At 70.7% G+C, this 230,686-nt stretch carries 119 protein-coding genes and 7 pseudogenes (2 of these 126 only partly in view); 87 read left to right on the top strand and 39 right to left on the bottom strand.

The genetic code is table 11. The features are described from left to right. The 3 genes from SK854_RS04655 to SK854_RS04645 all read left to right on the top strand — a co-directional run. Positions 1-7,788, top strand: partial view of a hypothetical protein gene (locus SK854_RS04655; RefSeq protein WP_319973691.1) — the 3' portion only. Its footprint begins 174 nt before the window's first position; the window shows 7,788 of its 7,962 coding nt (coding positions 175-7,962); the start codon falls outside the window, past its left edge; the stop codon is at positions 7,786-7,788. Positions 7,789-7,934: 146 nt separating this feature from the next. Then, positions 7,935-8,147: a hypothetical protein gene (locus tag SK854_RS04650; protein ID WP_319973690.1), complete on the top strand. Its 213-nt coding sequence runs from the start codon at positions 7,935-7,937 to the stop codon at positions 8,145-8,147. A 293-nt stretch (positions 8,148-8,440) separates the two neighbouring features. Continuing rightward, a complete protein-coding gene (locus SK854_RS04645; RefSeq protein WP_319973689.1) occupies positions 8,441-8,881 on the top strand; it encodes a response regulator transcription factor in 441 nt (146 codons plus the stop codon). 7 nt (positions 8,882-8,888) lie between these two features. Here SK854_RS04645 and SK854_RS04640 read toward each other — a convergent pair whose 3' ends face one another. Next, on the bottom strand, positions 8,889-9,575 hold the full coding sequence (locus tag SK854_RS04640; protein WP_319973688.1) for a response regulator transcription factor: 687 nt from the start codon (positions 9,573-9,575) through the stop codon (positions 8,889-8,891). 182 nt (positions 9,576-9,757) lie between these two features. Here SK854_RS04640 and SK854_RS04635 point away from each other — a divergent pair, with 182 nt between their 5' ends. Then, a complete protein-coding gene (locus SK854_RS04635) occupies positions 9,758-10,354 on the top strand; it encodes a helix-turn-helix transcriptional regulator (RefSeq protein ID WP_319973687.1) in 597 nt (198 codons plus the stop codon). A 42-nt stretch (positions 10,355-10,396) separates the two neighbouring features. On the opposite strand, the gene otsB is transcribed toward SK854_RS04635, so the two are convergent. Beyond that, complete coding sequence (gene otsB, locus SK854_RS04630) at positions 10,397-12,910, bottom strand: trehalose-phosphatase (protein ID WP_319973686.1); 2,514 nt, start codon at positions 12,908-12,910, stop codon at positions 10,397-10,399. A gap of 408 nt (positions 12,911-13,318) precedes the next feature. Next, the gene (locus SK854_RS04625) at positions 13,319-14,602 is read right to left on the bottom strand and encodes a sensor histidine kinase (RefSeq protein ID WP_319973685.1); all 1,284 of its coding nucleotides are present in this window, start codon (positions 14,600-14,602) and stop codon (positions 13,319-13,321) included. 214 nt (positions 14,603-14,816) lie between these two features. Between SK854_RS04625 and SK854_RS04620 the strand changes: the two genes are divergently transcribed. From SK854_RS04620 to SK854_RS04605, 4 genes are read left to right on the top strand one after another with little or no spacing between them, the layout of a single operon-like run. Then, complete coding sequence (locus tag SK854_RS04620; RefSeq protein WP_319973684.1) at positions 14,817-16,025, top strand: ABC transporter ATP-binding protein; 1,209 nt, start codon at positions 14,817-14,819, stop codon at positions 16,023-16,025. Further along, positions 16,022-17,308, top strand: a complete 1,287-nt coding sequence (locus SK854_RS04615) for an ABC transporter substrate-binding protein (RefSeq protein WP_319973683.1) — start codon at positions 16,022-16,024, stop codon at positions 17,306-17,308. Before SK854_RS04620 ends, SK854_RS04615 begins: the two co-directional genes overlap by 4 nt. After that, positions 17,305-18,639 carry an ABC transporter permease gene (locus tag SK854_RS04610; protein WP_319973682.1) on the top strand — a complete coding sequence of 445 codons (1,335 nt, stop codon included), beginning with the start codon at positions 17,305-17,307 and terminating at the stop codon, positions 18,637-18,639. The genes SK854_RS04615 and SK854_RS04610 overlap by 4 nt, the downstream gene beginning before the upstream one ends. Continuing rightward, positions 18,636-19,547 carry a carbohydrate ABC transporter permease gene (locus tag SK854_RS04605; RefSeq protein WP_319973681.1) on the top strand — a complete coding sequence of 304 codons (912 nt, stop codon included), beginning with the start codon at positions 18,636-18,638 and terminating at the stop codon, positions 19,545-19,547. The genes SK854_RS04610 and SK854_RS04605 overlap by 4 nt, the downstream gene beginning before the upstream one ends. 44 nt (positions 19,548-19,591) lie before the next feature. On the opposite strand, the gene SK854_RS04600 is transcribed toward SK854_RS04605, so the two are convergent. Both SK854_RS04600 and SK854_RS04595 read right to left on the bottom strand, forming a co-directional pair. After that, the gene (locus SK854_RS04600) at positions 19,592-22,624 is read right to left on the bottom strand and encodes an AfsR/SARP family transcriptional regulator (RefSeq protein WP_319973680.1); all 3,033 of its coding nucleotides are present in this window, start codon (positions 22,622-22,624) and stop codon (positions 19,592-19,594) included. A gap of 174 nt (positions 22,625-22,798) precedes the next feature. After that, positions 22,799-23,500 (bottom strand): helix-turn-helix transcriptional regulator, encoded by a 702-nt coding sequence (locus tag SK854_RS04595; RefSeq protein WP_319973679.1) that lies wholly within the window; start codon positions 23,498-23,500, stop codon positions 22,799-22,801. Positions 23,501-23,847: 347 nt separating this feature from the next. Here SK854_RS04595 and SK854_RS04590 point away from each other — a divergent pair, with 347 nt between their 5' ends. The 4 genes from SK854_RS04590 to SK854_RS04575 all read left to right on the top strand — a co-directional run bounded on the left by SK854_RS04590 (position 23,848) and on the right by SK854_RS04575 (position 26,812). Beyond that, complete coding sequence (locus tag SK854_RS04590) at positions 23,848-24,465, top strand: helix-turn-helix transcriptional regulator (protein ID WP_319973678.1); 618 nt, start codon at positions 23,848-23,850, stop codon at positions 24,463-24,465. A 121-nt stretch (positions 24,466-24,586) separates the two neighbouring features. Further along, positions 24,587-24,745, top strand: a complete 159-nt coding sequence (locus SK854_RS04585; protein ID WP_319973677.1) for a hypothetical protein — start codon at positions 24,587-24,589, stop codon at positions 24,743-24,745. 136 nt (positions 24,746-24,881) lie between these two features. Continuing rightward, positions 24,882-26,042: an ABC transporter substrate-binding protein gene (locus tag SK854_RS04580; protein ID WP_319973676.1), complete on the top strand. Its 1,161-nt coding sequence runs from the start codon at positions 24,882-24,884 to the stop codon at positions 26,040-26,042. A 41-nt stretch (positions 26,043-26,083) separates the two neighbouring features. Further along, positions 26,084-26,812, top strand: coding sequence for a DUF2625 family protein (locus SK854_RS04575; RefSeq protein WP_319973675.1), 729 nt, complete (start codon positions 26,084-26,086; stop codon positions 26,810-26,812). A 238-nt stretch (positions 26,813-27,050) separates the two neighbouring features. On the opposite strand, the gene SK854_RS04570 is transcribed toward SK854_RS04575, so the two are convergent. After that, positions 27,051-28,118 carry an amidohydrolase family protein gene (locus SK854_RS04570; RefSeq protein WP_319973674.1) on the bottom strand — a complete coding sequence of 356 codons (1,068 nt, stop codon included), beginning with the start codon at positions 28,116-28,118 and terminating at the stop codon, positions 27,051-27,053. Between the two features lie 221 nt (positions 28,119-28,339). On the opposite strand from SK854_RS04570, the gene asnB reads away from it, so the two are divergent. The 12 genes from asnB to SK854_RS04510 all read left to right on the top strand — a co-directional run bounded on the left by asnB (position 28,340) and on the right by SK854_RS04510 (position 42,406). Then, complete coding sequence (gene asnB / locus SK854_RS04565) at positions 28,340-30,169, top strand: asparagine synthase (glutamine-hydrolyzing) (RefSeq protein ID WP_319973673.1); 1,830 nt, start codon at positions 28,340-28,342, stop codon at positions 30,167-30,169. A gap of 171 nt (positions 30,170-30,340) precedes the next feature. Beyond that, a complete protein-coding gene (locus SK854_RS04560; protein WP_319973672.1) occupies positions 30,341-31,423 on the top strand; it encodes a polyprenyl synthetase family protein in 1,083 nt (360 codons plus the stop codon). 56 nt (positions 31,424-31,479) lie between these two features. Continuing rightward, positions 31,480-32,541 carry a hypothetical protein gene (locus tag SK854_RS04555; RefSeq protein ID WP_319973671.1) on the top strand — a complete coding sequence of 354 codons (1,062 nt, stop codon included), beginning with the start codon at positions 31,480-31,482 and terminating at the stop codon, positions 32,539-32,541. Between the two features lie 36 nt (positions 32,542-32,577). Then, positions 32,578-33,897 (top strand): cytochrome P450, encoded by a 1,320-nt coding sequence (locus SK854_RS04550; protein WP_319973670.1) that lies wholly within the window; start codon positions 32,578-32,580, stop codon positions 33,895-33,897. Next, positions 33,894-35,267: a cytochrome P450 gene (locus SK854_RS04545; RefSeq protein ID WP_319973669.1), complete on the top strand. Its 1,374-nt coding sequence runs from the start codon at positions 33,894-33,896 to the stop codon at positions 35,265-35,267. The genes SK854_RS04550 and SK854_RS04545 overlap by 4 nt, the downstream gene beginning before the upstream one ends. Next, a complete protein-coding gene (locus SK854_RS04540) occupies positions 35,264-36,298 on the top strand; it encodes a hypothetical protein (protein ID WP_319973668.1) in 1,035 nt (344 codons plus the stop codon). Before SK854_RS04545 ends, SK854_RS04540 begins: the two co-directional genes overlap by 4 nt. Continuing rightward, on the top strand, positions 36,295-37,389 hold the full coding sequence (locus SK854_RS04535) for a TIGR03857 family LLM class F420-dependent oxidoreductase (protein ID WP_319973667.1): 1,095 nt from the start codon (positions 36,295-36,297) through the stop codon (positions 37,387-37,389). Before SK854_RS04540 ends, SK854_RS04535 begins: the two co-directional genes overlap by 4 nt. Beyond that, positions 37,386-38,735 (top strand): cytochrome P450, encoded by a 1,350-nt coding sequence (locus SK854_RS04530; protein ID WP_319973666.1) that lies wholly within the window; start codon positions 37,386-37,388, stop codon positions 38,733-38,735. The genes SK854_RS04535 and SK854_RS04530 overlap by 4 nt, the downstream gene beginning before the upstream one ends. Before the next feature lie 29 nt (positions 38,736-38,764). Further along, positions 38,765-38,968: a ferredoxin gene (locus tag SK854_RS04525; RefSeq protein ID WP_319973665.1), complete on the top strand. Its 204-nt coding sequence runs from the start codon at positions 38,765-38,767 to the stop codon at positions 38,966-38,968. Between the two features lie 465 nt (positions 38,969-39,433). Beyond that, complete coding sequence (locus tag SK854_RS04520; RefSeq protein ID WP_319973664.1) at positions 39,434-40,639, top strand: MFS transporter; 1,206 nt, start codon at positions 39,434-39,436, stop codon at positions 40,637-40,639. 103 nt (positions 40,640-40,742) lie between these two features. Beyond that, positions 40,743-41,249, top strand: a complete 507-nt coding sequence (locus tag SK854_RS04515) for a DUF6924 domain-containing protein (RefSeq protein ID WP_319973663.1) — start codon at positions 40,743-40,745, stop codon at positions 41,247-41,249. Positions 41,250-41,452: 203 nt separating this feature from the next. Further along, a complete protein-coding gene (locus SK854_RS04510) occupies positions 41,453-42,406 on the top strand; it encodes a TauD/TfdA dioxygenase family protein (protein WP_319973662.1) in 954 nt (317 codons plus the stop codon). 334 nt (positions 42,407-42,740) lie between these two features. On the opposite strand, the gene SK854_RS04505 is transcribed toward SK854_RS04510, so the two are convergent. Further along, positions 42,741-44,357, bottom strand: a complete 1,617-nt coding sequence (locus SK854_RS04505) for an FAD-binding oxidoreductase (protein WP_319973661.1) — start codon at positions 44,355-44,357, stop codon at positions 42,741-42,743. A gap of 309 nt (positions 44,358-44,666) precedes the next feature. Then, on the bottom strand, positions 44,667-45,548 hold the full coding sequence (locus SK854_RS04500) for a helix-turn-helix domain-containing protein (protein WP_319973660.1): 882 nt from the start codon (positions 45,546-45,548) through the stop codon (positions 44,667-44,669). A 127-nt stretch (positions 45,549-45,675) separates the two neighbouring features. On the opposite strand from SK854_RS04500, the gene SK854_RS04495 reads away from it, so the two are divergent. From SK854_RS04495 to SK854_RS04475, 5 genes are all read left to right on the top strand, one after another. Beyond that, positions 45,676-46,527 carry an SDR family oxidoreductase gene (locus tag SK854_RS04495; RefSeq protein ID WP_319973659.1) on the top strand — a complete coding sequence of 284 codons (852 nt, stop codon included), beginning with the start codon at positions 45,676-45,678 and terminating at the stop codon, positions 46,525-46,527. Between the two features lie 25 nt (positions 46,528-46,552). Further along, the gene (locus SK854_RS04490; RefSeq protein WP_319973658.1) at positions 46,553-47,254 is read left to right on the top strand and encodes a type 1 glutamine amidotransferase domain-containing protein; all 702 of its coding nucleotides are present in this window, start codon (positions 46,553-46,555) and stop codon (positions 47,252-47,254) included. Between the two features lies 1 nt (position 47,255). Continuing rightward, a complete protein-coding gene (locus tag SK854_RS04485) occupies positions 47,256-48,707 on the top strand; it encodes an NAD-dependent succinate-semialdehyde dehydrogenase (protein ID WP_319973657.1) in 1,452 nt (483 codons plus the stop codon). Then, positions 48,707-50,071 (top strand): 3-carboxy-cis,cis-muconate cycloisomerase, encoded by a 1,365-nt coding sequence (gene pcaB / locus SK854_RS04480; protein ID WP_319973656.1) that lies wholly within the window; start codon positions 48,707-48,709, stop codon positions 50,069-50,071. The genes SK854_RS04485 and pcaB overlap by 1 nt, the downstream gene beginning before the upstream one ends. Positions 50,072-50,517: 446 nt before the next feature. After that, the gene (locus tag SK854_RS04475) at positions 50,518-50,973 is read left to right on the top strand and encodes a DUF6346 domain-containing protein (RefSeq protein ID WP_319973655.1); all 456 of its coding nucleotides are present in this window, start codon (positions 50,518-50,520) and stop codon (positions 50,971-50,973) included. Between the two features lie 283 nt (positions 50,974-51,256). On the opposite strand, the gene SK854_RS04470 is transcribed toward SK854_RS04475, so the two are convergent. Continuing rightward, positions 51,257-52,072: a CHAP domain-containing protein gene (locus SK854_RS04470; protein ID WP_319973654.1), complete on the bottom strand. Its 816-nt coding sequence runs from the start codon at positions 52,070-52,072 to the stop codon at positions 51,257-51,259. Positions 52,073-52,123: 51 nt separating this feature from the next. After that, the gene (locus SK854_RS04465; RefSeq protein ID WP_319973653.1) at positions 52,124-53,008 is read right to left on the bottom strand and encodes a peptidoglycan-binding domain-containing protein; all 885 of its coding nucleotides are present in this window, start codon (positions 53,006-53,008) and stop codon (positions 52,124-52,126) included. A gap of 548 nt (positions 53,009-53,556) precedes the next feature. Here SK854_RS04465 and SK854_RS04460 point away from each other — a divergent pair. Continuing rightward, a complete protein-coding gene (locus SK854_RS04460; protein ID WP_319973652.1) occupies positions 53,557-54,240 on the top strand; it encodes a response regulator transcription factor in 684 nt (227 codons plus the stop codon). After that, the gene (locus SK854_RS04455; RefSeq protein ID WP_319973651.1) at positions 54,237-55,649 is read left to right on the top strand and encodes a HAMP domain-containing sensor histidine kinase; all 1,413 of its coding nucleotides are present in this window, start codon (positions 54,237-54,239) and stop codon (positions 55,647-55,649) included. Before SK854_RS04460 ends, SK854_RS04455 begins: the two co-directional genes overlap by 4 nt. Positions 55,650-55,704: 55 nt before the next feature. On the opposite strand, the gene SK854_RS04450 is transcribed toward SK854_RS04455, so the two are convergent. Continuing rightward, positions 55,705-57,852 (bottom strand): MMPL family transporter, encoded by a 2,148-nt coding sequence (locus SK854_RS04450; RefSeq protein ID WP_319973650.1) that lies wholly within the window; start codon positions 57,850-57,852, stop codon positions 55,705-55,707. Positions 57,853-58,094: 242 nt separating this feature from the next. On the opposite strand from SK854_RS04450, the gene SK854_RS04445 reads away from it, so the two are divergent. Together SK854_RS04445 and SK854_RS04440 are read left to right on the top strand one after the other, a co-directional pair. Beyond that, complete coding sequence (locus SK854_RS04445; RefSeq protein ID WP_319973649.1) at positions 58,095-58,589, top strand: hypothetical protein; 495 nt, start codon at positions 58,095-58,097, stop codon at positions 58,587-58,589. 94 nt (positions 58,590-58,683) lie between these two features. Beyond that, positions 58,684-59,094, top strand: coding sequence for a hypothetical protein (locus tag SK854_RS04440; protein WP_319973648.1), 411 nt, complete (start codon positions 58,684-58,686; stop codon positions 59,092-59,094). A gap of 9 nt (positions 59,095-59,103) precedes the next feature. Here the strand turns inward: SK854_RS04440 and SK854_RS04435 are convergent, their stop codons facing one another. Beyond that, complete coding sequence (locus tag SK854_RS04435; protein ID WP_319973647.1) at positions 59,104-59,769, bottom strand: response regulator transcription factor; 666 nt, start codon at positions 59,767-59,769, stop codon at positions 59,104-59,106. Positions 59,770-60,210: 441 nt separating this feature from the next. Between SK854_RS04435 and SK854_RS04430 the strand changes: the two genes are divergently transcribed. The 22 genes and pseudogenes from SK854_RS04430 to SK854_RS04355 all read left to right on the top strand — a co-directional run bounded on the left by SK854_RS04430 (position 60,211) and on the right by SK854_RS04355 (position 156,654). Beyond that, on the top strand, positions 60,211-60,384 hold the full coding sequence (locus SK854_RS04430; RefSeq protein ID WP_319973646.1) for a hypothetical protein: 174 nt from the start codon (positions 60,211-60,213) through the stop codon (positions 60,382-60,384). A gap of 7 nt (positions 60,385-60,391) precedes the next feature. Beyond that, the gene (locus SK854_RS04425) at positions 60,392-63,622 is read left to right on the top strand and encodes an AfsR/SARP family transcriptional regulator (protein WP_319973645.1); all 3,231 of its coding nucleotides are present in this window, start codon (positions 60,392-60,394) and stop codon (positions 63,620-63,622) included. A 187-nt stretch (positions 63,623-63,809) separates the two neighbouring features. Next, complete coding sequence (locus tag SK854_RS04420) at positions 63,810-76,658, top strand: type I polyketide synthase (protein ID WP_319973644.1); 12,849 nt, start codon at positions 63,810-63,812, stop codon at positions 76,656-76,658. Continuing rightward, a complete protein-coding gene (locus tag SK854_RS04415) occupies positions 76,651-79,827 on the top strand; it encodes a type I polyketide synthase (RefSeq protein WP_319973643.1) in 3,177 nt (1,058 codons plus the stop codon). Before SK854_RS04420 ends, SK854_RS04415 begins: the two co-directional genes overlap by 8 nt. Next, entirely contained in the window at positions 79,824-87,317 is a 7,494-nt protein-coding gene (locus SK854_RS04410; protein WP_319973642.1) for a type I polyketide synthase, read from the top strand. The genes SK854_RS04415 and SK854_RS04410 overlap by 4 nt, the downstream gene beginning before the upstream one ends. A gap of 51 nt (positions 87,318-87,368) precedes the next feature. After that, a pseudogene (locus tag SK854_RS48390) lies at positions 87,369-87,431 on the top strand (polyketide synthase docking domain-containing protein); the annotation flags it as partial. A 42-nt stretch (positions 87,432-87,473) separates the two neighbouring features. After that, positions 87,474-88,142 (top strand): annotated as a pseudogene (locus tag SK854_RS48385) (beta-ketoacyl synthase N-terminal-like domain-containing protein); the annotation flags it as partial. Positions 88,143-88,166: 24 nt separating this feature from the next. Then, positions 88,167-88,559 (top strand): annotated as a pseudogene (locus SK854_RS48380) (hypothetical protein); the annotation flags it as partial. Beyond that, a pseudogene (locus SK854_RS48375) lies at positions 88,536-88,829 on the top strand (ketoacyl-synthetase C-terminal extension domain-containing protein); the annotation flags it as partial. The pseudogenes SK854_RS48380 and SK854_RS48375, both read left to right, overlap by 24 nt. A gap of 51 nt (positions 88,830-88,880) precedes the next feature. Continuing rightward, positions 88,881-89,888 (top strand): annotated as a pseudogene (locus SK854_RS48370) (acyltransferase domain-containing protein); the annotation flags it as partial. 165 nt (positions 89,889-90,053) lie between these two features. Beyond that, positions 90,054-91,118: pseudogene (locus tag SK854_RS48365) on the top strand (beta-ketoacyl reductase); the annotation flags it as partial. 63 nt (positions 91,119-91,181) lie between these two features. Beyond that, positions 91,182-97,613, top strand: coding sequence for an SDR family NAD(P)-dependent oxidoreductase (locus SK854_RS48360; protein WP_455032259.1), 6,432 nt, complete (start codon positions 91,182-91,184; stop codon positions 97,611-97,613). 2 nt (positions 97,614-97,615) lie between these two features. Continuing rightward, positions 97,616-112,552, top strand: a pseudogene (locus SK854_RS04400) (SDR family NAD(P)-dependent oxidoreductase); the annotation flags it as partial. A 42-nt stretch (positions 112,553-112,594) separates the two neighbouring features. Further along, entirely contained in the window at positions 112,595-126,730 is a 14,136-nt protein-coding gene (locus SK854_RS04395) for a type I polyketide synthase (RefSeq protein WP_455032258.1), read from the top strand. A 27-nt stretch (positions 126,731-126,757) separates the two neighbouring features. Next, positions 126,758-132,004 carry a type I polyketide synthase gene (locus tag SK854_RS04390; RefSeq protein ID WP_319973638.1) on the top strand — a complete coding sequence of 1,749 codons (5,247 nt, stop codon included), beginning with the start codon at positions 126,758-126,760 and terminating at the stop codon, positions 132,002-132,004. Further along, positions 132,001-140,292 (top strand): type I polyketide synthase, encoded by an 8,292-nt coding sequence (locus SK854_RS04385; RefSeq protein ID WP_406601722.1) that lies wholly within the window; start codon positions 132,001-132,003, stop codon positions 140,290-140,292. Before SK854_RS04390 ends, SK854_RS04385 begins: the two co-directional genes overlap by 4 nt. Positions 140,293-140,338: 46 nt before the next feature. Then, complete coding sequence (locus SK854_RS04380; RefSeq protein ID WP_319973636.1) at positions 140,339-151,246, top strand: type I polyketide synthase; 10,908 nt, start codon at positions 140,339-140,341, stop codon at positions 151,244-151,246. A gap of 20 nt (positions 151,247-151,266) precedes the next feature. Continuing rightward, positions 151,267-152,487 carry a cytochrome P450 gene (locus SK854_RS04375; RefSeq protein WP_319973635.1) on the top strand — a complete coding sequence of 407 codons (1,221 nt, stop codon included), beginning with the start codon at positions 151,267-151,269 and terminating at the stop codon, positions 152,485-152,487. Continuing rightward, a complete protein-coding gene (locus tag SK854_RS04370; RefSeq protein ID WP_319973634.1) occupies positions 152,484-153,710 on the top strand; it encodes a cytochrome P450 in 1,227 nt (408 codons plus the stop codon). The genes SK854_RS04375 and SK854_RS04370 overlap by 4 nt, the downstream gene beginning before the upstream one ends. Next, positions 153,707-154,936 (top strand): cytochrome P450, encoded by a 1,230-nt coding sequence (locus SK854_RS04365; protein WP_319973633.1) that lies wholly within the window; start codon positions 153,707-153,709, stop codon positions 154,934-154,936. Before SK854_RS04370 ends, SK854_RS04365 begins: the two co-directional genes overlap by 4 nt. Continuing rightward, positions 154,936-155,676, top strand: a complete 741-nt coding sequence (locus SK854_RS04360; protein WP_319973632.1) for a thioesterase II family protein — start codon at positions 154,936-154,938, stop codon at positions 155,674-155,676. Before SK854_RS04365 ends, SK854_RS04360 begins: the two co-directional genes overlap by 1 nt. Before the next feature lie 39 nt (positions 155,677-155,715). Further along, on the top strand, positions 155,716-156,654 hold the full coding sequence (locus SK854_RS04355) for a hypothetical protein (protein ID WP_319973631.1): 939 nt from the start codon (positions 155,716-155,718) through the stop codon (positions 156,652-156,654). A 30-nt stretch (positions 156,655-156,684) separates the two neighbouring features. On the opposite strand, the gene SK854_RS04350 is transcribed toward SK854_RS04355, so the two are convergent. Beyond that, positions 156,685-157,302 carry a TetR/AcrR family transcriptional regulator gene (locus SK854_RS04350; protein WP_319973630.1) on the bottom strand — a complete coding sequence of 206 codons (618 nt, stop codon included), beginning with the start codon at positions 157,300-157,302 and terminating at the stop codon, positions 156,685-156,687. 66 nt (positions 157,303-157,368) lie between these two features. Between SK854_RS04350 and SK854_RS04345 the strand changes: the two genes are divergently transcribed. Then, the gene (locus SK854_RS04345; protein WP_319973629.1) at positions 157,369-159,435 is read left to right on the top strand and encodes a 2Fe-2S iron-sulfur cluster-binding protein; all 2,067 of its coding nucleotides are present in this window, start codon (positions 157,369-157,371) and stop codon (positions 159,433-159,435) included. On the opposite strand, the gene SK854_RS04340 is transcribed toward SK854_RS04345, so the two are convergent. Then, a complete protein-coding gene (locus SK854_RS04340) occupies positions 159,425-160,396 on the bottom strand; it encodes a helix-turn-helix transcriptional regulator (RefSeq protein ID WP_319973628.1) in 972 nt (323 codons plus the stop codon). The genes SK854_RS04345 and SK854_RS04340 overlap by 11 nt on opposite strands. 62 nt (positions 160,397-160,458) lie before the next feature. Between SK854_RS04340 and SK854_RS04335 the strand changes: the two genes are divergently transcribed. The 9 genes from SK854_RS04335 (at position 160,459) to SK854_RS04295 (ending at position 176,350) form a co-directional block, all read left to right on the top strand. After that, the gene (locus SK854_RS04335) at positions 160,459-160,920 is read left to right on the top strand and encodes a VOC family protein (protein WP_319973627.1); all 462 of its coding nucleotides are present in this window, start codon (positions 160,459-160,461) and stop codon (positions 160,918-160,920) included. Between the two features lie 174 nt (positions 160,921-161,094). After that, complete coding sequence (locus SK854_RS04330; RefSeq protein WP_319973626.1) at positions 161,095-162,105, top strand: beta-ketoacyl-ACP synthase III; 1,011 nt, start codon at positions 161,095-161,097, stop codon at positions 162,103-162,105. A 139-nt stretch (positions 162,106-162,244) separates the two neighbouring features. After that, the gene (locus SK854_RS04325) at positions 162,245-162,994 is read left to right on the top strand and encodes a PP2C family protein-serine/threonine phosphatase (RefSeq protein ID WP_319973625.1); all 750 of its coding nucleotides are present in this window, start codon (positions 162,245-162,247) and stop codon (positions 162,992-162,994) included. Then, positions 162,991-164,244, top strand: coding sequence for an FHA domain-containing protein (locus tag SK854_RS04320; protein WP_319973624.1), 1,254 nt, complete (start codon positions 162,991-162,993; stop codon positions 164,242-164,244). The genes SK854_RS04325 and SK854_RS04320 overlap by 4 nt, the downstream gene beginning before the upstream one ends. Continuing rightward, complete coding sequence (locus tag SK854_RS04315; protein ID WP_319973623.1) at positions 164,241-165,713, top strand: serine/threonine-protein kinase; 1,473 nt, start codon at positions 164,241-164,243, stop codon at positions 165,711-165,713. The genes SK854_RS04320 and SK854_RS04315 overlap by 4 nt, the downstream gene beginning before the upstream one ends. A gap of 105 nt (positions 165,714-165,818) precedes the next feature. Next, positions 165,819-171,977, top strand: a complete 6,159-nt coding sequence (locus SK854_RS04310) for an Ig-like domain-containing protein (RefSeq protein WP_319973622.1) — start codon at positions 165,819-165,821, stop codon at positions 171,975-171,977. A 26-nt stretch (positions 171,978-172,003) separates the two neighbouring features. Further along, complete coding sequence (locus tag SK854_RS04305) at positions 172,004-172,972, top strand: AAA family ATPase (RefSeq protein ID WP_093588429.1); 969 nt, start codon at positions 172,004-172,006, stop codon at positions 172,970-172,972. Between the two features lies 1 nt (position 172,973). Further along, entirely contained in the window at positions 172,974-174,122 is a 1,149-nt protein-coding gene (locus tag SK854_RS04300; RefSeq protein ID WP_319973621.1) for a DUF58 domain-containing protein, read from the top strand. Beyond that, positions 174,119-176,350, top strand: coding sequence for a transglutaminase-like domain-containing protein (locus SK854_RS04295; protein WP_319973620.1), 2,232 nt, complete (start codon positions 174,119-174,121; stop codon positions 176,348-176,350). The genes SK854_RS04300 and SK854_RS04295 overlap by 4 nt, the downstream gene beginning before the upstream one ends. A 10-nt stretch (positions 176,351-176,360) precedes the next feature. Here SK854_RS04295 and SK854_RS04290 read toward each other — a convergent pair whose 3' ends face one another. The 4 genes from SK854_RS04290 to SK854_RS04275 form a co-directional block, all read right to left on the bottom strand. Further along, positions 176,361-177,326: a hypothetical protein gene (locus SK854_RS04290; RefSeq protein ID WP_319973619.1), complete on the bottom strand. Its 966-nt coding sequence runs from the start codon at positions 177,324-177,326 to the stop codon at positions 176,361-176,363. Further along, positions 177,323-177,817 carry a SigE family RNA polymerase sigma factor gene (locus tag SK854_RS04285; protein WP_319973618.1) on the bottom strand — a complete coding sequence of 165 codons (495 nt, stop codon included), beginning with the start codon at positions 177,815-177,817 and terminating at the stop codon, positions 177,323-177,325. Before SK854_RS04285 ends, SK854_RS04290 begins: the two co-directional genes overlap by 4 nt. A gap of 113 nt (positions 177,818-177,930) precedes the next feature. Then, a complete protein-coding gene (locus tag SK854_RS04280) occupies positions 177,931-178,773 on the bottom strand; it encodes a hypothetical protein (RefSeq protein WP_319973617.1) in 843 nt (280 codons plus the stop codon). Between the two features lie 36 nt (positions 178,774-178,809). Continuing rightward, on the bottom strand, positions 178,810-179,997 hold the full coding sequence (locus SK854_RS04275; RefSeq protein WP_319973616.1) for an OmpA family protein: 1,188 nt from the start codon (positions 179,995-179,997) through the stop codon (positions 178,810-178,812). Between the two features lie 240 nt (positions 179,998-180,237). Here SK854_RS04275 and SK854_RS04270 point away from each other — a divergent pair, with 240 nt between their 5' ends. From SK854_RS04270 to SK854_RS04245, 6 genes are all read left to right on the top strand, one after another. Beyond that, the gene (locus SK854_RS04270) at positions 180,238-181,686 is read left to right on the top strand and encodes a PfkB family carbohydrate kinase (protein ID WP_319973615.1); all 1,449 of its coding nucleotides are present in this window, start codon (positions 180,238-180,240) and stop codon (positions 181,684-181,686) included. Further along, positions 181,686-182,285: a GTP cyclohydrolase II gene (locus SK854_RS04265; RefSeq protein ID WP_319973614.1), complete on the top strand. Its 600-nt coding sequence runs from the start codon at positions 181,686-181,688 to the stop codon at positions 182,283-182,285. The genes SK854_RS04270 and SK854_RS04265 overlap by 1 nt, the downstream gene beginning before the upstream one ends. A 146-nt stretch (positions 182,286-182,431) precedes the next feature. Next, positions 182,432-185,155, top strand: coding sequence for a BTAD domain-containing putative transcriptional regulator (locus SK854_RS04260; RefSeq protein WP_319973613.1), 2,724 nt, complete (start codon positions 182,432-182,434; stop codon positions 185,153-185,155). A gap of 503 nt (positions 185,156-185,658) precedes the next feature. After that, positions 185,659-186,102, top strand: a complete 444-nt coding sequence (locus SK854_RS04255; protein ID WP_319973612.1) for a hypothetical protein — start codon at positions 185,659-185,661, stop codon at positions 186,100-186,102. Next, positions 186,099-186,587 carry a hypothetical protein gene (locus SK854_RS04250; RefSeq protein ID WP_319973611.1) on the top strand — a complete coding sequence of 163 codons (489 nt, stop codon included), beginning with the start codon at positions 186,099-186,101 and terminating at the stop codon, positions 186,585-186,587. Before SK854_RS04255 ends, SK854_RS04250 begins: the two co-directional genes overlap by 4 nt. Beyond that, positions 186,584-187,321 (top strand): hypothetical protein, encoded by a 738-nt coding sequence (locus SK854_RS04245; protein WP_319973610.1) that lies wholly within the window; start codon positions 186,584-186,586, stop codon positions 187,319-187,321. Before SK854_RS04250 ends, SK854_RS04245 begins: the two co-directional genes overlap by 4 nt. A 254-nt stretch (positions 187,322-187,575) precedes the next feature. Here SK854_RS04245 and SK854_RS04240 read toward each other — a convergent pair whose 3' ends face one another. After that, positions 187,576-188,442 carry an SAM-dependent methyltransferase gene (locus tag SK854_RS04240; RefSeq protein WP_319973609.1) on the bottom strand — a complete coding sequence of 289 codons (867 nt, stop codon included), beginning with the start codon at positions 188,440-188,442 and terminating at the stop codon, positions 187,576-187,578. 16 nt (positions 188,443-188,458) lie between these two features. Next, a complete protein-coding gene (locus SK854_RS04235; RefSeq protein ID WP_319973608.1) occupies positions 188,459-189,382 on the bottom strand; it encodes a DUF6461 domain-containing protein in 924 nt (307 codons plus the stop codon). A 192-nt stretch (positions 189,383-189,574) separates the two neighbouring features. Between SK854_RS04235 and SK854_RS04230 the strand changes: the two genes are divergently transcribed. The 5 genes from SK854_RS04230 to SK854_RS04210 all read left to right on the top strand — a co-directional run bounded on the left by SK854_RS04230 (position 189,575) and on the right by SK854_RS04210 (position 195,726). Beyond that, complete coding sequence (locus tag SK854_RS04230; protein WP_319973607.1) at positions 189,575-192,358, top strand: AIR synthase-related protein; 2,784 nt, start codon at positions 189,575-189,577, stop codon at positions 192,356-192,358. Beyond that, positions 192,355-193,023, top strand: coding sequence for a phosphoribosylformylglycinamidine synthase subunit PurQ (locus SK854_RS04225; protein ID WP_319973606.1), 669 nt, complete (start codon positions 192,355-192,357; stop codon positions 193,021-193,023). Before SK854_RS04230 ends, SK854_RS04225 begins: the two co-directional genes overlap by 4 nt. Before the next feature lie 87 nt (positions 193,024-193,110). Beyond that, positions 193,111-194,202, top strand: coding sequence for a serine hydrolase domain-containing protein (locus tag SK854_RS04220; protein ID WP_319973605.1), 1,092 nt, complete (start codon positions 193,111-193,113; stop codon positions 194,200-194,202). A 52-nt stretch (positions 194,203-194,254) separates the two neighbouring features. Further along, the gene (locus SK854_RS04215; protein WP_319973604.1) at positions 194,255-194,749 is read left to right on the top strand and encodes a hypothetical protein; all 495 of its coding nucleotides are present in this window, start codon (positions 194,255-194,257) and stop codon (positions 194,747-194,749) included. Then, positions 194,746-195,726, top strand: coding sequence for a hypothetical protein (locus SK854_RS04210; RefSeq protein ID WP_319973603.1), 981 nt, complete (start codon positions 194,746-194,748; stop codon positions 195,724-195,726). The genes SK854_RS04215 and SK854_RS04210 overlap by 4 nt, the downstream gene beginning before the upstream one ends. Positions 195,727-195,819: 93 nt before the next feature. On the opposite strand, the gene SK854_RS04205 is transcribed toward SK854_RS04210, so the two are convergent. Together SK854_RS04205 and SK854_RS04200 are read right to left on the bottom strand one after the other, a co-directional pair. After that, the gene (locus SK854_RS04205; RefSeq protein WP_319973602.1) at positions 195,820-196,140 is read right to left on the bottom strand and encodes a hypothetical protein; all 321 of its coding nucleotides are present in this window, start codon (positions 196,138-196,140) and stop codon (positions 195,820-195,822) included. A 67-nt stretch (positions 196,141-196,207) separates the two neighbouring features. Continuing rightward, complete coding sequence (locus SK854_RS04200) at positions 196,208-196,834, bottom strand: Crp/Fnr family transcriptional regulator (protein WP_319973718.1); 627 nt, start codon at positions 196,832-196,834, stop codon at positions 196,208-196,210. A 152-nt stretch (positions 196,835-196,986) separates the two neighbouring features. Between SK854_RS04200 and SK854_RS04195 the strand changes: the two genes are divergently transcribed. From SK854_RS04195 to fxsT, 3 genes are read left to right on the top strand one after another with little or no spacing between them, the layout of a single operon-like run. After that, the gene (locus tag SK854_RS04195) at positions 196,987-199,104 is read left to right on the top strand and encodes a VMAP-C domain-containing protein (RefSeq protein ID WP_319973601.1); all 2,118 of its coding nucleotides are present in this window, start codon (positions 196,987-196,989) and stop codon (positions 199,102-199,104) included. Then, on the top strand, positions 199,101-200,135 hold the full coding sequence (locus tag SK854_RS04190; protein ID WP_319973600.1) for an AAA family ATPase: 1,035 nt from the start codon (positions 199,101-199,103) through the stop codon (positions 200,133-200,135). Before SK854_RS04195 ends, SK854_RS04190 begins: the two co-directional genes overlap by 4 nt. After that, complete coding sequence (fxsT, locus tag SK854_RS04185; RefSeq protein WP_319973599.1) at positions 200,132-204,364, top strand: FxSxx-COOH system tetratricopeptide repeat protein; 4,233 nt, start codon at positions 200,132-200,134, stop codon at positions 204,362-204,364. The genes SK854_RS04190 and fxsT overlap by 4 nt, the downstream gene beginning before the upstream one ends. Here the strand turns inward: fxsT and SK854_RS04180 are convergent. The 4 genes from SK854_RS04180 to SK854_RS04165 form a co-directional block, all read right to left on the bottom strand. Next, positions 204,350-206,077, bottom strand: coding sequence for an HEXXH motif domain-containing protein (locus tag SK854_RS04180; RefSeq protein ID WP_319973598.1), 1,728 nt, complete (start codon positions 206,075-206,077; stop codon positions 204,350-204,352). The two genes, fxsT and SK854_RS04180, sit on opposite strands and share 15 nt — an antisense overlap. Then, positions 206,071-206,316 (bottom strand): hypothetical protein, encoded by a 246-nt coding sequence (locus tag SK854_RS04175; RefSeq protein WP_319973597.1) that lies wholly within the window; start codon positions 206,314-206,316, stop codon positions 206,071-206,073. Before SK854_RS04175 ends, SK854_RS04180 begins: the two co-directional genes overlap by 7 nt. A 222-nt stretch (positions 206,317-206,538) precedes the next feature. Beyond that, positions 206,539-207,186 carry a response regulator transcription factor gene (locus SK854_RS04170; protein ID WP_319973717.1) on the bottom strand — a complete coding sequence of 216 codons (648 nt, stop codon included), beginning with the start codon at positions 207,184-207,186 and terminating at the stop codon, positions 206,539-206,541. Then, positions 207,186-208,331, bottom strand: coding sequence for a sensor histidine kinase (locus tag SK854_RS04165; RefSeq protein WP_319973596.1), 1,146 nt, complete (start codon positions 208,329-208,331; stop codon positions 207,186-207,188). The genes SK854_RS04170 and SK854_RS04165 overlap by 1 nt, the downstream gene beginning before the upstream one ends. A 93-nt stretch (positions 208,332-208,424) precedes the next feature. On the opposite strand from SK854_RS04165, the gene SK854_RS04160 reads away from it, so the two are divergent. The 6 genes from SK854_RS04160 (at position 208,425) to SK854_RS04135 (ending at position 215,321) form a co-directional block, all read left to right on the top strand. Continuing rightward, complete coding sequence (locus SK854_RS04160; RefSeq protein ID WP_319973595.1) at positions 208,425-209,153, top strand: ABC transporter ATP-binding protein; 729 nt, start codon at positions 208,425-208,427, stop codon at positions 209,151-209,153. Next, positions 209,154-211,061 (top strand): FtsX-like permease family protein, encoded by a 1,908-nt coding sequence (locus SK854_RS04155; RefSeq protein WP_319973594.1) that lies wholly within the window; start codon positions 209,154-209,156, stop codon positions 211,059-211,061. A gap of 452 nt (positions 211,062-211,513) precedes the next feature. Continuing rightward, the gene (locus SK854_RS04150) at positions 211,514-213,910 is read left to right on the top strand and encodes a sensor histidine kinase (RefSeq protein WP_319973593.1); all 2,397 of its coding nucleotides are present in this window, start codon (positions 211,514-211,516) and stop codon (positions 213,908-213,910) included. Between the two features lie 25 nt (positions 213,911-213,935). Then, positions 213,936-214,373 (top strand): roadblock/LC7 domain-containing protein, encoded by a 438-nt coding sequence (locus SK854_RS04145; RefSeq protein ID WP_030475700.1) that lies wholly within the window; start codon positions 213,936-213,938, stop codon positions 214,371-214,373. Further along, positions 214,370-214,747, top strand: a complete 378-nt coding sequence (locus SK854_RS04140) for a DUF742 domain-containing protein (protein ID WP_319973592.1) — start codon at positions 214,370-214,372, stop codon at positions 214,745-214,747. The genes SK854_RS04145 and SK854_RS04140 overlap by 4 nt, the downstream gene beginning before the upstream one ends. Next, positions 214,728-215,321, top strand: a complete 594-nt coding sequence (locus SK854_RS04135; protein WP_319973591.1) for a GTP-binding protein — start codon at positions 214,728-214,730, stop codon at positions 215,319-215,321. Before SK854_RS04140 ends, SK854_RS04135 begins: the two co-directional genes overlap by 20 nt. A gap of 52 nt (positions 215,322-215,373) precedes the next feature. Here the strand turns inward: SK854_RS04135 and SK854_RS04130 are convergent, their stop codons facing one another. The 5 genes from SK854_RS04130 to SK854_RS04110 all read right to left on the bottom strand — a co-directional run bounded on the left by SK854_RS04130 (position 215,374) and on the right by SK854_RS04110 (position 221,376). Then, positions 215,374-216,735: a tryptophanase gene (locus SK854_RS04130; RefSeq protein ID WP_319973590.1), complete on the bottom strand. Its 1,362-nt coding sequence runs from the start codon at positions 216,733-216,735 to the stop codon at positions 215,374-215,376. A gap of 77 nt (positions 216,736-216,812) precedes the next feature. Continuing rightward, positions 216,813-217,997, bottom strand: a complete 1,185-nt coding sequence (locus SK854_RS04125) for a tryptophan dimethylallyltransferase family protein (protein WP_319973716.1) — start codon at positions 217,995-217,997, stop codon at positions 216,813-216,815. A 288-nt stretch (positions 217,998-218,285) separates the two neighbouring features. Then, positions 218,286-219,242 (bottom strand): lysyl oxidase family protein, encoded by a 957-nt coding sequence (locus tag SK854_RS04120; RefSeq protein ID WP_319973589.1) that lies wholly within the window; start codon positions 219,240-219,242, stop codon positions 218,286-218,288. Continuing rightward, positions 219,218-220,552 carry an NAD(P)/FAD-dependent oxidoreductase gene (locus SK854_RS04115; protein ID WP_319973588.1) on the bottom strand — a complete coding sequence of 445 codons (1,335 nt, stop codon included), beginning with the start codon at positions 220,550-220,552 and terminating at the stop codon, positions 219,218-219,220. The genes SK854_RS04120 and SK854_RS04115 overlap by 25 nt, the downstream gene beginning before the upstream one ends. Then, positions 220,552-221,376 carry a glycosyltransferase gene (locus tag SK854_RS04110; RefSeq protein ID WP_319973587.1) on the bottom strand — a complete coding sequence of 275 codons (825 nt, stop codon included), beginning with the start codon at positions 221,374-221,376 and terminating at the stop codon, positions 220,552-220,554. The genes SK854_RS04115 and SK854_RS04110 overlap by 1 nt, the downstream gene beginning before the upstream one ends. Before the next feature lie 361 nt (positions 221,377-221,737). On the opposite strand from SK854_RS04110, the gene SK854_RS04105 reads away from it, so the two are divergent. Beyond that, positions 221,738-223,057, top strand: a complete 1,320-nt coding sequence (locus SK854_RS04105; protein WP_319973586.1) for a sugar transferase — start codon at positions 221,738-221,740, stop codon at positions 223,055-223,057. Beyond that, the gene (locus SK854_RS04100; protein ID WP_406601720.1) at positions 223,036-224,274 is read left to right on the top strand and encodes a putative glycoside hydrolase family 15 protein; all 1,239 of its coding nucleotides are present in this window, start codon (positions 223,036-223,038) and stop codon (positions 224,272-224,274) included. The genes SK854_RS04105 and SK854_RS04100 overlap by 22 nt, the downstream gene beginning before the upstream one ends. Here SK854_RS04100 and SK854_RS04095 read toward each other — a convergent pair. From SK854_RS04095 to SK854_RS04060, 8 genes are all read right to left on the bottom strand, one after another. Beyond that, positions 224,255-225,352: a glycosyltransferase family 4 protein gene (locus SK854_RS04095; RefSeq protein ID WP_319973584.1), complete on the bottom strand. Its 1,098-nt coding sequence runs from the start codon at positions 225,350-225,352 to the stop codon at positions 224,255-224,257. The genes SK854_RS04100 and SK854_RS04095 overlap by 20 nt on opposite strands. Next, positions 225,349-226,413, bottom strand: a complete 1,065-nt coding sequence (locus SK854_RS04090; protein ID WP_319973583.1) for a glycosyltransferase — start codon at positions 226,411-226,413, stop codon at positions 225,349-225,351. Before SK854_RS04090 ends, SK854_RS04095 begins: the two co-directional genes overlap by 4 nt. After that, positions 226,410-227,810, bottom strand: a complete 1,401-nt coding sequence (locus SK854_RS04085) for an oligosaccharide flippase family protein (protein ID WP_319973582.1) — start codon at positions 227,808-227,810, stop codon at positions 226,410-226,412. The genes SK854_RS04090 and SK854_RS04085 overlap by 4 nt, the downstream gene beginning before the upstream one ends. Continuing rightward, positions 227,807-229,057 (bottom strand): glycosyltransferase family 87 protein, encoded by a 1,251-nt coding sequence (locus tag SK854_RS04080; RefSeq protein WP_319973581.1) that lies wholly within the window; start codon positions 229,055-229,057, stop codon positions 227,807-227,809. Before SK854_RS04080 ends, SK854_RS04085 begins: the two co-directional genes overlap by 4 nt. Beyond that, complete coding sequence (locus SK854_RS04075) at positions 229,054-229,194, bottom strand: hypothetical protein (RefSeq protein WP_319973580.1); 141 nt, start codon at positions 229,192-229,194, stop codon at positions 229,054-229,056. The genes SK854_RS04080 and SK854_RS04075 overlap by 4 nt, the downstream gene beginning before the upstream one ends. 70 nt (positions 229,195-229,264) lie before the next feature. Next, complete coding sequence (locus SK854_RS04070) at positions 229,265-229,507, bottom strand: hypothetical protein (protein WP_319973579.1); 243 nt, start codon at positions 229,505-229,507, stop codon at positions 229,265-229,267. Continuing rightward, positions 229,504-230,358, bottom strand: coding sequence for a YveK family protein (locus SK854_RS04065; RefSeq protein ID WP_319973578.1), 855 nt, complete (start codon positions 230,356-230,358; stop codon positions 229,504-229,506). The genes SK854_RS04070 and SK854_RS04065 overlap by 4 nt, the downstream gene beginning before the upstream one ends. Beyond that, positions 230,355-230,686, bottom strand: the final stretch of a protein-coding gene (locus tag SK854_RS04060) for a glycosyltransferase (RefSeq protein ID WP_319973577.1). Its footprint extends 697 nt past the window's final position; the window shows 332 of its 1,029 coding nt (coding positions 698-1,029); its start codon lies off the right edge, out of view; the stop codon is at positions 230,355-230,357. The genes SK854_RS04065 and SK854_RS04060 overlap by 4 nt, the downstream gene beginning before the upstream one ends.

Here is a 230,686-nt window from a genome sequence, read left to right as displayed (position 1 = left end):
GGGCGGGTTGCGGTCACCATCCGGACCTCCGTCGTCTTCGAACCCACGTGGGAGATACTCCCGCAGGTTCAGCGGGAAGACACCGGGAGTCGAGCCGCGGCGCCCGCTGAACCCTCCACAGTGGGCACGGAGAACGCGGAACCGGTTTCACTGGCGGGTTTGACCGTCGAGCGGCGGGGTGAGAACTGGGAGGTGTTGCTGCCACGCGACACCCGGCTCGTCGACGGAGTGGTGCCGCAACAGTTGCAGCCTTTGGTGAGTTCCGTCCTGGAGCTGCCCGTTGCGGACCAGGCGGGGCCGATGCGCTGGTACATCACAGCGACCGGCTTCGGCACCGGTGGCCAACAGCGCGGGACGGACATGGCCGGTTGGCTGAGCCGCGCGCTGCCGCGGGCCGTTGCGGCACAACGGGGAGAGTTCGCAACCGGGATGCCGCGCCATCTCGACGTGCGTGGGCGCGGCGTGGCAAGCGGGATGGCCCTGGATCTCGGCGCGGGCAGCATCGCGGCCGGTGACCGGGACGAGGTCACGTCCAGGCTGGTGAGAATCACCATCGGCGGACAACCGGCGGATCCGGCGGGAATGGTGGTCTTCCCGCCCGAACCTCAGGTGAGATGGCTGGAGGCAGGGGATCTGCCTCGTGGTCCCGTCGTCACGAGCGACTTCGACGGACAGACGTGGTACGTGCTGGTGCCGCAGGACGGCGAGATCGGTGACCACGAGGTACCGGAGTCCTTGCGAGTCGCGTTGGAGCAGTTCGCACAGCAGGCAGCCACGTCACCTGACGACGGTGCGGAACAGGAGGACCGGCTCTGGCGTGTCGATTTGACCGGTTTCGCCGGCGGTGGCAGTGGGCGGGCCAGAGAGGTCGGCGCCTGGCTGTTCGGCATTGATCAGAATTCGCTGACTCGGCGTCCGATGCGGATCGAGGGGGAGCCGCAACGCTTCGTCGTCCAGCTGCACAGTTCTGTACCGCAGCGAATCTCTGTCAGGAACGGGTCTCTGCACGCTGAGGGCAGCGCCTATCAGGCGGTGATGACGCGACTGGTCAGGATCAGCCTGTCCGAGCGCACGACGGATCGGCCCGCCGCACCGATGAAAATCGCGGCTCGCAGGTCTGAGAACGTACGGCGGATCCTTCCCGTTGCGGAGGTTCCCGCCGTTCAACGGGATCTCGCTGTGCCACCGGGTCGCGACGACGCGATGAACACTGATTCGCCAGTGCTTGCCGGGAACACCGGTCTCGAATCCGTGGAGAACGAGTTCGACTTCGACTTCGGGTTGGTGGAGTCGGCCTACGGAGTTCTTGCGGAGACTCAAGCGACCAGAGCGATCCGCTTCGGTGTAGCCGTCGACAGCGCCCAGCAGGAGGATTTGATCGCGCGATCCGCTCTGTTGGTGAGCCAGTTCCTCGCTGTGAACGATCATCCGCTTGCCACGCAATGGGCCGCCTTCATCGCAGAGACGGCCTGGGCGGGCGACGTCGAGACGCTGAACACCGTTCTCCCACCCGTTTTCGTTCCGGCGGTGGAGGTTCCGGCCACCGATCCCGGACCCGAGATCGTCGTGCCCGAAGGCGATCGACCGGGTTCGCCGCCTTTTGTTCCAGCGGACAACCAGTTGCCAGAGGGCATGGTCGCCCAACGGAAGAACGACGACTGGCAGGTGTTGCTGCCGCGCGCCGGCCAGCCCGACCGAGGTGTTGTGCCGGAACGGATGCACGACTTCGTGCGATTCCTCGCAGGGCTGCCCGACAGGGATGCCGAGGGGCCAGTGCGTTGGCATGTCACGGCAAGTGGCTACGGCATCGGAGGTGAACTGCGTGGGCACGACTTGGCCGAGTGGCTCAGGGGAGTGTTGCCGGGCGCGGTGAGCTCGCACCGGGGCGAGCTGGTGATCGGCATGCCGGATCACCTGGTCGTTCAGTCGAACCGTCTGTGGAGCGGTCGGATCCAGTTCTTCGGCGGGACCCGGTTCGTGGGAGGGGCGTCGCACGAGCTGTCGAGCAGGCTGGTCCGCGTCACCGTGGCCAGAGAGCTGTTGCCCGTGGGCGAGCCCATGGTCGTGCAGGACGAGTTCTCCTCTGGTCATCCGGCTTCTGCTTCGCGGAACGCGGAGGCTCCGGGGTCCCTGACGAGCGATGTCGGCAGGGCGGAGCCGGGGCACGGCTCCCGTCGCGGGCAACAGGCGCGGCAGGCCGCACACCCCTACGTCCGGCCGAACCGCGGACCCCAGGCCGTCGATCTTCAAGATTCCGTCGCCGGGAACGCCGGGTCGCGACCGGGTGCGGAGGGGATCACCGAGGTCGATCCGCAGACGCGGGAGGAGCCGGGAATCTGGGCTTTGCCGGCCGAGCTGACCTTGCTACCGCGCAAGGGGGCTCAGGGTTGGCATGTGTTGTTGCCCCGTCACGGTGGACTCACCGACGGTGCGGTGCCGAAGGCGTTGCGGCGCGTTGTGGAACAGATTTCGGCGGAGCCGGATCGACGCCACGGGCTTCCGGTCCGTTGGCGCGTTGTGGTGACCGGCTATGGACACGGTGGTGACCAGCGCGGAGAGGACGTGGCGCGCTGGCTGAGCGGAGTCGTGCCGGCCCACTTGGAAACCCGTGGGCAAGGTGTGGGCTCGCAACGTGCGGGCCGGCATTACGGTCACCTCCTCATCGCGGACGAGGTGCTGGACGAGTTCGCGTCCAGATTGGTCAGGATCACCCTCTCGGCGAATCCGGTGGTGCTGAACGAACCTGTGCCCGGCGAGCCGGTGCCACAAGCGCCGATGGGACCGCCCGAAGCGATGGTGGTGCCGAGCAGGGAAGGGCAGTGGAACGACCGCGCGGACCTGCCTCAGGGCGTGGTCGTGACCGCCGGCGCGGGGGAGGACACCTGGCTGGTCATGGTGCCGGGCCAAGGCGATCTCACCGACTACCAGGTGCCGCCGGGGTTGCGGGCGGAGGTGGTTCGGTTCGTCGAGGAGGCGAGGACGGCACGGCCCGGTCAGGATGTGCGGTGGGTCGCCTCGACGACCGCTTTCGCCGGGGGTAGGAAGCGCGCGCGTGCGGTGCTCGAATGGTTGCTCGGTCTTGCACCGGGGGCTCTGGCACCACAGGCTTCCCCCGCCCTGCGGGAAAGTCTCCCGCTTCGCTTGGAGACCACGGCGGTTGGTCAGTCAGAGCAGAACGGGCCTACCAAGTTCGGCTTGACCCTCCTCGGACCTGAAGCACTGACGGAGGTGAGGGGCAGGGTCGTCCGGTTCACCCTGTCTGCTCCACGCGATGTTCAACCGTCCGCGAACACAGTGGCCGAACCGGTGCGGGACGCGCCGCCGCCGATCCGGCAGGCAGGGGTCGAGGATCGAGCGGTGGTGCCGTCCGCAACCACCGTGTCGCGGCGGGAAGGGCGATCCGCGCGGCTGGAAGGTTCGCAGCCGGCCGTGCCGGTTGATCAACAGGATCCCGCTGAGTGGCGGATCCCCTCGGACGTGCCAGGGGACCTGGTCGTGATGCCCGGTGCGACGGCTGGGACCTGGCTCGTGCTGTTGCCGCGTGATGCGTCCCTCGCGGGCCTTGAGGTGCCGAGTGCGCTGAGGGCCGAGGTCGATCTTTTCGCCGCGGGTGCGAGCGATCACGTCGCACAGGGGCGGCCTGGGCAGTGGACCTTCGCCGCTACCGGCTTCAACGATGCGATGCTGCGGTCGCGTGCGGTCGTGGGATGGCTGCTCGGCATCGACCCGCGGACCGTGCCGACACGCCTCACATGGCGGCAGCGGACACTGCAGCGTTCGCCGCTGCCCCACCTCAATCTCTCGTTGCACACCTCCGCGGTGGTCGACGTCGGCAACGAGTTCGGCTCCACCACGGTCGCGGCCGGTGCTCGCGCCGAGGTGGCGTCCAGGTTGGTCCGAATAACGATGAGCAGACCGGATTCGTCCGTTGTGCCTCAACACCCTGAGGCGGCGCCGACGGCGCCTGCCACCGTCCCGCGAAGCCCGGAACCACTCTTGGCGCCGGTGAGCTTGGGAGCGTCGGACGTGCTGCCGGAGAGTTGGGGAGCCTCGGACGTGCCGCCGGGCCTGGTCGTCACGCCCGGCTCGAAGAGAGGGACATGGCGTGTGTTGTTGCCGCGGGACGGGCGGCTCGACGCCTACAGCGTGCCGGCTGAACTGCGGAACCAGCTCGACCGGTTCCTGGCGGTCGCACGCCTGGCTGGAGACGGGCAGCCGGGACGGTGGCGTCTACGGGCCACTGGCTTCGTGAACGGCACACGACGGGCGAAGGCGGTCATGGGCTGGCTGCTCGGTGTCGATCCGAACATCCTGAAGTTGAACCCTTCGCAGCAGTTGATCGAGAGATACCTGCGGCATCTCCCTCCACGCCTGCAAGTCTTGATCAACGAACAGAACGAGTTGCTGGCGCGCGAGAACTTCGGCCGGATCCGCATCGAGCCGGACGCATTCCAGGAGGTGGTGTCCAGGACGGTCCGGTTCACCATGACCGGGCCGACCGGTTGGCAGGAGCGTGCCGTGAACGCGGAGATCGACGCTCCGCCGGCCGACGTCGACCTGCCCGGGCCGGCTCTCGACGAGTTCTCGTTCGACGACCTCGAACCGGACTTCGACACCTTCGACGCACCGGCCTTCCCGGCGAACGACGCTGCCTCCGGGCTGCTGGAATCGGCACATGAAATTCTCCGGAACACCGGTGCGCTCGACGCGATCCTCGGCGGCTCGACCGGCAGGGACGTGAGCCAGGAGGACTTGATCAGGAGTTCCGCTCAGCTGGTGAGCCGGTCGCTCGCCGAAGACGGTTGCCCGGCCGCTCAGCAGCAGGCCCGGCTCATCGCCAGCTCAGCCCGGGCAGGCGACCTTGCGGGCCTGATCGCAGTCCTGCTGCCCACTCCGTTGCAGGACGGCGGCGCTCCACCCGTCGACGGCGGCCGGGAGATCGCCGGGGACCGGATGAGCGTGGACACCCGCCCGATCGTGCCCGTGTCGCAGCTGCCTGCCGGGCCGGTCGCGGTGCCTGGTGGCCACGACTCGGCCTACCGAGTTCTGGCGGAGGCTGAGGCGATCAACGCCATTCGCTTCGGCGTCGACGTCGGCAGTCCCCAGCAGGAGGATTTGATCGCGCGGTCTGCTCTGCTGGTGAGCCAGTTCATCGCGGTCGACGATCTACCACTTGCCAGGCAATGGGCCCGGTTCGTCGCCGAGACGGCCTGGACGGGTGACGTCGAGACGCTGAACACCGTTCTCCCGCGCATTGACGATCGGGCTGTGGACGTTCGAGTCGCCGACCCTGTACCCGAGATCGTCGAACAGGACGACGCTCGACAAGTTCCGCCGCCTTCCGCACCAACGGACGGCCAGTTGCCGGAGGGCATGGCCGCCGAGCGGAGGAACGAGGAGTGGCAGGTGTTGCTGCCGCGCACAGGTCGGCCCGACCGAGGTGTTGTGCCGGAGCGGATGCGGGACTTCGTGCGCTTCCTTGCAGGGCTGCCCGACCGGGTCTTCGAGGGGCCGGTGCGGTGGCATGTCACGGCGGGCGGTTACGGCATGGACGGTGAGGAGCGCGGGCAGGAGCTGGTCGGGTGGCTCAAGGGAGTGTTGCCGGGCGCGGTGGCGGCGCTCCGCGGCGAGCCGGTGGCCGGCATGCCAGATCACCTGGTCGTTCAAGTGATCGGTCTGCACGCCAGGAGGATTGCGAAGTTCGGCGAGATCGATGTCCAGGAAGGGCAGCGGGAGGAACTGAAGAGCAGACTGGTCCGCGTCGCCGTGGTCAAAGAGCGGGTGCCCGTGGGGCAGCCCACGGTGGTGGAGGAGGAGTTCCCCTCCGGTCATCCGGCTTCTGCTCCGCCGAACCCGGAGACGTCGGGGTTCCTGACGAGCGATGTCGACATGGCGGAGCCGGCACACGGCCGGCCGGACGCGACGGCGCAGGAGGTCGGCGTCGTGAGCGTGGCCGGCCCGGAGTTGGCTGCGGCGCTGGCCGAACTCGACGGTGACACCTCGGAGGTCGAGCGGTTCGTCCTGGACTCGGCACGCGCGACGCCGGCCGGAAGCGGCGAGGTGGAGGCGCGCCGGTGGGCCGGCGCGTTGGCCGACGCCTCGGGCTTGATGGCGGACACCGGCCTGTGGACGTCGTTGCGCGATCGTCCCGCGGGGCCGCAGGCGTTCTTCGAACTGATGACGCTGGTGGCGAACGACGTGTACCGGCACGGCAGGAACGCCGCCATGGCGACGGCGGACAGGGTTGCGACGGCGGTCAGGATGCTCGACGACCGGCATGTCACCGAGTACTTGTTGCGTGAGCTTTCGCCTGAGCGTGTGGGGCAGTCGCGTTGGCGAGGGCTCGTGAACGACATGCAGCTGCACCTGCCGAGGAACGTGGACCACGCGGAAACGTTGGCGGACAACGAGGCGCGACGCCGGGGAGGCACGCATGCCCCTGACCGCCCGATGTGGATGGCCGAGCGGCTGGAGTCCGGAGTGGACGGTGAAGACCTGGTGTGGTTCACCGCGGCCGATGTCGACTGGACGCCTCTGCCGGACTCGGCAGGGGCGGTGGTGGGCTCCTTGACGTCGGCCGAGGCCGATGAGTCGGTCGACTTCGTCCACGAACGGTACAACGGGGTGACCTTCGTGCACACCACGGATCTTCCGGATGAGGAAGGTCCGGAACGGTTCGCGGCCCAGCGTGCGGCGATCGACGACGGTGAATACACGCCGTCGTGGTCTCCGTGGGTGGGGGAGCGGGCCGGTACGTACATCGTAGTGGCCCACGGCATGGCCGGGTTGGTGGAGATCCGGCTGGGGGACGGCCGGCTGGTGCACGTGTCGGGTGAGGTGCTGGGCCGGCTCGTGATGAGGTTGGCGCCGTTCGCTCAGTCGCGCGGACGCCGGTTCGACTCGATCACTTTGATCATTTGCGATTCTGCGCTTGCCGGGCCCGATGGAAGTTCTGTGGGAGAAGGAGTTCTCCGGGTTTCGCGCGCAGCGGAAGGACCCAGGCGACTGCACGCTCTCACGGGCGAGGCCACCGCGTTCGTGCACGCGTCCGGGACCGAGCTGAACGAGAACCCCGTGGCGCTTGGCGTGGTCGCCCTCAACAGGGGCGCGGACTGGGTCACCTACGACGCCGGCGGTGGGCGGCAACAGGCGAGCGTGGAGCGCGCGCTGCGCGGCCGGTTGCCGGATGATGTCGCGACCGTGGTCCGGCAGGGCCTGCATTCACACGTCACCCGCGCCCACGGGGACGCGGGTCCGGAATCGGCGGCCGAGTTCGTGCGGACGATCGGGCCGGTGGCCGATCAGCTCGACGCGCTGGGGGTGTTCGAGCGGATCACGGCGACGCGGCTGCCCGCGGAACTGCGCGGGGCGGTGCTGACCGACATCGTCGAAGCGGTGACCAGGGAATCGATGACCCGCGGGGCGGAATCGGCGTTCCGGCTGGCGAGCAGACTGGCGACCGCGTTGACGCTGGTGGCCGGCACGGGAGTGTTGGAGCAGTTGCTGCGGGAATCCGTTCGCAGTCGGGAGGCCATGGCGTTCTGGTGGCGGACGGTGGACGGCCTCATTCGCGATGTCGCCACCGAGACCGAGGGCGACGACATGACGGTGGGTGCCGGTCCGGCTGGGGCCGAGGTCCTGGCCATCGCCGTTCGCAGCGGCCTGGTGAGCAGGGCGATCGACTCGGGTGACTTCGCCGGGTTGGAACAAATGATGGAAATTCTGCGTCAGGTGTACTTCGAGCACGGATATGAGGTGGCGATCGGATTGGCGGCCGGGGTTCGGTGACTGGGGAATCCGTGACTCGATCGGCGGACGGGCTGTTGGTCGAGGCCTGGCTTCCACGTCAATTCGGGCAGAGGCGTGATCGGGTGCTGGCCATCCGGTGTTCGTTTCTCCAATGTCATGGTCACTCTGTCGAAAGGACGGCTTCGATGACAGTTCCCGGACCTCGGTCCTTCGAGGACGTGCTGTTGCTGGAGGTGCATCGCGAACTCGTGCGGCAGCACGACTACGAGGGCGCAGAAGAGGTCATGGGCCTGTTGACGTCGGTTGTCGCCGTCGAAGAGCTGATAGCCGCTGTGGATCGCGGTGACGGTGAGGCGATGGCTTTTCACGCACGCCTGGTTCTGCGGAACCTGGAGTAGTCCCGGTATGTGGGTGGCTACCCGACAGTCGTGAATTTCCCTTAAGGAGGAGTTAAGGGTCGATCCCTCATCATCGTCTCAGACGCTAATGGTGGCGAGGAGGACGTCGAGTGGATCCGATTCCGGTGGCCGTGCACGCCCGTACTCCCATTCTGCGTGCCGGCGTGATGGCTCTTCTGCGAGGACAGGTCGCTGTCGAACCCGTTCCGGCCGAGCGATTGCAAGACGCTGACGTTCTCGTAGTGGCGCACGAACACCTGGTGATCGCTGATCTGCGTGCTTTTCGGGAAAGAATGCCCGAATTCACCAAGCCGATCGTGCTCGTGGTTCAGGATCTGCGCGAATCCCAGTTGCTGGGAGCAGTCGAATGCGGGGTGCGGGCTGTTGTCCCCCTGGCTCAGGCGACCTGCGACAGGCTCGTCCAGACCATCACGGCCGTCGCGGCGGGCGCGGGGGAGATCCCGTCGAAACTGGTCGGCCCGCTGCTCGACCAGGTGCACCTGCTGCACGACAAGGTGTTGCGGCCCAACGGGCTGACGAGCTCCGGCCTGACCCCGCGGGAGATCAACGTGCTGACGTTGCTGGCGGACGGCAAGGACACGGGCGAGGTGGCGGAGGCCCTGTGGTACTCCGAGCGCACGGTGAAGAACATCATCCAGGGCATGATCAGCCGGCTCGACCTCCGCAACCGCGCGCACGCCGTCGCCTACGCGGCGCGGGCGGGAGTGATCTGAGCGGTGGTCAGGAAGATACGACGAGCTTCACACCGACGCCGCGGACCGTGTGCAGGTAACGCGGGTTCGCGGCGGTCTCACCCAGCTTGCGGCGCAACCAGGACAGGTGAACGTCGATAGTCTGGTCGCTCGCCCTCTCAGAGCTTCCCCACACCCGGTCGCACAGTTCCCGCCTGGTCACCACGCGGTTCGGCCGCTCCGCGAGGTAGACCAGGAGGTCGAACTCGCGGCGGGTCAGGTCGAGGTGCTTGCCCTGGAACGACGCGCTGCGCTCGAGCAGATCGAGGTGGAGTCCTCCTGCCGCGACAACGCGTTGTTCCGACGTCGCGGCGCTGGACGTGCGGCGCAGCAACGCCCGCATGCGCGCGACGAGATGGTCGGCGGAGAACGGCTTGACCACGTAGTCGTCCGCGCCGGCGTCGAGCAGCTGCACGACGGAGGTCTCCCCGCGGCGAGCGGTCACGATGATCACCGGCACCGAGCTGATGCCGCGAATCATGCGCAGCGCGGCGGTTCCGTCCAGATCGGGAAGGCCGAGGTCCAGCAACACGATGTCGAGCGGGCCGGCAGCGGTTTCCCTCAGCGCCTCCGCTGCGGTGGCCACCGCCACGACGGAGAAATGCCGCTCAGTCAATGCGTTGTGCAGAGCGGCTCTGATGCTGTCGTCGTCTTCGACGAGCAGAACGGAATGCATGCTACCTCGAGTACGTGTGTGGACACCGGACGTGGCATCCGAGTTAACGGGCTGTTGCGAGATACTGCCTTCAGTCAAGGCTCCGGAGACGACGTGACGGGTCTTGCGGGCTGGAAGGGCACGAATTGATATCCGCTCAGGCAACGACATGACAACGGAGGTACCCGAAAGGTGGAATCCGAGTGATCCGGGTGCGGTTGCCGGAGGCCGAGCCGGCCGTCATCGCCGGCGTGGCGGGCTGGCTGACATCGCATCCAGACATCACCGTGGCCGCCGACTTCGGTGATTGCCCCGCGGACGTGTACGTGGCCGTGGCGGGCTTCGTCGATCGGCCCTTTCTCGACCGGCTCGGAGAAACCGCGCGCCGAATCGGCGCGGTCGTCGTGCTGGCACTCGACAACATGGCGGACGACGCGCTGACGGTGGCGGAGCAGACCCGCGTGGTGAGCCTCGTGCCGCGCGCGACGGTGGATCGCGATCGGCTGGTGGCCGAGGTGGTCACCGCCGCACAGGGCAGGCCCTCGGCCAGGGAGGTTCTGGCCGAGGCGCTGGCCGAGGTGCGTGCGACGGCGCACCACCGCCCGATGTCCGTGGTGAGAGGCCGGGATCTCGAGCTGCTGAAGCTGCTCGCGTGCGGCTGGGGCACCGACGAGATCGCGGCGGAGCTGTCCCTGTCCCACCGCACCGTGGTGAACCGGGTGCAGTTGGTCGTCAAGAAGTGCGGCGCGCAGAACCGTTGTGAAGCGGTCGCCCAGGCCGCACGAGCAGGGCTGGTGTGACGACCCGGCTGCCGGGTGGTCCTCGGCAGCCGGGTCCTCAGATCATCGGGACAACAGCTGGGCGCAGCGGATCAGGCCCAGGTGCGAGTACGCCTGCGGGTGGTTGCCCAGCGAGCGCTCGGCGATCGGGTCGTACTCCTCGGGCAGCAGGCCGGTGGGGCCCGCGGCCGCGACGATCTGGCCGAACAGTTCCTCGGCCTCGGTACGACGACCAGTCAAAAGATAAGACTCGATCATCCAGGCGGCGCACAGGTGGAAGCCGCCCTCGTCGCCCGGCAGGCCGTCGTCGCGGCGGTAGCGGTACACGGTCGAACCGGACCGCAGTTCCGCCTCGATGGCCGTGACGGTGGACTGGAAGCGCTCGTCGGTCGGGTCGATGAGGCCCGACAGGCCCACGAACAGGGAGGCGGCGTCGAGGTCGTCGCCGTCGTAGGCCGTGGTGAAGGACTGGACCTCGTCGTTCCAGCCGTTCTTCAGCACGTCTGTGGCGATCGTGTCGCGCAGCGGCACCCACGACGGGTCGAGCTCACGGCCGAACCGTTCGCCGAGCTTGATCGTCCGGTCGATCGTCAGCCAGCACATGACCTTCGAGTACACGTGGTGGCGCGGCGCGTGCCGTTCCTCCCAGATGCCGTGGTCGGGTTCGTGCCAGCGCCGGGAGACGGCCTCGGCCATCGCTCCGGCCATCGTCCAGTCGGCGTCCGACAGGGAGCCGCGTGCGGTGGCCAGTTGCACGACCAGGTCGACGACCGGGCCGAACACGTCGAGTTGCACCTGCTGGTTCGCGAGGTTGCCCACGCGGACCGGCCGGGAGCCGGCGTAGCCGGGCAGCGACTCGATGACGGCCTCGGCGCCGAGCTGGGTGCCGTGCAGCGTGTACAGCGGGTGCAGCCGCTCCGGACCCGGCACCGTGGCGAGAACGCCGTGCAGCCAGGTGAGGTAGCCCTCGGCCTCGGCGAACGAACCGAGCGAGACCAGCGCGGACGCCGTCATGGCCGCGTCGCGCAGCCAGCAGTAGCGGTAGTCCCAGTTGCGGACGCCGCCGAGTTCCTCCGGCAGTGACGTGGTGGCCGCCGCCATGATCGAGCCGGAGTCCTTGTGCACCAGGCCGCGCAGCGTCAACGCCGACCGCAGCACCAGATCGGGTTCGACGGCGGGAACCACGAGGCCGTCCGCCCACTCGGACCAGTAGCCGGCGGCGCGGTCACAACGCACGGACTCGGCCACCGCGGACTCGGTGATGTCGTCGGTGCCGCAGCGCAGCTCCAGCAACACCGGCGCACCCTCGCGTGGGCGGACCACGGCGCGTGCGGTCTCCTGCACGCCGTCCGAGGTGATCTCCCAGTCGACGCCCGGCGACCGCAGCACCATCGGGTCCGACGTGCCGACGACGCGCAGGCCGTCGCGCTCGCGCAGCAGCCGCACCGGCACCTGCCCGAACTCGGGACGCGGCGCGAACGTGATCACCGCGTTGGTCGAGCCGGAGATCCGCCGGACGAGGTCCGTGCGGTGCGAGGCGAGGTCGTGCTCCAGGTAGTCCGTCACCAGGAGCCGCGACCAGCGGGTCTCCACGATCATCGTGCCCGGCAGGTAGCGCTGGCCCAGCGGCAGCGACCCGTGCTCCGGCTTGATCGAGAAGTGGCCCGCGGCGGGGCCGCCGAGCAGGTCCGCGAAGATCGCCGCGGAGTCCGGCTCGGGGTGGCACAGCCAGTTGACCTTGGCGTCCGGCGTCACCAAAGCCACCGAACGCTCGTTCGCGAGCATGGTCAGGCGCTCGATCGGCACGGCCTGGTCGCCGTGCAGCCACGCGCGGCGCTCCTCCAGCAGGAACGCAAGAATGGCCGCGACATCCGCGGGGTCGTTCACCGCGTGCCCGGCCAGCGACTCGCCGGCACCCACGCGGATGCCGACGTCCGGACCGGACAGCCGGGCGAACGCCTTCTCGTCCGTCACGTCGTCGCCCAGGAAGATCGCCGCGCTGGCGCCGACCTGATGCCGAAGCACGTCCAAGGCGTGGCCCTTGTCGGTCTCGACGACCGAGAACTCGATCACGGCCTTGCCCGACGTGACCACCACGCCGTCCCAGGTGCTCGGGCCGGCCTCCACCACCTTCAACATCCGCTGCGCCACCGGCTCCGAGCACCTGCGGTGGTGCAGCGCCACCGCGGCCGGCTTCACCTCGAGCACAGCGCCCGGCGTGACCTTCACCAGCGCCTCGAGCTCTCGGTACAGGTTCGCCAGCACGTCACGGGCGCTTTCGGGCAGCACGTGGACGAAGCCGACATCGAACTCCGAGCCGTGTGACCCGACGAGGTGCACCTCGCCGGGCAAGCGGGACAACGCGGCCAGGTCGCGCAGAGCCCGTCCGGAGATGACCGCGCAGGTCGTCTCGTGCAGACCGGCGAGCGAGCGCAGCGCGGCGACTGAACGCAGGTCCGGAAAAGCCTCGTCCGGCGATCCAGCGATCGGCGCCAGCGTGCCGTCGTAATCACACGCCACGAGCAGGTGCGGTGTCCGGGCCAGCCTGACCAGATCTTGCCGAAGTTCGACCGGCAATGCCTGTACCGGCGTCCCAGCGGTGCCGTGATAATTCGTCGCCACAGCGGTCACAATTTTTCCCTCCACTTTGGAGGCAGGTGCGCCGGCCTCCGCGAGCTCTCGCGCAGAGAAGCACACGAACATCCCTTTTTGAAGGCGGATGCCCGCGGAAACACTTTTGTTTGCCCGTGCGCTCTGCGTTCTGGCATTGTTGTTGCCCGGGCTCTAAAGTCGGTGGCGGAAGTTGTCAGCGAATAATTTCCGGACGAATCGGCCGAAGGGTGATCCTCGTCGGCCGGCGAATGAGGTGCGAGCAGCACCGACCGGATATCTCGCACGTGAGACACCCCCGGCCACGTGTGGGATGAGTGCCCGCCGTCCACGAACCCCCCTCCCCGGTGGGCGGCGGGCACACTCCGGTTGTGCTCAGTGAGCGCCCCGCCAGAGCCGCCACGCTCTCGGTCCCGAGTCGTGGCGCGTCCGGCCCGCCTCGCCGAACCGCATCCTGATCCGCGCTCCGCCGAGCTTGCCGCGTTCCACGTGCAGCGACCCGCCGGTCGACTCCGCCGCGCCCCGCGCGATGGCGAGTCCCAGTCCGGTCGAGCCACCGCCGCTGCGTCCCCGCCGCACCGCCTCGGCCGGCGCGGACACACCCCGCCCGCCGTCCTCCACCGCCAGCGTGATCCACCCGGCGTGCGCCACCACCTCGACCGCGATCGGCGACCCCTCCGGGGTGTGCTGGAAGACGTTGTCCAGCACCGTGTCCACGGCCGCGGCGAGGACGGCAGCGGCGACCTCGACCGGCATCGGCCGATCGGGAACATCCACCTCGCACCACCGGTTCTGGTCGGCGGCACGCACGCTCCAGAACGCCATCCGTCCCCGCACCACCGCCGCCAGGTCGCACTCGGCGGGATCCGCCGGTCCCGCCGGGCGCAGCGACTCGATGATCAGGTCCACGTCCTGGTCCAATGTGGACACCGCGCAGCGGATCCGGTTCGCGACCACGCTGTCGTCGAGGACGTCGACGTCGAGCCGCAGCGCGGTCAGCGGAGTTCGCAGCCGGTGGGACACGTCGGCGATCATCTCCCGTTCGCTGGCGAGCAACCGGTCCGCGCGGTTCGCGACCTCGTTCACCGCCGCGGCGAGCTCGGCGAGCTCACCGGGCCCCGTCGCGCGCACCCGCGTGCCACCGGCCCGCGCCGCGTTGGCGAGCGTCCGCACGTCCCCGAGCACGGGAGCGAACCGTCTGCGGCCCACGTGCACGGCGGCGAAACTCACCAGCGCGCCCGCGACCGCCAGCACGACGAGTTCGATCACTGTCTCGGTGTCGGGCACGGCCGCGGGCTCCGTCAGTTCGACGATCGCCCGTCCGGGGAGCATCCGCCACGACGGCGGCACCGGTGCGCCGCCGGCCACCGCGGCCACCTCCGCACGAGATGCTCGGGCGGAACCGATCGTCTCGCCGTTCGCGAGGTGTACGGCGATCCGGCCCTCGCCTCCCGCGGTCGTCCGCGCCACGGCGGAACGGACGTGGTCGGCATCCATGATCGCCGCCACGACCGCGCTCACCGCCGCGACGTCCTGACGGTCGGCGACGGCGGCGCCGCGGGCGTTGCCCCACAGCAGGAGCGAGGCCGCGGCGCAGAAGAGCACCGTCGCGACGAGGCTCGTCGCGACGACCAGCGACCGGGTCATCTCCCGCTTCATCACGGCACCGGTCGAGCGGGTCTGGTGAGCCTGGTCAGCGCATGTGACATGACCGGAGGGTAAATCTCCGTTGCGGCGCAGTCATCCCCGTGTTGCGAACCGGTTGAACCGTGTTCCGCCTTTAAGGGGCAGTTAAGGAAACCCCCACTACTTTCCTCGCACCGGCCGCTCTGGACCGCAGAAGGCAAGGCAGGCAAGAGAGCGAGGAGAAGGTGTGGCTGAAGTAGTCCTCACCGGGCTCGGCAAAGCGTACGCAGACGGCACCCGTGCGGTGGAAGATCTGAACCTCGACATCCGCGACGGCGAGTTCCTCGTGCTCGTGGGACCGTCCGGGTGCGGCAAGACCACGGCGCTGCGGATGATCGCGGGACTTGAGCACATCAGCGAAGGCAGCATCCGGATCGGCGAACAGGTCGTCAACGACGTCCCGTCCAGAGATCGGGACGTGGCAATGGTTTTCCAGTCCTACGCCCTCTACCCGCACTTGAACGTCTTCGACAACATCGCGTTCGGTCTGACGTTGCGCAAGCTGCCGAAGCAGAAGATCGACGAACGGGTCCGCGAGGTCGCGGAGGCGCTGGAGCTCGCCGAGCACCTGGACCGCAAGCCGCGCAACCTCTCCGGAGGTCAGCGGCAGCGGGTCGCGATGGGACGGGCGATCGTGCGCGCCCCGCAGGTGTTCCTCATGGACGAACCACTGTCCAACCTGGACGCGAAGCTGCGGGTGCAGATGCGCGCGCAGATCGCCCGCGTGCAGCGCGATCTGGGCGTCACCACGGTCTACGTGACCCACGACCAGACCGAGGCGATGACGCTCGGCGACCGGGTCGCCGTGATGAAACGCGGTGTGCTGCAACAGGTCGGTCCGCCCCAGGAGCTCTACGACCGTCCGGTGAACCTGTTCGTCGCCGGCTTCATCGGCTCACCGGGCATGAACCTGGTGACCGCGCGGCTCTACCACATCGACGGCCGTTATTGGGTCTCCCTCAACTCGGACACCCTGCTGCTGCCCGACTCGGTGCTGCACGCCCGTCCCGCGCTCACGGACCACGTCGGCAAGGAGGTGGTCGTCGGGATCCGGCCGGAGGACATGGAGGACGCCTCCCTCGCCGACGCGGAGGAAGGCCAGCTCCTGCACTCCGTTGCGGATCTCGTCGAGGCGATGGGGTCGGACGTGCTCGTGCACTTCCCGATCGACGCACAACCGGTGAACACCGAGGACACCCGGCTGCTGGCGGAGGACGCGGGCACCGCGGACCTGCCGGCGCCGGACAAGGGAACGGTACTGGTCGGACGCTTCTCACCGCGCACTCGTGTGTACGAGGGCCAGCAGATCGCCATTTGGGTCGACACCTCCCGCCTGCACTTCTTCGACCCGGTCACCGGGTCCTCGATCTGGACGACATCAGGAGAACAGCGATGAGACCCTTCACGATCACAGCGATCACCACCGCCGCGCTGCTGGTGGCCGGATGTGCCGGAGGCACGTCCGGCGACGGACTGCGCGGGCAGACCGTCGAGGTCGTCGGCACCTGGTCCGGCGACGAGCAGGCGCGCTTCGAGCAGGTGATCCAGGGGTTCGAGGACAAGACCGGTGTCAAGGTGACCTACACGGCGGCGGGCGACGAGCTGCCGACGGTGCTGGAGACCCGCCTGCAGGGCGGTACCGCGCCGAACGTCGCGCTGGTCGCGCAGCCGGGCCTCGTCGCGCGGTACGCGACCGACGGCAAGCTGAAGCCGGTCGGACCGAGCGTCGCCGCGGCGGTGGATGGCAACTTCGCCGGTGTGTGGAAGCAGCTCGGCAGCGTCAACGGCCGGCTGTACGGCGTGTACTTCAAGGCGGCCAACAAGTCGACGGTCTGGTACAGCAACAACACGCTCGCGCTGGCCGGCGTCAGCGTGCCGAAGACCTGGGAGGAGTTCATCCAGGCGGCTCGCACGCTCTCGGACGCGGGAACACCGGCGGTGTCGGTGGCGGGCGCTGACGGCTGGACCCTCACCGACTGGTTCGAGAACGTCTACCTGCGCACCGCCGGGCCGCAGAACTACGACCGGCTGAGCAAGCACGAGCTGCCGTGGACCGACCCCACTGTGCGGACCGCCCTGCAGACCCTGGCTCAGCTCTTCGGCACGCCCCAGTTCATCGAAGGCGGGTCCGCCGGTGCTCTGCAGACGGAGTTCCCGAAGTCGGTGACGAACGTCTTCGGCAACCCGCAGAAGGCCGCGATGGTGTTCGAAGGCGACTTCGTGTCCGGTGTCATCACCTCCAGCACCTCGGCGAAGGTGGGCGCCGACGCCAGGTTCTTCCCGTTCCCCTCGGTGGCGGGCAGCAAGGAGGCCGTGGTCGCGGGCGGTGACATGGCCGTGCAGTTCCAGGACGACGCGGCCACCACGGCGCTGATGGAGTACCTGGCCTCCGCGGAGGCGGCCGAGGTGTGGGCGAAGCTCGGCGGTTTCTTGTCTCCCAACAAGAACGTGCCGGCGGGGAGCTACCCCGACGACGTCACGCGCGAACTCGCCCAGCAGCTCGTGAAGGCGGGCGACAACGTGCGCTTCGACATGTCCGACCTCGCTCCGGCGGCGTTCGGCGGCACGAAGGGCGCGGGGGAGTGGAAGGCACTGCAGGACTTCCTGGCCGATCCCAGCTCGATCGACGCGACGATGCAGCGGCTCGAAGCCGAGGCGGCGAAGGCGTTCGCCGCATGACCACAACGGCGAAACACGCGTCGAGGCGGGTCCGGCGGGTTCGGCCGGACCCGACGCCCGGCCGCTCGCCGCGCCACGCCATCCCGTTCCTGCTGCCGGGGCTGCTCCTGCTCGGAGCGCTCGTCGTCTACCCGTTGCTGTACTCGCTCGTGCGCAGCTTCTTCGACCGCTCCGGCGATGAGTTCGTGGGTCTCGGCAACTACGTCGACCTGTTCACCGACCAGCGGACGCTGACCGCGTTCAAGAACAACGTCATCTGGGTGGTGGTGGCACCGGCTGCAGTCACCGGTCTCGGTCTGGTGCTGGCGGTGCTCACCGAGCGGATCCGCTGGGCGACGGCGTTCCGGCTGGTGCTCTTCATGCCCATGGCCATCTCGTTGTTCGCCTCCGGCATCATCTTCCGGCTCGTCTACGAGGAGGACCCGGACCAGGGCATCGTGAACGCCGTCGCCGTGGGTGTGCACGACGTGTTCGCGTCGGCCTCGCAGTATCCGGGTGCACGACCGCGTGAGAGCGCTCCGATCACCGCGACAGCGGACGGCTTCGCCACCACGGCGTCGTCCTACCGGCCCGGTGACGTCCTCGCCATCCCCATGGTGGGCTTTGCACCGCAAGAGGTTCCTGGCAACGCGGCCGGCGTGATGTCCCCCGCCCCGGAGGCCGGGGAACTGCGCGGGGTGGTGTGGCTGGACGTGTCGGCTGGAGGTCTTGCGGCGAGGACCGACGCGGGGGAACGCGGGCTGCCCGGCATCACCGTCGAAGCGGTGGCGGATGGCAAGGTCGTCGCGCACACCACAACCGGTGCCGACGGCGTGTTCACCTTCCCCGACCTCGCCGACCGCGACTACGTGGTGCGGCTGTCGCCCGAGGACTTCGCGTTGCCGTTTCGCGGGCTGACCTGGCTGGGACCGTCGCTGATCACCCCGGTGATCATCTCGTCCTGGATCTGGATCATGACCGGGTTCGCGATCACCTTCATCGCCGCGGGGCTGTCCGCGATCCCCAGGGACACGCTCGAAGCGGCACGGGTCGACGGCGCGACGGAGTGGCAGGTCTTCAAGAAGGTGACGGTGCCGCTGCTGACACCGGTGTTGCTGGTGGTGTTCGTGACGTTGGTGATCAACGTGTTGAAGATCTTCGAGCTGGTGTTCGTCATCGCACCGGGTTCGGTCCAGGAGGAGGCGAACGTGCTGGCGCTGCAGATGTGGCAGGTCTCCTTCGGGTCCGGCGGCGACCAGGGAGCGGGCAGCGCGCTGGCCGTGGTGCTGTTCCTGCTCGTGGCACCCGCGATGTTGTTCAACATCCGCCGATTCCGACGGGAGCAGACGTGACCACCCTTGTTGACGACAAGTCTCGCGTCGTCGAGCTGAGCGTGTCCGGGTCGCCGCGGCGAAGTGCGTTGTCACGTGCTGTGTCCGGCCTGGGCAACGGCACGGTGCAGGTCGTGCTCGCCCTGGTCGCGGTGTTCTGGATGATGCCGGTGTTCGGGTTGTTCGTCGCGTCGCTGCGCAGCGAGCAGGCGAACAGCGAGTCGGGCTGGTGGACCATCTTCACCAGGCCCGCCGAGCTGACTCTGAACAACTACGTCGACCTCGTCGGCAACACGACGGTGCTGCACTCGTTCCTCAACACCGTCTACATCGCGGTGCCGTCCACGATCCTGGTCGTGGTGCTGGCGGCGCTCGCGGCGTACGCGCTGTCGTGGATCGAGTTCCCCGGACGGATCTGGCTCACCGTCGTGGTCGTGGGTCTGCTGGTGATGCCGGTGCAGGTCGCGCTGATCCCCGTGGCGAAGCTGTTCGGGGCGCTGGACCTGTTCGGCACCATCACCGGTGTGGTGGCGTTCCACGTCGCCTTCGGACTGCCGTTCGCGATCTTCTTGCTGCGCAACTTCTTCACCGGGATCCCCCGGGACCTCGTCGAGGCGGCGAGGATGGACGGCGCGACCGAGTGGGTGATCTTCCGCAAGGTCATCATCCCGGTCGCGAAGCCCGCGCTCGCGTCGCTGGCGATCTTCCAGTTCCTGTGGGTGTGGAACGACCTGTTGGTGGCACTGGTGTTCGCCGACCAGGACTCGGCCCCGATCACAGTCGCTCTGCGGGGTCAGCTGCGGCAGTTCGGCACCAACATCGACCTGCTGGCCAGCGGCGCGTTCCTGTCGATGGTCGTGCCGTTGGGGGTCTTCCTCTTGTTCCAGCGGTACTTCGTGCAGGGAGTGCTCGCCGGATCGACCAAATAGGACCGTGGTGCCCGGTCGTGATCACCCCGGCCGGGCACTGCTCTTCACCCTCGTTCGTTCCACGGTGCGTCCTGCAACCAGTGGACCGGGCCGACGGAGTTGGTCACCTGGTCCACCCGGAGGAGGATCGCCTCGCACGCGTCGTACCAGCCGTCGCCGGGGTGGTCCGTTCTGATCAGCGCGTCCAGGTCGGCCAGCACCGCCTGACCGCCGCCGGTGAGGCCGGACGTCGACGCCGTGCCCGCTAGCTCGTTGCGAAGGCGCCGCAGCGCTTCGTGTTGCACCTCTTCGGCTCGGTCGGGCCGGCCCGCGATGAAGAGCAGACGGGCCAGTTGGACCAGCTCCGTGGTCAGCTGCCCGTGGAGGCTGACCGAGTAGTTCGGGCCGGTGAGGCCGTCGTTGTCGCGGAGGTTCGCGATGAACCGCTCCATGTAGCCGATGGCCGCCGGGTAGTCCTTCAGGGCGGCGTGCGCATAGGCGAGCGTGGTCAGATCGGCACGCAGGTCAGCCGAGTCTCCGCGCTGTTCGTTCTGCTCCAGGGCGACGTGCGCGGCCTTGATGGCCTCTTCGTACCTCTTCTCGTTGAGAAGGCACCAGGCGGTGCAACTGAGCAAGGTGCCCTCGATGTCGACCTCGTTCCCGGTGCCGAGGAGCTCCCGCGCCTGGTCGATCCTCTTCAGCGCGGCCGCGGTCTGCATGCCGGCCGTCAGCGCGCCGATCGCCTGACGATGGGTGTAGGCCTCCGCGTTGGTGTCGCCGGCCGCGGCGAACGCTGCCACGGCCGCGTCGAGATGGCGGTGGCACTGATCGATCTCGTTGTGCCACCACGCGACCCGGGCAAGCCCTCGGTGCGCGTATCCGACACCTCGATGGTCCTGGGTTCGCCGTGCCGCGTGCAACGCGATCTCGCTGCACGCGGCGAGATCCTCGATGCGACCCGCCCAGTCCAGATAACGGCGCAGGTACCACGCCAGGTGCCAGGCGTGTTGCTCGAACCCGATGTCGGCCGCGCGGCGGATCAGGGCCAGCACGGTCTCGCAGGCGGCGTTGAACATGGTCACCGCGGTCTCGCCGTCGAACTCCCGGCTCAGCAGCACTCCGGCCGCCGTCTCGAGCGGCGGCGGCAGGTCCGCGGAGTGGGGATCCATCCCGCGGCTGCCGGCCGCGGTCAGCAGCAGGTAGTGGTCGAGGAGTCGGCGATGAGCCGCGTGGATCTCGGATTGGCTCTCGGTTTCGTGGAGCAGTTCGTGGGCGTAGTCGCGCAGGAGGTCGTGCCAGCTGAAGCGGCCTCGCTGAGGCGCGAGCAGGCACGCTCTGGTCAGCTCCTGCATGAACGCGGTGGCCTGACGCAGCGGCAGCGAGATGAGGCTGGCGGCCGCGTGCGGGGTGAACTCCGCTCCCGGCAACAGGGAGAGCAGCCGGAAGAGCTTGGCGGCCTGCGGGGTGAGAGCGTGGTACGACCAGGACAGCAGGGAACGCAGATCGGTGCTCGGGTCGGCGGCGCCGAGCACGTCCAGTCGGCTCTCGGCGTGCTGGGTGAGCTGGTGCAGGGCATCGGAGAGCGGCAGCTTCGGATTGCTGGCGATGCGGGCGCAGACCACGGCCAGCGCGAGTGGGAGCCGGGCGCAGGTGTCGGCGATCTCCCGGACGGCATCGGGTTCGGCGGCGACCCGGGTCGCACCGAGGCGCGCGGCCATGAGCTCGGCGGACTCCTGGTCGTCCATGAGATCCAGGGTCAGCGCGTGCGCGCCGGTGGTGGCGACGAGGCCGGTGAGCTCGATGCGGCTGGTGATCAGCGCGAGGCAGTCCCTGCCGCCGGGCAGCAGCGGCAGCACCTGTGCGCTGGTGCGCGCGTTGTCGAGCAGGACGAGGACCCGGCGGCTGGCCAGCGCGCTGCGGTAGAGAGCGGTGAGGGCGTCGAGGCTGGCGGGCCGGTTCAGCTTGGGCACACCGAGCGCGTCGAGCAGTTCGGTGAGCACGTCCTCCGGCTGTTTGGCGACGCCGCCCGCCTCGAAGCCCCGCAGGTTGACGTAGAGCTGTCCGTCCGGATAGGACGGTGAGGCGTGGTTGGCCCAGTACACGGCGAAGGTCGTCTTCCCGACACCCGCGGTGCCGTGCACGACGACGACACCGGGCGCGGGGGTCATGGCCAGCCTGGTGTTCAGCTCGTCGAGCTCGGTTCGCCGGCCGGTGAACATGGGCAGTGCCGCGGGCAGCTGAGCCGGCCGGATCACCGGCGGTATCGGTGCCGATTCGGCCGGTGCCGCCAGCAGCAGGCCGGTGTCGGAGTGCAGGATGCGTTCGTGCAGGGTCCGCAGCGACGGCCCGGGGTCCACCCCGAGCTCGTCGCGCAACGTCACACGTAGCCGCTCGAACACGGTGAGTGCCTCGGCTGGGCGGCTGGCCCGGTACAGGGCCAGCATCAGCAGCTCGTGCACGCGTTCCCGGAGCGGTTCGGCCTCCGCCAGCGCGCCGAGTCGTTCCACGACGTCCGTGCTCTGGCCGAGATCGAGCTCGAGTTCGGCGAGCGTCTCGATCGTCTGGATGCCCAGTCGCCTCAGGCGTTGCCGCTCGGTGTCCGCCCACTCGCCGGGCAGCCCGGCCATCGCGTCGTCGTGCCACTCGCCGATGGCCTCGCGCAGCAAGCCCACGGCGCGGAGCGGATCGTCGTGCGACCGCGCCTCGGCCGCGGCCTGTCGCGCGGAGAGGAACCGGCCCAGGTCGAAAGCCTGATCGTCGATCTTGAGCTGGTAGCCGTTTCCGGACGATCGCAACGGGTTCAGCGCTTCGCCGTCGTCATCGAGCACGCGGCGCAGCCGGTGCACGTAGGTGCGCACCGTGCCGCGCGCCGACTGGGGTTCCCGGTCCCCCCACAGCGCCGCGATGATCTCCGAGACCTGCACGACCCTGCCGCGGGCGAGCGACAGCACGGCGAGGGTCAGCCGCTGCTGCGGCGAACCCACGTCCAGCTCGACCCCGTCGCGCCACGCCCGCACCGATCCGAGCACCGCGAGCGCAAGGCCGCTACCGGTCTGCGAACGCTCCTCGGTGATGTTGGACTGGTTGAACGCGACCATGGGCGCATGGTACGTCGTGATACCCCATTCGGCCGAGTGTCAAGAGGGCAGTAATCATTGCGCCATCTACCCTTCTCGGCGGCGTGGCAGGTCCATGTGGAGGTGGGCGCGTTCCTCCGACGTGGGTGGCTGGTTCGAACAGACGACCGATGCGGCCGTCCCGCACACGATGGCTCAGATGGCGCCGACCCGCATCGCGTACGAGACCGCGTGTGCGCGGTTCTGCAGCCGCAGCCGGGTCAGCAGGTCCTGCAGGATCTTCTTGATCGTCCGTTCCGAGTAGCTCAGCTTCGCGGCGACCTCTGCCGTCTCGTCGCCCTGGGCGACGTACCGGAGCACTTCGACCTCACGGGTGGTCAGCCCGCCGGGCGCGAGGTCCTGCGAGACCAGCAGGTCCCGCTGCACGAACCGGATCTCGTCCAGCAGCCACCGCGTCAGCTGTCCCGGGAGGACGGCTTGACCGTTGCGGCAGGCGAAGATCGCCCGGGCGATCCGCCGCGGAGTGGCGTCGCGGTACGCCAGGGCACAGACGACGCCGGCGCCGAACACGCGGGGCAGATGGCGACGTTGCAGCGGACCGCTCATCAACACGATTCGCTGCTCGGGGTTCGTGGCCTCCTCCGGGATCGCGGCCAGCGCGTCGACGAACAGGTCGTCGACCACGTCCGCGACGGCGAGCACCACGTCCGCGATGGGTCTGTCCATCTCGGCCAGGAGCTTCAGCTCCGGTGACGCCCGCAGCGCGTGCTGCAGCGCCGCGGCCGGGTCGGGGCCGGTGGACAGCCAGGCAACCGAGACGCGATCCGCGCTCTCCCCGTGCGCGCCGCCGGTCGATGCTCCGCAGCTCGTGGTGTCGACGATCCTGGGAACGTTCATGCTGCCGCACCTCCGTTTCAGCTGCCGCCAGTAGAGCAGCAGGTTGTCAACGACGTGTCGACGTGGCGTCGACAGGCCCGCGGCCGATCGTTCACCGGGGCCGTGAACCGCGGGTTGCTCGTCCCAGGCCGAGGTGTGCGGGTGTCATCGCCGTGCGTCGTGTCCCAGCGGACAGTCCAGTCGGTTGCGGCCGGTTGTCGCGGGTCTGTCGACAGTGTGTCGACGGAGTGTTGACAGAAGCGTGTTGTGCTCTCACCTGGAATGTGCGGCGTCGGGCGGAGAGGAATGGCGTGATGACTTCGCGTGCGATGAAAGGGACTTCGCCGGCCGGACCGGGCCGGGCCGCCGTGGCGGTGCTCGCGGGCGACGTGCGGTTGGCGGGCGACCTGATGGTCGCGATGGCGGCGAGCGGGGAGGTGGAGGTTCTCGCGGCCAGTGAGCGCGGTGACGCGGATGTGGTGGTGGTACTGGCGGAACTGGTCACCGATGCGGTCGTGGACGAACTGGCGACGTGGGGGCAGGCGGCGGCGAATCCCGGGCAGCGCGTCGTACTGGTGGTAGGCCCGTTGCGGGAGTGCTACCTGCCGCGGCTGTTCGGTGCCGGGGTGGTGAGCGTGCTCCCGTACCGGGACGTGACGGCCGGTCAGGTGCTGCGTGCGGTGCTGGCCACCTGTGCGGGGCGCGCGGTTGTGCCGGACATGCTGGTGAGATGGCTCGTCGACGAGGTGCGTTCGGCGCAGAGCAGCCTGCTGGCGTCGCACGGCGTGGTCACGGGCGGATTGACGGTGCGCGAGGTCGAGGTGCTCCGGAGATTGGCAGACGGGCTCGACACCTGTCGCATCGCCGCTGAGCTGAACTATTCCGAACGCACGATCAAAAAGATCATTCAGGACGTGATGAGCCGGTTGCAGCTGCGCAATCGTGCGCACGCCGTGTCGTACGCGATGCGCGTCGGCGCCATTTGAGATGCCGATGTGCGCGGGGGAAGCGTTCTGGGGGGATCAGGGCACTTTCTGCCGCTGATTCCGGTGCTCGGCCGATTTGTGGGCATTGTTGAGTTTGAATGAGGCAGACAAGGAGAAGCAGATGCGTGCGACCGCGTCAACGGTGACGCCGTCCGGGTTCGAGGATTCTCTGGACGAGTCCGTTCCGCAGGTGTGCCTGAGTTCTTATGAAATGAGTGACAACGGTGTTCTTCTCGGGCTCGCCCCAGAACCGGAGGACGACGAGTCCACGTCCGTCTGACGTCCGCCGCCGGGTGGCCGGCGCCCTCGCCTTCGTGTTCGCCTTGGCCGCTTGTGTGCCTGGACCCGCGGGGGGCGAGCGGGCGCTGAGCGGACACACGATCGACGTCATCGGACCCTGGGTGGGCGAGGAAGAGGTGCGTTTCGAGGACGTGCTGGCCGTGTTCACCGCGAAGACCGGTGTCAAGGTGCGGTACATGGCTGCGGGTGACGACCTTCCCGCCGTCGTGCAGACGAGGATCGCCGGCGGGATCCCGCCGAACATCGCGCTCGTGGCGCAACCCGGATTCGCATCCCAGTTGGCGAGGTCTGGTGCGATCAAACCCGCCGGCGCGGCGGTGGAGCAGGCGGTGGCGGAGAACTACGCGCCGGTGTGGCGAGATCTGGGGAGTTTCGACGGCAAGCTCTACGGCGTCTATTTCAAAGTTTCCAACAAGTCAACCGTGTGGTACGACAGGCAGGCTTTCGAGGCGGTCTCGCCGATGATGGAGATGCCGAGAACGTGGGAGGAGATGCTGTCCGTGTGCCGCGCGTTCGCGGCGGCGGGAAAGCCGGCGATGTCCATCGCCGGTGCGGACGGCTGGACGCTCACCGACTGGTTCGAGAACGTTTATCTGCGCACCGCGGGACCTGAGAACTACGACAAGCTGGCGCGCCACGAAATCTCGTGGACAGATCCCACCGTGCGGATCGCGCTGGAGGAGCTGGCGAAGCTCTTCGGCGACGAGGAACTGATCGCGGGTGGCACGGCAGGAGCGCTGAAGACCGACTTCCGGACCTCCGTCACCTCTGTGTTCGGCGATCCGGCCAGGGCCGCGATGGTGTTCGAAGGAGACTTCGTCGCGGGCGTCGTCGGCGCCACCACCAACGCGATCGTGGGAGGGGACGCCGCCTTCTTCCCGTTCCCCTCAGTCCGTGGGAGCGCTCCCGCCGTCGTCGCGGGAGGAGACATGGCCGTGCGGTTCAAGGACGACGAAGCCTCCGCCGAGCTCATGGAGTTCCTCGCCTCACCCGAGTCCGGTGTCGTCTGGGCGGCGGAGGGCGGCTTCATGTCCGCGAACCGGAACATCCAGTCCTGGGCGTACGCGGACGACGTCACCCGCGAGCTGGTCAGACAGATCATCGACATCGGCGACCGCGCGCGGTTCGACCTGTCCGATCTCGCGCCCACCACGTTCGGTGGAACGAAGGAAGCCGGCATGTGGAGGGAGATGCAGGACTTCCTCGCGGATCCCTCGCGGATCGAAGAGACCATGCAACGGCTGGAATCCGGCGCCCGCAAGGCTCGCTCGCGCTGAGGCGCGCCGAGTCGGCCCGAACCGAGTAGAAGGATCGTCTGATGAGGAACGTTGCCGAACTGGTCGAGGTGCCGACTCCGGCGTGGCCGTGGCTGGTCGCCGATCTTGATCGCAGCTTCGCGCAGTACACGGTGCTCCCGCCGGATCCGGCCCAGTGCCGGGCGTCGCTGCACCAGATCCAGGTGACCGCGAGGTCACCGCTGGGCGCGATCGTCCTGAACACCGGTGGTGTGCTCGCACATGACGGCTGGCTGCGGATCTACGGCGGCTCGGGTGGCCCGAACGGATCCGTCGGAATGGCCGAGGTGAACGGATTCCCGGCAACGGCGCAGCCGGGTTGGCTGCCGCCCGCGGGCCTGATCGTCGCCCACGACGTGCTCGGTGGTGTCTTCGCGATCAACGGAGCCGACCCGCAGCGGTACGGGCGGCCCGGTGGCCCTGGAGGCGTCGTCCACTTCTCCGCCGTCACGCTCACGTGGCAGGACCTGGAGATGGGGCACAGCGAGTGGCTGGCATGGGTGGTGGACGGCGGTGCGGCGAGCCTCTACCGCGATCTGTTGTGGCCGACGTGGCGCATCGACGTCAGCGGGCTGAGCATGCGGCAAGGAGTCTCCGTCTACCCGTTCCCGTGGTCCGAGGAAGCACAGCGGGACATGGCCGCCACCGCTCGCGAGCCGGTGCCGCTCGCGCAACTTCTCGGCCTGCACGGCGAGTTCTGCACGCAGTTCGGGCTGCCGGACCCCGGCGAGCTCGGTTCAGTGGCGGCGTGATCTCGTCGGCCGGCACGAGAGCGAGGCACGGGAACATGCTTGGAAGCGCGGTGGCGCGTCACATCTTCCAAGCGATCGTCGCATGCCCCTAGGACCAGGTTGGAGGTTCACTCGCCGCGAATTCCGCTCATCCTGAATCGAAAGCCTCCCGTGCATCGAAACCGCCATGTCGCAGCGATTCCGGCGCTGGTCTCCGTGACTTCCGCGTCGCCGGACCGTTGCTGGCGCGGCCTCCTGGTCATCTGGCCACGCTTTCGGCCAGGCGCGGGAGCAGCGAGGCGATGTTCGCGTCGATCGCCCGGCGTTCCCAGGTGTCGAAGAGACCCGACTGCTCGATGCCGGTGACGTGCTCCGCCGCCGTGAGGTAGGGAAAGTCGGTGCCGAACAACATGCGCGAGGCCGGAGCGATCTCGCGCAGTGCGGCGAGCGCGGGCCTGCTCGGGATCTGGGCGACGTCGAAGTAGAAGCGGTTCAGCTCCGGCATGAAACCGCCTGGGAGCAGGGTTGCCAGGGCCGGGTTGCCGGCGGCCTCCCGGATGAACCGCCGAACGAGGAACGGGATCGTCCCGCCGCCGTGGGAGAAGATCATCTTCACGTCGGGGTACCGCTGCGAGGCACCGGCGAAGATCATGCTGGCGATCGCGCGGGTGGTGTCGGTGCCGTACTCGATCAGTGCGATGTTCACCTGGGGGATCGCGCTGCCCCAAGGGGGAGCGACGGGGTGGGTGTAGACGACCGCCTTGCGCCGGTTCAGCTCGGCGAACACGGGATCGAACGCGGCGTTGCCGAGCCATTGGTTGCCGTAGCTGGTGAAGAGACCGATCCCGTCCGCCTTCAGGGTGTCGAACGCGTACTCGATCTCCCGCAGGCTTCCCTCGACGTCGGTCAGCGGGATCGCCGCGAACAGGCCGAAGCGTCCCGGGTGGTCGGCCACGAGCTGGGCGCCGAAGTCGTTGCAGCGGCGGATCAGCTGCCGCGACATCATGTTGCCGTCCTCGGCCAGCACCTGCAGCACCGGCGTCGTGACGGACAGCACCGACGCGTCGACCTCGGCGCGGTCCATGTCCTCCAGGGATCTTTGCACCGACCAGGTTCTGAAGACCGGGAGCGGGCCGCCACGCTCCACGTAGCCCGGCGGTACGAAGTGGTGGTGCGCGTCGATTCGAAGACCCTTGGCGGGCTTCTGGTGACGCCTCGTGCTGCTGGCGTCGGCCGCCGCCGGAGTCGCGGCGGCGACACCCAGTGCGGCCGTCGCCGCCATGAACGCACGTCGGGTGGTGCCGCCGTTCTTCGAGCTGTCGTGCACGATTCCTCCTCGGTAGGCGGAGTTCCGGTCGCAACGGATCGAACCGCCACCTCCACGGCGCGCCAATCACCTCGGACCTCCGCAGGCCCGGAGACCATCGTTTAGTGCCTCTTCGTGCACGCGACGGCCCATCCGGTTGCTTCTGACGGCTCGGTGTTGCGCCATGCGTTGAGACGTCCGGGACGGTCCACTGTGGCCGCTCAGGTCCGGTTGGAGGATCGATGTGCGGCATCGCGGGATGGGTCTCGTTCGATTCCGATGTGCGCACGGCCGAGGAGACCGCCGAGGCCATGACGGCCACCATGAGTCGCCGCGGCCCCGACGACAGCGGTCTCTGGCTGCGAAAGGAGGTCGCGCTGGGGCATCACAGGCTGGCGGTCGTCGACCCCGAGGGCGGCGCGCAGCCGATGAACGTGCGGACGGCGGCGGGTGACGTCTGCCTGGTCTACAGCGGCGAGATCTACAACACCGCCGAACTCCGACGGCGGCTTTCCGGGCTCGGCCACGTCTGGCGGACTCAGTGCGACACCGAAGTGGTGCTGCACGGTTATCTGCAGTGGGGTGACGCGGTGGTGGACCACCTCAACGGCATGTTCGCCTTCGCGATCTGGGATGAGCGGACGAGGTCCCTTCTGCTGGCACGCGACCGCCTCGGGATCAAGCCGCTTTACTACTACCCGACTCGGGACGGCGTGCTGTTCGGTTCGGAACCACAGGCGATCCTCGCCAACCCGCTGGCACAACGCGTTGTCGACGCGGATGGTCTCCGGGAGTTGTTCGCCTACACCAAACAGCCGGGCTGGGCGTTGTGGAAGGGGATGCGTGAGCTTTTGCCGGGCGAGATCGCGCGGGTGTCGCCCGCCGGTCTGACGACCAGGACCTACTGGAAGCTCTCGGCCGCACCGCACACCGACGACCGGCTCACGACCGTCGATCGCGTCCGCGACCTGCTGTCCGACGTCGTGCGGCGGCAGATGGTCGCCGACGTGCCGCAGTGCATGCTGCTCTCCGGCGGCCTCGACTCCGGTGTCCTGGTCGGTCTCGCCGCCCGCGAGACCGACCGCGTGAACACGTTCTCAGTGGACTTCGTGGGCCAGGAGGAGAACTTCGAGGACGACGGGGTGCGCGGAACCCCGGACGCGCCCTACATCCGCGACATGGCCGATCTTGTGGGAGCCGACCACCGCGGCGTGCTGTTGTCCCCGGCGGACGTCAGCGATCCGGTGATCCGCCGAGCGCTGCTGACCGCGCGTGGCATCCCGCAGGGCCAGGGCGACATGGACACCTCGCTCTACCGCCTGTTCCAGGCCGTGCGGGAGGAGTTCACGGTGGCGTTGTCGGGGGAGGCGGCCGACGAGGTCTTCGGCGGCTACCGCTGGATGCACGACGAGCAGACCGTGAACTCCGGCACCTTCCCGTGGCTGGCGTTCCGCAACCCGATCATGAGCGGCGGCGACGCCCACCTGACCCGGGAGCTCAGGGCCGAGCTCGACGTCGCCACGTACGTCGCGGATCAGTACCGCACGGCGGTGGCGGCCGTGGAACACCTCGACGACGAAACCGAGGCCGAGGCGAAGATGCGCACGGTCGGGCATCTGCACCTGACCCGGTTTCTGCAGCTGCTGCTGGACCGCAAGGACCGTGCGTCGATGGCGGTGGGACTGGAGGTCCGCGTCCCGTTCTGCGACCACCGGCTCGTCGAGTACCTCTACAACACACCCTGGGCGCTGAAGACCTTCGACGGCAGGGAGAAGAGCATCCTGCGCCGAGCCGGCCGCCACGTTCTGCCGGCCTCCGTGCGCGACCGCGTCAAGAGCCCGTATCCATCCACACAGGACTCCGCTTACGTCGTCGCGGTGCACCAGCAGGCCAGGGAAGTGCTGGCGCAGCGGGACAGTCGGCTGTTCGCGGTCGTGGAGGAGGCGTGGCTGCGGGACGTGTGCGCCCGCGACCCGCTGCACCTCGACGTGCTGGGGCGCATGGCGCTGGAGCGGGTGCTCGACCTCTACCACTGGATCGACCTGTACTCGCCGACGATCGACGTCGGCTGAACATTCCGGACCTGAACGGCCGAACTGTGGCCCGGCGGGCACTTTTACGGGCACCCGCGCCCAGTCGGGGCGGATTTCCCGGCAGAGGCCGACACCACCGCCCTACGTTCTCCCTCGCCCAGCCGAACGTCCATTCGGGACGTCGTCCCTCACCGAAGCGGATGGAGCCGAATGATCACGCAGAAGCTCACCGCGACCGCCTCCGCTGACGACGCCCGCGTGCGAGAAGCGGTGGACGGCGAACTCCGGCGCTTCCTGGCGAGGAAGAAGCAGGGCTCGCGATGTTCTGAAACAGCCTTCTTCGCCGAGATGATCCAGCAGTTCCTCGAAGGCGGCAAACGCCTCAGGCCGTTGTTCTGCTCGATCGGGTGGAGCCTGGGGTCACCAGAAGCAGCGCCGCAGGCCGTCCACCGGCTGGGGGCGGCGCTGGAGTTGTTCCACGCCTTCGCCCTCATTCACGACGACATCATGGACGAGTCGCCCATGCGGCGCGGCCGGCCCACCGTGCACCGCCTGCTCACCGCCGACGCTCCGGCAGCTCTCCCGGAGGCAAGACGGCAGCGCTACGGGACCAACTCCGCCATCCTCGTCGGCGACCTCGCCCTGGTCTGGTCGGGCGAACTGCTCCTGGACTCGCTCGCCGGACACGTCCACGCCCCCGCGGTCCTGGACCTGGTCTCGACGATGCGGGAGGAGCTGGTGGCCGGTCAGTTCCGCGATCTCCGGGCCACCGGCTCGGCCGGCGAGAACGTCGAATCGGTGTTGGAGACCATTCGCTTCAAGACCGCCACGTACACGATCGACTACCCCCTGCGGCTCGGCGCGACCCTGGCGAACGCCCCCGCGTCCACCGTCGCCGCGTGCAGTGACTACGCGGTGCCCCTGGGAGAGGCGTTCCAACTGCGGGACGACCTGCTCGGTCTGTTCGGTGACCCCCGCCGCACGGGCAAATCGGCCACCGACGACCTGCGCGAGGGCAAGGCGACCGTGCTCATGTCCTGCGCCCTGAGTTCGGCGACACCACGACAGCGCCGTCAACTGTGTGCGTTGGTGGGCAACGAAACCGTTGACGACGAGGGTGTCGCCACCGTTCGTCGAATCGTCAGGGAGACCGGCGCGGTGGCCGCGGTGGAACAGATGATCCTGGACCGCCGCGACCAGGCGCTCGCCGTTCTGGAGTGCGGCGCGTTCCCGGCGCAACCGCGTGGGGCGTTGCGGGAACTGGTCTTCCAGGTGACCGACAGGTTCATGTGAACGACGCCTCGAAGCGAAAGGAAAGCAGTCTGATGGAACCCGTTGAGCGTTGCAGAGTGGCTGTCTGGGGTCCGGGACGCCTCGGTTGCGAGGTGATCCGCGCGATGGTGGGCCTGGAGTCTGTCGAGCTCGTGTCGGTGCTCGCCTACAGCGAGGACAAGGCCGGTCGCGACGCCGGCGAGCTGGCCGGCGTCGGGCCGCTGGGTGTCAGGGTCACCACGGACCGGGCGGAGATGCTCGCCGCACGCCCCGACCTGGTGATCCACACCAACATGGACATGGGTGCGGGCAAGGCGGACGACGACCTGCTGCAGCTGCTGGACGTGGGGTGCAACGTGATCACCGCGCACGCCTACGGCGGCCTCCACCTGCGTGAGGACGGTGCGATCGAACGCTTCCAGAGCCACGCGGTGGCCGGGGACGCCACGCTCTACTGCACCGGCGTGAACCCCTCGTTCAACGTCGAGCAGCTCGTGCAGACGCTCAGCGGTGCCTGCTCGCACATCGAGAACATCCTGGTGCGCGACGTCATGGCGATCGACGAAGCGGGCGAGATGGCGCTCGAGCTGATGGGGTACGGGAAGCCGCTCGACACGAAGCTGAGCGATCACCTGCGGTCGTGGGTGGGGCAGTACCTCGAACCGTCCATGCGGGTCACCGCGGACCTGCTCGGAAAGCCGCTCGACCGGATCGAGTTCAGCAGCCACCTCGGCCCGGCCGTGCGCCCGGTGAAGCTGGCGTCGATGACGGTCGAGGAGGGCACCTGCGCCAGCGTCGCGTTGCGCTACGACGGTTACAGCGGCGACGAGGTGTTCATCTCCGTGGAGGGGCTCTACTACGTCGGGGCCGAGCAGCGGCCCGCCGACGCGGTCGCCGCCGAGTACATCGAGGTGAAGATCGAAGGCCGGCCGTCTCTGCACGTGACGGTGGACCTGAAGGCGTCGGTGCACGACGGGCTGGACCGGTACCCGGACAGCCCGGACACCCCGATCGTCTACGCCGCGGCGGCGGGGCCGATCGTCCAGGCCATCCCCCTGGTGATGGCGGCTCCTCCCGGCGTGATGCGGACTCCACCGCCCACCGCCCACTACGACGCCCGTTTCCTCCGGCGCGGATAGCCGCGTCGCCGTGCACGTGAGAACGGTGAGACAACGATGAGCAGGACAGCCGAATCACACATCGCCGCGCCGGCCACCGCCGACGGGGACTTGCCGGCGGCGCTGGCTTCGTCGGACGTGTTCGCCATGTTGGCCGACCCGGTGGTGCTGGCGAATCCGTTGCCCCTGGCCACCTGGCTGCGGGAGAACGCCCCGGTGTACCGGACGGCGGACGGCAGATGCCTGGTCAGCCGTTACGAGGACGTCTCCCGGCTCCTCCGGGCGTCCACCGAGGACATCCAGGTGCTGGCGGCAGGCATCCAGCCCGGGGCTCTCGAACTGCACGCGAGCGTGCGCCGGCTCGCGGACACCATCGGCCTGCGGAACCCGCCCGAGCACACCCGGCTCAACCAGATCTACCTGCGCTACTTCACGCCCGCGCGAGTGGACGCCCTGCGGGAGCGGACGCGGGCGATCGTGACGGGCATCGTCGGGGAACTCGCAGAAGAGCTCTCCACCGGGCAGGTGGTCGACCTGCACCGCCGACTGGCGAACGCCCTGCCGACGCACATGATGAGCCTGCTGCTGGACCTCTCCCAGGAAGACGTCTCCTGGCTGAACTCGTGCGTGTGGAACATCGAGCAGGCGTTCGATCCGACGATCACCGCGGAACGACTGTCCCAAGCGGACCAGAGCAGCGCGGAGCTCGACGCCTTCGTGATCGACCTGGTGGCCCGCCGGCGCGGCGGCGGTGGCACCGACCTGATCACGGCGCTGGCCGACGTGGAGGACGACGAGGGCGGCCTCTCGCAGAACGACGTCATCGCCATGGTGTTCACCCTGCTGGCCGGTGGCGTGACCACCATGGCCTCCGTCATCGCGCTGGCGTTGTGGCGCACGCTGGTTCACCGCGACGACGCGGAACGCCTCGCCGGATCTCCCGCCGCGGTGGCGGCGTACGTAGAGGAGCTGCTGCGGTTCGAGTCGCCGGCGATGTACAGCCCGATCCCGCGGGTGGCCGTGCGCGACGTCGAGTTCGGGGGAGAGGTCCTGCCCGCGGGAACCCGCGTCTACGGGCTGATCATCGGTGCCAACCACGATCCACGGGCGTTCCGGGATCCGGGGACGTTCGACCCGTCGCGTTTCGACCCGTCGTCCGGCCGGCGTGACTCCGCCGCTCTCGCCTACGGCACGGGAATCCACCGTTGCGTCGGCGCCCATCTGGCCTCGATGGAGATCGAGGTGGTGCTCGGCCTGCTCCGTGAGCGCCTGCCCGGGCTCCAGGTGGACGGTCCGGTGACGTGGGGACGCACGTCGTTCATCCGCAGTGTCACCGGGCTCCCCGTCCGGCTGGAGAAGGGGAGCTCGTCGCGATGACAGCACCGCACCGCGTGCCGCGGGCCATGCGCTCGCGTGTTCCCCTGATCGGCAGCGCGATTCACCTCCGCCGCGATCCGCTGGGGTTCGTCCAGGAGATCCGCCGCAGTGGTGACGTGGCCACGTTCAAGCTCGGCCCGCGCACGGTGTACGTCGTGAACCACCCGGAGCTGATCCGGCAGATGCTGGTGACGGAGGCCGACAAGTTCCACAAAGGAGTGATGTTCGAGAAGGCGCGGATCCTGGCGCGCAACGGCCTCTTCACGTCGGAGGGCGACTTCCACACCCGGCAGCGCCGGCTCATCCAGCCGGCCGTGCGGGCCTCCGAGATCGCCGGCTACACGCGGACGATGAGGGAGCAGGTCGACGAACTGGTGACCGCGTGGGCGGACGGGGACGTGGTCCGGATGGACCAGGCCACCTTCCCGCTTGCCCTCGGCATCGTCACGCGAGTCCTGTTCTCCACGGACCTCGACCCGGCCACCGCGGCCGAGGTCCACGAGACGCTGCCCGTGCTGCTGCGGGGTCTCGGTCAGCGCGCCCTCGCGCCGTTCGACTTCCTGGACCGGTTGCCGACCCCGACCAACCGGGCGTTCGACCGCGCGCTGCCGCGGTTCCGGTCCGTGATCCACCGGTTGATCCGCGAACACCGCCTCGACCTCGGGCAGCACCCGGACCTGCTGACGTCCTTGCTGCAGGCCGCAGACCCGGACACCGGCGAGACCATGTCGGACGAGCAGGTCTACGACGAGGTCACCAGCATGATCATCGCCGGTAGCGAGACCACGTCGGCCGCGATGGCCTGGGCCGCCTATCTCCTCGCCACGCACCCGGACGTGCAGCGCGCGGTGCAGGCCGAGGTCGACGAGGTGCTGCAGGGGCGTCCGGTGCGGTACGAAGACCTGGGGCGGCTGCAGTTCACCCACCGCGTCGTCAAGGAGACCCTGCGCCTCTACCCGACGACGTGGATGCTGATGCGCCGCCCGCTCGAGGACGTCGACCTCGGCGGGTACCGGATTCCGGCCGATGCGATGGTGCTGTTCTCGATCTTCGCGCTGCACCGCGACCCCGCGCTGTTCCCCGATCCGGAGCGCTTCGACCCCGACCGCTGGCTGCCGGACCGCGCGAGGACGATGCCACCACACGCCTACTTGCCTTTCGGCGCCGGTCCGCGCGGGTGCATCGGCGGAGCGTTCTCGCACACCGAGGCGGCCGTCTTCCTCGCCACCCTGGCCCAGCGGCACACCCTGGTCTCCGTGTCGGACGAGCCGGTCCGGATCGTCACGACGCTCATCCCGATGCCGGGGCCCATCTCGCTGGGCGTGCGTTCCCGCGCGGGGTCGCGTTCGCCGGAAGCCGTGATCCGATGAGCTCCTCCGCTGTGGACGTGACCGTCAAGCGGGCGCTGGAGTACCTGGCCGGACAGCACGAGCTGTCCTATCCGGACGCCGCGCACGTCATGGGTTCCTACTCCACCAAGAAGTTCACCGAGCTCTACGGGCGATCCAGGTCCGACGACAACGCCGGGACGTTCGCCGAGTTCCGTTGTGTGGGCGCGGTGTACCACGTCGCCACCATCACCGAGGCGCTACTCGACGCCGCGGACGCCGGCCATCACGAGTGCGGGCGGCTCGCCGACGACAACGCCGCCTGGCTGCTCTCCCAGCGCGACGGCGTGTCCTGGCGGTACTTCCCCGGCTTCGAACCACTGCCGCACGACGCCGACACCCTGGCCCAGGTGCTGCGCGTCCTCCTCCGAACGGGTCGCGCTGACAACGCCGACGTGCGGACCGCCACCGCCTTCGCGGCGCGCAACGCTTGGGACGACGGCGTGGTCAACACCTGGTTGCTCGACGTCCCGGACGACCGCGCGGCGGCCAACCGCGTCTGGGGCCGGGGCAGGGACGACACCGGCCGCGATCCCGACGTGGTCGCGAACCTCGCTCACGCCACCCTCCTGCACGAGCGGAAGCTGGGAGTCTCGGCACTGAGCCCACTCGTCGGCCCGGCCACCCGCTGGTTGCTCGAGCAGCAGCAGCCCATGGGTTTCTGGCGAGCGTCGTGGTACGTCGGAACCTGCTACAGCACCTACGCCGCCGTACGTCACCTCGTCGCCGTGGGCGGGCACGAGGACGAGATCGCGCGGGCCACCCGGTTCCTCGCACAGGCACCCGCGCCGGATCCCCTGAACCGGGCCCTGGCGATGCTGGCGCTGACGACCGCCGGCCGTGCGGTGTCCACTGAGGACTGCGACCTGCTGGCCGGCAGCCAGTTCCCCGACGGGTCGTGGGAAGCCGTGCCCTGGCTGGACAACCACGCCAGGGTGTGGGGAAGCCGCGCGGTCACCACCGCGCTCTGCCTCAAGGCCCTGCTCGCGGTGCAGAGTGGTGGGATGCCGTGAACGACACCCGGTTGCCCTTGGGGGCCTACGTCCTGTCGGGCCGTGTGCCTGATGCGCGCGCGGGAATCGCACAGGCACAGGCCGCCGAAGCGCTCGGGCTCAGCACGCTGTGGATCTCCGAGAAGTTCGGCACGAAGGATCTCGGCGCGCTCGGGGGCGCACTGGCCGCCAGCACCACGACTCCCGGTGTCGCCGCGGGCGTCGTCCCGTTCCAGACCCGGCACCCCCTGCAACTGGCGTCCCTCGCGGCCACGCTGCAGTCGTTGACCGCGGGCCGGTTCGTGCTCGGGCTCGGCCGCGGCGGCAGCTGGCTGTCCGGGCTCGGTGTGCCGCCCACCGCCACGGCGCGGATGGTCGTCGACACCGTGACCATGTTGCGCCGCCTGTGGAACGGCGAAGAGGTGTCCTACCGCGGCCCGGCGGGCGACTTCCCGAGCCTGCGGTTGCGGGAACTCCCCGCCACGCCGCCACCTCCCGTCGTCCTGGGCGGAATCGGAGAGCAGTCCCTGCGGCTGGCCGGAGAGCACTTCGACGGCGTGCTGCTGCCCGCGTTCACGACCCCGCAAGCGATTGCCCGGATCTCGGACCAGGTCCGCCGGACCGCGAGGGCGTGCGGTCGCAACCCTGACGCCGTGCGCGTCTACGCCACCGTCCTCACCGCGGCCGACCCCACACCCGAGGCCAGAGCCGTCCTCGCGGGCAGGGCGGCCACGTACCTCCAGGCCCCGGTCGGGGGAGAGCGGCTGGTCCGCATCAACGGCTGGGACCTGGAGGCGTTGTGGCGGTTGCGCGAACACCCGAACATCAGCCGGCTCGGCGACACCTACGCCGACGCCGTTCTCGATCCCGCCGACCTCGCCGAGGCCGCCGGACTGATCCCGGAGACCTGGCTCGCCGACTCCACAGCGATCGGCAGCCCGCAGGCCTGCGCCGCCCGGCTGCGGGACTACCTCGACGCCGGCGCGGACGAACTGGTCCTGCACGGCACCACACCCGACCGGCTCGCCCCGGTCGTCCACGCCTTCACGGCACTCCACCCACGATCGCGGCCACGACCCGCCGCGACAGACACCCAGGACCGTCCGCGATGAGAAACACGACACTCGACCAGTTGCCCAGCCCGGCGGCACTGCCGCTGCTCGGCCACGCCCTCTCGCTGTTGCGCGATCCGTTCGGCTTCCTCACCACCCTGCCGCCGCACGGAGACCTGGTGCGCATCCGCCTCGGCCCCTTCTCCGCCGTGGTGGTCTGCGATCCGGACCTGACCCGGCAGGTCACCCTCGACGACCGCACCTACGACAAAGGCGGTGCCCTGGTCGACCGGGCGAGGGAGATGGTCGGTGACGGCCTGATCGTGTGCCCGCGCAGTCAGCACCGCAGGCTCCGGCGCCTGACCCAGCCCGCGTTCCACCACAGCAAGGTTCCCGGCTACGCCAACACCACCGCCGCCCACGTCGCCGCGGCCAGTGGTCGCTGGAAGGACGGCGAGGTCCTCGACGTCACGGCGCAGATGCTCGCGGCCCTGCTGGACTCCGTCGTGGAGATGCTGTTCTCCGACACGCTGCCGCGCGAAACCGTGCAGGAGCTGATCGAGGACTTCACGGTCATGGTGCGCGGCATGTTCCGGCGCACTGTCCTGCCTCCCGCGCTCACCCGCCTGCGCACCTCGGGAAACCGGCGCTACGAAAGGCACATCGCCAGGCTGCACCGGACGGTCGACACCATCATCGCCCAGCGCAGAACCGGTCCCGACCACGACGACCTGCTGTCCGTCATCCTCAGCACCCTCGACACCGAGCAACCGGGCGAGGCGCCTACCGCCGGGCTGTCCGACGGCGAGGTCCGCGACCAGATCCTGTCCTTCCTCTTCGCGGGCTCGGAGACGACCGCGGCCACAGTGGCCTGGGCGCTGCACCTCCTGGCCGAGCACCCCGAGATCGAGCGGCAGGTCCAGGCCGAGGTCGACGCCGTCCTCGCCGGCGGCCCCGCGGACTTCTCCCACCTGCCGGACCTGGACCTCACCGGCCGGGTCGTCAGCGAAACCGTGCGGCTCTACCCGTCCGCCTGGTTCATGACGCGTCACGCCACCACCGACACCACGCTTGGCGGACACGCGATCCCCGCCGGGACGACCGTCGCGATCAGCCCGTACCTCATCCACCACCGCGCCGACCTCTACCCGGCCCCGGACGCCTTCGACCCCGGCCGGTGGAAGACCACCGATCCGACGGACCGCAAGAACACGGCCTACATCCCCTTCTCCGCCGGGCCGCGCATGTGCATCGGTGACGGACTGGGTCCCGCTCAAGTCACCCTCGCCGTCGCCACCGTCGTCGCTCGGTGGCGCCTGAGCTCCGTCCCCGGCGGGACCGTGCGGCCGGACACGGCCGCCACGCTGCGTCCCCGCAAGCTCCTGATGACCGCCACCCGCCGCTGACCGACCGCGCGGCTTCCGAGGAGAGCTCCATGCACATCGAGATCGACCAGGACCGGTGCTGTGCCTCAGGCCAGTGCGTCCTCACCGCCGAGGACGTGTTCACCCAGCGGGACGAGGACGGCGTGGTCGCTCTCGTCGACCCGGTGCCCTCGTCCGCCGCCGCACAGGAGCGGGCCGTCGAGGCGGCCGTTCTGTGCCCGGCGGGCGCGATCAGCGTCCACCTCCGGGAGTGACCCTGGCATCGTCCACATCGGACGGCCTCGGCCAGGACCTGGCGCGGCCGGAACGCCGGCTCACCTTCCCGGCGGGCACGAGTTCACTGTCACCTGGTAGCGGTTCGGGGATTCATCGCACGGATTCGTGGCGACGGTGCACATCGGCCTGCCCTATCGCACCTTGACACAGCGGATCGCCTTGATCGGCTCACGAGCCTGGATAACATGCGATCAAGACGAAATCCTGGGGGAGGTGAACTGTGCGCAACTACCCGCCGTCCTGGTGAATCACTCTCACCGGAATTGAATCCTGATCTGCCGAACGGGATCTCCCAGCGCTCACAGCGACGCATCCCGATTCGGACAATCATCAGGCAGATCGAGTGAATTCACGACCCGTGCGTTGGGACGCGGTTTCGCCGGATGACGGCGACCGCGTCCCAACCCACGTCGAACCGCCGATTCGGAGTCAGCGCGCCCGTGATGCCAGCCCTGCTCAAGGTCATCGATTTCCGGCGCTTCTGGGTCGCGACCGGTGTGTCCACCGCCGGCAACGGTGTCTCCTTCGTCGCCATCCCCCTGGCGGCCACGCTCACGTTGAACGCGAGCGCGCTGGAGATGGGTCTCCTGTCCGCCGCGATGTGGCTGCCGAGCCTGCTCCTCTCCGCGCACATGGGCGCGCTGGCCGACCGCACCGGGCGCGGGAAGGCTGCGATGATCACGGCCGACGTCGTGCGCGCCGCGTTGCTCGTGGGAGTCTGGGCTGCCTGGTACTTCGACGCCCTCACCCTGGTCCAGCTGCTCGCCACGGTGTTCCTCCTCGGCGTCTTCTCGACCCTGTACGCGGTGCACGAGAACACCCTCTTCGCGGACCTGGTCAGCCCGGACCAGTACGTCGCCGGGCAGTCGCTGATCCACGGCGCCGGTTCGACAGCCTCCGTCGCGGGGTCCACCGCCGGCGGACTTCTCGTCTCGCTCGTGTCCGCGCCCGTGACCCTGCTCCTCGACGCCATCTCGTTCATCACGTCGGCCGGGCTCCTGAGCCGGACACGGGTGCGGCGGCGGCCCGTCCGCGAGGATCGGCGCGGTGACGGCGGTGTCGCCGAAGGCCTGCGGTTCATCGCCCACCACTCGCAGATCCGCACACTGGTGGCGGTCACCGCGACGACCAACACCTTCGAGATGATGTTCAGCGCCCTGGTCGTGCTGTTCCTGACCGAGCAGTTGCACCTGAGCCCGGCGATGATCGGCCTCGCCAGCGGCCTGGCCGCGGTCGGAGGCGTGCTCGGCTCGGTGGCCACCTCTCCCGTCGCGGCCAGGATCGGGCTGGGCGGCGCGCTGTGCGCCGGCGTCCTGCTGTCCACGGTGCCGCTCGCCGCGACACCGTTGATCGGCACCCTGACGGCGGTGCTCGTTGCGTCGCTGGTCGCGGGCTTCGGCGGCGTCGTCCAGGACATCAGCGTCGGCACGATGTTCACCGCGATGGTGCCGGACGACGTGCGGGCCAGGGTGCGCGGAGCGTTCATGACGGTCAGCTTCGGAGCCCGCCCGGCCGGTGCCCTGCTGGGCGGCGTGGTGGCGACCCTGACCAGTCTGACCACCGCTCTCACCATTGCCGCGGTGGGCGGAGCCTGTGCGGTGGTGTGGCTCGTGAGGTCGCCGGTGCGGGCCTTCCGCGTGCCTCGCTGAAATCCCTCACCACAGTGAAGAAATACCCTGCAGAGCAGAGTTGGCTGCCCTCGTTGTCATTCTTCCGTCCTGCGATCCCAGGTCTCGGATAACGTCCTCGGTCATGAGTGTTCGAGGGATGGAATCCTTTTCCGGGTCAGCGCGGGAGCGCGACGAGTTCGACAAGCTCCTCGTCCGCACGCACTTCGGCGACGACACCGCGTGGCAGGCCGTTCTCGCGGAGTCGCTGAAGCCGTGGGGTGACGAAGAGGACGACGAGGACTTCCAGTCGACCACGTTCGCCGTGGACGACCCGCGACTGCGGGGAATGTCGGCCGACGACGTGCGAGAAGCGCTGTCTGCGAGCGATGAACACGCGCCGGTCGTGTTCATCGCGGACGAGGAGACCATGCGATCGCCGCATCTCCCTCTGCTCGCACTGAATCTGGTAGCTGATGATCAAGACGACGAACCCTCTCACCACTCCGACGCGATCAGGCGGCAGTGCAGAATCGTGCCGCGCGAGGCATCCGGCCTGCACTGCAACGTGGTGCTGGGGAACATGGACTTCGAGGACTGGTCGGCGACCGCCCACTCCAGCCCGGACGGGATCTTCCACAGCTTCCCGTGAGCTGTCGAACGGCCTCGGCTGACCTGACGGGCACAAGAACAACGCATGTTCGTGCACGATGCTCCGTGAGGCCTTCTGCGGCCCGCCTTCTTCGCAGTGCGATGTACCTCGCGAACTTCCCTGCCTCCCAGGAAGTTCGGCGAGTCCCGTGTCACCGCGATCACCCGTCGCGGTGACCGATCACCGTTCGAGCGGAGAACGCCATGTCCATCACCACCGCACCACTTTCACCGCACATCGGTCTGGAAGTCGGCAACCTCGACCACGAGCGAGATTTCGACGAGTCGACGCGCCAGGCGCTGCTGGAGGCCTGGATCCGAGGCGGCATCCTGCTGTTCCGCGGCTGCCGGTCGGCGGAGGCGCACCTGCGACTCAGCCGCTGCTTCGGCCAGCTCGAGTCCTCGGCGACGCCCGATCTCAACGTCGACGGCAATCCCTACCTGATGGAGCTGAAGTACGACCCCGAGAACGGCAAAGGGCCCGGCGGAATGGTGCGCGTCAACGGCGTCGACCGCGCCGGCTGGCTGGGCTGGCACTGGGACCAGTCCTTCATGCCGGTCATCGCGCGCGGCGCCGCACTGCGCATGATCGAGCCGGCGGCGACGGCCGGCGAAACGGGCTTCATCGACGGCATCGCTGCGTGGGAACGGCTGCCGGTGCAGCTGCAGGAGCGCATCGAGCACCTCGAGGTGGTCTACGACTTCTCGCCGGAGATGGACAAGAACCCCTACGGCTTCCCGACCGACCTGGTGAACCTCAAGAACGATCCGGAGAGCATCGCGGAACTCCACAAGTACAACTTCCCACCGGTGGTGCACCCGCTGGTCATCACCCACCCGGAGACGGGACGCAAGGTGCTCAAGCTGTCACCCCTGCACGCCAACCGCGTGCTCGGCCTCGGCGCGGCGCAAAGCGACGCCCTGCTTCACCAGCTGGCAGACCATCTGGTGGACGAGCGCTACGCCTACTTCCACAAGTGGAGCGAGGACGACGTCCTCGTGTGGGACAACTGGCGCGTGATCCACTGTGCGGCTGGTGTGCCGCTGGACGTGCGCCGCCGTGCGCAACGCACCACCCTGCTCGGCGACTACGGGCACGGCCGCTACCTCGACCCCGCACTGGGCCGGAAATTGCGAACGGCGACCATCGCAGACTGAGGGGCGAGCGTCTGTCGTCCTGGGGTTCGCGGGTGCCGGTCGGGCTGGTGAGCGGAGGTACCCGGCGAGATCGAGGTTCGCGGGTCACCTCCGCTCAACGTTGTGACCAGACCTGGTTCGGCTGTGCCTTGACGACCTCGGCCGGGGTACCCATGCGCTGCATGGGAGTGGCGGCGATGAACTGCGCCCTTCGTCCACGAGCGACTGCGCGGCGGCCAACCCGATCCCGCTGCTGCAGCCAGTGATCACGACCTCTTGTTTTCGTACCTGCCCATGCCGGACATCTCCTGCTTCTGGAGGCGAAGTACTGGGTTCTCGTTGCAGAGCCGAACGTTCACAGTTCCGGCGGTTCCACCGACAGGGCGTGCCGGAAGACGCCACGCGGGTCCCAGCGGGCCTTGACCCGCTGGAGCCGGGGGTAGTTGCCCTTGTAGTAGAGCGTGCGCGCCGGCACGCCGGAGGTGTTCCACGCCGGGTCGGCCAGGTCCGTGTCGGGGTAGTTGATGTAGGAGCCGTCGTTGACGTCGTCGGGCACCGGAACGCCGCCGGTATCGGCGTACACGTCGCGGTAGAAGGTGCGGATCCAGGAGAGGTTGGCCGCGTCGTCGGCCTCGTCGGCCCACACCGTCTGGTAGACCACCTTCATCACCGAGTCGCGTTGGGGTACTGCGGTGGCGTCCGGCGACACCGTGTTCACCCGGCCGCCGTAGCCGAGGAGCATCATGCCGGACCCCTCACCACCGGTGGAGTTCGTCAGGTTGCGGTAGACCGCGGCGATCTGCTTGTCGGTCATCGACCGGCGCAGGTACCCGGCCTTGTTCTTGTACCGGCGGGTGTCCCCGTTGCCCGACTCACCCGAGCCCGGCCAGGACGCCTTGTGCACCCACGGAGCCGTCCGCCGCGAGTTGACGATCGGCTGGACGCTGGTGCCGGCGGTCACCGCGGCCACGAAATCGGTCACGACGGCGTCCACGCCGGGCGTGTCCGCGTCGATCTGCGCGACCACCATGAAGGACCCGGCGTTGCGGTGCTGCGCCAGGAAAAGTCCGAACAGATCGGCGGACCGCGAGCCCGGCGCGCTGTTGCGCTCGTGCCAGACGCCGAAGTTGCGCAGGAGCGTGGTGAACACCTGCTCGGTCATACCCGCCCACGGCCAGACGAGCACGCACTCCAGCATCCGCTGCGGCGAGGCCGGCAACAGCCGGGACGGATCGCCGGTGGCACCGGGCGAGCGCAGCCAGTACCGGGTGACCACCCCGAAGTTGCCACCACCCCCACCTGTGTGCGCCCACCACAGGTCGCGGTGCGGGTCGTTCGGCTCACGAGTGGCGATCACCGCGCGGGCGGTGCCGTCCCGGTCGACCACCACGACCTCCACGCCGTACAGGTGGTCCACCACCGAGCCGTACCGGCGCGACAGGGCCCCGTACCCGCCGCCCACGATGTGCCCGCCGGCGCCCACCGCCGGGCAGGTACCGGCGGGGATCGTCACACCCCAGCCCTTGTGCAGCGTTCGGTACACCTGCCCGAGCGTGGCTCCCGGTTGCACCGCGAACGCGCGCTTGTCGGCGTCGTAGCCGATCTCGTCCATGGACGAGAGGTCGAGCAGCACCCGCACCGCCGGGTCGGTCGTGAAGTTCTCGAAGCAGTGGCCGCCACTGCGCACCGCGACCCGTCGCCCGGCCCGCACCGCTTCGGTCACCGCACGCACCACCTGGTCGGTCGAGCCGACCACGCGGATCTCGTCCGGCCTCCCCACGTGCCGGAAGTTGTTGCCACGCAACAGGCCTTCGTAGCGCGGATCGCCCTGCCGGATCTTCACCGGCCCGAACGCCGACGGTTCGGTGGCCGCCCGCACGGGCGCTCCGGCTGTGAACGTGGCGCCTGCCGCGGCACCCGCACTGGCAAGCAACACACGACGACTGATCTGGTTGCGTTCCGATCGACTCATCCGCGATCCCTTCCGGCTCCGGTTCACTGGGCACGCACACCGTCTCAGCGCCGGCACCGGGCACACATCGACCGAATCGAAGGTCAGCGGCTGAAACCCGGTCCACCGGACAGCCAGGCCGCATCCTCCGATCGGATGATCACCGAGGGTGTTGAGCCGGTCATGACGGCCGCCCGCCGAACTGCCAGTCGTGGACCTCGGTGTCGGCGTACCGGCCGGCAGCAGAATCGCGCGGGTCATTCCGGATCCGCGCGGCCAGGCCGACGCCGCCGTACCCAGCCGGCTGGCTCCGTCGGACAGGCCTCTGGTTCAGGCCTCTGGTTCGGACCGGCTCAGCCGCGTGCCGGGACCGGACGCCGTCCAACTGGCGAGGATGTCCATGGCCTGCCTCGACGGCGTGCCGGGCGCGGTGGTGTAGACGTACAGCATCGTGTCCGGATCGCCTGGCAGCACCAAGGACTCGTACTCGACGGTGAGGTCGCCGACCAGCGGGTGGCGCAGCCGCTTGGAGCCGTAGGTGCGCTGGTGCACGCGGTGCTGCTCCCACCACTGGTCGAAGTCGGGGCTGCGTTCGCGGAGCTCGGCGACGAGGGCGGTCGTGGCGGCGTCGGCGGGGTCCCTGCCGATCTCGAACCGCAGGCTCTCCACGGCGGCGCGGGCCTGGTCGTGCCAGTCGACGAACAACGAACGCGCGTCCTCGTCGAGGAAGATCCAGCGTGCGTAGTTGCGCTCCTTCGGCGGGATCTTGTCGAAGTCCGCGAACAGCACCTTCGCCATCCGGTTCGCCGCGAGCACGTCGGTGCGGCGGCCGAGCACCAGCGCCGGTTCTCCGTCGAGCGTGTCGATGAGCTGGTGGAGACCGGGACGTACGCGCTGCACGCTGCGCGACCGGCGGGGTGCCGAGCCGGAGGGCAGCCCGATCAGGTCCCGCAGGTGGGTGCGCCCCGCCTCGTCGAGTTCGAGGGCGCGGCCGATGGCGTCGACGACGGCCGCGGAGGGGTTGATGCGCCTGCCTTGCTCGAGCCGGGCGTAGTAGTCCGTGGACACGCCGGCGAGCAGGGCGACCTCTTCGCGGCGCAGACCCTTCACCCGGCGGACCCTGCCGTCCGAGGGCAGGCCCGCCCGGGACGGGTCGACCTGGCCGCGTGCGCGGCGCAGGAAGTCGGCGAGTTCACGGTTGAGACCGGTCATGACATCCCATTGTCGTCGAGGATCCGGATTTGCGAGTGGATCTCTCAGTCCTAGGTTCGCGAGTCCGAGGTCGCACAGGGCCCGAGATGCGTCCCAAAAGGACCTTTCGCTGCCCCAGTCTTGAGCCATGACATTCCCCGCTGATCGTCCCGCCACCTGGTTCGTCACCGGCACTTCCCGCGGCCTCGGCCTTGAGCTCGTCGAGCAGCTCCTCGAGCGAGGAGACAACGTCGCCGCGACGACCCGCTCGACAGAGCGCCTCCTCCAGGCGTTGAAAGCCGACACCACCCGGCTGCTCGCACTCGCCGTCGATCTCCGCGACGAAGAGGCCGTCGCCCAGGCCGTCCGGAAGACGACCGAGCGCTTCGGCGGCATCGACGTCGTCGTCAACAACGCCGGCTACGGCTACCTCGCCGCCGTGGAGGAGACCACTGACCGCGACGTGCGCGACATGCTCGACGTGCAGGTCGTCGGCGTGTGGAACGTGCTGCGCGCAGCCCTGCCGATCCTGCGCGAGCAGCGCGGCGGCCACGTCGTCAACGTGTCCTCGGTGCTCGGCCTCACCTCGGTTCCGGGCTGGGGGCTCTACTGCGCCGGCAAGTACGCGCTGGAGGGCCTGACCGAGGCGCTCGCGGGTGAGGTCGCCGAGTTCGGCGTGAAGGTCACCATCGTCGAGCCCGGTTACTTCCGCACCGACTTCCTCACCACGGACTCGCTCGCGTTGCCCGACGACACCACCGCCGCCTACCCGGCGATCCGCGAGATGGTCGAGAACCACCTGGCGCTGCAGGGCAACCAGCTCGGCGACCCGGTCAGGGGCGCCCGGCTGATGATCGAGCGCGTCGTGTCCGGCGAGGGCCCGTTGCGCCAGATCCTCGGCTCGGACTCCCACGCCTACGCCACGGCCAAGGTCCAGGCGCTGCAGGCGAACCTCGACGCTGCCGCCGCGACCGCGTCCGCGAGCGACTTCCCCGCCTGACCCGTCTCCGAGGAGGAACCAGCAGATGAGCAAGATCCTGATCGTCATGTCCGCCGCCGACGTCTGGGAGCGCACCGACGGCTCCGCCTACCCGACGGGGTACTGGGCGGAGGAGCTGGCCGCGCCGCACGAGAAGTTCACCGAGGCGGGCTTCACCGTCGACTTCGCCTCTCCCGGCGGCGTGCTCCAGCCGCTCGACGCGCACAGCGCCGACCCCGAGGTCGCAGGTCCGGACTGCGCGCACCACGTCCAGCACGCCGAGCGCGCGCTGCGCGAGTTCGGCCCGCTGCTCAAGCTCGACGAGGTCGACGTCGCCGACTACGTCGCCGTCGTACTCCCCGGCGGCCACGGCCCCGTGGTGGATCTGTACCAGGACGCCGACCTGGGCAGGCTGCTCGTGGAGGCGGACGCGGCCGGGAAGATCATCGGGGCGGTCTGCCACGGACCCGCCGGGCTGCTCTCCGCGGTCGGCGAGGACGGCTCCTGGGTGTTCGCCGGTCGGAGGATGGCGGCCTTCACCGACGAGGAGGAACAGCTGTTCGGCACCGCCGAGAACGCTCCGTGGCTGCTGGCCGGCGCGTTGAGGAACAAGGGCGCGCTGCACTCCGGCGGACCGGCCTACCAGGCCCACACCGTCCGGGACCGCAATCTCTTCACCGGCCAGAACCCCGCGTCGAGCGCCCCGATGGCCGAGGAGATCGTCGCGGCCCTGACCGGGGAGAAGTGACGTGATCGACCGAGTCGAGAGGGAACTGCTCATCGCCGGGCGGTGGCGCCCGGCCGCGGGTGGCGGGACCTTCGTGGTCGAGAACCCCGCCACCGGCCAGGCGCTGTGCGAGGTGGCCGACGCGACGCCGGCTGACGCCCTGGCCGCACTCGACGCCGCCGACGCCGCACAGCGTCGTTGGGCCGCAGTGCCCCCGCGCGGCCGTGGCGAGATCCTCCGCAGGGCCCACGACCTGTTGATCGAGCGCATCGACGAGTTCGCGCGGCTCATCACCCTGGAGATGGGCAAGTCGCTGGCCGAGTCCAGGGCCGAGGTCACCTACGGAGCCCACTACCTGCGTTGGTTCGGCGAGGAAGCCGTCCGGATCGACGGCACCTGGAAGGTCAGCGAGGACGGGACCGCCCGTGTGCTGGTCACCCGTCAACCGGTCGGGCCCTGCCTGCTGATCACGCCTTGGAACGCCCCGCTGGCGATGCCCGCGCGCAAGATCGGCCCGGCCGTCGCGGCGGGCTGCACGATGGTCGTGAAGCCCGCCGCGCAGACACCGCTGACGACAGCGGCGCTCGCGGAGGTGCTGAGGGAGGCCGGGCTTCCCGACGGCGTCCTCAACATCATCCCCACCACGCAGGCGGCCGCGGTCACCGAACCGCTGTTGCGCGACGGACGCCTGCGCAAACTGTCGTTCACCGGATCCACGCCGGTGGGGCGGCTGCTGATGGCCCAGGCGGCCGGCACCGTCCTGCGCACCTCGATGGAGCTGGGCGGCAACGCGCCGTTCATCGTCTGCCAGGACGCCGGCGTCGACGCCGCCGTGGACGGCGCGATGACCGCCAAGCTCCGCAACGTGGGCGAGGCGTGCATCGCGGCCAACCGCTTCCACGTCCACGCCGACGTCGCTGAGGAGTTCACCGAGAAGCTCGTGGCACGGATGGGGTCGATCGTGGTGGGAGCGGGCACGGACCCCGGAACCCACATGGGCCCGATGATCGACGACCGCCAGCGGTCCCGCGTCGCCGATCTGGTCAGCGAGACCGTCGGCGCCGGCGCACGACTGCGGGCAGGGGGAGAGGTGCCGGACGGTCCGGGCTACTTCTACCCGCCGACGGTGCTCACCGATGTTCCCGAGGGTGCGCGGATCAGCCGTGAGGAGATCTTCGGCCCGGTCGCGGCGATCCAGACCTTCACCTCCGAGGCCGAGGTGTTGCGGGCGGCCAACGACACCGAGTTCGGCCTCGTCAGCTACCTCTACACGCGGGACCTGGGCCGTGCGCTGCGCATGGTCGAGCAGCTCGAGACCGGCATGATCGGCCTCAACCGCGGCTACGTGTCCGATCCCAGCGCTCCGTTCGGCGGGATGAAGCAGTCCGGTGTCGGCCGCGAAGGCGGCGCCACGGGCATCGACGAGTACCTGGAACAGAAGTACGTCGCCGTCGACGCGGGGGAGCGGGTGTGATGGCGAGCAGCACGGTGTTCGACTCGTTCCTGTTCCGCGACATGTTCGGCACACCGGCGATGCGCGAGGTGTTCAACGACGAGTCCTTTGTGGATGCGGTCGTGCGCACCGAGGTAGCGCTGGCGGCGGCACAGGCACGGGTCGGGGTCATCCCGCGAGAGGCCACCGAGAAGATCGCGGCATCGTGCGATTCCGCGCTGCTGGACCACGAACGGCTCCGCGTGGACACCGAGAACGTCGGCTATCCCGTGCTACCGATCGTCACCCAGCTCGCCGGCCAGTGCGGTGACGCGGGCGGGTTCCTGCACTGGGGAGCCACCACGCAGGACGTCATGGACACCGCGCTGATGCTGCAGTGCGCCAACGCTTTGAGCCTGGTCGAAACTCAGCTGGGCCGGCTCCGTGCGTGTCTGCGCGACCTCGCGGAGGCGAACATCGAGACCATCACCGCCGGACGCACGCACCTGCAGCACGCCCTGCCCATCACCTTCGGCTACCGCGTGGCGGTGTGGCTCTCGGCGCTCGACCGCCACGCCGAGCGCCTCGCCGCCGTGCGGGAACGCGACCTGATGGTCCAGTTCGGCGGCGCCGCGGGCACCCTGGCCTCGCTCGGCTCACAGGGCCTGCGGGTGCGCGCGGAACTGGCCGCGGAACTCGGCCTGCGCGACCCGGAGATCACCTGGCACGTCGCCCGCGACGGGCTGGTCGAGATCGTCGGCCTCCTCGCCGCGATCGGCGGATCGGTGGGCAAGATCGGAACCGACGTGGCGCTGCTCTGCTCGACCGAGTTCGGGGAGCTGGCCGAGCCCTTCACACCGGGCAGAGGCGCGAGCTCCACCATGCCGCAGAAGCGCAACCCGATCTCCAGCGAACTGGTGGTGGCCGCGGCCAAGCTGTTGCGGGACAAGGCATCGGCGATGCTCGACGCGATGGTGCAGGACTTCGAACGCGCCACCGGCCCGTGGCACGTCGAGTGGGCCGTCATCCCCGAGGCGTTCCTGCTGCTCTCGTCCTCACTGACCCAGGCCACGCGCCTGATCGCCGGCTTGAGGGTGAACGAGGACCGGATGCGCGCGAACCTCGGCCTCACCGGCGGTCTGATCATGGCGGAGTCGGTGATGATGGCGCTCGCACCGACCCTCGGCCGCCAGCAGGCCCACGAGCTCGTCTACGCCGCCTGCGGCCGGGTGATCGACACCGGCAGCGACCTCGCCACCGAGCTCCGGAGGCACCCGGTCGTCGTGGAAAGTCTTGGCGCACAACGAGTAGACCAGCTCTGCGACCCTGCCACGTACCTCGGCAGCGCGCAGGCCATGACCAGGTCCGTCGTGGACGGTTGGAGCTGCTCCTCCGCATCCCCGTGATCGAGCCGGGGCAGCCACCAGGTCAGCACCTCGGGCATGACGGCTGGGACGCGCTCACGCAGTTCGCCGAACCTCATCCGGCTGTGGTGGTCGAGTGGGCGCAGGACGTGCGACGGCCAGCGCCCGGACACGGCTCCACACGGCTGACACGGGCCACAGGTCCCGCGTCCGGTGTTGAACCTCCTCGAACCCGCACTGCGGTCCTATTGGATCGGCGCGGTCGCGAGCCGGTTGGTGATCGCCGTGCAACTGGTGATCGCCGTGCTCGTCTGGGGCGGGCCGCGCGCCAGGCGATGCGCCCTGGTGCTCGGCGTGGGCCTGCACGTGACAGCCGCTGTGCCGTTCGGGTGGTGTCGGAAGCTCACCAGGGCGTTCGGCAAGGCGGGCGGTCTGTTCAGGAAGCTCGACGACGTCCTCGCCAACGGCCGAAGAGTTCCGCGAGGAAGGTGCGAAGATTGCTGGGCTACCTGCTCGGCGCCACGATCTTCAACCACTTCTGGAACCAGGTCGAACCAGGCGACCTGGCGGAAGCCGATCTGGTGGCTACGGCGCAGTCCTGCGAACGCCGCGGCCCGGTGGCATTGCGGGGTTTCGGCTTCTACTACGAGTGCCAGGCCGAGGTCCGGGTCAGGTCCGGCGGAGAGACGTACACGTCGACCGTGACGGGGTGGCTCACGCCCGAGGACATCGGCAAGCAGTACGCCGTCCACACCGTGCGGCACGGCAGGCCGTTGCAGCCGGACGTGCGATCGCAGGGTCAGGTTTTCCTGGGCTGGTTGTGCACCTTCGTCTTCGCGATCGCGTTCCTCTTCCTGAACGTCTGGATCGCACGTCACGTGTTGCCCGACGCTCCGCGACGCAAGCGCCGCATGCCGATCAGATACGAGCCACCTCAGCCGTGAGCACTCAGGTCGGATCGACGCGGGCGGCGGCGCTGGAGCGTTTGCTCGTCCACAGGACCCCATGAACTGTCATTCGCGGGCTGATCACGCGAACGTGTCGGCTGTGACGTGTCGGTCTGACATCCAAAGACGAAGCTGTGGCGCATCTCCCGATGCGTCCAGTCCTTCGCGACGAGCCCGGCCGGATCGCGCCCGCTGTCGTCAGGGCAGGACGGCGTGGTAGCCGGCGAACTCGATGTGCCGGTAGGGGACTACCGGCACATCGAGGGTGATCACTGGCCGGTCAGAAGTGGAGCATCCACTGGAAGTCGGCCTGGGCGTTGCTCACGTGGACGTTTTTGCGGGTGCCGTAGGCGAGCGGGTTGTTCCAGTTGTATTCCTCGACGTCGAACGAGCCGTCGGAGTGGACCGCGTTGACGTAGGCGACGTGGCCGACCCTGTGCACGTCGTTGACGGCGATGGCGCCGACCTTCGGGGTTTTGTTGACCGTGACGCCGACGCGGCGGGCGGCGTCGTCCCAGGTGCCGGCGTTGCCCCAGGTGGTTCCGCCGTAGGAGTTGCTGAAGCTGGGGACGCCGAGCCTGCTGGCGACCCGGTAGGCCGCGAAGGCGGTGCAGTTGTTCTGGGCGAACCCGCGGGGACGGCCGTCGTAGTCGTTGGTGGGGCTTTGTGAACCGCCGCCGCCCCCGGTGAGGAACTTGTGGCTGGCGTTGTTGTTCTTCAGCGTGGCGTTGAGATTGCCGGCCGCGCCGGGTGCGAAGTCCTGGCTCGCTCCGCCGTAGCCGCTGTTGAAGTAGACCCGCACCGTGCGGCTGGTGCGGTTGCGCACTGATGCCGCGTTGTTCTTCACGCACACGCCTTGGCCGGCGCCGGCGCCCTTGAACTCGTAGCAGGACGGCTGAGTGGCGCCGAGATCGCTGATCGAGCCGGTGAAGTCGGAGACCGAGCCGGCCTGGTTGCTGTTGTAGTAGTAGCAGAACTCTCCGCTGTCGCAGTTCCCGTCCCGGCTCGCGGCGAACGCGGGCGAGGCGGCCATCAGGGGCGCGACCAGGGCCAGTGCGGCCCCGGCGACGGTGAGCATCGTGCGTGCGATTTTCACGGGTTTCCCTTTCGTGAAGCGTCAAAGGTCGGGTGGCGTCCGGGCTCCTGGTCAGCGCGTGCGCTGGTATTCCTCCCACGTCCGGATCGTGATTCGGGGGCCGTCGTCGGGGCGGTGGTTGGCGAGGCCGTTGAAGCCGAGGTAGTAGTCGCCGACCTGGTTCTGGGCCTGGGTGGCCTGGTCGGTGTCGTTGATCGCCACGGCGTGGATGTGCCACGGCCAGTTGCCCTGGGACGGGCTGCGGACCCAGGCGGCGAAGCCGACCTGGCGCAACGCACGGGCGACGGCGGTGCGTGTGGCGGCGGACATGCCGTCGACGTTGATGTCCACGACGCCGCCGCCGTCGTGGGTGCCGGCGGAGGTCGGGTCGCCGCCGGGGTTGTAGGAGCCCTGGTCCAGCACGAGGCGACGCCCCAGCAGACGTTCGGTCTCGGCGAGCATCGCCTGGGTGCGGGTGTTGACGACGTACCCGTCACGCTGAACCTTCGAGCCTGGCTTGATCACGTGCGAGACGGTGAACCGGCTCTGCCCGAGCGTGGCCAGCGAACTCGCGCCGGGCAGCCCGTTCGCGGCCAGTCCGGTGTATCCGAGCGAACGCTGGAAGGCCGCGTACGCCGTGATGGTCGTGGTTCCGAAGTAGCCGTCGACCCAGCGGGCGTCCAGCAAGTTGCGTGCCTGGAGTGCCCGCTCGACGGCCAGCACGGAATCCTTGGCGCCCGGAGTCAGCGTGCTGTCGGCGCGCCGGGGATCGATCTGGGCGGCCAGGACGGTGGCCTCCATGTTGACGACGGGCAGCGCGGCGGCGGATTCGGCCGGGGACGGCAGCGCCCGTGGGGCCACGGCTGAAGCCTGCGTCGCGCTCAACGTCAGGGAGCCCAGGACAGCGAAGGTCGCCAGCGCCGTAATGGCGCCCTGGGTCTTCGTCTTCGTCTTCATGCGGTGTTTCGTTCCGTTCGTCAAAGGCTGGCCACGGCCTCGGTTCAGAGCCGGGAATCGTGTGCGTGCGGCTTGTCGTGGAAATGCGTTTCCCATGGCGAGCGGGTCAGCGTTGGTCTGTGGCGTCCTAGGAGGCGGACGGGGTGGAGGCCTGCGCGGTTCCTGCGGCGCCTACGGGGACGAGCAGGGCGAGAGCCACGGCAGTGACCATTTCGGACATCGTTGTTCCCTTTGTTCTGGCAGTGGGGACAGCGCGAGCGCAGTGCCTTTGGGCAAGGCTCCGACATGGCGCTGACAAAGCTCTGACACGGCGATGAGCAGAGGCTGTTCGTTCTGCGAGCAAGAGGTGACGGGTCCCTGCATCCCGTGCCGTTGCGCTACATCCATGTCCGCCATGAGCCGCACTGGGGCTTCGCGATCTACCTGGTCGGCCGCGGCGGATGCCCGGACGCGGTCCGCGGGCACCACAGCGGCGACGTTCTAATCCTGGCCTCAGGTTGGTCGGGGACGATGAGCGGCAAAAGCATCGACTGGAGAGGCGGGCCGGCGTGCGGATCATGATCGCGGATGACGAGGCGGCCATCCGTGAGTCGCTGGAGCGGGTTCTCCAGGTCGAGGGTTACGACACCAGCACCGTCGCCAACGGTCTCGCCGTGCTCGACGGGGTCGACGGCGACGAGCCGGATCTGCTGATCCTCGACGTGATGATGCCCCGCCTCGGCGGGGTGGAGACCTGCCGGCGGTTGCGGGCGGCGGGTCGGGATCTGCCGGTGCTGATGCTGACCGCCCGGGATCAGGTCTCCGACCGGGTCGCGGGGCTGGACGCGGGCGCCGACGACTATCTGCCCAAGCCGTTCGCGACCGAGGAGTTGCTGGCACGGGTCCGGGCCCTGCTGCGCCGCCGCGCGCCGGGCGACGACGAGTCGCAGATCCTGACGTTCGCCGACGTCCGGGTCGATCCCGACAGGTTCGAGGCGTGGCGGGGCGGGCGGCCGCTCCGCCTGACCCGGACCGAGTTCTCCCTGTTGCAGGTCCTCGTGTGCAACGCGACCCGGGTGTTGACCCGCGGCGTGCTGTTCGAGGCGATCTGGGGATACGACATGAGCGTCACCTCCAACAATCTCCAGGTGTACGTGAGCTACCTGCGCCGCAAGATGGAGGCCGAGGGTGAGCCGCGATTGATCTACACGCTGCGCGGCTTGGGGTACACGTTGCGGGAGACTCCTCCGTGAGCGGGCCCGCCGGCCGGGGCTCGCGCCGGTTGACCCGTTGGTGGCGTCGGCGGTCCCTGCGGACCAGGCTGACGGTGATCGCGGCGACGGCCATCGCGGTCAGCGTGTTCGCGGCCTTCCAGGTGGCCAGCGAGTTGCTGGACTGGGAGTTGCGGGACACCGCGGAGGAGCAGCTGCGCGCCGACTCCCGCGTCCTGGCGACCAACGCGGAGCGGGCCGGTCTGGCACAGGTCGAGCTACCGCCGTATCCCGGATCCGGTCGGCTGGTGCGGGTCGTCCTGCCCGACGGCTCGATCCGGACGCCGGACGGTCAACCCGCGCTGCCCCCGATCAGCGAGCAGGCGTGGCGCGTGGCGCAGGGCGCGTCGGCCGACCTGATGGAGTCGGGCGACAGCGACGACGACGGCTACCTCGTCTACACGCTGCGGGCGGGCGGCGGCGCGGTCCAGGTGGCCCGCGTCGCCGACGACAGCCCGGTCAACCAGTTCGGGTTGGGCATGCTGCTGATCGGGCTGTTCTGCGTGGTCAGCGGCGCCCTTGTCGGGCGGGCCGTGGCGCGGACCGGGCTGGCCCCGATCGACCGGCTGGCCGCCGCTGCGGTCCGTGTCGCGCACACCAGGGATCTCGACGCCGACATCCCGGACGAGGGCGGTGGGGAGATCCGGCGGCTGATCCAGTCGATCAACGACATGCTCGCCGCGCTCCGGGACTCCCGGCGGGCCCAGCGGCTGCTCGCCGAGGACGCCGCCCACGAGCTCAAGACCCCGCTCACCAGCCTGCGCCTCAACATCGAGCTGCTGGTCCGGCTGGATCGGCGCGGCACCCTGGACAGCGCACTGCCGGCGGAGAGCCGGACCCGGCTGCTCAACGATCTCGGCGCCCAGGTGGCCGAGTTGAGCACCCTTGCCGCCGAGTTGACCGACCTGGCGCGCGGTGACGTCAGCGACGAGAGCACCGAGGTGCTCGACCTCGCCGACGTGGTGGTGGCCGCCGCGGCCCGCGCGCGTTCCCGCGTGCCCGACGTCGAGGTCGCGCTCGACGTGACCTCCGTGTGGGTGAGCGGGCGTCCCGCTGCGCTCCAACGGGCGGTGCTCAACCTGATCGACAACGCCGGCAAGTGGTCCCCCGCGGACCAGCCGGTCCAGATCCGGCTCCGTGCTCAGGGCGCGTCGGCGGTGCTCGAGGTCGACGACGCCGGGCCGGGCATCGACGCCGCCGACGTACCGCGGGTGTTCGACCGGTTCTACCGCGCCGACAGCGCACGGGCGTTGCCGGGATCCGGTCTGGGGCTGTCGATCGTGCAGCGGGTCGTCGACGCCCACGGCGGCCGGGCCACCGTCGCCCGCTCCCCACGCGGTGGCGCGCTGCTTCGGGTCGACCTTCCGGCCGCGGCCCCGTCGGGCCCGTGAAAAGATCCGGGACGGGGCAGGTTCCCCGTCCCGGATCTCGTCCGTGCCGCGGCGCTCACCGTTGCAGCGCGGGCTCCTCATCGTTCACGAGCGGTCGTTGACCGTCCGGCAGCTCCACCGGCCGGGACAGCCGGCTCGGCCACCACATCCGCCGGCCGATCAGCAGGGTCAGGGCGGGCACCAGGATCGACCGCACCAGCAGGGCGTCGAGCAGCACGCCGAAGGCGACCAGGAACCCGACCTCGATCAGCATCACCAGCGGAAGCGAGACGAGGACACCGAACGTGGCCGCCAGGACCAGGCCTGCCGAGGTGATGACGCCACCGGTGGCGGACAGGGCTTTGAGCATGCCCTCTCGGGTGCCCAGAAGCATTGCCTCCTCCCGTGCCCGGCTGGCCAGGAAGATGTTGTAGTCGACGCCGAGCGCCACCAGGAACAGGAACGCCAGCAACGGCACCGAGTAGTCGATGCCCTTGAACCCGAGGATCGTGTCGAAGACGAACACGCTGCCGCCGAAGGCCGCCGCGAACGAGACGACCACGGTGGCCATCAGGACCAGCGGGGCCACCACCGCTCGCAGCAGCAGCCCGAGAACGATCAGGACGACGAGGAGCACCAACGGGATCACCAGCTTCTCGTCGCGGCTGGTGGTCACCTCGGTGTCGAGGTGCTCCGCACTCGGCCCGCCGACGATCGCCTCCGCCCCGCTCACCGCGTGCACGGCGGTGCGCACCCGCTTGATCGTGTCGTACTCCGCGACGGTGTCCGGCGCGTCGTTCGGGAACACCGAGATGTCGGCCCAGCCACCACTGGTCTCCCCCGGGACTGCCACCGCCACACCGGGAACGCCCTTGACGACGTCGAGCACCCGCTCCTGGTGCGCCGGCCGCGTGAAGATCGTCATCGGCTGGCCGCCGAGCTCCGGGAAGTGCTGGCGCAGAACGGTGAAGCCGGTGACCGACTCCGGCGCGGACACGAACTGGTCCTGCTCCCGCAGGGCGCCGGTGTTGCCCGTCAGCCCGAGAGCGAGAACGCCCAGGACTCCGAGCGAGCCGAGCGTGGCCACCCACCGGCGGCGGCTGATGGCGGCGCCGAGCCGCACCCACAGCCCCGGCTTCTCCTCCACGGCCGTGCTGAACCGCGGGATGGCCGGCCAGAAGATCCGCCTGCCGAGGATCACCAGCATCGCCGGGAACAGCGTCAGCATGGCCACCAGTGCGCACAGGATGCCTGCCGCGCCGATCGGGCCCAACCCGCTGGTGCTGTTCAGGTCCGCGACGAGCAGGCAGAGCAGGCCGGCGATCACGGTGGCCGCGGACGCGATGATGGCCGGCGCCGCACCGCGCAGCGCGTGGATCATCGCGACCCGGACGTTCTCGTGGTGGTGCAACGCTTCCCGGTATCGGGCGATGAGCAACAGCGCGTAGTCCGTGCCGACGCCGAACACCAGGATCGTCAGCAGCGCCGAGTTCTGGTCGTTGACCACGATGCCGAAGCCCTTGACCAGCAGGTAAACGGTCGCCATCGAGGTCAGGGCGGCCGCGCCCACGGCCACGAGCGGGATGAGCCACAACACCGGGCTGCGGTAGGTGATGATGAGCAGGAGCGTGACGACGACGATGGTGGTGAGGAGGACCTGCAGGTCGATGCCGTCGAAGACGGCGTCCATGTCGCCATCGACCGCGGCCGGGCCGGTCACGTCGAGTTCCAGGCCGCCGGGGCGGTCCTTCGCGGCGTCACGCAACGGGCCGATGATGGCCTCCGGTGCGCCGTAGGTCGTGCTCACGTCGAGGGTGAACATCATCGCCTTGCCATTGGTGGAAGGTCTCGTCTGCGGGCCGTCGTCGTCCTCGCCGGCCGGAGTCACCACCTTGGGCGGGTACCGCTTGGCAAGGCCGTTGTAGTGGCGCTCGACCGTCGCGTGGTCGGCGTCGGTCATGCCGCTGTCACGGTGGTACACGAAGACGAACGTGTTGTCGTTCCCGCCGGGGAGACTGTCCTCCAGCACGGCGACCTTCGTGGACTCGGCGCCGGCCGGCAGGGTGTCCGCGGCTTTGTCGGTGGTGACCGAACTCAGCTTTCCGCTCAACGGCCCCATGATCACCGTCAGCACCAACCACAAGCCGATCACCAACCACGGCACCCATCGGCCTGCCAGCCGACCGGCCGGCGTTTTCCCGGACGGCGCTGCGTTGACTGCCATTCACGAGCCTCCTACCTACGTGTCACTTCGCCTGTCTGGCGACGACTTCCTACCGAGCGAATCTGAGAGGACCGTTAATGCGGTGCTCAGGACCGTCGGTAGTCCTAAGAGGACTCAGCGGAGTAGTACCGTGGTACCGCCTCCCTCCCGAAGATGACGACCGCGGTACGACGAAACGGGAAGGATTTCGGCGTAGCGTTCAGGACACGACGAAATCTGCTGGTCCACTGTGGAGGTTCGGGGTGGCCACTGTGGCGCTGGCGACGGCGTTCACCGTCGTCGCCTGCGGGTCGAACACCGGCAACGGTGCGGCGCCCGTCCCGCCCGGCTCGCACAACGGGCACGCGGGCCGGCCGCCGGCTCCGACGCAACCGCTGCGCGCGGGCGAGCGGTTCGTCGACCTGAAGATGGTCGAGGCCTACACGCCCGCGCCGCCGGAGGGCGGCGGCACGGACGAGTACCGGTGCCAGGTGATCGACCCGGGCCTGACCAAGGCGGCGTTCCTGACCGGGACCCAGGCCACTCCGGAGAACGTCGCCCTCGCGCACCACGCCATCGTGTGCGCGGTGCTGCCGCCGTGCACGAGCAGGACGCGAAGACCCCCGGCCTCGGCTGGGAGTGTTTCGGCGGGACCGGCGTGCCCGGCGCCGAAGTGGAAGAAGGGGAGGCGGCGTGGGTGGACACCTGGGCGCTCGGCGGTGCGGCTGCGGCTGACCGACGGCACGCCGCAGACCTGAACTCGACACGTTCCCGCTCGACGCGCCGACCGACCTGCCCTGCGCCGCCGGAGAGTCGGGTCCGCTCTGTGACCGGGCGGCCTCGATCGCGGACGTGACGAAGCGGTTCGGGCCGGAAGCCGGCGGCACCGCGGACGAGCAGCTGGAGGAGTGCGGCCAGAGCGCGCCGAAGCCCGGTGACACCCAGACCTGCGACCACGAGGTGTCGGCGCCGATGACGCTGTTCGCTGGTTTCGGCCACATGCACCTGCTCGGACGGGCCATCAAGGTCGAAGCTGCCGTCGCCGGTGGAGATCGGTCCGGGGACACGCCGCGGGTGACGTGCGTGCACGACGCGGGGTTGCGCAAACTGCTGCCCCAGCTGAGCAAGCTGCCGCCGCGCTACGTGGTGTGCGGCGTCGTGGGGGGCGGTGATGTGGGCGGCTTCGGGCGGATCCGCCAGCGGAGCGGATCGCCCGAAGCGGTGCGGTTGGGCACTGCGGTCGCGCCCTCTGCGGACGCGTGAGAGGAAGCGTTAGATCGGCCGGGTGAGTCTCAGGTCGTAGGCGAGGATGACGGCCTGGATCCGGTCCCGTGCGCCGATCTTGGCGAGGACCCGCCCGACGTGGGTCTTCACCGTCGACTCCGACAGCGTGAACCGTTGCGCGATCTCGCCGTTGGTGAGGCCGTGGCCGATGGCGACGAGGATCTCGCGCTCGCGGCGGGTCAGGAAGTCCAGCCGGGGATCCTCCCGCACGGGCTCGCGGAGGTCGTCGCCGAGTTGGTCGGTGAACGCGTCGAGCAGCCGCCGAGTCAGCGCCGGCGCGATCACCGCGTCCCCGGCGGCGACGGCCCGGATGCCGGCGAGCAGCTCCTCCGGGTGGATGTCCTTCAGCAGGAAACCGCTCGCCCCGGCCCGCAGCACGGCGAGCGCGTACCGGTCCACGTCGAACGTCGTCAGCACCAGGATCCGCGAACGCCCACCGGCGGCGGCGATGCGCCGGGTGGCCTCGATCCCGTCGACGCCCGGCACGCGGAGGTCCATCAGCACCACGTCGGGATGCAGCTCGGTGGTCCACCTAACGGCCTCGGCGCCGTTCTCGGCCTCGCCGACGATCTCGGTGTCGGGGGCGCTCTCCAGCAGCATGCGGAACCCGAAGCGCTGTAGCGGCTGGGCGTCCACCACGAGCACAGAGATCATGAATGGCTGCCTTTCAGGGGCGCGTGGACGGTCCAGCCGCCGTCCGATGCGGGCCGACGATGCCCAACTTCATACCGAGCGAACCTGAGACGACTGTTAGAACGGCGCTCAGGCGGACGTGCTTGAGGACGTTGGTCAGGGCCTCCTGCGTGATGCGGAAGGCGCGCGCCCGAAGACGTCGGCGAGCAGCCGTGAAGTGGCGGTCCACGCCTCGGGTCTGTCCAATGAGGACACCCCGGCGCATTGGATGTCTATGGACTGTCCGTCCGGGCCTGGGTGGAGCGACTTGCGTCACAGTCCGGCGCTGTTGTTGAAGTTTTGCACAGCCTTGGTGGTTCGGCGAATTCGCTGATCGAGGCGGTGGAGTCCGCAGGCTTTCGTGCGGTCGTCGTGGGCACGTCCGTCTCGTGCTGACTAGCGGGCGGGGGTGGTGTCAGCGGCGTGTCAGCGGGGCTGGTGAGGATCGCCGCCATGATGAGCTCCGCCGCCGTCGTCGTCATGGCCATATCCCTTGTGTTCCTGGTCAATCTGCTGATCATGTGGAACACCGAGACCGTTCCCGCTGTGGAAGCGGCGTTGCCCGAGGCTGACGACCGCGCGTTCGGCTCGGACTGAGTCGCCGATGACAGTCGACCACGACATCGCCCCCAGATCGCTCGCCGCGCACGTGCGGAGCCGGTCGGACGGGCGTGCGCCCGTGCTGGCCATTCCGGCGTTCGCGGATTTGAAGTACCGGCTGCTTGGGCCGGTCACCGTTGTCGGCGCTGAGGGGCCGGCTCGGCTTGGCGGGCCCAAGCAGCGGACTGTGCTGGCTGCCTTGTTGCTCAACGCCAACCAGGTGGTGTCCGAGGATCAGCTCATCGACCTGCTTTGGGAGGATCGGCCGCCGGCCAGTGCGCGTGGGCAGTTGCAGGTTCGTGTGTGGGAGCTGCGGAAGCTGCTTGGGCGTGAGGTGATCGTGCGCCGTGAGCCCGGGTACCTGATCGAGGTCGGGGCCGGTGAGCTGGACGTCGAGGTTTTCGACGACATCACCAAGGACGCTCGTCGGCTCATCGACTGTGGTGAGCCGCGTCGTGGTGTCGACCGGCTGCGTGCCGTGCTTGAGCTGTGGCAGGGGCCGCCGTTGGGTGGTACCACTGACATGTTGGTGCGGCGTAGCGGGCAGGTGCTGGCCGAGCAGCGGATGGCCGCGCTGGAGACGCTTTTCGACGCCGAGCTCGCGATCGGGCGGCACGCGCATGTGCTGCAGGAGTTGCGCCGGTTCGTGAACGAGTACCCCTTTGGCGAACGCTTGCAGGAGCAGCTGATGCTCGCTCTGCAACGGTCCGGGCGGACGCCCGAAGCGCTGGAGGTCTACAACGAGACGCGCGAACGGCTTGACGCCGAACTCGGGGTCGAGCCCGGGAAACGGTTGCGCGCCATGCACGTGCAGGTGCTTCAGGGGGAAGAGGACGAGCCCGAGCAACCTCAAGCCGCCGCGGTGGAGGTCGTGTCGCCGGCGCGGCCTGCGGAGTTGCCGCGTGACGTGCGCGGATTCGCCGGGCGGGCCGAGCAGCTGGCGCGGCTGGACCGGCAGCTCGGCGCGCGGGCCGGGGACTCGGACGTCTGGATCGTCCACGGCATTCCCGGGGTCGGGAAGACGGCGCTGGCGTTGCACTGGTCTCATCGCGTGCGCGACCAGTTCCCCGACGGGCAGCTTTATGTGAATCTGCGCGGCTTTGACGCCGACCGCGAGCCCATGGAGCCCGCGGTGGCGCTGGCTCAGTTGTTGCGGGGGCTGGGTGTTGAGCCGCAACGGATTCCCGAGGAGGTCGACGCGCAGGCCGGGCTTTACCGGTCGTTGCTCGCCGATCGGCGGGTGTTGCTGGTGCTCGACAACGCGCGGGATGCCGAGCAGGTGTTGCCGTTGTTGCCGCCCACCGGGACCGTGCTGGTGACCAGTCGCAACCGGCTCGGCCGGTTGGTCGCCGAGCTCGGTGCCTTCTCGCTCGGCCTCGGCCCGCTCACCGGTGAGGACTCGCGGGCGCTGCTCGACGGGCTGCTCGGGCAGGACCGGATGGTGGCCGAGGCGGAGGCGGCGGGAGAGCTCGCGCGGTTGTGCGGGCATCTGCCGCTGGCGTTGCGCATTGCCGCGGCGAACATCGTGACCTGCCCGGACAGCAGCGTCGCCGCGATGGCGGCGGGGCTCGCCAAGGGCGACCGGCTGGGGCAGCTGATCCTCGACGACGCCGACGAAAGCGCTGTGACGCGGGCATTCACCGTTTCCTACGAGGCGCTCGCTCCTGAGCTGCGGCGGCTGTTCCGCCTGCTGGGCCTGGCCTCCTGCGTCGACTTCACCGCCTGCGGTGCGGCGACGCTCACCGGGGACGCGGTGCCCACGGTGGAGCGTCAGCTGCGGCAGCTCGCCGCCGCACACCTGGTCGAGCAGCACGTGGCCGGGCGCTACCGGCTGCACGACCTGCTGCGCGCCTATGCGTTGCGGCAGGCTCTCGCGGACGAACCGGCGCAAGCGCGGACCCAGTCCTGGCAGCGGTTCCTCGCGCGGTACCTGTCCGGTGCCGACGCGGCCGAGCGCACGTTCGGGCGCCGGCACGACCAGCGGCTGCCGCGGGAACCCGTTGTCGTGCCGGAGAACCCGATCTCCTTCGCGGACGCGGCGGAGGCGGCGGCCTGGCTGGACGCCGAGCACGAGAACCTGTCCGCCGTCGTCACGCAGGCGGTGACCGAAGGGCCGTACCCGATCGCCTGGTATCTCGCGGACGCCGTGCGCACGTCGTTCTACCACCGCGGCCGGCGGGTCGAGTGGGTCGAGCTCGCGACCACCGTCCTCGCCGCGGCGCGCCGGCAGCACGTGCCCGCTGTGGAAGCGGTCACCGCGCAGAGCATCGGGCTCGCGTTCGTCCACAGGGAACGGCACGAGCAGGCGGTCGAGTGGATGACCGAGGCACTGCGCGTGTTCGAGAAGGTGAACTGGCCGGAGGGGAAGGCTTCCGCGCTCAACGCGTCGGCGATCGCGCTGCGGGTGGCGGGCCGCTTCGACAGGGCCGCCGAGCAGTTCGAGGGTGCGCTGGAGCTGCACCGGGAGCACGGTCACCGGCTCGGCCAGATGATCGCGCTCAACAACCTCGCCTCGGTGCACCGGCAGCGCAGCGCGCTCGACGCGGCCCGCGCGTGCCTGGACGAGGCGCTGGAGCTCGCCGCCGCGGAGAGGTACCAGCTCGGCACCGCCGCCGTGCTCGTCGGGATCGGTCTCGTGCAACGGTTGCAGGACGACCTCGCCGGCTCACGGCGTTCGCTGACCAGGGCGTTCGAGCTGCACAAGGCGCTTTCCCATCCGTACGGCCAAGCTTCGGCGTTGTGCGGGCTGAGTCTCGTGTCGATCGACCTCGGCGACTACGAGCAGGGCCGCGCGCAGGCGTTGCAGGGACTGGAGATCGCGCGGCACGAGCAGAACCGCGAAACGGAGGTCGGCGCCCTCAACGCGCTGGCCTGCGCGGAGGCGGTGCTCGGTGAGTCCGCGTCGGCGGTGCGCCACCAGGAGGAGGCCGTAGCGGTGGCACGGCACTGGGGTTCGCCCTGGCACGTGGCGGAAGCGCTGTGCGGGATGGCGACGGTTCTCGGCACCTGTGGCGACCACGACGAGGCGTTGCTGGTCGGCACGGAAGCCCTGCAACTGGCCAGGAAGGACCAGCTGCGGCAGATCGAGGTGCACTGCTTGCTGGCATTGGCGCAGGCACAGGTGGGCCTGGGCCACCGCGAGGCCGCGCGGAACCTGTGCGCGGAGGGCCTGACACTCGCCGCGGGGCTGCCGGCGCTGGAACGGCGTGCCAGGGAGGCACTCGCCCAGTTCTGAGGCGGCACAAGGCATCGAGGGGCGGTCCGTGAGGGCCGCCCCTCTTTCGTCTGTCCGGCACGTCACGGATCGCAGCGCTTTCGTTGCGATCCGTGACTTTCAGGGGTGGGGAAGTCGGTGGAAGTGAGCGGCAAGCCGTTCTTTCTAGTTTTTGCGGGCAATGCGGGCAACACGGCGAGGAGGGCTCATGCCGCAGGGGATTGCGATCATCGGCCTGTCCTGCCGACTGCCCGCGGCGGACGACCCGGCCGGGTTCTGGGCACTCCTGCGCGACGGCCGATGTGCGATCGGTGCGCCGCCCGCCGGCCGGGTCACCGACCCCGCCGCACCGCCTGCCGCCTACCTCGACCGGGTCGCGGACTTCGACCCCGCGTTCTTCGGCATCTCGCCGCGTGAAGCCGCCGCGATCGACCCGCAGCAGCGGCTGATGCTCGAACTCGCCTGGGAGGCCGTGGAGAACGCCGGCACGGTGCCGGGCGCGCGGACCGGCGTGTTCGTCGGCGCCGCTTCCGACGACTACGCCACCCTGCTCGACCGTGCGGGCGCCGATGCCGTCACCCGGCACTCCATGGCGGGCGTCCGCCGCGGTCTCATCGCCAACCGCGTCTCCTACGCGCTCGGCCTGCGCGGGCCCAGCTTCGTCGTCGACTCCGGCCAGTCGTCCTCGCTGGTCGCCGTGCACCAGGCCGTGGAAAGCCTGCGCCGCGGGGAATGCGCGGTCGCCATCGCCGGTGGTGTGCACCTCAACCTCGTGCCGGAAAGCGCTGTCCTCGCCGAACGCTTCGGCGGTCTGTCGCCGGACGGGACCGCTCGGGTCTTCGACCTGCGCGCCAACGGATTCGTGCGTGGCGAAGGCGGCGCGGCCGTCGTACTCAAGCCCCTCGACCAGGCTCTCGCCGACGGCGACCTCGTGCACGCGGTGATCGCCGGCAGCGCGGTCGGCAACGACGGCGGCGGGGCCGGGCTCACCGCTCCGGACGCCGACGCCCAGGCCGAAGTGCTGCGGCTGGCGTACGACCGCGCCGGGATCGCGCCGCGTGCCGTGCAGTACGTCGAACTCCACGGCACGGGCACCAAGGCCGGTGACCCGGTCGAGGCTTCCGCTCTCGGCCAGGTGTTCGGGCGCGGACTGGCCGTCGGTTCCGTGAAGACGAACATCGGTCACACCGAGGCGGCCGCCGGAGTCACCGGGCTGGTCAAGGTCGTTCTCGCGCTGCGCAAAAAGAAGCTGCCGCCGAGCCTCGGGTTCGAAGCACCCAATCCGGTGGTGCGGGAACTCGGCCTGCGGGTGCAGACCGCGTTGACGGACTGGCCCGAACCCGGCGCGCCGCTCGTCGCGGGCGTCTCGTCGTTCGGCATGGGCGGCACGAACTGTCACGTCGTCGTGCGGGAAGCGCCTGCGCGGGAACAAACCGCTCCCGGCGCGCCGTCCGCGCTTCCCTGGCTGCTGTCGGCCCGCACGCCGGACGCCCTGCGGGAGCAGGCAGCCCGGATGCGCAGCGCATTGTCCTCAATGGACGCGGTTGACGCCGGACTTTCTCTTGCCACCACCCGAAAGCGCCACGAGCACCGCGCGGTCGTCGTCGGTCGTGACCAGGAGGCGTTGCTGCGCGGCCTGGACACCCTGGCCGGTGGTGGTCGTGCGCACGAGATCGTCCGCGGCCGGGTCGCCTCGCGCGGGTCGCTCGCGTTCCTGTTCAGCGGTCAGGGCAGCCAGCGCGCCGGGATGGGCGTGGAACTGGCGTCGGCGTTCCCGGTGTTCGCCGAGGCGTTCGAGACCGCCTGTGCCGCGTTCGACGGCCTGCTCGACCGGCCGCTCGCCGACGTCGTGCGCGAGGACGGTGACGACCTCCACCGCACCGAGTACACCCAGCCCGGTCTGTTCGCCTTCGAGCTGGCGCTCTTCGAGTTGTTCGCCAGTGCGGGGATCCGGCCGGACTTCGTCGCCGGGCACTCGGTCGGCGAGCTCGTCGCGGCGCACGTCGCCGGGGTGTTCTCCCTCGCGGACGCCGCCAGGCTGGTCGCCGCCCGAGGCGCGCTCATGCAGGCGCTGCCCGTCGGCGGCGCGATGGTCGCGGTGGAGGCCACGGAGGACGACGTCCGCCCGCTCCTGAACGACCAGGTCTGCCTTGCCGCGGTGAACGGGCCCGCGGCGGTGGTGTTGTCCGGTGACGAGGACGCGGTTCTCGCTGCCGCGGAGGTGCTGGCGGCAAGCGGGCACCGGACCAAGCAGCTCACCGTCAGCCACGCCTTCCACTCCGCCCGGATCGAACCGATGCTGGCGGAGTTCGGCCGGATCGCGGCGCAAGTGTCCTATTCGGACCCCCGAATGGCCGTGGTGTCAACGGTGACCGGGCTGCTCGCGACCGAACTGAACACCCCTGGGTACTGGGTACGCCAGGCCCGTGACGCCGTCCGCTTCGCCGACGCCGTCCAGACTCTTGAAGCTGCCGGAGTAACGGACTTCGTGGAGATCGGGCCGGCCGGGGTGCTCACCGAGCAGGCCCGTGCGACCGTCACCGGCGCCGAGATCGTCGCGGCACAACGTGGTGCCCGGTCGGAGACAGCCGCTCTGCTGCGGGCACTGGCCGCGCTGCACGTGACCGGTCGTGACGTCGAGTGGAGTGCGGTCTTCGCCGCGTGGCAGGGCAACCGGATCGAGCTGCCGACCTATCCGTTCCAGCGCGAGACCTACTGGCTGTCGGCGGAGCCGCAGGAACGACGAGAACAGCCACTTGCGCTCGACACCACCAATCCTGTCGATCCGCTGGAACTCGTCCGCGCAGAAGTCGCGGCCGTCCTGGAACACCGGTCCGCAGAGGACGTGGACGTCTCCCGGACCTTCCGCGACCTGGGTGTCGACTCGCTGACCGGTCTCGAACTGCGCGACCGGCTGGCGGAGGCGACCGGCCGCACACTGCCGGCGACGTTGCTGTTCGACCACCCCACGCCCGCGGCCGTGGCCGCGCACCTCGCCGGCGAGACCGAGGCCGAGGCTCCCGAAACGTCCGGGCTCTCGGACGAACCCATCGCGATCGTCGCCATGGCCTGCCGGTTCCCCGGTGACGTCCGCAGCCCCGAGGACCTCTGGCGGCTCGTCGCCGAGGGCCGGGACGCGGTCGGCCCGCCACCCGCTGACCGGGGCTGGGACAGCACCGCGGTGCGCGACGGCGGGTTCCTCGCCGGTGCGGCCGAGTTCGACCCGGTGTTCTTCGGCATCAGTCCGCGCGAGGCCCTCGCGATGGACCCGCAGCAACGCCTTGTCCTGCAGGCCGTCTGGGAGGCGTACGAACGCGCCGGCATCCGGCCGGAGACCGTGCGCGGCCACCGCGACGGCGTCTTCCTCGGTGCCACCTCGCACGAGTACGGACCGCGGCTGCACGAGGCCGCCGAGGTGTCCGAGGGGCACCTGCTCACCGGCACGACGACCAGCCTGATCTCCGGCCGCGTCGCGCACGTCTTCGGGCTCGAAGGCCCGGCGGTCACCGTCGACACCGCATGCTCGTCTTCGCTGGTGGCGCTGCACATGGCCGTGCGTGCGCTCCGTGCTGGGGAGTGCGGGCTCGCGTTCGCCGGCGGTGTTGCCGTGATGTCCGGGCCGGGCATGTTCGTCGAGTTCGCCAAGCAGGGCGGGCTGTCGGACGACGGCCGCTGCCGCGCTTTCTCCGCCGACGCGTCCGGCACCGGCTGGGCCGAGGGCGTGGGCGTCGTCCTGCTGGAACGGCTGTCCGACGCACGCCGCCACGGGCATCCCGTGCTCGCGCTGGTCCGCGGCTCGGCGGTGAACTCCGACGGCGCGTCCAACGGTCTCACCGCGCCGAGCGGCCCCGCCCAGGGCAAGGTGATCCGCCAGGCCCTCGCCGACGCCGGTCTGTCCACTTCAGACGTCGACGTGGTCGAGGCGCACGGCACCGGCACCGTGCTGGGCGACCCGATCGAGGCGCACGCGCTGCTGGCCACCTACGGCCAGGACCGGGAGACTCCGTTGTGGCTGGGGTCGCTGAAGTCGAACATCGGGCACGCCCAGGCCGCGGCCGGGATCGGTGGCCTGATGAAGCTCGTGCTCGCTCTTCAGCACGGTGTCGTGCCGAAGACGCTGCACGCCGAGGTGCCTTCCCCGCACGTGGACTGGTCCGCGGGCGAGATCCGGCTGCTGACCGAACCCGTCGCGTGGCCGGCGGGGGACCGTGTCCGCCGGGCCGCCGTGTCGTCGTTCGGGATCAGCGGCACCAACGCGCACGCGGTGCTGGAGGAGGCGCCCGCCACCGTTCAGGGCCAGGCGAGTGACTCCCCGGCGCCGTGGCTGATCAGTGCGAAGTCGCGGGACGCGCTCGTCGGTCAGGCCAAGCGGTTGCGGGAACACTTGATCGCCCACCCGGACCTGCCGCTCGCCGGAGTGGCCACCACGCTGGCCGCTCGCACCCGGTTCGAGCACAGGACCGGTCTCGTCGCCGCCGACCGCGACGGCTACCTGGCCGCGCTGGACGCCCTGGAGGGCAGGGAAATCGGCCGGGCGTCGCAGGGCGCGCTCGCGTTCCTCTGCACAGGCCAGGGTTCGCAGCGAGCCCGGATGGCGCAGGACCTGTACGAGTCCTGCCCGCCGTTCGCCCAAGCGCTCGACGACGTGTTCGCCGCGCTCGACCCGCACCTGGACCGTCCACTGCGGACTGTCGTGTTCACGTCCGGCTCGGAGCTGCTCGACCAGACCTCCTACACCCAGCCCGCGCTCTTCGCCGTCGAGGTGGCGCTGTTCCGGCTGTTCGAGCACTGGGACGTCCGGCCGGGGTTCCTCGCCGGCCACTCGATCGGTGAGCTCGCCGCAGCCCATCTCGCCGGGATCCTCGATCTCGCCGACGCGGCCCGGCTCGTCGCGGCCAGGGGCGCGCTGATGGCGGCGCTGCCGTCCGGCGGCGCGATGGTCGCGGTGGAGGCGGCCGAGGGCGAGGTCCTCCCGCTGTGCGGCGACGAGGTGTCGCTCGCCGCGGTGAACGGACCGGCCGCTGTCGTTGTCGCAGGCGAGGAGAACGCGGTCACGGCGGTCGCGCGGCACTTCGCGGAACTCGGTCGCCGGACCCGGCGGCTCACCGTCAGCCACGCCTTCCACTCCCCGTTGATGGACGGGATGCTCGACGCGTTCCGCGAGGTCGCCGAGTCGGTCACGTACCACCCGCCGCGGATTCCGCTGGTGGTCGGCGGGGACGGCGACCCCGGCACCGCCGCCTACTGGGTCCGGCACGTCCGTGACACCGTCCGCTTCGCCGCCACGATCGGCCGCCTGGCCGACGCCGGAGTCACCACCTTCGCCGAGCTCGGGCCGGACGCCGTGCTGAGCACGATGACCAGAGATTGCCTGCCGGAGGGCGACTTCGCGGTCCTGCCGACGCTGAGGGCTGAACGGAACGATCTTCAGTCCGTGCTCACCGCGCTGGCCGGGATGGTCGTGCGCGGCGCGGAGGCCGACTGGTCCGCCGTCACGTCCGGCGCCTCTCCCGTGGACCTGCCGACCTACGCGTTCGAGCGGCACCGGTTCTGGCTGCCACCGCGCTCGCTGCCCGCCGACGCCGCTGCCGCCGGGCTCACCCCGACCGGGCACCCGCTGCTCGGCGGTGGCGCCGAGATCGCGGGCACCGACGGCGTCCTGTTCACCGGCGTGCTGTCCACGCGCACACAGCCGTGGCTGGCCGATCACGTCGTGCTGGCCGCAAACCTGTTGCCCGGCAGCGCTTTCGTGGAACTGGCGCTGCTCGCGGCCGGGCAGGCCGGCTGCGATCGCCTCGACGAGCTCGTCCAGGAGACACCGCTGGTCCTGCCCTCCGACGGCCGCGTCCAGGTCCAGGTCGCCCTCGGCGCACCCGAGCAGAGCGGCCGGCGCACGATCGTCGTCTCCTCGCGGCCCGACCAGCCCTCGATGACCGCGGGCTGGGTTCGCCACGCCGCCGGGTTCGTCTCGACCGGAGGCGACGTGCCGCCGTCCGAACCGGTGTGGCCGCCGGCGGACGCCGAGCCGGTCGACCTCGACGGCCGGTACACGAGGCTCGCCGAGGCCGGGTTCGGTTACGGGCCTGAGTTCCAGTGCCTCCGCGCGGTGTGGCGGCGCGGCGAAGAGCTGTTCGCCGAAGTCGCTCTGCCTGAGCATCGCGTGGCGGAAGCGGCGGCGTACGGACTGCACCCGGCGTTGCTCGACGGTGCGTTGCACGCCGTCGCGTTCGGCGACCCGGCCGGGGTCGTCGCGGGCCGGATCCCGTTCTCCTGGCACGACGTCCGCCTGCACGCCACCGGCGCGAGCGCGATCCGCGTCCGGTACACCCCCGCAGGCGACGACGTCGAGATGTCCATTGTGGATACCAGTGGCGCGCCGGTCGCCTCGGTCGGCGCGCTGGTGCTGCGACCGGTCACCGCGGACCAGCTGACGGCCACCGTCGCGCACGACGACCTGTACCGGATCACCTGGACCCCGGTGCCCGCGCCGGAGACCACGTCGGCGTGCGTGATCACCGTCGGCCTAGACACACTCGTCGAGGTTCCTGACTTCGTCGCGGTGCGGCCGGAAACCGGCACCGGTTCGGTGCCGGAGCAGGCGCACACCGCCGCGGCACACGCACTCGGACTCGTCCGCACCTGGCTGGCCGACCCCAGGTTCGACGGTGCCCGGCTCGTCTTCGTGCTCAGCGGCCTCGCGCACGCCACCGTGCGCGGTCTGGTCCGCTCGGCTCAGGCCGAACACCCCGGCCGGTTCGTGCTGCTCGACAGCGACCGCGAGCTGAGCCCGGCCGAGATCGCGGCCGCGGCGGCCACCGGTGAACCAGAGATCGCGCACCGCGACGGCGCCGTCCTCGCGCCGCGGCTCGCCAGGGCCACCGTGCCGGACGTCGCGTCGGCCGCGAACCCGGACGGCACGGTGCTCCTCACCGGAGCGACCGGCGGGCTCGGCCGTGCGCTCGCCCTGCATCTGGCGGGGCAGGGCTTCCGGCACCTGCTGCTCGTCAGCCGTCGAGGCAGGGCCGCGGACGGAGCCGAGGAACTGATCGCGGAACTGGAGGCGCTGGGAGCGAACGTCACCCTCGCCGGCTGCGACGTCGCCGACCGCGACGCGCTCGCGGCACTGCTGGCCGAGGTCCCCGAGGCTCACCCACTGACCGCGGTCGTGCACGTCGCCGGCGTCCTCGCCGACGGCCCGGTGGAGACGCTCACCGCGGAACAGCTCGACGACGTCCTGCGGGCCAAGGTGGACGCCGCCTGGCACCTGCACGAGCTGACGTCCGGCCTTGCCGAGTTCGTGCTGTTCTCCTCGGTCGCGGGCACCTTGGGCACGGCGGGGCAGGCGAACTACGCCGCCGCCAACACGTTCCTCGACGCGCTGGCCGCACACCGCAGGGACGTCGGCCTGCCCGCCACCGCGCTGGCCTGGGGCCTGTGGGAGACGGCGGACGGCATGGGTGGCGGGCTCGCCGCCCAGGACCGGATCCGGATGTCCCGCGCCGGCGTCGGCACACTGTCCACTTCGGACGCTCTCGCGCTGCTCGACCGGTGCCGCGGTGCCGAGGACGCGATGTTGGTGCCACTGCGGCTCGACGAGGCCGGGCTGCGGGCCGCTGGAGCGGTGCCCTCACTGCTGCGGGGTCTCGTCCGTCTGCGCGCGGGCCGGAGCACGAACGTCCGTTCCGACGCGACGATGACCATGGAGTCGCTGACCGCGCTGGTGCACGGCGAGATCGCGGCCGTGCTCGGGCTGGCGAACCAGGCCGCGGCGCCGGACCGCGCGTTCAAGGAGATCGGCTTCGACTCGCTCACCTCGGTCGAGTTCCGCAACCGCCTCGCCACCGCCACCGGACTCCGGCTGCCCGTCACGCTGCTGTTCGACCACCCGACTCCGGCCGCGGTGATCGACCGCCTGCACGCCGAACTCGCCGGACCCGACGGCAGTCAGGCGATCACAGCGCGAACCGAGATCTCGGGCGACCCGATCGCGATCGTCGCCATGGCCTGCCGCTTCCCCGGCGGGGTGACGAGCCCGGACGAGCTGTGGCGGCTGGTCGCCGACGGCCGTGACGCCATCACCGGCTTCCCCGACGACCGCGGCTGGGACGTCGAGGCGCTCTACGACGCCGACCCCGACCGCCCTGGCCGCACCTACACGACGCGTGGCGGGTTCCTGCACGACGCCGGCCTGTTCGACGCGGAGTTCTTCGGCATCAGCCCTCGTGAGGCGACCGCCATGGACCCGCAGCAGCGCCTGCTCCTCGAAACCTCGTGGGAGGCGGTCGAGAACGCGGGCATCGACCCGGTGTCCCTGCGCGGTAGCCGGACCGGTGTGTTCGCGGGCGCCATGTACCACGACTACACCGCGCGGCTCGCCCCGTTGCCGGAGGAGGCCGAGGGGTACTCGTTCACCGGCGGTTCCGGCAGCGTCGTCTCCGGCCGCGTGGCCTACACCTTCGGCTTCGAGGGCCCCGCCGTCACCGTCGACACCGCGTGCTCGTCGTCGCTGGTGGCGCTGCACCTGGCCGCCCAGGCGCTGCGGCAGGGCGAGTGCGGGCTCGCACTGGCGGGCGGCGTCGCCGTGATGGCCACGCCGGGTTCGTTCGTCGAGTTCAGCCGCCAGCGCGCGCTGGCACCGGACGGCCGGTGCAAGCCGTTCGCGGCGGCGGCCGACGGCACCGCCTGGGCCGAGGGCGCCGGAATGATCCTGCTGGAACGCCTGTCCGACGCGCGCCGCAACGGACACCCGGTGCTCGCGGTACTCCGCGGGTCCGCGATCAACTCCGACGGCGCCTCCAACGGCCTCACCGCCCCCAACGGGCCTTCCCAGCAACGCGTGATCAGCCAGGCGCTCGCCGCCGCCGGACTGTCCACTTCGGACGTGGATGCGGTCGAGGCGCACGGAACGGGCACCCCGCTCGGCGACCCGATCGAAGCGCAGGCCCTGCTGGCGACCTACGGCCAGGACCGGGAAGTGCCTTTGTGGCTGGGGTCGCTCAAGTCGAACATCGGGCACGCCCAGGCTGCCGCCGGTGTCGGCGCGGTCATCAAGATGGTGCAGGCCATGCGGCACGGCGTGCTGCCGAAGACGCTGCACGTCGACGAGCCCTCACCGCACGTCGACTGGGAGTCCGGCGCGGTCGAGCTGCTGACCGAGGCCCGCGACTGGCCCTCGGTCGCGCGGCCCCGGCGTGCGGCGGTCTCGTCGTTCGGGATCAGCGGCACCAACGCTCACGTCGTCCTGGAAGGTGTTCCGGCGCCGAAGGCCACTGTCTCCACCGAACCGGTGCCGTGGGTGCTGTCGGCACGAACTGAACTCGCTCTGCGGGAACGGGCTCGTCAGCTTCTTCCGCTGGTCGGAGGTGACGAAGCCGGTGTTGCGCGTGCACTTGCGGCACGGTCGCGGTTCGAGCACCGCGCTGTCATCGCGGGTGATCTGCAGGCCGGGCTCGGCGCGTTGGCCGAGCACGGCACTGGCGCGGGTGTGGCTCGTGCGGCTCGCCGGATCGTGTTCGTGTTCCCCGGCCAAGGCGCGCAATGGACGGGCATGGGGCGTGAGCTTCTCCAAGCCTCACCGGTGTTCGCCCAGCGGATGTCCGAGTGCGCTGCGGCGCTGTCGTCCTTTGTGGACTGGGAGCTGCTGGAGGTGCTGGACGACGCCGAGGCGCTGACCCGCGTGGACGTGGTGCAGCCCGCGCTGTGGGCGATGATGGTGTCGCTCGCCGCGGTCTGGCAGGCGCACGGCGTCGAGCCCGCTGCCGTCGTCGGGCACTCCCAGGGCGAGATCGCCGCTGCCGTCGTCGCCGGTGGACTGTCCGTCGAGGACGGTGCTCGGGTGGTCGCGTTGCGCAGCAAGGCGTTGCTCGCGCTCTCCGGTCGTGGCGGAATGGTGTCCGTTGGCGCCCCGGTGGAGCGGGCGCGGGAACTGATCGGCCCGTGGGGTGGGCGGCTCTCGGTCGCCGCGGCGAACGGTGCGGCTTCCACGGTGGTGTCCGGCGATGCCGACGCCGTCGAGGAGCTGTTGGCCACTGCTCAAGACATCCGGGTGCGCCGGATCGCCGTCGACTACGCGTCGCACTCGGCGCACGTGGAGTTGATCGAGGACGAACTGGCTCGCGTGCTGGCGCCGGTGCGGCCGGAGCCGGGGCGGATCCCGTTCTACTCCACGGTGACCGCGGCGCTCACGGACACCGCGGACCTGGAAGCCGGTTACTGGTACCGGAACCTGCGTCAGCCGGTCGAGTTCGCCCGCACCACCGAGACTTTGCTGGCGACCGGTCACGACGTCTTCGTCGAGTGCAGCCCGCATCCCGTGCTCGTCACCGCGCTCGCCGAGTCGTTCGACGACGTGAGCGACACCGCCGTCGCGATCGGCACGTTGAAGCGCAACGACGGCTCTCTCGTTCGGGTTCTGAACGCACTCGGCGAGGCGCATGTCCACGGCGTGCCGGTGGACTGGACGTTGCCCGCGGGGACGCATGCCGCGCTGCCCGCGTACCCGTTCCAGCGCGAGCGGTTCTGGCTCGACGCCCCGCAGGCGCTGCCCGGCGTCACCGGACTGGGCCTCGACGCCGCCGGGCACCCGTTGCTGACCGCGTCGACCCGGCTCGCCGAGCAGGACATCCGGCTGTTCACCGGCAGGGTGTCGCTGCGGACGCAGCCGTGGCTCGCCGACCACGCCGTGCTCGACACGCCACTGCTGCCCGGCACCGCGTTCCTCGACCTGGCCCTGCACGCGGCCCGGGAGACGGGCGCCGCGGTCGAGGACCTGACCGTCGAGGCGCCGCTCGTGCTGCCCCGCCAGGGCGCGGTGCTCGTCCAGGTCACCGTCTCCGAAGGCCGTGAGCTGCGGATCCACGCCCGGCTTGAGGACGGCGACCTGCCGTGGACCCGGCACGCGTCGGGCACGCTCGCGGCTCCCGCGGACACCCGGCCCGCGCTGTCCTGGCCGCCGGTGGGTGCGGTCGAGGTGGACGTCGAGAAGTTCTACGTCGCCGCGGCCGAGGACGGCTTCGACTACGGGCCGGCGTTCCAGGGCCTGACGCGTGCGTGGAGGTCGGGGGACGAGGTCTTCGCGGAGGTCGCGATCGACGCCGAGCCCGGCACGTTCGTCGTACACCCGGCGCTGCTCGACGCCGCTGCCCAGGCCGTGCGGCTCGGTGACTTCTTCGCTGACGACGTCCCGCGACTGCCGTTCACGTGGTCCGGCGTCACCTCCCATGCTTCGGGCGCTCAGCGTTTGCGCGTCAGGCTTTCGTCCGCAGGCCTCGACACGGTGTCGCTCGCGGTCGACGACGACAACGGTCGTCCGGTGCTCACCGCGGACGCGCTGACCCTGCGACCGTTCTCGCCTGCGCAACTCGCGGCCGGTTCGAACTCGCTGTACCGGCTCGCGTGGCAGCCGATCGAGGTCACCGCGCCCGCGGGGACCGACGTGATCTCGCCCGTGGGCACCGGCGACGTACGCGAGGTGCTCGTCCGGCAGCTTGATCTCGTGCGCGAGTGGCTGGACCGGCCGGGCGACGAACGGCTGGTCGTGCTGACCCGGTCGGCCACCGGGGACGACGTCACCGACCTCGCGGGCGCGGCGGTGTGGGGCCTGCTGCGGTCGGCGCAGGCCGAGCACCCCGGCCGGATCGTGCTGGCGGATATCGACGACGACCCGCGGTCGTTGAGTGCGTTGCCCGCCGCACTTGGTACCGGTGAAGGACAACTCGCGTTGCGCGCCGGCATCGCCCACGTCCCGGCGTTGGCACGTGCGGAAGTTCGTGCCGCCACCGAACCGTTGCTCGACCCGGACGGCACCGTGCTGGTCACCGGGGCGCTCGGCACCCTCGGCCGACTCGTCGCGAAGCACCTCGTGCTCGTCCACGGCGCGCGGCACCTGCTGTTGCTGAGCCGGCGCGGAATGGCCACCGACGGCGCGGCCGAGTTCGTCGCCGAGCTCGCGGAACTGGGCGCGGCCGCCGAGATCGTCGCCGCGGACGCCGCCGACCGTTCCCGGCTCGCGGAGGTGCTCGCCGCGATCCCGGCCGAGCACCCGCTGACCTCGGTCGTGCACGCCGCCGGTGTCCTCGACGACGCGACGTTCACCGCGCTGACGCCCGAGCGGCTCGACACCGTGCTGCGACCCAAGATCGACGCGGCCCGGCACCTGCACGAACTCACCGCGGACCTGCGCAGCTTCGTCTTGTTCTCGTCGGTGGCGGGCACCCTCGGCACGGCGGGCCAGGCCAACTACGCGGCCGCGAACGCCTACCTCGACGCGCTCGCCAGTCAGCGCCGGGCGCAAGGACTGCCCGCGCTCTCGCTGGGCTGGGGGCTGTGGGCCGAGGCGAGCACGATGACGAGCGGAGCCGATGTCGGACGGCTGAGCCGCACGGGCGTGCTGCCGCTGTCGAGCCGTCAGGGCCTCGACCTGTTCGACGCGGCCTGGGCGGCCGGGGACGCGGTGCTGTTCCCGGTGCGGCTGGAGACGTCGGCGGCGCGGCTCGGCGAGATTCCGCCGCTGCTGCGCGGGCTCGTGCGCACTCCTGTCACCCCGCGGAAGAGTCAGATCCGGCTGAGCGACGTGCCCGCGGCCGAGCGGCAGCAGGTGCTGCTCGACCTGGTGCGCGGCGAGGTCGCGGCGGTGCTCGGGCACCGGGGAACGGCCGCGGTCGACCCCGCGCAGCCGTTCGCCGAGATCGGGTTCGACTCGCTGACCGCGGTCGAGCTGCGCAACCGGCTCACCGCCGCGACCGGCGTCCGGCTGCCGGCGACGCTGATCTTCGACCACCCGACCCCGGCCGCCGTCGCCGCGCACCTCGAACGCGGGCTGGTCACCGAACCGGCACGGCCGATCGTGCTCGACCACGTGGACCGGCTGGAGGCGGTACTGGCGGAGTCCACAGTGGACTCGTCCGTGCTGGCCGCTGTCGCCGCCCGGCTCGACGCGCTGGGGGCCCGGCTGCGGCGGCCGGAGCTCGCGCCGGACGACCCGGCACAGCGGCTGCGCACCGCCTCGGCCGACGAAATCCTCGACTTCATCTCCAAGGAGCTGGGCAACCATGGCTGAGCACGACGACCGGGTGCTGCTCGAGAACCTGCGCTGGGTCACCGTCGAACTGCACCAGGCGCGCGAGCGCCTGCGGGCGGCCGAGGAGCCGATCGCCATCGTCGGCGCCGGCTGCCGCTATCCCGGCGGTATCACGACGCCGGAGGACCTGTGGCGGCTGCTCGCCGACGGCACCGACGCGATCACGGAGTTCCCCGGCGACCGCGGCTGGGACGTCGACGACCTGCACCAGCCGGACGAGCCGGGGCACTCCAGCACCCGGCACGGCGGCTTCCTCACCGAACCGGGTGCGTTCGACGCGGGGTTCTTCGGCATCTCGCCCGCCGCGGCCGAGGTCACCGACCCCCAGCACCGCCTGCTGCTCGAAGTCTCCTGGGAGGCGGTCGAACGCGCGGGAATCGACCCGATGTCGTTGCGCGGCAGCAAGACGGGCGTGTTCACCGGAACCATGTACCAGGACTACGGGACCGGCGCGTCCGACGCCGACCTCGCCGGCCGGGTGCTGATGGGGACGTCCGGGTCGCTCGCCTCGGGCCGGGTCGCCTACGCCTTCGGCTTCGAGGGCCCGGCGCTGACCCTCGACACGGCCTGCTCGTCGTCGCTGGTCGCCGTGCACCTCGCTGTGCAGTCGTTGCGCCGGGGCGAGTGCACGCTCGCGCTCGCGGGCGGCTCGACGGTGCTGGCCACGCCGTCGGTGTTCGTCGAGTTCTCGCGCCAGGGCGGGCTCTCCGCCGACGGGCGCTGCAAGGCGTTCGGGGCGGGGGCGGACGGGACCGGCTTCGCCGAGGGCGCGGGAGTCCTGCTGCTGGAACGGCTTTCGGACGCGGTCCGGCTCGGGCACCCCGTGCTGGCCGTGGTGCGCGGCTCGGCGGTGAACTCGGACGGCGCGTCCAACGGGCTCACCGCACCCAACGGTCCTGCGCAGCAGCGGGTCATCGCCGCGGCACTGGCCGACGCGCGGTTGTCCGCGTCCGATGTGGACGCCGTCGAGGCGCACGGCACCGGCACTGCGCTGGGGGATCCGATCGAGGCTCAGGCGTTGCTCGCGGCCTACGGGCAGGACCGGCCGAAACCGCTCTGGCTCGGTTCGGTCAAGTCGAACCTCGGCCACACCCAGGCCGCCGCAGGGGTGGCCGGGTTGTTGAAGATGATCCTCGCGTTGCGCCACGGCGTTCTGCCGAAGACGTTGCACGCGGACTCGCCGTCACCGCACGTCGACTGGACGTCGGGAGAGGTCTCGCTGCTGACCGAGGCACGGCCGTGGCCCGCTGGGGAGCGGCCGCGCCGGGCCGGGGTGTCCTCGTTCGGTGTCAGCGGCACCAACGCCCACGTGATCCTCGAAGAGGCGCCGGTTGTGGCGGCGGAGCCGTCCGGGCTGGACGACCCTTCGGTGCCGTGGGTGTTCTCCGCACGCAGTGCCGCCGCGTTGCGAGGTCAGGCCGCCCGATTGATGTCCTGTGCGGACGATCGCGCGGTCGATGTCGCGCACTCGTTGCTGACCTCGCGCAGCTCGTTCGAGCATCGCGCGGTCGTGTTCGGCCCGGATGTGGAGACGCGTCGCCGCGGACTCGCCGCGCTCGCCGCCGGTGAGGAGACCTCCACCGCGGTCACCGGGCTCGCTGACGCGGATTCGGCAGCGGTGTTCGTCTTCCCGGGGCAGGGATCGCAGTGGGCCGGCATGGGCAGGGAACTGCTCGACACGTCGCCGGTGTTCGGCGCGCGGCTGGTCGAGTGCGCCGCTGCGCTGGCGCCGTTCACCGACTTCGACCTGCTGCGCGTGCTCCGGCGCGGTGACGAGCTCGACCGCGTCGACGTGGTCCAGCCCGCGCTGTGGGCCGTGATGGTGTCGCTGGCCGCGTTGTGGCAGTCCCACGGTGTCCGTCCGGCGGCCGTGCTCGGGCACAGCCAGGGCGAGATCGCCGCCGCGTGCGTGGCGGGTGCACTGTCTCTTTCGGACGGTGCGCGAGTCGTGGCGCTGCGCAGCAGGGCGTTGGCCGAGCTGTCCGGCCGCGGCGGCATGGTGTCGTTGCGGGTGCCGGTCGCGGAGGTCGAAACCCTGCTGGCTCAACGATCAGGGCTTTCGATCGCCGCGGTCAACGGAGCCGAGTCCGTCGTCGTCTCCGGCACGCCCGAGGCGCTGGACGAGCTGGTCGAACACTGCGGCGACCGCGCGAAGCGGATCCCGGTGGACTACGCGTCGCACTCCGCACAGGTCGACTCGCTGCGGGAGCGGCTGCTGGCCGACCTCGCCCCGATCCGGCCGCGTCAGGCGGAGATCCCGTTCGTGTCGGCGGTGACCGCCTCGTTCTTCGACACCACGGGCCTGGACGCGCGGTACTGGTTCACCAACCTGCGCGAGCCGGTGCTGTTCGACCCGGCGATGCGACTGTTGATGGCCGAGGGCCGGACCGCGTTCGTCGAGCTGAGCCCGCATCCCGTGCTGACGATGGGCATGCAGCAGACCGCACCGGGCGCTGTCGTGGCCGGGGCATTGCGCCGAGGCGATGGCGGCCTCGCGCGGGTCCGGCTGTCGCTGGCCGAACTGGCTGTGCGCGGCGTTGGCGTCGACTGGCTGCTTCCCGCAGGACGGCGGGTCGACCTGCCCACGTACGCGTTCGACCACCGCGACTACTGGCTGACCACGACCGGTCCGGCGGCGGGAGCGGCACCGGTGGCGGGCGCCGCCGAGAGGTGGTCCGGCTACCTGGCGGGGCAGACCGGCCAGGAACGGCGGCGGACGCTGGTGAAGCTGGTCCGTTCCGCCGCGGCCGCCGTGCTCGGGCACGCGACGCCGGAGGAGGTCGAGCTCACCGGGTCGTTCCGCGAACTGGGCCTCGACTCCGCGGCGGGTGTCCAGCTGCGCAACCGGCTCGCCTCCGCGACCGGGCTGGACCTGCCGGTGACGGTCGTGTTCGACCACCCGACGGTGTCCTCGCTCGCCGCACACCTGGAGGCCGAGGTGTCGGGTTCGGGCACCGGCGGTCTGGACCGCCACCTCGACGCCGTCGAGTCGGGTCTGCGCGACCTCGACGGCGCGGCCCGAGCGCGGGTGCTGACCAGGTTGCGCGCGTTGATCGCGCCGGGACCCGACGCCACGGCGGACCTGGACGAAGCCAGTGCCGACGAGATGTTCGCCTTGCTGGATCAGGAACTGGGTGCCGCGTCGTGACCAACGAAGAAAAACTCCTGGACTACCTCAAGCGCGCCACCGGTGATCTGCGCGAGGCGCGGGGCCGGGTCCGCGAGCTGGAGGAGCAGGCGCACGAGCCCGTCGCCGTCGTCGGCATGAGCTGCCGGTACCCCGGCGGGGTGCGGACGCCGGAGGACCTCTGGACGCTGGTCGCCGAGGGACGGGACGCCGTCACCGGGTTCCCCGCCGACCGGGGCTGGGACCTCGACAGGCTGCACGACCCGAGCGAGGCGCCCGGCTCCAGCTACGTCCGGCACGGCGGGTTCCTGGACGACGTCGCGGGGTTCGACGCCGAGCTGTTCGGCCTGAGCCCGCGCGAGGCCCTCGCGATGGACCCGCAGCAGCGTCTGCTGCTCGAAGCCGCGTGGGAGGGGTTCGAACGGGCCGGTATCGCCCCGGATTCCGTGCGCGGCAACAGGATCGGCGTCTTCGTCGGCACCAACGGCCAGGACTACGGGCCGCGCCTGCACGAGGCACCCGCCGAGGTCGAGGGCCACCTGCTCACCGGACTGGCCGCCAGTGTCCTTTCCGGACGGATCGCGTACGCGTTCGGCCTGGAGGGACCGGCGCTCACCGTCGACACCGCGTGTTCGGCGTCGCTCGTCGCGGTGCACCTGGCGATCCGGTCGCTGCGCGCGGGGGAGAGCACCCTGGCCCTCGCCGCCGGTGTGTCGGTGATGAGCACGCCCGGTGGGTTCGTCGAGTTCAGCCGTCAGCGCGGCCTCGCCCCGGACGGGCGTTGCAAGTCCTTCGGCGCCGGTGCGGACGGCACCGGCTGGGCGGAGGGCGTCGGCGTCCTGGTGCTGGAACGCCTGTCCGACGCACAACGCAACGGTCACCGCGTGCTCGCCGTGCTGGCCGGGTCGGCGGTCAACTCCGACGGCGCGTCCAACGGTCTCACCGCGCCCAGCGGTCTCGCGCAGCAGCGGGTGATCCGGGCGGCGCTGGCCGACGCCCGGATCGTTCCGTCCGATGTGGACGCTGTGGAGGCGCATGGCACCGGCACGGTCCTCGGTGACCCGATCGAGGCGGAGGCGATCCTCGCCACCTACGGTCAGGACCGGGAGACCCCGCTGTGGCTGGGGTCGCTCAAGTCCAACCTCGGGCACGCCCAGGCCGCGGCCGGTGTCGGCGGGATCATCAAGACGGTTCTCGCCCTGCGTGCCGGGACGTTGCCGCGCACGCTGCACGCGGACGAGCCCTCGCCCCACGTCGACTGGTCCGCCGGAGCGGTCGAGCTGCTGACCGAGCCGCGGCCTTGGCCTGCCGGGGAACGTCCGCGTCGCGCCGGGGTCTCGTCGTTCGGTGTCAGCGGTACCAACGCGCACGTGATCGTCGAGGAAGCTCCCGCCGGGCCCGAACCAGTGCCGGTCGCGACGGAGGCTGTTCTGCCGTTCCTGCTGTCGGCGAAGTCTCCGGAGGCGCTGCGGGCGCAGGCGGCCAGGCTGGCCGAGGCGGGCGTTGACTCTCTGGACTCTGCCTACTCGCTGGCGACGACCCGTGCGTTGCTGGACCATCGGGCGGTTGTTGTGGGCCGGGACGGGCTGCAGGCCGGGTTGACGGCGCTGGCCGCCGGTCTTCCCGCCGCCGATCTCGTGCAGGGCAGGGCTTCTGGAGACACCAAGCTCGCGTTTCTGTTCACCGGTCAGGGTTCTCAGCGGGCCGGGATGGGGCGGGAGCTGCACGCGGCGTTCCCGGTGTTCGCTGCCGCGTTCGACGAGGTGTGCGCGGAGATCGACGCGCACCGGCAGGGGCCGTCGCTCAAGGACGTCGTGTTCGCCGACGCCGACGGGCTGCTCGACCGGACCGACTACGCGCAGGCAGGCCTGTTCGCGGTCGAGGTGGCGCTCGCCCGGCTCGTCGAGTCGTGGGGTGTCCGGGCCGATGTCGTCGCGGGGCACTCGCTCGGCGAGATCACCGCCGCCCACCTGGCGGGAGTGCTCAGCCTGGCCGACGCGGCGGCACTGGTGGCCGCTCGAGGTCGGTTGATGGCCGCGTTGCCCGCAGGTGGTGCCATGGCCGCGATCGAGGCCGGCGAGGAAGAACTCGTTGCCACATTGCCGGTCGGTGTGGACCTCGCCGCCGTGAACGGGCCGTCTTCGGTCGTCGTCTCCGGGCCCCAGGACGCCGTCGCGGAGGTCGTTTCCCACTGGGCTGCACAGGGGCGCCGCACCCGGCGCCTGGCGACGAGTCACGCGTTCCACTCCGCCGCGATGGACCCTGTGCTCGCGCCATTGGCGGAAGTCGTGCGGGAGCTGGACTTCCGGTCGCCGAGCGTGCCGTTCGTGTCGACTCGCACCGGGCGGACCGAGGCTGATCTGTCCACTGTGGAGTATTGGACCGGTCAGGCCAGGGACGCGGTGCGCTTCGCGGAGGCCGTCGCGTCACTGGAGGAGCAGGGCGTCACGGCCTATCTGGAACTGGGACCCGACGGCGTGCTCACCGCGCTGGCCCGCGGGCTCTCCGACGCCGTGACGGCTGTCGCGCTGCGCCCGGACCGGGACGAGGTGGCCACACTGCTGACCGCCATCGGGACCCTGCACGTCCACGGTGTTCCCGTTGATTGGTCCGCCTACTTCGCCGGGACCGGCGCGCGGCCGACCGACCTGCCCACGTACGCCTTCCAGCACGAGCGTTACTGGCTCACTACGGCGAGCGGTGCCCCGGTTTCAGAGCGTCCTGCTGTTCCCTCACCGGGGGACCGGATCGAGCTGATCGACCTGGTGCGCGCGCAGGCCGCCGCCGTGCTCGGGTATCCGGAGGCCCTCGACGGCGACCGCGCGTTCGCCGACCTGGGGTTCGACTCGCTCACCGCGGTGGAGCTGAGCTCCCGGCTGAGCAGGGCGACCGGGCTGACGTTGCCGCCGACGCTCGTCTTCGACTACCCGACGCCTGACGCGCTGGCCGCGTGGCTGGTGGGAGAGACCGGGACCGGAGCCGCGCTCGTCGCGCACGCGGGTTCGGACGACCCGATCGTCGTCGTGGGCATGGGGTGCCGCTATCCGGGCGATGTCACGTCCCCGGCGCGGTTGTGGGACGTCGTGCTCGCCGGCACCGACGCGATCACGCCGTTCCCGGCGGACCGCGGCTGGAATCTGGACGAGGTGCACGACCCTGAACCGGGCCGGCCGGGGAAGACCTACGTCGCCCACGGTGGCTTTCTGGCGGACGCGGCCGGGTTCGACGCCGCCTTCTTCGGCATCAGCCCGCGCGAGGCGCTGGCGATGGATCCCCAGCAGCGGCTGCTGCTGGAGGTCACCTGGGAGACCTTCGAACACGCGGGCATCGACCCGCGGGCGGTGCGCGGGGATGTCGTCGGCGTGTTCGCCGGTGTCGCCTCGCAGGACTACGGCCCGCCGTTGCACGAGGCGCCCGAGCACGTCGGCGGAAACCTCGGCACCGGCACCGCGGCCAGCGTGCTGTCCGGCCGGATCGCGTACACCTTCGGGTTCGAGGGGCCGGCGTTGACCGTCGACACCGCGTGCTCGTCGTCGTTGGTCGCGCTCCACCTCGCCGCGCAGGCGTTGCGTGCCGGTGAGTGCACGCTGGCGCTCGCGGGCGGGGTGACGGTGATGTCGAGTCCCGGCGCGTTCGTCGAGTTCAGCCGTCAGCGCGGGCTCGCACCGGACGGGCGGATCAAGTCGTTCTCCGACGACGCCGACGGCACGGCGTGGGCGGAAGGCGCGGGAATGCTGCTGCTGGAAAGGCTTTCGGACGCCCGCAGGCACGGCCACCCGGTGCTCGCCGTGGTCGCCGGATCGGCGGTGAACTCCGACGGTGCGTCGAACGGGCTCACCGCCCCGAACGGACCGTCCCAGCAGCGGGTGATCCGGCAGGCGCTGGCCAACGCCGGTCTGTCCACTTCGGACGTCGACGTGGTCGAGGCGCACGGGACCGGCACCGTGCTGGGCGACCCGATCGAGGCACAGGCCGTGCTCGCGACCTATGGACAGGATCGGGAGGTCCCGCTGTGGCTGGGTTCGCTGAAGTCGAACATCGGGCACGCCCAGGCCGCGTCGGGCGTCGGCGGGGTCATCAAGATGATCGAGGCGATGCGGCACGGCGTGCTGCCCAGGACGCTGCACCTCGACACGCCGTCGGCCAAGGTGGACTGGACGGCGGGCGCGGTCTCGTTGCTGACCGAGACCACTCCGTGGCCGGAGACCGATGTTCGCCGGGCCGCTGTGTCGTCCTTCGGCGTCAGTGGCACCAATGCACACGTCATCCTTGAGCAAGCAGCGGAAGTCGTTGCGGCGGAACGGGATTTTGTCGGACCTGTGCCGTGGCTGTTGTCGGCTCGCACCGAGACGGCGCTGCGGGCGCAGGCCGAGCGGTTGCTCGCGGTCGACGCCGATGCGGTGGACGTCGCGCGGGCGCTCGCGGCCGGACGTGCCGCGTTCGAGCACCGGGCCGTGGTCGTCGCCACTGATCCAGAGGACCGCGCGGCAGGACTGGCCGCGATCCGGGACGGCCGTGGCGCGATCACCGGAGTCGCCCGGCCCGGCCGGACGGCGTTCCTGTTCACAGGTCAGGGTTCTCAGCGTGCCGGGATGGGGCGTGAACTGCACGAGACGTACCCGGACTTCGCGGACGCGTTCGACTCCGTGTGTGCCTGCCTCGACCCGCGCGTGCGGGAGGTCGTGCTCGACGGCGGACCGGAGCTCGACGGCACCGAGTTCGCGCAGCAGGGCATCTTCGCGATCGAGGTCGCGCTCGTGCGGCTGCTGGAGAGATGGGGAGTGCGCCCGGACGTCGTTCTCGGGCACTCCGTCGGCGAGATCGCCGCGGCGCACGTCGCCGGGATCCTGAGTCTGGAGGACGCGGCCGCGCTGGTGGCTGCCCGTGGCCGCTTGATGCAGGCCTTGCCGCCTGGTGGCGTGATGATCGCCGTGCAGGCTTCGGAGGACGAGGTTCTGCCGCTTGCTGAAGGGGTGTCGCTGGCGGCGGTGAACGGTTCTTCGGCCGTGGTGTTGTCCGGAGAGGTGGACGCGGTCACCGCGGTGGCGTCGAGGTTCGCCAAGACCAAGCGACTCAACACGAGTCACGCGTTCCACTCGCCGTTGATGGCGCCGATGCTGCCGGACTTCCGTACCGTGCTCGACGGCCTGGCGTTCGGCCCGGCCGCGCTGCCGATGGTGCCCACCGGCGGGACGGCCGATCCGGCGACGGCGGAGTACTGGGCCGGTCAGATCGAGGCGACGGTCCGGTTCGCGGACGGCGTCGAGGCGCTGCGCGCCGACGGCGTCACCACGTTCGTCGAGATCGGTCCGGACGCGGTGCTGTCCGCGCTGGTCGATGGCGCCGTGCCGGTGCTGCGCGCGGACAGGTCCGAGCCGGAGACGCTGCTCACCGCGCTGAGCCGGTTGCACGTTGCCGGATTCGGTCCACAGTGGACTGAGCTGCTCGGTTCGGCGGACGTTCCGGTCGAGCTGCCTACATACCCGTTCGAACGGGAGAGGTACTGGCTCGCGCCCGGCTCACCCGCGGCCGCCGACCCGGCGGGCGAGCGGTTCTGGGCTGCTGTCCGCGACGGTGATGTCGTGGGTCTGGCGGACACCCTCGCGGTTGACGAGTCCACTGTGGATTCGCTGTTGCCCGCGCTGGCCCGGTGGCGTGCCGAGGCTGACGGGGGAGCAGAGCACTGGCGTTACCGCGTGGTCTGGAAGCCGGTCGACGTCTCGGCCTCTTCGGGTACGTGGCTGGTCGTCGTGCCGGAAGGCGTTGCGGCGGAACAGGTCGTCGAGGGGCTCGACGCCACGGTGCTGAAGCTGCCTGCCGGGATCGGCCGGGCGGACCTCGCCGCGTTGCTGCCGGAGACCGACGGTGTGCTGTCGCTGCTCACCGACGTCCGCGAGGTGCTCGTGCTCGTGCAGGCGCTCGGCGACGCGGGTCGTGAGGCGCCGCTGTGGTGCGTGACGCGCAATGCCGTGCAGGTCGAGCCGGGTGAGGCGGTGGATCCCGCTGCCGCCGAGATCTGGGGACTGGGCCGCGTGGTCGGCCTGGAGCATCCGCGCCGGTGGGGTGGGTGCGTCGACCTGAGTGGCGACGTGGACCCCGCGGCCGTACTGGGTAGCGGTGTGGACCCGGCAGCCGGCCTCGGCCTCGCCGACATCCTCGGCGGCACCGAGGACCAGGTCGCCGTGCGGCCGTCCGGGGTGTTCGGGCGGCGTCTCGTGCGGGCGCCCGGCGGCCGGAAGGTCCGGGAGTGGCGGCCTCGCGGCACGGTGCTGATCACCGGCGGCACCGGTGCGCTCGGCGGGCAGGTGGCCCGGAGGCTGGCGGCGGACGGTGCCGAGCACCTGGTGCTGACCAGTCGTCGCGGTCAGGCCGATTCCGGGCTCGTCGACGACCTCACAGCTCTTGGCGCGCGCGTCACGGTGCGCGCGTGTGATGTCGCCGATCGGGATGCGCTCGCTGTGCTGCTGGCGGAGTTCCCGCCGTCGGCCGTCGTGCACGCGGCCGGTCTCGGCGACCCCGACTACCTGGTGGACACGGATCTTGCCGAGTTCGCGCGCGTCCGGTCGGCCAAGGTTCTGGGAGCGCTCCACCTCGACGCGCTGCTCGGGGACACCCCGCTCGACGCGTTCGTGCTGTTCTCGTCCATCGCGGCCACCTGGGGCAGTGGCGGCCAGGGTGCCTATTCGGCGGCCAACGCGGCGCTCGACGCACTTGCCGAGTCCCGCCGGGCCCGTGGCCTGACCGCCACGTCGATCGCCTGGGGGCCGTGGGCCGGCCCCGGGATGGCCGAGGGTGAGGCCGGGGTTCAGATGGCACGGCGCGGTGTCGCCGGGCTGCCGCCGCACCGAGCGGTCGCCGAACTGGTTGCGGCCGTGGAACGGGACGAGCCGGCGGTCGTCGTCGCGGACGTCGACTGGACGAGGTTCGTGCCCGCGTTCACGGCGCAGCGCCAGAGTCCGTTGCTCGGCGACCTGCCCGAGGTGCGTGAGGTGCTGGCCACCGAGGTGACGTCCGGCGGGGCGGTCGCCGAGATCCTGAGCACTGCCAAGGGATCCGAGCTCGACCAGTTGCTGCTCGACATCGTGCGCGGCGAGATCGCCGTGGTGCTCGGGCATTCCGCGTCCGAGGCGGTCGACGTTCACCAGCCGTTGCGCGACCTCGGCCTCGACTCGCTGGCCTCGGTCGAACTGCGCAACGGGCTGTCCAGGGCGACCGGACTCGCTCTGCCCAGCACTCTCGTCTTCGACCACCCGACGGCCGCCGCCGTCGCCGTGCACCTGAAGTCCCTGGTGGAGCCCGCGACCGACCTGCTCGCCGACGACCTGGACCGGCTCGAAGCCGGGCTGGCGGCGTCCGGCGCGCAGGACCGCGGTCGCGTCCTGGCCCGCCTCGAAGTCCTGCTCGCCCAGTGGCGCGACGGAGGAGAGGACGAGTCGATCACCGACCGGCTCGACTCCGCCACCGACGACGAGATGTTCCGGCTGCTCGACACCGAGTTCGGCATCTCCTGATGCGCCCACCGACCCAAAGTTCTCCGAGGACCTCCCATGTCGAGTGAAGACAAGCTCCGCTACTTCCTCAAGCGCGTCACGGCCGACCTGCACGACGTTCGTGCCCGGCTGCGCGACGCCGAGGACAAGGCGGGCGAGCCGATCGCGATCGTCGGCATGGCCTGCCGGTATCCCGGAGGCGCGAACACGCCCGAACGCCTGTGGGACCTGGTTGCGGGGGAGACCGACGCGATCTCCGACTTCCCCGCCGACCGCGGCTGGGACGTCGCCCGGCTCTACCGCCCCGGCGCACCACAGCCGGGGCACAGCTACGTTCGCCAGGGCGGTTTCCTGCACGAGGCAGCGGACTTCGACCCCGAGTTCTTCGGGATCTCACCGCGCGAGGCCGTCGCCATGGACCCGCAGCAACGCCTGCTCCTGGAGGTCGCGCACGAGGCGTTCGAACGCGCCGGCCTGCCGGTCGACGGTCTGCGCGGCAGCCGCACCGGCGTGTTCGTCGGCGGGATGGCCCAGATCTCCGGCCCGTCGGAGGAACAGATCGAGGCCCTGTCGGGATATCTGCTCACCGGCAGCGCGGCCAGCGTGTTCTCCGGCCGGATCGCCTACACCTTCGGGCTGGAGGGCCCGGCACTGACCGTCGACACGGCCTGCTCGTCGTCGCTGGTGGCGATGCACCTCGCCGCGCAGGCGCTGCGGGCGGAGGAGTGCACGCTCGCGCTGGCGGGCGGGGTCACCGTCATGACGACGCCGGAGGGGTTCGTCGAGTTCAGCCAGCAGGGCGGACTCGCCGCCGACGGCCGTGCCAAGGCCTTCTCCGACAACGCCGACGGCACCGCCTGGGGTGAGGGCGTGGGCCTGCTCGTCCTGGAACGGCTGTCCGATGCCCGGCGGCTCGGCCATCCGGTGCTGGCTGTGTTGCGCGGTTCAGCGGTCAACCAGGACGGCGCTTCCAACGGCCTCACCGCGCCGAACGGCCTGGCGCAGCAACGGGTGATCCGCGCTGCGCTGGCCAGCGCGCGTCTCGCACCGTCCGATGTGGACGTCGTGGAGGCGCACGGCACCGGCACGACGCTCGGCGACCCGATCGAAGCCGAGGCCTTGCTGGCCACGTACGGCAAGGATCGGGACCGGCCGCTGTGGCTGGGGTCGTTGAAGTCGAACATCGGGCACACGCAGGCCGCGGCCGGTGTCGGTGGCGTGATCAAGATGGTCGAGGCGATGCGCCACGGCGTGCTGCCGAAGACGCTGCACTCCGACGTTCCATCGTCCCATGTGGACTGGACTTCCGGTCAGGTCCGGCTTCTCTCCGAAGCTGTGCAATGGTCCGAGACCGAGGCGCCTCGACGAGCCGGTGTGTCGTCGTTCGGCGTCAGCGGGACGAACGCGCACGTGATCATCGAGTCTGTTCCCGCCGAGGAGCACGAGCCGTCCGCGGAACTGCCCGTGGTGCCGTGGGTGCTCTCGGCCCGGACCGGGCCCGCCCTGCGCGATCTCGCCCAAGCGCTTGGCGGCTTGGACGACGATCCGGTCGACATCGGGCGCGCGCTGGTCACCACGCGGTCGGTGCGCGAACACCGGGCCGTGGTGCTGGATGCCGCTGGGCTTGACGCTGTCGCGAGCGAGCCGGCGAATCCCGGTGACGTCGTGTTCGTGTTCCCCGGCCAAGGTTCGCAGTGGGCGGGGATGGGGCGTGCGCTCCTCGGTACCTCTCCAGTGTTCGCCTCGCGGATGTCCGAGTGCGCTTCGGCTCTCTCGTCGTTCGTCGACTGGAACCTGCTGGACGTCCTCGACGACGAGGAGGCGTTGAGCCGGGTCGACGTCGTGCAGCCCGTGCTGTGGGCGGTGATGGTGTCACTCGCCGAGGTCTGGCGTGCGTACGGTGTCGAACCCGCCGCCGTGGTGGGCCACTCCCAGGGTGAGATCGCCGCGGCGGTCGTCGCGGGCGGCTTGTCCCTTGAGGACGGTGCTCGCGTGGTCGCGCTGCGGAGCAAGGCCATTCTGCGACTGTCCGGGCTGGGCGGCATGGTCTCGCTGGCCGCTTCGGTCGATCACGCACGCGAGCTGATCGCGCCGTGGGACGGCAGGATCTCGGTGGCGGCGGTCAACGGGCCTTCATCGGTCGTGGTCTCGGGTGAAGCTGAGGCGCTGGACGAGCTGCTCGCGTCAGTCGAGGTGCGGGCGCGGCAGATCGCCGTCGACTACGCCTCGCACTCGGCACAGGTCGAGTTGCTGGCCGGTGAGCTGGCCGAGGTGCTGGCACCGGTGCGGCCTCTGCCCGGCCGGATCCCGTTCGTCTCGGCGGTGACCGGGGAGGTCCTGGACACCACCGGGCTGGACGGCGCCTACTGGTACCGCAACCTCCGCGAACCCGTCCGGTTCGACCAGGCCGTCACGACACTTCTCGCGAACCGTGCCACCGTCTTCGTCGAGTGCAGCCCTCACCCCGTGCTCGCCGTCGGCATCGAGGAGACGATCGAGCACGCCGGTGCGAGCGCCGCCGCCGTCGGCACACTACGTCGCGACGATGGCGACCTGTCCCGACTCGTCACGTCGCTCGGTGAGGCGTTCGCCCGCGGCGCCGAGGTCGACTGGGCCGGCGTCTTCGCGGGCACCGGCACCCGCCGCGTCAGCCTGCCGACCTATCCGTTCCAGCGCGAGCGCTACTGGTCCGAGCCCGGCGCACCGCGTCGCCGCACGACCGTCGACGACCTGCGGCACGAGACGACCTGGCGGCTCGTGGCCGCAGGAAGCCCGGCCGTCACGGGCACCTGGGTCGTGCTCGGCGCAGACGATCTCGCCGGCCGCGTCGCGCAGGGGCTCACCCGCCACGGCGCCGAGGTGATCCGCTCTGCCGAACTGGGCGATCTCACGGACGTCCGCGGTGTGCTGGCCGTCGCTCCTACCGGCCGCGTGCCGGGACATCCGGACGTTCCGGCGGGGTTCGCCGCGACTCTTTCCGCGGTGCAAGCGCTTGCGGAGCAAGAAGTTCCTTTGTGGACGATCACCCGCGGCGCGGTCTCCACCTCGGCCGCGGACCCGGTCACCGACCCGGAGCAGACCCTCGTCTGGGGCCTCGGTCAGGTGGTGCGCCAGGAGCACCCGGCTCGCTGGGGCGGCGTCGCCGATCTGCCCGCCGACGCGGACGACACCGCCGTCGACCTGCTCCTGGGTGCCCTGAACGGTGCGGAGGACGAACTGGCCGTGCGGCAGGAGGGCGTGTTCGCGCGGCGGCTCGTCCGGTCCACGGGAGCGTCCGCCCGGCGCGACTGGCGTCCGGAAGGCACGGTCCTGATCACCGGCGGCACGGGCGCGCTCGGTGCCCACGTCGCGCGGCGGATGGCCACCCTGGGCGCGCCGCACCTGCTGCTCGTCAGCCGCAGCGGCCCGGACGCTCTCGGCGCCACCGACCTGACCGCCGAACTCACCGCACTCGGCTCGCGGGTCACCATTGCCGCCTGCGACGCCGCCGACCGTGACGCGCTCGGCGAGCTGATCGACGCCCTGCCGCAGGACGTCCCGCTGCGCTCGGTGATCCACACCGCCGCCGTCCTCGACGACGCCGTGCTCGACGAACTGAGCCTCGACCAGGTGGGCCGGGTGCTGCGGGTGAAGGCCGAGGCGGCGGTGACGCTGCACGAGCTGACCCGTGACCTCGACCTCGACGCGTTCGTGCTCTTCTCGTCGCTCGCAGGGACGTATGGCGGGGCCGGGCAGGGGAACTACGCGCCGGGCAACGCCTTCCTGGACGCCTTCGCGCGGTACCGCCGTGGCCTGGGTCTGCCCGCGACGTCGATCGGCTGGGGACACTGGGCGGGCGGCGGCATGGCCGACGGTGGCCTGGAAACCCGGCTGCTGCAACGCGGTGTGCCGCCGATGGCGCCGGAACTGGCGCTCGACGGTCTTCAGCGGGTCCTCGACCTCGACGACACGGCTGTCGTCGTCGCCGACGTCGACTGGACCGCGGCCGTGGCGCCGAGTCCGCTGCTCGCCGACCTTCCCGAGATGCGGCTCGTCCGCACCGATGCCGAACCCGGTCTCGCCGACCTGGCACCGGAGGAGCGGGACCGCCGGCTGCTCCAGATCGTGCGCACGCAGATCGCCGCCGTGCTCGGGTTCTCCGAGCCCGGCCGCATCGATCCCGCCCGAGCCCTGCGCGATCTGGGTTTCGACTCGCTGACGGCGGTCGAGCTGCGGAACCGGCTGGGTGCCGCGGTGGGCCTGAAACTGCCCGCGACCCTGGTCTTCGACCACCCCAGTCCTGGCGCGCTGGTCCGCCATCTCGCGGAGCGGCTCACCGGTACCGGTGGTGCTGTCAGCGAGGTGTCCGAGCGGGCGGCCGCCGACGAACCGATCGCGATCGTCGCGATGAGCTGCCGGTTCCCCGGTGGAGTCAGCTCGCCGGAGGACCTGTGGGAGCTGCTCGCCGACGGCCGGGACACCGCCACCGAGTTCCCCGGCGACCGCGGCTGGGACGTCGAGGCCGTGTACGACCCCGATCCCGAGGTGCCCGGCCGTTCCTACGTCCGGCACGGATCCTTTGTGGACGACGTGACCGGCTTCGACGCGGCGTTCTTCGGGATCAGCCCGCGGGAGGCGCTGGCGATGGACCCTCAGCAGCGGTTGCTGCTGGAGACGTCGTGGGAGGTGTTCGAACGCGCGGGGCTCGACCCGGTGGCGTTGCGCGGCAGCCGGGTCGGCGTGTTCGTCGGAACGAACGGCCAGGACTACAGCACTCTGCTGATGAACGCCCGTGAGCAGGTCGAGGGCTATCTGGGCACCGGCAGTTCGGCGAGCGTGTTCTCCGGCCGGGTCGCGTACGCGTTCGGTCTGGAAGGCCCCGCGGTCACGGTGGACACGGCGTGTTCGTCGTCGCTGGTGGCACTGCATCTTGCCGCGCAGGCACTGCGGGCGGGGGAGTGCACGCTCGCGCTCGCGGGCGGAGTGACCGTGATGTCCACGCCGATCGGGTTCGTCGAGTTCTCTCGTCAGCGTGGTCTGGCCGTGGACGGTCGGTGCAAGCCGTTCGGGGACACCGCCGACGGCACGGCCTGGGGCGAGGGCGCCGGGCTGCTGCTGGTCGAACGGCTGTCGGACGCCCGCCGTCTCGGCCACCCCGTGCTCGCGGTGCTGCGCGGTTCGGCGGTCAACCAGGACGGTGCTTCCAACGGTTTGACGGCACCCAACGGTCCGTCGCAGCAACGGGTGATCCGGCAGGCACTCGACGCCGCCGGTCTGCGTCCGTCCGATGTGGACGCCGTCGAGGCGCACGGCACCGGGACTCGCCTCGGCGACCCGATCGAGGCGCAGGCGTTGCTGGCCACCTACGGGCAGGACCGGGACGCGCCGGTGTGGCTGGGTTCGGTGAAGTCGAACCTCGGGCACACCCAGGCGGCCGCGGGCGTCGCCGGCGTGATCAAGATGGTGCAGGCGTTGCGGCACGAGGTGCTGCCGAAGACGCTGCGCGCGGACATTTCTTCGTCCCAGGTGGACTGGTCGGCCGGCGCGGTCTCGTTGCTGACCGAATCAGTGCCGTGGCCGGCTGGTGGTCGCGTGCGCAGGGCCGGGGTGTCGTCGTTCGGGATCAGCGGGACCAACTCCCACGTCGTTCTGGAGGAGGCGCCCGCTCCTGAGCCTATGCCGGTGGAGACGTACTCCGGCGGCGTTGTGCCGTGGCTGGTCTCGGCGAGGTCCGAGGCCGGGCTGCGGGCGCAGGCTTTGCGGCTGCTGGCGTTCCTCGGCACGGAACCCGACCTGGTCGCGACCGCGAGGACCCTCGCCACGGCCAGGGCGTCGCACGACCACCAGGCCGTGGTGCTCGCCGCCGACCTCGACGGCTTCCGCCGCGGGCTCACCGGGCTCGCCGAGGGCCGGTCGGTCGCCGAGGTGGTCCGTGGTTCGGCCGACGGGAAGATCGCGTTCCTGTTCTCCGGTCAGGGTTCTCAGCGCGTGGGCATGGGCCGGGAGCTGTACGAGGCGTTTCCTGTCTATGCGTCGGCGTTCGACGCGGTGTGTGCGCTGCTGGATCCGCGGCTCGGGGAGGTTCTCGGCTCGCCCGAACTCGATCAGACGGAGTTCGCGCAGCAGGCGATCTTCGCGGTCGAGGTCGCGTTGTTCCGGTTGCTGGAGTCGTGGGGTGTGCGGCCGGACTTCGTCGCCGGCCATTCGGTCGGGGAGATCGCGGCGGCCCACGTCGCCGGGATCCTGACCCTGGAGGACGCGGCGAAGCTGGTGACCGCGCGTGGACGCCTGATGCAGGCTTTGCCGCCTGGTGGCGTGATGATCGCGGTGCAGGCTTCCGAGGACGAGGTTCTTCCGCTGCCGGAAGGGGTTTCGCTGGCGGCGGTGAACGGTCCTGCCTCGGTGGTGTTGTCCGGAGAGGTGGACGCGGTCACCGCGGTGGCGTCGAAGTTCGTCAAGACCAAGCGACTCAACACGAGCCACGCGTTCCACTCCGCGCTGATGGAGCCGATGCTCGCCGAGTTCCGCGCTGTTGTCGATAGCCTTCCCCACGCGGAACCGTCCATCCCGTTTGTGTCCACTGTGGATGATGAGCTGGAATTCGCGCCGGAGTACTGGGTTCGGCAGGTGCGTGAACCCGTCCGGTTCGCCGATGCCGTCGCGCGGCTGCGTTCCGTCGGTGTCACCGAGTTCGTCGAACTCGGTCCCGACGCGGTGCTCACCCCGATGGTCGAGGAGGCCGTGCCCACTCTGGTGGCGGGCCGTTCCGACTGCCTCGGCGTGCTGACCGCGCTCGCGCACTTCGCCGAGACCGTTTCGTGGGCGCAGGTGTTCGGACCTGGTCCGGTTCGTGCGGACCTGCCGACGTACGCCTTCCAGCACGAGCGGTTCTGGCTGGACGGCGCCGCGGCGGGGGAGGCCAACGCGCTCGGCCACCCGTTGCTCAGCGCGGCCGTGGAGCTGCCCGAGTCCGGTGGCCGGGTGCTGACCGGTGCGCTCTCGACCCGGACCTCGCCGTGGCTTTCCGGGCACGCCGTGCACGGCGCGGTCATCCTGCCCGGCACGGCGTTCGTGGAGCTCGCTCTGCGCGCGGGTGCCGAGGTCGGCTGTGCGGTGCTGGAGGAACTGACGATCGCCGCACCGCTCGTGCTGCCGCCGACCGGCACGGTCCGGATCCAGGTGGCGATCGTGCCGGTCGACGGCCGGTACGAGGTCACCGTGCACTCCCGCGGCGCCGAGGCCGAGGACTGGACGCGGCACGCCACCGGTGTGCTGACCGATGAACCGGCGTCCGCCGAGGATCTCGGCGAATGGCCACCTGCCGGAGCGTCCGAAGTGGACGTCACGGACCTGTACACCGGTTTCGAGGACAGGGGTTTCACGTACGGGCGGACGTTCCAGGGGCTGAGTACGGCGTGGCTGCGGGACGGCGAGGTGTTCGCCGAGGTGGCGTTGCCCGCCGCCGACCGCGACACCGCGGCGCGGTTCGGCCTGCACCCCGCGCTGCTCGACGCCGCGCTGCACGGTCTGGGGCTCGGCGACCTGCTGCCCGACGACGGCCAGGGACGCTTGCCGTTCACGTGGTCCGGGGTGGCACGGCACAGTGAGGGCGCCGCGACCCTGCGGGTCCGTCTCACGCCGATCGCGCCCGACACCGTCGCTCTGACGGTGGCCGACGGATCGGGCAGGCCGGTGCTGTCCGTGGCATCGCTTGTGCTGCGGCCGGTCGCAGCAGACCAGTTCGGGCAGGTCCGGGACGCGCTGTTCCGCGTCGAATGGGTTGAGGCTCAAGGAGAGCCCGCTGCCGACGCCAAGACCGTCCTGATCGCTCCGGCCGATGTCCACACCACGACCGCGACGGTGCTGGCCGAGATCCAGTCCTGGCTCGCCGCCGAAGGGGACGCCGAGTTGGTGTTCCTCACTCGGGGAGCGGTCGCCGCCGCCGACGGTGACGCGGTTCCCGACCTCGGAGCGGCCGCGGCCTGGGGGCTCGTCCGCTCCGCGCGCGCCGAGCACCCCGGCCGGTTCCGGCTGGTCGACCTCGACGACGAGACAGTTCCCGCGCTTCCGGCGGGAGAGCCCGAGTTGGCGGTGCGGGCGGGCCGGATCTTGGTCCCTCGCGTCGTCCGGGGGACGGCGAGCGGCCTGGAGCTTCCGGCAGGTGACTGGCGGCTCGCGGTCACCGCGCCCGGCACGGTGGACGGTGTCACGGCGGTGCCGGAACCGGCGCAATCGCTTGCCGCGGGTGAGGTGCGGATCGCGGTCCGCGCCGCCGGCGTGAACTTCCGCGACGTCCTCAACGCTCTCGGTCAGTACCCCGGCGGGCCCGTTCCGCTGGGACAGGAGGCGGCGGGTGTGGTCGCCGAGGTCGGCTCGGGCGTCACCGGGCTGACGGTGGGGGACCGGGTCTTCGGCCTGTTCCCCGGCACGTTCGCCACCCACGCCGTCACCGATCACCGCCTGGTGGCACCGGTTCCGGACGGCTGGACGTTCGCGCAGGCCGCGACCACGCCGGTCGCGTTCCTGACCGCCTACTACGGCCTCGTCGAGCTCGCCGAGCTGAAGCCGGGCGAGTCCGTGCTGGTGCACGCGGCCGCGGGTGGCGTCGGCATGGCCGCTGTTCAGCTCGCACACCACCTCGGTGCCGAGGTGTACGCGACCGCGAGTCCCGGCAAGCACGCCGTGGTACGCGGCCTCGGTGTTGAGCACGTGGCCTCGTCGCGCACCCTCGAGTTCGCCGAGCGCTTCGGGCAGATGGACGTCGTGCTGAACTCGCTCGCGGGCGAGTTCGTGGACGCGTCGCTGTCACTGCTGGCGGACGGCGGCCGGTTCCTGGAGATGGGCAAGGCCGACATCCGTTCGGTGCCCGGCACCGACTACCGGGCGTTCGACCTCGCCGAGGCCGGAGCCGAGCGGCTCGGGCGCATGCTCACGGAGGTATTGGGCCTGTTCGCCGCGGGGCACCTGCGGCCGCTGCCCGTCACCGCGTGGGACGTGCGGCAGACGCCGGGCGCGCTGCGGTACCTGAGTCAGGCCAGGCACGTCGGGAAGCTCGCGCTCACCGTCCCGCACGGGATCGACCCCGAGGGCACCGTGCTGATCACCGGCGGTACGGGAGCGCTCGGTGCCGCGCTGGCCCGGCACCTCGTCGCCGGTGGCGCCAAACATCTCGTGCTCACCGGGCGCCGCGGCCTGGACGCTCCGGGTGCGGCCGAACTGGCCGCGCTGGGAGTGACGATCGCGGCCTGCGACGTCGGCGACCGGGCCGCGGTGGCCGAGTTGCTGGCCGGGCTGAACCGGCCGCTCACCGCCGTGGTGCACGCCGCGGGTGTGCTGGCGGACGCCACCGTCGACCGGCTCACCGGCGACGACCTCGCGGCCGTGCTGCGGCCGAAGGCGGACGGCGCTCGCCACCTGCACGAGCTGACCCGCGACGCCGACCTCGCCGCGTTCGTGCTGTTCTCGTCGGTGTCCGGACTCTCCGGCACGCCAGGGCAAGGCGGCTATGCGGCCGCCAACTCCTACCTCGACGGACTTGCTCACCACCGCCGGGCAGCAGGGCTGCCGGCCGTCTCGCTCGCGTGGGGCGCGTGGGACACGGGCATGGCCGGCGAACTCGGCGAGACCGACCGCCGCCGCATGAGCCGGTCCGGACTGCTGCCTCTGTCCACAGAGGATGGCGTCGCGTTGTTCGACGCGGCCGTCGCGGAGGCGGCGAGCCTGCTCGTGCCGATGCGCCTCGACCCGGCGGCACTGCGTGGTGAGGACGTGCCGGCGTTGCTGCGCGGTCTGGTCAGGGCGAAGCCGCGGCGCGCGGTCGCGCCGTCCGACGTGGCCGAGCTGACCCGGCGGCTGGCCGGGCGCACCACGGCCGAGCAGGACGCGATCGTGCTGGACCTGGTCCGCGAGGCGATGGCCGCGGTGCTCGGGCACGCCGACGCCACGGCTGTCGAGACGAACCGCGGGTTCCTGGAGGTCGGGTTCGACTCGCTGACCGCCGTCGAACTGCGCAACCGGCTCGCCGCGGCGACCGGGTTGCGGCTGCCGTCGACGCTGGTGTTCGACCACGCCTCACCCGCGGTTCTCGCGGCGCACCTGCGCGGCGAGCTGTCCGGCACCGCGCCGGACGCCGACCGACTTCTGTCCGAAGTGGACGGTCTGGAGACGCGGCTGCTGGCCGCCGAACTCGACGACGCCGGTCGCGCCGCGCTGCACGGGCGGCTCCAGACGTTGCTGGCCAAGTGGTCCGGCACCGCCGGGGCCGACGTCGCGGACAGCCTGGCCACGGCGTCCGCGGACGACCTCTTCGACTTCATCGACAACACATTGGGGAACTGACGGTGTCCAACGAGGAACGGCTGGTCGAGTACCTGCGCCGGGTGACCGCCGACCTGCAGAGGACGCGCACGCGCCTGCAGGAGATCGAGTCCGGCGAACCGGAGCCGATCGCCGTCGTCGGCATGAGCTGCCGCTATCCCGGCGGCGTGACGTCGCCGGACGACCTGTGGGAACTGGTGCGCGAAGGCCGTGACGCCATCACGCCGTTCCCGGACGACCGGGGCTGGGACATCGCCGCCCTGACCGGTCAGGACCCCGACCAGCGCGGCGCGAGCCACACGGGGGCGGGCGGGTTCCTCGACGACGTCGCGGGCTTCGACGCCGAGTTCTTCGGCATCTCGCCGCGGGCCGCGCTGGCGATGGACCCGCAGCAACGGCTGTTGCTGGAGTCGTCGTGGGCGCTGTTCGAGGACGCCGGCATCGACCCGGCGAGCCTGCGCGGCGGACGGACCGGCGTGTTCGTCGGCGCGTCCTCGTCCGGCTACGCCAGCGGCTTCCCGGCGGCTCCGGAAGGCCTCGAAGGCCACATCCTGACCGGCAACGCGGGCAGTGTGATCTCCGGACGGCTCGCGTACCAGTTCGGGCTGGAGGGGCCCGCGGTCACGGTGGACACGGCGTGTTCGTCATCGTTGGTGGCGCTGCACCTCGCCGCACAGGCGCTGCGTGCGGGGGAGTGCTCGCTCGCGCTCGCCGGTGGCGTCATGGTCCTCGCGTCGCCGACGTTGTTCGTCGAGTTCTCGCGCCAGCGCGGGCTCGCGGCGGACGGGCGCTGCAAGTCCTTCGCCGCGGCGGCGGACGGGACCGGTTGGGCTGAGGGCGTCGGGCTGGTCCTGCTGGAGAAGCTGTCCGACGCACGGCGCAACGGCCACGAGATCCTCGCCGTGGTGCGGGGTTCCGCGGTCAACCAGGACGGTGCGAGCAGCGGGCTGACCGCACCGAACGGGCCGTCGCAGCAGCGCGTGATCCGGGACGCGTTGGCAGGTGCCCGCCTCTCTCCGTCCGATGTGGACGCTGTCGAGGCGCACGGCACCGGCACCCGGCTCGGCGACCCGATCGAGGCGCAGGCCGTGCTCGCGACCTACGGCGGCGATCGGCCCGAACCGTTGTGGCTCGGCTCGCTGAAGTCGAACATCGGGCACGCCCAGTCCGCCGCCGGAGTCGGTGGCGTGATCAAGATGATCCAGGCCATGCGGCACGGCGTGCTGCCGAAGACGCTGCACGTGGACGAGCCGACGCCGCACGTCGACTGGGCGGCGGGCAACGTCCGGCTGCTCACCGACACGACGCCGTGGCCCGAGACCGGAAGGCCGCGCCGCGCGGGCGTGTCGTCGTTCGGGATGAGCGGTACCAACGCGCACGTGATCCTGGAGCAGGCCCCGGCCGTCGAGCCCGTGGAGGTGCCTGCGCTGCCGGTGACGCCGGTGCTTCTGTCCGCCCGCACGGCGACCGCGCTGCAGGAACAGGCTCACCTGCTGTCCACTGTGGATTTTGAGCTGTCCGGACTGGCCGCCGCGATGGCGACCAGGGGTGGTCTGGAACACCGCGCCGTCGTGGTCGCTTCGGATCGGGGCGCGCTTCGCGCCGCTCTGCGCGAGTTCGACGTCGTTCAGGGACAGCCGGGTGGGAAGACCGCGTTCCTGTTCTCGGGTCAGGGTTCGCAGCGTGCGGGCATGGGCCGTGAGCTGTACGAGGCGTTCCCGGCCTACGCGTCGGCGTTCGACGCGGTGTGCGCGCTGTTGGACCCGCGGCTTCGCGAGGTGCTGGATTCCGAGGAGCTGGATCGCACGGAGTTCGCGCAGCAGGGGATCTTCGCGCTGGAAGTGGCGTTGTTCCGGCTGCTGGAGTCCTGGGGTGTCCGGCCGGACTTCGTGCTCGGACACTCGGTGGGGGAGATCGCGGCGGCGCACGTCGCCGGGATTCTGTCGTTGGAGGACGCGGCCGCACTCGTTCTGGCGCGTGGGCGGTTGATGCAGGCGTTGCCCGAGGGCGGCGCGATGATCGCCGTGCAGGCCTCGGAGGACGAGGTTCTGCCGCTGCCGGACGGGGTTTCGCTGGCCGCGGTGAACGGGCCGTCCTCGGTCGTGCTGTCCGGGGCCGAGGACGCGGTTGTCGCTGTTGCCTCTCGGTTCGCGAAGAGCAAGCGGCTCAACACGAGCCACGCCTTCCACTCGGCGCTGATGGAACCGATGCTCGCCGAGTTCCGCACGGCTCTCGCCGGGCTCACCTTCTCCGCGCCGACGATTCCCCTCGTGTCCACAGTGGAAGAATCAGCGGCGTGGGACGCGGACTACTGGGTCCGCCAGGTGCGGCAGCCGGTCCGGTTCCACGACGGCGTCGAACGCCTGCGCGCTCAAGGCGTCACGGTGCTCGCCGAGATCGGTCCGGCCGCGGTGCTCACCCCGCTCGCCGACGGCGCGGTTCCGTTGCTGCGCGGGGACAAGCCCGAGCCGGAGACGCTGATCCGCGGTCTTAGCACGCTGCACGTCCGCGGCACGGCCGTCGACTGGCCGAAGTTCTTCGGCGGCACCCGGCGGCTCCCGTTGCCGCACTACCCGTTCGAGCACGAGCGGTTCTGGCTGGCCGCACCCGCCATCACCGGTGACGTCAGCGCCGCCGGACTCACCCGCCTCGACCACTCGCTGCTGGGTGCCGCGCTGGCTCTCGCCGACGGTGACGGGTTCCTCTGCACGGGCGTCCTCTCGCCGCGATCGCACCCGTGGCTCGCCGACCACGTCGTGCTCGGCACGACGCTGGTACCCGGCACCGCGTTCGTCGAACTGGCCCTGCGCGCCGCCGAACAGGCCGGGTGCGACCGGATCGACGAGCTCACCATCGAGGCGCCGCTGACCCTGACCGACAGCGGAGCCGAGATCCAGATCGCCGTCGGCGCTCCCGGACCGGACGGTGCCCGCGGCCTGCGCATCCACGCACGCCCAGCGGGTTCGGCGTTCGACGAGCCCTGGACCCGGCACGCCACCGGCACCCTGTCCACGGCAGGCCGGTCCGCCACGGGATCCGCCGAGTGGCCGCCCGCCGGAGCCGAAGTCCTCGACGTCGACGACCTCTACGCGCGGTTCGCCGACCGCGGTTTCGACTACGGCCCGGCGTTCCAGGGCCTGCGTGCTGCCTGGCGGCGTGGCGACGACGTCTTCGCCGAGGTCGAGCTGCCGGAGTCGGCGCAGGCCGCAGGGCAGTTCGCGCTGCACCCCGCACTGCTCGACAGCGCGCTGCACGGGCTGGCGTTCGGCGTTCTACCGGACACCGGCGCGGGCAGGGTGCCGTTCTCCTGGACCGGCGTCACAGTGCCGGCCCGCGGCCGGTCGGCGCTGCGGATCCGGTTGTCCGCCACCGGATCGGACACCGTCGCGCTCGTGGCCACCGACGAGACCGGCCAGCCGGTCGCCGCCGTCGAGGGGCTGACCGTGCGACCGGTTGCCGTGCCCCGGCAGTCGCTGTTCGCGGTGGACTGGCCGCTGCTGCCGCCCGGTGGGATGTCCGAGTACGTCAGGCCGACGTTCCTGACGGTCGACGGTGGTACGGACGCCGCTGCCACGCATGCCGCGACGACTCACGTGTTGAGGGAGTTGCAGAGCTGGCTCGCCGCCGAGCACGCGCCCGACGAACGCCTGGTGGTCGTCACGCGCGGTGCGGTCGCCGTGGAGGACGAGGCCGTCACCGATCTCGCCGGCGCGGCCGTGCGGGGACTGGTGGTGGCGGCACAGGCCGAGCATCCCGACCGTTTCGTGCTGGTGGACACCGACCTGGCTGACGTCACGCGGTTCCCGGCAGGAGAGCCGCAGTTCGCCGTCCGCGGCAGCCGCGTGTTCGTGCCGCGGCTGGTCAGGGCCGTCGCGCCCGCCGGCGATCCCCTGAACTGGGACACGGTCCTGATCACCGGAGGCACCGGCTCGCTCGGGTCGGCGCTCGCCCGGCACCTGCTCGACAGCGGCACCCGGCGGGTCGTCGTCGCCACTCGCCGAGGTCAGGAGGCGCCCGGTGCGGCCGCACTGACCGAGTTCGGTGTCGAGGTCGTGGCCTGCGACGTCACCGACCGGGCCGCGGTCTCCGCGCTGCTCGGCTCGTTGCCCGGCCTCGACGCCGTGGTGCACGCGGCCGGTGTGCTCGACGACGGCGTGCTGGACTCGCTGACGCCGGAGCGGCTCGCGGTGGTGCTGCGTCCCAAGGTCGACGCGGCCTGGTTGTTGCACGAGCTGACTCTCGACGCCGGTCTGTCGGCGTTCGTCGTGTTCTCGTCGGTCGCCGGTGCCTTCGGTGCGGCCGGGCAGGCGAACTACGCCGCCGCCAACGCCTATCTCGACGCACTGGTGGCGCACCGCAGGGCCGCCGGACTGCCCGGCACCTCGATGGCCTGGGGTGCCTGGGAGACCGGCATGGCCGCCGACGCACCGCTGGGTGGTCTGATTCCTCTGTCCACAAAGGATGGACTGGCGCTGTTCGACGCCGCACTGGCGGCAGGCCGGGCCGTCACGCTGCCGGTGAAGCTGGACCTGGCCACGTTCCGCGCCGGTCAGGTGCCGGCGCTGCTGCGCGGCCTGGTTCGGCCGTCGGCTCGGCGCGCGGTGCCCGGTTCGGCGTTCGGTGAGCGGCTGGCGTCCGTCACCGCCGCCGAGCGCGAGACGCTGCTGCTGGAGCTGGTCCGGACCGAGGCCGCGACGGTGCTGGGGCACGAGCCCGGTGTCAGGGTCGACGTGAGCAAGGCGTTCAGCGACATCGGGTTCGACTCGCTCACCGCGGTCGAGTTGCGGAACCGGCTCGCGGAGGCGACCGGGCTGCGGCTGTCGTCGACGCTCGTGTTCGACCATCCCGGCGCGGCCGCGCTCGCCGCGCACCTCGGCGCGGAACTGCTGGGCACCTCGATCTCTGCCGCGCCGGCCGTGGTCGTCGCGGCCGACGAGCCCATCGCGATCGTCGGGATGAGCTGCCGGTATCCCGGTGGCGTCACGTCGCCGGACGACCTGTGGCGGCTGGTGGCGGAGGGCAGGGACGGCGTCGGGGAGTTCCCGGACGACCGCGGCTGGGACGTTGAGTACGACCAGGATCCCGGGCGGGCCGGTACCACCTACACCCGTGAGGGCGGGTTCCTCTACGACGCGGCGGAGTTCGACGCGGCGTTCTTCGGGATCAGCCCGCGTGAGGCCGTCGCGATGGACCCGCAGCAGCGGTTGCTGCTGGAGTCCTCGTGGGAGGCGTTCGAGAACGCGGGCATCGCTCCCGACTCGGTGCGGGGCAGCCGCACCGGTGTCTTCGCGGGCCTGATGTACCACGACTACGGCGCCCGGATCACGACCGCGCCGGCGGATCTCGAAGGGTTCCTCGGGATCGGCAACTCCGGCAGCGTCCTTTCCGGACGGATCGCCTACTCGTTCGGGCTGGAGGGACCGGCGGTCACCGTCGACACGGCGTGTTCATCGTCGTTGGTGGCGCTGCACCTAGCTGCTCAGGCACTGCGTTCGGGCGAGTGCTCGCTGGCGCTCGCCGGTGGTGTGACGGTGATGGCGACCCCGGCGACGTTCCTGGAGTTCTCGCGCCAGCGCGGGCTCGCGGCTGATGGGCGCTGCAAGTCCTTCGCCGCGGCCGCCGACGGCACCGGCTGGGGCGAGGGCGTCGGCGTTCTCGTGCTGGAACGGCTTTCCGACGCCCGGCGCAACGGGCACCGCGTGCTTGCCGTCGTGCGTGGATCGGCGGTCAACTCGGACGGCGCGTCCAATGGTCTGACGGCGCCGAACGGGCCGTCCCAGCAACGTGTCATCCGGGCCGCGCTGGCGACCGCGGGCCTTACTCCGTCCGATGTGGACGCTGTCGAGGCGCACGGCACCGGCACGCGGCTCGGCGATCCGATCGAGGCTCAGGCGTTGCTGGCGACCTACGGTCAGGAACGTGCGGAGGGCCCGTTGTGGCTGGGTTCGATCAAGTCGAACCTCGGGCACACGCAGGCCGCGGCGGGCGTCGCGGGTGTGATCAAGATGGTGCAGGCGTTGCGGCACGGGCTGTTGCCCAGGACGTTGCACGTGGACGAGCCGACGCCGCAGGTCGACTGGACCGCGGGTGAGGTCCGGTTGCTGACCGAGCCCGTCGCGTGGCCCGCGGGTGACCGCGTTCGTCGTGCCGCGGTGTCGTCGTTCGGGATCAGCGGCACCAACGCTCACGTGCTGCTGGAGGAAGCGCCCGACGCGCCCGTTGCAGCCGCCTCCCGCGAGCTGCCGGTGGTGCCGTGGGTGCTCTCGGCCAAGTCCCCGGACGCTCTGCGGGAGCAGGCGCGACGGATGCTCGGTGCGGCCCCGGACCTGCCGGTGGCCGTGGTGGCCCAGGCGCTGGCCGGTGGTCGCGCGGCGCTGGACCACCGTGCGGCCGTCGTCGGCGCCGACCGTGCCGAACTGCTGCGCGGGCTTGAGGCCGTCGCTTCGGGCTCATCTGTTTCGGGCGTCCACATCGGACGCGCTGGCGCCGGCAAGGTCGCGTTCTTGTTCACCGGTCAGGGTTCGCAGCGTGCGGGCATGGGGCGCGAACTGTACGAGGCTTTCCCGGCTTACGCGTCGGCGTTCGACGAGGTGTGTGCGCTGCTGGACCCGCGGCTTCGCGAGGTGCTGGATTCTGCGGAGTTGGATCGCACGGAGTTCGCGCAGCAGGGGATCTTCGCGCTGGAAGTGGCGTTGTTCCGGCTGCTGGAGTCGTGGGGCATCCGGCCTGGGCTCGTCGCCGGGCATTCCGTCGGCGAGATCGCCGCCGCCCACGTCGCCGGGATCCTGTCGTTGCAGGACGCCGCCGCGCTGGTTCTGGCGCGTGGGCGGTTGATGCAGGCGTTGCCCGAGGGTGGCGTGATGATCGCGGTGCAGGCGTCCGAGGAGGACGTGCTGGCGCTGCCCGAGGGAGTTTCGCTCGCCGCGGTCAACGGGCCTTCCTCGGTCGTGCTCTCCGGGGTCGAGGACGCGGTTGTCGCGGTGGCCTCGCGGTTCGCGAAGACCAAGCGGCTCAACACGAGCCACGCGTTCCACTCGGCGCTGATGGAGCCGATGCTGGCCGAGTTCGGCGCCGCGATCGACGGTCTTGAGTGCTTGCCGCCGTCGATTCCCTTCGTGTCCAGTGTGGATGTTTCGGCCGAGCTGTCGGCGGAGTACTGGGTGCAGCAGGTCCGTGAACCCGTCCGGTTCGACGACGCCGTCGCGCGGCTGCGGGAACAGGGCGTCACGGAGTTCGTCGAGATCGGGCCCGACGCCGTTCTCGCCGCGATGGTCGACGACGCCGTCCCGCTGCTTCGTGCCGGACGCGCGGAGGCCTCCTCGGTGCTCTCGGCGGTTGCCCGGCTGCACGTCCGGGGCGTCGAGCCGGAGTGGTCCGAGGTGTTCGCGGGCACCGGCTCCGCGCCGGTCGACCTGCCGTCCTACGCCTTCGAACGCGAGCGGTACTGGCTCGACGCGGCTCCGATCGCCGATGTGGCCGCACTCGGTCAGTCCGCGCCCGGCCACCCGCTGCTGAGCGCCGCCGTCGACCTGCCGGACGGCGGGACGGTGTTCACCGGCACGCTGTCGGTCCGGACCGCGCCGTGGCTCGCCGAGCACGAGGTGCTGGGTGAGCCGCTGCTTCCCGGTGCGGCGTTCGCGGACCTCGCGTTGTGCGCCGGGGCCGAGCTGGGATGCCCGGTCGTCGATGAGCTCACCCTCGGCACGCCACTGGTGCTGCGAGGTCAGGTTTCCCTGCGAGTGACCGTCGGAGCGCTTGCCGACGGGCGACGACCGCTGACCATCCACTCACGACAGTCCGATGAGGACTCCTGGGTGTTGCACGCCACCGGTGCGGTGAGTGCTTCCGACGTGCAGGTCGACGACCTCACTGACTGGCCGCCCGCAGGGGCGGTCGAGGTGCCGGTCGGCGATCTCTACGACCGGGCCGCGGAGCAGGGCTTCGGCTACGGCCCGGCGTTCCAGGGGGTGCGGGCGGCCTGGCGGCACGACGACACGGTGTTCGCGGAGGTCGAGCTGCCGCAGGACCGAGTGGCGGAGGCCGGGGAGTACGGCCTGCATCCGGCTCTGCTCGACGCGGCCCTGCACGGCGTTGGCCTCGGGGCGTTCGTGGCCGATGGTGGGTTCCTGCCCTTCTCCTGGACGGGTTTGTCCCTGTCCGCGACGGGTGCGGCGGCGCTGCGGGTGCGGATCCGCCCGGCCGGTCAGGACGCGATCAGCCTGACCCTCGCCGACGCGACCGGACGGGGAGTGGCGAGCGTGCGCTCGCTGGCGTTGCGTCCGGTGTCGGCGAACCAGGTGACGACGAGGGTGGAGGCGTTGCACCGGCTGGAGTGGGTGCGCGCGGCGGAGGTCGGTGTTCGACCGGTGATCGTGGCCGGTCTGGTGGACGCCGGCTCGGCTCACCCGCTGGCCGTGGCCGGTCTGGCGGACGCCGACCCGGCCCGCCTGGGGATCGCGGCCGGTCTCGCCGCTCTCGCTGACCCGGTGCCCTCCGTCGTCGCGATCGAGTGGGCACCGTGCGACCTGGCCGACGCCGTCACGCGCGCCCTCGATCTCGTGCACACCTGGGTCGCGGACGAGCGGTTCACCCGGTCCCGCCTGGTCCTCGTGACCCGCGGGGCCGTGGCCACCCGCCCCGGCGAGGACGTCACCGATCTCGCCGCCGCGGCCGCACGAGGCCTGCTGCGCACCGCCGCGCAGGAGTACCCCGGCCGGTTCGGCCTGGCCGACCTGGGGCCGGACGACGAGCTCCCCGCGCTGCCCGACGAGCAGGAGGCGGCCGTCCGCGACGGCCAGGTGCTCGTGCCGCGGCTGGCCAAGGTCACCGGGCACGGCGAGGCCACGACCATCGCCGACCCGCACGGGACCGTGCTGATCACCGGCGGCACCGGTTCCCTCGGTGCTGCCGTCGCCCGGCACCTCGCCGCGCAGGGGGCCGGGCACCTGCTGCTCACCTCACGCCGAGGCCTGGAAGCTGAAGGTGCGAAGGCTCTCGTCGCGGAACTGGAGGCGGCCGGATCCCGAGTCACGATCGAGGCGTGCGACGTCGCCGATCGCGGGGAGCTCGCCGCGTTGCTCGAGTCCGTTCCGCAGGACCGCCCGCTCACGGCGGTCGTGCACGCGGCCGGGGTGCTCGACGACGGCCTGCTCAGCGCGCAGGATCCCGCCCGGCTCGCCGCGGTACTCGGCCCGAAGGCCGACGCCGCAAGGCATCTGCACGAACTGACGTCAGGTCAGGTCGAACTCGTGCTGTTCTCCTCGGTCGCCGGCGCCTTCGGCAGTGCGGGCCAGGCCGGGTACGCGGCCGCGAACGCCTACCTCGACGCCCTCGCCTCCCACCGGGTCGCGCAGGGGTTGCCGGCGCGGTCGCTGGCCTGGGGGCCGTGGCTGGACGGCATGGCAGCGGGGCTCGCGGAGGGCGAGCGGCGCCGGATCGAACGCAGCGGCCTGCGCCCGATCGACACCGCCACCGGACTGGCGCTCTTCGACGCTGCTCTACGGCACGACGAACCGGTGCTGTGGCCGGTGAAACTGGACCACGCGGTCCTGCGCGGCCAGGGCGAGCGCCTCCCGGCGATCCTGCGCGGGCTCGTGCGCGTCCCCGTCCGCAAGGCGGCGGCGAAGCGCGCCGGCAAGGACCGCAAGGCGTTGCTCGACCTCGTGCGCGCGGAGTCCGCGGCGGTGCTCGGCCACGGTTCGGCCGCCGCGATCGAGCCGGACCAGGCCTTCTCGGAACTGGGGTTCGACTCGCTGACCGCGGTCGAGCTGCGCAACCGGCTCGACGCCGCCACCGGGCTCCGCCTCGCCGTGACCGTCGTGTTCGACCACGCGACACCTGCCGTGCTCGCGGACCACCTCGAAGCCGAGCTGACCGGCGAACGTGCCGACGTGGCCGCGCCGGTGGCCGTTGCTGTGAACGAGCCCATCGCGATCGTCGGGATGAGCTGCCGGTACCCCGGCGGTGTCACCTCGCCGGACGAGCTCTGGCGGCTGGTCCTCGACGGGCGTGACGCCATCGGGGAGTTCCCGGCCGACCGCGGCTGGGACGTCGAGTACGACCCCGACCCCGAACGGTCCGGCACCACCTACACCCGTGAGGGCGGCTTCCTCTACGACGCGGCGGAGTTCGACGCGGCGTTCTTCGGGATCAGTCCGCGCGAGGCACTTGCGATGGATCCCCAGCAGCGGTTGCTGCTGGAAGCGTCGTGGGAGGCGTTTGAAAGTGCGGGCATCGACCCTGGTGCCATGCGCGGTAGCCGCACCGGTGTGTTCGCCGGTCAGATGTACCACGACTACGGTGCCCGGCTGACCGACGTGCCGGAGGGTGTGGAGGGGTTCGTCGGCATCGGCAACTCCGGCAGCGTCCTGTCCGGACGCGTCGCCTACTCGTTCGGGCTGGAGGGCCCGGCGGTCACCGTCGACACGGCGTGCTCGTCGTCTCTGGTGACCCTGCACCTCGCCGCACAGGCGTTGCGGCAGGGCGAGTGCACGCTCGCACTCGCCGGTGGTGTCACCGTGATGGCGACCCCGGCGACGTTCGTCGAGTTCAGCCGTCAGCGAGGGCTGGCACCCGACGGGCGCTGCAAGCCGTTCGCGGCGGCCGCCGACGGCACCGGCTGGTCCGAGGGCGTGGGCGTGCTGGTCCTGGAACGGCTGTCCGACGCGCGACGCAACGGCCACCGCGTGCTGGCGGTGGTGCGGGGCTCCGCGATCAACTCCGACGGCGCCTCGAACGGCCTGACCGCGCCGAACGGGCCCTCGCAGCAGCGGGTGATCCGGCAGGCGCTCGCCGCGGCCGGTCTCGGACCGTCCGATGTGGACGCTGTCGAGGCGCACGGCACCGGCACCCGTCTCGGCGACCCGATCGAGGCCCAGGCGGTTCTCGCCACCTACGGTCAGGACCGGGAAACGCCGCTGTGGCTGGGTTCGGTCAAGTCGAACCTCGGGCACACGCAGGCCGCGGCGGGCGTCGCGGGCGTGATCAAGATGGTGCAGGCGTTGCGGCACGGTGTGTTGCCGCAGTCGCTTCACGTCGACGAGCCGACTCCGCACGTCGACTGGAGTGCTGGTGAGGTCCGGTTGCTGACCGAGCCCGTCGCGTGGCCCGCGGGTGACCGCGTTCGTCGTGCCGCGGTGTCGTCGTTCGGCATCAGCGGTACCAACGCGCACGTCATCCTCGAAGCGGTTCCGGAGCCGGAAGCCCTTGTGGCAACGCATCCGTGCCCGCCCTTCGTTCTCTCGGCCAAGTCGCCGGCCGCGCTGCGAGCGCAGGCGACCCGGTTGCGGGAACACCTCACCGCTCATCCCGAGCAGGCACCGGCGGCTGTGGCGAAGGCACTGGTCGGCCGGTCTCGGCACGCCCACCGCGCGGTCGTCGTCGGTGATGTGCAGGCCGGACTGGCGGAGCTCGGCAACGGGTCCGGTGCCGTGACCGGAGCGGTCGTGGCGGACGGGCGGACCGCGTTCCTCTTCACCGGCCAGGGTTCGCAGCGGCCGGGCATGGGCCAGGAACTGCACGAGTGCTTCCCCGTCTACGCCGCGGCTTTCGACGCGGTCTGCGCGCACCTCGACCCGAGGCTGCGTGACGTCGTCTTCGGCGGCGGCCCGGAGTTGGACACGACCGAGTTCGCGCAGCAGGCGATCTTCGCGCTGGAGGTCGCGCTGTTCCGGCTGCTGGCGTCGTGGGGCGTCGAGCCGGAGGTCGTGCTGGGGCACTCGGTCGGCGAGATCGCGGCCGCGCACGTGGCCGGGATTCTGTCTTTGGAGGACGCCGCCAAGCTGGTCGCCGCACGTGGCCGGCTCATGCAGGCGCTGCCCTCGGGTGGCGCGATGATCGCCGTCCAAGCCTCGGTCGAAGACGTTCAGCCGTTGCCGGACGGTGTCTCGCTGGCCGCGGTCAACGGGCCGGACTCAGTGGTGCTGTCCGGTAATGCCGACGCCGTCACCGAGTTCGCGGCGAACTGGACGACGACCAAGCGGCTCAACACGAGCCACGCCTTCCACTCCGCGTTGATGGAACCGATGCTGGAGGAGTTCCGTGCGGTCGTCGAGGGGTTGACCTTCGTCGAACCGAGCATCCCCATCGTGTCCACAGTGGAGGGAAGCGACCCGGCCACCGCGGAACACTGGGTGCGCCAGGTGCGTGAACCGGTGCGGTTCCACGACGGGGTGGTGGCACTGCGCGAAGTCCACGGCGTCACGGACTTCCTGGAACTGGGACCGGACGGCGTGCTGAGCGCGATGGTCGACGGTGAGGCCGTCCCGGTGCTGCGGGCGGGCCGTCCGGAGGCGGAGACCCTGATCACCGCGCTGGCCCGGTTGCACGTGCGGGGACGCCAGGTCGACTGGGCCGCGGGCTTCGGCCCCGGCGGTCACGTCGACCTGCCGGCCTACGCCTTCCAGCGGGAGCGGTTCTGGCTCGCCGCCACGCCGTCCGGGGACGTCACCTCGGCCGGCCTGGTCGCGACCGGACACCCGCTGCTCGCCGCGGTGGTCCCGCTGGCAGGCGAGGACGGTGTCCTCGGCACAGCACGGCTTTCGCCGCGCACCCATCCGTGGCTCGCCGACCACACCGTCGGCGGCACCACGGTGCTACCGGGCACCGCGCTGCTCGAACTGGTGCTGCGGACCGCGGCCGAGACCGGTTGCGGTGTCGTCACCGAACTGACCCTCGAAGTTCCTCTCGTGGTGCCGGACCAGGGCGTTCAGCTCCAGGTCACGGTCGGCACCGCCGAGGACGGGGAACGTCCGGTGCGCGTGCACGCCCGCCGGGATGACACCGAGCCGTGGACCAGGCACGCCGCGGGCACGGTCGCCGAAGGCACCAAACCGTTGGTGGCCTTGACCGAGTGGCCGCCCGCGGGTGCCGAACCGGTGGCGATCGACGACGTGTACGCGGGGTTCGCCGAAGCGGGGCTGGGCTACGGACCGGTGTTCCAGGGGCTGCGGGCCGCCTGGTCGCGCGGTGAGGAGCTGTTCGCGGAAGTCGCTCTTCCCGAGGCCACACCGGGATTCCTGCTGCACCCGGCGCTGTTCGACTCCGCGCTGCACACAGCCGCGCTGAAGGGCGACGGCACGGCGCAACTGCCGTTCTCCTGGAGCGGCGTCCACCTCTCGGCCGTCGGCGCGACCAGCCTGCGGGTCCGGCTCACCCCGGCACCGGAAGGCTTCGCGCTCGCACTGGCCGACGGGACGGGAGCGCCGGTCGGCGTCGTGGACTCGTTGACGCTGCGGCCTTTCTCCGCCGACGTGCTCGGGGTGCGGGACGCGCTCTTCCGCGTCGACTGGGTCCCGGCGCCGATCACCACGCCACCGTTCGCCCGGTGCGAGGTGCTCGGTGACGACACCGATCTGGTCGCCGCACTGAAGCAGGCGGGCGTCGAGGTGTCCGGGGAGAACCCGGAAGTCGTCTTCCTGCCGGTACCGCGGCTCACCGGCACGGTCCCCGCAGTGGTGCGCGAGACCGTCCTGTCGGTGCTCGGCACCGTCCGGGAGTGGCTCGCGGGCTCCGGGGCACGGCTCGTCGTCGTGACTCGCGGCGCCGTCGCGGCCTCGCCCGGCGAGGACGTGCCGGATCTGGCGGCCGCGGCCGTGTGGGGCCTGCTGCGCTCGGCTCAGGCCGAGCACCCGGACCGGTTCGCGATCCTCGATCTCGACGACTCGGTTCCCGTGCTGACCGAGGAACCACAGGCGGCTGTCCGGTCCGGGCGACTGTTCGTGCCGCGGCTGGCCCGTGTCCGCGTCGGTGAGAGCGAGGTGCCGGCGACGTCCGGAACCGTGCTCGTCACCGGCGGGACCGGCGCGCTGGGTGCGGCCGTCGCCCGTCACCTGGCGGAGCGGGGAGCACAGCACCTCGTGCTCGCCAGCCGCCGCGGCTCCACGGCGCCAGGTGCGTCCGAACTCGCCGCGGAACTGCGTGAGCTCGGCGCGGACGTGACGCTCGTGGCGTGCGACCTCGCCGACCGGGACGCGGTGGCCGATCTGCTCGCCACCCACCCGGTCACGACGGTCGTGCACACCGCGGGCGTGCTCGCCGACGGTGTCGTGGAAACCCTGGCACCGCAGCAGGTCGAGGCCGTGCTGCGGGCCAAGGCCGACGCGGCCTGGCACCTGCACGAACTGGCGGGCGACCTCGACGAGTTCGTCCTGTTCTCCTCGGCCGCCGGCACGCTCGGCACGCCGGGACAGGCGAACTACGCGGCAGCCAACGCGTTCCTCGACGCACTGGCCGCCCATCGCCGCGCTGCCGGCCTGCCGGCGCAGTCCCTCGCCTGGGGCCTGTGGGCCGGCGGCATGGGAGACGCGGCACGCCGGGGTGCGGTCACCGCACTGTCCACTGAGGACGGGCTGGCGTTGTACGACGCGTCCCGTGCCGACGGTGGCGCGGCACTCGTCCCGATGCGGCTCGACCTCACGGCACGGGGCGAGGTGCCCGCGTTGCTGCGGGGACTCGTCCGGACTCCGGCACGGGCAGCCGCGCCGGACCAGTTGGCACAGCGTCTGGCCGCGGTGCCGGAAGCCGACCGTCACGAACTGCTCGTCGGGTTCGTCCGCACCCAGGTGGCCGCCGTGCTCGGGCATTCCGACGCGGACGCCGTCCCGGCCAGGCAGTCGTTCCGCGACCTGGGCTTCGACTCGCTCACCGCGGTCGAGCTGCGCAACCGGATCGGTGCCGCGACCGGCCTGCGGCTGCCCGCGACGCTGGTGTTCAGCTACCCGGACGCGACCGCGCTCGCCACTCACCTGGAGTCCGAGCTGCACGTCGAACCGGTCGAGCCGGACCTGACCGCGGTGCTCGCCGCGATCGGGATCGACCGGCTGCGCGCGGCCGGGCTGCTCGAACCCCTGCTGCGGCTCGCCGACCCCGCGGCCGTCATCACCGCCCCCATCGAAGCCTCGATCGACGCCATGGACGTGGACGACCTCGTCGCCCTGGCCCTCGACGGCGACCCCTCCTGACCTGATCGCGGAGACCCCACCATGGCCACCACCCCGGACAAGATCGTCGAAGCCCTGCGCGCGTCGCTCAAGGAGAGCGACCGGCTGCGGGAGGTCAACCGGCAGCTCGAGGCCGCGGCGGGGGAACCCGTCGCGATCATCGGGATGAGCTGCCGCTATCCCGGTGGCGCCGGTTCGCCGGAACAGCTGTGGGACCTCGTGTCCCGCGGCGGCGACGCCATCAGCGGCTTCCCGACGCGTCGTGGCTGGGACCTCGACGGCCTCTACGACGCGGACGCCGACGAGCCGGGCAAGGTCTACACGCGTGAGGGCGGGTTCCTGCACGACGCCGACCAGTTCGACCCGGCGTTCTTCGGCATCAGCCCGCGGGACGCGCTCGCCATCGACCCTCAGCAGCGGCTGCTGCTGGAGGTGTCGTACGAGGCGTTCGAACGGGCCGGGCTGACCCTGGACGTGGTGCGGGGCAGCAGGACCGGCGTGTTCTCCGGCGTGATGTACAACGACTACGCGGGCCGCATGTACCGGGTGCCGGAGGGCTTCGAGGGGCTGCTCGGCAACGGCAGCGCGGGCAGCGTGGCGTCCGGCCGGGTGGCCTACACGTTCGGGCTGGAGGGGCCCGCGGTCACGATCGACACGGCCTGTTCGTCGTCGCTGGTCGCCCTGCACCTCGCCGCACAGGCACTGCGCCAGGGCGACTGCACCCTCGCTCTCGCCGGGGGTGTGTCGGTGATGGCGACGCCGTCCGCGCTGGTCGAGTTCAGCCGGCAGCGGGCGCTGGCACCGGACGGGCGCTGCAAGGCGTTCGCGGCCGCCGCCGACGGTACGAGCTGGGCCGAGGGCGTCGGTGTCCTGCTCCTGGAACGGCTTTCCGACGCCGAACGCCTCGGCCACCCGATCCTGGCCGTGGTCCGCGGCACGGCGGTCAACCAGGACGGCGCCTCCAACGGCATGACCGCGCCGAACGGCCTGGCACAGCAGCGGGTGATCCGGGCGGCGCTGGCCAACGCCGGCCTGGCACCGTCCGATGTGGACGTCGTCGAGGCGCACGGCACCGGCACGTCGCTGGGTGACCCGATCGAGGCCGAGGCCCTGCTGGCGGCCTACGGGCAGGGCCGGGAACGGCCGCTGCTGCTGGGATCGTTGAAGTCGAACATCGGTCACACGCAGGCTGCGGCCGGTGTGGGTGGCGTGATCAAGATGGTCGAGGCGATGCGGCACGGCGTGCTGCCGAAGACCCTGCACGTCGACGCGCCCTCACCGCACGTCGACTGGTCGGCGGGGTCGGTGGAGCTGCTGACCGACGCCGTCGCGTGGCCGGAGACCGGTGCTGCCCGCCGGGCGGGTGTGTCGTCGTTCGGTGTCAGCGGGACCAACGCCCACGTGATCCTGGAAGCGCGGCCGCGGCCGGAGATCGCCGTTTCCGAGGCGGATTCGGTCGTGCCGTGGGTGCTCTCGGCCCGTTCCGAACCGGCGTTGCGGGCTCAGGCGCGCAACCTGCTGTCCCTGGTGGATGTTCCCGCGGCCGGGGCCGCGCTGCTCAAGTCCCGTCAGCTGTTCGAGCACCGGGCCGTCGTGGCCGGCGATCTGCGGGCAGGACTGACCGCGCTGGCCGAGCAGGGCACCGGTGCCGCCGTCGCCCGCGGTGTGCGCCGGGCCGTGTTCGTGTTCCCCGGTCAGGGTTCGCAGTGGGCCGGGATGGGCCGGGAACTCCTGGAGTCGTCTCCGGTGTTCGCGGCCAGGATGCGCGAGTGCTCGGGCGCCTTGAAGTCCTTTGTGGACTGGGACCTGTTCGACGCGCTGTCCGACGAGATCGCGTTGCGGCGGGTCGACGTCGTGCAGCCCGTGCTGTGGGCGGTGATGGTGTCGCTGGCCGAGGTCTGGCGCTCGTACGGGGTCGAGCCCGCCGCCGTGATCGGCCACTCCCAGGGCGAGATCGCCGCCGCTGTCGTCGCGGGTGGGCTGTCCCTTGAGGACGGTGCTCGCGTGATCGCGTTGCGCAGCAAGGCGTTGCTCGCGTTGTCCGGCCAGGGTGGCATGGTGTCGCTCACGACGTCCGTCGAACGCGCCGAGGAGTTGATCGCGCCGTGGGGTGAGAGTCTCTCGATCGCCGCGGTCAACGGCCCGTCCTCCGTCGTGGTCTCCGGTGACGCCGCCGCGCTCGACGAGCTGCTGGCGCAGGACCTTCCGGCCAGGCGGATCGCCGTCGACTACGCCTCGCACTCCCGGCACGTCGAAGCCGTTGAGGAGCAGTTGCTCGCCGCGCTCGCGCCGATCCGCCCGCGTACCGGTGCCGTGCCGTTCCACTCGGCGGTGACCGGTGACCCGCTCGACACCGCCGGGCTGGACGCCGGCTACTGGTACCGGAACCTGCGCGAGACCGTGCGGTTCGACGAGGTCGTGCGGCAGTTGCTGCCGGACCGTCCGGTGTTCGTGGAATGCAGTCCGCATCCGGTCCTCACGACCGGCCTCGACGAGACCGCGGACACCGTCGGCACCCTTCGTCGCGGCGAAGGTGGCCGGGCCCGGCTGCTCACGTCGATCGGCGCGGCCTTCAGCCTCGGCGTGGCCGTGGACTTCTCCGCCGAGTTCGAAGGCGTCGACCCGGCAGGCGTGGAACTGCCGACCTATCCGTTCCAGCGCGAGACTTTCTGGCTCGACGCGCCCGCGGTCAGCGCCGAAGCCGGCCTCGGGTCGGCCGGGCATCCGATGCTCGACCAGGTCGTCGCCCTTGCCGACGGCGACGGCCACCTCTTCACCGGACGGTTGTCCACGAGGTCACACCCGTGGCTCGCCGACCACGTCGTGCGCGGCACCGTCGTGCTGCCCGGCACGGCGTTGCTGGAACTCGCGGTGCGGGCGGTGCGCGAGACCGGCGGCCGGGTCGTGGAGGACCTGGTGCTGGAAGCGCCGCTGGTGCTGCCGGAGGACGGCACCGTCGAGGTCCAGGTGTCGGTCGGCGCTGCCGACGGCACCGGCCGGCGCGCGGTCGCCGTGCACAGCCGTGCCGCGGACGACAGCTGGACCCGGCACGCGAGCGGCGTGCTCGGCGGCACCGAGCCCGCGGCGGCGGATCTGCTGATCTGGCCGCCCGCCGGTGCCGAACCCGTCGACGTCGACGGTCTGCACGACCGGTTCGCGGCACAGGGTTTCGCTTATGGGCCGGCGTTTCGCGGCCTGCGCGCGGCCTGGCGGCTCGGCGAGGAGATCTACGCCGAGGTCGCGCTTCCTGCGGACCTCGCCCCGGAGGCCGCGCGGTTCGGCCTGCACCCGGCGTTGCTCGACGCGGCACTGCAGGCCGCGGCACTCGGAGGCGGAGATCGCGCGCTGATGCCGTTCGCGTGGTCCGGCGCGGTCCTTCGGGCGAGCGGCACCGCTGTGGCGCGCGTGCGGATCCGGCCGGCCGGGGAGGACGCGGTGGCGCTCGACGTCGCGGACGGGTCCGGGGCCGCGGTGGCCACCGTCTCGTCGCTGGTGCTCAGGCCGTTGGTGGCACAGCAACTCGTCGCCGACTCGCTGTTCAGTCTGGAGTGGACACCCGTCGAGGTGCCTTCGGCCGCGGTGACCGTGGACCTCGATGACGACCTGGTGCTCGCGCCCATCGCGGGCGATCCGGCCGATGTCGGCGGCAGCGTCCGCACGGTGCTGGCTCGCGCGCTCGACCTCGTCCGCGAGCATCTCGCGAAGGACGAGGGCCGTTTGGCGTTCGTCACCTCGGGAGCAACGACGGGGGAGGACCCGGCCGCGGCCGCTGTCTGGGGGCTGATCCGGTCGGTCCGCGCCGAGCACCCCGACCGGTTCCTGCTCGCCGACACCGACACCGCTGACGTTTCACCGCTGATCGCCGTCCTGGCCGAGGAGCCTGAGGTCGCGCTGCGCGGTGGCGAGGTTCTCGTGCCGCGACTGGTGCGCGTCCAGCCGACCGACGCGGCACCCGCGTTCGACGTCAGCGGCACCGTCCTGATCACCGGGGGCACCGGCGCGCTCGGTTCGTTGCTGGCGCGGCACCTTGTTGCCACGTATGGCGCCCGCAACCTGCTGCTGACCAGCCGCACCGGTGCCGGGCACCCCGACCTGGAGGGACTCGACGCCGACATCCGCGTCGCCCGTTGCGACGTCGCCGACCGCGACCAGGTCACCGCACTCCTGGCGGGCGAACACATCAGCGCCGTCGTGCACGCCGCTGGCGCCCTCGCGGATGGACTCGTGGAATCCCTGACCGCCGACGACTTCGAGAAGGTCCTGCGGGTCAAGGTCGACGCCGCACTCGCCCTGGACGAGCTGACGGACGCCGCGACGTTCGTGCTGTTCTCGTCGGCGACCGGCACGTTCGGCAGCGCGGGCCAGAGCGCTTACGCGGCCACCAACGCGGTGCTCGACGCCCTCGCGATCCGGCGGCGTGCCCGTGGTCTCGACGCGCAGTCGCTCGCGTGGGGGCTCTGGGCCCGCAGCGGCGGGATGACCGGCGCCATGACGGACCTCGACGTGCGGCGGATGACCCGCGCGGGGTTCCCGCCGCTGTCCGACGAGCAGGGGCTCGCGCTGTTCGACACCGCTCGCGCGCTGGACGGCGCGACCTTCGTGCCGGTGAAGCTGAACGTCGCCGCCCTGCGCGACCAGCAGGTGCCGCCGATGCTGCGCAAGATCGTCCCGGCGCGTGCCGTGGCGGCGACGGACGACGGCCTGCGGGCGCGGCTGGCGGGACTCGACGACGCCGGGCGCGACCGCCTGCTCACCGAGATCGTGCGCACCCACGTCGCGACGGTGCTCGGCCACGCGGATGTGTCCGTTGTGGACACTTCGGTGGCGTTCCGCGACCTGGGATTCGACTCGCTGACCGCGGTCGACCTCCGCAACCGCCTCCAGGCCGCGACCGGGCTGCGCCTGCCCGCCGCGCTGGTGTTCGACCACCCGACACCGGCGGCACTCGTCGCTTTCCTGAGCGCCGAACTCGGAGGTGACGCGGCGCTCCAGCAGGTCGTCACCGCGGCGGCCTCGACCGAACCGATCGCCATCGTCGGGATGAGCTGCCGGTTCCCCGGCGGGGTCGCCTCGCCGGAGGACCTCTGGCGGCTGCTCGCCGACGGCGGCGACGCGATCAGCGAGTTCCCCGCCGATCGCGGCTGGGACGTGGACGCGCTCTTCGACCCGCAGCCGCGGCCCGGCAAGACCTACGTGCGCGCGGGCGGGTTCCTCGACGGCGCGGCCGACTTCGACCCGGCCTTCTTCGGCATCTCGCCGCGCGAGGCACTGGCCATGGACCCGCAGCACCGCCTGCTGCTCGAAGCGGCGTGGGAGGCGTTCGAACGCGCCGGAATCGACCCGGCCAGCGTGCGCGGCAGCCGCACCGGGGTGTTCGCCGGCCTGATGTACCACGACTACGGCGCACGGCTGTCCGGCGGACCTGACGACGTCGAAGGTTTCCTCGGCGTCGGCAACTCCGGCAGCGTCGCCTCCGGCCGGATCGCCTACACGCTCGGACTGGAAGGCCCGGCCGTCACGGTCGACACGGCCTGCTCTTCGTCGCTGGTCTCGCTGCACCTCGCCGTGCAGTCGCTGCGGTCGGGCGAGTGCACGATGGCGCTGGCGGGCGGCGCGACCGTGATGGCCACGCCCGGCACGTTCGTCGAGTTCTCCCAGCAGCGCGGGCTCGCGCGAGACGGCCGCTGCAAGGCGTTCTCCGCCGACGCCGACGGTGCCGGCTGGTCCGAGGGCGTCGGCATGCTGCTGGTGGAGCGCCTGTCCGACGCGCGGCGGCTCGGCCACCCGGTGCTCGCGGTCGTCCGCGGCACGGCGGTGAACCAGGACGGCGCGTCCAACGGCCTCACCGCCCCGAACGGCCCGTCGCAGCAGCGCGTCATCCATGCCGCACTGGCGAACGCCGGCCTGGCACCGTCCGATGTGGACGTCGTGGAGGCGCACGGCACCGGCACGTCCCTGGGTGACCCCATTGAGGCGGACGCGCTGCTCGCCACCTACGGGCAGGGCAGGGAACGGCCGCTGCTGCTCGGTTCGGTGAAGTCCAACATCGGGCACGCCCAGGCCGCGGCCGGGGTCGCTGGCGTCGTGAAGATGGTCCTGGCGCTCGGCAACGAGACCGTGCCGCGCACCCTGCACGCTGCTACGCGGACACCGCACGTCGACTGGTCGTCCGGTGCGATCGAGCTGCTGGCCGACGCTGTCGCGTGGCCCGAAACGGGGCGGCCGCGGCGTGCGGCGGTGTCGTCGTTCGGCATCAGCGGCACCAACGCCCACGTGATCCTCGAAGCCGCTCCCGTCACCGCGGCGGTCTCCGCGGAACGGACCGCGCCCGCGGTGGTGCCGTGGGTGCTCTCCGCACGGACCGAGGACGCACTGCGGGCCCAGGCGGCCCGGCTGCCGTTCGGTGAGCCGGTGGACGTCGGGTTCTCGCTGGTCAGCACTCGTGCGCTGTTCGAGCACCGCGCGGTCGTCCTCGGCGACCACTCGGAGGCCTTGCGGGCGTTCGCCGACGGTGGCGCTCCCGCCGACGTGGTCACCGGGATCGCCCGGCCCGGACGGCGGGTGGCGTTCGTGTTCCCCGGTCAGGGTTCGCAGTGGGTCGGAATGGGCCGGGAACTGCTGGGGTCGTCTCCGGTGTTCGCGGCGCGGATGGCGGAGTGTGCCGACGCTCTCTCGTCCTTTGTGGACTGGGAGCTGCTGGACGTTCTCGATGACGCCGACGCGTTGCTGCGGGTCGACGTCGTGCAGCCGGTGCTGTGGGCCGTGATGGTCTCGCTCGCCGAGGTGTGGCGTTCCTTCGGTGTCGAGCCTGCTGCGGTGGTGGGTCATTCCCAGGGCGAGATCGCCGCCGCCGTGGTGGCCGGAGGACTGTCCCTGGAGGATGGTGCTCGGGTCGTCGCGCTGCGGAGCAAGGCGATTCTCCGGCTGTCGGGTTCCGGCGGCATGGTGTCGCTGGCCGTCACGCCGGACCGCGCGCGTGAGCTGATCGCGCCCTGGGGTGACCGGATCTCGGTGGCGGCGGTCAACGGGCCGTCGTCGGTCGTCGTCTCCGGCGAGTCCGGCGCTCTCGACGAACTCGTGGCCGCCGCACAGGACGCCCGCGCGCGACGGATCGCCGTCGACTACGCCTCCCACTCGGCTCAGGTGGAACTGCTGGCCGGCGAACTGGCCGAGGTGCTGGCCGGTGTCGAGCCCCTGGCCGGGCGGATCCCGTTCGTGTCCGCGGTGACCGGTGACGTGCTGGACACGAAGGAACTGGACGCGGGCTACTGGTACCGCAACCTGCGCGAGCCGGTGCGCTTCGATCTCGCCGTCGCCGGTCTGGTGGCGGGCGGGCACACGGCGTTCGTCGAGTGCAGCGCCCACCCCGTGCTCGCCGCGGGCGTCGAGGAGACCGCCGACGCGGCGGACCGCGCGGTCGTGGTGACCGGCACCCTGCGCCGCGACGACGGCGGTGCCGATCGGCTCACCCGGTCGCTGGCGGAGGCCTTCGTGGCCGGTGTGCCGGTCGACTGGACCGCGGCCTTCCGCGGCACCGGCGCCGTTCGGGTCGAGCTGCCGACCTATCCGTTCCGTCACCGCCGGTTCTGGCCCAGCGAACCCCTTGCGCCGCAGCTGGGTTCGGCCGATCCGGTCGGCGCGCGGTTCTGGACGGCGGTGGAGCGCGACGACCTGGCCGCGCTGGCGGACGACCTGGGTGCCGACCGCACGCAGTCCGAAGCGCTGGGCACGGTGCTGCCGGTGCTCTCGTCCTGGCGTCGGCGGCAGCGGGAGAAGTCCACTGTGGATGGCTGGCGGTACCGGGTCACGTGGCGTGCGCACACCCCCGAGCCGGCGGCGTTGACCGGTCGCTGGCTGCTGGTGATTCCGCCGGGCCACACTGACTCGGCCGATGTGCTCGGTGCGTCCTCGGCCGGCGCGGACTGGGCCGATGTCCTTGAACAGTCGTTGTCCACCAACGGCGCCGAAGTCGTGCGCCTGACCGTCGACCCGTCCGCCGACCGCGCCGCCCTCGCCGCCCACCTGGCATCCCAGGACGAAGCGGCAGGTGTCCTGTCGCTGCTCGCCTGCGCCCGCGGCCGGCACCCCCGGTTCCCGGCGGTGCCGCTGGCCCACGCGGCGACCATCACGCTCGTCCAGGCCCTCGGTGACGCCGGGATCGACGCGCCCCTCTGGGTGGCCACCCGCGGTGCGCTGAGCACCGGACCGTCCGACCCCGTCGACGATCCGGAACAGTCGCTGGTCTGGGGCCTGGGCCCGGTGGTGGGGCAGGAACACCCCGACCGCTGGGGCGGGTTGATCGATCTCGCGCCCATCCCGGATGCCGTCGCGGCCGACCGGGTGAGCGCTGTGCTGGCCGGGTCCGGTGCGGAGGACCAACTCGCCGTCCGCGCCACCGGTGTGCTGGCCAGGAGGCTGGCCCACGCGGCCGAGGACGATGCTCCCAGCACCTGGCGGCCTACCGGAACCGTGCTGGTCACCGGAGGCACCGGGGCACTCGGCGCGCACGTCGCCCGGTGGCTCGCCCGCGGTGGTGCCGAGCACGTCGTCCTCACCGGACGGCGCGGGCTCGACGCGCCCGGCGCGGCTGATCTCGTCGCCGAGCTGGAGGAGCTGGGCAGCAAGGTCACCGTGTCCACAGTGGACCTGGCGGAGCGGGAAGCGCTCGCCGCGCTGCTCGACGACATCGCGGCCGAGTGGCCGTTGACCGCTGTCGTGCACACCGCGGCGGCACTCGACGACGCCCTCCTCGGCGACCTGACGCTCGACCAGGTCGAGCACGTGTTGCGGGTCAAGGCCGAAGCCGCGGTCAACCTGCACGAGCTGACGCGTGGCCTCGACCTGTCCGCATTCGTGCTGTTCTCGTCGTTCGGTGGCATGTTCGGCGCGGCGGGCCAGGGCAACTACGCCCCCGGCAACGCTTTCGTGGACGCGCTCGCACGCCGGCGCCGGGACGAGGGCCTGCCCGCGACCGCCGTCGTGTGGGGGCACTGGGCCGCGGGCGGAATGGCGACCGGCGCCGTCGAGGAGCGGATGTTCTCCCGCGGCGTCCCGGCGATGGACCCGGACCTGGCGATCTCGGCGTTGCAGCGCGTGCTCGACCGCGGTGAGACCAGCGCGGTGGTCGTCGACATCGACTGGGCCCGCGTCGTCGCCGTGTCCGGCACGCCGAGCCCGTTGTTCCGCGAGATTCCCGAGGTGCGCAGGCTCGTCGCGGAGCAGGCTCCGGCTCCCGAACGGGCGAAGGATCTGCTGGGCGTTGTGCGCGCCCAGGTCGCGGCGGTGCTCGGTTACGACTCCGGTGCGGAGGTCGACGCCGAACGCGCGTTCCGGGACCTCGGCTTCGACTCGGTCACGGCGATCGAGCTGCGCAACCGCCTCCAGGCGGCCACCGGGCTGCGGCTGCCCGCGACCCTGGTGTTCGACTACCCCAGTCCCGAGGGGCTGGCCCGTCATCTCACCGCCGAACTCGGTGGCGAGGTGGCGCAGTCGGAGACCGTCACCGTCGCGAACTCGGACGAGCCGATCGCGATCGTCGGGATGAGCTGCCGGCTCCCCGGAGGTGTCCGCTCGCCGGAGGACCTGTGGCGGATGCTGGAATCGGGCGGCGAGGGGATCAGCCGGTTCCCGGGCGACCGCGGCTGGGAGCTCGACGGGCTCTTCGACCCCGATCCGGACGCACCCGGCAAGACCTACGTCCGCGAAGGCGGTTTCCTCGACGGCGTCGGCGACTTCGACGCGGCGTTCTTCGGGATCAGCCCGCGGGAGGCGCTGGCGATGGACCCCCAGCAGCGACTGCTGCTGGAGACGTCCTGGGAGGCGTTCGAGGCGGCCGGCATCACCCCGGCGGTGTTGCGTGGCAGCCGCACCGGCGTGTTCGTCGGCGCGAGCACGTCGTCCTACGGTGCTGGGCTGGCCGAGCCGCCGGAGGGCACCGAGGGGCACCTGCTCACCGGCACGTCGATGAGCGTCACCGCCGGACGGCTGGCGTACGTCTACGGCACCGAGGGCCCGGCCGTCACGCTCGACACGGCGTGCTCGTCCTCGCTGGTCGCGTTGCACATGGCCGGGCAGTCGCTGCGCACCGGCGAGTCGTCACTGGCGCTCGCCGGCGGCGTGACGGTGATGGCGTCCCCGGCTCCGTTCGTCCTGTTCAGCCGCCAGCGCGGACTCGCGAAGGACGGGCGCTGCAAGGCGTTCTCCGCCGCCGCGGACGGGATGGGCATGGCGGAGGGCATCGGCATGGTCGTGCTGGAACGGCTCTCCGACGCCCAGCGCAACGGGCACCCGGTGCTCGCGGTCATCCGCGGCTCGGCGGTCAACTCCGACGGCGCGTCCAACGGCCTGACGGCGCCGAACGGCCCGTCGCAGCAACGGGTGGTCCGCACGGCCCTGGCGGCCGCCGGTCTGGCACCGTCCGATGTAGACGCTGTCGAAGCGCACGGGACCGGCACGTCGCTGGGCGACCCGATCGAGGCGCAGGCGCTGCTGGCGACCTACGGCCAGGGCCGGGACACCCCGCTGTGGCTGGGATCGGTCAAGTCGAACATCGGTCACACCCAGGCGGCGTCCGGTGTCGCGGGCGTGATCAAGATGGTGCAGGCCCTGCGGCACGAGGTCCTGCCGCGCACCCTGCACGCCGAGGAACGCTCGACGCACATCGACTGGACCGCGGGCGCGGTCGAGCTGCTCACCGAGCAACGGCCGTGGGCGCGCGGAGAGGAACCTCGCCGCGCCGGTGTCTCGTCGTTCGGCGTCAGCGGGACCAACGCCCACCTGATCCTGGAGGAGGCTCCCGAACGAGCGCCGGTCGCCGAACCGGTCGCGCCGCCCGCCGTCGCGTGGGTGCTCTCGGCTCGCACGGCTGAGGCGGTGCGGGATCAGGCCGCCCTTCTGTCCCAGGTGGATGGTCTGAACCCGGTCGACGTCGGGTTCTCGCTGGCGACGACGCGGTCGGAGTTCCCGCACCGCGCGGTCGTCGTCGGACGGGACGGCGCCGAGCTGCGCGCCCGTCTGGAGGCGCTGGCCGGGCCCGGTGTCGCGGAGGGCGTGGCCGGTACGCCCGGCAAGGTCGTGTTCGTCTTCCCCGGTCAAGGTTCCCAGTGGACGGGCATGGCTGCCGACCTGCTCGACTCGTCACCGGTGTTCGCCGCTCGGATGGCCGAGTGCGCGGCCGCGTTGCGGTCCTATGTGGACTTCTCGGTCCTCGACGTCGTGCGGGAGCGCGAGCCGATCGAACGGGTCGACGTCGTGCAGCCGGTGTTGTGGGCGATCCTCGTCTCGCTGGCCGCGGTCTGGGAGTCGTTCGGGATCAGGCCCGACGCGGTGCTCGGGCACAGCCAGGGCGAGATCGCCGCCGCGGTCGTCGCGGGGGCGTTGTCCCTCGACGACGGCGCCAGGGTCGTGGCCCTGCGCAGCCAGGCGATCCGGGAACTCGCCGGTCAGGGCGGGATGGTCTCCGTCGCGCTCGGCGCCGACGCGGTGCGCGCACGGCTCGCTGACTACGCGGATCTCGCGGTCGCCGCGGTGAACGGCCCGGAGTCGGTCGTCGTGTCCGGCGGGGCCGCCGAGCTGACCCGGTTCTACGAGGCCTGCGTCGCCGACCGGGTGCGAGCCCGCCGGATTCCGGTGGACTACGCGTCGCACTCCGCGCACGTCGAGCGGATCGAGGACCAGGTCCGCGCACTGCTGGCCCCGGTCGCACCGGTCGCCGGTCGCGTGCCGCTGTACTCGACGGTGACGGGGCAGCCGATCGACACCACCACCCTCGACGCCGGGTACTGGTACCGGAACCTGCGCCAGACCGTGGAGTTCGAGCAGGCCACCCAGGCGCTGATCGAGTCGGGGCACGGCGTGTTCGTCGAGTGCAGCCCGCACCCGGTGCTCACCACGGCGATCAGCGAAACCGCCGACCGCGCCGAACGCGCGGTCGTCACCGGCGGCACGCTGCGACGCGACGCCGGTGGCGCCGACCGGTTCCTGCTGTCGGCGGCCGAGTTGTACGTCCTCGGCCTGCCGGTCGACTGGGCGAAGGTCTTCGCCGGTACCGGCGCCCGCAGGGTCGACCTGCCGCGGTACCCGTTCCAGCACCAGCGGTTCTGGATCGACTTCCAGCTGCCCGCGGCGGCGGCACCGGAGGACGCGGGGTTCTGGGCCGCCGTCGAGAACGGCGACCTGGCCGGGATGCTCGACGCGGACCAGGAAGCCGTGGCCTCGGTGCTGCCGGCGTTGGCCCGGTGGCGGGCTGATCGGGCGGAAGAGTCCGCTGTGGACTCGATGCGCTACACCGTCGACTGGGAGGCCGTCGCCGAACCCGAGGCGGGCGAACCGGGCCGCTGGCTCGTCGTCGTCCCACAGGGCGCGGACCCGGTCGCCGAGGAGCTGGTCGCGGAGTTCACGCGGCAGGGCAGCGAGGTCGTGACCACGAGGCCAGGAAGCGGTTTCGGCGACACGGAGTTCGACGGCGTGGTGTCGTTGCTCGCCCTGGACCGGACCGAAATCCGGCCTGGCGTCACGGCGGGACTCGTCGACGGCCTCGTGCTGTCGCAGGCTTTGACCGAGGCCGGGATCACCGCGCCGCTGTGGTGCGTGACCAGTGGCGCGGTGAGCGTCGGGGCGACGGACCTGCCGCCGGACCCGGTGCAGGCGCAGACCTGGGGCATGGGCCGAGTCCTCGGCCTGGAACAGCCCCGCCGCTGGGGCGGACTGGTCGACCTGCCGGTGGAGCCCGGCGCGGAGGCGTTGCGGCGCTGCCACGCCGTGCTGACCGGTCAGGGCGGCGAGGACCAGGTCGCGTTGCGGGACGACGGAACCTTCGGCAGGCGGCTGGTCCGGGCCACCCGGCCCGCCGTCGCACCGGCTCCGTGGCGACCGCGTGGCACCGTCCTCGTCACCGGGGCGACCGGCGCGCTCGGTCCGGTGATCGCGCGGAAGCTCGCCGAGGACGGGGCCGAACACCTGGTGCTGACGAGCCGTCGCGGCACCGCGGCGGCCGGGATGGACGCACTGACCGCCGAACTCACCGAGGCAGGGGTCGGCGTCACCGTCGCGGCCTGCGACGTCGCCGACCGCGACGCGGTGCGGGTGCTCGTCGAGAAGGTCGAGGCGGAGCACGGGCCGATCCGTTCGGTGGTGCACGCCGCCGCGCTGATCCGGCTCACCCCGCTCGCCGAGTCCACTGTGGATGAACTCGCCGACGTCCTCGCGGCCAAGGTCGCGGGCGCGGCTCACCTCGACGAGCTGTTCGCCGACCGCGACCTCGACGCGTTCGTGCTCTTCTCGTCGATCGCCGGGGTCTGGGGCAGTGGTGATCACGGCGCCTACGCGGCGGGATCGGCCTACCTGGACGCTCTCGCCGAACGACGCAGGGCAGGCGGCCGCACGGCGACGTCCATCGCATGGGGCGTCTGGGACGCACTGCACGTGCTGGACGACGGTGTCGTCGTCGAGGACCTGATGGACCTCAACCCGGAGTGGCACGGACTCTCGCCGATGGCTCCCACCGCCGGCATGCGCGGCATGCAGCGGGCGCTCGACCTCGACGACACCTTCGTGGCGGTCGCCGACGTCGACTGGGCGCGGTTCACCGCCGCGTTCACCTCCGGCCGGCCGAGCCCGCTGCTGAACGGGATCGAGGACGTCCGCAGGCTCGCCGCGGCGGAAGCCGAGGCCGACGCCGCGGCGGTCGGCACCCTCGAAGCGCTGCGGGAACGGCTGACCGCGATGGGCACCGCGGAACGCCGGCGGACCGTGCTCGATCTCGTCCGCGGCATCGCGGCGACCGTGCTCGGACACGCCTCACCGGCCGCTCTCGACCCGGCGCAGGCGTTCCAGGACCTCGGGTTCGACTCGCTCACCGCGGTCGACCTCCGCAACCGGCTCGCCACCGCGACCGGTCTGCGGCTGCCCGCCACGCTCGTCTTCGACCACCCGAACGCCCAGGCGCTCGCCGAGCACGTGCTCGCCGAGGTCCTGCCGGGCGACCGGGCACCGGGCCTCGCGGAGCTCGACCGGCTGGAAGCGGCACTGGTGGACGGCATCGCCGAGGGTTCCGCCCGCGCGGAACTGGCCCTGCGGCTGGAAACCCTGCTGAGCCGCCTCGCCGGTGGCCCGGCGCTCCCAGCCCCAGAGAACCACGACCTCGGCTCGGCGACCGACGACGAGCTGTTCGACGTGCTCGACGGCCTGCGCACTCCCTGACCTTCTTCCGCAGCAAGGAGCACCACCATGTCCACCCCCGAAGCGCAGAACGTCGAGAAGCTGCGGGACTACCTGCGCTTCGCCACCACGGACCTGCGCGACACCCGCAAACGGCTCGCCGACCTCGAAGACCGGGCGCACGAACCGATCGCGGTCGTCGGCACCGGCTGCCGCTACCCCGGCGGGGTGCGGTCCTCCGCCGAACTGTGGAAGCTGGTCGCCGAGGGCGGCGACGCCGTCGGCGAGTTCCCCGCGGAGCGAGGCTGGGACGTCGAGACCCTCTACGACCCGGACCCGGACAGCCAGGGCACCACCTACGCGAGCGGCGGCGGTTTCTACCGCGACGCCGCGAAGTTCGACGCGGGCTTCTTCTCCATCAGCCCGCGCGAGGCCCTCGCGATGGACCCCCAGCAGCGGCTGTTGCTGGAGATCGCCTGGGAGGCCTTCGAGAACGCGGGCATCGACCCGATGTCGATGCGCGGCGAAGCGGCCGGCGTGTTCGTCGGCGGCGGGTTCTCCGACTACGGCGGCCCGATGCAGTCCGCACCCGAGGGCGTCGAGGGCCACCTCGTGACCGGCAAGGCCGGGAGTGTCCTTTCCGGACGGATCGCATACACGCTCGGCCTGGAGGGGCCCGCTGTCACAGTCGACACCGCGTGTTCGTCGTCGTTGGTGGCCGTGCACCTCGCGGTGCAGGCGTTGCGGCGCGGCGAGTGCACGGCGGCGCTCGCGGGCGGCGTGACCGTGATGTCGACCCCGGCCGTGCTGATCGAGTTCAGCCGCCAGCGCGGGGTCGCCGCGGACGGGCGCTGCAAGGCGTTCGCGAACGCGGCCGACGGAATGGGCCTGGCCGAGGGCGCGGGAGTCGTTCTGCTGGAACGGTTGTCGGACGCCGTCGCGAAGGGCCGCAGGGTGCTCGCGGTGATCCGCGGCTCCGCGATCAACCAGGACGGTGCGTCCAACGGCCTGTCCGCGCCGAGCGGCCCCGCGCAACGACGGGTGATCCGCCGGGCGCTCGCGGACGCCCGGCTCACCCCGGCCGAGGTCGACGTCGTCGAGGCGCACGGCACCGGCACCGAACTCGGCGACCCCATCGAGGCCCAGGCGCTGCTCGCGACCTACGGGCAGGCCAGGGCGGGCGCTCCGCTGTGGCTCGGCTCGGTCAAGTCGAACATCGGGCACGCGCAGGCGGCGTCCGGCGTCGCGGGCATCCTCAAGATGGTCGAGGCGCTGCGCCACCGCGAACTGCCCAAGACGCTGCACGTGGACGCGCCGTCGCCGCACATCGACTGGGCGTCCGGCGAGGTCGAACTGCTGACCGAGGCCCGGCCGTGGCCCGCAGCCGATCGGCCGCGGCGCGCGGGGGTGTCGTCGTTCGGCGTGAGCGGCACGAACGCGCACGTGATCCTGGAAGAAGCTCCGGAACACACCGATGTCGCGCCGGCTCGCAGCACGAGCGTGGTGCCGTGGGTGCTGTCCGCCAAGACCTCGTCCGCCCTGCGCGCCAGGGCTGGGCAACTGGCCGGGCTCGACGCCGACCCGGCCGACATCGGCTTCTCCCTGGCCACCACCCGAACCGTGCTGGACCAGCGTGCGGTGGTGTTCGGTGGCAGCCGGGACGAACTGCGGCGCGGCCTCACCGCACTGGCCGCCGGCGAACCGGACCCGGCGGTCGTCGAAGGCGTGCCGTCCGCGACCGGTGGTGTCGTCTTCGTCTTTCCCGGTCAGGGCTCGCAGTGGACCGGGATGGGCAAGGAGCTTCTCGGCTCCTCGCCGGTGTTCGCGGCCCGGATGCGCGAGTGCGCGGACGCCCTCAAGTCCTTTGTGGACTGGGATCTGCTCGACGTGCTGTCCGACGAGATCGAGTTGCGGCGCGTGGACGTCGTGCAGCCCGCGCTGTGGGCCGTGATGGTGTCGCTGGCATCGGTGTGGCGGGCGCACGGGGTCGAACCCGCGGCGGTCATCGGCCACAGCCAGGGCGAGATCGCGGCCGCCTGCGTGGCCGGCGCGTTGTCGCTGGAGGACGCGGCCCTGGTGGTCGCCATGCGCAGCCGCGAGCTGGCGAGCCTGGCCGGTGCGGGCGGCATGGTCTCCGTGGCCGCATCGGCCGCTGTCGTGAACGAACGCATCGCCGGCACCGGGCTGTCGCTCGCCGCAGCCAACGGGGCCGCCTCCTCGGTCGTCTCCGGAACTCCGGAAGCCCTGGACGACCTGCTCGCAGGCTGTGCGGCCGACGGCATCCGCGCCCGCCGCGTCCCGGTGGACTACGCCTCGCACTCCGGGCAGGTCGAGGCCATCGAGGAACGGCTCCTCGAAGTCCTGGAGCCGGTGCGGCCGCGAGCGGGGGAGTTGCCGTTCTACTCGACCGTCACCGGCCGTCCCGCGGACACCAGCCAGCTCGACGCCGGGTACTGGTACTGCAACCTGCGCCAGACCGTCGAGTTCGAGCAGGCGACCCGTGCCCTGCTGGCCGACGGTCACCGCGTGTTCGTCGAGTGCAGCCCGCACGCCGTGCTGACGACGGCCGTGCAGGAGACGGCGGGGGACCTGGACGTCGTCGCCGTCGGGTCGCTGCGGCGTGACGACGGTGGGCAGGAGCGGTTGCTGCGCTCGGTCGCCGAAGCGTTCGTGCGCGGTGTTCCCGTTGACTGGTCTGCCGCGTTCGACGGCGCGAACGTCGTGCCGCTGCCGACCTACCCGTTCGAGGGCGAGCACTACTGGCTCCCGGCGACGACCGCTGTCGCCGATCTCGGCTCCGCAGGCCTCACCGCGGCCGGTCACCCGCTCCTCGGGGCGGCCGTCGAACTGCCGGACGACGGCGGTTTCCTCTTCACCGGAAGGCTTTCCGCGCGTTCGCACCCGTGGCTGGCCGAACACACCGTCCACGGCACCGTGCTGCTGGTCGGCACGGCGTTCGTCGAACTCGCACTGCACGGCGCGGCCGAAGCCGGGTGCGCCGAGGTGGAAGAGCTCGCTCTGGAAGCGCCGCTCGTGCTGCCTCGGGACGTCGCGGTGCAGATCCATCTCACCGTCGGAGCGCCTGCCGAGGACGGTCGCCGGGCCATCGCGCTGCACTCGCGTCCCGAGGACGACCCGCTCGCGGAGTGGACGCGGCACGCCGCCGGGTTCGCCGCGCCGGGAGATTCCAGTCCTGCCAGTGGGCTCGTCGTGTGGCCGCCGTCGGACGCCGAACCGGTGCAGCTCGATGACGTCTACGGGCGTGCGGCCGAACGCGGGTTCGGCTACGGGCCGGTGTTCCAGGGTCTGCGAGCGGTGTGGCGGCGTGGCGACGAGGTCTTCGCCGAGGTCGCCCTGCCACGGGACCAGCACAGTGAGGCCGCGCGGTACGGCGTGCACCCGGCATTGCTAGACGCGGCGCTGCACGCCATCGCGCTCGGATCGCTGAACACCGAGGGCACCGGGCGGTTGCCGTTCTCGTGGACCGGGGTGCGCCTGCACGCGGCGGGCGCGACGGCGTTGCGCGTGCGGCTCGTGCGGTCCGGCGAGGAGACGCTGAGCGTCGAGGTCGCCGACTCCTCGGGTTCGCCGGTCGCGGCGGTCGACGCGCTCGTGTCGCGTCCGGTCGTGCCTGGCCAGGTGCGGACGGCCAGGCGCTCTGGTCCGCTGTTCCGCGTCGACTGGGTGCCCGCCACCGGACCGGCCGAGCCCTTGGACGCCGAGTTCGTGCCCGTCGCCTCGGGTGACGTCCGCGAGGTGCTCGGTGGGGTGCTGGCTCAGGTCCAGGCGTCCCTTGACGAGGAACGCCGGCTCGCGTTCGTGACGTCGGGCGACGACATCGCCGTCGCGGCCGCCTGGGGTCTCGTGCGTTCGGCCCAGGCGGAGCACCCCGACCGGTTCGTGTTGATCGACCTGGAACACCCGGACGACCCGATCCCCGCGCTGCCGGTCGGTGAAGACCAGATCTCCGTCCGAAATGGACAGATCTGGGTGCCGCGCCTGGCTCCGGTGCCCGCTGAGCCCGTGGAGCCGAAGGCGTTCGACGGCAGCGTGCTGATCACCGGCGGTACCGGAACGCTCGGCAGGCTCGTCGCCGGGCACCTTGCCCGCCAGGGTGCCCGCCGGTTGGTGCTGGTGAGCCGCCGCGGGTACGCCGCTCCCGGTGCCGCGGACGTCGTGTCCGGCCTGACCGAGCTGGGTGTCGAAGTGACCGTGGTGGCCTCCGACGTCGCCGACCGAGCCCAGCTCGCCGAGGTTCTCGCCGCCGTGCCGGACCTGTCCGCCGTGATCCACACGGCGGGCGCGCTCGACGACGGCGTCGTTGAAACCCTTACACCGGAACGGATCGACGCCGTACTGCGCGCGAAGGTCGACGCGGCGTTGCACCTGGACGAGTTGACGCGGGATCGGGAGCTGTCCGCGTTCGTCCTGTTCTCTTCCGCGGCAGGCACTTTCGGCACGCCCGGCCAGGGCAACTACGCCGCCGCCAACGCCTGCCTGGACGCGCTGGCCCGCCGTCGCCGGGCCGCGGGGCTGCCCGCGCAGTCGCTCGCCTGGGGGCTGTGGGCCGACACCAGCGAGCTGACCGGCACGCTCGGCCGGACCGGTCAGGACCGGTTGCGCCGCAACGGATCGCGGGCGTTCACCGCCGAGGACGGCTTGGCGGCGTTCGACCTCGCCGTCGCGAGCGGGGAGCCGGTGCTGGTCCCGGTTCAGCTCGACCCGGCCGCGCTGCGTCCGCGTGCCGACCAGGTCGTGCCGCCGCTGCTGCGCGGCCTCGTCCGCACGCCGGTCCGCAGGAGCGCGGCCGGCGGAGACGCCTCGCTGCGCCGCCAGCTCGCCGGTCTCACGCCGGACGAGCGGGACCGGGTGCTGCTGACTTTGGTGCGAGCCCAGGCCGCAGCGGTGCTCGGGCACGCGGGTCCCGGCGTGATCGAGCCCGGCCGCGGTTTCCTCGACCTGGGCTTCGACTCGCTGACCGCGGTCGAGCTGCGCAACCGCCTGCAGACCGCCACCGGCCTGCGGCTGCCAGCGACGCTGGTGTTCGACCACCCGACGGCGACCGCGCTCGCGGCGTTCCTCGCCGAGCGGTTCGGCACGGACGGCACGCCGGCGTTCGCCCCCGCACTGGCCGAGCTCGGCCGCCTCGAAAACCTGTTGTCGCCGTTCGCCGGCGACGACACCGCCCGCGCAGCGATCACGTTGCGCCTGAAGGACTTCTTGTCGCGGTGGAGCGACACGACCGCGGTCGACGACATCGACACGGCCTCGGACGACGAGCTGTTCGGCGTCCTCGACGAGCTGCGGATCCCGTGACCCACCCCGACCGCGAACCCAGGAGCCACCGCATGTCGAACGAACAGAAGCTGCGCGACTACCTCAAGCAGGCCGCCAAGGACCTGCGCGAGGCCCGCGGCCGGGTGAACGAGCTGGAGGAACGCGACCACGAGCCGATCGCGATCGTCGGGATGAGCTGCCGTTACCCCGGCGGCGTCACGTCGCCCGCCGAGCTGTGGCAGCTGGTCGCCGAGGGCGCCGACGCCATCTCCGACTTCCCGGACGACCGCGGCTGGACCGCCGACGACGTCTACGACCCCGACCCGGACGTGCCCGGCAAGTCCTACGTGCGGGAGGGCGGGTTCATGTCCGCTCCCGCCGACTTCGATCCCGGCTTCTTCGACATCAGCCCCCGCGAGGCCCTCGCGATGGACCCGCAGCACCGGCTGCTGCTGGAGACGTCCTGGGAGGCCTTCGAGAACGCCGGGATCGACCCGGCGACCGTGCGCGGCCACCGGATCGGCGTCTACGCGGGCGTGATGTACCAGGACTACGCGGCGCGGCTGACGTCCGTGCCGGAGATCGTCGAGGGGTACCTCGGCAGCGGCAACGCGGGCAGCGTCGCCTCCGGGCGGGTGGCCTACACCTTCGGTTTCGAGGGCCCGGCGATCACCGTCGACACAGCCTGCTCGTCGTCACTGGTGGCGTTGCACCTGGCCGTGCAGTCGCTGCGCCGCGGCGAGACCACGATGGCGCTGGCCGGTGGCGTCACGATGATCGTGACCCCGGCCGGGTTCATCGAGTTCAGCCGTCAGCGCGGACTCGCCCCGGACGGCCGCTGCAAGTCGTTCGCCGCCGCGGCCGACGGCACCGCGTGGGCCGAGGGCGTCGGGATGCTGCTGGTGGAACGGCTGTCCGACGCCCAACGCCTCGGCCATCCCGTGCTCGCCGTGGTTCGCGGCACCGCCGTCAACCAGGACGGCGCCAGCAGCGGGCTGTCCGCGCCGAACGGGCCCGCGCAGCAACGGGTGATCCGGGCGGCGCTGGAGAACGCCGGGCTCGTTCCGTCCGATGTGGACGCTGTGGAGGCGCACGGCACCGGCACCGTCCTGGGCGACCCGATCGAGGCGCAGGCGGTGCTGGCGGCGTACGGGCAGGGCCGGGAACGGCCGTTGTTGCTGGGCTCGCTGAAGTCGAACATCGGTCACACGCAGGCCGCCGCGGGCGTCGGTGGCGTGATCAAGATGGTCGAGGCGATGCGCCACGGCGTGCTGCCGAAGACCCTGCACGTGGACTCGCCTTCGGCGCACGTGGACTGGGAGGCGGGCGCGGTCTCGTTGCTGACCGAGGCGGTGGACTGGCCTTCGACCGGTCACCCGCGTCGCGCCGGGGTGTCGTCGTTCGGCGTCAGCGGCACCAACACGCACGTCGTCCTGGAACAGGCCCCGGACGTCGAGGTTCCGGCGCCCGGTGAACCGCCTGCGGTGCTGCCGTGGGTCCTTTCCGGACGGACCGAGGCCGCGTTGCGCGCTCAGGCCGTGCGCCTGGCGGACGTCGACGCGGATCCGGTGTCATTGGCGGCGGCGCTGGCGACGACCCGCGCTGCTTTTGGTGAACGGGCGGTCGTGCTCGGGGACACCCGCGACGACCTGGTCTCCGGGTTGCGCGCGATCGCCGCGGGGGAGCCGGCGCCGTCGGTCGTGCGGGACGCGGTAGCGGCGGGAGACGTCGCCTTCCTGTTCACCGGGCAGGGGTCCCAGCGCGCCGGGATGGGTCGCGAGCTGCACGCGGCGTTCCCCTTGTACGCCAAGGCCTTCGACGAGATCTGCGCGGGCTTCGACCCGAGGGTGCGGGACCTGGTCCTCGACGGGGGAGCGGACCTCGACCGCACTGAGTTCGCCCAGCCGGCGCTGTTCGCAGTCGAGGTCGCGCTGTTCCGGCTGATGGAGTCGTGGGGTGTACGGCCGGAGTTCCTGCTCGGGCACTCGATCGGTGAGATCGCCGCCGCGCACGTCGCCGGGGTGTTCTCCCTGTCCGACGCGCAGATGCTCGTCACGGCACGCGGGCGGCTGATGCAGGCGCTGCCGGCCGGGGGCGCGATGGTCGCGGTCCGCGCGACTGAGGAGGAGGTGCGGGCCGAGCTGTGCGAAGGCGTTTCGATCGCCGCCGTCAACGGCCCGCGATCCGTCGTGCTGTCCGGCGACGCTGACGCGGTCGCCGAGGTCGCGGCCCGTTTCGGCAAGGCCAAGGCTCTCACCACCAGCCACGCGTTCCACTCGGCCCTGATGGATCCGATGCTGGCCGGGTTCCGCGCGGCCATGGAAAAGATCACCTTCACCGAGCCGCGGATCCCGTTGGTGTCCAACGTGACCGGCGCGCTCGCGACTCCGGGTCTCGTCACCGATCCTGACTACTGGGTCCGGCACGTCCGTGAGGCGGTCCGCTTCGCCGACGGTGTCACGGCACTGCACACCGAGGGCGTCCGGACGTTCCTCGAACTCGGGCCGGACGGCGTGCTGAGCGCACTCGCCCAGGACTGCCTGCCGGACAGCGCCGCCGCCGTCGCGGTCCTGCGCGCCGGACGGCCCGAGGTGCGGTCGGCCGTCGCCGCGCTGGCCCGACTCCACACGCGAGGCGTCACGCCCGACTGGGCCGCCTATTTCGCCGGCAGCGGGGCCCGGCGGGTCGATCTGCCGAACTATCCCTTCCAGCGCACGCGCTTCTGGCTGGAGGCGACCGGGTCGAACAGTTTCGTCGAGCCCGCCGCAAAACCCGAGCCGACCCGTTTGGGCGCGCGGCTGGCCGGAATCCCCGCCGGCGAACGGATTCGGGTGCTGACCGACCTGGTCCGCGGTCAGGCGGCGGTCGTGCTCAACCACGAGACCGCCGACGAGGTGCGCGCGGACCGGCCGTTCAAGGAGCTGGGCTTCGACTCGCTCACCGCGGTCGAGCTGCGCACCCTGCTGGCCACCGCGGTCGGGCGCGAGCTGCCCGCCACGCTCGTCTTCGACCACCCGACCCCGCTGGCGCTGGCCGCGTTCCTCGACGCCGAACTGTCCGGTGTGGACACGTCCGCGGCCGTCGAGACCGTTCAGGCCAACGACGAACCCATCGCCATCATCGGTATGAGCTGCCGGTATCCGGGTGGCGTGAACTCGCCGGGCGACCTCTGGAAGCTGGTGTCCACCGGTACCGACGCCATCTCGATGTTCCCCGACGACCGCGGCTGGGACGTCGACGCCGTGTTCGACCCCGACCTGTCGAGGCCGGGCACCACGTACTCGATCGAGGGCGGGTTTGTCACCGGCGCGACCGACTTCGACGCCGGGTTCTTCGGGATCTCACCGCGCGAGGCGCTGGCCATGGACCCGCAGCAACGTCTGCTGCTGGAGGCGTCCTGGGAGGCGTTCGAGCACGCCGGGGTCGACCCGACGGGCCTGCGCGGGGCGAAGGTCGGCGTGTTCGCCGGAACCTCGGCGCAGGACTACAGCTCGTTGCTGGCCACCATTCCCGCCGAGGCCGAGGGGTACGTGGGCACGGGCACCGCGTCCAGCGTGATCTCCGGCCGGATCGCCTACAGCCTGGGCTTCGAGGGACCCGCGCTCACCGTGGACACCGCGTGCTCGTCGTCGTTGGTGGCGTTGCACCTGGCCGCGCAGGCGCTGCGTTCCGGCGAGTGCTCGATGGCACTGGCGGGCGGGGTGACGGTGATGTCCACCCCGGCCGGGTTCATCGAGTTCAGCCGTCAGCGCGGACTCGCGCCGGACGGCCGCTGCAAGTCGTTCGCCGCGGCCGCCGACGGCGTCGGGTGGTCGGAGGGCGCCGGGATGCTGCTGGTGGAACGCCTGTCCGACGCCCTTCGCAACGGTCACGAGGTCCTCGCCGTGGTGCGCGGTTCCGCGGTCAACTCCGACGGCGCGTCCAACGGCCTCACCGCGCCGAACGGGCCTTCGCAGCAGCGGGTGATCCGCCAGGCGCTGGCGAACGCGAGCCTGGCACCGTCCGATGTGGACGTCGTGGAGGCGCACGGCACCGGCACGGTGCTGGGCGACCCGATCGAGGCGCAGGCCGTGCTCGCGACCTACGGGCAGGGCAGGGAACGGCCGTTGCTGCTCGGCTCGCTGAAGTCGAACATCGGCCACACACAGGCGGCCGCGGGTGTCGGCGGTGTGATCAAGATGGTCGAGGCGATGCGCCACGGCGTGCTGCCCAAGACCCTGCACGTCGACGCACCGAGTCCGCACGTGGACTGGGCGACGGGCGCCGTCGAGCTGTTGAGCGAGGCCGTGGACTGGCCTCGAACCGATCACCCGCGCCGCGCCGGGGTGTCGTCGTTCGGAGTGAGCGGCACCAACGCGCACGTCGTCCTCGAAGAGCCGCCCGTCGCCGCCGAACCGCGGCGCGAGGAACCGCTGCCGGTCCTGCCGTTCGTGCTCTCCGGTCGCGACGCCGACGGCTTACGGGCGCAGGCGGCGAAGCTCCAGGCCGAGATCGGGCAGGACCTCGCCCCCGTCGACGTCGCGCACACGCTGGCCACCGGCCGCGCGGCCCTGGAACACCGGGCGGCGGTGATCGCGGCGGATCGTGACGAGCTCCAGAACGGCCTCGACGCTCTCGCTGAAGGCCGGCCGCACCGCTCGCTCGTGCAGGGGACGGAGGTGAGCGGTGGCGTCGCGTTCCTGTTCACCGGCCAGGGTTCCCAGCGCGCCGGGATGGGCCGGGAGCTGTACGAGACGTTCCCGGTGTACGCCAAGGCGTTCGACGAGGTCTGCGCCCACCTGGACCCACGGGTGCGGGAGATCGTCTTCGAGGGCGCACCGGAACTGGACGGCACGGAGTTCGCGCAGCAGGGGATCTTCGCGGTCGAGGTCGCGTTGTTCCGGCTGCTGGAGTCGTGGGGCGTGCGCCCGGACCTCGTGCTCGGCCATTCGGTCGGGGAGATCGCGGCGGCGCACGTCGCCGGGATGCTCACCCTCGACGACGCGGCCACGCTGGTGACCGCGCGCGGACGGCTGATGCAGGCTCTTCCCGAGGGCGGCGTGATGATCGCCGTGCAGGCGTCCGAGGAGGACGTTCTGCCGTTGCCCGAAGGCGTTGCGCTCGCGGCGGTGAACGGACCGAACGCGGTCGTGCTGTCCGGAGAGGAACACGCGGTCACCGAGATCGCGAAGAAGTTCGCGAAGACCAAACGGCTCAACACCAGCCACGCCTTCCACTCCGCGCTGATGGAACCGATGCTGGCCGAGTTCGCCGCGGCACTCGACGGCCTCACGCCCGCCGAGCAGGTGATCCCCTTCCTGTCCACTGTGGAGGGAGGCGGCGGCGGCTCGGTGGCCTACTGGGTGCGGCAGGTCCGCGAGGGCGTCCGGTTCGCCGACGCGGTCGCGGCGGCGAAGGAACAGGGCGCGCGGACGTTCGTCGAGCTCGGCCCGGACGCGGTGCTGTCGGCGATGGTCGAGGACGCGATCCCGGTGCTGCGGGGCGGTCACGACGAGGTTCGGACGGCCGTCGGCGCCCTGGCGCGGCTGCACGTCCGCGGCGTCACGCCCGACTGGGCAGCCGTGTTCACCGGCAGGCGCGTCGGGCTCCCGACGCAGGCGTTCCGGCGGGACCGGTTCTGGGTGGAGCCCTCCCAGGCAGTGGACGTGACCGCCGCCGGACTGGCGGCGGCGGAGCACCCGCTGCTCGGCGCGGCCGTCGAGCTGCCCGGCACCGGCGGCTGCGTGCTGACCGGGTCGCTCTCGGTGCGGACGCATCCCTGGCTGGCGGACCACGCCGTGCAGGACACCGTGCTGCTGCCCGGCACCGCGTTCGTCGAACTGGCACTGCGCGCCGCCGACGAGGTCGGCTGTGCGGCGATCGAGGAACTGACCCTGGCCGCTCCACTGGTCCTGCCGCCGCGGGGCGCGGCCCGCATCCAGGTGGCCGTCGGCGCGGCCGACGACGCGGGCAAGCGGCCGATCACCGTGCACTCCGCCACCGGCGACGAGGAGTCGTGGAGCCTGCACGCCACGGGCACCCTCACACCGGACGAGCCCGGCCCGATGCCGGGTCTCGCGGTCTGGCCACCGGACGGTGCGACGGCCATCGACGTCACCGGCCTCTACGACGGCCTGCAGGACAACGGGTTCGGCTACGGTCCCGCGTTCCAGGGCCTGCGCGCGGCCTGGTCGCTCGACGGCGCCGTCTTCGCCGAGGTCGCGTTGCCGGACGGGCAGCGGGACTCGGCAGGGAGGTTCGGGCTGCACCCCGCGCTGCTCGACGCCGCCCTGCACGCGGTCGGGCTCGGTGACTTCGTCACCGCGAAGGGCCAGGGGCACCTGCCGTTCTCGTGGTCGGGGGTCGCCCTGCGCACCTCCGGCCCGGCGAGCTTGCGGGTGCGGCTGGCGCCGGTCGGGCCGGACACCATCAGCCTGACCGTCGCCGACGGCGCGGGCAGGCCGGTCGCCTCGGCGGACTCCTTGCTGCTGCGCGCGATCTCCGCCGGTGGCATCGAAGCCCGGCGCGAACACCACCGATCGCTGTTCCAGGTGGACTGGGCGCCCGCCGCCACCGCCGCCGTCACCCCGGCCACCCGTGCGGTCATCGGCGACCTCGCACTGGCAGCCGCGGTCGACGGCGCGAAGTCCTACGACACCCTGGCCGATCTCCCGGAGCCGACCCCGGACCTCGTGTTCCTGCCGGTCAACGGCGACGACGTCCACCGCGTCACCACCGGCGTGCTCGCGGCCGTGCAGGACTGGCTCACCCGAGCCGACGGCCGCCTGGTCGTCGTCACCCGCGGCGCCGAACGGGAGGTCACCGACCTCGCCGCCGCGGCGGTGTGGGGTCTGGTGCGCACCGCCCAGGCCGAGAACCCCGGCCGGTTCACGCTGCTCGACCTCGACGGCGAACCTGACGGCGCGCAGATCCTCGCGGCGCTCGAAGGTGGCGAACCGCAGGTGCTGCTGCGTGGCGGCGAGACCCTCGCGCCCCGCCTGGCCAGGGTCGCCGTACAAGAGGAGACACCGCGGGCGTGGAATCCCGACGGCACTGTGCTGATCACCGGTGGCACCGGCACGCTCGGCGGTCTGCTCGCCCGGCACCTCGCCACCACCGGTGTCCGGCACCTCGTGCTCGCGGGCCGGCGCGGCCAGGACACCCCCGGCATCGCAGACCTGGTGGCCGAACTGGACGTTCTCGGCGCGAAGACGTCGGTCGTGGCGTGCGACGCGGCCGACCGCGAGGCGCTGAAGACGCTCCTGGCCGGGATTCCCGCGGAGCACCCGCTGACCGCCGTGGTGCACACCGCGGGTGTCCTCGACGACGGCGTGCTGGCCTCGCTGACGCCGGAGCGGTTCACGACCGTGCTGCGGCCCAAGGCGGACGCGGCGTGGCACCTGCACGAGCTGACGCGGGACCTCGACCTCGCCGCGTTCGTGCTGTTCTCGTCGGCCGCGAGCACCCTCGGCAACGCCGGACAGGCCAACTACGCCGCCGCCAACGCGTTCCTGGACGCGCTGGCCCGGCACCGGCACGCGCAGGGCCTGCCCGCGACGTCGCTGGCGTGGGGCCTGTGGGAACAGTCGAGCGGGCTGCTCGGCGAGCTCACCGACGTCGACCGGAAGCGGATGAACCGCGGCGGGTTCGGCGCGCTGGCCACGAAGAACGCGCTCGCCCTGTTCGACACCGCGCTGAGCACCGCGCAGCCGGTCCTGCTTCCGATGGAACTGGACATCCCCGCGATGCGGACGCGGATCGGCAGTGGCACCGTGCCCCCGCTGTTCCGCGGCCTGATCCGCGCGGCTCGACGCCCGGCGGCCGCTCCCAGCGAGGACGCGCTGCTGGCCGGCGTGCCCGCCGAGGAACGGGAAGCCGTCCTGCTCGACCTGGTCCGGACGCAGGTCGCGGCCGTGCTGGGCCACGCGTCGGCCGACGCGGTCGACCCCGAACGGGCGTTCAGCGACTTCGGGTTCGACTCCCTCAGCGCGGTCGAGCTGCGCAACAACCTGGCCGCCACGACCGGACTCCGGCTGCCCGCGACGTTGATCTTCGACTACCCGAACCCCGTGGTTCTCACCGGCTTCCTCCTCGCGGAACTGGGCAGCGGGGACGCCACGGAGGCAGACCCGGCGCTCACCGCGTTGGCGCAGCTCGAAGCCGGTCTGGCGGACGTACGACCGGGCGAAACGACCCTGACGGTTCTTAGAACCCGATTGGAAGTGCTGCTTGGCAGCCTCTACCCGCAGACCGGTGACCAGGGCGGCGCGGTGACCGACGGGGGTCTCGACACCGCCACGGACGAGGAGCTGTTCGCACTGATCGACCAGGACTTCGAGGTCCACTGATCGGCCGTCCGCCGGCCCCACCGATCCACCGAGGAGAACGCCCGAGATGGCGAACGAAGACACCCTCCGCGACTACCTGAAGCGGGCCACGGCAGACCTGCGGCAGGCGCGGCAACGGCTCGGCGCGACGCGCTCTCAGCTGGCCGAGCTCGAGGCCAGGGCCAGGGAACCGATCGCCATCGTCGGGATGAGCTGCCGCTACCCCGGTGGCGCGGACACCCCCGGCGGGCTGTGGGACCTCGTCGACCGCGCGGGGGAGGGCATCGCCGAGTTCCCGGACGACCGCGGCTGGGACCTCGGCAAGCTCTACGACCCGGACCCCGACCACCTGGGCACCTACTACGTGCGGGAGAGCGGCTTCCTGCGCGGGGCCGCCGACTTCGACCCGGCGTTCTTCGGCATCTCGCCGAGGGACGCGCTCGCGATGGACCCCCAGCAGCGGCTGCTGCTGGAGCTGTCGTGGGAGGCCGTCGAGTCGGCAGGCATCGCGCCGGCGTCGTTGCGCGGCACCAGGACCGGTGTGTTCGCGGGCGTGATGTACAACGACTACGCGGCTCGGTTGCAGCCGGTGCCCGATGGTTTCGAGGGGTTCATCGGGAACGGCAGCGCCGGCAGCATCGCGTCGGGGCGCGTCGCCTACACCTTCGGGTTCGAGGGTCCGGCGCTCACCATCGACACGGCGTGCTCGTCCTCGTTGGTGGCACTGCACCTGGCGGTCGCCGCACTGCGCCGTGGTGAGTGCTCGATGGCGCTGGCGGGCGGGGTGACGGTGATGTCCACCCCGACCGCGTTCATCGAGTTCAGCCGGGCGCGCGGGCTCGCCCCGGACGGCCGCTGCAAGTCCTTCGCCGCGTCCGCCGACGGCACCAGCTGGGGCGAGGGCGCCGGAATGCTGCTGGTGGAACGGCTTTCCGACGCACTGGCGCTGGGGCACCCCGTGCTCGCCGTGGTCCGCGGCACTGCGGTGAACCAGGACGGTGCGTCCAACGGGCTCACCGCGCCGAACGGCCCTGCCCAGCAACGGGTCATCCTCGAGGCGCTCGCCGCCGCCGGTCTGGAACCGTCCGATGTGGACGCTGTCGAGGCGCACGGCACCGGCACGGTGCTGGGCGACCCGATCGAGGCACAGGCGGTGCTCGCGACCTACGGCCAGAACCGGACGGAACCGCTCTACCTGGGTTCGTTGAAGTCGAACATCGGGCACAGCCAGGCCGCGGCGGGCGTCGGCGGTGTGATCAAGATGGTGCAGGCCATGCGGCACGGCGTGCTGCCGAAGACGCTGCACGCCGACGAGCCGAACCCGCGGGTCGACTGGACCGCGGGCGCCGTCGAGCTGCTCACCGAGGCCCGGCCGTGGCCGGAGACCGGACGGCCGCGACGCGCTGGTGTGTCGTCGTTCGGTGTGAGCGGCACCAACACCCACGTCGTGCTCGAACTGCCCCAGGAAGACACGTCGGCTGACCGCGTGAGTCCTCCGGTGCTGCCGCTGCTCATTTCGGCACGCAGCCAGGACGCGATTCCGGCCCAGGCCCAGGCACTTCTGGACCACCTGGCCGAAGAACCATCCCTTGTGGACGCTGCCTTCACCACGACGACTCGTGCCCGGCACCCGCACCGCGCGGTCGTGCTCGGCCGCGACCGCGCCGAACTGCTGGCGGGGCTGGCCGATCTCGCGGCGGGCACGGCGGTCACCGACGTGGTGGCGCCGGGCAAGGTCGCGTTCCTGTTCTCCGGACAGGGCGCCCAGTACCGGGGCATGGCCACCGAGCTGTACGAGACCTACCCGGTGTTCGCCGCCGCGTTCGACGCCGCACTGGCCGAGCTCGACCCCGGTGTGCGGACGGCGGTGTTCGACGGTGACCGGCTCGACGACACCGAGTTCACACAGCCCGCGCTGTTCGCGGTCGAGGTCGCGCTGTTCCGGCTGCTCGAAGCGTGGGGGGTGCGGCCGGACTTCCTGCTGGGGCACTCGATCGGCGAGATCGCCGCCGCGCACGTCTCCGGCGTGCTGTCGCTGGCGGACGCGGCCACGCTGGTCACCGCCAGGGCGAGGCTGATGCAGGCGCTGCCCGCGGGTGGCGTGATGATCGCTGTCGAGGCGGCCGAGGGCGAGATCAGCCCGACCCTGCCCGACGACGTCGCGATCGCCGCCGTCAACGGACCCGGTTCAGTGGTGCTGTCCGGTCCCGCCGAAGCGGTCACGGCGGTCGCCGCGGCCTGGGCGGACAAGGGCCGCAAGACGCGGGAGCTCACCACCAGCCACGCGTTCCACTCGCCGCTGATGGCTCCGATGACGGCGGAGTTCCTGGCCGTTGTCTCCGGCCTTTCCTTCGGCACGCCGACGATCCCGGTCGTGTCCACGGTGACCGGCCGGCAGGTCACCGACGAGTTCTCCGATCCCCAGTACTGGATCACCCACGTGCTGGCCACGGTCCGGTTCGCGGATGGCGTCGCCACCCTGCACGAGTCGGGCGTGACGACGTTCGTCGAGGTCGGTCCCGGTGGCCGGCTGGCGGCGCTGGCCGTCGACTGCGTGCCCGCGGAGGTCTGCGCGGTCGCGACGTTGCGGCCGGAGCGACCGGAAGCCCTGACGTTCGCCGCCGCGGCCGGCCGGCTGCACGCCCGCGGCCGGGAGGTGGACTGGGCCGCGCTGTTCGGCGACGCCCAACGGATCCCGCTCCCGACCTATGCGTTCCAGCGCGAGCGTTTCTGGCTGGACGCCAAGGAGACCGACGGCGACGCGGCCTCGGTCGGCCTGGGGTCGACCGGGCACCCGTTGCTCGGTGCCGCGGTGTCCCTCGCGGCCGGTGACGGCTTCCTGTTCACCGGTGTGCTGTCCCGGCGCGCACACCCGTGGCTCTCCGACCACGCCGTGCTCGGCACGGTGCTGCTGCCCGGCACCGCGATGCTCGAACTCGCCCTGAGGGCAGGGGAGCAGGCCGGTTGCGAGCGCGTCGAGGAACTGACTCTCGAAGCCCCGCTGGTACTGGGCGACGACGCCGTCCAGGTGCAGCTCGCGGTCGGTGCGCCCGATGCGAGCGGTCGCCGGAGCGTTGTCCTGCACTCACGGCCGGACGGCGCCGCGTTCGACGAGCCGTGGATCCGGCACGCCGCCGGGTTCCTGGCCACGGGGATGGCCTCGCCCGGACCGGACCTGACCACCTGGCCTCCCGCGGGTGCCGAACCGGTGCCCGTCGACGGGATCTACGACGCCGTCGAGGCAGCGGGTTTCCACTACGGCCCTGCTTTCCGCGGTCTGCGTGCCGCCTGGCGCCGGGGCGAGGAGGTGTTCGCCGAGGTCGCGCTCGACGAGGACCACGCCGCCGCCGCGGAGCGCTTCGGCCTGCACCCCGCACTGCTCGACGCGACCCTGCACGCGGCAGGGCTGGCGACGCCGGACGAGGCGCCGCAGGGACGGCTGCCGTTCACGTGGACCGACGTCTCGCTGTTCGCGGCCGGTGCCGCCGCGGTACGGGTCCGGCTGGTCCCGGCGGGAACCGGTGCCGTGTCGCTGACCCTCGCCGACCCGGCGGGGAAGCCGGTCGCCACGATCGGCTCGCTGGTCTCCCGGCCGGTGTCCGCCGACGGCCTGAACGCCGGGCGGAGCCTGCGCGACGCCCTGTTCGCCCTGGAGTGGCAGCCCGCCCCAGCAGGTGACTTTGCCGGACCCGTCGAGGTCGTGCGTCTTCCGTCCGTGGCGGGAGAAGTGCCCGCCCAGGTCCGCGAGACGAGCGCGATCACGTTGGAGGCGTTGCAGAACTGGCTGTCCGGCGACCACCCCGCCGACGCCCGGCTCGTGTTCGTGACACGGGGCGCGGTGGCGGTACATGACGGCGACAACGTTCCCGACCTCGCCGCGGCTGCCGCATGGGGTCTTGTGCGGGCCGCGCAGTCGGAGAACCCCGGCCGGTTCGTGCTTCTGGACACCGACGACCTCACCGATGACGTCCTCGCGGCAGCGGCGGCCACCGGAGAACCCCAGCTGGCCTGGCGCGACGGCGAACTGCGGATGCTGAGGCTGGCCCGCGCAACCGAGTCCGATGTGGACGCTCCGGCCCTCGACGGCACGGTGCTGATCACCGGCGGGCTGGGCAGCATCGGCGCGCTGGTCGCCCGCCATCTGGCCGGGCGGGGTGTTCGCCGGTTGGTGCTGACCGGTCGCCGCGGGCTGGACACTCCAGGCGCCGCGGAACTGCTGGAGGAACTCGGTACCGGTGCCTCTGTGGTGGCGTGCGATGTGGCCGACCGGGATGCGCTGTCCGCTGTTCTCGACGGCATTCCGGACCTGACCGCCGTTGTGCACGCCGCCGGTGTGCTCGATGACGGTGTCGTGGAGTCCCTGACGCCGCAACGGTTCGAGGCCGTGTTCCGGCCGAAGGTGGACGCCGCCTGGGCGTTGCACGAGCTGACCCTCGACCGCCCGTTGGCCGCGTTCGTCCTGTTCTCCTCCGCCGCGGGTGTGCTCGGCGGCGCCGGGCAGGGCAACTATGCCGCCGCGAACGCCTTCCTCGACGCGCTGGTGACCCGTCGCCGGGCCGCCGGCCTGCCGGGTACCGCGATGGCCTGGGGTGCGTGGGCCACCGGCATGGCCGCGGAACTGGCCGACGCCGACCTGCGCCGGATGAGCCGCGGCGGCATGGTCCCACTGTCCACAGCAGACGGTCTGGCGCTGTTCGACGCCGCCCTCGCCGGGGCCGCTCCGGTGTCCGTGCTGAGCCGCCTCGACCTGGCCGCGCTCGGCCGGCAGGCGTCCGCAGGGATGCTGCCCTGGTTGCTGCGCGGCCTGGTCCGCACGCCGATGCGCCGCGCGGGCGAAGCCGTCGACGCGGCTCTCGCGCAGCGGCTGGCGGGCTTGGCGGAAGCGGAACGTCGTGAGGTGCTCGCCGACGTGGTCAGCACGCACGTCGCCGCCGTGCTCGGGCACGGTTCGGCGGCCGCGGTGGACCTCGACGGCGCGTTCAAGGACCTCGGCTTCGACTCGCTGACCGCCGTCGAGCTGCGCAACCGCCTCGGCGGGGCGACCGGGCTCCGGCTGCCCGCGACGCTGATCTTCGACTACCCGAGCCCCGCCGCTCTGCTCGAGCACCTCGTCACCGAACTCGGCGGTGCTCAGGCACCGGTCGCGCTGGCCACGACGGCAGGGCCGGTCGACGAGCCGTTGGCGATCATCGGCATGAGCTGCCGCTATCCCGGCGGCGTGAGCTCGCCGGACGCGTTCTGGGAGCTGCTCACCGAAGGCCGCGACGGCATCTCGGGGTTCCCGTCCGATCGCGGCTGGGACGTGCCCGACACCGGCGACTTCGTGCCGGAGGGCGGGTTCCTCTACGACGCCGACCGCTTCGACCCCGAGTTCTTCGGCATCTCCCCGCGCGAGGCCATGGCCATCGACCCGCAGCACCGCCTGCTGCTGGAGACCGCGTGGGAGTCGTTCGAACACGCCGGCATCGACCCAGTGACCCTGCGTGGCAGCAAGACCGGCGTCTTCGCCGGCCTGATGTACCACGACTACGTCTCGCGGCTCACCTCCGTGCCGGACGACCTCGCGGGCTACCTCGGCAACGGCAGCGCGGGCAGCGTGGCCTCTGGACGGGTCGCTTACACCTTCGGCTTGGAAGGGCCCGCGGTCACGATCGACACGGCGTGCTCGTCGTCGCTGGTCGCCCTGCACCTCGCCGCGCAGTCGCTGCGGTCGGGGGAGTGCTCGATGGCGCTCGTCGGCGGCGTGACGGTGATGTTCACGCCGACCGCGTTCCTCGAGTTCAGCCGCCAGGGCGGACTGTCCGGCAACGGGCGGTGCAAGTCCTTCGCCGCGTCGGCGGACGGCACCGGCTGGGCCGAGGGTGCGGGAATGCTGCTGGTGGAACGGCTTTCCGACGCGCGCCGCCACGGTCACCGAGTGCTCGCCGTGGTGCGCGGTACCGCGGTGAACCAGGACGGCGCGTCGAACGGGCTCACCGCGCCCAACGGTCCCGCACAGCAACGGGTGATCCGCGCCGCGCTGGCCGCCGCCCGCCTCTCACCGTCCGATGTGGACGCGGTGGAGGCGCACGGCACCGGCACCGCGCTCGGCGACCCGATCGAGGCCCAGGCCCTGCTGGCCACCTACGGACAGGAGCGTGCGGACGAGCCGTTGTGGCTCGGCAGCGTCAAGTCCAACATCGGGCACACCCAGGCGGCGGCCGGGGTCGCGGGCGTGATCAAGATGGTGCAGGCCATGCGGCACGGCGTGCTGCCGGCGACCCTGCACGTCGACGAGCCTTCTCCGCACGTCGACTGGGAGGCGGGCCAGGTCGAGCTGCTCACGGCGGCCAGGCCGTGGCCGGAGACCGGGCGGCCGCGCCGTGCGGCGGTCTCGTCGTTCGGTGTCAGCGGCACCAACGCACACGCGATCCTGGAAGCGAGCCCGGACGCGCCGAGCATCGCCCCGCAACGTCCGGCCGCTGTCATCCCCTGGGTGATCTCGGCCCGTTCCGTAGCCGCCCTGCGCGGCCAGGCCGAGGCGCTGACCTCCGTGGTCGCGAACCCGGCCGACGTCGGCTGGTCCCTGGCCACCACCCGAGCCACGTTCGACCACCGGGCCGTGGTGATCGGCGAGGACCTCGCCGCAGGGCTGCAGGCACTGGCCAGGGACGCGCCGCACGCTTCTCTGGTGCGCGGCACCGCGACCCGTCCCGGCAAGACCGTGTTCGTCTTCCCCGGCCAGGGCTCGCAGTGGCGAGGCATGGCCGCGGAACTCCTGGAGTCCTCGCCGGTGTTCGCCGGCCGGATGGCTGAGTGCGCCGCCGCGCTCTCGTCCTATGTGGACTTCTCTGCTGTAGAGGTGCTGCGGGAGAACCGCGAGCTCGACCGCGTCGACGTGGTCCAGCCGGTGCTGTTCGCCGTGCTGGTGTCGCTAGCCGCGGTCTGGCGCGCTCACGGCGTGGAACCCGCCGCGGTCGTCGGGCACAGCCAGGGTGAGATCGCCGCCGCCGTCGTCGCGGGTGCGTTGTCGCTCGACGACGGCGCGCGGGTGGTCGCGTTGCGCAGCAAGGAGATCCTGGCGCTGAGCGGCGTCGGGGGGATGGCTTCGGTGTCGTTGTCCGCCGAAGCCGTGGGAGAACGGCTGGAGCGGTGGGACGGGCTTTCGCTCGCCGCCGTCAACAGCCCGTCCTCGGTGGTGATCTCGGGCGACGCGGGGCCGTTGGGCGAGTTCGTCGACGCCTGCGTGGCCGACGGCGTGCGGGCCAAGCTGATCCCGGTCGACTACGCCTCGCACTCCGCGCACGTCGACCGCATCCACGACCGGCTTCTCGAAGTCCTCGCCCCGATCACGCCACGTGCGGCGGAGATCCCGTTCTGCTCGGCTGTCACCGGGGACTTCCTCGACACCACCGGGCTCGACGCGGCCTACTGGGCCAGGAACCTGCGGGACACCGTCGAGTTCGCGGCGGCCACGACGACCCTGCTGGCCAGTGGCCACGGTGTGTTCGTCGAGTGCAGCCCGCACCCGGTGCTCACCATGGCGATCGAGGAGACGGCCGAGCGGTCCGTCATCGCGGTCGGCACGCTGCGCCGCGACGACGGCGGGCCCGCCCGGCTGCTGACCTCGCTGGCCGAGGCCTACGTCCAGGGCGTGCGGATCGGCTGGACCGAGGCGTTCACCGACGCCCAGCGGGTGGACCTGCCGACCTATGCCTTCCAGCGCGAGCGTTACTGGCTCGAATCGCCCGCAGGAGCGGGAGATGTCGGCTCGGCCGGACTGGAGTCCGCCGGTCACCCGCTGCTCGGCGCGGTCGTGGCGCTGCCGGAGTCCGGCGGCCTCTTGTGCACGGGCGTGCTGTCGCTGCGCACTCACCCGTGGCTGGCGGACCACGCACTGCTCGGCACCGCGCTGGTGCCCGGCACCGCACTGGTCGAGCTCGCCCTCCAAGCCGGTGCGCACGCCGGCAGCCCGGTGCTGGAAGAACTGACGCTGGAAGCGCCGATCACGCTCCCCGCACTCGGCGGAGTCCAGGTGCAGGTCGTGGTGGGCGCAGGCCGCGAGGTGACGATCCACTCGCGCCCGGCCGGTTCGGAAGAACCGTGGACCCGCAACGCTTCCGGCCTGCTCGGCACCGGCGAACCGGCAGGAACGCCACTGACCGAGTGGCCGCCCGCCGGTGCGACCGAGGTCGAACTGGACGGCGCCTACGCGCTGCTCGCCGAACGGGGGTTCGGCTACGGTCCGGCTTTCCAGGGCCTGCGCGCGGTGTGGCGGCGCGACGAGGAGATCTTCGCGGACGTCGCCGTCGACGCGGCCGACGCGGGCCGGTTCGGCGTGCACCCCGCGTTGCTCGACGCGGCACTGCACGCGGGCATGGTCGCGGGTGCCGACACGGGCGATGCGCGGATGCCGTTCGCGTGGACCGGTGTAAGCCTGCACGCCGTTGGTGCCGCGGCGATCCGCGTCCGGATCACCCCGGCCGGGACGGACGGTCTCCGCCTCGACGTCGCCGACAGCGCGGGCGAACCCGTGCTGACGATCGGCTCGCTGGTAACCCGTCCCGTCTCCGCCGAGGCGTTGAACACCCGACGCGATCCGCTCTTCCGCGTGCAGTGGACCCCTGCGGCCGTGCCCGCTGAAAACGGGCCCGCAGGCCCTGTTCTCGTCGTGGTGGCGTCGGGCGATGTGCACGAGACCACCGCAGGAGTGCTCGCTTCGCTGCAGGACTTCCTGTCCGACGAGGACTCCGCCACGAAACGGCTCGCGGTCGTCACCCGTGGCGCGGTCGCGGTCCTGCCCGGCGAGGACGTCTCCGACCTGGCCGCGGCCGCGGTGTGGGGGCTCGTGCGGTCCGCGCAGACCGAGCACCCCGGCCGGTTCGCGCTGATCGACGCGGATCCCGCGACACCCGATGAACTGCTGACGAGGCTCGCCGCGAGCGACGAGCCGCAGACCGCCGTGCGGAACGGGCAAATCCATGTGCCGCGCCTCGCCCGTTCCGCCGGTTCGGACACCGAACCGGCCGGGTTCGACCCGGCCGGCTCGGTGCTCATCACCGGAGGCACCGGACTGCTGGGCGGGCTGGTGGCCCGGCACGTGGCTCGCGGGGGAGCCGGGCACGTCGTGCTGACCAGCCGCCGAGGCCGCGCGGCAGACGGGGTCGACGACCTCGTCAAGGACCTCGAAGCGGTAGGCGCGCGCGTCACGGTCGCGGAATGCGACGCGTCCGACCGTGACGCACTGGCAGCGGTTCTCGCCGCGATCCCGGCGGAGTTCCCGTTGCGCACCGTCGTGCACGCGGCCGGTGTTCTCGACGACGGCATGCTCGACGGCCTCACCCCGGAGCGTCTCGCCACCGTGGTGCGGCCCAAGGCGGACGCGGCATGGCACCTGCACGAGCTGACCCGCGACGCCGAGCTGACGGACTTCATCCTGTTCTCGTCGGCGGCCGGAGTGCTGGGCAACGCCGGACAGGCCGGATATGCCGCCGCCAACGCCTACCTGGACGCGCTGGCGACCCACCGGCGGGCGGCGGGGCTGCCTGCCACGTCGCTGGCCTGGGGCCTGTGGGACGAGGCCAGCGATCTCACCCGCAAGCTCGGTTCGTCCGGGCGGGACAAGGTGAACCGGGCAGGGCTGCGGCCGTTGTCGTCGGAAGAAGGCCTGCGCCTGTTCGACGCCGGCCGCTCGTCGGAAGACCCGGTCCTGGTGCCGATGCACCTCGACGTCGCCGCGCTGCGGACGCAGTTCGGTGCCGGTGGCGTGCCGCCGTTGCTGCGCGGGCTCATCAGGCCCGCGGCTCGCCGGGCCGCCGCGACCGCCGACGACGTCGCGTCGCTGACGGAGCGGCTGGCCGGGCTGACCGGGGACGCACGCCTGGCCGTGCTGCGGGAGGTCGTGCTGACCCAGGTGGCGGGAGTGCTCGGCTTCGCCGGACCGGAAGCGATTCCGGCCGGCGTCGGCTTCCCCGAACTGGGCTTCGACTCGCTCACCGCCGTCGAGCTGCGCAACCGGCTGATCGGGCTCACCGGGCTGCGCCTGCCCGCGACACTGGTGTTCGACCACCCCACGGCGGACGCGCTGGTCGAGTTCCTCGGCGGCGAACTCGTTCCCCAGGTCGTCGCTGAAGTGTCCACTGAGGACTCGACCGGAGAGCTGACGGAGACCGGCTCGATCCAGCTGCTGTACCGCAAGGCGTGCGACGAGGGGAAGATCGCCGAAGCCGTCGAGTTCATCAAGGCGGCGTCGCGGCTGCGCCCGTCGTTCGACAGCATCACGGAGGTCAAGCAGTTCCCGGAACCGGTCCGGCTCGCTCGGGGCGACCTGACGCCGGATCTGCTCTGCTTCGCCGCACCGGTCGCGATCACCGGGGCCCAGCAGTACGCGCGGTTCGCCGCCGGGTTCCGCGGCGAACGCGAGGTGACCATGGTGCCCGCGCCGGGGTTCCGCCCCGGAGAGCTGCTGCCGGCGTCGGTGGAGGCGACCGTCGAACTGCAGGCGGAACTGGTCTGGAACCGCGCGGGCGGCACCCCGTTCGTGCTGCTGGGCCACTCGTCCGGCGGCTGGCTCGCGCACGCGGTGGCCACCCACCTGGAGCAGCTCGGCTCACCGCCCGAGGGCATCGTCCTGATGGACACCTACCTGCCGCAGAGCGGGCAGATCGACCGGTTCAAGAGCACGTTCGTGACCAGTGCGCAGGACCGTGAAGAGGCCGTCGGCGGGATCGACGACCTGCGGCTGACCGGCATGGGGTGTTACTTCCGGGTGTTCGCGGACTGGGAGCCGCAGGACACGGCGGTGCCGACGTTGTTCGTGCGTGCCACCGAATCCCTGCAGTCGGTCAGCGGCGAAGGGGACGCCGGTGACGCCTGGCGGCCGTCCTGGACCGCGCCGCACGTCGGCGTGGACGTTCCCGGCAACCACTGGTCGATGATGGAAAGTCACGCCGCGGCCGGCGCCGACGCCGTGCGCTCATGGATCGAACAGCTTTGATGACAAGGAAAAGGACTGAGATGACCGAGTTCGTCATGCCGGCGTTCGACCCGGCGCTGCTGCCCCCGTCCGTCCGGTTCGGACTGTCGGACACGTTGCCGTGGCTGGGCCGCATGCGCGCCGCCAACCCGGTGCTGCGCGACCCGTTCGGCATGCACCACGTCTTCACCCACGCCGAGGTCCAGAAGGCGCTGGGCGACCCCGGAACGTTCTCCAGCGACCCGTCGCACGTGATGCCGCAGGCCGCCGCGGAGCTGTCCGCGGGGATGCTCGCGGTGATGGACCCGCCCGCGCACACCAAGGTCCGCCGGATCGCGAGCGCGGCGTTCACCCCGAAGCGCGTCAAGGACCTCAACGAGCGCATCGACGCGATCGCCGAGGAGCTTCTCGACGCGGCAACGGAGGACGAGTTCGACTTCGTCACGTCGTTCTCGCAGTACCTGCCGCTGGTCGTGGTGTCGGAACTGCTCGGCATCCCGAGGGCCGACCTGCCCCAGTTCCTCGGCTGGACCGAGCAGCTGCTCCAGGTCACCGTGCCGAACCCGAACGACGCGGCCGAGATGGACGCGGCGTTGCAGGCGGCGCTGTTCGGCCCGCTCGTCCAGATGCAGCAGTACATGGCGGGACTCTGCGCCGAGCTGCGCGCGAACCCGCGCGACGGGTTCATCAGCGACCTGCTCCAGGCCGAAGTGGACGGTGAGCGGCTCGCCGACCACGAGGCCGTCAACCTCGCCATCCAGCTGTTGCAGGCAGGGCACATCACCTCGGCCTCGGTGCTGGCCAACTCCGTGCTGAAGCTCGCGGAGAACCCCGTGATCGAGGCCAGGCTGCGCGCCGACCCCTCGCTGATCCCGGCCGCGGTCGACGAGGTCCTGCGGTTCACCCCGCCCGTGCCGCGCCTGCAGCGCTTCACCACCACCGACACCGAACTCGGTGGTGTGCAGATCCCGGCGAAGAGCATGGTCTTCCTGTCGCTGCTCTCGGCCAACCACGACGAGGCCGAGTTCACCGACCCGGACACGTTCGACATCGACCGCGGCGCCTCCCGCAACCTCACCTTCGGCCACGGCATCCACTACTGCTTCGGCGCGGCGCTGGCCAAGACCGAGGCGAGGCTCGGCCTGGCGGCCCTGCTGCGCCGGTTCAGCTCGATCGAGGTTGTCACCGACGAACCGGTCGAGTTCTACGAGAGTGAACTGTTCACGCCGAAGTCCGTCCGCGTCCGGGTGAAGCGGGCGTGACCAGCTCTCTGTCCACTGAGGACATCCCTTCGGCTCGGTTCGGTCTCGCGGACCAGCTCGCGTGGCTGCGGCGGATGCGGGAGCAGGGCGAGGTGCACGTCGACGGGTTCGGCAACCACCACGTCTTCTCGTTCGCCGACGTCGAGCGGGTCACCAAGGATCCCGCGACGTTCTCCAGCAACCCGGCCCGCGTGCTGCCGGCGGACGTGCCGAACATGACCGAGGGGATGATGCTCGTCACCGACCCGCCGCAGCACGGCAAGCTGCGGCGGCTCGCGGCGCAGGCGTTCACGCCCCGCAAGATGCGCGACCTCGCTCCACGGGTCGCCGAAATCGCCGGCGAGCTGCTGGACCGGGCGCCGGCAGGCGGGTTCGACGCCGCCGAGCACTTCACCGTCGAACTGCCCGCCGTCATGATCGCGGAGCTGTTCGGGATCCCGGCCGCCGACGCGGGCGCGTTCCGGACGCTGGTCGAGCAGATCATGGAGATCGAGCCGCCGAACCTGACCGACGAGGCGGCCGTGCGCGCGGCCGCGGACAACGCGCTGGGCGGCCCGTTCCTCGAACTGATGGGCTACCTGCTGCAGCTGTGCGCGCGGCGCCGGGCCGAACCGGCGCCGGGCCTGATCGGCGACCTGGTGCGCGCGGAGCTCGACGGCCAGCGCCTGACCGATCCCGAGGTCGCCAGCCTGGCCGTGCAGATCCTGCAGGCGGGTCACCTCACCACCGCCGCGGTGCTCGGCCACGCCCTCGTGCTGCTGGCCGAGCATCCCGAGGCGCAGGCAGCGTTGCGGGAGGACCGGTCGCTGCTGCCCGGCGCCGTCGAGGAGGTGCTGCGCTGCCGTCCGCCCTCGACGCGGTTGCAGCGCTACACCACGGTCGACACCGAGATCGCCGGGCACCCGATCCCGGCGGGCGCGGTCGTCGTGCCGTGGATGCTCTCGGCGAACTACGACGACACCGTGTTCGCCGACCCGGACGCGTTCGACATCCGCCGCGGCCCGAACCGCCACCTGACGTTCGGCCACGGCATCCACTTCTGCCTCGGCGCGATGCTCGCGCGGGTGGAAGTGACCGGCGCGTTGAACGCGCTGTTCGACCGAATTCCCGTGTGGACGATCGACGAGGCCGTCGAGTACCGGGAATCCCATCTGCTGTTCGCACCGAAGCGGGTCCCGCTGGTCGTCAGCACCACCACAACCGATCGGAGAGATCCGGCATGACCGAGACCCTCGACACCACGACCGAGCTGCCCGCGTTCCCGCTTCCGCGCGGCAAGTGCCCGTACCAGCCGCCGGCCGGATACGCGGAGCTGCACCGGACAGCGCCGCTGTCGAAGGTGAAGCTGGTCGACGAGAAGACGGCCTGGGTCGTCACCGGCTACGCGGAGGCCCGCGCGCTGCTGGCCGACCCGCGCCTGTCGGCGGCCCGCTCGCACCCGGACTTCCCGAACAACGCCAAGATCATGCCCGGCACGGGGATGCCGCAGCCGGTCCCCGAGGGCGACGCGCTGACGTTCGCCCAGCTCGACGACCCCGAGCACAACGCCCAGCGCCGCCTGGTGATCCCGAGCTTCACCCTGCGGCAGGCCAAGACGATGCGGCCGAAGATCCAGCGGATCGTCGACAGGTTGATCGACGACATGCTGGCCGGCGGCGACACCGCGGACCTCGTGTCGCAGTTCGCCGTGCCGTTCCCGTCGCTGATGATGGCGGAGCTGTTCGGGGTGCCGGAGGAGGACCGCGGGGTCTACACCGAGCACGTCCAGTACCTGGCGACGCGGCCGGACATGATGATCCCGGCGATCTACACCCTCAGCGACTTCTACATCAAGCTGTTCGAGAGCAAGCGTTCCGAGCCGGGCGAGGACCTCGCCACGCACATGGTGACGAGCTTCGACGAGCGGCCGGGCGAGATCGGCTTCCAGCAGCTGCTCAACTCCGCGATGCTCGTGACGGTGTCGGGCAACGAGTCGACGATGACGATGATCTCGCTCGGCGCGTTCGCGGTGCTGAACAACCCGGCACAGGCCGACGTTCTGCGTGAGGACCCGGCCGGCGCCGCGCCGCGTGCGGTGGAGGAGCTGCTGCGCTACATCTCCGCGGGCGACATCATCTCCCGGATCGCGACCGAGGACATCGAGGTCGGCGGCCAGACGATCCGCGCGGGCGAGGGCGTCATCCTGGCGACGCCGGCGGTCAACCGCGACCCCGAGGCGTTCCCCGAGCCGGACGAGCTCGACCTGCGCCGCGACGACAAGACGCACCTCACGTTCGGCCACGGCCCGCACCAGTGCGTAGCGATGAACTTCGCCACGGCCGCGCTGGAGGTCGTCTTCTCGACGCTGTTCGCCCGCCTGCCGGGCCTGCGTCTGGCCGTGCCCGCGGAGGACGTCCCGCCCGGCGGCCTGGGCGTGTACCGCGTGGCCGAGCTCCCGGTGACGTGGTGATGGAGGACCGCGACGCCTGGTTCCGCCGCTTCCACCCCACGGCGACACCCAAGGCCCGCCTGGTCTGCCTGCCGCACGCGGGAGGCTCGGCGTCGTTCTTCTTCCCGGTGTCCAGAGCGCTGGCCCCGGACGTGGAGGTGCTGGCCGTGCAGTACCCGGGCCGGCAGGACCGCCGCCAGGAGCCGATGATCCCGACGATCGGCGCCCTCGCCGACCGGATCACTGCGCTGCTGCAGGACTCCGACCTGCCACTCGCGCTGTTCGGCCACAGCATGGGCGCGATGGTCGCCTACGAGGTGACGCGGCGGCTGGAAGCGCGGGGCACCGGACCGGCGGCCCTGTTCGTCTCGGGCCGCCGCGCCCCCGACCGCTACCGCGACGACCGCGTGCACACCCGTTCCGACGAGGGCGTGATCGCCGAGATCCGCCGCCTGAGCGGAACGGAAGCGGACCTCCTCGGCGACGAGGAGGTGGTGCGCATGATCCTTCCCGTGCTGCGCAACGACTACCGCGCCGTGGAGACGTACCGGCACACGCCTGGCGCGCTGCTGTCGACGCCGGTGGTGGCGTTCACCGGCACCGAGGACCCGGTGGCTCCGCTGCCGGACGTGGCGGCGTGGGCCGAGCACACCACCGGCGGGTTCGAACTGGTTCCGCTGCCCGGTGGGCACTTCTTCCTGACCCGCCACCAGGACGTGTTGCTGCGGATCATGACCGAACGGCTGGTGGTTCCCGCCTGACGCGGGCTCGATGAAGCCGCCGGATCTAAGCTGCGTCGCATGGTCGATGACGACGCTGTCGCCGGGTGCAGGCTGAAGGTCACCGCGGAGTTCGAGGTGGACGTGGCCGACCCGGCGGCGCTGGAGCGGGCGGCGCTGGCGCACATCGGCGGAATGGTGTTCGCGCTGGACGACGACTCGGAGGAAGCGCAGGAACAACTGCGTGCCGCTGAACGCGATGTCGTCGCGGGGGACTCGGCCGCCGCGCTGTCGCTTCTCCTCGACCTGGACGCCGTCGTGGACGTCGACGGCGTCGAGGTCGGTGGTGCGGAGTACTCGGTCGAGGCGAGCGGTCACTCGCGACCGTTGTCGCCTGACTTCGCGGTGTTGTTCGAGGTGTGTGCGTGCGGGCTGCCGTCGTGCGGGCGGTGTGCCGGGATTCAGGTGACGTCGCGTACGGCGGCCGTGTTGTGGAGCATGGCGGTGCGGCTCGCCGATCACGCGTACGACGACGTGATCGAGCACGGCGACGATCCGGTGACGACGACCGCGCAGTGGTCGCTGTTCGCCGAGTTTCCGCGGATCACGTGGCGGCAGAACGCGATCTGGCGTCGTCAGGCGGCGCGGTCGTTCGACGATCTCGCCGAGGATCTGGCGGCGGGGCGGGTGCCGCAACCGTGCTGTGCGGCGGAGGAGATGGCGCTGCACCTCATGCTGAGCTACGCGAGTGACGCGGTCGACGACGGCCGATCGGTTCTGGAGAACGACCTCAGCGCACTTCCGAAGCACACCGACGATCACGACTGGGACCTGCTGAGGGAAGTCCTCTTCCAGGACAACGACATTCTCGAGCTGTTCGATCCCAGCAGGGACGGCATCGAGGACCCGGACGACGAGCAGAACCGGTACCTGCGGATGGGCGACTACACCGCGCCCGCGTGGTTCACGCCCTTCGACGACCCGTCGACCCGTGATCCGCGCAGGCCGTTCCGCCGCTGACCGCGATCGACCAGGTCCACGCCTGGCCTTCTAGTCGCCGCGCAGGTAGCGGGTGACCATGTGCACGAGTTCGTTCTCGAACGTCTCGACCGGGGTCGTCTGGGGGGACGCGGCGAACCGGTGGGTGTTGAGCTCCACGGTGAACACGATGAGGTCGACCGCGGTGTCCAGGTCGTGCACCCGGACGTCGGGATGGCGGGCGAACAGGTCGCGGACCTGGGCGACGCGCTGGGCGCCGTGCCGGGTGATCGTGTCGCGCAGCTCCTGCGAGAACTGGCCTTCCTCGACCATGATCCGGAGCAGCTGGGGGTCGTCGCGGTGGTTGTCGATCGCGTCGCGGACCAGGGCCCGCACGACCGGTTCCAGCGTTCCCGGTGCCAGGTCGAGCTCTTCGGTTCCCGTCCACGTGCCGCGGTCCACGTGGCGCACCAGCAGTTCGGCCAGGATCGCGTCCTTGTTCGGGAAGTACTGGTAGAGCGAACCGATCGAGACGCGGGCCCGTTCGGCGATGCGGTTGGTGGTGCCCGCCGCGTAGCCGTGCTCGGCGAAAACGTGAGCAGCCGCGGTCAGGATGCGGTCCCTGGTGAGTTCCGCCCGGACCTGGCGAGGCTTCCGACGTGGGTCGATGTCGCGGTTGGCCGACGGCATGACGGTCTCCTCGATGGGCGGCAAAAGCGAGTATTCAAGACATGAGCAAAAGCTCATAATAATGGTATGAGCTGGGAAAACAAGCTGGAAGACAGTCGTCTGCTCACGACAGTGGACGAGGTCGAGGCGGTGGTCGGACGGCCCGCGTCGATGATCATGTTGAAGCAGCTCAAAGCTCTCGACGAGGGATGCGTGGAGGTGCTCTCCAGCAGTCCGATCGCGGGTTTCGGGTACCGGGACGCGGAGGGCGCGGCCACGACGTTCGTCGGCGGCAGGCCCGGGTTCGCGCGGGTGCACTCGCCGACACGGATCTCCTTTCCGGTGAACGGATCCGTCGCCGACGGGCCGGGGTCGCTGGTCTTCCTGCTGCCCGGCGTGGGGGAGACGTTGCGGGTCAACGGGGTCGCACGTCCTGGCGACGAGGTGATCTTCGACGTCGAGGAGGTGTACGTGCACTGCGCACAGGCCGTCCTGCGTTCCGGGCTGTGGCAACCACCCGCACCGGCGGAGCCAGCTCCTGAGGTCAGCGACGGTCCGCTCGCGCAGGCCGGTGTCGCGGACTTCCTCGTGGCGGCACCGTTCCTGGTTCTGTCCACATGGGACTCATCGGGCGGGAGCGACACCAGTCCGCGCGGTGACCAGGGAACGGTCGTGCGGATTGTGGACGGCCGCACGCTTTTGATGGCGGACCGCAAGGGCAACAAGCGTGCCGACTCGTTGCACAACCTGCTGCAGGACGACCGGCTCTCGTTCGCCGCGCTGGTCCCGGGACGGACCGGTGTGCTGCAGGTCCGCGGCAGGGGGAGGATCACCGTCGATCCCGCACACCTGGAACCGTTGGCGTTGCACGGAACGCCGCCGCACGCCGCGCTGCTCGTCGACGTCGAGGCCGCCGAACTGGTCGTGAGCGACGCCGTCGCGCGAGCTCGGATGTGGACCGCGGACGTCGACCGCGACGTGCCGGACCTGATGGCGCTGGCCAGCCGTCACCTGGCCGCCAACACGGGCAGCAGGCTGCTCGGGATCACGCGACTGATCCCGGAGAAGTGGTTACGGGCGGTGATGAACCTGGCCTACCGCTCCGGCCTGCGCAAGGAGGGCTACGAGATCGCGAGCCTCCGGCCCCGAGCCGTCGCGCAGGACCCGTTGCGAGAGGTACGTGTCGTCGAGGTACGCCGCGAGACGCCGAGCGCGGTCACGGTGGTGCTGGAGGACGGGAAGCCGTTCGACTTCAAGCCCGGTCAGTTCTTCACGCTGGTGGCCGACGTCGACGGCCGCCGGGTGCGCAGGCCCTACTCGGCGTCTTCGGCACCTGGTTCGTCGCGGTTGGAGATCACGGTCAAGCAGGTCGAAAGTGGACGGTTCTCGACCTACGTCCACGGTCTCGCGATCGGTGACCGGCTGTTCGTGCGGGGCCCGTCCGGCGCGTTCCACCTGCCGGAGGATTCCGATGCCGGTGTGGTGCTCATCGCGGCGGGCAGCGGTGTCACACCGATGATGAGCATGATCCGCACGCTCCTCAGCGCACCCGGCGCGGACCGAATCGCGCTCCTGTACAGCAATCGTGGTGTCGAGGAGACCATCTTCGACGCCGAGCTGGCCAGGCTGGGCGAGCAGCACCCCGGCCGTTTCTCGGTGACGCACGTGCTGACGTCCCGGGAAGGACGCCTGGACGTCGCCGGTGTGCAAAAGTGGATCACCGCCCTCGCGTTGCCCGGCCCCAGGTTCTACGTCTGCGGCCCGGAACCGTTGATGGACACCGTCCGGCAGGCGCTGACCGAACTGGGCGTCCCCGGCGACCATGTCCTCGTCGAGCGTTATGCCAGCGGGCCGACCGCGGCCGTCGTTTCCGATGCACCGCAACGGATGCGCGTCGAGGACGGTGGGCAACCCGTTGGCGCGGCGGTGGTCGAGCCCGGGCAGACCCTGCTGGACGCGGGGCTCGCGGCCGGTCTGCCGATGCCGTACTCCTGCACCGTCGGCAGTTGTGGCGAGTGCGTGGTGAAGCTGCTGGGCGGCAAGGTCTCGCAGCAGGAACCCAACTGCCTCACCGCGCAACAGAAAGCCGCCGGGCAGGTGCTCACCTGCACCAGCACGCCGCTGACGGAGGTCACCGTGGACGTCAAGAGCTGAGCGCGGCCCTGGCGGCGCGGCGGGACAGGTCGGCGAACGCGTCACGAAGGGCGGGCGGGCCGATCACCTCGACGTCGGCGTCGAAGCGGGCCAGTTTCGCGGCGAGCGCGGCCCACGACCACGCGCCGGTCACGAGCCTGGTCCGGGTGCCGGCCTCCTCTGCCGTGTCGCCGCCGGTGAACGGCGCCACGTCGGCGAGCGGCAGGTCGAGGATCACCTCGCCGCGGCAGGGCCAGGCGTCGGTGTCGGAGCCCTTGAACCGGGCGGACAGGAACGCGGCGACGTCACCTCCCGGCACCTCGCGCGGCTGGAAGCGCGGGCCGTTGGGGGTGCGGACCGTCATGCGGTCGGCGCGGTAGGTCCGCCAGTCCTCGCGTTCCGGACTCCACCCGACCAGGTACCAGCGGCCCGCCCGGACCACCAGGTGGTGCGGCTGGACGCGGCGCGGCGGCCCCGGCGTGTCCGGGCGGCCAGGGGCGGCGTAGTCGAACCGGAGTTCCTCGCAGGCCCGGACGGCGGTGCTCAGGGCGAGCAGCAGGTCGGTGTCCACCTGAGGGCCGCGGCCGGCCGGTTCGATCTCCAGCGCGTCGATGCGCTGACGCAGGCGGGACGGCATGACCTGGCGGACGGTGGCCAACGCCCGTGCGGCGGCCTCCTCGATGCCCGCGCCGGTGCCGACGGCGATCCGCAGCGCCACGGCGAGCGCGACGGCCTGGTCCTCGTCGAACAGCAGCGGGGGCACCTGACTGCCCGCTTCGAGCCGGTACCCGCCGTCAGGGCCCTTCACCGCGTGGACGAGGTAACCGAGCTCACGCAGCCGGTCGACGTCGCGGCGCACCGTGCGTTCGCTCACACCCAGGCGCTCCGCCAGCAGGCCGCCCGGCCAGTCGCGGCGGACCTGCAGCATGGACAGCAACGACAGCAGGCGACCGGACGTGGTCGTCGACGCGGCGATCGGCATGCGTCCAGCCTCGCACAAGTAGCGGACGTTCCCTGTCCGCTACTGCTGACAGAGTCCCTCCCATGTCACTCAACGCAGTTACCCACCTGAACTTCTGCGGCCAGGCCAGGGAGGCGCTGGAGTTCTACCGCTCGGTGTTCGGCGGGCAGATCACCGTCATGACGTACGCCGACTTCGGCATGCCCGCCGAGGTGCCCGGCGCCAAGAACGTCGTGTTCGGCGAGGTCGTCGGCGAGAACGGCTTCCGCGTCATGGCCTACGACGTGCCCGGATCCGGTGAACCGGTCGCTCCCGGCGAGCCCACCACCCGCCGCGTGAACGGCACGACGGTCACCGAGGAACCCTTCTTCCTGTCCGTGCGCGGCGAGAGCGTCGACGAGGTCGCGCCGGTCTGGGAACGGCTCGCGGAGGGCGCGACGGTGATCGAGAAGTTCGGCCCCGCGCAGTGGTCGCCCGGCTTCGGGATGCTGGCCGACCGGTTCGGCGTCACCTGGATCGTCGACGTCGCGGCCGCCCACGTCTGAGGCCGTTCAGGGGGCGGGACCACCCCCGCCCCCTCGGTCCACCTGGACCGGTCCAGGTGGCTGAAGTCCTTTCAACGGAACAACTCCGTCTCGTAGATGGGAAAGGGCGTCGCGCTCCCGCCCTGTACGTTCAATCTCATTCCCCCTTTGAGGCTGTGAGAAAGAGGACGCACGGTGAGTGAGCACACGCATCGCCCGGTACCGGTGCTGGAGGCCGTGGCCGGAATCGTGCCGCCACGGGTGGTGTCCAATGAGGACCTTCCGGCGCACTGGGACACGAACGATGTCTGGGTTCGCCGGCGGACGGGGATCGGCACCCGGCACTGGGTCGACGAGGGCACCTCGACGGGGGACCTCGCGCTGGCCGCGGCGCAGGCGGTGCTGGCGAAGAGCCCGGCCGGTGACGTGGACGCGGTGCTGGTGGCCACGTCGACGCCGGACCACCCGATGCCGGGGATGGCACCTGTACTGGCCACCCGGCTGGGGCTGGGCGGCGTGGCGGCCTTCGACGTGTCCGCGGTCTGCACGGGCTTCGTGTACGGGCTGGCCACGGCGAGCGGGATGATCGCGGCCGGCATCGCGCGGCGGGTCCTGCTGGTCGCGGCGGACGTCTACTCGACGTTGATCTCGCCGGACGACCGAGGCGCCGGTGTGGTGTTCGGTGACGGGGCCGGTGCGGTGGTGCTGCGCGCGGGTGAGCCCGGTGAGGCGGGCGAGGTGCTGGGGTTCGACCTCGGCAGCGACGGTGCGGGCCACGACCTCATCACCGTGCCCGGTGGGGGTGCGCGCGGACGTGCGGAGCCGGGGCGGTACGGGCCCACGGACTGCCACTTCCGGATGAGCGGGCGTGAGGTCTTCCAGCACGCTGTCACCCGGATGACTGAATCTTCCCTTGCCGCACTGAAGAACGTGGGCTGGACCACAGCGGAGATCGACCGCGTCGTCGCCCATCAGGCCAACGCCAGGATCCTCTCCCTGGTGGGGCAGCGACTGTCCATTTCGGACGACAAGGTGCTCGGCAACATCAGTCGCGTGGGCAACACCGGTGCGGCCTCGATCCCGCTCGCGCTGGCCGACGCCGTGGCCCGCGACGAGATCCACGCCGGGGAGAAGGTGCTGCTCACCGCGTTCGGCGGCGGGTTCACCTGGGGGTCTGCCACGCTGGTGTGGCCGGAGATCGCCTGAGCTCCGTCCGACGAGTGCATCGCTGCTCGCGGCCCGGACGTTTCCGATTCTCCCTGGCCACTTTTTGTCCCTGAAACCGCATAACGCTTCGTGAACGCCGAGCGATGAGAGGTCCGGACGGCGGAGCGGAGGTGGTGCGGTGAGCGCGGTGCTGGCGGGCGTCGCCACGCATCCCGGTGTGGTGCGGGAAGTCAACGAGGACAACGCGATCGCGGGCAGACAGGTCTTCGCGGTCGCCGACGGCGTGGGCGGGCACGCGGCCGGTGAGGTCGCGAGCGCGTCGCTCGTCGCCCGGCTGCGGGAGCTGGACCAGCTGGACGGACCGGGGCTGGAGGACGTGCGCGTCGCGTTGGCCGCCGCGGGCAGGACGCTGGAGGAGGCCGACCACGGTGGCATGACGACGGTCGCGGGACTCGCGCTCGTCACGCTGTCCGAGCGGCCGCACTGGGTCGTGTTCAACATCGGCGACTCGCGGGTCTACCGGTTCGACGGCGCGGGGCTGGCGCAGCTCACCGTCGACCACTCCGAGGCGCAGGAGCTCGTCACGGCGGGGCTGCTGACCGCGGACGAGGCCAGGAACTATCCGCGCCGCAACGTCGTCACCCGCGTGCTCGGCAAAGCGGGCATCGGCGACCCTGACCTGTGGTTGTTCCCGCCGCGCGTCGGTGAGCGGTTCGTGATCTGCACGGACGGGCTGACGAACGAGCTCGCCGACGACGAGATCGAAGAGGTTCTCCGGCTGCACGCCGACGCGAAGGAAGCGGCGGCCGTGCTGGTGGATCGTGCGGTGGCGGCTCAGGCGCGCGACAACGTGACCGCGCTCGTGGTCGACCATCTGGTCGTGGCGGAGACGTCCAGCTGTGACACGGCACCCCGGAGCCCGAGATGACCGGGCCCGAGATGACCGAGGTCGAGTACGTGCCGGGCACGTGGGTCGCGGTCGTGGGGGAGAGCACGTGGCTCCTGCTGGCCGTGGCGCCCGAGTCCGCTCTCGTGCGCCGGTGCTGGGAGCTGGTGCGGTCGGACGAGCCGCTCGACGAGGTGCTCGGCGCGATCGTCCTCGAGGGTTTTCGCGCGGTGAGCGGCTTCGCGCTGCTGACCGCGAACCGTGCGGTGGTACGAGGTGAGGCAAGGCTGCAGGTCATGAACGCGGCCGGTGCCGTCGAGGAGATCAGTGCGGCGGGCGTGGGGACGTGGGTCGACCGCAACCTCGACGACGTCGCACGGCTGCGCGTCGTGGCCGGGGCGAGCGGGCCCGGGCTGCCGGTGCGCGCTGGAGTGGTGCTCGCGAACGAGCTTCTGGTCGCGTTGTCCGACGCCGCGCCGCAGCCGGTCCCGGTGCCGCAGCCGGTGTCTGTGCCGCAGTCCGTGCCGGTGCCGGTGCCGGTGCCGGAGCCCGTGTCCGTGCCGCAGCCGGTGCTGGTCGAGCACACCGTTGTGCAGCAGGAAGAAGCGGTCGAGCTGACCGTCGTGCGTGAGCAACCCACGTCACCCCCTACGCCACCGCCGACGTCACCTCAGATCACCCAGGTCACCGGCGTGATCCAGTCGTTCGACTGGGCACCCCAGAGCGTCGTGGCACCCACCCCCGTGCCACCGGTTCCGGCCCGCCAGCCCGTCACGGAGACGGTGCTGCGCACGACCATGTTGTCCCCCAACGACACCCAGATGCTGCAGGGCACCAGAACGGGCCTGGTGCGGGCGAGGAAGTGCCCGGCGGGCCACCTCAGCTCGGACTACGCGGTGTACTGCCGGGTGTGCGAGGTTCCGCTGCCGGAACAGGTCGCCGCGATGCTCCCCGTGCCGGTGCTCGGGTTGCTGCGACTGTCCACTGGAGACACGATCTCGCTCGACCGCAACGTCGTGATGGGCCGTGATCCCAGCGGTGACCGCGGCGGCGTGAACCTCGTGCAGGTCGGCAGGGAGAACGACACGGAGATCTCCCGGACGCACGTGGAGATCCGGCCGGCGAACTGGGACGTGCTGGTGCGCGACCTCGGTTCGATGAACGGCACCAGCATCTCGCGGCCGGGCTGCCCGCCGGAGAAGCTCGCCCCGCACATCGACGAGATCCTCTACCCCGGCACCCGCGTGACGCTCGGCGACCAGTTCTTCTTCGTCTTCGAGGTGAGCGGATGATCCTGGGACCTCCGGCCATCCCGCACTTCGAGTACCGCGGTGACATCGGCGGCGGCGGGTTCGCGATGGTGTACCGCTACTACCACCACAAGCTCAAGCGCGACGTCGCGGTGAAGGTGCCCAAGGCGGCCGGACTGTCCGACGACGTGCGGGAGCGGTTCATCGCCGAGGGCGAGTCGATGGCGGAACTGGGCAACCACCAGAACGTCGCCACGGTCTACGACACGGACACGGCGGCCGACGGACGCCCGTTCCTGGTCATGGAGTACTGCCCCGGCGGCGATCTCGCGAAGCTCTCGGCCGCGGCGCCGTTGCCGGTCGGGGACGTGCTCGACATCGGTGTGCAGATCGCGTGCGCGGTCGAGACCGCGCACGAACGCCGGATCCTGCACCGCGACATCAAACCCGCGAACGTGCTCATGAACGAGTACGGCAAGCCGTGTCTCACCGACTTCGGCATCGCCGGCCGCTTCGCCGAGAACGACGCGGAACGCCAGGTGATGCTGTCCGTGCCGTGGTCGGCCCCGGAACTGCTCACCGGTGCCGCGAAGGAGAAGAACGCGGTCCTGACGGAGGTGTTCTCGCTCGGGGCGACGCTGTGGCACCTGATCGTGGGGCACTCGCCGTTCATGCCGCCCGGCACCGACAACTCGATCGAGGCCGTCGACCGGCGGATCGTGTCCGGCTGGTTGCCGTCCGCGCTGCCCGCGCCGGAGGACCTGCGGCGGTTGTTGCTGGGTGCCATGGCGACGGAGCCGGAGGAACGGCCGCTGTCGGCGCTGAAGCTGGCCCTCGGACTGCAGAGAATCCAGAAGGCGCAACGGTACGGCGAGACCGCGCTCGTGCTGATGCCCGCCGTGGCGCCCCGCAGGCAACCGGCACCCGTCGCCGCCCCCGCGTTCGTGCCGCCCCCGCCGCCGGTCGCGCCGCCGACGCAACGCAAGATGTTCACGTCTCCGCTTCCGGCGAGTTCGGCGCCGCACACCGTGGTGCGCAAGGAAATCCCGCCGCCGCGGACGATCCACGAGGCACCGCCGCCGCAGCCTGACCAGCCGGTCCGCCTGCGCTGGCCCCACTATGCGGCGGGTGTGCTGGCGACGGTCGCGATCGTGGGCGTGGGCGTGTTCCTGTTGTCCGGTGAGGAAAAGCCGGGCAGCGGACCGGCGGTGAGCACTGTCGCCGACGACGGTTCCGGTCAGAACGCGGGCGCGGACAACGCGCCGCCGGGCAGGCCCGCGATCACCGCGACGAGACTGGACGCGAAAACTGTCCGGTTCGCTTGGAATTATTCGGCCCAGCAGGCGACGGACACGTTCTCCTGGCGCACTTCCGACGACGCCCGCACCGGCGTCGCGAAGGAGCCGCAGGTGGACGTCGAAGGCGCGCAACCCCTTTGCCTGCAGGTCAAAGTGGTGCGCGCGGACGGCAGCAACGCGACCGCGGACTGGTCGCAGGAGAGCTGCGGATAATTCTTCGCCCGCAATCGGGTGAATGCTGCAACGAATTCGTGGATCGGCCCGATAGGCGGTTGACGGCACCGCCGATGAGGGCGCGCGATCTCTGCGAGGGGAACAGTGGGATTCTTCCGAAAGCACCGGACCACGTTCGCGTCCGGAACGGTGCTCGTTCTCGCGGCCGCCTCACTCGTCGCCTACGCGTTCTCGTCGAACGGCAATCCGGTCCGCCAGGTCGATCTCAACGACGGCGGGGTGTGGGTGACGAGTGACCGCGACGGATTGTTCGGAAGACTCAACAAACCCGTCGGGTCGTTGGACGCCGCGATCAACCCACCGGGTGGCGCGCAGCAGAACTACCAGCTGGACATCGTTCAGGACGCCGCCGCGGTGGTCGCGCGAGACCGGGCGGGCGGCAAGCTCTACCCGGTCGACGTCGCCCGCTCGGTGACGCTGGGTGATCACGGACTGGTGCTGCCCAGCGGTGGCCAGGTCGCGCTCGCGGGCGGCACGCTCGCCGTGCTCGACCCCGCCGCGGGCAAGGTCTGGGCCAGTCGCGTCGACGTCGACGCCGGCGTGAGCGCGCTGGACCAGCTGAGTCAGGAGTCCCCGCCGCTCGCCACGCTCGACGGTGCCGATGCCGCCGCACTCGCCGTGGGACTGGACGGCACGGTGCACGCCGTGTCCGCCAACGGCCGCACGGTGAAGGTGACGCCGGCCGAGACCGGGTTCGCCGAACCGTCCTACGGCAAGCTCGCGTCCACGCCCAAGGCACCGCGAATCACCGCGGTGGGTGGCGAGGCGATCGTGCTCGACGCCGAGTCCGGCACGCTCTTCCTCCCCGGCCGCACGACCCAGGCCGGCCGCGAGTCCGTGTTGCAGCAGGCAGGACCGGCTGCTGACGCGGTCGTCGTGGCCACCAAAGATCAGCTCAAGACGTTCGACCTCGACGGCGACGGCACGTCGGCGCTGCACGAGGGCGTGGACGGCGCCCCGGCCGAACCCGTGCGGCTCGGCGAGTGCGTGCACGCCGCGTGGGCGGGCGCGTCCGGCGGCTACTTCCGCTCGTGCGGCGGCCAGAAGGCCTCGGCGGGCAACCTCAAGGACGCGAAGGCCCTGGTCCAGCCGGTGTTCCGGATGAACCGCAGGGCGATCGTGCTCAACGACGTCGCGACCGGCGCGGTCTGGGACCTGGGCACCCAGAACAAGGTCGACGACTGGCAGTCGGTGCGGCCCCCGCCCGAGCAGAAGCCCAGCGACAAGGACAAGAACGACAACACCACCGAGTCGGCGAAGGACAAGCCGCCGAAAGCCACCGACGACACGCTCGGCGCGCGGCCCGGCCGCACGACGGTGCTGCACGTGCTCGACAACGACTCCGATCCCGCCGGCAACATCCTGTCCGTCACGGCCGTGAGCGACCTCGACCGCAAGGACGCCGGGCTCGCGATCGCCCCCGACGGCCAGACCGTCGAGGTGACGCTGCCGGAGCAGGCCCAGGACGTGCACTTCAAGTACACCGTCGACGACGGCAAGGGCCTCAACGCGACGGCCGCGGTCACCGTGCAGGTGCGCACCGAGGCGCAGAACGAGGCACCGGCCGTGCGCAAGGGCGCGGAGCCGTACGAGTGGTCGGTCGCGTCGGGTGGCCGGTTGACACTGCCGGTGCTCGCGGACTGGCGCGACTTCGACGGCGACCCGGTCGTGCTCGTCGAGGCGGGTGCCAAGGCCGGTGTCGCGACGACGACCAACAGCGGGTTCGTCGAGTACGCGGCTCCGATCGAGGCGGGCCGGCAGACCATCGACTACAAGGCCACCGACGGCATCGCGGACCCCGTGACGGGTGCCGAAAGCGTGCGCGTCCTCGATCCGGCCGCCCCCACCGCGTTGCCGCCGGTCGCCCGCCCGGACGTGGCACGCGGCCAGGTCGGCACGCCGGTGCTGGTCCGCCCGCTGGAGAACGACCTCCCCGGCGCCGACCCCGTCGACCCGTCGGCCGAACTGCGGCTCGCCGCCGACGTGGCACCGCTCGCGGGGGTCACGGTCACCACCGACACCAAGACCGGACTGGTGACGCTGACCGCCACCAAACCGGGCACCTACCCGCTCGACTACACCGCCGCGTTCGGCAACGCGCCGTTCGCCAAGGGCGCGATCCGTGTGGACGTCACCGCGGCTCCCGAGACGCCGCTGCCGCCGGTCGCGATGCCCGACAACGCGGTCGTGCGCGGCCAGGAACCGGTCGTGGCCGACGTGCTGGCCAACGACTTCAGCCCCGCCGGATCGGTCCTCGGCGTGCAGCACGCGGAGAGCACCTCCGGACAGCTGGAGGTGGCCGTCGTGAAGGGCCGGTGGCTGCGGATCAACGCGACCGCGCCCGCCCTAGACCGCAATCCGCAGGTCGTGCGCTACACCGTGACCGACGGCGTGACCGGCCCGGTCACCGGCGAGGTCACCGTCACCCAGCTCCCGCCGCCCGCTGACGACACCCCGGTGCCCAAGGACGACCGCGCGACGGCCCGTGCCGGCGACTCGGCGACGATCCCGGTGCTGGACAACGACATCTCGCCCGCTGGAGCGCCGCTCTCCCTGCAGTCGAACGTGCAGGGCGCGCCGGGCACCGGCAGGCTGACCGTCACCGCGCGGGACGGCCGCAAGGACCCCGGCACCGCCTACGTCTCCGGTGACGTCGTGCGCTACCTCGCTCCCGACCGCCTCGACACCCCGTTCGTCGCCGAGGTGTCCTACGTGGTGCAGAACCCGGACGGTGACCAGGCCGTCGGCCGCGCGCACGTCACGGTGAACCCGGCGCCGACTCCGGCCAACCCGAACCAGCCGCCCGCCCCGGAACCCGTCGAGGTGCGCGCCGTCGCGGGCGACCGGGTGACGATCACGATCCCGTCCAGCGGCGCCGACCCGGACGGCGACTCGGTCGCGGTCACCGGCATCGCGTCCGCGCCCACCCTCGGGCGGGTCGTCGGGATCGCCAGCACCTCGCTCACCTACGAGGCGTTCCCGACGTCCAACGGCACCGACTCGTTCGGCTTCATCGTCACCGACACCTACGGCCGCGAAGGGCAGTCGCTGATCCGCGTCGCCGTGGTGCCGCCGGGAGATCCGCAGCCGCCGGTCGCCGTGGACGACGTCGTGACCGCCGCGCCCGGTGCGCGTCTCGCGGTGAACGTGCTGGTCAACGACGTGCGGGCGCCCGGCGACACGATCACCGTCGAGCCGCTGAGCACGCGCAACCCGTCGTTGCCCGGTGACGTGCAGGGTCAGGACGGCCGGATCGAGCTGACCGCGCCGGACCTGACCGGCAAGCCGCTGGTGATCACGTACGGCATCACGAACGGCCTGGGCCAGCCGTCCATCGCGACGCTGACCGTGCGCAGCCGCGAGGACTACGCGATCCCGCCGGTCGCGGGCGAGCTGTTCCCGGTGGCGAAGAAGGAAGACAGCACCATCGAGGTGGATCTCGGTCCCGCGATCGCCGACCCGGACGGCCCCGCGGACCGGCTGGAGATCACCAAGGTCTTCCACGACCAGGCCAAGGTGTCCGGCCGCAAGGTGACGGTGCCGGTCGGCGACCACCCGCGCACCCTCGCCTACGAGGTCAAGGACGCGTCCGGCGCGACCGCGGCCGGCCTGATCCACGTGCCGTCCAAGGGGACGGGAGCGCCGAGGGCGATCCCGGACAAGCTGATCTCCGTGCCTGCCGACGGCTCGATGTCCGTGCAGGTCAAGGACTACGTCGAGGCGCCGTCCGGCAAACAGCCGAAGCTCACGACCGTCGACAAGGTGACCGCCGCGCCCGCCACCGGGCTGGAGGTCCGCAACGAGGGCGACACCGGCCTGGTCCTGACCGCTCGCGGTGGCTACACCGGACCGGCCGCCGTGACGTTCGAGGTCACCGACGGCAACTCGCTGACCGACCCCGAGGGCAAGTTCGCCCTGATCACGGTGCCGGTGCAGGTCGGGCCGGACACGCCGGTGCTGCGTTGCCCCGCGTCGGCGCTGACCGTCGTCGAGGGCGGGCTGCCGGTGAAGATCGACGTCACCGCCGTGTGCCACGTGTGGGTCGCGGACCGCTCCAAGCTCGGCGACGTCCGGTACTCGGCGGCCTGGGCGGAACAACCGGACGGCGTCTCGCTCGAAGGCTCCGGCGAACGCACGCTGACCGTCACGGCGGCGGGTGGCGCGAAGCCCGGCACGACCGGAACGATCGAGGTCAGCGCGGGCGACGGGCCGAAGGGCAAGATCGCGGTCAAGGTCGCGGCCGCCCCGCCGCCCACCGTCGCCCCCATGACGTTGGACGGCGTGAAGGCCGGCGACACCGCCACCGTGGACCTCGTCTCGTACGTGCGTTCGCAGCTTCGCGACCCGAAGATCTCGGTCGTCTCCGTGAACCAGATCGGCGGTGCCGCGGCGAGCGCGAGCAACGACGGTTCGACCGTGCGCATCACACCGAACAGCGACGCGCACGGCGCCATGGACTTCAACGTCGTCGTGACCGATGTCGCCGACAACAGCCGTGAGGACCGCAAGGTCACCGGTCGGATCAGGCTGAACGTGCTCGGCGTGCCCGACGCCCCCGGCACCCCGGCGCCCGGCCGCACGGTGCTGAGCAAGGTCGTCGAGCTGTCGTGGAGCACACCGTCCGGCAACGGCGCGCCGATCGACTCCTACGAGGTCGACTACGGCCGCGGCAAGCAGGTGTGTTCCGCCTCGCCGTGCACGATCAACGGCCTGTCCAACGGCACGGAGTACACGTTCACCGTGCGCGCGCACAATCTCGTCGGCTGGGGCAAGCCCAGTGGCGCGTCCGCACCCGCACAGCCGAACACGGTGCCAGGTGCGGTGTCCGGCCTGAGCACGTCCACGCCGCGTGACGGTTCGTTGCAGCTGAGCTGGGTCGCGGCGCCGAACGACGGCACGCCCGTGTTGCGGCACGAGATCACGTGGTCCGGTGGCGGCCGCACGACGGCACCGGGCGGTGCCACGGGCGTGGCGGCTACCGGGCTCGACAACGACGCGAAGACAGTGTTCACCGTCATCGCGGTCAACTCGCAGGGCCCCGGCCCGGCGGTGACCGTCGAAGGCCAGTCGGCGGGCGCGCCGCAAGCTCCGGCGGCGCCGTCGTTCACCGCGACGAACGCCGCGAACGCCCAGACCCGTGCCGTCACGGTGTCGTGGGGCGCGGTCGGAGCGAACGGGCCCGGCCCGACCAGCTACACGCTCACCCGCACCGGCGGCGGCACCAAGACCGTCTGCACCAAGGTCACCGCCACCACCTGCCTCGACGACGGCCTGCAGAACGACGGCACGATCTACAGCTACACCGTCGTCGCCGCGAACGCCGCCGCCGAGTCCGAACCCGCCGGCCACACCTCGCCCGCCAGCGCCGCGGCCCAGATGGAGGCGACCGCGACCCCGGACCCGATCACCGGGTTCACCGCGACGCCCACCGGGTCGGACGGGCAGGCGACGCTGCGGTTCGACGCGCCGGCCTCGCACGGCAAGTCGAACACCGTGACCTGCACGTGGTCCGGCGGCTCGTGCGGCACGTGGACCTACCCGACCGGCGGGCAGGCCGGGGCGACGCAGACGATCACCGGGCTGCCGAACGGTCAGCCGGTGACGATCAACCTGCAGGCGTGCAACGGCAGCGGCGGCGGTGCCTATGCGGGCAACCCGTGCAACAGCGCCGTGTCCGCCGGCGTGACGACGTACGGGCCGATGCGTGACCTCGTGCTGAACACCTCCACGAGCAACACGGTCGTCAACTTCTCCGTGTCCGTGAACCCGAACGGGAAGCCCGCGAACGTCCAGGTGACCACGAGCCGTGGCTTCAACCAGTCGTTCACGACCGGTGTGGGCGGGTGGAGCTGGTCGGGCAGCCAGGACGTCGGCCACTCACAGACGGTGACCGTGACGGTAACGGTGACCGATGCGGGCCGGCCGACGCTGAGCCAGTCCCAGCAGCAGACGACACCGCCGCCGCCACCCACGGTAACCGTCTTCAAGGGCGGACCGTGCCCTGCGGGAGGGTGTGTGGGCACGGTGGGGTCCTGCAGGTCGGACGACTGTGCCTACATCGGGGTTCAGACGGCGAATTTCCCCGGCAGGGTGACCTGCAGTTTCAGCAGCAGTGCCGGCGGCGGCTTTTTCAACGAGAGCTTCGGGCCGAATGAGCGCAGGGAAACGAGGAACTTCTTCGGATTCAGGAATCAGACGGTCACAGCCACCTGTGGCGGTGTATCGGGATCAATGGTCTGGTGACGTGCGAAACAGCAAAGGAAAGAATCATGACCGCCACTCCTGAACAGGCTCGGCTGTTCGCGCAGACCTTCGAACAGATGGTGCTGAACATCTCCCGTGCCATTTCCGGCAAGGAGCACGTGATCCGTCTCGCGCTCACCTGCCTGCTCTCCGACGGTCACCTGCTGCTGGAGGACTATCCCGGCACCGGGAAGACGTCGCTGGCCAAGGCGCTCGCGAACACGGTGCAGGGCAAGAGCACCCGCATCCAGTTCACACCGGACCTGCTGCCGTCGGACGTCACCGGCGTGCAGATCTACGACCAGCAGCGCGGGGTGTTCCGCTTCCACCCCGGCCCGATCTTCGGCTCGATCGTGCTCGCGGACGAGATCAACCGCGCGTCGCCGAAGACGCAGTCGGCGTTGCTGGAGGTGATGGAGGAGGGGCGGATCACCGTCGACGGCGAGACGCACCCGGTCGGGTCGCCGTTCATGGTGATCGCGACGCAGAACCCGATCGAGCAGGCCGGCACCTACCGGTTGCCGGAGGCGCAGCTCGACCGGTTCCTGATGAAGACCAGCGTCGGCTACCCGGATCACAACGCCACGGTGGCGCTGCTGGCGGACGCGGCGACGCGGGACAGGTCGGTGAACGTGCCCGCCGCCATCGCCGCGAACGCGGTGTCGCAGCTGACCGCGCTGGCGGACCTGGTGCACGTCGATCCGGCCGTGCTCGGGTACGTCAGCCGGATCGCCGAGGCGTCGCGGGCGCATCCCGCTGTGCGGCTCGGGGTTTCGGTGCGCGGCTGCCTCGCCTACGTGCGGTGTGCGAAGACGTGGGCGCTCGCGCAGGGGCGCAGTCACGTGGTGCCCGACGACATCCAGGAACTCGCGCATCCCGTGCTGGGCCACCGGATCCTGCTGCACCCGGAGGCGCAGTTCGACGGCGCCACGGTCGAGAAGGTGATCGACTCGCTGTTCGCGGACATCGAGCCGCCCGTCCGGCGAGGTGTCTGACGTGGGGCGGCTGCTGGAGGCCGTCTCGCCGTCCGGGCGGCTGCTCGCCGTGGTCGCGGCGGCGACGTGGGTTCTCGGTGCCGTGCTGGGCTGGGACGAGTTCGTGCTGCTCGGCGCCACGGGTGTGCTGTTGCTGGCATTGGCTTGCGGGCTGACGCTGGGCCGTGGCGCGGTCCGAGTCCGGGTCGAGGTCGTCAAACGCCGCCTGCGGCCTGACGAGTCCACGCGGTGCGCGGTCGAGGTCGAGCACCACGGCCGGAGGTCGTTGTTCGCGCCCGAGGTCGAGCTTCCGATCGGCAAGGACCGCGTCGAGGTGTTCGACCGCGGCCGGGAGATCGAGATCGCCGGACTGAAGCGCGGCGTGATCGCGGTCGGTCCCGCGACGACGGTGCGCGGTGACCCGCTCGGACTGGTGCGGCGGACGGTCGGGATGACGGAGGTCGTCGAACTGTTCGTGCACCCGCTGACCGTGCCGCTCGCGCCACTGGGCACCGGGTTGCTGCGCGACCTGGAAGGCTGCACCACCAACGACGTCTCGATGAGCGACCTGGCCTTCCACGCCCTGCGCGAGTACGCGCCGGGCGACGACCGGCGGCACATCCACTGGCGTTCCACGGCGAAGCTGGCGGCGTCCACTCAGGACGGACGGTTCCTGGTGCGGCAGTACCTCGACACGCGGCGGGCGCACATCGTTGTGATCGTCGACGGCGCCGAGCAGTCCTATTCGGACCCTGAGGTTTTCGAAATGTCCTTGTCGGCAGGGGCTTCCGTCGTGAAACGCGCCGCCGCGGACGAGATCGACACCACCGTGGTCGCGGCGGGGCACGTCTCCGGTCGTGGCGGCGGACAACACGTGCTGGACGTGTTCGCTCGCGCCGAACTCGGCGGTCTCGGCCTCGCCGGAGCCGCCACCCGTGCGGTGGCCGCTGCACCGGACGCCACCCTGGTCGTGATCATCACGAGCGCGCGGCACAGCTACGCGGACCTGCGGGTCGCGGCGTCCGCGTTCTCACCGGAGGTGCGCAAGGTCGTGCTGCGGGTGGATCCGGCCGAGCACACCAGAAGAGCGGCGAGCACCTCTTTCACCGTGCTCACGTTGCGGCAGCTCGGCGACCTGCCGGGGCTGCTGGCGGGAGGGACTCTGCAGTGACCGGACTCGTGCCCCGCCGCGACGACCTCGTCGACGCCGCCTTCCTGAGTGCGTTGTTCGTGGTGGCGTTGCTGGGTTTCCGCACCACCTACACCGGCTGGGGCTTCCTGCTCGCCGGTGGCGCCGGACTGGTGCTCGGCGTTCTCGCCGGGCACGTGGCCTCCGTGCTGCGGCGCCCGATGATCGCCGTCGCCGCGATGACGGTCGCGGTGTTCTTCCTCCTCGGCGGCGCGGTGGCGATGCGCGGCAGCGGCGGAGTGCCGACCCCGGACACGCTCGCCGGGCTGGCCGACATCGGTGTCCACGGCTGGAAGCAGTTGCTCACGACGCTGCCACCGGTCGACGGCACCGGTCCGTTGCTGGTGCTGCCGTACATCCTCGGTCTGCTCTGCGGCGCGGGCGGTTTCACGCTGGCCCGCCGGGTCAGGCTCAGCGCGGCCCCGATCGGCGCGCCGCTCGCCGTGCTCGCCGCGGTGATCCTGCTCGGCACCGGAGAAGCGGCCGGGGTGCTGGGCGCGGCCTTCGCGGCGGTCGGCTCCGGCTGGCTCGCGGTGCGGGCGGCACGGCATCGCACCGGGGCGCGCGTCCGCGGGATGCGATCGGTGACCGCGGTGGTGCTGGTGGGTGCTGCCGCGGGGCTGGCGTTGCTGGTCGCACCGGTGCTGCCCGGCACCGGCAGCGCGGACCGGCTGGTGCTGCGCAACTACGTGGAGCCGCCGTTCGAGATCGGTGCGTACGCGAGCCCGTTGGTCGGCTATCGCAAGCACACCAAGGACGCCAACCAGCTGTGGGACCAGACGCTCTTCACCGTGCAGGGCCTGCCGGAGGGCGAACGCGTCCGGATCGCCACGCTCGACGGCTACGACGGCCGGGTGTGGGGCGCGACCAACGATCCGTCCGGAATCGCCGGACCGTTGCAGCGCAACAACTTCCAACGCGTCGGCGCGCGCATCCCGGTCACCGGTTCCGGGGCCGAGGCGGACGTGACGATCAGGATCGAGGCGGCCTACGCGACGGCGGACGAGCTGAGCGCGTGGCTGCCGACGGCCGGGCGCGCGCGGGAGATCGCGTTCGCCGGTGAGCGGAAGGCCGGCCACACCGAGAACCTGCGCTACAACCTCGCGACCGCGTCCGGCATCGTCGCCGACCGGCTGCGCGAGGGCGACACCTATGAGCTGCGCACAGTCCTTGCGGCCCAAGGAATCCCGGAGGACGCCCAGCCGTTCGGACGGCCGTCGGTGCGCACCGGTGACCTGGCGTTCGTGCGCAGCAAGGTCGCGAAGTGGTCCGGCGACGCGACGACGATCGCCGGTCGTCTGAAAGCGGCTGCCGCGTACCTGCGCGACAACGGCGCCTACACCGACGGCGGTCCCGGCGAGACGGAGTACCTGCCGGGACACAGCACCTCCAGGCTCACGGCGTTCTTCAACGCCAAGCGACCAGCGGGCAACGACGAGCAGTACGCCGCCGCGTACGCGTTGGTGGCCAACGAGATCGGCATGCCGGCCAGGGTCGTCCTGGGCGCGCTGCCCGGCTCCGGCGGGGTGGTGCGCGGCGAGAACGTGCAGGCGTGGGTGGAGATCCACCTCGCGGACGGCACCTGGGCCGTCATCCCGAACACCGAGTACATGCCCGACCGGTCGAAGAAGCCGGACCACCAGCCGCCGCAGGAGATCGAGAACACCGACGCCTCGGTCGTGCCGCCGCCGAACACCGTGAAGATGCCCAGCTCGCTCGTCGACGCGAGCCGTGCGGACGCGGCCGGGGTCGGCACCGGCCCGATCGACCATCCGTTCCTGCCGTCGTGGCTCAGGGATCTCCTGATCACCCTCGGCGCGGTGCTGCTCCCGATCGGCGCGCTGATCGGCCTGCTCGTCGGGGTGAAGTCCCTGCGACGCCACCGAAGGCGGACGCGCGGGAGCCCGACGACGAGGTTCGCCACCGGCTGGCGCGAGGTCGTCGACCACGCCCGCGACCTGGGCGCGAAGGTGCCGCGAGGACTGACCCGGCGCCAGCAGGCGGCCGCGCTGGCCCGGTTCGACCTGCGCGGCCTCGCCGTGCACGCGGACGACCACGTGTTCGGCCCCGGCACGCCGGACCAGGCTGCCGTGGACGCGTACTGGGCGGCCGTGCGGGAGACCAGGAACCGGATGCGCGCGACGGTGCCGCGGTGGCGCCGCTGGCTCGCGGCGCTGGACCTGCGGACGTTCCTGCCCCGGTACGAGTGACCCTCTTGGTTCACCGTCGCGGAGTGAGCGTCACCCTCCACTCGCCCGTGGTGCGTTCGGGGATCACCGTGATCTTGACCTGCTGCCCCTCGGTCAGCTGGAGCCCGTGGCCCGTCCAGTCGCGGGGCAAGACATGAACGCTGCCCACGGCGTAGGTCCAGTGCGAGTAGTCGACGACCTCGACGTCGTTGACGAGAATCCGCACCCTGCCAGGCGTGTTCATCTCCGCCTGCAGCTCGTTGTCGCCAGGCCAGGCGGCGGTGATCTCCCTCCGCCCGGCAGGGTCCGCCGCGTCGGACCGCACCTCGATCGCCGGCTCCCCGAGGCTCGGCGGGAACGTCTCCAGCGTCTGCGGGCGCGGTGGGAACGGGTACTCGCTCACCGGCACGGCCTCACCGACACCGAGGGCGAACGAGCCGCTCTCCGGGGAGGGCAACACCGGCGGAGGACCGGGGGCGTTGCCGCTGTCGCTGCCCAGCTTGCCATTGATGGTCAGCGTGATGACGGACGGCTGTCCCGGCACGACGCCGAGCGCACCCCAGTCGGTGCCGGTCGCACCGCCGCACGAGTTGCGGTCCACGAACGGGTGGCCGTTGACGGTGGTGCTGATGAGCAGCTGCTCGTTCGACCCGATGTCGCACTTGCTGAACAGCATGAGGTCTAGAGACTTCGGCACGAACCGCACGGTGACGCTGGTCGAGGGCAGGTCCCCCCAGGCCTGGGTGAGCAGCCGCGTGCCGTACTGGTACTCCGGCAGGCTGCGCGGCTGGACAGCGGGTTCGGGCTGGTCAAGGCGGGGCAGCAGCGCGTAGACGACGCCGACGAGCGCGAGCACGACGAAGGCGGCCCCGGCGACGGCACGGCGTCGCCTGACGGCCGTCACCCTGGCCCGCACGCCCGCCATGCGCGCCTCGTGGGAGGAGTCGGCGAGCTCGGCGCGATCGCGCAGCACCTCGCTGAGGTCCGTCAGGTTCATCGCCGCACCCCTTCGAACGTGATCGTGTCGTCGAGCCGAAGCTTGGCGAGCGCCTTGCTGGCCTGGCTCTTCACCGTGCCGACGGAACAGCCGAGCAGCCCGGCCACCTGCGCCTCGGTGAGGTCCTCGTAGAACCGCAGCACCAGCACGGTGCGTTGCCTGCGCGGCAACCGGCCGAGCGCCTGCCAGAGCCACTCGCGCTCGTCCACCGCGCTCTGCGGCGACTCGCCGACCCGTTCCGGCAGCTCGGCGGTCGGCTCCTCACCTCTCCACCGGCGCCGCCACCAGGTGGCGTGCGAGTTCACGATGATCCGCCGCACGTACGGTTCCGGATCACCGTCGATGCGGTTCCAGGCCCGCCACGCCCGCGCCAGGGCGGTCTGCAAGAGGTCCTCCGCGTGCCCCGCGTCCCGTGTCAGCAGAAAAGCCGTCCGCAGCAGCCGCGGCGACGCGATCGCCACGAACTCCTCGAACCCCTCAGGTGAGCGCACCACTTCACGGCCTTTCGCCTCAGTCCGTCACTGGCTCCTACCACTCGGGCCACGCGAATGGTTGCCTGCCGCGACGATCCTGATCGTCGCGGCGGCCAGCCAGCCGGTTCCTGTCACGTCTTGAGGTCCTCGCCGCTGTAGAGCAACCGTTTGTACTGCGCCTCGAGGTCGTGCGCCTCGTCCAGGAACGTCCGCCTGAGGTTCTCGTGAGCCAGCACGATCTGGCTGTAGTGCTCGAGATCGTCGCGATCCAGCGAACCGTCGAGGAAGGCGGTCCAGAAGACGAGTGCCGCGGAGATCAGCATGACGAACGCCACGAGCACCGCCAGCAGCACCGCCAGGCCGTCGAGTCCGCTCAGCACACCCTCGGAGTACACGCGGACGAACATGACGACCGCGATGAGCAGGACGAGTGCGATCGCCGCGACGAGGCTGATCTTGGCTCCAGCCGACATCTTCGACCAGTTCAGCTGTCGCCGGTCGTCCTTGTTCTCCCGCTGGTCGTGCCCGAGGTGGTAAAGCGCTGTCGCGGCGCCTCCCGTCGCCAGCACGGAGATCACGAAGCTGATGGCCAGCGGAAGCCCCAGCGGATCCGACCAGTCGACGTTGAAGACGGAACTGGCGAGCCACAACATGATCGGGAAGTCCACGACCACCACGAAACCCAGCGACAGCAACTTGGCCGAGCGGGACACGCGGAAGTGACGACGGCTGCCGCGCACCTCGTCCATGTCCACGCGTTCGGCGGCCCAGTGGGCGCGCTGCTGGACCTCGCTGATGGTCAGCACGTGGCCGCGAGGGCCGATCACCTGCCGGTCCATCACCGCGTCGGCCATGGCGCGCAGCTGTTCGATCCGGACGGCGAGGCGGGCACGCGTGGCGACCTCGGAGCGGTGGTACCCGCCGGCCGTCTCACGCGGGACCGGAAGGTTGGGCGTGCTGTCGTTGTCGTGCATGACGTGCCTCCCGTCTGGGTTGGTGATCGGAGCGGGTCAGCAGGTGATCTCGACCCGGCGCATCCGCCCGGCGATCGTCTCGTCGAACGCGCCCGCCGCCGTGGCGGTCATTCCCGGCGCGCTGCCACCGCCGGAATGCTCGATGCGGTGCCGGACACCGCCGTCTTGCAGTGCTTGCGCCACCACACGGGCGCGTTCGCCGGACAACGCGGCTCGTCCTGACTCGGTCGACCCCGGAGGGTCCGCGGTGTAGCCGCGCACCGTCACGACGGCGTCCGGCCGCGACGCGAGCTTCGCGGTGATCCGCGTCGCGTACTCCCGGAGGAGTTCGCGCGCGGACGGCGAGAGTTCCGCCGAGTCACCGGCGAAACCCAGTACGTCGTTCAGGAGGGTCGTGCGTTCCTTGCCGTCCGGCCCGGTGACGGACGCGATGCCGGGGACCGGCACGATCGGGACGGCCACCGTCGAGTTCGGACCGGCGTGGTCCCCGCGGCTCTCGTCGATCTCGCACGACGCCGCTCCCGCCGCCCGGCAGATGGCAGTCCAGTAGTCGGTGAGGCGTTGGCGGGAGGGAATGGTCAGCGGAGGCTGTGCGCCTGCAGTCTCCCCGACGCCGGTGAACAGGACGCGCCACCCGCTCAGGTCGGGCAACAGCCCGCGGGAGCGCAACTGCTCGGCCACCGCGGCCGGATCGGCGTTCCAGCCGACCTGGCGGAGATCGAACCCTCCGCCGGTGCTCAGGCCGTTGGTGATGAGCACCAGGTCACCCGCGCCAGCGCCGCGGACCGCGGTTCCAATTCCCTCGAGCAGATCCACCGGTGTCCGCGCTCCGATCGCCTGAACAGCGTCGGCGACGAGCCCCAGGTTTCGTGCGATGAGATCATCCCGTTGCAGACCGTGCTCGATCGCGCCGTTGGCCCGCCTCGGTGTGAGCGCGATGGTCTTGTGGGTTTCGCTGTCGGCGGAGGCGATCACGGCGACGCTGCTCCTGCCGTTGCGGCCGTCGGTGACGTCTCGGCTCCGGGCGGCGGTCTTCAGGAGTTCCGTGCTGCGCGGGGTGAGCGAAGGCCTTGGTTCGTGCATTGTCGCCGAGGCGATGATGACGACCTGGTTTCCTTGCCCGTCAGGGGACTGGGCGGTTCCGGAGCCGCACGCGGCGAGCGCCAGGACGACCGTCGCGGCGATCGCGCACGTGGTGGAGGTGGTGCTGTGCAGCTGCCGCATGGTGGCCTCCCCGACGTCGGCACTCCTGCACAGCGAGTGTGACAGTTGCCTCTTTGGGCCGTCAATTGCCAAAAACTGGACGACAGTTGTCGGACAACTTGCCTCTCAAGTGCAACAAGAGTCGGTCGATACCTTTAGTAAGCATGCTGGTTGAACAGGTGTCAGACTGTGACCGGCAACTGCCGGAAGACGGCGACAACTGCGCCACGAATGGAGTAACCTGTCGCGATGGTTGGTCCCATGTCCGGTGTCGACGGGGTACGCAGCGTGCTGGTCCGGCTGCGCACGCGGTCCGGTCTGAGCGCGGACCGGTTGCGCTCGACCGAGGTCGACGTGGCGCCGATGTTCGACCTGCCGGTCGTCCGTCAGGTCGTCCGCACCGCGGACACCCCGGCGCCGGAGGCCGTCGTAGAGGCCATCCGCGTGATCGCGGGCCAGCTCGACGTGACCGATCTGGTGGTCGTGGACGTGGCGCTCGCGCTCGGGATTCTGTCGGCGAGGTTCGCTGATCGCCCCGATCTGGCGGATCTCTACGCCCCTGATGTCGGCGAGCGCAGGAAGCTGCTGGTCGCTCGATGGGCGGAGCTGCACGATCTGCTCGGGGAGAGCCGTCCTCCCAAACCTCCGACGGTGCGAACGCTGCGCCTGAACGTGGAGGAGGAGTCGCTGGGCAGGCTCGCCGAGCTGTGCGTTGGCAGCTCGGCGCTGGACGCCACCGTCGCGGAACCCGACCAGTCGCGTCCCACGGTGGCGGTGATCGGGTCCGCGGTCATGGACCTCATCTTCCTGATCGACCACCTGCCCACCACGAGCAGCGCGGCGCCCACCGACCTGTTCGAGGAGAGCCCCGGCGGCAAGGGGCTCAACCACGCCATCGCCAGTGCACGGCTGGGCATGGACGTGCAGCTGATCGCGGCGGTCGGTGACGACGAGCGCGGCCGTCAGCTGCTGGAGTACCTCGTCCGCGAAGGCGTGCGCGTCAACCTGATCAAGATCGCCGCTGCGCGCACCCCGGTCGTCGCGGTCTTCCTGCTGCGCAACGGAGGGTCGGCCAACGTCCCGTGGATGAACGCGGCGGAGGTCAGGCTGGAGCCTCTGGACTTCAGCGCGAGTGCGGTGCGCACCGTGCTGGAGTCGGTCGACGCCGTCGTGCTGACGTTCGAGGCGCAGGCGGAAGTCGTGTCGTCCGCGCTGGACTCGCTCGGCGACCAGGACCGCAAGCCGCTCGTCGTGGTGCGCCCCTCGCCGGCGCTGCCCAACCCCCAGGTGCTCTACGAGCACTTCTCCAAGATCGACTACCTCGTCGGCACCCAGGCGGAGCTGCGCGACCTGCTCCCCAGTGCCAAACGGGAGATCACCACGGAAGAGCTCGCGCAAAGCCTGCTCACCCTCGGTGTGCACGGAGTGTGCATCACCGAGGAGTTCGGCTGCCTCGTCCGGTCCGAGTACCTCCAGGCGGACATCGCCCAGTTCCCGGCCGCGATGAGGGACACCCCCGGCGCGCGGGAGGCCTTCAGCGCTGCGCTGATCCTCAAGCTGCTGGAGAAGAACCGCAAGATCGACGAAAAAGACCTCAAATGGGCCACGGCCGCGATGGCGGCATCGCAGTCCTACGGCGGTGTCGCAGACTCGATGCCGGCGCAGGCGCAGGTGGACCGCGTGGTCGGCATCCCTGGAGCAAAAACTTGATGACTGAGCAACTGTTCGTCGAACACACCTTGTGGCGAAAGGGAAACCAGTTCAGGGTCAGCGTGCTCGCAGCCGACGACCCGTCTGGTCGCAACCCCGCGACCGCCGCTGTGTACGGCAATCCCCAGAACGACTGTCTGGTCCGCATCCACTCGCGGTGTGTCTACGGCGAGGTGTTCCAGTCGGACGACTGCGACTGCAGGTCGCAGCTGCACACCGCACTCGAGATGATCGACGAGGAGCGCGCCGGCGTCGTGATCTACCTCGACCAGGAGGGACGCGGGGAAGGGCTGCGCAACAAGGCGCGCGGCTACGTCTACAGCCAGGAGCATCACACGGACACGTTCACCAGCTACCGCGCTCTCGGACTGCCCGACGACTCACGGTCCTACGAGGGTGCGGCAGAGCTGCTGCGTCGTCTGGACCTGACCAGCGTCCGGCTCCTGACCAACAACCCGGCCAAGGTGAAAGCGCTGCAGGACCACGGCATCGTTGCCAAGCGGGAGTCGTGGACGGTGCCGGTGAGCGAATCCGCCCAGCAATATCTGGAAGCGAAACGACAGCACGGGCACATGATCGCGACCGCGCAGGCCGACTGAACGGGAATTCACTCATTCAGGTGAGGCGGCTCGGTTCCCCCCGACTGCCCCCGATGATCCGAGCCGCCTCGTGAAGAACGTTCCTCCATCAGGTTGACGTCTTGGTGACATCCGGCCAACGCGCGCTTCAGTCGTACGCTGAAACCGTGCGTGAGAAGACGCTGATGACAAATGCACTGGAATTCGGCCTTCTGGGCGATCTCGAGGTGCTTCGGAACGGTGTGCGGGTTCCACTGGGCACCGGAAAGCTCCGCGTCGTGCTCGCGACTCTGTTGCTTCGCGTCAACCACACGGTGTCCATCGACGAACTGATCGAGCGCTTGTGGGGTGAAACTCCGCCCCGGCAGGCGAAGGGGACCGCGCAGGTTTATGTGATGCGGCTGCGGCGACTGCTCGATGCCGATCTCATTCGCACCCGGCCTGGCGGATATCGGTTCGAAACGCCGGAGTGCCGAATCGACGTCGGCAGGTTCCGCGAGCTGGCGGAGAACGGCGCGCCGCACGAGGCGCTGGCGTTGTGGCGGGGCAGGGCACTGGCCGACGTGCCGTCGGAGTCGCTTCAGCGTGACGAGGTGCCCCGGCTCGCGGAGGAGCGGTTGCGGGTCGTCGGGCAGCGCGTGGATCTCGACCTCGGCCTGGGACTGCACGCCGAGCTGGTGGGTGAGCTGACCGGGTTGATCGAGGAACATCCGTACCAGGAACGCTTTCGCGGCCAGCTGATGAGGGCGCTGCACAGGTCGGGGCGTCAGGCCGAGGCGCTGGACACGTATCGGCGGTTCCGCGCGACGCTGATCGACGAGCTCGGGGTGGAGCCGTCTGCGGAGTTGCGTGCGGCGCACGAGTCGATCCTGCGCGCGGAGACCGAGAGCAATCTGCCCGCCGAGGTCACGAGCTTCGTCGGCCGCACGCGGGAACTTCGTGAGGTGGCGGCCACCCTGTCCGCGAGCCGGTTGGTCACGCTGATCGGTGGTGGCGGCGTGGGGAAGAGCAGATTGGCGCTGCGGGCCGCGCACGCGTACCCCGATGCCGCCTGGTTCGTGGAACTCGCAGGGCTGCACGATCCCGCTTTGCTGCACCACACCATCGCGGACGTCCTGTCGATTCCCCGCCACTCGACCGAGGATCCGCTCTCGGTGCTGACGAAGTACCTCCGCGACCGTCAGCTCCTCCTGGTGTTGGACAACTGCGAGCACCTGGTGGACGCGTGTGCCGCACTGGTCACGGCTTTGCTGCGGGCCGCGCCCGGTCTGCGGGTGCTGGTGACGAGCCGGCACGCTCTGCGCGTCGCGGGCGAACACATCATGGTGGTCGATCCGCTCGACGTGGGGGAGGAGTCGGTCGAGCTGTTCCGCCACCGGGCCGCGGCCGTGCAGGCCGGTTTCACCGGTGACGCCGGGCTCGTCGAGCGGATCTGCGCGCGGCTGGAGGGAATCCCGCTGGCGATCGAGCTCGCGGCCGTCCGCACACGACTGCTCGGACTGGCTCAGATCCTCGACGGGCTGGAGGATCGCTACCAGCTGCTCGCGGGTGGCCGGCGTGGCGGCCCACCGCACCACCAGACGCTGAGGGCGGCGGTGGATCTCAGCTACGAGCTCTGCACGCCGGCGGAACGCGCGCTCTGGGCCCGGTTGTCGGTGTTCGCGGGCAGTTTCGACCTCGACGCCGTGAAAGCGGTCTGCGAGCCGGTGTCTCCCGTGACGCCTCTGGACCTCGTCGACGAGCTGCTCGACAAGTCCGTGCTCTCCAGGGTGGAGCGGGACGGCTTCGTGCGGTTTCGCATGCTCGACACGATTCGCCAGTACGGCCGCGACAAGCTCAGGTGCGAGGGCGACGACGCCCGCTTCCGCCGGATGCACCGTGACTACTTCGTACAGCTCGCCGAGCAGGGCGACGCCGAGTGGTTCGGGTCGCGGCAGGAAGCCGTGTTCGTCAGGACTCGGCTGGAACACGCCAACCTGCGCGAGGCGCTGGACTTCTGCTTCAGCACTCCGGGCGAGAGCCCGATCGGCGTGCACCTGGCCGGTGCGTTGTGGTTCTACTGGGTCGGCTGTGGCTTCCTCGCGGAGGGGCGGCACTGGCTGGACCGCGCGCTGGCGGTCGACTCGGCGCCCACGCCCCAGCGCGCGAAAGCGTTGTGGGTCAACGGCTACATCGCGACTCTGCAGGGCGACATCAAGCCTGCCGTCGCCATGCTTGAAGAATGCCGTGACACCGCTCCGGACGAGGTGAGCCTGGCGTACGCCGTGCATCGCCTGGGGTGCAACGCTCTGGTCGGTGACGACGTGAGCGAGGCCGTGGCGTTGCTGGAGGACGCCCGAGCCCGCTACGCCGCACTGGGGGAGATGAACAGCAACGTCGTGCTGGCCTACGTCGAGCTCGCGGTGGCGTGGATCTGGCTCGGAGATCTCGCCCGCTCCGCCGCGTTGTGCGAGGAGATCGGTGTCGTCTGCGAGGAGAAGGGTGAGCTCTGGGCTTACGCCTACGTGCGCTACGGGCGTGGCGTGGTCAGGATGAGTGCCGGGGATCTGGAAGGCGCGTCGGCCGACGCCGATGCTTGCCTGCGGATCAAACACACGTTGCACGACCAGTTGGGCATGGTGCTGGCCGTCGAGTTGCTGGCCTGGACCGCCACAGAGGCGCGGCAATACGAGCGAGCCGCCGTTCTGCTGGGGGCGGCGCGACACATGTGGTCGGCGGTGGGATACGCCTTGTTCGGATCCCGGCATTTCACCGCGCCACACCAAGCGTGCCTGGACAGGGTCCGCTCGTCTCTGGGAGACGAGGCGTTCGGCTTGGCGATCGCACGCGGTGCGGAACTTTCCGTCGATCAGGCGGTCGCATTCGCACTCGACCGCACGCATCTGGCCTGAAGCTGCCTGTCCTTGTATTGACCACTATTCCTTTCCTTTATGTCCTGGGTTCCTGGTATTCCATGTGGGCAACGGATGAAATGGTTGTCCGATAAGGGATTCTGCTTCCTTCGGGTCTTTGCAGGCGAAGGAGAGCCCGCTTCGCAGGGTGAGAGGAATTGGTCACCTCGTCGGTGAGGTCGTCCGGCGCCCGGACCGCCAAAGCCGGTCGCAGCCGATCGTGGTCGCACTCGGACCGAGGGGTTCTGGCAAAACGGCCCTGGCGCACGCGATCGAGGGCAGCTTCACCGGACACGTGCCCAGGGTGCTTCTCGACTTCGAGAAATCGGCTCCGAGACGTCCTACGGCCCCGGCACGTTGCGAGCCCCGCTGATCAACAACTTCTGGGTGCGCAGCGAAGACGAACGCCTCGTTCTGAACCCCTGGTTGCGCCGCGTGCTGCTGCACGAGCTGGCCGCTCGTCCCGACGACCATCGCGCCTGCTGGGCCAAGGTGCACGCGCAATGTCGTGTGCGGCAGGAGAAGCACGGCAGTCAGGTGGACGCTCTCTACCGCGCGGCCTCGGACTCGAGGACATCGACGCCATCGTCGCACACCTGAGCGGCCCGCTCGACGCCGATGAGGTCCACTTCGACGACGACGCGAGCAGGAAGTGGCCGCAGGACCTGGACGCGATCACGGCCGCACCGAACCGCCTGCCCGCCGGTGCCGACCCGCGCGACCAGGTGGGGCAGCTCATCGGAACCACCCAGCACACCAAGAACTCCCGAGTGCTGTCCCGCCTCGTCACGGCTCAGTGGTTGTACGGCGATCCGCTGGCAGATCCATTTCGGACACTGCGGCAGACGATCGCGACGGCGCTCGACCACATCGTGACCCAAGTGCACGGCGCAGGGGCATTGGTACTCCTGGACCGCGCGGGAGCGTACCGAAAGGGCTTGCATTGAGCAGGTTGATCACCCCGCACGTACCCAGACCCTGGTGGCGCAGGAAGACGCCGTGGCTCGTCATCGTGGTCGTGTTGGTCCTCGCCGGTGGTGCCGTGGTCGTGCCGATGGTGTTGACCGCGGCGAGCACGTGCGCGGAAGGCGTTGTGCGGCAGGGTGATGAGGATGAGTGCGTGGGTGTGACGGATGGCAGTCACGTGTTCGATCCGGATCTCGCCGAAGTCCAGCGTCGCGTCCAGGACGAGAACGCGGGGGTGCTGCGGGCGAAAAAGCCTCATGTCACCGTCGGTTTCTTCGTGCAGATGACGTTGACGGACAAGGACTCGGTGTCGATGGCCTGGGTCAGACACCAGCTGCAGGGCGCCTATCTCGCGCAGTTCCGGGCCAATCACCACCACGTCGCCGGTGATCTTCCCCTGGTCCGGCTGCTGCTCGCCAACCCCGGCACCGACATCGCGGCTCACTCGGCTCCTGTGCGAGTTTGAGCCACCGGAGCACCGCGTCGATGGCGCCCGGCGCGGTCGGCGGCGTGGTCTCGACCTCGAGCATGGCCTGGGCGAGCGCCCCCGTCGGGCGCGGCCCGCACCGGTTCATGTCCACATCGGATGGACTTTCCGGTCCGATGTGGACACCACGCACCCGGTCGAGGATCTCTTTCGCACCCGCCTACCGGTTGCTTCGCCAGCCGACTGAGCTGTGGAACGGGAGCAGGCAGGCGAAGAAGGCTGCCGGGAGGTTGCCTTCCGATCGCGCGCGAGAGCACAACGAGCTCCTGATCCTGCGGGCGAGGATCGCCGCCGCGCACGGCTGCTCCGCGCGGGCCAAGACGTTGATCGCGAAGGCGATCACGAGGTTGACCGAGCTGGCCGTCCACGGCGCCTCGTACGCGGAGCTCCTCGGCCGTGCGCACCTGCTGTCCGCGGAGCTGCTCGGCGCTGTCGACGAGGTCGACCAGGCTCGAAGCCTCTTCGTCGATCTCGGGCAGGCTCGTTCGGTCGCGTCGTGCGAATGGTCGCGTCTCAAGCTGGGCCGCAAGACGAGGAAGCTGACGCGCCGGGACGTCATTCTGCTGGAACGGATGTGCGTCGACCCTGCCGAACGGTTGCTCGCCGTCGAGAAGCACGAGCGCTGGAAGGAGGAGCGGACCGGAGCGCGCTGGTACCGCAGGCGTGCGTACTGGCGGGACGTCGTCGGGTGCGTGCGGGCCCGACCGGGCTGAGTTTCTGCGGCAGCCGGGAGACGCGTGTCCGGACGGTGTTGCGGGACATGGCCGTTCAGGTCGCCGTGCATGCCACTGACCGGTGGACGCCGTGCGGCTTGAGGCGCGACTCCCTTCGCGCACGTCCCAGGCGGCGCCCAGTTCATGTAGACGGTCATGGCGTCGTAGAGCGCCGCTTGTGCTTCTGTCTTGCGGCTTGTGTCGGCGAGGTCCTGCTGGCCGACCCACGCGTTGCACCACGGGCTGCCGCGAACTCATCGATCCCGGTGACGAGGTAGGGCGCCGGGCATGAGCGTCGCGGCGGCCAGCCAGGCCGCCGGCACGGGTGCGACCGACCTGCCGTGCCCGATCGCGGGATCCACGCCCGCGTGCGTGCTCGCCAGCCACCCGGAGGCGCCGAGCCAGTCCGTGATGTCGTCGCGGGCCGACCGGAAGGCCACGCCGTGCTTGCCCAGCCCGCCGCGCACCTGCGCGCCCTGATCGCTGAGCATCGAGACCTGGAGGTGTTCGAGGTACAGGTGGCTGCCGGGTGCGGACAGCGCGGTCGCCGCCGCCAGCAGCGCGTCGCACTCCTGCGGCGTGAGGTACATCAGCACGCCCTCGACCAGCCACGCGGTCGGCCGCGCCTGGTCGAAGCCCGCCGCGCGCAACGGCGCCGTCCAGTCCGCCGTGAGGTCGGCGGCCACCCCGACCCGTTCACACGAGGACGCCAGGCCGGACCGCGCGACCAGTGCCGTCTTGAACTCGGTCATGTCCGGCAGGTCCAGCTCGAACCAGCGGGTGCCGGGCGGGCACGGCAGGCGCGTCGGACGGCCGTCCACCCCGGCCGCGAGGGTCACGACCTGCCGCACGCCGCTGTCCAGCGCGTCCCCGATCCGGTCGTCGAAGTACCGGGTGCGCACCACGTGGTACGAGGGGAAACCGCTGGACGTGACCTTCATCTGCTCGATGAACGCGGCCACGGCGGGCGACGCCGGGTGGTCCTTCAGCTCGGCGAGGAGGAACGTGGCCAGCGGGTCGGTGAACAGCGGCCGCGGGTGCTCGCCCTCCTGGTGCCGCACCCAGGCCGTGTAGAGGGCGGTCTGGCTCAGGCCGTCGGCGGGGATCTTCAGGTCCGGCATTCGTTCTCCTCGGTGGTCAGGCCAGATCCGCGCGGAACACGGCGGCCAGGGCCTGGGTCAGGTGGCCGAAGCGGAAGCCGCGAGAACGTTCCTCGTCGCTCATGCGGCTCCTCTCGAGGTTGAGCGACCAGCTCGCCCTGCGTGCCAGCGTCGACCACTCGCGCACGTGCCGGCCCAGGTCGCTGTCCGGCGTGACGACGACGGGTTGGCCGCGCTCGGCGGCCGCCAGTGCGGCGGCGAGGCCCGGTGTGCCGCCCACGTTCAGTTCGGCGACGAGCCCGGTGGCCCTGGCGAGCGCGTCCTCGACGCCGGACGGCCTGGTACGGCTGAACCAGTGGTCGAAGTGCACGCTGGGCAGAGGCGCGGTGATCTGCTCGTGGGTGGGCAGGACGCCGGTGATCAGGCCGGTCAGTCGCAGGGCACGGGCGACGACGTCCTCGCAGGGGCCCAGCCGGCTCTCGTCCTCGTCGTCGACCGGGTCGGGGTCGAACGCCGCTTCGCGGATCAGGGGGAGCAGGCGGTCCGGGTCCGTGCCGCCGCGGTCTTCCGGCCAGTTGAGGTCGAACGACGTGGTGACCTTGCCGTCGACGGCGTGGGTGAAGCTCGGTGAGGCGTAGTCGTGCCGCAGGAGCGCGACGGCTTCCGTGCCCCGCGAGAGCGCGTCCACGAGATGTTCCAGCCAGTAACCGTTCGGCTGGACCAGGACCGTCCACTCGCCCAGCACGAGTGCCGAGACCACCTCCGGGTAACCCTCGTCGAAGTTGTGCATCTGCTCGATCTCCGTGGGCGTGCGGTGCGCCAAGGTGTCTTCCAGGCCGCCGACGCGGCGCAGCGCGTCCAGCGGGGTGAGGTCGCGGACGAACGCGAGCGCGAACATCTCGCTCAGAAAAGCGGGATGGCCGTGGCCGGCGTCCGCCCAGGACAGGTCGTGCTGTCGCATGTGGGTCCCCCAGATCGATTTCGCGCGTGTGAGTGACGCGCGTCGCGCTCCGCCGATGCGGGCCGGAACGGCCTCACCGCCTAGGGTGCTGCATGTGTCGCAGTGCGGCCTCGCCCGGTTGCCTGGGTGCCTGCTCGAGCGCGGTCGCCGCCCAGGACAATTGGCTCCGACCGTTCAGCTCCAGGAGGATTGTTGATCCACAAGTTCTCGGTTCGCTCCGCGGGCATCGCGGAGCCCGACATCCGTGAGCTCGGCCGATCGTGGGAGCTCGACGACCTCGAGGTGTGGCGCGACTACTACGTCGAGTTCGAGGGCACGCCGGACCCCGCCGCGCTGACCGAGGTGGCCGCCGTGCTCGGCGACCAGCTCGACGTCGAGGTCTCGCTGGACCAGCCGCTTCCCGCGGGCGCCGTGCAGGTCGCCTACAAGCGCGGCGTGGTCGACAACGAGAGCGACTCGATCATCACCGTGTGCGGCCTGCTCGGGGTCGAGGCGCGGGCGGGCAAGGTCGCGACCAGCTACAGGTCGGCCTCGCCGAAGCTGCGGGACCTGATCGTCTCGACGAGGTTCAACTCCACGATCGAAGAGCTGCACGACGAGGAACCGCACTACGACACCCTCGTGCCGCAGGGGCACTACGAGTCGGCGGCGCAGTACGACCTGCGCGGGCTCGACGACGCCGGGCTCACCGAGCTGGGGGTGGCCGGGGGCCGCAACCTCTCGCTCGCCCAGATGAAGCACGTGCAGCACGTCCAGGAGACGCTCGGCGACGAGTTCGTCACGGACGTCCTGCTGGAGGCGCTGGACGCCCGCTGGAGCGACCACTGCGCGCACACCACGTGGAAGTCGCTGGGCAGCCTGCTCGGCAGGCTCGTCCAGGCCGCGAAGGACGTCGACAACCCGAACGTGCTGAGCATGTTCCACGACAACGCGGGCGTCTGGGACTTCTACGACGGCCACGCGATCGCCATCAAGGCCGAGACGCACAACGGGCCGTCGGCGATCTCCGGCTACTTCGGCCAGCTGACCAAGCTCGGCGGCGTGCTGCGCGACATCCTCGGCACGGGCCTCTCAGCCGACCCGATCGGCAGCTTCGAGTACACCGCGGTCGGCGAGCCCGAGGCGCCCGCGCCGATCAAGGGCCGGCCGGACGCGCGCAGGCTCGCCGGCGAGACGATCCGGGCGATCAAGGAGTACGGCAACACGTTCGGCGTGCCGATGATGTCGTCGCGCATGACGTTCCACCCCGCGTACCGCGCCAAGCCGTTCGCGCTCGGTGGCAGCATCGGCCTGCTGCCCGTGTCGGCGGCGCAGCGCGGCACCCCGCGACCGGGTGACTTCGTCGTCCTGATCGGCGGCCTGACCGGCAACGAGGGCATCCACGGCGCGTCCGCCAGTTCCGCGGGTGCCGTGATGGACACCGCCGCGGTGCAGATCGGCGCGCCGCTGGAGCAGGTCAAGTTCCGCAAGGCGCTGATCGAGCTGCGCGAAGAGGGCTGCATGAGTGCGCTCACCGACGTCGGTGGCGCGGGCCTGAACAGCGCCGTCGGTGAGATCGGCGAGGCGTGCGGCGTGTGGATCAACACCGCTCTGGTGCCGTTGAAGACCGCGGCGCTGCCGATGTGGCGGATCCTGCTGTCCGAGTCGCAGGAACGCATGCTGCTCGCCGTGCCGCCGGAGCACCAGGAGCGGGCGAAGAAGATCCTCGACCGCCACATGGTGCGGTCGACGGTCATCGGCCGGTTCGCGGACACGGGCCGCTACCACGTGTTCCACGCGCCGGACCTCACCGAGGAAGCCCTGATCGCCGCCGCGCCGGACGCCGTTCCCGCCCACAACGGCGAGCTCGGCTTCGACGTGGCGTACGACCTGCTGGACATCGAGGTCGAACGCCAGGAGGTCGGCCCGCCGCCGCGCCCGTCCGGCGTGCCCGAGTGGCCGGAGCTGGCGCCCACGCAGCTCGCCGGGCTGCTGGAGGAGGTCGTCGCCGACGCGGAGGTCGCCTCGCAGCACTTCGCCGACTCGCAGTACGACTCCACCGTCCAGGGCAACACCTGGTACGGCCCGCACTACGGCACCGAGACCTCGGTCCGCACGGCCTACTGGGCCGGCACGCCGGTGGCCGGTTCGCCCGCCGCGGCCGTGCTCAACACCGCGTTCAACCCGTGGATGTTCGACGCGGACCCGGTCGCCGCGACCCGTCAGATGTTCTGCGCGGCGATCGCGGGCCAGGTGCTCGCGGGCGTCGCCGTCAAGGACATCTGCATGTGCGACAACTTCTACACCCCGCACCTCTCGCCGCACTGGCGCGAGTGGCTGGTCGGCATGGTCGACGAGCTCGCGGTGCTGGTCCGCCACTTCGGCGTGCCGCTGATCTCGGGCAAGGACTCCTCGGCCGGTTCCGTGCAGACCGACGAGGGCCTCGTCAGCGTGCCGCCCGCGGTGTTCCTGTCCGCGCTGGGCAAGGTCCCGCACACCGACGCCCTGCTGCGCGAGCAGTGGACCACGGCGGGCAACGTGCTGGTCCGCGTCGGCCTGGCCACCGGCTCCCCGGTCGGCACGGTCGCCGCGCGCAAGCTCAGCCTGCCGACCGGCGCGCTCGACGACCTGGCACTGTCCGATGTGGACAGCTACCTGGCCGCGCTCGCCGCGAGCAGGAACCTGTTGCGCAGCGGTGCCCGCATCGGCGCCGGCGGCGTCGCGGGTGTGCTCGCCCAGGGTGTGCTCGCCAGCGGCATCGGCGTGAAGCTGGAGTCCGCGACCACCGAGTCGCTCTTCGCCGAGCACCGCGTCGGCGCTGTCGTCGAGGTCGCCCCCGAGGACGTCGCCGCCCTGCCCGCCGAGCTCAGCCCGGTCGTCCTCGGCACGCTCGAAGGCACGCTGGAGGGCACCGGAATCGTGCTCGAAGGCATCGACCTGTTCGCTCCGGCCGCGCGCGACGGCTGGCTCAACTCGTTCACGGCGAGGATCGCATGAAGCCGACCGTCAACGTCCTGTACCTGCCCGGCACCAACTGCCAGGAGGAGACCGTCCGAGCGTTCGCCGAGGTGGGTGCGGAGCCGCGGATGCGGTTCGCGGCCGACCTGCTGGCGGGCACCGAACGGCTCGACGACGCCGACATCCTCTGCATTCCCGGCGGGTTCTCGTTCGGCGACCACCTCGGCGGTGGCGCGGTGGCGGCGGCGTTGCTGCGCAGCCACCTCGCGGACCAGTTCGAGGCGTGTCGTCAGCGTCCGCTGATCGGCATCTGCAACGGGTTCCAGATCGCCGTGCGCGGCGGCTGCTTCGGCAAGGTCGGCCTGAAGGTCAACAGCGCCGGCACGTTCCACAACGAGGAGAACCAGCGGCACGTCGTCGAGACCGACAACGACAGCCCGTGGCTCGCCGGCCTGGGTGGCCAGACCCTCACCTTCCCGTGCGCGCACGGCGAAGGCCGCTTCGACCCCGGCAGCGAGACCGAGGGCTACCGCGTCGCACTGCGGTACGAGAAGGACTCCAACCCGGACGGGTCGTTCGAGGACGTCGCGGGCATCACGAGCGCCGACGGACTGGCGTTCGGCCTGATGGACCACCCGGAGCGGGCGATGGACCGCGAGGTGCGGCTGGCGTTCTTCGCCAACGGCGTCAGCGCGGTTCGCTAGCGGTAGAACGACCTGGTGCTGGCCCTACCGCGAGCGCGGGGGCCAGCGCCATGGTCGTGACCCGGCCGGCCCGGCACGGTGGTGATCATGAAGTCACTTCTGATCGCCGCGCTGGTCGCGGTGACGCCTTTGCCGCCGCTGCAACCGGAACTGCTGCACGCGGCCATCGCCGACCTGGAACATCCGGTCGTGACGTCGGCGCAGTTGCGGGTGTCGGGCGAGGCAGGGCGCTGGTACGGCGCCGAAGGCGTGGCGGAGCAAGGACGTCCGGTCCGGCCTGACGACCGGTTCCGGATCGGCAGCGTCACCAAGGTGTTCGTGGCGACGGTCGCACTGCAACTGGTGGCGGAGCGCAGGCTCAGCCTGGACACGAAGGTGCGGCACTACTTCCCCGACCTGCCGGAGTCCGTCGACGCGGTGACGGTCGGGCAACTCCTGAACCACACCAGCGGAATCCCCAACGAGGTCGGCTACCCCGACCTGAGCACGCCGGAGAAGGTACTCGCGCACCGGTACGACCAGTGGACGCCCGAGCAGCTCAGGGCGCTGGTCCCGCCGACGGAGCCCAAGTTCACGCCCGGCACGAAGCAGGAGTACCGGGGCATCAACTACCTGCTCGCCACGATGATCATCGAGAAGGTCACCGGCTGTGATCTGGCGCAGGAGGTGGAAAAGCGCATCACCCGTCCGCTCGGCCTCACCAAGACCTACGTGCCTGGCCGCAACGAGACGAAGATCCGCGGCGCGCACGTGCACGGGTACCTGAACGTGCCGGGGCAGGGCTTGGTCGACGTCAGCGACTTCAACTCCTCCCGGGCCCACGGCGAGGGTGACATGGTCTCCACGACCGGTGACCTCACCAGGTTCGCCGCCGCCCTGTTCGACGGCCGGTTGGTGCGGAAAGACCTGCTGGAGAAGATGTTCACCGTGCCGAAGGTGTCCATGGTGGACGGTTCGCCCGCCTCGTACGCCACGGGCCTGCAGACCTTCACCGTCAACGGCGTCGAGGTGTGGGGCAAGACGGGGGAGTGGTACGGCTTCAACGCGGGCGTGTTCTCCACGCGGGACGGGCAGCGCCGAATCGCGTACTCGTTCACGCCGACGGTCCGCGACAGCTCGCAGCAGCTGATGACGTTGCGGATCGCGAACGCCGTCACCAGCCCCGCCCCGACGCCCTGAAGCGGTTCGTTCGGGCTGTAACGCTCGACCGGGCGGGGCGGATGAACCTGCCATGGGTTTGGTCACGGTCGAGGGAAACGCCGTCAGGTTCAGCGAGTCGGTGGCACGCATCGCCGACTCGCTGAGCCCGCTCGGGCCCGCCGGGCGGTGCGTCGCCGAGTCGTACGCGCTGAACACCGAGATGCGCCGGGTCGGTGAGTCGAAAGCCGCGCACGACAAGGAGATCACGCTGGCGTTGCTGGACCAGCGCCGCCGCGAGTCCTCCACCACCTTGCGTCAGATGCAGAAGCACCTGGGCAGGGCGGACCGCAGTGCCGCGGCGTTGCGGGAATGCATGGTCAACATGCAGCGCGAGACCGTGAAACCGGGACTGGCGCTGGAGGAACGCCGCGCCTACATCGACCTGACCTCGCACTTCACCACGATGCTCGTCCAGCACCACACCGATCTCACCGGTGGCGTCGCGAACGTCATCGACAAGGTGCTCAACGGGGCCGGCGCGGCCGCCCTCGCACCGGCCGGCCGCAAGCCCGGCCGCCGCCGGTGAGCGGCAACCAGCGTGGCTGTGGCGGCTGCGCGCTCTCGTTGCTGGCCCTGATCTTCGTACTGCCGCTGGGAATCGTGCTGCTGGCACCGGCGTTCGCGGCCCGCGTCCTCGTCGACGGCCTGCCGGAGCAGCAGCCCTACCTGCGCGAGTGGCTCTGGGGCGCGGCCATCTCGGTGCCGCTGGCCGTGCTGCTGGTGAGGTCCGTGCTCAAGCGCGGTGGCCGCGTGCGCGGGGCACCGCCGCTGAAGCGCTGGGCGGGGTTCCTCGCACGCGGCGTCGTGCTGCTCGCCGCCATGAACACCTTCGCCTTCCTGAAGCGGAAGCCGTCCGCTCCCGGCGAGCACGTCGTCGACGACGGCATGCCGCTCTTCGTTGGTGCGGCACTGATCGGTGTCGTCGTGCTCGTCGTGATGGCGTTGTGGGACCGCCGCCCCCGCCGGGTCACCGTCGAGGAAGTGCGTGCCGCGGCCACCGAGGCCGACCGCACGCTGAAACGCGTCCGTGCCGAGAACGTCCGGGTGCGCCGCCAGGCCGAGCAGGTGCAGGCCCGCCTGGTGAAGCTCCAGGCCAGGAACCCGGCACGCCCCGACGTCGAGTTCCACTCCCTGCGCGTCTTCCACCGCGAGTCCTACCAGTGCGCCGACACCGCGCACCTGGCCTACGGGTCCGCGCAGACCTCGTTGCACACCATGTCGTTCCTGGTCCGTCACGCCCGAGTCGCACCACTTCAGCTGGTGGTGAGCAAGCGGGCCCGCGCCGAGATGCGTGCCGCCGCGGCACATCTGCAGAGGTCGCACAGCGAACTCCGGTCCCAGGTCGACCAAGGGCTCGACATGGTCCGCACCCTGAACGCCAACACTTCCGAGCTCAAGCGCGAGATCCGTGACAGCTGCGGTGCCCAGGGACAGCAGTGGTTCGCGGACCTGGAAGAGCGCATCGAGCAGGCGCGCGAGGAACGCCGCGCGGGCATCCGCTGAGGCTTGCGGGCCGGTGCCGACGGGCGCGCTTTCGTGCTCCGCCGGCACCGGCTGGGTGGCGTGGCCGCGCCCCCCGCCGCGGCCGCGCAGGTCTCAGAGCCGCACCAGGTTCGTCGTCCTGACCGGTTCGGGGTCCTCGGTGGGCAGCTCTTCCGGGAGCCAGGAGCGCAACGCCCTGCCGAACAGCAACAGCGTGCGCCAGGTGTCCCAGAGGGCGATGAGCGAGGCCGACAGCACCGCGGCGACGGCCAGGGCCAGCACACCGTCGGCGTCGAGCAGCACGACGACCGCCACGACCGCCCACAGCTCGACCACGGTGAACACCACCGCGAGCACCACCTGCTCCGTGTGCTTGCGCCGGGCGCGCAGGACCTGGGTTCGTGAGTCGGGGTCAGGCAGTGAACGGCGCTTCATGACGGGCTCCTGCGGGCTCGGCGAACTGTGCCTTCGAGGAAATCGCCGACGACGCGAGAAGTCTGCGTCAGATGCCACAGAGAGCGCGCAATTCTTCCTCGCGAAGAATTTCTATGCCGTTGCGCCGGGTCAGGATGATTCCGGCGTCGCGCAGGACTTTCAACGTCCTGGCGAGTGTTTCGCGGGAAATCCCCACAATTCCGGCCAGCTCCCGCTGGCTCAGCGGCACGGTGGCGATCAGATCATCTTCTCCCCGGTGCGCGAGGTCGAGCAGCATCGCGCCCACGCGGTACATCGACGGGCCGGTGCGGAGGTCCTGCTGGCCCGTCATGGCGCGCTGGCGGGACGCCACGACCCGCAGCATCGCCCAGGTGATCCCTGGACGCACCTGGCAGAGCCGTTCCAGCGCACGAGCGGAAACCACCATGCCGGACACGGAATCCACCGCGGTCAGAGTCGCGGAACGGCGGCGGCCGTCCACGGCGGAGAGTTCGCCGATGATCTCGCCGGGGCCGCGGACGGCGAGCACCGTCTCCTCGCCGGTGACCGTGAACCGGCTCACCCGAACCCGGCCCGTCGACACCACCAACACGTTGCGCGACTGGTCTCCCTGATGACAGATCACCGATCCGGCTGAAAATCCGACACTGGTCGCGGAGTCTCGCAACGCTGTGCGATCGGCTGCGTCGAGCATCCCCCAGAAAGACCGGTCAATCCCCATGCTTCCATGATTCAGGCAACCGCACGCCGCGCACTGCCCCGATTGATCTAAATCAGGCCGGAATGCACCAATAATCAGATCAACTCCGGATAATGGACCATCGCCTATGCCGGTAGGGAGAACCCGTGGAACAGACACCACGCGCCGAGCCGCGGGCGGTGCTGGCCGTGGACGTGGAGAAGTTCAGCGACCCCAGCCGGACCAACCACCACAAGCTCGTCGCCCACGGGGGTCTCTACGACGCGCTGCACGCCGCGCTGCGCGAAAGCAACATCGAGAAGCGGAGCTGGCACTGGGAGGACCGCGGTGACGGGGCGATGTTCCTGTTCACGCCGGAGGTGCCCAAACAGGTGCTGTCCGAGTTCCTGCTGCGTCGGCTGATCGCGAACCTGCTGCGCTACAACGCCACGGTCACCCAGGAGGCCCGGATCCGGCTGCGGATCGCGCTGCACTTCGGCGAGGTCACGCTGAATGACCAGGGCGCGGTCGGCGACTGCGTGAACCTCACGTTCCGGCTGCTGGAGGCGGATCCGCTCAAGGCCGCGCTGGCCGGGTCGTCCGCCGTGCTGGCGGTGATCGTGTCCAGGACCTTCTACGAGGAGGTGCTGCGGCACGACCCGGCGGCCGAACCGGACGCCTATCAGGAGATCGAGGTCGCGGTCAAGGAGACGACGACCTCCGCGTGGATCCGGGTGTCCGCGGAGTCGGTGCACGTCACGGCTCCGTCGGTACCGGTGGCGACACCGGCGCCCGCTCCCGCCGAGATCGACGACAGGGCCGTGTCGAGCGGGGGCGAGTCGCTCGGAGTCCTCGCCGAACTGGTCACCAGGATGCCGTTGATGGCGCGGCTGGACGACCGGCGGTTGTGCCTGGACCTGGTGAACAGCTCGCTGGAGCCGCGGTTGCGGGTGACCGAGTTCGCCGACGCCAGGCTGCACGTCTTCGCGATCGTCCTCGCCTGCGGGAAACGGCCGGGCGCCGTGCGCAAGCTGCTGCAGGCCCTGCGCCGGCTGCAGCCGGAAGCACCGGAACTGGAGCAGATCGGTCGTCTCGTCGACGAGATGGCGACGCTGGAGCTCTTCGCCGACGAGGACCGCCGTGCGCTCACCGACCTGTTGCGGGACACGAACTTCCCGCAGCTCGCCGAGTGCTACCGGGCTGCGGCGGGTGGCCAGGCCACCCCGCTGCCACCCGGCAGGCACGACACGGTCGACGTGCTCAGTCGCCTGGAGCGGATGAACGCGAGGCCCGACGGCGTACCGCCCGCGCTCGCACTGCTCGAACACCTCGCCCTGCGCGCGGGAGACGTGCTCTCCCAACGCCTGTGGCAGTTCTCCGAGGACCAGGCCCGTGCCATGGGCCTGCACGCGGACCTGCTCGCGTTGCGAGGCTCCATCTCGGCGGAGACCGCGGAGGTGGTGGCGCCCGCCGAGGCGTCCCTCGTGCTGCGGCTGCAACCGCACGGCGTCGAGCCCGGCCGGTACCTGCTCTCCGAGTGGTGGCAGGTGAACTCGGCGACGTGGGCCCCGCAGCGCGGCCGTGACCACACCGGCAGTCTCGCCGAGCTCCAGACGAGGGTCGGTGAGCTGGTGAGCCGGATCGAGGGCTGGGCGGAGAACGCGAGCACCGTCTCGATCGAGATGATCCTGCCGAAGGACCTGCTCAACCTGCCCGTGGACCAGTGGATCTCGCTCTCCGACGAGGTCGCGACCCCCATCGGGGTGGACTACCTGGTGTCCCTGCGGTCACTCGAAAGAAGCAGGGAGAAAGCGAAACACAGGCGGTGGAAACGACGATGGTCCCACCTGGAGAGCCATCTCCAGGCAGGGGACAGTCCCCTCGACGACGCGATGCACCGCAGCCAGCTCGACGGCGCCCGGCACCTCCAGAAACTCGGCGCCAGACTCGCACTCTCCGAGAACGTCGTGCTGCTCGTGCTCGCCGACCCGCCCGCGGGACGCGAGAGCGTGGGCAGGATGGAAGTCGCGATCGCGCTCAAAACGGGGGTGCCGGTGCTGGTCTGGCACCGCGAGGACTGCGCGGCCAAGGCGTTCCAGACCGCCGTCGACGACCTGCTGGCCGACGGAGGGCTCGGCAAGTTGCTGGAGAACATGAAGAAGCTGCGGGCCCAGGCCCAGTACGCCGACGACTGCGACGCGCATCCGGGAAGCCACATCAGCGTCCTGTGGGACGACCCGAACCGACAGGTGGAGCCTCTGCCGCAGGAGGTGGTCGCGCCGTGACGCGCGTCGAGGACTGGCACATCTACACCGGCACGGGACAACCGCGCGCCGAGGTGGACCTGAGGACCGATCTGCCGGAACCGCCGCCGTGGCGGTCGTTCCAGGGCGGCCCCGCGTTGCCCGTGCCGATCGGTGCCGAGCACGACAACACCCGGAGGATCGGCGCGCCGGGCGCGGACACGTCCTACCCGGCCGACCGGCACGAGATCGACATGGTCAACGCGGCTTTGCTGCTGCGCAGGCCCTTGCTCGTCACCGGAGGTCCCGGTACCGGTAAGACCTCCCTGGCTTTCCGGGTGGCGCGGGAGCTGTCGCTCGGGCCGGTGTTGACGTGGCCCGTGACGTCGGGCACCAAGCTGCGGCAGGACGGCCTCTACGAGTACGACGCCATCGGCAGGGTCCACGCCTCCAGCGCCAGGGCGAGCGGGGTGGTCGACGAGCCGACCGACATCGGGGACTTCGTGCACCTCGGTCCGCTGGGCACGGCGCTGCTGCCGTACGAACTCCCGCGAGTGCTCGTGATCGACGAGATCGACAAGGCCGATCTGGCTCTGCCCAACGACCTGCTCGCGGTTCTGGAGGACGGCGAGTACCTCGTGCGCGAGCTCGCCCGCATTGCCCGCCGGACGCCGAAGGTCGTGGTGCACACCGCGGATCCCGGTGGCAGCGCGGAGATCACCGAGGGACGGGTGACGTGCCGCGCGTTCCCGTTCATCGTCTTCACCAGCAACCGGGAGAGGGAGTTCCCGCCCGCGTTCCTGCGCCGCACTCTGCAGCTCGAGATGCAGCCGCCGAACGAGGAACAGCTCGCGAGCATGGTCGCGGCGCACTTCCGCGACGCGTCGGACGGTTCGACCGAGCTCATCCGGAAGTTCCTGCGCCGCAGCGAGTCCGAGAACGGACTCGCGATCGACCAGCTCCTGAACACCGTCCAACTCGCCACGTCGAGCGGGCTCACCGCCGACAGGATCGCGTGGGAACGACTGCGCGACGCGTTGTGGCACCGGCTTTCCACGACGGGGTTCGAATGAGCGCGGCGGAACGGGACCTCACCGCGCGGGACGTGGCGGACGCGCTCTGGCTGGCGAGCCGGGTGTGGCACGCGACCAGAGAAGTGGCCCGACCGGCAGCGATGCCGGCTTCGCCAGGACAACGAGATCCCGTGCTGCTGCCACTTCCGCCGCCGGACGTCATCCAGGACGAACGCCGCGACCCGCCTTCCTCTCCGGTGCTCGTTCCGTCCTCAAAGGACGATCTGCCACCGTCGTCGCGGTTCGTCATCGGCACACCCCTGGACAACGCACAGGGCGTCGCGCCACCCGCCACCGAGAACCTGCCGCACACCCGAGCCATCTCCAAGGCACTACGACCGTTGACGAGGCTCGTGCCCTCGGAGCGCGAGGTGGAGCTGGACGAGGAGGCCACCGCGGTCCGCGCCGCCGAGACCGGCGTGTGGATGCCCGCGTTCCGCCCGGCGCTGACCCGTCCGTTCGAGGTCGCGCTCGTCGTGGACACCGCGTCACTGGAGATCTGGCAGCGCGAGATCGCGGACTTTCGCGCCGTGCTGGAGACGCAGGGCGCGTTCAGCACCGTGCGCCTCTACTTCATCGACTTCGACGGGGAGAGCGTCGGCGACCTGACGGTGCGCGTCGGCGCGCCGGACGGTCCGGCGCGAGGTCCCGCGGAACTGCTCGACCCCACCGGACGCCGCCTCGTGCTGGTGGTGACGGACGGAGTCGGCCGGGCGTGGCACACCGGCGCCGCGGACAAGGTCATCGGAGTCTGGGGCCGCTCGGTCCACGTGACGGTGATCCACTTGCTACCCCACGAGCTCTGGAGCTGGACCGGCCTCACGACGACCAGGGTGCAGCTGCGGATGCCCGAGCCGGGGGCGCCGAACAGCCGCATCCGCTACCGCCTGACCGACCTCTCCGACGAACGCCCGCCGGACACCGCCGTGGCCGTGCCGGTCCTCGAACTGCGCCCCGACTGGCTCGGCCGCTGGTCGGAGCTCGTGACCGGTGGCGGACCCGCCGTCCGGCTCACCACGCTGTTCGCCGACCCGAGCACGAAGGAGAGCAGCTTCGAGGTCGACCCGCTGCCGCACCTGAGCCCCTCCGACCGGGTGAGCCGCTTCCGCACGATCGCGTCCCCGCCCGCGTTCGCGCTCGCCGGTCTTCTCGCCGCCAGCCCGGTCCCGCTCCGGGTGCCGGTGATGACGGTGGTGCGACGCACCGTGCTGCCGGACACCAAGCTCTCGCATCTGGCCGAGGTGCTGCTCGGCGGCCTGGTCGAGCGCGACGAGGACGCGTCTTCTGGTACCTACGAGTTCCGAGACGGATTGCGCCAGGAATTGCTCTCGACGTGTTCGAGAGCCGATACCGCCCGCGTGCTGCGCACCGTGGCGGACTTTCTAGGGCCGAAGGCCGAAGCGGTGAGCGGTCTCAAAGAGGCCCTCGAGGATCCCGGTGCGGACATTTCTGCGGCGACTGAGGAATCACTGCCACATCTTCGCTTGCAACAGATCATCTTCCGCGCCATGTCCGGGCCTTACGCCAAACGCTCTAACCTTATCGCAGCCTCCATTACCGCGCTCACGGCGGACCTGACTTCGGCAGTGACCCCTGTCGCTGAGACGATTCAGCCCGTGTCTGCCTTCACCGAAGAGGATTCCCCCTCACAAACATCACCGATCAATGCAGCTGACCCAGGAGGGACAGTGACCCTGCGAGACGAGACCTCGTCCACCTTCCTGGGCAGGCAAGGCGATGTACCGCGGGCATGGTCTGCGCCTCCGCGCAACTTCAACTTCACCGGGCGAACGGGGATGCTCTCCGCTCTGCACGACCGGCTGACCTTCGGGGACGCGAACCTCACCGCGGTCCTTCCGGAGGCACTTTATGGTCTGGGTGGAATCGGAAAATCGCAGATCGCGATCGAGTACGCCTATTTGCACGCGGACGACTACGACGTCGTCTGGTGGATTCCGTCAGAAGACCCGACGCACATTCGTTCGGTCTTCATGGCGCTCGCCGAACAGCTGGGAATCCCGAACACCGGCGCGGTCAACTCCGTGATCGAGGCCGTCCGCGAATCACTGCGGCGCGGCCAGCCCTATCGGCGGTGGCTGCTCGTGTTCGACAACGCGGACAATCCAGAGGACGTACGTCCCTTCTTTCCCGCCGGCGGTTCGGGGCACATCTTGGTGACATCGCGCAACACCCACTGGTCCAGCGTGGCGCAGACCGTCGAGGTCGACCTCTTCAGTCGCGCCGAGAGCAAACAGCTGCTGCAGCGGCGAAACCGCGGCCTCACCGACGACGACGCCGAGCAGGTGGCCGAGGTTCTCGGTGATCTCCCCCTCGCGATCGAGCAGGCGGCGTCCTGGCTCCGCGAGACCGGCATGAACGCGGGTGAATACCTCTCCCTCTTCGCCCGCAAACGAGCCGAACTCCTCGAAGCGGGTTTGCCACTCGACTACCACGTCCCGGTCGCGGCCGCGTGGAACGTCTCGCTCGACCGCCTGGCGGACGAAAATCCTGCGGCCCTGCAGCTGCTGCAGGTGTGCTCCTTCTTCGCTCCCGAACCGATCAGCCGAAGTCTTTTCATCGAGCTCCAGGGAATCCCGGTGCCCGACGATCTCGGTGACGCGCTGCGCGACCCGTTGCTGCTCGGCAAGGCCATGCGTCAGATCAACAGGTACAGCCTGGCGCAGATCGACCAGAGCAAATCCACCATTCTGCTGCACCGGCTGGTGCAGGGCGCGTTGTTCGACCGGATGACGCCGCAGGAACGCTCCCAAATGCGCCACGCCGCACACGTTCTCCTTGCGACCGACGACCCGCGTGGCCCTGGATTCGAAAAGAACTGGTCCAAGTACATCGAGCTGCTGCCACACGTCCGCGCCTCGAAAATGCACGAATGCGATGATCCCTGGGTTCGTCGCACGGCTTTGCACTCAGCTGTCTTCTTGGCGGCGTGGGGCGACGACCAAAGTGGTCTGGATTACGCCCGTGAGTTGCTCGAGTTCTGGAGCGCGAGGTTCGGGGAAGAAAAGCCCGACACGCTCACGGCGGCCAAGCAGGTCGGCGTCTGCCTGCGTGCTCTCGGTCGTTATGCGGAGGCGCTCGTCGTCGACGAACGCGCGTACTCGGTGGCGCGCGAGAACCTGGGCGAGGATTCCGAGAACACCCTCGTCCTCGCGAACATGGTCGCGCAGGACGTGCGTGCGTTGGGTGATTTCACCAAGGCGTGGCAACTGAGCGACAGCGCGTACCGCATCGCGAAAGAGGTCTACAGCGACGAGGACGGTCTCACCCTCGCGACCGCGGAGAACCTCGGGATCGCGCTACGTCTGGTGGGAAGGTTCACCGAAGCCCGGGACATCGACCAGTACGCCTGGGAACTGCGCGCCCGAATCCTCGGCGACGAGCACCGGTTCACGCTGTCGACCCTGAACAGCCTGTGCCTGGACATCCGCGAGTGTGGTGAGTACGTCCAGGCCCGCGACATGCTCGAAACCGCGGTGGCGAAGCACCGGCGGCTCTTCGGCGATGATCACCCGGACACTCTGCGCGCCATCAAGAACCTCGCGGTGGCCCGGCGCAAGGCGGGAGACCACGCCGGAGCGCTGCACCTCTCCGAGGAAGCGGTGCTGCGGTACACCAAGCGGTACGGCGAGAACTACCCCGGTTCGCTCGCGGCGGCGATGAACCTCGCCGTGGACCTGCGGCAGACCGGTGCGCTCCAGGAATCGCGGGAGCTCGGTGAACGAGTGATGCGTGCGTATGGACAGACGCTGGGCGAGAACCATCCGTACGTGCTGGCGGCCAAGACGAACCTCGCGGTGACCCTGCGGCTGATGGGCGACATCGAGAGCGCGTCCGAACTCAACGAGGACGCGTTCCTCACGATGCAGGACGCATTGGGCTACGACCACCCGTTCACGCTCGTCTGCGCCACGAACAGGGCGAGCGACTACGCGGCATCGGGTGAGTACGAGAAGTCCTACTCGCTCAACCAGCGTGTGCTCGAACGCTCCGGCCGTTCGCTCGGCGAGGACCACCCGTCGACTCTGGCCTGTCTCGCCAACATCGTCCTCGACCTGCGCGGTCTCGGCCGCACGGCGGATGCCGAGTCGCTCCAGATCGATGTGATCAGCAGGTTCCAGCGCGTGCTCGGCAAGAACCACCCGGCGACGATCGCCGCTGCCAGCAGCACCCGTGCCGACTGCGACCTCGAACCCCTACCCACCGGCTGAGCGGTCACCCCCGGCCCACGCGGCAAGTGCTCGTGGGTCGGGGAATTCTCCGGTGCAGGCGGCGATCTCGGCATGCGCGGCCACGACCAGTTCCGGAAACAGGAGCAGTGCGCGCGTCCCGGGATCCGCGAGTCCGAGGCCGATCCACGCCTGCACATCGTCGGGCCGTGCCGCGATGTCCGCGACGTAGAGCCGCGCGGCCTCCTCATCGTCTCCTGCGACGTGCCGCACGTCCGCGGCGGTAGCGGTCGCCAGGACGTCCTGAACGCGGCCGGTGAACTCGGTGGGCGCTCGCAGCCACAGCCGGCGCAGCTCCAGGCGTGGCAACGGAGAAGTGGGCCGAGGGGACAACGTCGGGTGCGGCACCGCGCCGAGCGGACGTGGCTGCCCGTGAAGCCATGCCTCGACGAGTTCCTTCACCGCCATGGGATCCGGTGTGAGGTGCCGGGCACGCCAGGTCGCACGATGGTCCTGTGCGGCGAGCCACGCGGCACGCCCCGCCTCGGAGCCGACCTCGACGTTGCTCCATCCGGACAGTCGCGCCACCATCACCGCGGCGAAGCGGCGGCCCAGGTGGGTCAGTTCGGGACAGTTGCGCAGAAATCTGGCCGCGTGGAGGGTTTGCGAGCGCCAGAGGGCGAACTCGAAGTCCGCGCGGTCCGACGCGGCCACCAGGCGGCGCGCCCTCCAGAAGTCGGTCACCCCGAGAAACGCGTACACCCCTTGGAGAAGCCCGCTCACGGGCCGGGGATCGTCGCGCCAGGGCGCGTAGCAGTAGGCGTTTCCGCCCAACGCGCACAAGGGCTGCATGGTGTCCAGCCCGGCGAGTTTCGTGTGCTGCACCTCGTGTGTGAGCGCTTCGGCGAACGCGGTGGAATCCAGCGGTTCCGACATCAGCACAGCACCGAACGCGTCCGCCGACGAGCCGCTGTAGGGCCTGCCGCCGGGCAGGCTCGGTACCGGCACGATGGTGCTCACCAGGGCGGAAAGAGCGTTCGCGTGCTCAGGGCTGAGCAAGGCCCACGCCTGGTTGAGCCCTTCGTCCCACCGTGCGACGTCGAGGTCGGTCAGCCGATGTGGTGGGGCCGGTGCGCGGTAGTCCCGCCTGGGGTCGACGTCGTCCAGCAGAGGGAGGAAACCGGGTGGCCCGATGCGCCGCACGGGCGACCAGTGCTCGTCGTCTGGTATTCGGACCGTGTGGCCCCTGCAGGACAGGGTGAGCCGGCCGTCGCGGCGCTCGGCGCGCGCGAGTGCCCATGGCCCGGCCGCCTGCACGGTCGCGATGCCCAGCGATGGCAGGGAGATCACGCCCCGGCTCACCGGAACGTCGAGCGCGAAGTCGATGTCGCACCGGTGAGCCGCGGCCGCGGCCACGCAACTGAGGTAGCCGACTTCCACCCACAGCGGAGCCGCCGACTCCATCGTTCCGTGCAGTGCTCTCAGAACATCAGCCAGCCAAATGCCGATTTGGGGCTGTACCAGAACATCTCGTACCAGGGACGGGGACTTCCGTTGTGCCGCGGTCAGCAGGTCCCACGCCTCGTCGAGCCCGAGCAACGACGAACGGGTCGACACCTCGTCCAGCAGGGTGCGCAAAGCGACCAGGCGGGCGCTGAGCTGGCCGTCGCTCAGCAGCCGCAGGGCCGCCTCGTCACCGCCGCCCCGCGCGAGCTGGTCGACCGTGTGCAGTGGCAGCCGGTGGGGACTCAGCACGTGATCAGCGGCAGCAGCCTTCGCTCGTCCTGCCGGTTGGGCAGCCGGCTACCGGAGCAGTTGCCGGAGTTGTTGCCGGAGTCGAGCATCCGCGCCGCACGCGAACCCGGATCAGCGACGTTGAGCAGCACCGTGCGGACTGAAGCGGCCACCGCGTCGTCCGTCGTGTACCTCAGCTCATCGAGGGAAATGCCTGTCAGGTCGACGAGTTCGCAGTTCACCTCTGGAGCGTCTTCCATGGGTTCCCTCCCGGTTACCGACCGTGACACCGATGTCACTTGCATCATGCCCAATCGGCCTGATGTATGGGAGATCCTTTCGCGTACTTGCGTGCTGCTCCATCTGCGCGATGACCGCGAATCTCGGCACGATGGGTGACTTCTCGTCACTCCGCGAGCTCGTGATCAGCAGAAAATCCTTGTGTGGGGCCAAAATGGACAATTCAATGACAAGGATTCCGGCTACCGCGGAATACGGTCGCGAAGGTAGGTGAGCGCGGCGAGCACCCGCCGGTTGCGATCTTCGCCGGCCACGAGTCCGAGCTTGGCGAAGATGTTGCCGACGTGCTTGTTCACCGCGGCCTCGGAGACGACGAGCCTCTCGGCGATGCCCGCGTTGGAGCAGCCCTCGGAGATCAGGCCCAGCACCTCGCGTTCGCGGTTCGACAGCCCGGCCAGCGGGTTGCGCCTCAGCAGCTTGCGGACCACCTCGGGGTCGATGACGGTCTCGCCCGCCGCCACCCGGCGCAGGGCCGCGAGGAACTCCCGCACGTCGCCGACCCTGTCCTTGAGCAGATAGCCGACGCCGGTGCCGTTGCCCGAGTCGAGCAGGTCGGCGGCATAACTCGTCTCCACGTACTGGCTCAGTGCGACGACGGGCAGGGCCGGGTTCGCTCGGCGCAACCGGACCGCGGCGCGCAGGCCCTCGTCGGTGAAGCCCGGCGGCATCCGGATGTCGGTGACGACCAGACCCGGTCCGTGTTCGGCCACGGCGGCGATCAGGGCGTCGGCGTCGGCAACCGTTGCCACCACTTGGAAGCCGAAGCGGTCGAGCAACGCGGCCAGGCCTTCGCGCAGCAGGGCGCCGTCTTCTGCCAGAACTGTGCGGATCAGCACGGGAACTCCGCTCGCACGGTGGTGGGTCCGCCGGAGGGGCTGGACAGGGACAGGGTGCCGCCGAGGGCCGCGCAGCGGTCGGCCAGGCCCGTGAGGCCGGAACCGTGCGAGGCGTCGGCACCGCCGTGGCCGTCGTCGGTGACTTCGACGGTGAGGACGTTGTGCCGCAACGATGCCGCGACCTGGATCGCGGTGGCGCCGCTGTGTTTGGTGGCGTTGCTCAGTGCTTCGGCCACCACGAAGTACGCAGCGCCCTCGATGGTGCCGGGAGGGCGTTGGGGGACGGCGCAGTGCACGGTCACCGGAATCGGCGAGCGGTCGGCCAGTTCCCTCAGCGCGGCCGGCAAACCCAGGTCCGACAAGGCCTGCGGGTGGATTCCGTGGATGAACTCCCGCAGTTCCACCAGCAACTGCTTCGCCTGCGAGTGCGCGTCGGCGACGGACTCGCTGCCGGGGGAGTCCGGTGGCAGCTCCAGCTTCGCGACGCCCAATCGCAGGATCAGGCTCACGACCCGTTGCTGGGCACCGTCGTGCAGGTCGCGTTCGATGCGGCGCCGTTCCGCGTCGAACGCGGTGACAAGACGTTCGCGCGACTGGGAAACCCGCACGAGTTCAGTCCGAAGCCGGGTGCCGGACGGGTACAGCAGGGCGCGTGCGATCGTCGCGTGCACACCTGCCACGAGCGCGAACAGGTACAGCAGCAACGGAAACAGCGCCAAGCCCGCGAGCGCGTACGGCATCGCTTCGGACACCGAGCGTGCCTCGCCGAAACCGAGGGCGAGCGCGCGGTCCGGTGCCACGAAGAACGGGCCTGAGATCAACGCGAGCACCAGCGTCAGAGCCAGTGCGAGCACCAGGGACGGCAGCGCCAGGAACGCCACGGCGCACAGGTAGCCGACGTCCCACCAGGAAGCGGGGCGACCGGCCTGTGCGGCATCGACGAGCCGCAACCGCCGGCGTTCGAGCAGAGCGACGGGACGAGCCACCGCCGGGCCGCCCACCAGCGCGAACGGCAGCGCGGTCAGGCTCACCAGCGCCACCACCGGAGTGCTCAGCACGTACGCCGTCGCCCGCCACGGCCACCTGGTCAGCAGGAACCGCCGCCGTCCAGCGGATTCCCAGATCGTGCGTTCCCCCACCTGGACCACCGTAGTCAGGTAGAGGTTTCACCACCTGCGAAGCGGACATCAACGCCAGTGACTCCCGCCCACGGCGCGCGGTTGAGTGCTCCCATGTCGTATCCAGCCGTAGAACTGCGCCAGGTCACCCGCTTCTACGGAACCAAGAACACCGGTGTCGCCGCCCTCGACGACGTCAGCCTGGCCTGCCCGGCCGGCACGTGGACCGCGATCATGGGGCCGTCGGGTTCGGGCAAGTCCACGCTGCTGCACTGCGCCGCTGGGCTGGACCAGGTCACCAGCGGCCGCGTCGTGCTGGCCGGGCGTGACATCACCACGGCAACGGACGGCGTGCTCACGGAGATGCGGCGGCGCGCGATCGGGTTCGTGTTCCAGAACTTCAACCTGATCGGGTCGCTGACCGCCGAGCAGAACGTCGCGTTTCCGTTGAAGCTGGCCGGAATCCGCGCGTCCAGGAGGGACGTCCGCCAGGTCCTCGGCAGCGTCGGGCTCGCGGACCGGGCCACGCACCGGCCGCGTGAGCTCTCCGGCGGCCAGCAGCAACGGGTCGCCATCGCCCGCGCGATGATCTCCCGCCCCGCCGTGCTGTTCGCCGACGAACCGACCGGCGCGCTGGACTCGCGGTCGGCGAGGGTGGTCCTGACGCTGTTGCGCGACATGGTGCGTGGCACCGGGCAGAGCATCGTGATGGTCACCCACGACCCCGCCGTGGCGGCCAGTGCCGACGCGGTGGTCTTCCTGGCCGACGGACGGATCGTGGACCGGGTGACCGAGCCGACCACGCACCAGGTGGCCGAGCGGCTCGCACGGCTGGAGAGCTGAATGTTCCGGATGTCGTTCGGCACGTTCCGCGAGCGGTGGGAACTGTTCGCGGGAGCCGTTCTCAGCGTGGCCGTCGGAGTCGCGCTCGTGCAGGCCTCGCTCCTCGTCCTCGCGGCCACGGGGGAGCCGCGGATCCCGGAAGGGCTGTCCCGCCAGGCCGAGGACAGGATCCGCGAAGGGTTCGTCGGCGCCGCGACGGTGATGGGCATGACCGCGTTCCTCGCCCTGTTCCTCGCGGTCTTCATCGTGGGTTCCACGTTCGGCTTCACCGTCGACCAGCGCCGCCGCGACCTCGCCCTGCTGCGGCTGACCGGAGGCAGCCGCGGTCAGGTGCGGATGTTGCTGCTGTCCGAGTCGCTGCTGCTCGGGATCGTCGGATCGGCACTGGGGGTGCCGATCGGGCTGATCGCGAAGCACGTGCAGACGTGGCTGCTCGTCGAGATCGGCCTGGTGCCGGACGGCTTCACGGCCCCGTGGCGGCTGTGGGCGGTGATCGTCGCCGGGGTCGCCGGTGTCGGTGTCGCGCTGACCGGGGTGTTCGCCGCCTCGCTGCGGGCGGCCCGGATCCGTCCCCTGGACGCCCTGCGGGAGACCGGGAAGGCCGCCAGGGTCATGACCGCCTCCCGCTGGTTGCTCGGCCTGTCCAGCACGGCCTGCACGGTCGCCATGGTGGTGTGGGCACACGGCGCGAACCTGATCGGCGCGATGATGGCGGCGCTGGGCATCTCGATGGTCGGCGCGGTCGCGATGAGCACTCTGAGCCCGCTCGTCGTCCCGTTCGCCGCCTGGCTGTGCGGCCTGCTCGCGCCCGGCAGCCTGGCCATCGCCTCCCTCAGGGACGGCGTGCGGCGCGGCGCCGCCACCGCGTCCCCGCTGATCGTGCTGGTCTCACTGCTGCTCGGCCTCGCGGGCACGTTCGGCTCGCTCGCCGACGCCGGAGGGGAGGAGGCGAAGCGGTCGCTGAACGCCCACCTCGTCGTCACCTCGAAGGGCGAACAGGCGGAACGGCTGCCCGGAATCGAAGGAGTGGCCGTCGCGTCCCGGCAGAACGCCGTGGACATCACGATCACGGCGGGGGACCGGCGAGGCGTCCACTCCGGGATCATCGCGGTCGACGCGGCCGACTACATGCACACGCACACCCTTGTTCCGGCGAGCGGTGACTTGAACGCACTCATCGGTGACACCGTTTTCGTCGGCCCCGCCCAGCACTCCGAGTGGATCGGCGCCGGCGAGGTGCTCAGCGTGGACGCAGAAGGAAAACCGCTGAGCCTCACCGTCGTCGGAGGACTTCCGGAGACCCTCGAACCGGGCGAGAACTTTTTGGTCCCGCGTCAGATTCTGCCGAGGCAGGTGTGGGCGAACGCGCCGACGGAGACGGTCATCCAGGTCGTTGCGGAACAAAACCCCGGTGTTGTCGCCGAACGGATCGAGCGTGCCGGTATCGGAGAGGTGCACACCGTGCAGGATTGGGCGAGGGCGCGTGCGGGCAGAAATCAGGCAGGAAACGTGCAGATCCTTAGTGTGCTGATGGGATTGGCCGGGCTCTACGCGCTGATGGCCGTCGTGAACTCGGTCGTCATCGCGGGCACCGAACGCCGCCGCGAGTTCGCCGTCTTCCGGGTGACCGGGCTGAGCCGGCCCCAGGTCGTCCGGACGGCTGTGGCCGAGGCCACTGCGGTGGCGATCATCGGTCTGGTGCTCGGATGCGCGGTCGCCGCCGCCGGATTGGCGGGCATCGGCGGTTCCGTGCGCGCCGCGATCGGCGTGACCGTCGTGCACGTTCCTTGGGCGCTCCTCACGGTGGTCGCGGCCGGTTCTCTCGCCGTAGTGGCGGTGACCAGCGGAATTACCGCGTTCTTGACGACACGGGAGCGGCCGGTCTCGTTGATCACGACCAAGGAATGACCTGTGTTGATCACGGCGCGGCGCGGTGATCCGCATGCGAATTCGCGAATAAGAGCTGGTAACGGAAAGCGACGCTCGGTTGCGCTCCGTTCCGCTTAGAAGATGCCGCACGCCGCTGTCAAGTTCGGGGCAATAGCCGCCGCGTTTCCACTGTTCAGTTAGCGAAAGCCCAGCTCGCGTCCTTTCGCCCACTCGGTCACGACCGTGCGACCTCCCTGCGAGAGCGTGCACATCACTGCAACAGCTGGGGATCGAACCGGAGAACGGGGGTGTTGCGTTGCGCATCTGACTGAGTACTCTGCACTCACCCCCTCAAGATCATCGCTGTTGGTCATGTTGATCATGTGGTGTTATCTTTCCGTCGCCAATTCGGGTGGTCGTGGAGCGTTGTGAAGCTGAAGAACGTGCCTGAGACGAATTACAAGACAATTCGTTCGCGGCTCACTGGTGTCGTGGTGGTTCCCAGCGTCGTCCTTCTGGCCATGTGGGCGCTGTTCTCGTCCTACACGGTGTTCGAGGGTCTCTACCTCCAGCTGGTCGCCTCCGGCGCGCGGGACGCCTCGATCCCCGCGGTCCAGTCGTTCGCGTCGCTGCAGAAGGAACGCGAGCTGAGCATGACGAGCCTGAGCCGCTCGGGTGCCAGCTCGTCGGCGTTGCTCAAGCAGCAGCAGGACACCGACAAGGACGTCGAGAAGATGAAGTCGGCGTTCGCCGAACTCGCTTCCCAGGCGCCGCAGGAGATCGTCGACGGCATCAACAAGCTCAACGGGCTGCTCGACCAGCTGCCGGACCAGCGCGAGCGCCTGGAGTCCGGCAACGCGTCCAAGGACGAGATCTACCGCTACTACAACAGCGTGCTCGACGCCGGTGGCTCGCTGTTCGGCACGCAGGCCCGCATCGTGCCCGACGCCGAGACCGTTCAGGGCGCGCTCGGTGCGCTGCAGTACTTCCAGGCCTCCGACGCGATGTCGCGGTCCAGCTCGGTCGCCGCGGGCGCGCTGGCGGCGGGCAAGTTCACGCCGGAGGAGCACCGCGAGTTCGCGAACCTCGTCGGCGCGTACCACTTCACGCTCAACGTCATCGAGCCCACCTCGCTGCCGAACGTGCGGGAACACTTCAAGCAGCTCACCGGCAGCGCGCCGTACCAGCAGCTGGTGACCCTGGAGAACCGCCTCCTGCAGAACTCGGAGAGGCCCGTCGGGCAGCAGGTGACGCTGGCGGACTACGAGAACGCCACCCGTGCGGTGTCCACCGAGCTGACGACGATGGTGCAGGAGCAGTCCACCGGGGCGGTCAACATCGCCATGGCCAACGGCAAGGACAAGTTCACCACCGTCCTCATCGGCAGCCTGATCGCCCTCATCGCGGTCATCGCCGGCATCTTCGTCGCGGTGCGCGTCTCGAACCGCCTCGTCAACAAGGCGTTGATCGTCCGCCTCATCGCACTGAAGAGCGACTCGCTCAAGCTCGCGCACGAACGACTGCCGAACATCGTCGAGCGGTTGCGCGAGGGCAAGCACGTCGACGTCGCCGCCGAGGTCCCCGCGCTCGACTACGGCAACGACGAGATCGGGCAGGTGGCCGACGCGTTCAACGCCGCGCAGTACACCGCCGTCGCCGCGGCCGTGAAGGAGTCGCAGACCCGTGAAGGCGTGAACCGGGTCTTCCTCGACATCGCGCGCCGCAACCAGGGCCTGGTGCACCGCCAGCTCAAGATCCTCGACAAGCTGGAGCGCGAGGAGGAGAACCCCGACCACCTCGACGCGTTCTTCCAGCTCGACCACCTCGCCACCCGTGCGCGCCGCAACGCCGAGAACCTGATCATCCTGACCGGCGAGCAGCCGGGCCGGCAGTGGCGCAAGCCCGTGCGCATGCTCGACGTCGTGCGCGCCGCCGTGGCCGAGACCGAGCAGTACGCCCGCGTGAAGGTCAACCCGGTGCCCGAGGTCGCGCTGGTCGGCGCCGCCGTCGCGGACACCATCCACCTGATCGCCGAGCTCGTCGACAACGCGACCTCGTTCTCCTCGCCGCGCTCGCAGGTCGAGATCCACAGCAGCGAGGTGCCGCAGGGTCTCGTCATCGAGATCGAGGACCACGGCCTCGGCATCAAGCCCGAGGACCGCGAGCTGCACAACAAGATGCTGGAAGCGCCGCCCGACTTCGAGGCGATGAGGCTGCGCGGCGAGTCCCGCCTGGGCCTGTTCGTCGTCGCCCGGCTGGCCGCCCGCCGCCACATCCACGTCGAGCTGCGCGACTGCCCGTCCGGCGGCACCATCGCGCTGGTCCTGATCCCGTCCGAGCTGATCGTCGGCGAGGCGGGCGCGGTGGACCCCGCGGACTCGGTCCAGATGCCCAAGCCGACGTTCCGCCAGCAGGCGCTGCAGCAGGCCTCGCGGTCACCGGAGGCCCTGGAGTCCTCGGTTCCGATGCAGGGCGACCTGACGCGGGATCCCCGGCCCGCCGAGCGCCCCACCGAGACCTTCCACCTGGACGAGTTCTGGGCCGGGAGGGCAGTGGGAAACGGCCGGAGCCCAGGCCCGGAAAGGGACCTGGACAGCAGCAGCGGGCAGATCGAGCTGCCCCGGGAAGACCGCCTGGCAGGCGTCTGGCCGACAGACGACCCGGGGGAAGGTGAGGAGACGACGCGTCAGAACGCCCGGCCGGAGCTGCCGCGCCGGAGGCGGCAGCAGCACCTCGTACCTCAGCTGGCCAACGACGAACCCCGGCCGATGCCCGAACTCGCGGAGTTCAACCCCGAGGAACGGGCGGAACGCACCCGCGACGGAATGTCCGCCTTCCAGCAGGGCACGCGCAGCGCCCGCCAGGCCGACGACGTCGTGGAACCGTGATCACGAAACTGAAAGGGCTATTTCCGTGGACGACCTGACCGGCGGGCACCCCGAGCTCAACTGGCTGCTGGAGGACCTCGTCGCGAGAGTGGTCGGTGCCCGGCACGCGGTGGTGCTCTCCGCGGACGGCCTGCTGCTCGCCCACTCTCCCGAGCTGTCCAAGGACGACTCCGACCACCTCTCGGCGATGGCGTCGGCGTTCCAGAGCCTCGCTCGCGGAACCGGACGCCACTTCGGTGGTGGCCAGGTCCGCCAGACCATCGTGGAGATGGAGCGCGCGCACCTGTTCGTCACCGCGGCGGGGCAGGGAGCCTGTCTCGCGGTGGTGGGCGACGAGGACGCCGACATGGGCATGATCGCCTACGAGATGAACATGCTCGTGAAGCGCGTAGGCGCCTACCTCTCGTCGGCACCGCGAACACTGGCGTCGCCGAGGATGCCCAACCCCCTAGGGTTGTCATGAGCAACTCCTCCGACTGGTGGTACGACGAGGCGGCGGGCCCCATGGTCCGCCCGTACGCGATGGTGAGCGGCCGCACCAGGCCCAAGCCCGCGGGTGAGGACCTGACCCTCACGACCCAGGTCCGGGCGCTGCGTACGACGACGGACCAGGGCACGTTGTCCGTAGAGCACCTGGAGATCATCAAGCTCTGCCGGAAACCGCTTTCCGTCGCGGAGGTCGCTGCCTACCTGCACGCACCGCTCGTCGTGGTGAAGGTGCTGCTGAGCGACCTCATCCAGCGCGGAGACGTCATCACCAGCGGCCCGGCCACCACGGTGGTCCCGGTCGACATGAACCTACTCCAGAAGGTGCTCGATGGTGTCCGTGCAATCTGAGCAGGGGCGTGAGGAATTCACCATCCCCTCCTCCGTCAAGATCGTCGTCGCCGGCGGTTTCGGCGTCGGCAAGACCACGATGGTCGGCGCGGTCAGCGAGATCACCCCGCTGCGGACCGAGGAGCTGCTCACCGAGGCCGGCGAGGAGATCGACGACCTCTACGGCGTCGAGGGCAAGACCACGACCACGGTCGCCCTGGACTTCGGCCGCATCACGATCAACCCCGAACTGGTGCTCTACCTGTTCGGCACGCCGGGCCAGGACCGCTTCTGGTTCCTGTGGGACGAGCTCGCCGTCGGCGCGATCGGCGCGGTCGTCCTGGTCGACACCCGCAGGCTCGACGCGGGCTTCGGCGCGATCGACTTCTTCGAGCGGCGGGGCATCCCGTTCGTCGTGGCGGTGAACTGCTTCCAGGGCAGCCACTCCTACACGGCGGAGGAGATGCGCGTGGCGCTGGACGTCGCGGACACGGTGCCGTTGGTGCTGTGCGACGCCCGCGACCGCGAGTCGTGCAAGGCAGTGCTGGTCCGCGTGATCGAACACGCGATGAACCGGCTCGACGTGATGGCCTGACCTGACCTCTGTTGAAGCCCTTGGCGTTGTGCGCCAAGGGCTTCAGCTGTTGCTACGGCCTGATCTGCTCCAGCCGGCAGCGGAACGGCCTGAGGATCGGCGGCACCTCGGTGAGCCGGTAGCCGGGCACCTGCTCGGGATCCTCGGCGATCCCCGCCAGCGTTTCCGCCACGTACTCCAGGTGGCTGCGCGTGTAGACCCGGCGCGGGATCGCGAGCCGCACCAGTTCGAACGGCGCCGGCGTGATCAGGTTTCCGGCTGAGTCGATGTCCCCGAGGTAGAGCGAACCCACCTCGGCACAACGGATTCCGCCCGCGAGGTACAGCTCCGACGCGAGCGCGTGGCCGGTGAACCTGCTCGGCGGGATGTGCGGAAGCAGCCTGCCCGCGTTGAGGTAGACCGCGTGCACCCCCGCCGGCCGCACACTGTCCACACCGGCCTCACGCGCGCAGTCGGCGAGGTACGCGGTGGCCTCGGCCCGCTCGCGCAGGTACATCGGGTCGGTGACCTCGAGCAGACCCTGCGCGCACATGTCCAGGTCTCGGCCGGAAAGCCCGCCGTACGTGCTGAACCCCTCGGTGGCGATCAGCAGGAGTTCGCACTGCTTGGCCAGGTCCTTGTCCTGCAGCGCGAGCATCCCTCCGATGTGGACGATGCCGTCCTTCTTCAGGCTCAGCACGCACCCGTCGGCGAGCCGGAACGCCTTCTTCGCGACCTCGCGTGGAGTGTGGTCGCGGTACTTCTCCTCCCGCTGCGTCACGAGCCACGCGTTCTCGGCGAACCGGGCCGCGTCGAGGATGAACGGCACACCGTGCCTGCGGCACAACTTCTTCACGGCCTTGAGGTTCGCCATCGACACCGGCTGCCCGCCGCCGCCGTTGTTGGTGATCGTCATGAGCACCAGGCCGACGTCCTCGGGGCCCTCCAGCAACTCCTCGAGTGCGACGAGGTCGATGTTGCCCTTGAACGGCTCGTCGCTGTCGAGGTCCGCGAAGGCCGGCGACGGCAGGTCCCGCACGACGCCGCCCGCCAGTTCGACGTTCGCGCGGGTGGTGTCGAAGTGCGTGTTGCTGACCGAGATCTGCCCGGGTTTCAGCAGCGAGCCGAACAGGATCCGTTCCGCAGCCCGGCCCTGGTGCACGGGAAGGATGTGCTCGTAGCCCGTGAGGTCCTCGGTCACCGCGCGGAACCGGAACCAGGAACGGGACCCCGCGTAGGTCTCGTCGCCGCGCATTCCCGCTGCCTGCTGCTCGGCGGACAACGCGCCGGTGCCGGAATCGCTCAGCAGGTCGATCGTGACGTCTTCCGCCGTGAGGTTGAACTGGTTGTACCCGGCGTCGGCGTAGCGGCGTTCCCGGAACTCGCGGGTGGTGATGGGAATGGGCTCGACGACCTTGATGCGGTACGGCTCCACGACGGGCCTTTCTTCGGTGCGGCGGATAGTGGTGTGGTTCGGAACGTCGCCGGTCGCCGACGGGCCGGGCCGCGCCACTAGACAAGCAGTGCTTTGGCGCGGGATGGGGTGACGTCGTACGCCTCGGACGACAGGTAGACCGAGACTCCCGGTTTCGGCCTGCCCAGCCGCAGCGACACGTGGGCGATCAGGCCCACGCCGTCACCGAGGGGGCGCTGGACGAGGCTCGCGAGCGCCATGACGAACGGCGCCGGGTCGAACCCGCACCTGGCCATGATCGCCAGGACGCGCTCGCAGGCTTCGAGGTCGTCCTGCACGTAGTCGCGCACCGGGATGTAGAGGGAGTAGCCGCTGGGCCGCTCGGTGTCGCCGGACAGGAAGGTGTAGCTCGACATCAGCGGACGCCGGGAGAACGGTCCCGCGCCGCCGCAGGCGAGTTCGCAGACGTCCGCCAGGAGCACCGGGTCGACGTCGGGGACCGCCGCCGCTGCCGCCACCACGTCCGCGATCACCGCGTCGTCGTGCGACACGTAGGTCTTCACACGTGCCCGGTTCTCGTCCGTGAGGTCGAGGGCGAAGAAGGAGAACCGGTCCAGCCCGTCGCGCCGCAGCCCGTGCTCCGAGATGGCCGGGAGCGCCGCGCTCAGGCCGAGCCGGGACAGTCCTTCACCGACGAGGGCGGTCGCGCTCTCACGGCCGCGCACGTCGGGGTTGAGGTAGACCTTGATCGCGGGCGGCGTCTCCGGCCCGACGATCAGCGAGTACCAGAACGCGAACGCGCCCTGCGGGTCGTCCGGCAGGAACAGGTCGCGCACCCGGTCGAGCTGCCCGAGGTTCAGCCCGCGCCGCCGCGCCAGCCGGTCGAGCACGCCGAGCGCCGCGGCGAGATTGGCGCGCGGACCGGGTTGTTCGGCGAGCGATTCGACGATCATGCGGACGACCGGTCGTTCGTTTTGGGCCAAAGCCACCGAGAATTCGACTGGAGTGTGGTCGTCGGCGACATTGGAGGTCCAATGGGGAACCGCGGAGAGAGGCAGTCTGCAACCAGGGCCCAATGTCTCACCCAGCAGTTTTGTCGCGCTTTGCGCTGAGTCCGCTAAACCGACGGCGCGAAGGAGGTCGCGTAGTTGTCCGATGGCGAAATCGTGCAGGGAGACGGCTGGCGCGCTCAAGATGGGGCACTCCTGATCGGGCCGGTAATCCGGTCGGTTGCAATCCTGACGGGGTGGAATCGCAACGTGAATTCTCTCAACCCGCCACATGCCCAGGTCAAGAGCCAAGGGGGTTGCGTGCGACACTCTGCGCTGTGATCAAGATTGCACCGCTCGGTCTATTGACTTGATCGCTCCCTGCTGTCTTCGTGCGCAATTGTGTCTGCGGGCATGAGTGTGCTATGCGTGATCGCCAATGGTGTCGCAGAGTGAAGGATTGTGCTAATCGCGGGCATTGTGGTATTACGTTCGTTTACGGCCCGTTTGTCCCGGTACAAAAGAAAAACGGGGGTGCCCGCATCGCGGAACACCCCCGTTCGGGGCTTGTTTCGACACTTCTCAGCTGTACGTCTTCGCGCACCGCTCTTTACCAGGACAACTGCGGATCATCCGCACCGAAGGCGCCTCGTCGATCCTGTCGGGCGGGTTCGCCGCCCCGTCCGGCCACTGCACGGAGATCGCGATCGACGCCGCGTTGTTGTCGTAGTTCTTCTCCAGCAACGCGCGGTCGGAGTTCACGACGTTGACCACGTCGTAGACGCCGGACTTCACGTGCGTGAGGTCCAGCCACTGGAAGTCGACGTCGTGCTTGTAGTCGTCGCCGGAGCCGACCGAGATGCCGAACGCGACGTCCACAGCGGACGGGTTGTGGTGCTCGCACATGTGCCCGTTCAGGCGCTCCGCGAGCTTGCCCGCCGGGCTGTCCGGGTCTGAGGGCCGGTGCTCGAGGTCGTCGGAGACGGTGTAGCGGTCGCCGATGCAGAACCCGTTCTTGCGGTCGGTCACCACCACGCCGCCGTCGGGCGTGCGCAGCTGGAAGTACTCGAAGTTGAGCAGGTGCCAGTGCGTGTGCGTGGGGGCGGGCTCGTAGTACGCGCTGGAGTTCGTCTCGCGCCGCGCCTCGTTGTACGAGCCGGCGATCGAACCGTCCACACCGGACTGGATGGCCTGGCGCACGTTCATCGTCGGCGTGGACGTGCTGTCGCGGTGCGCGTGCAGCAGCAACGGGCCGTCGCCGACGTTGTCGATCGAGGTGGTGAACCGCAGGCGGACGGCCTGGGCGGTGCCGCCGCGGTACATGCACTTGCCCCGTGCCGCTGAGGCGTCCTCCACCAGGCACACGTCCCAGGCGCGGCACAGCAACGGGGAGCCGTCGTGGCCGCCGGGACAGCCGATGGGCGCCTGGCGGAGATCGGGCAGCAGCGGCGCGGGATCGGCCTGGACGTGCTGCGAGGAGACGAGGTTGACCGCGGTGATCGTGAGTGCTGCGATCACCGCGCCGATTCTGCTGACCATGCGGCGTTCTCCTGGGTCGAGGAGCTCCTGGCGGCGCGCAGGAGCGTGTCCGTCACGGAGTTGGAGAGCTCGACGCTGGAGTTCCAGCTCGTGACGTCGGGGTAGACGTGGGCCGTGGTGGCGAGCAGCAGCCGCGTGCCGGGCACCTCGACGGCCGGGCGCTTCGTGAGATACCCCAGCGGGTACACCGGTTCGACGAACGGCGCCTTGAACACGCGCACCTCGTCGACGTCGTCCGGCGTGAGTCCTTTGTGGATTCTCAGCAGCTGTTCGGTCCAGCGGCGGGCGATGCTCTCGGAGTCCTCGCGGTACAGCGCGGACTCCCGATCGGTGTAGTGCATGACGTACACGAGATGCCGGTCGCCGTAGCGCTGTGAGCCCGTCAGCGGGGTCATCTCGATCACGCCGTCGAAGTCCGTGCCGCAGCGCAGCACCGGCGCCCAGTAGTGCCCGGACAACGGCTTGCGCAGGAAGAACAACGTGTTGACGACACCCTGGTACGGCAGCTGGACCTCGGGCAGCCGCGGTGCCAGCTCGGCGTCCGCGATGGCCCGCAACGCCGGCAGCGGGACCGTGGAGACCGCGTGGTCCGCCTCGATCGTCTCGCCGTCGGCCAGCGTCACGACCACGCGGTCGGCCGAAGCCTCAAGCCTGCCAACGGGAGCGGAGACGCGGACCTCGCCGCCATGAGCCTCGATGGAGGCCCTCAGCGCGTCGATCACGCTCTTGTAGCCACCGGCCGGGTAACCGCGGACCGCCTCGTTGCTCTCGCGGCCCAGGCGCTGCCACACGTACAGCGCGGGCACGTCACCGAACGCGGAGCCGAACTTCGCACCGAACATCGGCGCGAGCAGCATCTCCCAGATGGTGTCGCCGTACAGGCCGCGCAACCAGTCCTCGGTGCGCAGGTTGTCGAGGTCCTTGCCCTTGCCCAGCCTGCGCAGCAGCAGCGAGACCACGCCGAAGCGGATCCGGTTCACCAGGCTCAGCGGCCGGAACCGCAGCAGGTCCAGCGCCGAGTTGAACGAGCGGTGCTCGCCCTCGACGATCATGCCCATCGTGGTCGGGTTCCAGCCGACGCTCTCGCGCAGGCCGACCTCGTCCAGCAGTGCCAGCAACGCCGCGTCGGTCGGCATCACGCAGTGGTAGAAGCGTTCCACCGACCGGCCCTGCGACGTGAAGAACGTGCCGAGGCCACCGAGCTGGTCGCTGGCTTCGAGAAGCGTCACGGCCATGCCCTCGCGGGCGAGGCGGTGCGCGGTGGCGAGGCCGCAGATGCCCCCGCCGATCACGACGACCCGCGCGGCCATCAGAGCTTCCGGAACGGAACGGGCGCGAGGCGGTCACGCGTGAGCAGGAGCAGGTACTGCTTGAGCGTGCGGCCGAGCCGGAGCTTGCTGGCGCCGGGCTTGCGGTCGTAGCGCAGGTGCAGCGGGATCTCGCTGACGATCGGCCCGCAGTGCCGCAGCTTGAGCAGGAGTTCGACCATGCAGGCGAACCCGCGTTCCTCGACCAGGCGCTCGCCCCAGTGCGCGGTGGCACGGCGCAGCAGGCTCACCCGGTAGGCGCGGAAGCCGCTGGTGAAGTCGCGGACGCCGTCGAAGTGCAGGATCTTGCCGAACACGACGCGGGCGCCGCGCGAGAGCAGCCTGCGCCACTGCGGCGCCGTCGAGTCGTCGCCGCCGGAAACGAAGCGGGAGCAGATGACGACGTCCGCGCCGGCCTTGATCTCGGCCAGCATCGCGGGGAAAACGCCGGGGTCGTGGGTGTCGTCGGCGTCCATGACGATCAGGACGTGCTCCGGCGAGGCCTCGGCGAGCACGGCCCGCAGTCCCGACTGGACGGCCTGGCCGAGCCCGAGGTTGACCGGGTGGGTCACCAGGCGGACGTCGAGGCCGCGCACGCCGGTCACGCTGGCGCCGGTGCCGTCGGAGGAGCCGTCGTCGACCACCCACACGGTGATCCGGTCGGCGAGATCGGTGCCGGCGATGCGCGCCAGCAGCGACGGAAGTGCCACCGCCTCGTTGTAGGCGGGCAGGACGACGTGCACATCGCCGCACGTGCGGATCGGCTTCTGCACGATCGCGACCGGTTCGCCGGCGGAATGCCGGATGCCGTGTTCGTCGACTCTCACGCTCAATGCCCCCTCTTCGGTGGCTCGTGGTTGGTGGCGTGAATTATTGACACGGCGTGCTAAAGCTTTGAGGCGGCCCTGGGTGAGTTCAGGGCAGGAACAACGTCGAAACCTCACCAACTGCGTTCACGCGGGACACAGAAGAGGGATATTGATACCCGAAGAGATGATTTCTCAGCGCTCATTCACTCTTTCGTGCACGCCTGCGGCCACAACTCCTTCGATCGGATGATCTTCCATGAGGCGATTCTCGGCGGTTGCCGTTCCAGCAGCTCCCCTCCCCGCGCGCGAGGCTGAGCACAGACGCCCCCCGCAGCGCCCCCTCAAACCGTCGTCGGTCCGCCGGGACCTGCTCAGCCGGGTGAACGCGGTCGCGGTCCTGCTCGTCCTCGCCGACGCCGTGACGCTCGCCGCCGTGTGCGTGCACCGCGGTCTCGGCTGGGGCTGGAGCGCCGCGGTCGTGGCCGCGGTGATCACGATCAGGGGAGCCTGGCGCCTCTACCGGCGGCGGCTGTGGCTGTCGTGGCTGCAGGACCTGCCCCGGTCGGCGGCGAGCACGGCGCTGGCGTTCGCGCTGCTGTCCGGCATCGGCCTGGTCGGCGGTTCCGACGCGGCCGACCTCGCTGCCGCGCAGTGGGCGATGATCGCGTTCGCGCTGGTCATCGAGCCGGTGCGGTGGTGCGTGTTCGCGTTCGGCCGGTGGTGCCGCCGCAAGTTCGACCGCTGCGACCGCACGATCATCGTCGGCGCGGGCGAGGTCGGCGTGAACCTCGCGCGGACCATGCTGGAGCACCCCCAGTTCGGCCTGCGGCCCGTCGCGTTCGCCGACTCCGGCCCCGATCCGGACCGGCAGCCGCCGCTGCTGGAGGTCGTCGACGGCGACCTGGCCGACGCGATCGTCCGGCTCAAGGCGGGCACCGTCGTGCTCGCGTTCTCGCACACCCGCGACTCGCCGCTGGTCGAGGCCGCGATCACCGCCCACCGGCTCGGCTGCTCGACGCTCGTGGTGCCCCGCATGTACGAGCTGCACCCGGACGGCCCCGGCATCGAACGGCTGCGCAGCTACCCGCTGATGCGCCTGGGCACCGCGCCGACCAGCAGACCGACCTGGTGGATCAAGCGCGCCGCCGATCTGCTGCTGGCGGCGTTCGCCCTGGTCGTGCTGTCCCCGGTGATCGGGTTGTGCGCGCTCGCCGTGCTGGTCGAGAGCGGCCGGCCGCTGTTCTTCCGGCAGGTCCGCGTCGGCATGGACGACCGCACGTTCACCCTCTACAAGATCCGCAGCGTCCGGCAGTCCGGCGAGGACGACTCGCAGGTCAAGTGGTCTGTCGTGGGCGACTCGCGGGTCGGGCCGGTCGGCCGTTTCCTGCGCAGGACGTCGCTCGACGAGCTGCCCCAGCTGTGGAACGTCCTGCGCGGCGACATGTGCGTCGTCGGGCCACGCCCGGAGCGTCCTGGTTTCGTTCGCGAGTTTTCCGCTATTCACGAGCTATATTGGGCGCGCCATCGCGTTCCGACCGGCTTGACTGGACTAGCCCAGGTGCACGGTCTGCGAGGTGACACTTCAATCGCCGACAGGTCTCGATACGACAACTACTACATCGCGAATTGGTCGTTGTGGCTCGACCTGAGGATTCTACTGATGACAGCGGGTGAGTTGTGTTGTCGGAGAAATCGCTGATACGTCGATTCGCCGCTGTCGCTCTCGTACTTCTTTCGAGTGCATGTGCGGTCAGTGCCGCCGAGTCGGACCCGATCATCACCGGGCCGGCGCCGAAACCGCTGGCGCCCTGCGCGTGGTGGTACGGCATCGGCGACTCGCCCTCGTCGTGGGAGATCCGTGCCGCCGCGAAGCACTACGACGTCGTCGTGCTCAACGCGTGGGAGACCTCGGCCATGCGCAAGCTGCACGAGCTGAACCCCAGGGTCAAAGTGCTGGTGTACAAGGACTTCTCCAGCACCCGCAACTACTACGGCGCGGTCGAGGGTGACCGGGATGCCCGGTACCTGCCCACCGGCGTCGGCTACGTCGCCGCCGAGCAGAAGCAGCCGGGGTGGTTCGCGATCAGCACCCTCGGCCAGCGCATCGAGTGGGACGGCTACCCGAAGCACTGGCAGATGACGGTGTGGGACCCGGCCTACCAGAAGGCGTGGGCGGACGCGGTCGTCGGCGAGGTGCTGCGCGAAGGCTGGGACGGCGTGCTGGCGGACAACGACTTCAGCTCGCTGCGGTACTACTCGCCGTCGATCATCGCGGGCACCGCCGACTCCGCCGGGTCCGACCGGCTGCTGCGCGACGGCCTCGACGGCATGCTCCAGCTCACCGGTGACGCCCTGGAGAAGGCCGGGAAGATGCTGATCCCCAACGTGTCGGAGTCGCAGCTGACACCGGGCCGGTGGTCGGCGCACTCCCGCTACGCGGGCGCGATGGAGGAGAACTTCGGCCTGCAGGGCGACGACGGCACCGGCGAGCTGATCACGTTCCAGGGCAACCAGTTCAAGGAGCAGCGCGCCCAGGCCGCACTCGGCGAGTCCTGGCTGCTGCTGATCACGCACACGAAGTCGGACAGGGAGGAACGCGTCGGGTACGCCTCCGCCGCGCTCCTCGCGAGCCCCCACACGTGCTGGACCAGGGCCGAGCCGGACTACAAGAACCCGTACTGGTCGGTCTACCAGGACGCGCGCCTCGGCGAGGCGGTCGAGACGGCCAACCGCCTGCCGAGCGGGGTGTGGAACCGCCGCTACTCGGGCGGCTGGGTGGCCGTGAACCCGACGAAGACCTCCGTGCTCCTCACTCCTCCGCCGGGTCTGGTGACGCTCAGGGGCGAGGCCGTGCCCGCCCAGCTCGACCTGCCGTCAGCCGACGCCGTGGTGCTGGTCAACGCTCCGTCGCGGTGAGCTTGCGGTAGAGGTCGAGGTGCCGCCGAGCACAGACCTCCGCGGTGAACCGCTCCCGCGCCCTCGTGGCGAGCCGATGCCCGGTGCTCGCGGGGTCCGGGTCGGCGAACAGCGCCTGCAGCCGTGCCGCGAGTGCGGGCACGTCGCCGGGCTTCGGGCAGTCGTCGCCGGGAATGCCCAGCATGTCCGCGACACCGCCGGTGTCGGTGGCGACGACGGGCTTGCCCGCCGCCATGGCCTCCGCGACCACGAGCGGTTGTTGTTCCATTGTGGACGGCAACACCAGGGCGTCGTGCTCCAGCAGCAGTTCGGGGACGTCGCTGCGGAATCCCAGGAACTCGACCCGGTCCGCGAGGCCCCGGCGCGTCACCCTGCCCTCGGCCTGGAGCCTGAGCGGGCCGTCGCCGACGACCGTGAGCGTCGCGTCCTCCGGCATCGTGGTCTCCAGCGCGTCCAACAGGTTCAGCAGACCCTTGCGTTCGACGAGCAGGCCCACGAACACCAGCTTGCGCACGGGCTTGGTGGGCGGGTTCGCGGCACCGACCTCGACGCAGTTGTCGATGTGGGTCATGCGGTGCGGGGGCACGTAGAGGCGTTCGCGCAGGAACCTGCCCATCTCCCTGGCGGGCACGACGGTCCGGTGCACGACGCGGGCGACCGCGGCGTCGGCGGCCAGCACCGCCCTGGTGTAGGGCGGGGGAGGGGTCGCGCCACGGACGTTGCGGAACCACGGCTCGGCCACGTCGTCGGGCACGCCGTGGTAGGTGTGCACGATCTTGGTGCCGGTGGTGGCGAGCGCGGCGCTGACCAGTCCGGACCGGCGATCCTGCGCGTGCACGACGTCCGGGCGCCAGGCCTTGAGAGCGGCACGCGCCTGCCGTGCGGCGGCCATGTCCCCCTTGCGCGTCACCAGGGTCTCTTCGAAGAACGGGTCGATCAGCTCCGCGCCACGCCGGGGCCGCGGGCCGAACACGCGCACCTCGGCGTCGCCCGACTTGGCCAGCGCGGCGGCCAGGCGCACCGTCACGTCCACCGGGCCACCGCTGTCCTGGGTGAGCAGGTAGGCGATCCGTGTCATCGTCGTCCTTCCTCGGAGACCAGGGTCTCGGTGAGCGTCACGATCTGGTCCGCCATGCGGTCGCGGTCGAACAGGGTCTCGGCCCTCTGCCTGCCGCGTTTTCCTTCCGCGGCCGCCAGTTCCGGATCCGCGAGCCTGAGCGCAATCGCTTGCGCCAGGGCTTTCGTGTCGCCGGCGGGGACCACTTCGCCCGCGTCGCCGAGGCTTTGCTCGACGCCTTCGACGTCGAACGCGACCACCGAGCGTCCGCAGGCCATGGCTTCCAGCGGCACCAGCGCCATGCCCTCGGCGCGGGACGGCAGCACCACGACGTCGGCCTCGGCGTAGAAGTCCTCGACCTCGTCGCTGTGGCCGTGCCAGCGGGTGTTCGGGGTCGGGACGGCTTGGAGTTGCGCTGCCATCGGGCCGTCGCCGACGATCAGGAGTTCGGCGTCCGGGACTTTCCCGAGGACGTCGGGCCAGGCTTCGAGCAGCAGGTCCTGGCCCTTCTGGTGGGCCAGCCGTCCTACGCACACCGCCGTGGGGGTGTCGTGGGTTTTCGGCTGGGGGCTCAGGCGTTGGGTGTCGACGCCGTTGCAGACGACCTCGGCCCTTGCGGTCACTCCTGCCGCGCGGCCGGCTTTGAGCTCGTCGTCGCTGACGCACAGGAGCACGGTCGTCCAGCCTGAAGCCTTGGCCTCCCAGAACCGGCAGGCCCGGCTGAGCAGTCCGGTGGCGACGCGGAACGACCACAGGTGGGGCTGGAAGATCGTCGGGATGCGGCCGCGCAGGACGAGCCGGGCCAGGCCTGCCTTGGAGCTGTGCAGATGAACCACGTCCGGCTGGAGGTCTCGCAGGAGTTTCCGGAGTTCTCGCAGTTCTGAGGCGGTGCGCGGTCCTGGTGTCCTGGTCGCCTGCCAGGGGTGGAGCGGGATTCCGGCTTTGGTCGCTTCTCGGGCGAGCCAGCCCGGCGGGCAGGCGATGCTGACGTCCCAGCCACGTTGCCGCTGGGCCTGGGCGAGGGTCAGGACCACGACGGCGACTCCGGCCTCGACCGGCTGCGTCACGTGGACGATCTTCACGCGCGCTCCTTCAGTCCGATGAGGACGGTGCGATTCAGGGGAAGGGTGATCGCGCAGTAGGTCGCGAGCAGAACCAGGCCGGTGGTGACCAGTCCCGCGATGGTCCTGGTTTCCGGCAGGAAAGTGCTGATGACCGTGCAGGCGAGTGCGGCGCCGATGACGCTTGTCGTGGCACGGAACGGGAGGGGGAACGCGAGACCGTTGCGGACCAGAACCAGCCAGGTCACCGGGACCAGCAGCCAGACCACGGCGAGTTGGGTGAGGGCGACTGCCTGGGGGCCGAGTTCGGTGGTGAACACGAGTGCCGTCAGCAGGGCCACGAGGTGGGTGGCTTCGAGGGCGAGGTACTGGCGGGCGTGCCCGGCGGCCCTGATCACCTGGTACCAGACGTGCAGCAGGCTCAGGCCGAGTCCGTAACCGCACAGCAGGACCAGGATCTGTGCCGCGTCCGCCCATTGCTCGCCGAGGACCACGATGCCGTGCGCGGACAGTGCCGTGACGACGTACAGGCCGCCGGTGATGGTGAGGGTCGCGATGGTGAACCGCCGCAACGTGGCGGGCAGGTCCTGGTTCTGTCCATTTCGGACCAGTTCGGCGCAGATCGGGAACAGCACGCCGCCCAGCACGACCGCGATCATGATGTACGGCACCCAGGCGATGCGGAAGGCGAGGCTGTACCCGCCCACGGCCTGGGGCCCGAGGACGTGGCCGATCGCGAGGTAGTCGACGTTGATCAGCAGCACCGCGATCAACGCGCCGGGCCCGACGACCGCGAGCCACTTCGTCGCTTCCGTCGCGGCGTCACGGTCCCAGACAGGCCGGATCCGTGCCCCGGCGACGGCGGCGAGCACGGGTTGCGCGACCGCCGTGCAGAGCAGACCGAGGACCAACGCCGTGGGCCCGGTTCCGCCGGCTGCCAGGGTGACGGTCACGGCGGCGCCGATGAGCATGCCGCCCGCGTCGGGGAGCATGCGGCGCCGGAAGTCGAGGTTGCGGTGCATCAACGCCATCTGCACCCCACCTGCCGCGGTGAACGGCAGGGTGAGCGCCGCGAGCCGCAGCATCCCGGCGGCCTCCGGTGCCCCCAGCGCGGTGGCGATCGGGTCGGCGGTGGCGATGATGATCGCGGTGAGCGTGACCCCGGCCGCGATGCTCATCGTGAGCACGGTTCCCGCAGTCCTCAGTGGATCTCTCGCGGTACGGCTGACGATGTCGTAGACGCCCATCGCCTGGATGACCTGGCCGATGTTGACGATCGACACGACCAGTGCCACCGCGCCCAGGTCGGCTTCCGTGAGGAACAGGGCGAGCGCGAGGGTCACCACGATCTGGCTGCTCTTGCTCACCAGGTTGACCGCGAAGAGCCACAACGACCCCCGCACCGCCACGTCGGTCATGCGCTGCGCCGCACGTGGCGTGTCGCGAACGCCGTGAGGATCACCCAGGCCGCGACGACCGCGACCCCGTCCAGCGTGACAGCGGCCCGAGCTCCCAGGATGTTTTTGACGGCCGTGTCGACGAAGTAGAGGTGCGCGAACGGAACCGTGAGCAGCAAAGTCGCCAGGCCGGCCCACCGCCAGTGGCTGTCCCTCCGTCGCCGCCAGCACACGACGGCCAGTGCCGTCATCGCCGGCACCGCGATCAACACGTCGCCCGGCTGGTGCACGAGCGCGACCACAATGCCAAGACAGGTGAGCAGATCGGCCGCCTCGGCCCCGTTCTCGGTCCGATCGAGCTTGCGCGCCAGAAGCGCCGTCACCGCGAGAACCCCGCACAACGCCAGCAACTCCGCCGCGGGCGGCAACCACCCGGTGGTGCGGAAGAACACCGCGGGCAGGTCGACCCGTTGCGCCGTCATGGAATCGACCGCGCCGTATCCCGTGCTGCTGGCCCACTCCAGGTTCCGCTTGATGACGTCGAGGAACTCACCGGCCCCGCCGCCCCTAACGACGAGCAACCCCGCCACCGGCACGCTGGCCAGCGCGGCGATCGCCGTACCCACGAGCGCGACCTTCCGGTCACCGCGCACGAACAGCAGCAGTGCCAGCGGAAGCCCGAACTGCGGCTTCAGCCAGGCCAGCGCCAGCGCCGCGGAAGCCCACCCAGGACTCTTCGTGCGCAGCAGCAACGCCCCGGCCGCGCCGACCGCGATCAGCGGGTTGACCTGCCCGACGTACATCTGCGCCTTGCCGACCTGGCTCGTCACCAGCAGCGTGCTGATCACGACCGTGCCCGCGACGATCGGCAGCCGTGCCCGCCCCGCCGCCATGACGGCGAGGCCGATCAGAAGCATCAGGCAGGCCAACGCGAACGCCACCGCGCCCACCCGGTAGTCCGGCAGCGCGAACGGCAGGTGCAGCACCAGGTGGTAGGGCTGGTAGAGGTTGAAGTTCTGCCGCACCGGCCAGTGCTCGAACATCACCGCCGGGTCGTACGGGTTGCCGCCGCCGAGGAACTCGCGGATGGGGAAGTACAGCGCGTCCCGGAAGTCCTGCATGCGCTCTTCCGGCAGGTTCGCCTCGGTGGGCAGCGGCACCTCCCACGACGGCTTGAGCGCACGGATCGCACTGAAGACGCCGGCCAGGGCGACGAGAGCCACGCCGATCGTCTTGGCGAGCCCGGCCCGGTTGGTGGTGGTGATCATCGCGCCACCTCCAGCACGACGGAGGTCGCGGCCAGGGCGGCGAGCGCGGCCAGTGAGGTGAGGCGGGCCGTCGTGATGAGAGCGGCCGGGAGGTCGTTGCGGCACAAGGGGGCGCTCCAGCGGAGTGGGTTCGTCATTCCGGCACCACCGCGACGAGGACCGCGGTCGGGGCTGTGATCTCGGTGGGAAGGCCGCGGTGGTCGTCGCTCATTCCGGCACCACCGCCAGCACGACCGACGTCGCCGCCACCGCGGCGACCGCGGCCAGCGCCGCCAACGCGGTAAGGCCCGCCACCGTGAGCACGGTCGTCATCCGGATCGATTCGGACTGACCGGCCCCCTGGGGGGATTCGGCCCCCACTCCTATCGTCTCAGGCAGGTCTGACAATTCCGGAGCGGCTTCGGCCGCGAGGCCGGTGTCCAGAGCCGCGGACTTGGGCGTCGCGATCACGCCAGCACCACCGCCACCAGCACCGAAGACGCCGGCAGCACCGCGAGGGCCGTGGCCAGGTCGTGGCGCCGCGCCCGGTCGTCCGACGCGACCGCGATGACGGCCGTGCCGTCCGCGGGCTCGGAAGCCTTGTCCGGCAACGCCCGCGCGAGCGCCTCGGCACGCTCCACCAGCGACGGGCTCACCGCCAGCACGCGCACCGGGCGAGCCGCCGCCACGCACAACGCCGTCAGACGGTCGGCAAGTTCGGGATCATCACCGGTGGTGACGACGACCGGGTGCGTGATGCCCGCACCAGAGAGCGCAGCCCGCACCGTGTTGCCGCGCAGTCGCCGCAACGCCACGACAGCTATCCCCGCGATCACCGCCGCGACCAGGGCGAGGCCCGTGGCGAGGCGCCAGTCCGGCGTCACCCGGGTGGTCTCGGGACGCGGGTCGAGGAGCCGGAACTTGGCGGCGGGCGCCAGCAGGTCGGCTTCGATCACGGCCTGAGCCACGGCGGTGACAGCGGCCGAGGCGTGGGCGGCCGAGTCGGCGCGCACCGAGATCCGGGCGACGCCGGACGCCGGGACCAGTTCGACGGCGATGGCGTCGGACAGGCGGTCCGGTGTCGTGCCCGCTGCGGCAGCGGCGACGTCCAGCACGGACGGGCTGCGGACCAGCTGCACGACGGCCGGGGAGGCGAGGGAGGTGACCTCGCCGAACTGGGCGCTGTCGGACGCGGACGGGGTGGCGAGCAGGGTGAGTCTGCCCTCGGTCACGCCGTCGCGCAGGGCGACGGCCAGCAGGACGGCGGCGCCGACCAGAACGGCGGCCAGCAGGCCCTCCAGTACAGCTCTCGGAGCCTTCATCGTCCCTCCAGGACGGTACGCAGCAGTTCGTCGTAGGACTTCATCAACGTGTGCGCGTCGGCCGAGCCGTCGTGAGCGGCGGCCACCGAACGCGCGGTGGGGGAGTAGAGCAGGCCGCGCAACGCTTTCGCGGTCTGCGAAGGGTTTCGGCGCGGTACCAGGACTCCGCCGCCGCCGGCCAGGACCTCGCGCACTCCGTCCACATCGGACGCGACGATCGGACGGCCCGCCGCCAGCGATTCGAGGAGCGCGATCGGCATGCCCTCCCAGTCGCTGGTGAGCACGGTGACGTCCGCCGCTTCCAACAGATCTCGGACGTCGGTGCGGG

It is taken from the genome of Lentzea sokolovensis (genome assembly GCF_033949975.1).
Lineage (GTDB): Bacteria > Actinomycetota > Actinomycetes > Mycobacteriales > Pseudonocardiaceae > Lentzea > Lentzea sokolovensis.
Note: the sequence above shows the minus strand (reverse complement) of the source record. Positions and strands in the feature narration are given on the sequence as shown.

What these genes read in the sequence shown, in the direction of transcription:
- SK854_RS04525 (WP_319973665.1), top strand. Translation starts at nt 38,765, where the DNA reads ATGCACATCGAGATCGACCAGGACCGGTGCTGTGCCTCAGGCCAGTGC.
- SK854_RS04560 (WP_319973672.1), top strand. Translation starts at nt 30,341, where the DNA reads ATGATCACGCAGAAGCTCACCGCGACCGCCTCCGCTGACGACGCCCGC.
- SK854_RS04435 (WP_319973647.1), bottom strand. Translation starts at nt 59,769, where the DNA reads ATGATCTCTGTGCTCGTGGTGGACGCCCAGCCGCTACAGCGCTTCGGG.
- SK854_RS04510 (WP_319973662.1), top strand. Translation starts at nt 41,453, where the DNA reads ATGTCCATCACCACCGCACCACTTTCACCGCACATCGGTCTGGAAGTC.
- SK854_RS04175 (WP_319973597.1), bottom strand. Translation starts at nt 206,316, where the DNA reads ATGGAAGACGCTCCAGAGGTGAACTGCGAACTCGTCGACCTGACAGGC.
- SK854_RS04065 (WP_319973578.1), bottom strand. Translation starts at nt 230,358, where the DNA reads ATGAAGGCTCCGAGAGCTGTACTGGAGGGCCTGCTGGCCGCCGTTCTG.
- SK854_RS04450 (WP_319973650.1), bottom strand. Translation starts at nt 57,852, where the DNA reads ATGGCAGTCAACGCAGCGCCGTCCGGGAAAACGCCGGCCGGTCGGCTG.
- SK854_RS04075 (WP_319973580.1), bottom strand. Translation starts at nt 229,194, where the DNA reads ATGACGAACCCACTCCGCTGGAGCGCCCCCTTGTGCCGCAACGACCTC.
- SK854_RS04380 (WP_319973636.1), top strand. Translation starts at nt 140,339, where the DNA reads ATGGCGAACGAAGACACCCTCCGCGACTACCTGAAGCGGGCCACGGCA.
- SK854_RS04135 (WP_319973591.1), top strand. Translation starts at nt 214,728, where the DNA reads ATGGTGTCCGTGCAATCTGAGCAGGGGCGTGAGGAATTCACCATCCCC.
- SK854_RS04640 (WP_319973688.1), bottom strand. Translation starts at nt 9,575, where the DNA reads ATGCATTCCGTTCTGCTCGTCGAAGACGACGACAGCATCAGAGCCGCT.
- SK854_RS04515 (WP_319973663.1), top strand. Translation starts at nt 40,743, where the DNA reads ATGAGTGTTCGAGGGATGGAATCCTTTTCCGGGTCAGCGCGGGAGCGC.
- SK854_RS04290 (WP_319973619.1), bottom strand. Translation starts at nt 177,326, where the DNA reads ATGAACCTGACGGACCTCAGCGAGGTGCTGCGCGATCGCGCCGAGCTC.
- SK854_RS04085 (WP_319973582.1), bottom strand. Translation starts at nt 227,810, where the DNA reads ATGACCGACGTGGCGGTGCGGGGGTCGTTGTGGCTCTTCGCGGTCAAC.
- SK854_RS04225 (WP_319973606.1), top strand. Translation starts at nt 192,355, where the DNA reads ATGAAGCCGACCGTCAACGTCCTGTACCTGCCCGGCACCAACTGCCAG.
- SK854_RS04575 (WP_319973675.1), top strand. Translation starts at nt 26,084, where the DNA reads ATGAGGAACGTTGCCGAACTGGTCGAGGTGCCGACTCCGGCGTGGCCG.
- SK854_RS04645 (WP_319973689.1), top strand. Translation starts at nt 8,441, where the DNA reads ATGCCCGAATTCACCAAGCCGATCGTGCTCGTGGTTCAGGATCTGCGC.
- asnB (WP_319973673.1), top strand. Translation starts at nt 28,340, where the DNA reads ATGTGCGGCATCGCGGGATGGGTCTCGTTCGATTCCGATGTGCGCACG.
- SK854_RS04220 (WP_319973605.1), top strand. Translation starts at nt 193,111, where the DNA reads ATGAAGTCACTTCTGATCGCCGCGCTGGTCGCGGTGACGCCTTTGCCG.
- SK854_RS04200 (WP_319973718.1), bottom strand. Translation starts at nt 196,834, where the DNA reads ATGCTCGACGCAGCCGATCGCACAGCGTTGCGAGACTCCGCGACCAGT.
- SK854_RS04530 (WP_319973666.1), top strand. Translation starts at nt 37,386, where the DNA reads ATGAGAAACACGACACTCGACCAGTTGCCCAGCCCGGCGGCACTGCCG.
- SK854_RS04160 (WP_319973595.1), top strand. Translation starts at nt 208,425, where the DNA reads ATGTCGTATCCAGCCGTAGAACTGCGCCAGGTCACCCGCTTCTACGGA.
- SK854_RS04235 (WP_319973608.1), bottom strand. Translation starts at nt 189,382, where the DNA reads ATGCGACAGCACGACCTGTCCTGGGCGGACGCCGGCCACGGCCATCCC.
- SK854_RS04585 (WP_319973677.1), top strand. Translation starts at nt 24,587, where the DNA reads ATGCGTGCGACCGCGTCAACGGTGACGCCGTCCGGGTTCGAGGATTCT.
- SK854_RS04335 (WP_319973627.1), top strand. Translation starts at nt 160,459, where the DNA reads ATGTCACTCAACGCAGTTACCCACCTGAACTTCTGCGGCCAGGCCAGG.
- SK854_RS04615 (WP_319973683.1), top strand. Translation starts at nt 16,022, where the DNA reads ATGAGACCCTTCACGATCACAGCGATCACCACCGCCGCGCTGCTGGTG.
- SK854_RS04340 (WP_319973628.1), bottom strand. Translation starts at nt 160,396, where the DNA reads ATGCCGATCGCCGCGTCGACGACCACGTCCGGTCGCCTGCTGTCGTTG.
- SK854_RS04465 (WP_319973653.1), bottom strand. Translation starts at nt 53,008, where the DNA reads ATGAAGACGAAGACGAAGACCCAGGGCGCCATTACGGCGCTGGCGACC.
- SK854_RS04125 (WP_319973716.1), bottom strand. Translation starts at nt 217,997, where the DNA reads ATGTGGCGGGTTGAGAGAATTCACGTTGCGATTCCACCCCGTCAGGAT.
- SK854_RS04610 (WP_319973682.1), top strand. Translation starts at nt 17,305, where the DNA reads ATGACCACAACGGCGAAACACGCGTCGAGGCGGGTCCGGCGGGTTCGG.
- SK854_RS04390 (WP_319973638.1), top strand. Translation starts at nt 126,758, where the DNA reads ATGTCCACCCCCGAAGCGCAGAACGTCGAGAAGCTGCGGGACTACCTG.
- SK854_RS04540 (WP_319973668.1), top strand. Translation starts at nt 35,264, where the DNA reads ATGAGCTCCTCCGCTGTGGACGTGACCGTCAAGCGGGCGCTGGAGTAC.
- SK854_RS04095 (WP_319973584.1), bottom strand. Translation starts at nt 225,352, where the DNA reads ATGACACGGATCGCCTACCTGCTCACCCAGGACAGCGGTGGCCCGGTG.
- SK854_RS04120 (WP_319973589.1), bottom strand. Translation starts at nt 219,242, where the DNA reads ATGGTCAGCAGAATCGGCGCGGTGATCGCAGCACTCACGATCACCGCG.
- SK854_RS04365 (WP_319973633.1), top strand. Translation starts at nt 153,707, where the DNA reads ATGACCGAGACCCTCGACACCACGACCGAGCTGCCCGCGTTCCCGCTT.
- SK854_RS04415 (WP_319973643.1), top strand. Translation starts at nt 76,651, where the DNA reads ATGGCTGAGCACGACGACCGGGTGCTGCTCGAGAACCTGCGCTGGGTC.
- SK854_RS04320 (WP_319973624.1), top strand. Translation starts at nt 162,991, where the DNA reads ATGACCGGGCCCGAGATGACCGAGGTCGAGTACGTGCCGGGCACGTGG.
- SK854_RS04350 (WP_319973630.1), bottom strand. Translation starts at nt 157,302, where the DNA reads ATGCCGTCGGCCAACCGCGACATCGACCCACGTCGGAAGCCTCGCCAG.
- SK854_RS04360 (WP_319973632.1), top strand. Translation starts at nt 154,936, where the DNA reads ATGGAGGACCGCGACGCCTGGTTCCGCCGCTTCCACCCCACGGCGACA.
- SK854_RS04355 (WP_319973631.1), top strand. Translation starts at nt 155,716, where the DNA reads ATGGTCGATGACGACGCTGTCGCCGGGTGCAGGCTGAAGGTCACCGCG.
- SK854_RS04375 (WP_319973635.1), top strand. Translation starts at nt 151,267, where the DNA reads ATGACCGAGTTCGTCATGCCGGCGTTCGACCCGGCGCTGCTGCCCCCG.
- SK854_RS04115 (WP_319973588.1), bottom strand. Translation starts at nt 220,552, where the DNA reads ATGGCCGCGCGGGTCGTCGTGATCGGCGGGGGCATCTGCGGCCTCGCC.
- SK854_RS04650 (WP_319973690.1), top strand. Translation starts at nt 7,935, where the DNA reads ATGACAGTTCCCGGACCTCGGTCCTTCGAGGACGTGCTGTTGCTGGAG.
- SK854_RS04550 (WP_319973670.1), top strand. Translation starts at nt 32,578, where the DNA reads ATGAGCAGGACAGCCGAATCACACATCGCCGCGCCGGCCACCGCCGAC.
- SK854_RS04500 (WP_319973660.1), bottom strand. Translation starts at nt 45,548, where the DNA reads ATGACCGGTCTCAACCGTGAACTCGCCGACTTCCTGCGCCGCGCACGC.
- SK854_RS04280 (WP_319973617.1), bottom strand. Translation starts at nt 178,773, where the DNA reads ATGCACGACAACGACAGCACGCCCAACCTTCCGGTCCCGCGTGAGACG.
- SK854_RS04155 (WP_319973594.1), top strand. Translation starts at nt 209,154, where the DNA reads ATGTTCCGGATGTCGTTCGGCACGTTCCGCGAGCGGTGGGAACTGTTC.
- SK854_RS04315 (WP_319973623.1), top strand. Translation starts at nt 164,241, where the DNA reads ATGATCCTGGGACCTCCGGCCATCCCGCACTTCGAGTACCGCGGTGAC.
- SK854_RS04345 (WP_319973629.1), top strand. Translation starts at nt 157,369, where the DNA reads ATGAGCTGGGAAAACAAGCTGGAAGACAGTCGTCTGCTCACGACAGTG.
- SK854_RS04600 (WP_319973680.1), bottom strand. Translation starts at nt 22,624, where the DNA reads ATGGTCGCGTTCAACCAGTCCAACATCACCGAGGAGCGTTCGCAGACC.
- fxsT (WP_319973599.1), top strand. Translation starts at nt 200,132, where the DNA reads ATGAGCGCGGCGGAACGGGACCTCACCGCGCGGGACGTGGCGGACGCG.
- SK854_RS04520 (WP_319973664.1), top strand. Translation starts at nt 39,434, where the DNA reads ATGCCAGCCCTGCTCAAGGTCATCGATTTCCGGCGCTTCTGGGTCGCG.
- SK854_RS04255 (WP_319973612.1), top strand. Translation starts at nt 185,659, where the DNA reads ATGTCGTGTGCGGCAGGAGAAGCACGGCAGTCAGGTGGACGCTCTCTA.
- SK854_RS04425 (WP_319973645.1), top strand. Translation starts at nt 60,392, where the DNA reads ATGACAGTCGACCACGACATCGCCCCCAGATCGCTCGCCGCGCACGTG.
- pcaB (WP_319973656.1), top strand. Translation starts at nt 48,707, where the DNA reads ATGGCGAGCAGCACGGTGTTCGACTCGTTCCTGTTCCGCGACATGTTC.
- SK854_RS04205 (WP_319973602.1), bottom strand. Translation starts at nt 196,140, where the DNA reads ATGAAGCGCCGTTCACTGCCTGACCCCGACTCACGAACCCAGGTCCTG.
- SK854_RS04215 (WP_319973604.1), top strand. Translation starts at nt 194,255, where the DNA reads ATGGGTTTGGTCACGGTCGAGGGAAACGCCGTCAGGTTCAGCGAGTCG.
- SK854_RS04625 (WP_319973685.1), bottom strand. Translation starts at nt 14,602, where the DNA reads ATGAAGCGGGAGATGACCCGGTCGCTGGTCGTCGCGACGAGCCTCGTC.
- SK854_RS04265 (WP_319973614.1), top strand. Translation starts at nt 181,686, where the DNA reads ATGACTGAGCAACTGTTCGTCGAACACACCTTGTGGCGAAAGGGAAAC.
- SK854_RS04240 (WP_319973609.1), bottom strand. Translation starts at nt 188,442, where the DNA reads ATGCCGGACCTGAAGATCCCCGCCGACGGCCTGAGCCAGACCGCCCTC.
- SK854_RS04490 (WP_319973658.1), top strand. Translation starts at nt 46,553, where the DNA reads ATGAGCAAGATCCTGATCGTCATGTCCGCCGCCGACGTCTGGGAGCGC.
- SK854_RS04505 (WP_319973661.1), bottom strand. Translation starts at nt 44,357, where the DNA reads ATGAGTCGATCGGAACGCAACCAGATCAGTCGTCGTGTGTTGCTTGCC.
- SK854_RS04545 (WP_319973669.1), top strand. Translation starts at nt 33,894, where the DNA reads ATGACAGCACCGCACCGCGTGCCGCGGGCCATGCGCTCGCGTGTTCCC.
- SK854_RS04270 (WP_319973615.1), top strand. Translation starts at nt 180,238, where the DNA reads ATGTCCGGTGTCGACGGGGTACGCAGCGTGCTGGTCCGGCTGCGCACG.
- SK854_RS04495 (WP_319973659.1), top strand. Translation starts at nt 45,676, where the DNA reads ATGACATTCCCCGCTGATCGTCCCGCCACCTGGTTCGTCACCGGCACT.
- SK854_RS04305 (WP_093588429.1), top strand. Translation starts at nt 172,004, where the DNA reads ATGACCGCCACTCCTGAACAGGCTCGGCTGTTCGCGCAGACCTTCGAA.
- SK854_RS04080 (WP_319973581.1), bottom strand. Translation starts at nt 229,057, where the DNA reads ATGATCACCACCACCAACCGGGCCGGGCTCGCCAAGACGATCGGCGTG.
- SK854_RS04275 (WP_319973616.1), bottom strand. Translation starts at nt 179,997, where the DNA reads ATGCGGCAGCTGCACAGCACCACCTCCACCACGTGCGCGATCGCCGCG.
- SK854_RS04140 (WP_319973592.1), top strand. Translation starts at nt 214,370, where the DNA reads ATGAGCAACTCCTCCGACTGGTGGTACGACGAGGCGGCGGGCCCCATG.
- SK854_RS04420 (WP_319973644.1), top strand. Translation starts at nt 63,810, where the DNA reads ATGCCGCAGGGGATTGCGATCATCGGCCTGTCCTGCCGACTGCCCGCG.
- SK854_RS04595 (WP_319973679.1), bottom strand. Translation starts at nt 23,500, where the DNA reads ATGAACGTTCCCAGGATCGTCGACACCACGAGCTGCGGAGCATCGACC.